216 protein-coding genes, 3 tRNA genes, 1 other RNA gene and 2 pseudogenes (2 of these 222 running past the window's edge) are annotated in these 226,336 nt (G+C 69.9%); 96 read left to right on the top strand and 126 right to left on the bottom strand.

All coding sequences use genetic code 11. The features are described 5' to 3' along the window. From AC1DP3_RS05500 to AC1DP3_RS05515, 4 genes are all read right to left on the bottom strand, one after another. Window positions 1-382, bottom strand: the 5' portion of a protein-coding gene (locus AC1DP3_RS05500; RefSeq protein WP_477292096.1) for a VOC family protein. Its footprint begins 2 nt before the window's first position; only the first 382 of its 384 coding nucleotides appear in the window; it begins with the start codon at window positions 380-382; only part of the stop codon is in view: it crosses the left edge, with 1 base visible at window position 1. A gap of 119 nt (window positions 383-501) precedes the next feature. Then, window positions 502-879 carry a hypothetical protein gene (locus AC1DP3_RS05505; RefSeq protein WP_477292098.1) on the bottom strand — a complete coding sequence of 126 codons (378 nt, stop codon included), beginning with the start codon at window positions 877-879 and terminating at the stop codon, window positions 502-504. A 130-nt stretch (window positions 880-1,009) separates the two neighbouring features. Then, complete coding sequence (locus AC1DP3_RS05510) at window positions 1,010-1,483, bottom strand: hypothetical protein (protein WP_477292100.1); 474 nt, start codon at window positions 1,481-1,483, stop codon at window positions 1,010-1,012. Between the two features lie 112 nt (window positions 1,484-1,595). Beyond that, a complete protein-coding gene (locus tag AC1DP3_RS05515) occupies window positions 1,596-2,273 on the bottom strand; it encodes an HAD family hydrolase (protein WP_477292102.1) in 678 nt (225 codons plus the stop codon). A gap of 534 nt (window positions 2,274-2,807) precedes the next feature. On the opposite strand from AC1DP3_RS05515, the gene AC1DP3_RS05520 reads away from it, so the two are divergent. Both AC1DP3_RS05520 and AC1DP3_RS05525 read left to right on the top strand, forming a co-directional pair. Beyond that, window positions 2,808-3,332, top strand: coding sequence for a hypothetical protein (locus AC1DP3_RS05520; protein WP_477292104.1), 525 nt, complete (start codon window positions 2,808-2,810; stop codon window positions 3,330-3,332). Between the two features lie 129 nt (window positions 3,333-3,461). After that, window positions 3,462-3,710 carry a hypothetical protein gene (locus AC1DP3_RS05525; protein WP_477292106.1) on the top strand — a complete coding sequence of 83 codons (249 nt, stop codon included), beginning with the start codon at window positions 3,462-3,464 and terminating at the stop codon, window positions 3,708-3,710. Window positions 3,711-3,788: 78 nt separating this feature from the next. On the opposite strand, the gene AC1DP3_RS05530 is transcribed toward AC1DP3_RS05525, so the two are convergent. Next, window positions 3,789-4,061 carry a hypothetical protein gene (locus AC1DP3_RS05530; protein ID WP_477292108.1) on the bottom strand — a complete coding sequence of 91 codons (273 nt, stop codon included), beginning with the start codon at window positions 4,059-4,061 and terminating at the stop codon, window positions 3,789-3,791. Window positions 4,062-4,234: 173 nt separating this feature from the next. On the opposite strand from AC1DP3_RS05530, the gene AC1DP3_RS05535 reads away from it, so the two are divergent. The 3 genes from AC1DP3_RS05535 to AC1DP3_RS05545 all read left to right on the top strand — a co-directional run bounded on the left by AC1DP3_RS05535 (window position 4,235) and on the right by AC1DP3_RS05545 (window position 6,626). After that, on the top strand, window positions 4,235-4,696 hold the full coding sequence (locus AC1DP3_RS05535) for a cupin domain-containing protein (RefSeq protein WP_477292110.1): 462 nt from the start codon (window positions 4,235-4,237) through the stop codon (window positions 4,694-4,696). A 230-nt stretch (window positions 4,697-4,926) separates the two neighbouring features. Next, on the top strand, window positions 4,927-5,685 hold the full coding sequence (locus AC1DP3_RS05540) for a Type 1 glutamine amidotransferase-like domain-containing protein (protein ID WP_477292112.1): 759 nt from the start codon (window positions 4,927-4,929) through the stop codon (window positions 5,683-5,685). A gap of 131 nt (window positions 5,686-5,816) precedes the next feature. Beyond that, on the top strand, window positions 5,817-6,626 hold the full coding sequence (locus AC1DP3_RS05545) for a MerR family transcriptional regulator (protein WP_477292114.1): 810 nt from the start codon (window positions 5,817-5,819) through the stop codon (window positions 6,624-6,626). A gap of 101 nt (window positions 6,627-6,727) precedes the next feature. Here AC1DP3_RS05545 and AC1DP3_RS05550 read toward each other — a convergent pair whose 3' ends face one another. Next, window positions 6,728-8,437: a DEAD/DEAH box helicase gene (locus AC1DP3_RS05550; RefSeq protein ID WP_477292347.1), complete on the bottom strand. Its 1,710-nt coding sequence runs from the start codon at window positions 8,435-8,437 to the stop codon at window positions 6,728-6,730. A 328-nt stretch (window positions 8,438-8,765) separates the two neighbouring features. Here AC1DP3_RS05550 and AC1DP3_RS05555 point away from each other — a divergent pair, with 328 nt between their 5' ends. After that, on the top strand, window positions 8,766-9,113 hold the full coding sequence (locus AC1DP3_RS05555; RefSeq protein WP_477292116.1) for a hypothetical protein: 348 nt from the start codon (window positions 8,766-8,768) through the stop codon (window positions 9,111-9,113). 61 nt (window positions 9,114-9,174) lie between these two features. On the opposite strand, the gene AC1DP3_RS05560 is transcribed toward AC1DP3_RS05555, so the two are convergent. Beyond that, the gene (locus AC1DP3_RS05560; protein WP_477292118.1) at window positions 9,175-10,107 is read right to left on the bottom strand and encodes a siderophore-interacting protein; all 933 of its coding nucleotides are present in this window, start codon (window positions 10,105-10,107) and stop codon (window positions 9,175-9,177) included. 119 nt (window positions 10,108-10,226) lie between these two features. After that, complete coding sequence (locus tag AC1DP3_RS05565; RefSeq protein ID WP_477292120.1) at window positions 10,227-10,493, bottom strand: hypothetical protein; 267 nt, start codon at window positions 10,491-10,493, stop codon at window positions 10,227-10,229. 368 nt (window positions 10,494-10,861) lie between these two features. On the opposite strand from AC1DP3_RS05565, the pseudogene AC1DP3_RS05570 reads away from it, so the two are divergent. After that, window positions 10,862-11,301, top strand: a pseudogene (locus tag AC1DP3_RS05570) (hypothetical protein); the annotation flags it as partial. 137 nt (window positions 11,302-11,438) lie between these two features. On the opposite strand, the gene ppsA reads toward AC1DP3_RS05570, so the two are convergent. From ppsA to AC1DP3_RS05630, 12 genes are all read right to left on the bottom strand, one after another. Continuing rightward, window positions 11,439-13,829 carry a phosphoenolpyruvate synthase gene (ppsA, locus tag AC1DP3_RS05575; RefSeq protein ID WP_477292122.1) on the bottom strand — a complete coding sequence of 797 codons (2,391 nt, stop codon included), beginning with the start codon at window positions 13,827-13,829 and terminating at the stop codon, window positions 11,439-11,441. Window positions 13,830-13,877: 48 nt separating this feature from the next. Beyond that, window positions 13,878-14,735 carry a pyruvate, water dikinase regulatory protein gene (locus AC1DP3_RS05580; RefSeq protein ID WP_477292124.1) on the bottom strand — a complete coding sequence of 286 codons (858 nt, stop codon included), beginning with the start codon at window positions 14,733-14,735 and terminating at the stop codon, window positions 13,878-13,880. A 541-nt stretch (window positions 14,736-15,276) separates the two neighbouring features. After that, window positions 15,277-15,352: transfer RNA gene (locus AC1DP3_RS05585), tRNA-Thr, on the bottom strand. A 93-nt stretch (window positions 15,353-15,445) separates the two neighbouring features. Next, the gene (locus AC1DP3_RS05590) at window positions 15,446-16,990 is read right to left on the bottom strand and encodes an alpha/beta hydrolase (protein WP_477292348.1); all 1,545 of its coding nucleotides are present in this window, start codon (window positions 16,988-16,990) and stop codon (window positions 15,446-15,448) included. A 5-nt stretch (window positions 16,991-16,995) separates the two neighbouring features. Then, window positions 16,996-18,150 (bottom strand): DNA polymerase III subunit delta', encoded by a 1,155-nt coding sequence (locus AC1DP3_RS05595; RefSeq protein ID WP_477292126.1) that lies wholly within the window; start codon window positions 18,148-18,150, stop codon window positions 16,996-16,998. Between the two features lie 10 nt (window positions 18,151-18,160). Beyond that, the gene (gene tmk, locus AC1DP3_RS05600; RefSeq protein WP_477292128.1) at window positions 18,161-18,838 is read right to left on the bottom strand and encodes a dTMP kinase; all 678 of its coding nucleotides are present in this window, start codon (window positions 18,836-18,838) and stop codon (window positions 18,161-18,163) included. After that, entirely contained in the window at window positions 18,835-21,534 is a 2,700-nt protein-coding gene (topA, locus tag AC1DP3_RS05605) for a type I DNA topoisomerase (RefSeq protein ID WP_477292130.1), read from the bottom strand. The genes tmk and topA overlap by 4 nt, the downstream gene beginning before the upstream one ends. A gap of 86 nt (window positions 21,535-21,620) precedes the next feature. Continuing rightward, window positions 21,621-21,956, bottom strand: a complete 336-nt coding sequence (locus tag AC1DP3_RS05610; RefSeq protein WP_477292132.1) for an Rv3654c family TadE-like protein — start codon at window positions 21,954-21,956, stop codon at window positions 21,621-21,623. Next, window positions 21,956-22,294, bottom strand: a complete 339-nt coding sequence (locus AC1DP3_RS05615) for a TadE family type IV pilus minor pilin (RefSeq protein ID WP_477292134.1) — start codon at window positions 22,292-22,294, stop codon at window positions 21,956-21,958. The genes AC1DP3_RS05610 and AC1DP3_RS05615 overlap by 1 nt, the downstream gene beginning before the upstream one ends. Next, complete coding sequence (locus tag AC1DP3_RS05620) at window positions 22,291-22,485, bottom strand: DUF4244 domain-containing protein (protein WP_477292136.1); 195 nt, start codon at window positions 22,483-22,485, stop codon at window positions 22,291-22,293. Before AC1DP3_RS05620 ends, AC1DP3_RS05615 begins: the two co-directional genes overlap by 4 nt. A 125-nt stretch (window positions 22,486-22,610) precedes the next feature. Then, entirely contained in the window at window positions 22,611-23,510 is a 900-nt protein-coding gene (locus AC1DP3_RS05625; protein WP_477292138.1) for a type II secretion system F family protein, read from the bottom strand. Beyond that, on the bottom strand, window positions 23,510-24,700 hold the full coding sequence (locus AC1DP3_RS05630; RefSeq protein WP_477292140.1) for a TadA family conjugal transfer-associated ATPase: 1,191 nt from the start codon (window positions 24,698-24,700) through the stop codon (window positions 23,510-23,512). The genes AC1DP3_RS05625 and AC1DP3_RS05630 overlap by 1 nt, the downstream gene beginning before the upstream one ends. Before the next feature lie 415 nt (window positions 24,701-25,115). Between AC1DP3_RS05630 and acs the strand changes: the two genes are divergently transcribed. Further along, the gene (gene acs / locus AC1DP3_RS05635) at window positions 25,116-27,086 is read left to right on the top strand and encodes an acetate--CoA ligase (RefSeq protein ID WP_477292142.1); all 1,971 of its coding nucleotides are present in this window, start codon (window positions 25,116-25,118) and stop codon (window positions 27,084-27,086) included. Between the two features lie 117 nt (window positions 27,087-27,203). Here the strand turns inward: acs and AC1DP3_RS05640 are convergent, their stop codons facing one another. Together AC1DP3_RS05640 and AC1DP3_RS05645 are read right to left on the bottom strand one after the other, a co-directional pair. Then, window positions 27,204-27,671, bottom strand: coding sequence for a RidA family protein (locus AC1DP3_RS05640; RefSeq protein ID WP_477292144.1), 468 nt, complete (start codon window positions 27,669-27,671; stop codon window positions 27,204-27,206). Window positions 27,672-27,674: 3 nt separating this feature from the next. Beyond that, window positions 27,675-27,887, bottom strand: a complete 213-nt coding sequence (locus AC1DP3_RS05645; RefSeq protein ID WP_477292146.1) for a DUF4177 domain-containing protein — start codon at window positions 27,885-27,887, stop codon at window positions 27,675-27,677. Between the two features lie 120 nt (window positions 27,888-28,007). Between AC1DP3_RS05645 and AC1DP3_RS05650 the strand changes: the two genes are divergently transcribed. From AC1DP3_RS05650 to AC1DP3_RS05665, 4 genes are all read left to right on the top strand, one after another. After that, window positions 28,008-30,596 carry a transglycosylase domain-containing protein gene (locus AC1DP3_RS05650; RefSeq protein ID WP_477292148.1) on the top strand — a complete coding sequence of 863 codons (2,589 nt, stop codon included), beginning with the start codon at window positions 28,008-28,010 and terminating at the stop codon, window positions 30,594-30,596. Continuing rightward, entirely contained in the window at window positions 30,593-31,525 is a 933-nt protein-coding gene (locus AC1DP3_RS05655; protein ID WP_477292150.1) for a metallophosphoesterase, read from the top strand. Before AC1DP3_RS05650 ends, AC1DP3_RS05655 begins: the two co-directional genes overlap by 4 nt. A 56-nt stretch (window positions 31,526-31,581) precedes the next feature. Continuing rightward, a tRNA-Pro gene (locus tag AC1DP3_RS05660) sits at window positions 31,582-31,655 on the top strand. A 74-nt stretch (window positions 31,656-31,729) separates the two neighbouring features. After that, window positions 31,730-32,494, top strand: a complete 765-nt coding sequence (locus AC1DP3_RS05665) for an HAD-IIB family hydrolase (protein WP_477292152.1) — start codon at window positions 31,730-31,732, stop codon at window positions 32,492-32,494. A gap of 85 nt (window positions 32,495-32,579) precedes the next feature. On the opposite strand, the gene AC1DP3_RS05670 is transcribed toward AC1DP3_RS05665, so the two are convergent. The 7 genes from AC1DP3_RS05670 to AC1DP3_RS05700 form a co-directional block, all read right to left on the bottom strand. Next, window positions 32,580-33,860, bottom strand: a complete 1,281-nt coding sequence (locus tag AC1DP3_RS05670) for an alpha-hydroxy acid oxidase (RefSeq protein WP_477292154.1) — start codon at window positions 33,858-33,860, stop codon at window positions 32,580-32,582. 16 nt (window positions 33,861-33,876) lie between these two features. Continuing rightward, the gene (locus AC1DP3_RS05675; protein ID WP_477292156.1) at window positions 33,877-34,596 is read right to left on the bottom strand and encodes a FadR/GntR family transcriptional regulator; all 720 of its coding nucleotides are present in this window, start codon (window positions 34,594-34,596) and stop codon (window positions 33,877-33,879) included. A 66-nt stretch (window positions 34,597-34,662) separates the two neighbouring features. Beyond that, the gene (locus AC1DP3_RS05680; RefSeq protein WP_477292158.1) at window positions 34,663-35,310 is read right to left on the bottom strand and encodes a thymidine kinase; all 648 of its coding nucleotides are present in this window, start codon (window positions 35,308-35,310) and stop codon (window positions 34,663-34,665) included. 51 nt (window positions 35,311-35,361) lie between these two features. Beyond that, window positions 35,362-37,335, bottom strand: coding sequence for a DUF2207 domain-containing protein (locus tag AC1DP3_RS05685; RefSeq protein WP_477292160.1), 1,974 nt, complete (start codon window positions 37,333-37,335; stop codon window positions 35,362-35,364). Between the two features lie 25 nt (window positions 37,336-37,360). Continuing rightward, complete coding sequence (locus AC1DP3_RS05690) at window positions 37,361-38,833, bottom strand: malate:quinone oxidoreductase (protein ID WP_477292162.1); 1,473 nt, start codon at window positions 38,831-38,833, stop codon at window positions 37,361-37,363. 226 nt (window positions 38,834-39,059) lie between these two features. Further along, entirely contained in the window at window positions 39,060-40,130 is a 1,071-nt protein-coding gene (locus AC1DP3_RS05695; protein ID WP_477292164.1) for an aspartate-semialdehyde dehydrogenase, read from the bottom strand. A 102-nt stretch (window positions 40,131-40,232) separates the two neighbouring features. Continuing rightward, complete coding sequence (locus tag AC1DP3_RS05700) at window positions 40,233-40,955, bottom strand: NRDE family protein (protein ID WP_477292166.1); 723 nt, start codon at window positions 40,953-40,955, stop codon at window positions 40,233-40,235. Between the two features lie 52 nt (window positions 40,956-41,007). Here AC1DP3_RS05700 and coaBC point away from each other — a divergent pair, with 52 nt between their 5' ends. Then, window positions 41,008-42,216 (top strand): bifunctional phosphopantothenoylcysteine decarboxylase/phosphopantothenate--cysteine ligase CoaBC, encoded by a 1,209-nt coding sequence (coaBC, locus tag AC1DP3_RS05705; protein ID WP_477292168.1) that lies wholly within the window; start codon window positions 41,008-41,010, stop codon window positions 42,214-42,216. Between the two features lie 33 nt (window positions 42,217-42,249). On the opposite strand, the gene AC1DP3_RS05710 is transcribed toward coaBC, so the two are convergent. After that, window positions 42,250-43,533: an aspartate kinase gene (locus AC1DP3_RS05710; RefSeq protein ID WP_477292170.1), complete on the bottom strand. Its 1,284-nt coding sequence runs from the start codon at window positions 43,531-43,533 to the stop codon at window positions 42,250-42,252. 213 nt (window positions 43,534-43,746) lie between these two features. Here AC1DP3_RS05710 and AC1DP3_RS05715 point away from each other — a divergent pair, with 213 nt between their 5' ends. Beyond that, on the top strand, window positions 43,747-43,995 hold the full coding sequence (locus AC1DP3_RS05715; protein ID WP_477292172.1) for an SCO4226 family nickel-binding protein: 249 nt from the start codon (window positions 43,747-43,749) through the stop codon (window positions 43,993-43,995). Here the strand turns inward: AC1DP3_RS05715 and AC1DP3_RS05720 are convergent. The 7 genes from AC1DP3_RS05720 to pta form a co-directional block, all read right to left on the bottom strand. Beyond that, window positions 43,971-44,912 carry a DMT family transporter gene (locus tag AC1DP3_RS05720; protein WP_477292174.1) on the bottom strand — a complete coding sequence of 314 codons (942 nt, stop codon included), beginning with the start codon at window positions 44,910-44,912 and terminating at the stop codon, window positions 43,971-43,973. The genes AC1DP3_RS05715 and AC1DP3_RS05720 overlap by 25 nt on opposite strands. Before the next feature lie 20 nt (window positions 44,913-44,932). Further along, window positions 44,933-45,526: a recombination mediator RecR gene (gene recR / locus AC1DP3_RS05725; protein WP_477292176.1), complete on the bottom strand. Its 594-nt coding sequence runs from the start codon at window positions 45,524-45,526 to the stop codon at window positions 44,933-44,935. A 2-nt stretch (window positions 45,527-45,528) separates the two neighbouring features. Then, window positions 45,529-47,802, bottom strand: a complete 2,274-nt coding sequence (locus AC1DP3_RS05730; RefSeq protein WP_477292178.1) for a DNA polymerase III subunit gamma and tau — start codon at window positions 47,800-47,802, stop codon at window positions 45,529-45,531. 70 nt (window positions 47,803-47,872) lie between these two features. Then, the gene (locus tag AC1DP3_RS05735; RefSeq protein ID WP_477292179.1) at window positions 47,873-50,389 is read right to left on the bottom strand and encodes a glycoside hydrolase family 65 protein; all 2,517 of its coding nucleotides are present in this window, start codon (window positions 50,387-50,389) and stop codon (window positions 47,873-47,875) included. Continuing rightward, entirely contained in the window at window positions 50,386-51,114 is a 729-nt protein-coding gene (locus tag AC1DP3_RS05740) for an HAD family hydrolase (protein WP_477292180.1), read from the bottom strand. The genes AC1DP3_RS05735 and AC1DP3_RS05740 overlap by 4 nt, the downstream gene beginning before the upstream one ends. 155 nt (window positions 51,115-51,269) lie before the next feature. Further along, a complete protein-coding gene (locus AC1DP3_RS05745) occupies window positions 51,270-52,511 on the bottom strand; it encodes an acetate/propionate family kinase (RefSeq protein ID WP_477292181.1) in 1,242 nt (413 codons plus the stop codon). Further along, window positions 52,508-54,652 (bottom strand): phosphate acetyltransferase, encoded by a 2,145-nt coding sequence (pta, locus tag AC1DP3_RS05750; RefSeq protein WP_477292182.1) that lies wholly within the window; start codon window positions 54,650-54,652, stop codon window positions 52,508-52,510. The genes AC1DP3_RS05745 and pta overlap by 4 nt, the downstream gene beginning before the upstream one ends. A 91-nt stretch (window positions 54,653-54,743) precedes the next feature. On the opposite strand from pta, the gene AC1DP3_RS05755 reads away from it, so the two are divergent. Continuing rightward, window positions 54,744-55,406, top strand: coding sequence for an NUDIX domain-containing protein (locus tag AC1DP3_RS05755; RefSeq protein ID WP_477292183.1), 663 nt, complete (start codon window positions 54,744-54,746; stop codon window positions 55,404-55,406). 32 nt (window positions 55,407-55,438) lie between these two features. Here AC1DP3_RS05755 and ffs read toward each other — a convergent pair. After that, an RNA gene (gene ffs / locus AC1DP3_RS05760) (signal recognition particle sRNA small type) lies at window positions 55,439-55,535 on the bottom strand. Between the two features lie 153 nt (window positions 55,536-55,688). Here ffs and AC1DP3_RS05765 point away from each other — a divergent pair. From AC1DP3_RS05765 to AC1DP3_RS05795, 7 genes are all read left to right on the top strand, one after another. Beyond that, on the top strand, window positions 55,689-56,705 hold the full coding sequence (locus AC1DP3_RS05765) for an AAA family ATPase (protein WP_477292184.1): 1,017 nt from the start codon (window positions 55,689-55,691) through the stop codon (window positions 56,703-56,705). Window positions 56,706-56,747: 42 nt separating this feature from the next. Next, window positions 56,748-57,995 (top strand): DUF58 domain-containing protein, encoded by a 1,248-nt coding sequence (locus AC1DP3_RS05770; protein ID WP_477292185.1) that lies wholly within the window; start codon window positions 56,748-56,750, stop codon window positions 57,993-57,995. Then, on the top strand, window positions 57,982-60,312 hold the full coding sequence (locus tag AC1DP3_RS05775; protein WP_477292186.1) for a transglutaminase TgpA family protein: 2,331 nt from the start codon (window positions 57,982-57,984) through the stop codon (window positions 60,310-60,312). The genes AC1DP3_RS05770 and AC1DP3_RS05775 overlap by 14 nt, the downstream gene beginning before the upstream one ends. A gap of 72 nt (window positions 60,313-60,384) precedes the next feature. Continuing rightward, window positions 60,385-60,469, top strand: a tRNA-Ser gene (locus AC1DP3_RS05780). 182 nt (window positions 60,470-60,651) lie between these two features. Then, window positions 60,652-62,163: a glycosyltransferase family 39 protein gene (locus AC1DP3_RS05785; RefSeq protein WP_477292187.1), complete on the top strand. Its 1,512-nt coding sequence runs from the start codon at window positions 60,652-60,654 to the stop codon at window positions 62,161-62,163. 52 nt (window positions 62,164-62,215) lie between these two features. Continuing rightward, the gene (locus tag AC1DP3_RS05790; RefSeq protein WP_477292188.1) at window positions 62,216-62,707 is read left to right on the top strand and encodes a DUF2231 domain-containing protein; all 492 of its coding nucleotides are present in this window, start codon (window positions 62,216-62,218) and stop codon (window positions 62,705-62,707) included. Between the two features lie 119 nt (window positions 62,708-62,826). Beyond that, entirely contained in the window at window positions 62,827-63,477 is a 651-nt protein-coding gene (locus AC1DP3_RS05795) for a UdgX family uracil-DNA binding protein (protein WP_477292189.1), read from the top strand. A 51-nt stretch (window positions 63,478-63,528) separates the two neighbouring features. Here AC1DP3_RS05795 and AC1DP3_RS05800 read toward each other — a convergent pair whose 3' ends face one another. After that, on the bottom strand, window positions 63,529-64,410 hold the full coding sequence (locus AC1DP3_RS05800; protein ID WP_477292190.1) for a hypothetical protein: 882 nt from the start codon (window positions 64,408-64,410) through the stop codon (window positions 63,529-63,531). A 71-nt stretch (window positions 64,411-64,481) separates the two neighbouring features. Then, entirely contained in the window at window positions 64,482-64,646 is a 165-nt protein-coding gene (locus AC1DP3_RS05805) for a hypothetical protein (protein ID WP_477292191.1), read from the bottom strand. 328 nt (window positions 64,647-64,974) lie between these two features. Here AC1DP3_RS05805 and AC1DP3_RS05810 point away from each other — a divergent pair, with 328 nt between their 5' ends. Further along, on the top strand, window positions 64,975-65,463 hold the full coding sequence (locus AC1DP3_RS05810; protein ID WP_477292349.1) for a Dps family protein: 489 nt from the start codon (window positions 64,975-64,977) through the stop codon (window positions 65,461-65,463). Between the two features lie 57 nt (window positions 65,464-65,520). After that, window positions 65,521-66,297 (top strand): alpha/beta fold hydrolase, encoded by a 777-nt coding sequence (locus AC1DP3_RS05815; protein ID WP_477292192.1) that lies wholly within the window; start codon window positions 65,521-65,523, stop codon window positions 66,295-66,297. Between the two features lie 12 nt (window positions 66,298-66,309). On the opposite strand, the gene AC1DP3_RS05820 is transcribed toward AC1DP3_RS05815, so the two are convergent. Together AC1DP3_RS05820 and AC1DP3_RS05825 are read right to left on the bottom strand one after the other, a co-directional pair. Beyond that, complete coding sequence (locus AC1DP3_RS05820; protein ID WP_477292350.1) at window positions 66,310-67,014, bottom strand: NUDIX hydrolase; 705 nt, start codon at window positions 67,012-67,014, stop codon at window positions 66,310-66,312. A gap of 74 nt (window positions 67,015-67,088) precedes the next feature. Next, a complete protein-coding gene (locus AC1DP3_RS05825; RefSeq protein ID WP_477292193.1) occupies window positions 67,089-67,766 on the bottom strand; it encodes an NUDIX hydrolase in 678 nt (225 codons plus the stop codon). A 542-nt stretch (window positions 67,767-68,308) separates the two neighbouring features. Between AC1DP3_RS05825 and AC1DP3_RS05830 the strand changes: the two genes are divergently transcribed. Next, window positions 68,309-69,202, top strand: a complete 894-nt coding sequence (locus tag AC1DP3_RS05830; protein WP_477292194.1) for an aggregation-promoting factor C-terminal-like domain-containing protein — start codon at window positions 68,309-68,311, stop codon at window positions 69,200-69,202. Between the two features lies 1 nt (window position 69,203). Here the strand turns inward: AC1DP3_RS05830 and AC1DP3_RS05835 are convergent, their stop codons facing one another. From AC1DP3_RS05835 to AC1DP3_RS05860, 6 genes are all read right to left on the bottom strand, one after another. Beyond that, on the bottom strand, window positions 69,204-69,623 hold the full coding sequence (locus AC1DP3_RS05835; protein ID WP_477292195.1) for a hypothetical protein: 420 nt from the start codon (window positions 69,621-69,623) through the stop codon (window positions 69,204-69,206). 44 nt (window positions 69,624-69,667) lie between these two features. Beyond that, the gene (locus AC1DP3_RS05840) at window positions 69,668-70,519 is read right to left on the bottom strand and encodes an anti-sigma factor (protein WP_477292196.1); all 852 of its coding nucleotides are present in this window, start codon (window positions 70,517-70,519) and stop codon (window positions 69,668-69,670) included. Next, window positions 70,506-71,063: an RNA polymerase sigma factor gene (locus AC1DP3_RS05845; RefSeq protein WP_477292197.1), complete on the bottom strand. Its 558-nt coding sequence runs from the start codon at window positions 71,061-71,063 to the stop codon at window positions 70,506-70,508. The genes AC1DP3_RS05840 and AC1DP3_RS05845 overlap by 14 nt, the downstream gene beginning before the upstream one ends. Then, on the bottom strand, window positions 71,060-71,701 hold the full coding sequence (locus AC1DP3_RS05850) for a class F sortase (protein ID WP_477292198.1): 642 nt from the start codon (window positions 71,699-71,701) through the stop codon (window positions 71,060-71,062). The genes AC1DP3_RS05845 and AC1DP3_RS05850 overlap by 4 nt, the downstream gene beginning before the upstream one ends. Before the next feature lie 44 nt (window positions 71,702-71,745). After that, on the bottom strand, window positions 71,746-72,582 hold the full coding sequence (locus AC1DP3_RS05855; RefSeq protein WP_477292199.1) for a DUF4397 domain-containing protein: 837 nt from the start codon (window positions 72,580-72,582) through the stop codon (window positions 71,746-71,748). A gap of 230 nt (window positions 72,583-72,812) precedes the next feature. Further along, window positions 72,813-73,352 (bottom strand): hypothetical protein, encoded by a 540-nt coding sequence (locus tag AC1DP3_RS05860; RefSeq protein WP_477292200.1) that lies wholly within the window; start codon window positions 73,350-73,352, stop codon window positions 72,813-72,815. A gap of 224 nt (window positions 73,353-73,576) precedes the next feature. Between AC1DP3_RS05860 and msrB the strand changes: the two genes are divergently transcribed. From msrB to AC1DP3_RS05885, 5 genes are all read left to right on the top strand, one after another. Then, the gene (msrB, locus tag AC1DP3_RS05865; protein WP_477292201.1) at window positions 73,577-74,083 is read left to right on the top strand and encodes a peptide-methionine (R)-S-oxide reductase MsrB; all 507 of its coding nucleotides are present in this window, start codon (window positions 73,577-73,579) and stop codon (window positions 74,081-74,083) included. Continuing rightward, window positions 74,080-74,634 carry a peptide-methionine (S)-S-oxide reductase MsrA gene (gene msrA / locus AC1DP3_RS05870; protein WP_477292202.1) on the top strand — a complete coding sequence of 185 codons (555 nt, stop codon included), beginning with the start codon at window positions 74,080-74,082 and terminating at the stop codon, window positions 74,632-74,634. The genes msrB and msrA overlap by 4 nt, the downstream gene beginning before the upstream one ends. A gap of 260 nt (window positions 74,635-74,894) precedes the next feature. Next, the gene (locus AC1DP3_RS05875) at window positions 74,895-75,386 is read left to right on the top strand and encodes an FBP domain-containing protein (protein ID WP_477292203.1); all 492 of its coding nucleotides are present in this window, start codon (window positions 74,895-74,897) and stop codon (window positions 75,384-75,386) included. Between the two features lie 86 nt (window positions 75,387-75,472). Next, on the top strand, window positions 75,473-75,832 hold the full coding sequence (locus tag AC1DP3_RS05880; protein ID WP_477292204.1) for an HNH endonuclease: 360 nt from the start codon (window positions 75,473-75,475) through the stop codon (window positions 75,830-75,832). Further along, window positions 75,829-76,185: a DUF2834 domain-containing protein gene (locus AC1DP3_RS05885; protein WP_477292205.1), complete on the top strand. Its 357-nt coding sequence runs from the start codon at window positions 75,829-75,831 to the stop codon at window positions 76,183-76,185. The genes AC1DP3_RS05880 and AC1DP3_RS05885 overlap by 4 nt, the downstream gene beginning before the upstream one ends. Here AC1DP3_RS05885 and AC1DP3_RS05890 read toward each other — a convergent pair whose 3' ends face one another. From AC1DP3_RS05890 to AC1DP3_RS05900, 3 genes are all read right to left on the bottom strand, one after another. Next, entirely contained in the window at window positions 76,186-76,890 is a 705-nt protein-coding gene (locus AC1DP3_RS05890; RefSeq protein WP_477292206.1) for a nitroreductase family deazaflavin-dependent oxidoreductase, read from the bottom strand. A gap of 95 nt (window positions 76,891-76,985) precedes the next feature. After that, entirely contained in the window at window positions 76,986-78,707 is a 1,722-nt protein-coding gene (locus AC1DP3_RS05895; RefSeq protein ID WP_477292207.1) for an ABC1 kinase family protein, read from the bottom strand. Between the two features lie 70 nt (window positions 78,708-78,777). After that, on the bottom strand, window positions 78,778-79,359 hold the full coding sequence (locus tag AC1DP3_RS05900) for a PadR family transcriptional regulator (protein WP_477292208.1): 582 nt from the start codon (window positions 79,357-79,359) through the stop codon (window positions 78,778-78,780). 165 nt (window positions 79,360-79,524) lie between these two features. On the opposite strand from AC1DP3_RS05900, the gene AC1DP3_RS05905 reads away from it, so the two are divergent. Continuing rightward, window positions 79,525-80,001: a DUF2510 domain-containing protein gene (locus AC1DP3_RS05905; RefSeq protein WP_477292209.1), complete on the top strand. Its 477-nt coding sequence runs from the start codon at window positions 79,525-79,527 to the stop codon at window positions 79,999-80,001. Between the two features lie 433 nt (window positions 80,002-80,434). On the opposite strand, the gene AC1DP3_RS05910 is transcribed toward AC1DP3_RS05905, so the two are convergent. Both AC1DP3_RS05910 and AC1DP3_RS05915 read right to left on the bottom strand, forming a co-directional pair. Next, entirely contained in the window at window positions 80,435-81,016 is a 582-nt protein-coding gene (locus tag AC1DP3_RS05910) for a hypothetical protein (protein WP_477292210.1), read from the bottom strand. Between the two features lie 20 nt (window positions 81,017-81,036). After that, window positions 81,037-82,182: a zinc-dependent alcohol dehydrogenase gene (locus AC1DP3_RS05915; protein ID WP_477292211.1), complete on the bottom strand. Its 1,146-nt coding sequence runs from the start codon at window positions 82,180-82,182 to the stop codon at window positions 81,037-81,039. A 128-nt stretch (window positions 82,183-82,310) separates the two neighbouring features. Between AC1DP3_RS05915 and AC1DP3_RS05920 the strand changes: the two genes are divergently transcribed. Then, entirely contained in the window at window positions 82,311-83,384 is a 1,074-nt protein-coding gene (locus tag AC1DP3_RS05920; RefSeq protein WP_477292212.1) for a DNA polymerase IV, read from the top strand. A gap of 55 nt (window positions 83,385-83,439) precedes the next feature. Here the strand turns inward: AC1DP3_RS05920 and AC1DP3_RS05925 are convergent, their stop codons facing one another. The 9 genes from AC1DP3_RS05925 to urtA form a co-directional block, all read right to left on the bottom strand. Beyond that, the gene (locus tag AC1DP3_RS05925) at window positions 83,440-83,952 is read right to left on the bottom strand and encodes a glycine cleavage system transcriptional repressor (protein ID WP_477292213.1); all 513 of its coding nucleotides are present in this window, start codon (window positions 83,950-83,952) and stop codon (window positions 83,440-83,442) included. Window positions 83,953-84,032: 80 nt separating this feature from the next. Continuing rightward, window positions 84,033-84,620 carry a TetR/AcrR family transcriptional regulator gene (locus tag AC1DP3_RS05930; RefSeq protein WP_477292214.1) on the bottom strand — a complete coding sequence of 196 codons (588 nt, stop codon included), beginning with the start codon at window positions 84,618-84,620 and terminating at the stop codon, window positions 84,033-84,035. Between the two features lie 28 nt (window positions 84,621-84,648). Further along, entirely contained in the window at window positions 84,649-85,215 is a 567-nt protein-coding gene (locus tag AC1DP3_RS05935) for a TetR/AcrR family transcriptional regulator (protein WP_477292215.1), read from the bottom strand. A gap of 34 nt (window positions 85,216-85,249) precedes the next feature. Beyond that, window positions 85,250-86,917, bottom strand: a complete 1,668-nt coding sequence (locus tag AC1DP3_RS05940; protein ID WP_477292216.1) for a purine-cytosine permease family protein — start codon at window positions 86,915-86,917, stop codon at window positions 85,250-85,252. A 176-nt stretch (window positions 86,918-87,093) separates the two neighbouring features. Beyond that, entirely contained in the window at window positions 87,094-87,777 is a 684-nt protein-coding gene (locus tag AC1DP3_RS05945; RefSeq protein ID WP_477292217.1) for an ATP-binding cassette domain-containing protein, read from the bottom strand. A gap of 1 nt (window position 87,778) precedes the next feature. After that, window positions 87,779-88,600, bottom strand: coding sequence for an urea ABC transporter ATP-binding protein UrtD (urtD, locus tag AC1DP3_RS05950; RefSeq protein ID WP_477292218.1), 822 nt, complete (start codon window positions 88,598-88,600; stop codon window positions 87,779-87,781). Beyond that, window positions 88,597-89,748, bottom strand: coding sequence for an urea ABC transporter permease subunit UrtC (gene urtC, locus AC1DP3_RS05955; RefSeq protein WP_477292219.1), 1,152 nt, complete (start codon window positions 89,746-89,748; stop codon window positions 88,597-88,599). The genes urtD and urtC overlap by 4 nt, the downstream gene beginning before the upstream one ends. Beyond that, complete coding sequence (gene urtB / locus AC1DP3_RS05960) at window positions 89,745-90,629, bottom strand: urea ABC transporter permease subunit UrtB (protein WP_477292220.1); 885 nt, start codon at window positions 90,627-90,629, stop codon at window positions 89,745-89,747. Before urtB ends, urtC begins: the two co-directional genes overlap by 4 nt. Window positions 90,630-90,725: 96 nt before the next feature. Beyond that, window positions 90,726-92,036, bottom strand: coding sequence for an urea ABC transporter substrate-binding protein (gene urtA / locus AC1DP3_RS05965; protein WP_477292221.1), 1,311 nt, complete (start codon window positions 92,034-92,036; stop codon window positions 90,726-90,728). Between the two features lie 463 nt (window positions 92,037-92,499). Between urtA and AC1DP3_RS05970 the strand changes: the two genes are divergently transcribed. From AC1DP3_RS05970 to AC1DP3_RS06005, 8 genes are all read left to right on the top strand, one after another. Next, window positions 92,500-92,802 (top strand): urease subunit gamma, encoded by a 303-nt coding sequence (locus AC1DP3_RS05970; protein ID WP_477292222.1) that lies wholly within the window; start codon window positions 92,500-92,502, stop codon window positions 92,800-92,802. Window positions 92,803-92,811: 9 nt separating this feature from the next. After that, window positions 92,812-93,162: an urease subunit beta gene (gene ureB, locus AC1DP3_RS05975; protein ID WP_477292223.1), complete on the top strand. Its 351-nt coding sequence runs from the start codon at window positions 92,812-92,814 to the stop codon at window positions 93,160-93,162. Next, window positions 93,149-94,846: an urease subunit alpha gene (locus tag AC1DP3_RS05980; RefSeq protein ID WP_477292224.1), complete on the top strand. Its 1,698-nt coding sequence runs from the start codon at window positions 93,149-93,151 to the stop codon at window positions 94,844-94,846. Before ureB ends, AC1DP3_RS05980 begins: the two co-directional genes overlap by 14 nt. An 8-nt stretch (window positions 94,847-94,854) precedes the next feature. Beyond that, window positions 94,855-95,526: an urease accessory protein UreF gene (locus AC1DP3_RS05985; protein ID WP_477292225.1), complete on the top strand. Its 672-nt coding sequence runs from the start codon at window positions 94,855-94,857 to the stop codon at window positions 95,524-95,526. Beyond that, window positions 95,519-96,361, top strand: a complete 843-nt coding sequence (gene ureG, locus AC1DP3_RS05990; protein ID WP_477292226.1) for an urease accessory protein UreG — start codon at window positions 95,519-95,521, stop codon at window positions 96,359-96,361. Before AC1DP3_RS05985 ends, ureG begins: the two co-directional genes overlap by 8 nt. Then, a complete protein-coding gene (locus AC1DP3_RS05995; RefSeq protein WP_477292227.1) occupies window positions 96,358-97,080 on the top strand; it encodes an urease accessory protein UreD in 723 nt (240 codons plus the stop codon). The genes ureG and AC1DP3_RS05995 overlap by 4 nt, the downstream gene beginning before the upstream one ends. Beyond that, complete coding sequence (locus tag AC1DP3_RS06000) at window positions 97,077-98,096, top strand: HoxN/HupN/NixA family nickel/cobalt transporter (protein ID WP_477292228.1); 1,020 nt, start codon at window positions 97,077-97,079, stop codon at window positions 98,094-98,096. The genes AC1DP3_RS05995 and AC1DP3_RS06000 overlap by 4 nt, the downstream gene beginning before the upstream one ends. A gap of 178 nt (window positions 98,097-98,274) precedes the next feature. Beyond that, window positions 98,275-99,102: an endonuclease/exonuclease/phosphatase family protein gene (locus AC1DP3_RS06005; protein WP_477292229.1), complete on the top strand. Its 828-nt coding sequence runs from the start codon at window positions 98,275-98,277 to the stop codon at window positions 99,100-99,102. Window positions 99,103-99,135: 33 nt separating this feature from the next. Here the strand turns inward: AC1DP3_RS06005 and AC1DP3_RS06010 are convergent, their stop codons facing one another. Genes AC1DP3_RS06010 through AC1DP3_RS06020 form a run of 3 tightly spaced genes read right to left on the bottom strand, consistent with a single transcriptional unit; the run spans window position 99,136 to window position 100,629 of the window. Beyond that, a complete protein-coding gene (locus AC1DP3_RS06010) occupies window positions 99,136-99,633 on the bottom strand; it encodes an N-acetyltransferase family protein (RefSeq protein WP_477292351.1) in 498 nt (165 codons plus the stop codon). Beyond that, entirely contained in the window at window positions 99,633-100,058 is a 426-nt protein-coding gene (locus AC1DP3_RS06015; RefSeq protein ID WP_477292230.1) for a DUF3054 domain-containing protein, read from the bottom strand. The genes AC1DP3_RS06010 and AC1DP3_RS06015 overlap by 1 nt, the downstream gene beginning before the upstream one ends. Before the next feature lie 58 nt (window positions 100,059-100,116). Further along, complete coding sequence (locus AC1DP3_RS06020; RefSeq protein WP_477292231.1) at window positions 100,117-100,629, bottom strand: bifunctional nuclease family protein; 513 nt, start codon at window positions 100,627-100,629, stop codon at window positions 100,117-100,119. A gap of 149 nt (window positions 100,630-100,778) precedes the next feature. On the opposite strand from AC1DP3_RS06020, the gene AC1DP3_RS06025 reads away from it, so the two are divergent. Then, a complete protein-coding gene (locus AC1DP3_RS06025) occupies window positions 100,779-101,807 on the top strand; it encodes an LLM class flavin-dependent oxidoreductase (protein ID WP_477292232.1) in 1,029 nt (342 codons plus the stop codon). A gap of 16 nt (window positions 101,808-101,823) precedes the next feature. On the opposite strand, the gene AC1DP3_RS06030 is transcribed toward AC1DP3_RS06025, so the two are convergent. Next, on the bottom strand, window positions 101,824-102,582 hold the full coding sequence (locus AC1DP3_RS06030) for an MBL fold metallo-hydrolase (RefSeq protein WP_477292233.1): 759 nt from the start codon (window positions 102,580-102,582) through the stop codon (window positions 101,824-101,826). A 199-nt stretch (window positions 102,583-102,781) separates the two neighbouring features. On the opposite strand from AC1DP3_RS06030, the gene AC1DP3_RS06035 reads away from it, so the two are divergent. After that, window positions 102,782-103,111 carry a hypothetical protein gene (locus AC1DP3_RS06035; RefSeq protein WP_477292234.1) on the top strand — a complete coding sequence of 110 codons (330 nt, stop codon included), beginning with the start codon at window positions 102,782-102,784 and terminating at the stop codon, window positions 103,109-103,111. Window positions 103,112-103,188: 77 nt separating this feature from the next. Here the strand turns inward: AC1DP3_RS06035 and msuE are convergent, their stop codons facing one another. After that, a complete protein-coding gene (gene msuE, locus AC1DP3_RS06040) occupies window positions 103,189-103,812 on the bottom strand; it encodes an FMN reductase (RefSeq protein ID WP_477292235.1) in 624 nt (207 codons plus the stop codon). 179 nt (window positions 103,813-103,991) lie between these two features. On the opposite strand from msuE, the gene AC1DP3_RS06045 reads away from it, so the two are divergent. Continuing rightward, window positions 103,992-104,354 carry a hypothetical protein gene (locus AC1DP3_RS06045; protein WP_477292236.1) on the top strand — a complete coding sequence of 121 codons (363 nt, stop codon included), beginning with the start codon at window positions 103,992-103,994 and terminating at the stop codon, window positions 104,352-104,354. Window positions 104,355-104,370: 16 nt separating this feature from the next. Here AC1DP3_RS06045 and fdhD read toward each other — a convergent pair whose 3' ends face one another. Next, window positions 104,371-105,222, bottom strand: a complete 852-nt coding sequence (gene fdhD, locus AC1DP3_RS06050) for a formate dehydrogenase accessory sulfurtransferase FdhD (RefSeq protein WP_477292237.1) — start codon at window positions 105,220-105,222, stop codon at window positions 104,371-104,373. A gap of 2 nt (window positions 105,223-105,224) precedes the next feature. Then, window positions 105,225-106,280 (bottom strand): GTP 3',8-cyclase MoaA, encoded by a 1,056-nt coding sequence (gene moaA / locus AC1DP3_RS06055; RefSeq protein ID WP_477292352.1) that lies wholly within the window; start codon window positions 106,278-106,280, stop codon window positions 105,225-105,227. 180 nt (window positions 106,281-106,460) lie between these two features. Between moaA and AC1DP3_RS06060 the strand changes: the two genes are divergently transcribed. The 4 genes from AC1DP3_RS06060 (at window position 106,461) to cydC (ending at window position 112,595) form a co-directional block, all read left to right on the top strand. Continuing rightward, window positions 106,461-107,906 (top strand): cytochrome ubiquinol oxidase subunit I, encoded by a 1,446-nt coding sequence (locus AC1DP3_RS06060; RefSeq protein ID WP_477292238.1) that lies wholly within the window; start codon window positions 106,461-106,463, stop codon window positions 107,904-107,906. Window positions 107,907-107,915: 9 nt separating this feature from the next. After that, window positions 107,916-108,947, top strand: coding sequence for a cytochrome d ubiquinol oxidase subunit II (cydB, locus tag AC1DP3_RS06065; RefSeq protein WP_477292239.1), 1,032 nt, complete (start codon window positions 107,916-107,918; stop codon window positions 108,945-108,947). Window positions 108,948-109,086: 139 nt separating this feature from the next. Continuing rightward, complete coding sequence (gene cydD, locus AC1DP3_RS06070) at window positions 109,087-110,895, top strand: thiol reductant ABC exporter subunit CydD (RefSeq protein WP_477292240.1); 1,809 nt, start codon at window positions 109,087-109,089, stop codon at window positions 110,893-110,895. Then, a complete protein-coding gene (cydC, locus tag AC1DP3_RS06075) occupies window positions 110,892-112,595 on the top strand; it encodes a thiol reductant ABC exporter subunit CydC (protein ID WP_477292241.1) in 1,704 nt (567 codons plus the stop codon). The genes cydD and cydC overlap by 4 nt, the downstream gene beginning before the upstream one ends. Before the next feature lie 35 nt (window positions 112,596-112,630). Here the strand turns inward: cydC and AC1DP3_RS06080 are convergent, their stop codons facing one another. Genes AC1DP3_RS06080 through AC1DP3_RS06100 form a run of 5 tightly spaced genes read right to left on the bottom strand, consistent with a single transcriptional unit; the run spans window position 112,631 to window position 116,351 of the window. Beyond that, window positions 112,631-113,230 carry an N-acetyltransferase family protein gene (locus tag AC1DP3_RS06080; protein ID WP_477292242.1) on the bottom strand — a complete coding sequence of 200 codons (600 nt, stop codon included), beginning with the start codon at window positions 113,228-113,230 and terminating at the stop codon, window positions 112,631-112,633. Between the two features lie 46 nt (window positions 113,231-113,276). Then, window positions 113,277-114,341: a sulfate/molybdate ABC transporter ATP-binding protein gene (locus AC1DP3_RS06085; protein ID WP_477292243.1), complete on the bottom strand. Its 1,065-nt coding sequence runs from the start codon at window positions 114,339-114,341 to the stop codon at window positions 113,277-113,279. Further along, window positions 114,338-115,141, bottom strand: coding sequence for an ABC transporter permease (locus tag AC1DP3_RS06090; RefSeq protein WP_477292244.1), 804 nt, complete (start codon window positions 115,139-115,141; stop codon window positions 114,338-114,340). The genes AC1DP3_RS06085 and AC1DP3_RS06090 overlap by 4 nt, the downstream gene beginning before the upstream one ends. Further along, window positions 115,138-115,956, bottom strand: coding sequence for a molybdate ABC transporter substrate-binding protein (gene modA, locus AC1DP3_RS06095; protein ID WP_477292245.1), 819 nt, complete (start codon window positions 115,954-115,956; stop codon window positions 115,138-115,140). The genes AC1DP3_RS06090 and modA overlap by 4 nt, the downstream gene beginning before the upstream one ends. Next, window positions 115,953-116,351: a TOBE domain-containing protein gene (locus AC1DP3_RS06100; protein ID WP_477292246.1), complete on the bottom strand. Its 399-nt coding sequence runs from the start codon at window positions 116,349-116,351 to the stop codon at window positions 115,953-115,955. The genes modA and AC1DP3_RS06100 overlap by 4 nt, the downstream gene beginning before the upstream one ends. A 136-nt stretch (window positions 116,352-116,487) precedes the next feature. Here AC1DP3_RS06100 and AC1DP3_RS06105 point away from each other — a divergent pair, with 136 nt between their 5' ends. From AC1DP3_RS06105 to AC1DP3_RS06130, 6 genes are read left to right on the top strand one after another with little or no spacing between them, the layout of a single operon-like run. Beyond that, window positions 116,488-117,627, top strand: coding sequence for a ThiF family adenylyltransferase (locus tag AC1DP3_RS06105; RefSeq protein ID WP_477292247.1), 1,140 nt, complete (start codon window positions 116,488-116,490; stop codon window positions 117,625-117,627). After that, on the top strand, window positions 117,624-118,868 hold the full coding sequence (locus AC1DP3_RS06110) for a molybdopterin molybdotransferase MoeA (protein WP_477292248.1): 1,245 nt from the start codon (window positions 117,624-117,626) through the stop codon (window positions 118,866-118,868). The genes AC1DP3_RS06105 and AC1DP3_RS06110 overlap by 4 nt, the downstream gene beginning before the upstream one ends. Continuing rightward, a complete protein-coding gene (moaC, locus tag AC1DP3_RS06115) occupies window positions 118,865-119,341 on the top strand; it encodes a cyclic pyranopterin monophosphate synthase MoaC (RefSeq protein ID WP_477292249.1) in 477 nt (158 codons plus the stop codon). The genes AC1DP3_RS06110 and moaC overlap by 4 nt, the downstream gene beginning before the upstream one ends. Continuing rightward, window positions 119,338-119,991, top strand: a complete 654-nt coding sequence (gene mobA, locus AC1DP3_RS06120) for a molybdenum cofactor guanylyltransferase (RefSeq protein ID WP_477292250.1) — start codon at window positions 119,338-119,340, stop codon at window positions 119,989-119,991. The genes moaC and mobA overlap by 4 nt, the downstream gene beginning before the upstream one ends. Then, a complete protein-coding gene (locus tag AC1DP3_RS06125) occupies window positions 119,988-120,257 on the top strand; it encodes a DUF6457 domain-containing protein (protein WP_477292251.1) in 270 nt (89 codons plus the stop codon). The genes mobA and AC1DP3_RS06125 overlap by 4 nt, the downstream gene beginning before the upstream one ends. Beyond that, on the top strand, window positions 120,257-120,490 hold the full coding sequence (locus tag AC1DP3_RS06130; protein ID WP_477292252.1) for a MoaD/ThiS family protein: 234 nt from the start codon (window positions 120,257-120,259) through the stop codon (window positions 120,488-120,490). The genes AC1DP3_RS06125 and AC1DP3_RS06130 overlap by 1 nt, the downstream gene beginning before the upstream one ends. An 83-nt stretch (window positions 120,491-120,573) precedes the next feature. On the opposite strand, the gene AC1DP3_RS06135 is transcribed toward AC1DP3_RS06130, so the two are convergent. From AC1DP3_RS06135 to AC1DP3_RS06160, 6 genes are all read right to left on the bottom strand, one after another. After that, on the bottom strand, window positions 120,574-121,002 hold the full coding sequence (locus AC1DP3_RS06135; RefSeq protein WP_477292253.1) for a molybdenum cofactor biosynthesis protein MoaE: 429 nt from the start codon (window positions 121,000-121,002) through the stop codon (window positions 120,574-120,576). Beyond that, entirely contained in the window at window positions 120,999-121,499 is a 501-nt protein-coding gene (locus AC1DP3_RS06140; RefSeq protein WP_477292254.1) for a MogA/MoaB family molybdenum cofactor biosynthesis protein, read from the bottom strand. The genes AC1DP3_RS06135 and AC1DP3_RS06140 overlap by 4 nt, the downstream gene beginning before the upstream one ends. A 9-nt stretch (window positions 121,500-121,508) precedes the next feature. Next, window positions 121,509-123,053 carry an SDR family oxidoreductase gene (locus tag AC1DP3_RS06145; protein ID WP_477292255.1) on the bottom strand — a complete coding sequence of 515 codons (1,545 nt, stop codon included), beginning with the start codon at window positions 123,051-123,053 and terminating at the stop codon, window positions 121,509-121,511. A gap of 80 nt (window positions 123,054-123,133) precedes the next feature. Continuing rightward, window positions 123,134-125,569, bottom strand: a complete 2,436-nt coding sequence (locus AC1DP3_RS06150) for an FdhF/YdeP family oxidoreductase (protein WP_477292256.1) — start codon at window positions 125,567-125,569, stop codon at window positions 123,134-123,136. A gap of 266 nt (window positions 125,570-125,835) precedes the next feature. Further along, window positions 125,836-127,911, bottom strand: a complete 2,076-nt coding sequence (locus AC1DP3_RS06155) for a helicase HerA-like domain-containing protein (RefSeq protein WP_477292257.1) — start codon at window positions 127,909-127,911, stop codon at window positions 125,836-125,838. A 185-nt stretch (window positions 127,912-128,096) separates the two neighbouring features. Beyond that, entirely contained in the window at window positions 128,097-128,765 is a 669-nt protein-coding gene (locus tag AC1DP3_RS06160) for a phosphatase PAP2 family protein (RefSeq protein ID WP_477292258.1), read from the bottom strand. A gap of 79 nt (window positions 128,766-128,844) precedes the next feature. Here AC1DP3_RS06160 and AC1DP3_RS06165 point away from each other — a divergent pair, with 79 nt between their 5' ends. Then, the gene (locus AC1DP3_RS06165; RefSeq protein WP_477292259.1) at window positions 128,845-129,336 is read left to right on the top strand and encodes a nitroreductase family deazaflavin-dependent oxidoreductase; all 492 of its coding nucleotides are present in this window, start codon (window positions 128,845-128,847) and stop codon (window positions 129,334-129,336) included. Between the two features lie 36 nt (window positions 129,337-129,372). On the opposite strand, the gene AC1DP3_RS06170 is transcribed toward AC1DP3_RS06165, so the two are convergent. Then, entirely contained in the window at window positions 129,373-130,734 is a 1,362-nt protein-coding gene (locus tag AC1DP3_RS06170) for a multidrug effflux MFS transporter (protein ID WP_477292260.1), read from the bottom strand. A 325-nt stretch (window positions 130,735-131,059) separates the two neighbouring features. On the opposite strand from AC1DP3_RS06170, the gene AC1DP3_RS06175 reads away from it, so the two are divergent. After that, on the top strand, window positions 131,060-131,779 hold the full coding sequence (locus AC1DP3_RS06175; protein WP_477292261.1) for a DUF3105 domain-containing protein: 720 nt from the start codon (window positions 131,060-131,062) through the stop codon (window positions 131,777-131,779). 5 nt (window positions 131,780-131,784) lie between these two features. Further along, window positions 131,785-132,480 (top strand): DUF305 domain-containing protein, encoded by a 696-nt coding sequence (locus AC1DP3_RS06180; protein ID WP_477292262.1) that lies wholly within the window; start codon window positions 131,785-131,787, stop codon window positions 132,478-132,480. Window positions 132,481-132,516: 36 nt separating this feature from the next. Here the strand turns inward: AC1DP3_RS06180 and AC1DP3_RS06185 are convergent, their stop codons facing one another. Beyond that, window positions 132,517-132,840, bottom strand: a complete 324-nt coding sequence (locus tag AC1DP3_RS06185; protein WP_477292263.1) for a hypothetical protein — start codon at window positions 132,838-132,840, stop codon at window positions 132,517-132,519. Window positions 132,841-132,975: 135 nt separating this feature from the next. Here AC1DP3_RS06185 and AC1DP3_RS06190 point away from each other — a divergent pair, with 135 nt between their 5' ends. After that, window positions 132,976-133,911 (top strand): SDR family NAD(P)-dependent oxidoreductase, encoded by a 936-nt coding sequence (locus AC1DP3_RS06190; protein WP_477292264.1) that lies wholly within the window; start codon window positions 132,976-132,978, stop codon window positions 133,909-133,911. A gap of 22 nt (window positions 133,912-133,933) precedes the next feature. On the opposite strand, the gene AC1DP3_RS06195 is transcribed toward AC1DP3_RS06190, so the two are convergent. From AC1DP3_RS06195 to AC1DP3_RS06210, 4 genes are all read right to left on the bottom strand, one after another. Beyond that, on the bottom strand, window positions 133,934-134,836 hold the full coding sequence (locus tag AC1DP3_RS06195; protein ID WP_477292265.1) for a CPBP family intramembrane glutamic endopeptidase: 903 nt from the start codon (window positions 134,834-134,836) through the stop codon (window positions 133,934-133,936). Continuing rightward, entirely contained in the window at window positions 134,837-136,111 is a 1,275-nt protein-coding gene (locus AC1DP3_RS06200) for an MFS transporter (RefSeq protein ID WP_477292353.1), read from the bottom strand. Between the two features lie 62 nt (window positions 136,112-136,173). Continuing rightward, on the bottom strand, window positions 136,174-136,911 hold the full coding sequence (gene trmB, locus AC1DP3_RS06205) for a tRNA (guanosine(46)-N7)-methyltransferase TrmB (RefSeq protein ID WP_477292266.1): 738 nt from the start codon (window positions 136,909-136,911) through the stop codon (window positions 136,174-136,176). Between the two features lie 41 nt (window positions 136,912-136,952). Next, window positions 136,953-137,786, bottom strand: a complete 834-nt coding sequence (locus AC1DP3_RS06210; protein WP_477292267.1) for a DUF3097 domain-containing protein — start codon at window positions 137,784-137,786, stop codon at window positions 136,953-136,955. Window positions 137,787-137,946: 160 nt separating this feature from the next. On the opposite strand from AC1DP3_RS06210, the gene AC1DP3_RS06215 reads away from it, so the two are divergent. The 4 genes from AC1DP3_RS06215 (at window position 137,947) to AC1DP3_RS06230 (ending at window position 142,284) form a co-directional block, all read left to right on the top strand. Next, window positions 137,947-140,013 carry a TPM domain-containing protein gene (locus AC1DP3_RS06215; protein ID WP_477292268.1) on the top strand — a complete coding sequence of 689 codons (2,067 nt, stop codon included), beginning with the start codon at window positions 137,947-137,949 and terminating at the stop codon, window positions 140,011-140,013. A 73-nt stretch (window positions 140,014-140,086) separates the two neighbouring features. After that, window positions 140,087-140,851: a PspA/IM30 family protein gene (locus tag AC1DP3_RS06220; RefSeq protein WP_477292269.1), complete on the top strand. Its 765-nt coding sequence runs from the start codon at window positions 140,087-140,089 to the stop codon at window positions 140,849-140,851. A gap of 105 nt (window positions 140,852-140,956) precedes the next feature. Beyond that, window positions 140,957-141,775, top strand: coding sequence for an arginase family protein (locus tag AC1DP3_RS06225; protein WP_477292270.1), 819 nt, complete (start codon window positions 140,957-140,959; stop codon window positions 141,773-141,775). Further along, window positions 141,772-142,284: a Fe-S oxidoreductase gene (locus AC1DP3_RS06230; protein ID WP_477292271.1), complete on the top strand. Its 513-nt coding sequence runs from the start codon at window positions 141,772-141,774 to the stop codon at window positions 142,282-142,284. The genes AC1DP3_RS06225 and AC1DP3_RS06230 overlap by 4 nt, the downstream gene beginning before the upstream one ends. Window positions 142,285-142,317: 33 nt before the next feature. On the opposite strand, the gene AC1DP3_RS06235 is transcribed toward AC1DP3_RS06230, so the two are convergent. From AC1DP3_RS06235 to AC1DP3_RS06245, 3 genes are all read right to left on the bottom strand, one after another. Then, window positions 142,318-142,782, bottom strand: coding sequence for an SIP domain-containing protein (locus AC1DP3_RS06235; protein ID WP_477292272.1), 465 nt, complete (start codon window positions 142,780-142,782; stop codon window positions 142,318-142,320). A gap of 77 nt (window positions 142,783-142,859) precedes the next feature. Continuing rightward, window positions 142,860-143,579 (bottom strand): tyrosine-protein phosphatase, encoded by a 720-nt coding sequence (locus AC1DP3_RS06240; protein ID WP_477292273.1) that lies wholly within the window; start codon window positions 143,577-143,579, stop codon window positions 142,860-142,862. Continuing rightward, window positions 143,576-144,052, bottom strand: a complete 477-nt coding sequence (locus AC1DP3_RS06245; protein ID WP_477292274.1) for a carboxymuconolactone decarboxylase family protein — start codon at window positions 144,050-144,052, stop codon at window positions 143,576-143,578. Before AC1DP3_RS06245 ends, AC1DP3_RS06240 begins: the two co-directional genes overlap by 4 nt. Before the next feature lie 73 nt (window positions 144,053-144,125). Between AC1DP3_RS06245 and AC1DP3_RS06250 the strand changes: the two genes are divergently transcribed. The 8 genes and pseudogenes from AC1DP3_RS06250 (at window position 144,126) to AC1DP3_RS06285 (ending at window position 152,287) form a co-directional block, all read left to right on the top strand. Then, on the top strand, window positions 144,126-145,076 hold the full coding sequence (locus AC1DP3_RS06250) for an alpha/beta fold hydrolase (protein WP_477292275.1): 951 nt from the start codon (window positions 144,126-144,128) through the stop codon (window positions 145,074-145,076). Between the two features lie 139 nt (window positions 145,077-145,215). After that, window positions 145,216-146,727, top strand: a complete 1,512-nt coding sequence (locus tag AC1DP3_RS06255) for an ABC transporter substrate-binding protein (RefSeq protein ID WP_477292276.1) — start codon at window positions 145,216-145,218, stop codon at window positions 146,725-146,727. Next, window positions 146,724-147,674 carry an ABC transporter permease gene (locus AC1DP3_RS06260; RefSeq protein WP_477292277.1) on the top strand — a complete coding sequence of 317 codons (951 nt, stop codon included), beginning with the start codon at window positions 146,724-146,726 and terminating at the stop codon, window positions 147,672-147,674. Before AC1DP3_RS06255 ends, AC1DP3_RS06260 begins: the two co-directional genes overlap by 4 nt. Then, window positions 147,671-148,669 (top strand): ABC transporter permease, encoded by a 999-nt coding sequence (locus AC1DP3_RS06265; protein ID WP_477292278.1) that lies wholly within the window; start codon window positions 147,671-147,673, stop codon window positions 148,667-148,669. The genes AC1DP3_RS06260 and AC1DP3_RS06265 overlap by 4 nt, the downstream gene beginning before the upstream one ends. Then, window positions 148,666-149,442: pseudogene (locus AC1DP3_RS06270) on the top strand (ATP-binding cassette domain-containing protein); the annotation flags it as partial. The gene AC1DP3_RS06265 and the pseudogene AC1DP3_RS06270, both read left to right, overlap by 4 nt. Window positions 149,443-149,783: 341 nt before the next feature. Beyond that, entirely contained in the window at window positions 149,784-150,551 is a 768-nt protein-coding gene (locus tag AC1DP3_RS06275) for an ATP-binding cassette domain-containing protein (protein WP_477292354.1), read from the top strand. 333 nt (window positions 150,552-150,884) lie between these two features. Beyond that, on the top strand, window positions 150,885-151,931 hold the full coding sequence (locus tag AC1DP3_RS06280) for a M4 family metallopeptidase (protein WP_477292279.1): 1,047 nt from the start codon (window positions 150,885-150,887) through the stop codon (window positions 151,929-151,931). 2 nt (window positions 151,932-151,933) lie between these two features. Beyond that, window positions 151,934-152,287, top strand: coding sequence for a protealysin inhibitor emfourin (locus tag AC1DP3_RS06285; protein WP_477292355.1), 354 nt, complete (start codon window positions 151,934-151,936; stop codon window positions 152,285-152,287). Window positions 152,288-152,339: 52 nt separating this feature from the next. Here AC1DP3_RS06285 and AC1DP3_RS06290 read toward each other — a convergent pair whose 3' ends face one another. From AC1DP3_RS06290 to AC1DP3_RS06305, 4 genes are read right to left on the bottom strand one after another with little or no spacing between them, the layout of a single operon-like run. Beyond that, complete coding sequence (locus AC1DP3_RS06290; protein ID WP_477292280.1) at window positions 152,340-152,963, bottom strand: N-acetyltransferase family protein; 624 nt, start codon at window positions 152,961-152,963, stop codon at window positions 152,340-152,342. A gap of 23 nt (window positions 152,964-152,986) precedes the next feature. After that, the gene (locus AC1DP3_RS06295; RefSeq protein ID WP_477292281.1) at window positions 152,987-153,679 is read right to left on the bottom strand and encodes a uracil-DNA glycosylase; all 693 of its coding nucleotides are present in this window, start codon (window positions 153,677-153,679) and stop codon (window positions 152,987-152,989) included. 5 nt (window positions 153,680-153,684) lie between these two features. Beyond that, a complete protein-coding gene (locus AC1DP3_RS06300; protein WP_477292282.1) occupies window positions 153,685-154,191 on the bottom strand; it encodes a phosphoribosyltransferase in 507 nt (168 codons plus the stop codon). Between the two features lie 5 nt (window positions 154,192-154,196). Further along, window positions 154,197-154,976, bottom strand: a complete 780-nt coding sequence (locus AC1DP3_RS06305) for an SDR family oxidoreductase (RefSeq protein ID WP_477292283.1) — start codon at window positions 154,974-154,976, stop codon at window positions 154,197-154,199. 187 nt (window positions 154,977-155,163) lie between these two features. Here AC1DP3_RS06305 and AC1DP3_RS06310 point away from each other — a divergent pair, with 187 nt between their 5' ends. Then, window positions 155,164-156,486: a bifunctional o-acetylhomoserine/o-acetylserine sulfhydrylase gene (locus AC1DP3_RS06310; RefSeq protein WP_477292284.1), complete on the top strand. Its 1,323-nt coding sequence runs from the start codon at window positions 155,164-155,166 to the stop codon at window positions 156,484-156,486. A gap of 152 nt (window positions 156,487-156,638) precedes the next feature. Further along, window positions 156,639-157,844, top strand: a complete 1,206-nt coding sequence (gene metX / locus AC1DP3_RS06315) for a homoserine O-acetyltransferase MetX (RefSeq protein ID WP_477292285.1) — start codon at window positions 156,639-156,641, stop codon at window positions 157,842-157,844. 1 nt (window position 157,845) lies between these two features. Here metX and AC1DP3_RS06320 read toward each other — a convergent pair whose 3' ends face one another. The 5 genes from AC1DP3_RS06320 to AC1DP3_RS06340 all read right to left on the bottom strand — a co-directional run bounded on the left by AC1DP3_RS06320 (window position 157,846) and on the right by AC1DP3_RS06340 (window position 162,845). Then, window positions 157,846-158,646, bottom strand: a complete 801-nt coding sequence (locus tag AC1DP3_RS06320; RefSeq protein WP_477292286.1) for an NUDIX hydrolase — start codon at window positions 158,644-158,646, stop codon at window positions 157,846-157,848. A 362-nt stretch (window positions 158,647-159,008) separates the two neighbouring features. Beyond that, window positions 159,009-160,193 (bottom strand): MFS transporter, encoded by a 1,185-nt coding sequence (locus tag AC1DP3_RS06325; RefSeq protein WP_477292356.1) that lies wholly within the window; start codon window positions 160,191-160,193, stop codon window positions 159,009-159,011. A 122-nt stretch (window positions 160,194-160,315) separates the two neighbouring features. Next, on the bottom strand, window positions 160,316-160,642 hold the full coding sequence (locus AC1DP3_RS06330; RefSeq protein ID WP_477292287.1) for a thiamine-binding protein: 327 nt from the start codon (window positions 160,640-160,642) through the stop codon (window positions 160,316-160,318). 28 nt (window positions 160,643-160,670) lie between these two features. Next, entirely contained in the window at window positions 160,671-161,885 is a 1,215-nt protein-coding gene (locus AC1DP3_RS06335; protein WP_477292288.1) for a hypothetical protein, read from the bottom strand. A 111-nt stretch (window positions 161,886-161,996) separates the two neighbouring features. Then, a complete protein-coding gene (locus tag AC1DP3_RS06340; RefSeq protein WP_477292289.1) occupies window positions 161,997-162,845 on the bottom strand; it encodes an ADP-dependent NAD(P)H-hydrate dehydratase in 849 nt (282 codons plus the stop codon). Window positions 162,846-162,887: 42 nt separating this feature from the next. On the opposite strand from AC1DP3_RS06340, the gene AC1DP3_RS06345 reads away from it, so the two are divergent. After that, window positions 162,888-163,961, top strand: a complete 1,074-nt coding sequence (locus AC1DP3_RS06345; protein WP_477292290.1) for an NADH:flavin oxidoreductase/NADH oxidase — start codon at window positions 162,888-162,890, stop codon at window positions 163,959-163,961. 815 nt (window positions 163,962-164,776) lie between these two features. On the opposite strand, the gene AC1DP3_RS06350 is transcribed toward AC1DP3_RS06345, so the two are convergent. Then, window positions 164,777-165,853 (bottom strand): hemolysin family protein, encoded by a 1,077-nt coding sequence (locus AC1DP3_RS06350; protein ID WP_477292291.1) that lies wholly within the window; start codon window positions 165,851-165,853, stop codon window positions 164,777-164,779. Continuing rightward, complete coding sequence (locus AC1DP3_RS06355; protein ID WP_477292357.1) at window positions 165,850-167,175, bottom strand: hemolysin family protein; 1,326 nt, start codon at window positions 167,173-167,175, stop codon at window positions 165,850-165,852. The genes AC1DP3_RS06350 and AC1DP3_RS06355 overlap by 4 nt, the downstream gene beginning before the upstream one ends. A 207-nt stretch (window positions 167,176-167,382) precedes the next feature. Between AC1DP3_RS06355 and AC1DP3_RS06360 the strand changes: the two genes are divergently transcribed. Continuing rightward, window positions 167,383-169,452, top strand: a complete 2,070-nt coding sequence (locus AC1DP3_RS06360; RefSeq protein WP_477292292.1) for a M1 family metallopeptidase — start codon at window positions 167,383-167,385, stop codon at window positions 169,450-169,452. 49 nt (window positions 169,453-169,501) lie between these two features. Here the strand turns inward: AC1DP3_RS06360 and guaB1 are convergent, their stop codons facing one another. After that, the gene (gene guaB1, locus AC1DP3_RS06365; protein WP_477292293.1) at window positions 169,502-170,965 is read right to left on the bottom strand and encodes a GMP reductase; all 1,464 of its coding nucleotides are present in this window, start codon (window positions 170,963-170,965) and stop codon (window positions 169,502-169,504) included. Between the two features lie 174 nt (window positions 170,966-171,139). Here guaB1 and AC1DP3_RS06370 point away from each other — a divergent pair, with 174 nt between their 5' ends. Continuing rightward, complete coding sequence (locus AC1DP3_RS06370) at window positions 171,140-174,871, top strand: multifunctional oxoglutarate decarboxylase/oxoglutarate dehydrogenase thiamine pyrophosphate-binding subunit/dihydrolipoyllysine-residue succinyltransferase subunit (RefSeq protein ID WP_477292358.1); 3,732 nt, start codon at window positions 171,140-171,142, stop codon at window positions 174,869-174,871. 74 nt (window positions 174,872-174,945) lie between these two features. On the opposite strand, the gene AC1DP3_RS06375 is transcribed toward AC1DP3_RS06370, so the two are convergent. After that, complete coding sequence (locus tag AC1DP3_RS06375) at window positions 174,946-176,529, bottom strand: glycerol-3-phosphate dehydrogenase/oxidase (protein ID WP_477292294.1); 1,584 nt, start codon at window positions 176,527-176,529, stop codon at window positions 174,946-174,948. Further along, a complete protein-coding gene (locus AC1DP3_RS06380) occupies window positions 176,526-177,125 on the bottom strand; it encodes a TetR/AcrR family transcriptional regulator (protein ID WP_477292295.1) in 600 nt (199 codons plus the stop codon). Before AC1DP3_RS06380 ends, AC1DP3_RS06375 begins: the two co-directional genes overlap by 4 nt. A gap of 35 nt (window positions 177,126-177,160) precedes the next feature. Here AC1DP3_RS06380 and AC1DP3_RS06385 point away from each other — a divergent pair, with 35 nt between their 5' ends. Beyond that, a complete protein-coding gene (locus tag AC1DP3_RS06385) occupies window positions 177,161-178,807 on the top strand; it encodes an FAD-binding oxidoreductase (protein WP_477292296.1) in 1,647 nt (548 codons plus the stop codon). Then, window positions 178,804-179,709, top strand: a complete 906-nt coding sequence (locus AC1DP3_RS06390) for a diacylglycerol kinase (RefSeq protein WP_477292297.1) — start codon at window positions 178,804-178,806, stop codon at window positions 179,707-179,709. The genes AC1DP3_RS06385 and AC1DP3_RS06390 overlap by 4 nt, the downstream gene beginning before the upstream one ends. Before the next feature lie 10 nt (window positions 179,710-179,719). On the opposite strand, the gene AC1DP3_RS06395 is transcribed toward AC1DP3_RS06390, so the two are convergent. Both AC1DP3_RS06395 and AC1DP3_RS06400 read right to left on the bottom strand, forming a co-directional pair. Continuing rightward, a complete protein-coding gene (locus AC1DP3_RS06395) occupies window positions 179,720-179,962 on the bottom strand; it encodes an alpha-ketoglutarate decarboxylase (protein ID WP_477292298.1) in 243 nt (80 codons plus the stop codon). Next, complete coding sequence (locus tag AC1DP3_RS06400; protein WP_477292299.1) at window positions 179,959-180,663, bottom strand: sigma-70 family RNA polymerase sigma factor; 705 nt, start codon at window positions 180,661-180,663, stop codon at window positions 179,959-179,961. The genes AC1DP3_RS06395 and AC1DP3_RS06400 overlap by 4 nt, the downstream gene beginning before the upstream one ends. A 50-nt stretch (window positions 180,664-180,713) precedes the next feature. Here AC1DP3_RS06400 and aroA point away from each other — a divergent pair, with 50 nt between their 5' ends. From aroA to bcp, 3 genes are read left to right on the top strand one after another with little or no spacing between them, the layout of a single operon-like run. Continuing rightward, a complete protein-coding gene (aroA, locus tag AC1DP3_RS06405) occupies window positions 180,714-182,090 on the top strand; it encodes a 3-phosphoshikimate 1-carboxyvinyltransferase (RefSeq protein ID WP_477292300.1) in 1,377 nt (458 codons plus the stop codon). Next, complete coding sequence (gene rsgA / locus AC1DP3_RS06410; RefSeq protein WP_477292301.1) at window positions 182,087-183,130, top strand: ribosome small subunit-dependent GTPase A; 1,044 nt, start codon at window positions 182,087-182,089, stop codon at window positions 183,128-183,130. Before aroA ends, rsgA begins: the two co-directional genes overlap by 4 nt. Window positions 183,131-183,146: 16 nt before the next feature. Then, a complete protein-coding gene (bcp, locus tag AC1DP3_RS06415) occupies window positions 183,147-183,620 on the top strand; it encodes a thioredoxin-dependent thiol peroxidase (RefSeq protein ID WP_477292302.1) in 474 nt (157 codons plus the stop codon). Window positions 183,621-183,636: 16 nt separating this feature from the next. On the opposite strand, the gene AC1DP3_RS06420 is transcribed toward bcp, so the two are convergent. Further along, entirely contained in the window at window positions 183,637-184,032 is a 396-nt protein-coding gene (locus AC1DP3_RS06420; RefSeq protein ID WP_477292303.1) for a histidine kinase, read from the bottom strand. Between the two features lie 255 nt (window positions 184,033-184,287). Here AC1DP3_RS06420 and AC1DP3_RS06425 point away from each other — a divergent pair, with 255 nt between their 5' ends. Further along, window positions 184,288-184,536 carry a WhiB family transcriptional regulator gene (locus tag AC1DP3_RS06425; protein ID WP_047542656.1) on the top strand — a complete coding sequence of 83 codons (249 nt, stop codon included), beginning with the start codon at window positions 184,288-184,290 and terminating at the stop codon, window positions 184,534-184,536. Between the two features lie 49 nt (window positions 184,537-184,585). On the opposite strand, the gene AC1DP3_RS06430 is transcribed toward AC1DP3_RS06425, so the two are convergent. From AC1DP3_RS06430 to AC1DP3_RS06440, 3 genes are read right to left on the bottom strand one after another with little or no spacing between them, the layout of a single operon-like run. Next, window positions 184,586-186,073, bottom strand: a complete 1,488-nt coding sequence (locus tag AC1DP3_RS06430) for a sensor histidine kinase (RefSeq protein WP_477292304.1) — start codon at window positions 186,071-186,073, stop codon at window positions 184,586-184,588. A 43-nt stretch (window positions 186,074-186,116) separates the two neighbouring features. Next, on the bottom strand, window positions 186,117-187,382 hold the full coding sequence (locus AC1DP3_RS06435; protein WP_477292305.1) for a CpaE/TadZ family protein: 1,266 nt from the start codon (window positions 187,380-187,382) through the stop codon (window positions 186,117-186,119). Next, window positions 187,379-188,008 (bottom strand): SAF domain-containing protein, encoded by a 630-nt coding sequence (locus AC1DP3_RS06440; protein WP_477292306.1) that lies wholly within the window; start codon window positions 188,006-188,008, stop codon window positions 187,379-187,381. The genes AC1DP3_RS06435 and AC1DP3_RS06440 overlap by 4 nt, the downstream gene beginning before the upstream one ends. Before the next feature lie 99 nt (window positions 188,009-188,107). Between AC1DP3_RS06440 and AC1DP3_RS06445 the strand changes: the two genes are divergently transcribed. Further along, a complete protein-coding gene (locus AC1DP3_RS06445) occupies window positions 188,108-188,389 on the top strand; it encodes a helix-turn-helix domain-containing protein (protein ID WP_477292307.1) in 282 nt (93 codons plus the stop codon). A gap of 61 nt (window positions 188,390-188,450) precedes the next feature. Here the strand turns inward: AC1DP3_RS06445 and AC1DP3_RS06450 are convergent, their stop codons facing one another. Then, complete coding sequence (locus AC1DP3_RS06450) at window positions 188,451-189,050, bottom strand: hypothetical protein (RefSeq protein WP_477292308.1); 600 nt, start codon at window positions 189,048-189,050, stop codon at window positions 188,451-188,453. A 126-nt stretch (window positions 189,051-189,176) separates the two neighbouring features. Here AC1DP3_RS06450 and AC1DP3_RS06455 point away from each other — a divergent pair, with 126 nt between their 5' ends. Next, window positions 189,177-189,605 (top strand): Rv3235 family protein, encoded by a 429-nt coding sequence (locus AC1DP3_RS06455; protein WP_477292309.1) that lies wholly within the window; start codon window positions 189,177-189,179, stop codon window positions 189,603-189,605. Between the two features lie 69 nt (window positions 189,606-189,674). Here AC1DP3_RS06455 and AC1DP3_RS06460 read toward each other — a convergent pair whose 3' ends face one another. The 3 genes from AC1DP3_RS06460 to secA all read right to left on the bottom strand — a co-directional run bounded on the left by AC1DP3_RS06460 (window position 189,675) and on the right by secA (window position 194,444). After that, window positions 189,675-190,025 (bottom strand): hypothetical protein, encoded by a 351-nt coding sequence (locus AC1DP3_RS06460; protein ID WP_477292310.1) that lies wholly within the window; start codon window positions 190,023-190,025, stop codon window positions 189,675-189,677. 120 nt (window positions 190,026-190,145) lie between these two features. Next, on the bottom strand, window positions 190,146-191,369 hold the full coding sequence (locus AC1DP3_RS06465) for a pyridoxal phosphate-dependent aminotransferase (protein WP_477292359.1): 1,224 nt from the start codon (window positions 191,367-191,369) through the stop codon (window positions 190,146-190,148). Between the two features lie 231 nt (window positions 191,370-191,600). Continuing rightward, window positions 191,601-194,444, bottom strand: coding sequence for a preprotein translocase subunit SecA (gene secA / locus AC1DP3_RS06470; protein ID WP_477292311.1), 2,844 nt, complete (start codon window positions 194,442-194,444; stop codon window positions 191,601-191,603). 234 nt (window positions 194,445-194,678) lie between these two features. Between secA and AC1DP3_RS06475 the strand changes: the two genes are divergently transcribed. Then, window positions 194,679-195,272, top strand: a complete 594-nt coding sequence (locus AC1DP3_RS06475; protein WP_477292312.1) for a PadR family transcriptional regulator — start codon at window positions 194,679-194,681, stop codon at window positions 195,270-195,272. A gap of 4 nt (window positions 195,273-195,276) precedes the next feature. Here the strand turns inward: AC1DP3_RS06475 and AC1DP3_RS06480 are convergent, their stop codons facing one another. Further along, window positions 195,277-196,968: a SulP family inorganic anion transporter gene (locus AC1DP3_RS06480; protein ID WP_477292313.1), complete on the bottom strand. Its 1,692-nt coding sequence runs from the start codon at window positions 196,966-196,968 to the stop codon at window positions 195,277-195,279. A gap of 194 nt (window positions 196,969-197,162) precedes the next feature. On the opposite strand from AC1DP3_RS06480, the gene AC1DP3_RS06485 reads away from it, so the two are divergent. Then, window positions 197,163-198,533: a coiled-coil domain-containing protein gene (locus tag AC1DP3_RS06485; RefSeq protein WP_477292314.1), complete on the top strand. Its 1,371-nt coding sequence runs from the start codon at window positions 197,163-197,165 to the stop codon at window positions 198,531-198,533. Window positions 198,534-198,611: 78 nt separating this feature from the next. On the opposite strand, the gene hpf is transcribed toward AC1DP3_RS06485, so the two are convergent. The 5 genes from hpf to mtrA form a co-directional block, all read right to left on the bottom strand. After that, window positions 198,612-199,271: a ribosome hibernation-promoting factor, HPF/YfiA family gene (gene hpf / locus AC1DP3_RS06490; RefSeq protein ID WP_477292315.1), complete on the bottom strand. Its 660-nt coding sequence runs from the start codon at window positions 199,269-199,271 to the stop codon at window positions 198,612-198,614. Window positions 199,272-199,381: 110 nt separating this feature from the next. Then, window positions 199,382-200,038, bottom strand: coding sequence for a ComF family protein (locus AC1DP3_RS06495; RefSeq protein WP_477292316.1), 657 nt, complete (start codon window positions 200,036-200,038; stop codon window positions 199,382-199,384). A gap of 129 nt (window positions 200,039-200,167) precedes the next feature. Beyond that, window positions 200,168-201,874 (bottom strand): LpqB family beta-propeller domain-containing protein, encoded by a 1,707-nt coding sequence (locus AC1DP3_RS06500; protein WP_477292317.1) that lies wholly within the window; start codon window positions 201,872-201,874, stop codon window positions 200,168-200,170. Further along, complete coding sequence (gene mtrB, locus AC1DP3_RS06505) at window positions 201,874-203,556, bottom strand: MtrAB system histidine kinase MtrB (RefSeq protein WP_477292360.1); 1,683 nt, start codon at window positions 203,554-203,556, stop codon at window positions 201,874-201,876. The genes AC1DP3_RS06500 and mtrB overlap by 1 nt, the downstream gene beginning before the upstream one ends. Before the next feature lie 25 nt (window positions 203,557-203,581). After that, window positions 203,582-204,262, bottom strand: a complete 681-nt coding sequence (gene mtrA, locus AC1DP3_RS06510; RefSeq protein ID WP_477292318.1) for an MtrAB system response regulator MtrA — start codon at window positions 204,260-204,262, stop codon at window positions 203,582-203,584. A 211-nt stretch (window positions 204,263-204,473) separates the two neighbouring features. On the opposite strand from mtrA, the gene AC1DP3_RS06515 reads away from it, so the two are divergent. From AC1DP3_RS06515 to AC1DP3_RS06540, 6 genes are all read left to right on the top strand, one after another. Further along, window positions 204,474-205,910: a DUF7847 domain-containing protein gene (locus AC1DP3_RS06515; protein WP_477292319.1), complete on the top strand. Its 1,437-nt coding sequence runs from the start codon at window positions 204,474-204,476 to the stop codon at window positions 205,908-205,910. Beyond that, window positions 205,901-206,578 carry a DUF4129 domain-containing protein gene (locus tag AC1DP3_RS06520; RefSeq protein WP_477292320.1) on the top strand — a complete coding sequence of 226 codons (678 nt, stop codon included), beginning with the start codon at window positions 205,901-205,903 and terminating at the stop codon, window positions 206,576-206,578. Before AC1DP3_RS06515 ends, AC1DP3_RS06520 begins: the two co-directional genes overlap by 10 nt. Further along, entirely contained in the window at window positions 206,575-207,768 is a 1,194-nt protein-coding gene (locus AC1DP3_RS06525; RefSeq protein ID WP_477292321.1) for a DUF4350 domain-containing protein, read from the top strand. Before AC1DP3_RS06520 ends, AC1DP3_RS06525 begins: the two co-directional genes overlap by 4 nt. Continuing rightward, window positions 207,765-208,754 carry an AAA family ATPase gene (locus tag AC1DP3_RS06530; RefSeq protein WP_477292322.1) on the top strand — a complete coding sequence of 330 codons (990 nt, stop codon included), beginning with the start codon at window positions 207,765-207,767 and terminating at the stop codon, window positions 208,752-208,754. The genes AC1DP3_RS06525 and AC1DP3_RS06530 overlap by 4 nt, the downstream gene beginning before the upstream one ends. A 6-nt stretch (window positions 208,755-208,760) precedes the next feature. Beyond that, window positions 208,761-210,062 (top strand): DUF58 domain-containing protein, encoded by a 1,302-nt coding sequence (locus AC1DP3_RS06535; RefSeq protein ID WP_477292323.1) that lies wholly within the window; start codon window positions 208,761-208,763, stop codon window positions 210,060-210,062. A 131-nt stretch (window positions 210,063-210,193) separates the two neighbouring features. Then, window positions 210,194-210,994, top strand: a complete 801-nt coding sequence (locus tag AC1DP3_RS06540) for an aquaporin (protein WP_477292324.1) — start codon at window positions 210,194-210,196, stop codon at window positions 210,992-210,994. 88 nt (window positions 210,995-211,082) lie between these two features. Here the strand turns inward: AC1DP3_RS06540 and AC1DP3_RS06545 are convergent, their stop codons facing one another. Further along, a complete protein-coding gene (locus AC1DP3_RS06545) occupies window positions 211,083-212,078 on the bottom strand; it encodes a stage II sporulation protein M (protein ID WP_477292325.1) in 996 nt (331 codons plus the stop codon). Window positions 212,079-212,095: 17 nt separating this feature from the next. On the opposite strand from AC1DP3_RS06545, the gene AC1DP3_RS06550 reads away from it, so the two are divergent. Further along, entirely contained in the window at window positions 212,096-212,944 is an 849-nt protein-coding gene (locus AC1DP3_RS06550; protein ID WP_477292326.1) for an RDD family protein, read from the top strand. 96 nt (window positions 212,945-213,040) lie between these two features. On the opposite strand, the gene ahcY is transcribed toward AC1DP3_RS06550, so the two are convergent. Both ahcY and AC1DP3_RS06560 read right to left on the bottom strand, forming a co-directional pair. Then, a complete protein-coding gene (gene ahcY, locus AC1DP3_RS06555; RefSeq protein WP_477292327.1) occupies window positions 213,041-214,537 on the bottom strand; it encodes an adenosylhomocysteinase in 1,497 nt (498 codons plus the stop codon). A gap of 38 nt (window positions 214,538-214,575) precedes the next feature. After that, a complete protein-coding gene (locus AC1DP3_RS06560; protein ID WP_477292328.1) occupies window positions 214,576-214,782 on the bottom strand; it encodes a DUF3499 family protein in 207 nt (68 codons plus the stop codon). A 60-nt stretch (window positions 214,783-214,842) separates the two neighbouring features. Between AC1DP3_RS06560 and AC1DP3_RS06565 the strand changes: the two genes are divergently transcribed. Then, window positions 214,843-215,283, top strand: coding sequence for a metallopeptidase family protein (locus tag AC1DP3_RS06565; RefSeq protein WP_477292329.1), 441 nt, complete (start codon window positions 214,843-214,845; stop codon window positions 215,281-215,283). Window positions 215,284-215,298: 15 nt separating this feature from the next. On the opposite strand, the gene AC1DP3_RS06570 is transcribed toward AC1DP3_RS06565, so the two are convergent. The 4 genes from AC1DP3_RS06570 to manA all read right to left on the bottom strand — a co-directional run bounded on the left by AC1DP3_RS06570 (window position 215,299) and on the right by manA (window position 221,331). Continuing rightward, a complete protein-coding gene (locus tag AC1DP3_RS06570; protein ID WP_477292330.1) occupies window positions 215,299-216,702 on the bottom strand; it encodes a DUF5719 family protein in 1,404 nt (467 codons plus the stop codon). Beyond that, complete coding sequence (locus AC1DP3_RS06575) at window positions 216,699-219,542, bottom strand: glycosyltransferase (RefSeq protein WP_477292331.1); 2,844 nt, start codon at window positions 219,540-219,542, stop codon at window positions 216,699-216,701. The genes AC1DP3_RS06570 and AC1DP3_RS06575 overlap by 4 nt, the downstream gene beginning before the upstream one ends. Before the next feature lie 80 nt (window positions 219,543-219,622). Next, entirely contained in the window at window positions 219,623-219,949 is a 327-nt protein-coding gene (locus tag AC1DP3_RS06580; protein ID WP_477292332.1) for a WhiB family transcriptional regulator, read from the bottom strand. Window positions 219,950-220,164: 215 nt separating this feature from the next. Then, window positions 220,165-221,331, bottom strand: a complete 1,167-nt coding sequence (gene manA / locus AC1DP3_RS06585) for a mannose-6-phosphate isomerase, class I (RefSeq protein WP_477292333.1) — start codon at window positions 221,329-221,331, stop codon at window positions 220,165-220,167. A 75-nt stretch (window positions 221,332-221,406) separates the two neighbouring features. Here manA and AC1DP3_RS06590 point away from each other — a divergent pair, with 75 nt between their 5' ends. The 4 genes from AC1DP3_RS06590 to AC1DP3_RS06605 form a co-directional block, all read left to right on the top strand. Then, entirely contained in the window at window positions 221,407-222,810 is a 1,404-nt protein-coding gene (locus AC1DP3_RS06590; protein WP_477292334.1) for an O-antigen ligase family protein, read from the top strand. Then, entirely contained in the window at window positions 222,807-224,126 is a 1,320-nt protein-coding gene (locus AC1DP3_RS06595; RefSeq protein WP_477292335.1) for an O-antigen ligase family protein, read from the top strand. Before AC1DP3_RS06590 ends, AC1DP3_RS06595 begins: the two co-directional genes overlap by 4 nt. An 87-nt stretch (window positions 224,127-224,213) precedes the next feature. Then, on the top strand, window positions 224,214-226,127 hold the full coding sequence (locus AC1DP3_RS06600) for a glycosyltransferase (protein WP_477292336.1): 1,914 nt from the start codon (window positions 224,214-224,216) through the stop codon (window positions 226,125-226,127). Next, window positions 226,124-226,336 carry the 5' portion of a glycosyltransferase gene (locus tag AC1DP3_RS06605; protein WP_477292337.1) on the top strand. The gene runs 771 nt beyond the window's last position, so the window shows 213 of its 984 coding nt (coding positions 1-213); its start codon is at window positions 226,124-226,126; the stop codon falls past the right edge of the window. Before AC1DP3_RS06600 ends, AC1DP3_RS06605 begins: the two co-directional genes overlap by 4 nt.

The following is a 226,336-nucleotide window of genomic DNA, read 5'->3' on the forward strand; positions in this document are numbered from 1 at the left end:
AGGCCCGTTGACTCAGGGCGAGGATGTTGCCTTCGCTGTCCTCGAACCACGCCGTCTTCTCTCCCCCGAGATCCGCAACCCCGTCGACCGTGGTGAGCCCGGGGAAGTCGTAGTCCATGAAGGCCACCCCTTTGTCACGCAGCACGGCCATATCGCCCGCCAAGTCCTCGGTGGCGATCGCGAACACGGTGTTCTTCGCCGTTCCGGCAAACGATGTCGCGTAGACCATGAGCGGGGTCCCGCCCAGCTCGTAGAGAACGGCTTCGTCTTCACCCGGTGACTCTTTGGACACCTTCAAGCCCAATACTTCTTCGTAGAAGGATCGGGCACGAGCCAGATCGGATGCCGCTATCACTGCAGCGCCTCGTGCGTTCTCGAACATGATCGCTTCCCCCTCGTCTTCTGGATTTTCCCTGTCCCCTCGCCTGACGGTACTCCGGTGGAAGGCCGCCGGGTAGAGAGGTCGCGGGCGATGTGCCTGGCGCCGCCTATCGCAAGGAGCTAGGAAAGGAGCGGCAACGACTGCCAGAGGAGGATAGGCAGATCGACAAGCAGGGCAAGCGCCACGCCTGAGAATCCGAGCGTGATCGCGTGTCGCCGCCTCGCGAATCCCCGTTGCGGCCACGCGCGCACAATGGATGTGATTCCCAGAACGATCGCGGCCAAGGTCAGTCCAGCGAAAAGCAGCGCGACGAAGACGATGCTGATACCGAACGCGGCCCCGAACCTCGGGCCGCCCGTGGAGCCCTGAGTGTTCGCGACCATCGTCCCGGCCAGGAACGCCATAAGGCTGACCGGCACTGCCGCAAGAGCCAGGAAGACACTCCACGTCCCACTCCCGGTGGAGACTCGTTCGGTCGTTGGAGCGTCTTCCGCCATGACGGCATCTTGCCAGGCGCCGCCCGTCGGTCCCCTCACTTTTTATCCGGCACATCTCGCCGCAGTGGGTGCCCGACCATCCTGTGATCCATCCCATGGTCACAGCCCAGTTCGGGCGGGCGGTCTATGCCTAGGAAGCGATGGGAACGGTCGGTCCGCCGGGGAGCCCGTGGCCGTGGTGCATCCGTCCCGCGTCCATCGGCGCGGCTTCGTGGCCTGCGAGCTGCTGCACCCAGGGCGGCTGCTGTTCGATGGTCACCGATCCCACGCCGGTCGTGAAGTAGGCGACGATCGGAGGGCTGGCGACGAATTCGCCCGCGAAAGCACCGACACCGGCAACGCGCACCAGCGCGTCCCGCAAAGTCAGATCGCGCATGAGCGCGGCGAACGCTTCGGGATCGTCGGATGCCGGTTGCTGCGGCGCCACCGGCAACTGCGAGTACAGGTCGTCCAGCAGATTCTGACGCTGCGTCGCCGACAGCCGAGCGAAGGCGGCCGCGTAGGCCTTGTCTGCGACGCTCGCCGGAACGTTGCCCAGCACATACGCATACCGCCAGAGCTGCTCGTCTTCGCTGGTCGGGTGCTCCGCTCGACGCCTCTTCACGGCCCCTCCTGACTGATGACAGTCAMAGTACGCCGACCGAACCGCTCCGTCGATGGGCGCCGTGGGCCATGACCCGCGCCCGACTGGGGCTGAGGACTCGACCCGAGCGAATCTAGAGCGTGGAAATCGGGCTTCGGTCAAGCTCGGAGAGCAGATGGGCTACGTCGTCGTAGACGGCCGAGGCGCCGGCCTGGAGGAGCTCTTCCGCACCGTATCCGCCGGCTCTGACGCCGATGCTGGTCACTCCCGCCCTTCCCGCCGCCTCGATATCCCACACGGAGTCCCCGATCATCACGGCCCGATCAGCGGGAACGGATGCTCGGTCGAGTGCGATGTGGATGAGACTCGGGTCGGGCTTCGCGGCGCTGACGTCTTCGCCCGATGTCACCGAATCGATGGACTCGTTCACGTCGAGCACATCAAGCAGAACCTCCAGTTCATCCTTCGGTGCCGACGTCGCCAGGACCACCGCGTGCCCCCGCCGCGAGAGCTCCCGAAGCAGTTCGCGTGCACCCTTGATCACTCGAAGGCGATCGGTCATCTCCTTGTACAGGCGGCCGTGCTCTCTTTGCGCGTCCTCCGTCACCTCCGCTGCGTCGTCACCGAGAAGCCGTTCGATGAGCTTGCCGGAATCCATGCCGATCGCGCGATGAATCCGCCACATCTCGACGGGGTACCCAGACATCGCCAGCGCTCGGTCCCACGCGTCGATGTGCAGATAGTTCGAGTCCACCAAGGTTCCATCGATGTCCAGAAGGACCGCGACACGGTCGTCATCACTCCTCGTCATGTGCACAAGAAAACAGCATCCTCTCGCGAACTCGACGGGCTGGCATATCCACCGGAAATGTGCGTGGCATTCCATCGCGGCGAGAAGCCGAGGACCTGCTCGCCGTCAACCCCTTTGCCTGTCGATCGCCTCGCACGGACGCTGTGGCTTCATCGACCCGAGTGGAGGCACCATGACGCGCAAGGCCCGACGACGTGAGCAGTGAACCACCCGGCGTCGACTACGCGGCCGACGAGATCGCACCTGCGTCGGGCCATCCTGCGCGCTGGCGCACGCGATTGCGCTCCATCGCAGCCGATCTCCTCCAGCCTGGACTCGGGGTCTCACCGCTCGAGCCGGGGTGGGCATGGCCGGTGCTGGGTCTCTGGGCGATCGGTCGGGCGGTGAACCTCACCTTCCTGTCGGTCGCGGCTTCTGCTGGCGGTCCGCCGGCGATATCTCGCCATCGCCCCGATCGGAGTCATCGCCGCGTTCACACGACCCGGCGCCGTCGCGCTGGCCCTCGCACTGGGCATCATCCTCGTAGGGCGACGGATGCTGCGGGCACAGGATCCGCTTCCGCGCGCCGAGGTCGTCGGTCTCATCATCTCCGGAGGGACCACCGCGGCCGCGGGATTGATGTGGCCGATCATCGCGGATGCCGTGACAGGGGAAAGCGGCGCATACGTCCGGACCGAGATGGCGTGGTGGGTGCCGTACCTCGGGCACGGGGATTTCATCCTCCTCGCGCCGTGCCTCGCGATGGGCTGGACGTGGCTCGGTGCCGCCGGGGTGGTTGTCGTCATCGGCGTTGTCGTGATGGTCTTCCGGTGGATCCTCTCGCGGCCCGTCCGACGTCTGGGGCTGGAAGTGGGGGCCTTCGCGCTCAGCTACACCCTGTACCTGTTCGGCGTGTTCCTCCCCACCCAGAGCCTGCCCCGCCTCGTGCTGCCGCTCAGCCCGCTGCTGGCCGACCCCAGGCTTTCGCAGTCGCCCCGACGCCGGCGATGGTCACTCATGATCAGCATCGGGATGCAGGCGGCAGCGGTATACCTGCTGTGGACGATCGGCAATGCCTGACAGCGTGGCTAAGCGTTCACAATTCACTAGTTTCTCTAGCGAAACTGACGTACTCTTGATTTGCACGCAGTGAGCGTGGGACTGGGGAGCATCATGGCGGAGGTCGTAAGGGCCCGTGTGGATGGGCAGATGTTCATCCTCGACCCCCAGCAGGATGTCGAAGAGCTGCAGCGGCAGATCGTAGAAGCTGTGCGGCAAGGTGCGGGGTTCGTCAGATTCGACACGGTAGGCAGGTCAGCCATCCGAGTGCTGATCACACCCACCATCGGGGTCCGCTTCGAGGTGTTGGAACGCTCCGAGGAGCAGTTGCACGAGTGGGCGGAGAACCCGCCGAGCATCGAGCCAGGCGACGCCGTCTTCGACGAGCTCATGTACTGAACTGCGCCCTGCGCTTCGCGGGCGGGCTGACCGGCAGCGTTCGCTGAAGTGCGTCAGTGTCGCACGCCGGGCCGCAGCTCAGAGGTCGCGGAGTGCGTCCGGGTCGTCTGCGAGCCGGTCCGCCTCGCGCGCTACGGCCTCCTGCTCAGCCTCGCTCAGCGGCGGGAGGCCCACCTCGTCGGCCGGAATGCCCGCATACGGGTCGGCGCCGGGAAACTCCTGATTGAACGAGCCCGCAACGACTCCCCCTGGGGGAACCTCGTCGCCTGCGGCGCCCAGCAGCGTCTCCTCACCGGGAGCCTGCTCGGGTGCGTCGTCTCCGAGGTGCTTGCGATGCCACTCACCACTCATGTTCACTCCCCAGTATCAACAGCGCCACACGCAGTTGATGAAGTCTACGACGTGGTCGAACGACGTCGATATCGACCTGATACCCGTGTCTCCTTCACTGATGGAGCAGCCGCCACGCTGCCAGATCACGCGACAATCCGCGAGATCGTGCCCGACCACCAATAGGAGGAGAAATGAAATCACGATGGGCTTTGGCCGCGTTGCTCGGCCTCGCCGTTGTCGCCCTGTCGGGCGGCGCGGTCCATGCCACGCCCCCTTCCCAGCTGACCCAGGTTGCTTTGACGCGCGGGACGAACGTGTCGAACGGCACGATCCCGCTGCACGACGGAACGGACGTCGCGATGGCGACGATCACTGTTCAGCCGGGCGGCAGCTCCGGCTGGCACTCGCATCCGGGCGGAGCGATCATCGTCGTCAAGGAGGGCGCGCTCACCGTCTACGAATCGATCGGCAACCATTGCGAGGTCGAAACCTACAGCGCGGGAGACGCGTTCATCGAGAGGCCTGGAGAAGTGGATCAGGTCGTCAACCGCGGCAACGTGCAATACGTCCTCTACGTCACGTTCCCGGATGTCCCTCCGGGCGCATCGCCGAGGACTGACGTCCCGAACCCTGGCACCTGCCCCGGTCAGTGACGGCACGGCTCCCGCTCCATCCCGCGGCACCCAGTGCCGTCAGCCCGACCCGCACCGGCACCGACCTGTGAACYGGCGGGGCCGTGTGGGCTCCCACACGCGTAGGCTCCTCGGATGAGCTTCGATGCGAACGACCCGGGCGCCGGCGTCGACGGACTGCGGCGCGACACCTGGGTCCAGGTCGGGAGAGCGGCATCATCCCTTGCCGTCACGGCGGGGGGTGATGCCGCGTGAGCGTGCATCTCATCGGCGGCGGCGCGACCACGAGTGCGGATGCCGCGCTTTACGCGCCTTTCGTCGCCGAGGCCGCGCTCCGGGCAGGCAACGCCGGGCGCGGGCGCCCGCGCCTGGCGGTCATCTCACTGCACCCTGAGGCTGAGGAGAAGGCTGCGGCGCTGGGCGAGCTCCTGTCCGAGGCAGCAACCGGACCGGGGATCGAGGTGCACCTGACCACCGCAGGGCGGCCGGACGAGCCGATCGGGATCGACGCGCTCGCCGACGTCGACGGGATCGCGGTGGGGGGCGGCGTCGTCGAGGACGTGCGCGCGGGGCTCGAGCCGCTGTTCGGAGAGTTGCGCCGGTTGGTCGGCGGCGGCGTGCCCTACCTCGGCGTCTCGGCCGGCGCGATGATCGCGGCCGAGGGCTCGCTCGCAAGCGGCTCGCGCATCGGCGGAGTCGTCGTCTCGCCTGAGGACCCCGACGAGGAGGGCGAGGAGCTGGAGATCGAGGCCGGGATAGGCCTCGTCGACGTGGCCATCGAGGTGCACGTGGCTCAGCGGGGAATGCTGTCGAGATTGGTCGCCGCCGTCGAGTCCGGGCTGGTCGCGGGCGGCCTCGGCATTGATGAGCGCACGGCCCTGATCGTGGGTGACGGCGAGCTCCGAGTCGAGGGCAAGGGCAGCGTCTGGCGGGTGCTGCCGATCGACGGCGGGGTGCTCGTTTCGACCATCGGCACGAAGAGCGCCGCGGAGGACCTCGCCGCTTCCTGATCCTGCATGCCGGTGGTGAGGCAGCGCCTGCAGCCTTGGCGCGTGAGGACGCACCATGCCCTCTCCGCACACTCGACGCGGCCATTCCGCTTGACTCTCTCACTGTGTCAGGGTCGAGCGTGGAGTCCATCATGTACACCATCGGAGAGTTTGCGGCGCACGGGCGGGTGAGCGTGCGGATGCTGCGGCATTACGACGGGATCGGGCTGCTGAGGCCCGCGAGCGTCGACGAGCATTCGGGATACCGGCGCTACGAGCCGTGGCAGCTCACAGCGCTGCTGCAGATCGTGGAGCTGCGCGACCTCGGCTGCTCTCTCGACGACGCCGCCGCGGTGCTCAACGCCGCCCACACGAGCGACGCTCTGCATGCCGTGCTCGTGCGACGCCGCGGCGAGCTGAAGGCATCCCTCGCCGCAGACGAAGCACGTCTCGAGCGTCTGTCGTCGCTACTCTCGACCCTTGAAGGAGAAGAGCCCATGTCCGAACTGACATTCCGCAGCCTGGAGCCGGTGACCGTATACGCAGCGCGAGGCACCGCACCGGGAATGGGACCGGAGAATGTGTCGCCGGTGATCGATCGCATCCTGCCCCCGCTCCAGGCCGCGCTCCGGGAGTCCGGCGTCGACTATCGCGAGCCGGGCATCTTCTGGTACGAGCCGATCGACGGGACGGAGGACCTCGGCGTCAACGTCTCGTGGACCGCGGGCGAAGACCCGCGTTCAGGAAGCGGGTGGGAGGTCGTGGAGCTCCCCGGCGCCGATCGCGTCGCCGTCTGGACATACAAGGGCGACATGCCGGGCATCGGTCGCGCCTGGCATGAGTTCATGGTGGCGATGGCCGACGCCGGCTGCGAACCCGTCGGACCGTCGCGCGAGGTGTACCTCATCGCCGACGGACCGCAGACCGAATGGGTCACCGAGCTGCAGCAACCCGTCCGGTGACGTAGGCGTAGCCCCCGCGGGATCCGACCTCGCCCGCGGGGCGCGTGCGGCTCCCGCTGGGGCCGCGACGGCGGCACCAGAGCCCCTCGACGAGGGTGCCGTCAGTGGCGCGGCTTGCGCGGAGGGCGCTCGTCGTCTCGGCGTGCGCCCCGGCCGGGGCCACCCGTGTCGAGCCGCAGTTCGATGAGCCGTCCCGAGATGCGGGTGGCCTCGAGCCGGTCGAGTGTTGCGCGTGAGAGGTCGGCGGGGAGTTCGACGAGGGAGAAGTCCGGCCGGATCTGAATGGCGCCGAAGTCGTCGCGCTTGAGGCCTCCCTCATTGGCGAGCGCTCCGACGATCTGGCGGGGCTCTACACGATGGCGCTTGCCGACGGCGATCCGATAGGTCGCCATCCCGTCGCGCCTCGTGCGGGGCCGCCGCTCACCGCCGTCGCGATCACTCTCGTAGCGCCCTGACCGCTCTCCGCGCTCCCGGTCGCCGCGGTCGCGGTGCGACGGTTCAGGGTCAGGCTCGAGCAGGAGCGGCGACTCACCCTGGGCGACCACGGCCAGGGCGGCCGCGACATCCACTTCCGGAACGTCGTTGTGCCGCATGTAGTGGGCGACGATGTCGCGGAAACGCTCGATGCGCTCCGTCTCGCCGAGGGCCGCGGTGATCCGGTCGTCGAAGCGCGCAAGACGCGTGACATTGACCTCGTCCACGCTCGGCAGCGGGATCTCGGTGAGCTCCTGGCGCGTGGCGCGCTCGATCGCACGCACCAGCCCCCGCTCGCGGGGCGTCACGAAGCTGATCGCGTCACCCGACCGGCCGGCGCGACCCGTGCGGCCGATGCGGTGCACATAGGACTCGGTGTCGGTGGGGATGTCGAAGTTGACGACGTGCGAGATGCGCTCGACATCGAGGCCGCGCGCGGCGACATCGGTCGCGACGAGGATGTCGAGCTTGCCCGACTTGAGCTGGTTGATCGTCTTCTCGCGCACCGGCTGTGCGACGTCGCCGTTGATCGCAGCCGCCGAGTATCCACGCGCGCGCAGCTTCTCGGCGATCTCCTCCGTGACGCTCTTCGTGCGGCCGAAGACGATCATGCCGTCGAAGTTCTCCGTCTCGAGAATCCGCGTGAGTGCATCCATCTTCTGCTGGAACGACACGATGAGGTAGCGCTGCGTGATCGTCGACGAGGTCGTCGTCTTGGTCTTGACGGTGATCTCTTCGGGGTCATGGAGGTACTGCTGCGAGATGCGCCGGATGGCGGCGGGCATCGTCGCGGAGAAGAGGGCGACCTGCTTGGTGTCGGGAGTGTCGGCGAGGATCGTCTCGACGTCTTCCGCGAAGCCCATCTTGAGCATCTCGTCAGCCTCGTCGAGCACGAGGTACTTCAGTTCGGTCAGGTCGAGCGTTCCCTTGTCCAGATGGTCCATGATGCGTCCGGGCGTGCCGACGATGATGTGCACACCGCGGCGAAGGGCCGACAGCTGCACGCCATAGCCCTGGCCGCCATAGACGGGGAGCACGTGCACGCCGCGCAGGTGGGATGCGTACTTCTCGAACGCTTCGCACACCTGCAGCGCGAGCTCGCGCGTGGGGGCGAGCACGAGCGCCTGCGGAGTCTTCTGCGACACATCCAGACGGTCGAGGATCGGCAGGGCGAAGGCCGCGGTCTTGCCCGTTCCAGTCTGCGCGAGACCCACGACGTCGCGACCGGCCAGAAGAGTCGGGATCGTCGCCGCCTGGATCGCCGACGGAGTCTCGTACCCGACGTCGCGCAGCGCCGCGAGCACCGAATCGCCCAATCCCAGGGCGGCGAAGGTCATCGTGGCGGGCTCCTGCGGAGCCGCTTCCTCGATCGGAGCATCGGACGTGGTCACGCTTTCAGGGTAGTGCGCCCGGTGAAATGGAGCTTGTCGCCCTTCCGATGTTGCTCGTCCGATATGTCACTGCTCTGGCATACGGTCCGCGCATCGAGGGGGAAGTACCGCGAACGGGAAATCGAGTGACCATCAGAAGGCTTCAAGAAGATATCCAGGGACCTCCGATTTTCATGGTCTGACCACACGCTAAAATTGAACCGTCGACGGTCCCCCAAAGATATTCCCGCGCGCCGAGTCCACGGACGCGCTGCAAAACGAAAGAGATCTCACGATGCCTTACCGCACGCTCGCCACCCTGCAGGCCTGGGTGGACGAGTTCGCACGGCGGGGCGACCCCCGTCTTGGTTCGATCCGAGCGATACCGCAGGACGGGTCAGACGGTGCGGACACCGGTCTCGTGGCGGTTCAGCTGCCGAATTCTCCCACCGTGATCTACCTGGAACCCCCTGCGCCGGGAAGCGGACGCCCGTGGTCGATCACGTTCGAGCCTCGGGAGCAATCTGTCACCCTCGCCGCGGAGGCGATCGCGAAGATGGCGGACGAGATCGGCGCGCTTGCTGAGCTCTGCGTGTTCCTTGAGGCCAAGTCAGAGGCATTCCTCAGCGAGCACTCCAGCTGATCGGGAGCCCCGGCAGGTTCTCAGCGCCGGTCCCCGTGCGATAGACGCCAGCCCGTTGCGCTCAGTCCTCGAAGATCTGGCCGACGGGATCGCGCTTCTCGGCCTGGAACCGGTCTTCCGAGCGCCCCTGTGCCCAGTACGCCGACAGCGACAGTGCGCGACGGTCGAGTCCCCACGAGTCGTGCAGGATGCCGCGGAGCCGCTTCATCGCCTCACGCTCGCCGTGGGCGAAGACATCGACGGGACCGGATGCCGGTGGCATCGCCGCCACCGCATCCACCAGCACCGTTCCGTACCCCGCGGTCTGCGTCGAGTCGGCAGGACTCCGGTGCAGCCACCGCAGCGTGATGCCGGCCGGCACGGTGAGTTCGACCTCGTCCCGGGCGTCGCCGACCTCGATCAGGACGGTTCCTCGCGAATCGGGGCCGAGCAGTTCGACAGCCGCGGCGATCGCGGGGATCGCCGAATCGTCACCGATCAGCAGGTGCTCCACATCGCCCTCGGCCGGACGATACTGTCCCCCAGGGCCGGAGAAGCTCAGCGTGTCGCCTACGGCTGCGGATGCCGCCCACGGACCTGCGACCCCCTCATCGCCGTGCACCACAAAGTCGATGGCCAAGGTGCGGGCGACGGTGTCGACAGATCGGACCGTGTACGTGCGCCGCGCCGGCATGTCGTCGGGGTCGAGGGTTTCGCGCAGGGCATCCAGGTCGTAGGGCGCCACGAGCCCCAGTTCGGGTTTCGCGAAGAGGATCTTGACGTACTTGTCGGTCTTGGCCAGGCGTTCGGGGTCGGCACTGGCCATGAAGGAGTCGAAGGCATCGCCGCCGAGGTGGATGCGGACCAGGTGCGGCGAGAGCCGTTCCGTGGCGACGACCTGGAAGACCAGCTGGATTGGGGCTCGCTTGGCTCCGCGTCCTCCTGCGGGACGGTCCGTCTGACCGTCGCTGGACCCGCGGTCCTGGCGTGGCTCGTGCGTCGTGCTCTCGTGCATCGTTCATCCTCTGTTCGGCTCCTCCATGCTCGCACTCGAATCCGGGCACTGACTCCGTGCTCCCAGCGTGCACGCCGTCGTTTTCACCGATACCTATCTGGGCAATCGATCCCCGGCTCTCACCGGGAGGCGGTGACAGCGTTCGCCCACACCCAGCAGCGCAGCTCCTTCTCGCCCACCTGAAACTGCACGCCGCACGCCAGGTCATTCCACACGACAACCACCGCCTCCACCTGCGTCGCGTGGGGACCGAACCGGACCCACGCCCTGCACTTCTTCGGCTGCGGATCGCGAGTGACCGGAAGCAATGCCTCCTGGCGTTCCTGTGGAGTCAAGGACTGCAGCGGGTRATCTGCGGCGAGACGCTGCAAGATGCGGTCATCCATCAGACGGTCGTAATGCTCGCTGTATCTCTTGTTCGATCCGATCGCCGGTCTCCCTCCCCGGCCGACAGGAGCCTACGACCAACCACCGACGTCGTATCTGGCTTCCGTCGTGACGATCCGGCCGACGTGGCGCACCTCTCTTATGGAGCGACCGTCCGCCCCACGGACACGAAAGGTCAGTCCCATGGCTCTTCACACCCAGCAGTCCGTCTCCGGCTTCATGGCCTCCGACCCGCAGCAGTGGATCACTGAAAACGGCGACACCCGCCTCTAGGTGCGGATCGGGCAGCCCCACTTTCGCCGCAACGAGGACGGCGTTCACCGAGCTGGAGCCGAGCTAACCGAGCACGGCCGAGCCGCCACGACCGGTGAACTGGAACCTGCTTAGCTCCGAAGAGGCCGCTCTCGAGTAGATCCGGCTCAACTGATGGGTGAACTGGCTTCGACGCACCTACGGGCTCCCAGCATCCATGATCCCCCCGTTCTGGCACCGCCACCCCGAGCTGGTTTGGGAACTATCTGCCCTGCACCTCCACTGGCTCTGCGCATACGACCCCGACGAGCACGGATCCGCCCCCCTCGGCGGCACGGCGACTTCGCCGACGCCCGCCAACGCCTGCACGACTGGGTCACCAGCTGCGGGACACGCCTCGACCGCAGCCGGGCAACCCGTCAAACGGCGTGGCCGGGAGAGCCGCCATTGAATCCTGTCGAGGATGTGTTCATCACGGATCGGGACGAGGACTTCGTGACATTCGCACTTGATGATGTGGAACGGCGGCGCGAGGCAGAAAGACGCTTCTACGCAGCCGCTACGAGAGCGCGACCTGAGGCCTTCAGATTTGTGGCGCAAGGAGTGCACCGATACCGCACGCATTTCTGCCCTACACGCTGTTCACTCCCAGTCTCCCCGCCGGCATCGCACGACCGCGCGACCACGGGTCATCAAGCTCTCGCCAGTTCCCGGTCGCCGTTCGCGAGCCGCAGCCAGGTTTCGACGACGGTGTCGGGGTTGAGTGACATGGATTCGATGCCCTGTTCGACGAGCCAGTCGGCGAGGTCGGGGTGGTCGCTGGGGCCTTGTCCGCAGATGCCGACGTATTTGCCTGCGCGTTTGCCGGCATCGATCGCCATCGAGAGCATCTTCAGCACCGCGGGGTCGCGCTCGTCGAAGGTCGCGGCGACGAGGGCGGAGTCGCGGTCGAGGCCGAGGGTGAGCTGGGTCATGTCGTTGGAGCCGATCGAGAAGCCGTCGAAGTACTCGAGGAACTCGTCGGCGAGGACGGCGTTGGAGGGCAGTTCGCACATCATGATGACGCGCAGGCCGTTCTCACCGCGGCGCAGCCCGTTCTCGGCGAGCAGGTCGATGACCGCCGCCGCTTCGCCGAGGGTGCGGACGAACGGCACCATGATGGCGATGTTCGTGAGGCCCATCTCGTCGCGGACGAACCGCAGCGCCTCGCACTCCATGTCGAAGCACGCGCGGAAGTCGTTCGAGATGTAGCGGGAGGCGCCGCGGTACCCGATCATCGGGTTCTCCTCGTGCGGCTCGTATAGCTCCCCGCCGATCAGGTTCGCGTACTCGTTGGACTTGAAGTCCGACAGCCGCACGATCACCGGCTCCGGAGCGAAGGCGGCGCCGAGCATCGCGACACCCTCGGCGACGCGCTTCACGAAGTACTCCCGCGGCGACGCGTACGCGCTGATCCGCTGGGCGATCTCGTTGCGCAGCGGCGACGCGAGCGTGTCGAACTCGAGCAGCGCGCGGGGGTGGATGCCGATCTGCCGGTTGATCACGAACTCCAGCCGCGCGAGGCCCACGCCCCGGTGAGGAAGCTTGGAGAACGAGAACGCTTGATCGGGGGTGCCGACGTTGAGCATGATTTTCACCGGACTCTCCGGCATCGCATCCAACTGCGTCACGACCTCCTCGAAGGCAAGGATGCCCTGGTAGACGAAGCCGGTGTCGCCCTCGGCGCACGACACCGTCACCTCTTGCCCGTTCACCAGGACCCGGGTCGCATCCCCGGTACCGACGACGGCGGGGATGCCGAGTTCCCGGGCAATGATGGCGGCGTGGCAGGTGCGGCCGCCCCGGTTGGTGACGATCGCCGACGCCAGTTTCATGATCGGCTCCCAATCGGGATCGGTCATGTCGGCGACGAGCACGTCTCCGGCTTGGAACTCTGACATCTGCGCGATAGAGGTCATCACACGCACCGGCCCGGCGCCGATCTTCTGGCCGATCGCCCGGCCCTCGACCGCGACGACACCGGTGTCCTCGAGCACGAACCGGCGCATGACATTGCCGTCGACCCGCGACACGACAGTCTCCGGGCGCGCCTGCAGGATGTACAGCTCGCCGTCGATCCCGTCTTTGCCCCACTCGATGTCCATCGGCCGGCCATAATGCGCCTCGATGATCAGCGCCTGCCGGGCAAGCTCCTCGACCTCGGCGTCCGTGATGCTGAACCGCGCCCGCTCATCTGCATCGACATTCGTGAAAAGGGTGCTGCCGCCGACGTGGCGTCCGTGTGCGTAGACCATCTTCACGGCCTTCTCCCCCACTGACCGCTTCAGGATCGCCGGGCGCCCCGCTTGGAGTGCGGGCTTGTAGACGTAGAACTCGTCCGGGTTGACGGCGCCCTGCACGACCGCCTCGCCGAGACCGTACGAGCTGGTGATGAAGACGGCCTGGTCGAATCCGGACTCGGTGTCGACGGTGAACAGCACGCCGGAGGCGCCGACATCCGATCGCACCATCCGCTGCACACCCGCCGACAGGGCGACGTCGTGGTGGTCGAAGCCGTGGTGCACGCGGTAGGCGATCGCGCGGTCGTTGTACAGCGACGCGAACACGTTGCGGATGGCGAGAAGGATGTTCTCGATCCCGCTGATGTTGAGGAAGGTCTCCTGCTGGCCCGCGAACGACGCATCCGGAAGATCCTCGGCGGTCGCGCTGGAGCGCACCGCCCACGACACGAACTCCGGCTGCGGATCGTMGGCGACCAGCTTCGTGTACGCCTCGCGGATGCCACGCTCGAATGCGGGCGGGAACGGCTGCGCCAGGATCCAATCCCGCACATTCGCGCCGACCCGGGCGAGCTCCGTCACGTCAGCGACGTCCAGCGCTTCGACCGTTCGGCGAATGCGGTCATATAGTCCGTCCGCAGCCAGGAACTCGCGATACGCGTCAGCGGTCGTCGCGAAGCCGCCCGGGACGCGAACCCCGGCATCAGACAGGTTCGACACCATTTCGCCGAGGGACGCGTTCTTGCCGCCGACCTGCGAGAGATCGGCCATGCCGACCTCGCTGTACCAGAGGATGTTCGTCATGAGGACTCCTGATCAGTGATTTCGGGACGTGAGACTGCGAGGTGAATGTCAGCTGCGAAGCCGCATGGACTGCATGATGACCGCGGACATCTCCTCGACCGACTTGGTCGAAGAGTTCAGGAACGGCACCCGATTGCGGCGATAGAGGTCTTCGGCGCGGCGCAGCTCGAGGGTGCACTGCGCGAGGCTCGAGTACACCGAATTCGGGCGCCGCTCGTGTCGCACCTGACTCAGCCGCAGCGGCGTCGTGGTGAGTCCGAAGCATTTCGCTGCGTGCCGGTTGACGGACGATGGCAGGTCATCGGTCGGAAAGTCGTCATCGGTGAGCGGGTAGTTGGCCACCAGAAGCCCATATTGCAGCGCGAGGTACATGGTCGTCGGCGTCTTGCCGCAGCGGGACGGCGCGATGATGATCACGTCGGCGATGTCCAGGGCCCGGCCGCTCTGACCGTCGTCATGCTCGATCGCGTACTCGACCGCACGCATAYGTGCGAAATACCGCTCGATATCGCCGACCGCGTGATACTGACCMAGCTGCTCGGACCGCGTGGTTCCCAAGGCGACCTCGAGTTCGGTCAGATGTCCGCGAAGGAGATCCACGACGACAGCGCCGGGAACCTGCAGCTCGCCCAGGATCTCGGCCGACTTCACGGTCGTGAACACGATCGGCTGTCCATTCGAATCGACCACAGCTCGGATGTCGCGCGCCACGGCCTGCGCACCCTCGACCGTGTCCACAAAGGGAATCGTGTGTCGGCCGAATACCAGCCCAGGAAAGTTGGCGAGCAGGGCGCTTCCCAGCGTTTCGGCGGTGATGCCCGTGCTGTCCGAGAGGAAGAATGCTGTCCGCACCTTCGGTGGCGCGCCAGCGCCGAGCGCAGTCGCGGCCGACAGGTCCGGGCTCATCAGCTCTCCGATCGCACCMCTGAGAGCGGGGTTCGAGGCCCAAGCTATGGCACATTGCTCCAGTTCTGCGCCCGGTGAGAGTGCAAAGAACGCGCAAATTTGCCACTGAGACAATCGACCCCGTCACGCGGCCAACGTGGAACCCCCTGGCGTCGCCCGCGCCGTTTTTACCGTTCCCGGCTCGCGTTGAGCGGCAGTGGCCGTACAACTGCTGGCGGGCGGCGTGGTTCGAGATCATCGACACGCTCATGACGCACGCGCCCCTCACAGCGCAGGTCGTAGATGGCCTGCACATGCACGCCGAGATAGTCAGCCAACTCGCTCGTGGAAGCAACGGTTCCAGGCCGAATGCGACGGTACGTTCGGTGTCCATGCAACTGAGACGCGCCAGGCAAAACGAGACGCTCCTACGCACCACGAAGAGCCGGCGAATTGGGTCTCTTGATCTCAGGCAGACGACGAATGAACGCCGAATAATCGCCGAACACATCTGGTTCTCTGCCTCTCATGTGAGGCGAGACTCCAGTCAGATCAAGATTTGTGGAGCCACCTAAGGGAATCGAACCCTTGACCTATTCATTACGAGTGAATCGCTCTGCCGACTGAGCTAAGGTGGCGCACCCCGCTTGCGCGGKGCACGATCCTCGAGTTTACATGCTCGCGGCGGGGCTCGCGAACTGACCCAGGAGGCCGGCATCCCGGTTCCTTCGCTACTCGCAGCGGAGGCCRTCCTCGGGAACCGTGCCGTTGAGCAGATACGCCTCGACGGCGCGGTCCACGCACTCGTTGCCCTTGTTGTATCCCGTGTGGCCCTCGCCGACGCGGGTCACCAGCACACCCGACGCGAGCTGGTCCGCGAGCGAGACCGCCCACTCGTACGGGGTCGCAGGATCGTTCGTCGTGCCGACGACGACGATCGGGGCCGCCCCCTCGGCGGTGATGTGCTCGCGGACACCCGTCGGCGGATACGGCCACACCTCGCAGGGGTCGGGTCCCCACCAGTAGGGAGCGACGGTGGGCGCCTTCTCGGTGAGCAGGGCTTCGGCGGCGGCCTCCTCCTCGGGCGTCGAGTTCAACGGATAGTCGGTGCAGTTGTATGCACGGAACGCCTCGGTCGAGTTGTCGGTGTAGGCGCCGTCCTCGCGGGCGTAGTAGAAGTCCGCCAGCTGGAACGCGATGTCGGGGTTCCCCTGCAGCACGTCTGCCAGCGCCATGGTCAGGTACGGCCAGCTGTCTTCCGAGTACAGCGCGGACACGATCGCGGTCAGCAGAGAGTCGGCACCGAGCTCACGCCCATCGGATGCGGGAAGAGGCGATCGATCGACGCTCGCGAGCAGCGTGCCGAGATCGGCCATCGCCTCGTCGACGCTTCCCCGGAAGGGGCAGTCGTCCTGCTCGAGACAGTCGGCCATGTACGCGCGAAGCGCGCCCTCGAACCCGATGCCCTGCGTGATGTTCATCTCGAGGCCGGACAGCGACGGATCGACGGCACCGTCCAGCACGAGCCGCCCGACACGGTCGGGATAGAGCTTCGCGTACGTGGCGCCGAGGAACGTGCCGTAGGAATAGCCGAGGTAATTGAGACTCTGGTCGCCGAGCACGCCCCGCAGCAGATCCATGTCGCGCGCGGCGTTGTCTGTCGTGATGTACGGGAGGATCCCGTTGCTTTCGGCATCGCAGGCCTTGGCGAACTCGGCGTGACGGGCAAGAAGCTCGTCGGTCCAGGCATCGGAACCGCGGGGGGCCGAAGGGATCTCGAAGAGATAGGCATCCATGTCGGAGGCGTCATAGCACCGGACCGCGGTGGACTCCCCGACACCGCGCGGATCGAAGCCGATGACGTCGTACTGCCTCTGAAGCGGCTCGCCGACTGCGAAATCGAGCGAATCGCGGATGAGGGCGAGACCGCTCGCGCCCGGTCCGCCCGGGTTCGTGAGCAGTGAGCCGATCGCCTCGCCGCTGGTCGCGCGGTGCCTGATGACCGCGAGTTCGATCTCGCCCTTGCCTGGCTCGGCCCAGTCGAGCGGCGCGGTCACCGTGGTGCAGTCGAACCCGTCGCCGCAGCGACTCCAGTCCAGCTCCTGCCCGTAGAAGGGCAGCAGAGCTTCATCGACCCCTGAGGTGTCGGGTGCAAGGCTCTCGGTCGAGACCTGTGCTTCATCCGGGATGAGTCCGTAGAGACAGCCGGAGAGGACGAGGGATGCTGTGGCAAGGCCTGCGATGAGGGCGGCGGTGCGCCGCACGCGCCGGGTGATGACGTTCACGGCGTCCTTCCGCTCGCGACGGTGACGAGCAAGCTCTCGAGCGCGAGCGCGGGCGCCGCGTTCTGCTCGAGGTTACGGCGGGTATCGGTGATGCGATCGAGCACGGTCAGGGTGCGCTGCGGAGTCCAGGCACCGGCCAGTGCACGCAGTGCCGGCTCGAGTTCGCGGTTGATGATGTCGTCTCGGCCGAACTGCAGCACGACGATGTCGCGGAACATCGACTGGAGGTCGGTCAGCACGCGGTCGATGCCGTCCCGAAGGCTGCGCGTGGCGCGTCGCTTCTGCTCGTCTTCGAGCGTCGACAGCTGAGAGCGGACTGCAGGCGGCACGGACGCGCCTTCGGCGATCCCGAGCGTGCGCAGCAGGTTGGCCCGCTCACTCTCATCGCGCTCTGATGTGAGCGCCTTGGCGTCGTCGGTCGCCGCCTGCACGATCATGCCGGCCACCTCCACGACGTCTCCCACGCCCCGCACCCGCAGGACCGCGCGCAGGGTCTCGTCGCGCCGAGCGCGAGTGGAGGCATCTGTTGCCAGCCGTTGGGCCATGCCGATGTGACGCTGGGCGTGACGGGCCGACTGCTCGGCGACTGCCGGATCCACTCCGGTGCGCTGCACGATGAGCCTGGCGACGTCGGCGACCTCGGGATCGCGCAGCCTCAAGGTGCGCACCCGCGAGCGGATGGTCGGCAGGAGATCGGCGTCGCTCGGCGCGCACAGCACCCAGACCGTTCGCTCCGGAGGCTCCTCGAGGGCTTTCAGCAGCACGTTGGACGTCCGCTCCGCCATGCGGTCGGCATCCTCCATCACGATCACGCGATACCGGCCGAGCGACGGCGCGAAGTAGGACCGCTCCACGAGCGCGCGGGCATCCTTGATCGAGATGATCACGCCCTCGGTGCGAAGCGAGGTGAGGTCGGGATGGGTGCCCGCGAGCACCTGCCGCATCACCTGCTCGTCGCCGGGAGACGCGATCAGGGCAGCCGCGAACGCGTAGGCGAGCGTGGATCGTCCGGAGCCGGGCGGTCCGGTGATCAGCCAGGCATGCGTGAGAGACGCCGGATCCGATGCCGCTGCCTGCAGCGCCGCGACCGCGTCGTCCTGCCCCCACACATCGCCCCAGGGCAGGGCGGCGACAGGGGCGGTGACATCCATGTTCCCCAGCCTATCCGCGGGCCCGGACGTCGCCCTCGGGGGCCAGGAGCAGCTCGACCCGGACACGGATGTCGGCGGCGAGGTCCTCCGGACGGCGGGCGGCATCCAGCACGAGGAACCGTGCCGGCTCCTCCGCTGCGATCGCGAGGAAGCGCTCGCGGACGCGCGCGTGGAAGTCCTCGCGCTCCGCTTCGAGCCGGTCGAACGGCTTGTCATCGGCATCGAGCCGCCCGCGGGCGGTGCGCGGATCGAGGTCGAGCAGCACGGTGAGGTCGGGCACCAGCCCGCGAGCGGCCCACATCGACAGATCGCGGATCTCGCGGGGCTCGAGCTGTCGCCCATCGCCCTGGTAGGCGACCGACGAGTCGAAGTAGCGATCCTGGATCACGATCTCGCCGCGACGGAGGGCCGGCCGGACGACGGTCTCGACATGATGAGCACGGTCGGCGGCGTACAGCAGCGCCTCGGCCCTTGGCGCGACGTCTCCGCGGTGGTGGAGCACGATGTCGCGCACGAGGACGCCCACCTCTGTTCCGCCCGGCTCGCGCGTGCGCACGACCGTCCGCCCGCGACCGACGAGCCACTCCTCGAGCAGCGCGGACTGCGTGGTCTTGCCCACGCCGTCCCCGCCCTCGAACGTGACGAACAGGCCCGAGAACTCGTCTCGGGATGCCGCGTCCGCCGTCACTTCTTTGCCGGCGCCTTGCGGGTCGTGGTGCGGGTCGCTCGCTTCGGAGCGGGCCCCTTGGCGCGCTTGTCGGCGAGCAGCTGGACAGCCCGAGCGAAGTCGACCGCCTCGACCGTCTCGCCCCGCGGAATCGTGGCATTGGTCTCGCCGTCGGTGACGTACGGTCCGAATCGGCCGTCCTTGACCTTGATCGCCTTGCCGCTCACGGGGTCGGCCTCGAACTCCTTGAGCGCGCTCGATGCACCGCGTGCGCCGTACTTGGGCTGGGCGTACACCGCCAGCGCCTCATCGAGCGTGATGTCGAAGAGCTGATCCTCGCTCTGCAGCGTCCGCGAGTCGGTGCCCTTCTTGAGGTAGGGGCCGTACCGGCCGTTCTGGGCGGTGATCTCCGCACCGCTCTCGGGGTCGACACCCACCACACGCGGCAGGGAGAGGAGCTTCAGCGCCGTCTCGAGGTCGATCGTCTCGACGGACATCGACTTGAACAGCGATGCGGTGCGCGGCTTCGGAGCGGCTTCCTTCTTCACTCCGCGCTTCTTCGGCGCCTCGACGACCGGAGCGGCGATGACCTCGCCGGTCTCTTCGTCGATCTCTTCGTCCGCTGGCGGGTCGATCTCCTGCACGTAGGGCCCGAAGCGCCCGTCCTTGACGACGATCAGCTTGCCGTTCTCCGCGTTCTCGCCCAGCACCCGATCGCCCGCCACCGGGGCGTCGATGAGCTCCTGCGCCTTGGCGGGCGTCAGCTCGTCCGGGGCCAGTTCCTCAGGGATGTTGACCCGTCGGGGCTCCCCTTCCGGATTCTCCGGGTCCGCGATCTCGAGATACGGGCCGTACTTGCCGAAGCGGAGGGTGGCGACGTCGCCGATGGGCGTCGAGTTGAGCGCTCGGGCATCGATCTCACCGAGATTGTCGACGATGTGTCGGAGTCCGACCTGCCCATCCGAGCCGAAGTAGAAGTCCTTCAGCCAGTCCTCGCGCTTCTGCTCGCCCCGGGCGATCGCGTCGAGGTCATCCTCGAGCGCAGCCGTGAAGTCGTAATCGACGAGGTCCGCGAAGTGCTCCTCGAGAAGGCGCACGACGCTGAAGGCGAGCCAGCTCGGGATGAGAGCCTGCCCCCGCTTCGTGACGTACCCGCGGTTCAGGATCACATCGATGATGCTGGCGAAGGTCGAGGGGCGGCCGATCCCCTTCTCCTCGAGCGCCTTGACCAGGCTCGCCTCGGTGTAGCGGGGCTTCGGGGAGGTCGCGTGGCCCTTCGCCTCGACGTCCTTCAAGCGAAGGTCGTCGCCGACGGCGAGCGCCGGCAGCGACTGGTCGTCGGCCTTGTCGGCGTCGCCGCGCTTCTCGTCCTGGCTCTCCTCGTATGCGTCGAGGAACCCGCGGAACGTGTAGACCGTCCCCGAAGCGGTGAACTCCGCGCGGCGGCCGTCGGCCGTCACCTCGAGCGTGACCGTGGTCGTCTCGAGCTTCGCGTCGGACATCTGGCTCGCCATCGTGCGCTTCCAGATGAGGTCGTACAGGCGCTGCTCGTCGCGATCGAGCTCGCCCGACACCTCCGACGGCGTGCGGAACGTCTCCCCCGACGGGCGGATGGCTTCGTGCGCCTCCTGCGCGTTCTTGCTCTTGTTCGCGTAGACCCGCGGATTGAGCGGCACAGCCTTCTCGCCGTACAGCGCCACGGCCTGCGCGCGCGCCGCCTGCACCGCCTGCGTGCTCAGGGCGGTGGAGTCCGTGCGCATATAGGTGATGAAGCCCTTCTCGTAGAGTCGCTGCGCCACGCTCATCGCGTGCTTGGCGCTCATCGAGAGCTTGCGGCCGGCTTCCTGCTGGAGGGTCGAGGTGGTGAACGGCGCCTTGGGGCTGCGGGTGCCCGGCTTCGCCTCGACACCGGTGACGGATGCTGTGCCCGCCGCTTCGATGGCTTCGGCCAAGCCGCGCGCCTGGCTCTCGTCGAGAACGAGAACCGCCTTCTTCAGCTCACCGCGGTCGTCGAAGTCCGTGCCGCGGGCGAGGGGTGCGCCGTCGACGCGCACCAGGCGTGCGGCGAAGGACGCTTCGCCCTTGAGGGCGAGTGTCGCGATGTCCCAGTACGAGGCCGACACGAAGGCCATGCGCTCGCGCTCGCGCTCCACGACCATGCGAGTCGCAGCGGACTGCACGCGACCGGCCGACGTGCCCTGCTGCACCTTGTACCAGAGCACAGGACTGACATCCCACCCGTACAGGCGGTCGAGGATTCGACGAGTCTCCTGGGCATCGACGAGTGCGAGGTCGAGTTCGCGCGTGTGGTCGACGGCCGCTCGGATCGCGTCCTGGGTGATCTCGTGGAAGACCATGCGGCGCACGGGGACCTTGGGCTTCAGCGCCTGAAGGAGGTGCCACGCGATCGCCTCGCCCTCGCGGTCCTCATCTGTCGCGAGCAGGAGTTCGTCCGCCGTCTTGAGGGCGCGCTTGAGCTCGGCGACCGTCTTCTTGCCGCGCACGCTCTCGACGTAATACGGGTCGAACCCGTTGTCGATGTCGATCGAGTACTTGCCGTACGCCTGCTTCTTGTCGTCCGGGATCTCCTTCTTGCTTGCGAGATCGCGGATGTGCCCGACGGAGCTGAGCACCTCGTAGCCATCGCCGAGATATCCCTGAATCGACTTCATCTTCGTCGGGGACTCGACGATCACGAGCTTCTTGCCTTGAGACAACGTGGGTCGTCCTTTCTTCGAAGCACACCATACACACCGCTTCCGATGGTCGACGCTGTGAGAGCACTCAGGTGAGCGTCTCCGGCTCATTCGCCGGCGGCCCCTGCCGGCGGCGGCCCGGCGCGGGCCGATGCCGTGGCAGTCAGGTTGCCGAAGGCGCCGGACACCGCCACCGTGGCGATCAGTCCATCCACCTGACAGGCCGAAAGGGATGCTCCGGATGCCGCCGCGATCTCGTCCGCGCGTGCGCACGGATCGCCCGATACCGCGCCCGATGCGGCATCTGCTGCCGCGAGGGCTGCCGCGTCGGCGGCGCCGGCCAGCCACTGGCTCGTGACGGCGGCCGCTCCGATCGCCGCGAAGCCGATGGTGAGCGCTGCAGACCCTGCGACGATCCCGACGACAAGCGTCGTGCCCGCCATCACAGGCCCCCCGACAGCGCGCAGGAGCGAGCGGACAGAGTGATGGCGACGATGGCCGAGGGTGCGGTCACAGTGACACACACCACGTCGCCCCGCTCTTCGATGGCAGTCGTGGCAGCGCCGACGGCGGCATCGACGATCGCGGATGCGGATGCCGCCGGCTCGCCGCGCGCGATGACGCGGGCGGCGTCCGCCGCGGCATCCTGCAGCAGCACGTGCTTGGCACCGGCGGCGAGCGCGCCGGCGCCGAAGACGATGACGAGAGCGATTGCCGGCAACGCGACGGCGAACTCGGCGACGACCGAACCGCGGTCGTCGCCGAGCCGTCGACACCTCATGCGACTGTCAGCGCGCGACGGATGAGATCGGTCAGGATGCCGCGCACCTCGTCCGAGCGCATGATCACGACGAGCAGTCCGGCGAAGGCCACGGCTGCCATCGTCGCAATGGCGTATTCGGCGGTCGCGGCGCCGGTGTCGTCGCCGAACAGGCGGGCAGCGCTGCGACGGCTCAGGGAGGGGATCGACATGGTGTTCTCCTTCTTGCTTCGGTGTTCCTACTTATTGGGATGGTTCGTCTCGGCGACTCTTCACGTCGGAGCCCGCCGCTCTGCGCGCTCGAGATGCGTGATCTGGATCCACGTTCACGTGCCACCTAGAGCGACAGCGACATCGTCGACATGACGCCCAGGAGCATCGGAGCGACCCCGAGGAGGAGGAACGCCGGGAGAGTGCAGACCCCCAGCGGCAGGAGCAGCCGCGACGACAGGCGCGCCGCCCGCAGTCGGCCGTCGATCCTGGCCCTGTGGCGGGCGAGTCCTGCGGTCGCCCGGAGCAGTTCGGCGGCGGGGATGCCGGCGCGCTGCGAGAGCGCCAGCACCTCGTCGACCGATGGATCCGCATCGACCCCGCGCGCCCTTTGCACGACCTCGCGGGCGCGGTCGATCGAGACCCCACCGGACAGCGCCACCGCCAGGAGCTCTGCTCCCAGGCCCGGGACGCCGGGATCAGCGGCCGCCCCATGTACGAGCGCAGCGGTCCAGCGGTGTGACGCGAGAATGAGCGCCAACCCGGCCACGAGGCAGCCGATGCCGAGCGGACTGGTGACGAGGGTGGTCGCGGTGTCGAAGCCGAGCGCCGCGCCGAGCGCGATCGCCACGAGCGGCAACCAGCCCATCAGGCGCGCGGTGCCTGCCGGCTCGGCGAGCGCGACGCGGACGTCGTCCGCCGCCTCCTCAGCGTCACGCAGAGCCGATGCGATTGCCCGCAGCGAGTCCGCGAGAGGAGCTCCGACCGTCGTCGCGATGGTCCAGGCGGCTGCGACCTCCCGCCAGGCACCGCCCTCGGCAGCGATGGCGTCGGGAAGGGCCAGACCATCCGCTCGGGCGACGTGGACTCGGGCGGCCAGAGCGTCTCCTGTCTCCGCCGCGAGCTCCCATGCGCGGGCAGGCGAGAGCCCTGACTGCAGAAGGACGGCCAATCGCAGCAGCGAATCTGCGGAGGCATCGACCCTCCCCTGCCCCCGCCGGCGACGCGTCGGAAGCCGCATCCCCATCAGTCCTGCTCCTCGATGACGAGGCGCCCGGCGGCATCCAGCGCCGGTCGCCCGATGGCTGAGATACGGCGGCTCCCGTCTCGGCCGCGGGCGACATGCAGGACGATCCCGATCGCGCTGACGACCTGCCGAGCAAGTGCGCGATCGTCCATGCCGGCGAGCGCTCCGAGCGCTTCGAGTCGCGCCGACACATCATGGAGCCCATTGGCGTGGAGTGTGCCCGCTCCCCCGTCGTGCCCTGTATTGAGGGCGGTCAGCAGCTCGCGCACCTCTTCGCCACGGCATTCTCCGAGCACCAGGCGGTCGGGCCTCATCCGAAGCGCCTCGCGGACGAGGCGGGCCAGGCCGATCCCGCCTGCGCCCTCGAGATTGGGCTGCCGTGCCTCGAGACGCACGTGGTGCGGGTGATCGATGCGCAGTTCGGCGACATCTTCTATCGTCACGATGCGCTCGGCGCGATCGGCACATCCCAGCAGTGCTGCGAGGAGCGTCGTCTTCCCTGCGCCGGCGGCACCGGTCACGAGGAGGTTGGCCCGCCGCTCCACCATCGCCTCGAGCTCGGCGCGTGTCGCGGCGGTGAACATGCCGCCCTGCTCGAGTGCGCCGAGCGTCGGCACGCCCAGCGCGGGCACGCGAATGGACACCACCGTTCCCCCGGCTGATACCGGCGGCAGCACAGCATGCACCCGGATGCCGCCCTCCAGCCGCACGTCGACGCAGGCTGAAGCGTCGTCGAGGTGCCTGCCGCCGAGCGCGATCAGAGCGATAGCAAGCTCGCGCACATCCTGCTCCTCGGCCCGCCACTCGGAGACCCGGACCGCTCCCCCGCCATGATCGACCCACAGTCCGTCGCCACCGTTGATGAAGAGGTCGGTCACCGAAGGATCGAGGAGAAAGGGAAGCAGCGGAGCGAGCGCAGGGTGGTCGGGCAGGTCGCGCGCGAGGACGGGCTGTTCTGGCTCCCGCCGGCCGGCGCCGGGGGCCGATGCGACATCGGATGCTCTCCGTTCGCTCCCCGCCGGAACGAAGGCATGCGCACCTCGTGCGTCTCCCGGGGCTCGGCGTTCCGACGAGACCGGCACCGTCGGCAGCACGGCCTGGACCGGCATGCTCGGCACGGCGGTGATCAGATCGGGCACGGCCTCGCGCCTCGCCCCCGGGCGGGGCTGGACGACGAACGGCTCGGGCATCCCTCGACGCTAGAGAGCGGGTCGCCGGGCGATGTCGGCATCCACCGCGATGGTGGAGGAGGCCACGCGGGCCGTCGCTGGGGAGGAACAGGCGCGGGAGCTGCCGCCTGCCGGCCACAACGAAAACGGGCGGCATCCCATGGGGGGAATGGGATGCCGCCGCGCGCGGCACCGCGATCTTCGGGGGGTGCAGGTGCCGCAATGCCAGAATCGAAGTTCGGCCGTGGATGAGCTTACGCAAACAGACAGCGCAGGTACAGCAGCTTGGTGTATTCATTCCGATATATCGGTGCGGGGTCGCTGAAGGTCACCACCCACTATCGGAGGTAGTGGGTGCGCGGCCCTGTGAGTAGATTGCTTGCGGCATCCCATCCCTTCTCGACATCCCGAATGAAGCCGCAAAGGAGCGCGCCGCATGAGCAGCCAGATCGATCACCTCCTCGAAGAGACCCGTCGATTCGCCCCGTCCCCGGACTTCGCGGCGAACGCCGTCGCACCCGCCGATCTGTATGAGCGCGCGGCGACCGACAGGGAGGGCTTCTGGGCAGACAGTGCTCGCGAGCTGCTGCATTGGCACAAGCCGTTCACCGAGGTGCTCGACTGGACCCACCCGCCCTTCGCGAAGTGGTTCGCCGACGGCGAGCTCAACGTCGCCTTCAACTGCCTGGATCGCCACGTGGAGGCCGGCAACGGCGACCGTGTCGCGCTGCTGTGGGAGGGAGAGCAGGGCGACGAGCGCCGGGTCACCTACGGCGAGCTCACCGAAGAGGTCAAGCGCCTCGCGAACGTGCTCGAAGGACTCGGGATCGGCGCCGGCGACCGCGTCGCGATCTATATGCCGATGATTCCTGAGGCGATCGCCGCGATGCTCGCCGTCGTCCGCATCGGCGCGATCCACTCCGTCGTCTTCGGCGGCTTCTCGGCAGACAGCCTGCGTTCCCGCATCGACGACGCCGGCGCGAAGCTCGTCATCACCGCCGACGGCGGCTATCGGAAGGGAAAGGTCTCGCCGCTCAAGCCGGCGGTCGATCTCGCTCTCGCCGATCGGAACGGCTCGGGCGCCCAGGAGACCGTCGAGAACGTGATCGTCGTCCGGCGGGGTGGAAACGACGTCGACTGGGTCGAGGGACGCGACCTCTGGTGGCACGAGGTGGTCCCGGCCGCCTCAGCCGAGCACGAGGCGAAGGCCTTCCCCGCCGAGAACCCCCTCTTCATCCTCTACACGTCGGGAACGACCGGAAAGCCCAAGGGCATCCTGCACACGTCCGGCGGGTACCTCGTGCAGGCGGCACTCACGAACAGGGCCGTGCACGACATCCACCCCGCCACAGATGTCTACTGGTGCACGGCCGACATCGGCTGGGTCACAGGACACACGTACGTCACCTACGGGCCGCTCGCCAACGGCGCTACGCAGGTGCTGTACGAGGGGACGCCCGACACCCCGCACCCCGGTCGGTGGTGGGAGATCGTGGAGAAGTACGGGGTCACGATCCTCTATACGGCGCCGACGGCGATCCGCTCCTTCATGAAGATCGGCCGCGCGGTGCCGAAGAAGTTCGATCTCTCGTCGCTGCGCCTGCTCGGCTCGGTCGGGGAGCCGATCAACCCGGAAGCGTGGATGTGGTACCGCAAGATCATCGGCGACAAGACGGCGCCGATCGTCGACACGTGGTGGCAGACCGAGACCGGCGCGATCATGATCTCGGCCCTCCCCGGTGTCACCGAGACGAAGCCGGGCAGCGCCCAGGTTCCGTTCCCGGGCATCTCGATCGATGTCGTCGACGAGGACGGCGCGCACGTCGGCAACGGCAACGGCGGCCTGCTCGTCGTGACCGAGCCGTGGCCGAGCATGCTCCGCGGCATCTGGGGCGACCCCGAGCGCTTCAAGGAGACGTACTGGGACAAGTTCCAGAAGCAGGGCTACTACTTCGCCGGCGACGGCGCCCGGCTGGACGAGGACGGCGATGTCTGGCTGCTCGGCCGGGTGGACGACGTCATGAACGTCTCTGGTCACCGTCTCTCCACCACCGAGATCGAGTCGGCGCTCGTCGGCAACGAGGCCGTCGCCGAGGCGGCTGTCGTCGGCGCTTCCGACGAGACCACGGGGCAGGCGGTGGTGGCCTTCGTGATCATCAAGGAGTCCTACCTCAAGGAGCACTCCGCCGGAGGACTGGCCAACTCGCTGCGCCTGTGGGTCGGCGAGCAGATCGGGCCCATCGCGAGGCCGCGTGACGTGTACATCGTGGGCGAGCTTCCCAAGACCCGGTCGGGCAAGATCATGCGCCGGCTCCTGCGCGACGTCGCCGAGGGACGCGAAGTGGGCGACACCACGACTCTCGCCGACACCGCCGTCATGTCGGTGATCAGCGCGCAGGTCAAGTGATCCCGATACGCGGGCAGCGCCCATCGCTCGATCGCCGGTGAGCGGGCGACGCGATCCCTAGACGACGGATGCCTCAGCCGGCGCGGCTGAGGCATCCATCGTCTTAGTAGGGCGAGGTCACTCGAAGCTGAAGACGACCTCGACTTCGACCGGGCTGTCGAGCGGCAGGGCCGAGACGCCGACCGCCGAGCGGGCGTGTCGACCCGCATCGCCGAAGATCTCGCCGAGCACCTCACTCGCGCCGTTGACGACGCCGGGCTGGCCGGTGAACTCCGGGACGGATGCCACGAACCCAACGACCTTCAGCACGCCGGTGAGCCGGTCCACCCCGCCCACCGCCGCGCCCGCGGCCGCGAGCGCGTTCAGCGCGCACTGCCGGGCGTAGCCCTTGGCGTCCGACGCCGGAACGAGGTGGTCATCGTCGCCCACCTTGCCCGTCGCGGGCATCACGCCGGCGATCATCGGCAGCTGGCCCGACGTGTAGACGAGGTCGCCGTGCGCCTTCGCGGGAATGTAGGAGGCGACAGGAGGGACGACCTGGGGCAGGTCGATGCCGAGTTCGGCGAGCCGCTGGGAGACCGTCATGGCTCAGGCCTCGAACTGCTTCGCGGCGGCTGCTGCGGCATCCAGCCCGGCATTCTGGTCTCCGCCGCCCACAGGCCGCTTGAGATACGCGACCAGGCCGCCCTCGGGACCGGTCACCACCTGGACCAGCTCCCAGCCCTGCTTGCCCCAGTTGTTCAGGATCGCAGCGGTGTTGTGGATGAGAAGGGGAGTCGTGAGGTATTCCCACGTGGTCATCTGCGGCTCCTGGGAGGGTCGAGGGAGTGGAGAGGGAAGCCCTGATCGCGGCCATGAAGATGGCTGACGCGCGGGCCCCCGTAAAGGGATCGCCCAGGTATCTCCCCTACGATCTAGCCTATGCCTGATACCAAACGCACGGCCAGCGGTGTGCTCGGCGGCTTCGCCGGCCTCGTAGGCCTGAGCGCTGTGGCGGGTGTCCTCATCGCCGCCACAGTCACTCCCGCCATCGCCCTGTCGGGGGCTGCGGCATCCAGTGCCATCACGATGTTCGACAATCTTCCGAGCGTTCTCGAGATCGAGAAGCTCATGCTCCCGACGACGTTCTACTACACGAACGAAGCCGGGGAGCCCGTCGAACTGACGAAGTTCTACGACCAGAACCGCTCGCCGGTGGAGTTCGATCAGATCGCGCCCGTGATGTACGACGCGATCCTGTCCAGTGAAGACAAGAACTTCTACAAGCACGGCGGCATCGACCTCGTCGGCACGGTCAGCGCGGTCTACGACAATGTGCGCGGAGCCGACAGCCGAGGCGGCTCCTCGATCAGCCAGCAGTATGTCAAGAACATCCTGGTCCAGCGGTGTGAGGCGAGTGCGAGCACACAAGAGGATCTTGACAACTGCTACACGGAGGCGACCACAGCCACGGGCGACAAGGGCATCCAGCGCAAGCTCCAGGAGATGCGCTACGCGATTGCGCTCGAGCAGAAGTACTCGAAGGACGAGATCCTGCTGGGCTACCTGAACATCGCCGGCTTCGGCGGTGTCACGTACGGCATCGACGCCGCTGCCCGCCACTATTTCGGCGTCTCCGCTCATGATCTGTCGCTCAGCCAGGCCGCGGCTCTCGCCGGCATGGTGCAGAACCCCAACTCGTACCGCATCGACAAGGTCGGCGGCTCGATGACGGACACTGACGGCAATCCCCTGAACAGCCAAGCGGACGGCTATAAGGTCACCAAGGAACGCCAGGTCTACGTTCTGGCGCGTCTGCTGGCCGACGGCAAGATCACGCAGGAGCAGCATGATGCTGCTGTGGCGGAGCCCATCACCCCCGTGATCACCGAGCCCAAAACCGGATGCGTCGCCGCCGGTGGCAGCGCGTACTTCTGCCAGTACGTCAAGAACATCATCCGGACCGACACAGCCTTCGGGGCAACCCAGGAGGAGCGCGACAAGGCGCTGCGCCGCGGCGGCCTGAACGTCTACACCACGCTCGACCTCCGCGTGCAGATCCCCGCCGAGCAGGCGATGACCAGCACGGCACCGGCGAAGATCGACGGCATGAGCTTCGGCGCCTCTGGAGTCAGCCTGGAGGCGACGACGGGTCGCGTGCTCTCGATCGTGCAGAACACCCAGTTCAGCGAGGACAAGGCCCTGACCGACGTCGACCCGGGCTACACGAGCCTCGTGTACGCCGCGGACTCCGCGCACGGCAACTCTTCCGGCTTCGCCGTCGGATCGACGTTCAAGCTCTTCACGCTGATCGACTGGCTCGAGAAGGGTCACTCGCTCAACGAGGTCCTCAACGGGCGGGCTCGAGCCTTCAAGAAGGTGGAGAACCACTGCGGCTCGGCCTGGGTGAACACGAAGAACGAGGTCGTCAACAACTTCCAGCGGGCACCCGGCTACGTCGGGACGCCGATGCAGTTCACCGCAGCATCACTGAACACCGGATTCTTCGCCATGGCGGAGAAGCTCGATCTGTGTGACATCAAGAACGTGGCGACCAAGATGGGCGTGCGCCAGGGCAACGGCAACGAGGTCCAAATGGACACCCTCTTCTCCGTTGTCGGCTCCAACGCGGTCGCGCCGATCGCGATGGCCGGGGCATACGCGACCGTCGCGAACAACGGCATCTACTGCACCCCGAAAGCGATCGACCGCGTCACCGACGCCGACGGAAACGAGATCACTCCGCCGCAGTCGACCTGTACGCAGGTGCTGGACCCGAAGATCGCAGCAACTGCCGCGTTCGCGCTGCAGGGCGTCATGCGGGGCAGCGGAACGGGTGCGGTGTCGAACCCCAACGACGGCACACCTGTGATCGGCAAGACCGGTACCAACGAGGATGACCAGACGTGGATGGTCGAATCGTCGACGAAGGTCGCGACGGCAGTCTGGGTCGGAAACTCCCAGGGCTTCGCGTCCCTCAGCAAGCAGTGGGCGAAGGGCACTCAGCTCAACAAGATGCGCCACCGGATCGCTCCAGCCATGCAACGCGCCGCCGACGAGTTCTACGGCGGCGATGAGTTCCCGCAGCCCGACCGCGACCTCACCCGTCAGACTCTCGCCGACCTGCCGAACGTCATCGGACAGACGATTGACCAGGCGACGAATGCGCTTCGCGAGGCAGGATTCGAGGTCTCCGTCGGCGAGCCCATCGACTCGTCAGCAGCAGCCGGTCTCGTCGCCGCGCAGAACCCGGGCGCGGGCAAGGTCGCCAGCGGGACGACGGTCACCATCAGCCCGAGCAACGGCAACGCTGTCGCCGTCCCGGGTGACGTGGCGGGCCGCAGCGTCAGCGAGGCGATCAGCTACTTGAGGTCGGTCGGCTTCGGCGACGTCCAACCCGGGGCGTGCGTCGAGGAGAAGGGCATCAAGGGCAACGGCCAGGCAACCGGCACCAACCCGGCGGGAGGCACCCAGGTCAACCGCAATTCGACGATCCTGGTGGACTACAAGAGCGAGCACTGCAGCCGGTGACGGCGGCACCGGCACGCACCGCCCTCACCGCGCTCGGCGCAGTGGGGGCGGTCGCTCTCGGCTCGGCGATCTGGGGCATCGGCATCGAGCGCTACCTGTTCACCCTCCGGCGTCACGAGCTGCCGCTCCTGCCGAAAGGCTCCAAGCCGCTCAAGGTGCTTCATCTCTCCGACGCCCACATGGCGCCCTGGCAGAAGCGCAAGCAGCGCTGGATCGCATCGCTCGCGGCCCTCGAGCCGGACTTCGTGGTCAACACCGGCGACAACCTCGGACACGAACTCGGGCTCCGCGGGCTCCGGCACGCCTTCGACCCGCTGCGCGGCATCCCTGGGGTCTTCGTGCACGGTTCGAACGACCACGCCGCCCCTTCGCCCCGGAACCCACTGAGGTACTTCACGGGGCCGTCGAAGGTGAGCGTCACCGTGGAGCCGCTCGACACCCAGTCGCTCGACACCTACCTGACCGAGGACCTCGGCTGGACCGATCTCAACAACTCCGCGGCCACGCTCAAGGTCGCCGGACTCCGCCTCGACGCCTTCGGCGTCAGCGACGCCCACCGTGGCTGGGATCGGCTTGCGGCGCTGCCGGACCAGATCGACGATCTCCGCGGCAACGGGGACGCGGACCTCACGATCGGCGTCACCCACGCACCCTACCGGCGGGTTCTCGACCCTTTCACGACCCTGGGCGCCGACATGATCTTCGCCGGCCACACCCATGGCGGCCAGGTACGCGTGCCCGGATTCGGCGCGCTGGTGGCCAACTGCGACATCCCGCTGCGCCAGGCGCGCGGGCTGAGCGAGTGGTCACGGGGCGGACGCAGGGTGCCGCTCAACGTCAGTGCGGGACTGGGGCACTCGATCTACGCGCCCGTGCGGTTCGCGTGCCGGCCCGAGGCATCGCTCATCACCTTCGTCGCCCGTGCCTGAGACGGGCGGTCGATTCGGACCCCGAGCCTCCATCGGGTAGACTCGAAGGGTTGTCGCGGGGTGTGGCGCAGCTTGGTAGCGCGCTTCGTTCGGGACGAAGAGGCCGCAGGTTCAAATCCTGTCACCCCGACAGCAGAGAGGCTCCACCAGTACCTTGGTGGGGCCTCTCGCCGTACATCGAGCCGCCCGAAGACTGGAGCACGAATGCCGCACCCCCGCCTCGTCGCGTTCGATCTCGACGACACCCTCGCGCCCTCCAAGAGCGCGATCGATCCTCGCATGGGCGATCTCCTGGTCGCCCTCGCCGAGAAGGTCGATGTCGCGATCATCTCGGGTGGACAGCTCGCTCAGTTCACGGCGCAGGTGGTAGACCGACTTCCGGATGCCTCTCCCCAGGCACTCTCGCGGCTTCACCTGCTGCCGACCTGCGGAACCCAGTACTACCGCGTGACGCCCGACGGGATCGTCACGGTCTACGCGCACGCCCTGACCGACGACGAGAAGACCCGCGCGCTCACGGCGGTCGAGGAAGAAGCCAAGCGCCTCGGCGTCTGGGAATCCGAGACGTGGGGTGACATCCTCGAGGACCGCGGTTCGCAGATCACCTTCTCGGCGCTCGGCCAGCGTGCGCCGCTCGACGCGAAGACGGCATGGGATCCCACCGGCGCCAAGAAGAACGCGCTGCGCGGAGCTGTCGCGGAGCGCATCCCCGACCTCGAGGTGCGCTCGGGGGGCTCGACGTCGGTCGACATCACCCAGCGCGGCATCGACAAGGCCTACGGCATGCGGCAGCTCGCCGAGCAGACCGGCATCCCGCTGGACGACATGCTCTTCGTCGGCGACCGGCTCGACCCGGACGGAAACGACTACCCCGTGCTCGCGATGGGCGTCGAGTGCCACGCGGTCGACGGCTGGGAGGACACCGCCGACTACCTCGAGGACCTCATCCCGACTCTGCCGTCGCGCTGATCGCGGGCTTCACGACACCGCTGAACACGCAGTGCCCTCGGGAAGTGATTCCCGAGGGCACTGCGCAGTTGTGGGCGATGCCGGGTCAGGTGCGGACTCGCGGCGCTCCGCCCGCCTCGGCCTCGACAGGCGCGCCGGCAAGCGGAAGCAGCCGTGTGAGCTGCGTCACGTGCTTGGGCTCGAGCTCTTCGAGGGAAGCGACGCCCAGTAGCTGCATCGTGCGCTCGATCTCGCTCCGGAGGATCGCGATCGTGCGGTCGACGCCCTCGCGGCCGCCGGCCATCAGGCCATAGAGGTAGGCGCGCCCGATCAGGGTGAACTTCGCGCCGAGGGCGATGGACGCGACGATGTCGGCGCCGTTCATGATGCCGGTGTCGATCATGATCGTCGCGTCGCTTCCGACCTCGCGCACGACATTCGGCAGCAGGTGGAACGGGATCGGGGCGCGGTCGAGCTGGCGGCCGCCGTGGTTCGAGAGGATGATGCCGTCGACGCCGAGGTCGACGAGGCGCTTAGAGTCCTCGACGTTCTGCACGCCCTTGATGACGATCTTGCCCGGCCAGATCCCCCGGATCACCTCGAGGTCCTCGTAGCTGATCGTCGGGTCCATCGCCGCGTTCAGCAGCTCCCCCACCGTGCCGCCGGTCGTCGCCAGCGACGCGAACTCCAGCTTGGGAGTCGTGAGGAAGTCGTACCACCACCACGGCCGCGGGATGGCGTTGATGATCGTGCCCAGCGTCAGCTGCGGCGGGATCGAGAAGCCGTTGCGCTTGTCGCGCAGACGGGCGCCCGCGACCGGGGTGTCGACAGTGAACATCAGCGTGTCGAAGCCCGCGGCGGCTGCGCGCCGCGCGAGGCCGTACGAGATCTCGCGGTCGCGCATGACGTAGAGCTGGAACCAGTTGCGCCCGTGGGGGTTCGCTGCCTTGACGTCCTCGATCGAGGTGGTCCCGAGGGTCGAGAGGGTGAACGGGATGCCGGCCGCCGCCGCCGCGGATGCACCGGCGATCTCGCCCTCGGTCTGCATGAGGCGCGTGAACCCGGTCGGCGCGATGCCGAACGGAAGTGCGGACGGGCCGCCGAGGACCGTCGTGGACATGTCGACCCGTTCAGCGGGTCGCAGGATGCTCGGGTGGAACTCGACGTCTTCGAACGCCTGCCGTGCACGGCTGAGCGAGAGCTCGCCCTCGGCCGCCCCGTCGGTGTAGTCGAAAGCGGCCTTGGGCGTCCGGCGCTTCGCGATGGCGCGGAGGTCGGCGATCGTGAGAGCGCTGGAGAGCCGGCGCTTCTTGCCGTTGAGCTCGGGCTTCTTGAACTTCATGAGCTCGAGCAGCTCAGAGGGGACGGGCAGCTGCCGGGTCACCATGGCAGAGATCCTTTCTTCACTCGCGGGTGAGGCCCGCGGCGGCATAGAAGCCGGAGATGTGGTCGTGGACGATGGTGCGGGCCTGATCGATCTCGCCGGCGTCGATCGCCCGCATGAGGTTGTGATGCTCGCTCCGAAGCTGGGCGGCAGCAGCATCCCAATCGGGAATCCGCTGCCCGCCCGCCTTCACATACGACTCGATCGACGTGCGAAGGCCGGCCATGGAGGCCGCGACGACGACGTTGCCGGACGCGTCGGCGAGGGCGAGGTGGAACTGGGCGTCGAGGGCGATGAACTCATCGGTGGACAGCGAGGCGTCGTCCATCGCAACCAGCGTCGAGTGCACGTCGGCGAGGTCGGCCTTCGGCTGAGCCGCGAGGGTGCCGACCACCCACTGCTCCAGCAGGAGGCGCGTCGCAACGATGTCGGAGATCGGAAATCCCTGCGCGGCGACCTGGAGCCGCAGAAGGGCTGCCAGTCCGCCGCGGGGCGTCGCGATGATGATGGCGCCGGAGGTCGGCCCGGACCCGGTCCCCGTGCGGATCAGGCCCATCACCTCGAGCACGCGCAGCGCTTCACGGACGCTCGACCGGCCCACGCCGAGCGTCGTCGCGAGCTCGCGTTCCGGTGCGAGCCGGTCGCCGGGCGCCAGCCTGCCCTCGAGCAGGTCGGACTCGATCTTCTCGAGCACCACCCGCCATGCGCGGGCCGGGGCGGGGGCGACGTCGTCTGCCACGCGGATCCTCCTCATTGTGGTCCGGCCACGATACAACGAGTGGTCAGACCATGCAAGTCAGAGGATTCAGCCGAGGCTCCCGCCGGACTCCCGCAGATAGCAGTCGGCGCACATCGATTCGTAGGTCACGCGGTCGGCCGACAGCTCGTCGATCGCCACCTGGTCGCCGTCGAACACGAAGCGGCCTCCGACGAGGCGGGCGTTGAAGATCGCCTTGGCGCCGCACCGGCAGATGGTCTTGAGCTCCTCGAGCGAGTGGGCGAGCTCCAGGAGCCGCCTCGATCCGGGAAACGCCCGGGTCTGGAAGTCGGTGCGGATGCCGTACGCGAGCACCGGGACACCGTCGAGGACCACGATCCGCAGCAGATCATCGACCTGCTCTCGGGTCAGGAACTGCGCCTCGTCGATCAGGAGGCACGCCACGTCAACCGCGTGCTCGTCCGATTCCGGCACGAGCGAGCCCGCCGCCTCGCGCTGCACCCGGGCGCGATGAGTCTGGAACAGCGTCCGCACGTCGTCGTGAGGGCCGATCAGGAAGTCGACGGGTCGCGAGACTCCGAGCCGGCTGGAGATCTCGTCGGCACCCTTCGTGTCGACGGCGGGCTTGGCGAGCAGCACGTGCTGACCGCGCTCCTCGTAGTTGTATGCGGCTTGCAGCATGGATGTCGACTTGCCGGAGTTCATCGCCCCATAGCGGAAGTAGAGCTTGGCCACCCAGCGAGTCTAGAGGCGAGGTGGCACCACTCCGCCCTGTCATGGAGCCGGTCAGCGACCGMCGAACCCTCCGCCGCCGCCGCCTCCGCCGGAGAATCCTCCGCCGCTCGAACCGCCGGACGACGACCAGCTGCTGGAGAAGGACGAGCCCGACGAGCTGGACGAACTGCCGCTCGAGACGGGTGTTGCGGCGAGGCGACCGATCGAGGACGACGCGTGTGACAGCGAGTCCGAGCTGACCGAGTCGAGCAGCGCGAGGCGTGACGCCGTCGGCTCGACGACGACGGCCGATCGGATCACGTCCGCCCACTCGCGCTCCATTCCGAAGAGCACCGCATACGGGAGCAGCCGTTCGTACAGGTTCACGACCTCCGCGCCGGGAGCGCCGGCCGCCTCTCCGAACGGGCGCACTCCCGCCGAGACGAGATCCGCCGTCTGTGGGGACTGTGCGGCGCGCAGGCGCTCCTCCTCGGCCAGGCGGAGGTACTCCCGGATGCCGTCGAGGTACGTCCGATGCCTGCCGCCCGCCAGCGTCAGAGTCGTCTTGGGGAGGCCGAAGAAGGGCAGGACGATGAAGGCCCCGTAGGCGCTCGCTATCGACAGGACGTTGATCCACCCGCCCAGGGCTCCGAGATCGGTCAGGACCGAGGGCATGCCATCGAGGAAGAACATGAGGAGCACGGCGATGACCAGGCCGCCGAATTGGAGGGCACCGCGCACGACCCCGATCCATCGCGGCGTCTTGCTGCGGTACCCTCGGTCCACCGTGGCGTCGTCGATGCGCCGCACGTAGGTGACGGCTCGCACGGGGGGCTTGTGCGCGAACTCTCCGAGATCCACGCGGTCGCCGGGGGCGGCATCCTTCCCGAACAGGGTCGTCACGATGCGACGGTCGTCGTGCGCGAGGCCCGTGTCGTCCCTCAGCACGACGCTGAAGTCATCGGTGTCCTTACGGTCTCCGGATGCGGTGATCTCGACCTTGTCGCGCACCGCCAGATCGACCACGTGCGCCGCGAGGGCTCTGGCCGGGACCCCGAGGACCCCCGCGGAGAGCGTCGGCGACTCGTCGACAGGCGGCGAGTACTGCACGATGATCGGCGAATCGTCGGGATTGCGACGCAGGAAGGCCTTCATCACGAGGATGAACGCCAGTCCGCCGAAGCCCGCCAGCAGGCCGAGCGCGGGCAGGATCCACTCCCACCAGGGGTACGGCGGAGGCGGCGGAGGCGAGGGTGCCGCGAAGGTGCCCTGTGTGAAGCCGATGGCCACGGTCACGTTCTCGTCGGACCCCAGGTCCTGGTCGGCGGCGGTGAAGGCGACGTGACCATCGGCGGAGCCCGTGATTCCGTTGCCGATCGCCCACGCGGCGACGGGACCGGGTGGGGTGTCGGAGGTCGCCGGCTGGATGTCGCACGCCGCCGTCGACCCGGCCGGACCCGAGTAGCAGAACACGCGATCCGGCAGGACGCCCAGGCGGGCTTGGCCCAGGATGTGCACGGTCGCGCGCACCGACCCGAAGGGCTGCGCGTGGTCGGTGCCGACGGTGTCCCAGTAGAACTCGTCCGCGTCGGTGTCTTCGTACCTGAGGACGACGTCGCTCATGGTGTACGAGATGAGATAGGTCTGCGGCCCCTGGACGTAGGTGTCGTCGCCGGTGAGGACGTAGACGTACTCCTCGTCCTCTTCGGTCCACCACGGGACCGGCGCTCCACCGGCGCCGGTGACGCTCACCACCTGGGTGTCGTGCGCGACCCCCGAGTCCGCCTGGGGGATGGAACGGATGATCCCCTTGTTCTGGTCGAAGTCGGGGAAGCGGGCGACGATCTTCTCGGTCGTGTACAGCTCGCTCTGGCCGCCCGGATCCCGTCCCAGCCAGTAGTCGGCCTCGAACGAGTCGTACGTGAAGCCGTCGACGCCCAGAGCGGCCGCGCCGACCGCTGCGGCGGCCGCCGCGCCGCCGAGCAACGGCGTCGCGACGAGCACCGCGGTGACCGCCGCCGCGCGCGCCAGCATCCCGAGCCCCATCGCGCCAGCGTAGCGGCGCCTGCCGTTACGCCGTGAGAGCGAGCACTCCGGCGGTCTCGGAGAGCTTCTCCTGTGCGATTTCGGGCCGCGGGTTGAGCGTCTCGCCGTAGCTCGGGATGAGATCCCTCAGCGTCGGCTCCCACTGCGCGATCCGGTCGGGGAAGCAGGTCTTCAGAAGGCCGAGCATGATCGACACGGCGGTCGAGGCTCCGGGCGACGCGCCGAGCAGGCCGGCGATCGAGCCGTCCTTGGCGGTGACCACCTCGGTGCCGAACTGGAGGACGCCGCCCTTCTTCGGATCCTTCTTCATCACCTGTGCGCGCTGACCCGCCTGGATGAGCTCCCAGTCCTCGTCCTTCGCCGTCGGCATGAAGGTGCGGAGGCTGTCGACCTTCTTCGCGTGGTCCTTCAGCAGCTCGCCGACGAGGTATTTGATCAGTCCGGGGTTGTCCCATGCCACCTTGAGCATCGGGATGAGGTTTCCGGGACGCACCTGCGTGACGAGGTCGAGCGGGGAGCCGTTCTTCAGGAACTTCGGGCTGAACGTCGCGAACGGGCCGAACAGCAGGGATGCCTCCCCGTCGACCACGCGCGTGTCGAGGTGCGGGACCGACATCGGCGGCGCCCCCACGGACGCCTGCGAATAGACCTTCGCCTTGTGCTGGGCGACGACCGCCGGATTGGTGGTCTTCAGGAACTGTCCGCCGATCGGGAACACGCCGTAGCCCGAGATTTCGGGGATGCCCGAGCGCTGGAGCAGCTTCAGCGCCCAGCCGCCGGCTCCGACGAACACGAACCGGGCCCTGGTCTCACCCGGCGTGCGGCCGATGGTGTTGCGCCACTTGACGCGCCACGTGCCGTCGCTCAGCTTCTTGAGTCCCCGCACCTCGCGGTTGGTGACGACATCGACGCCCCGCTCCTTCAACGCGTCGAAGAGCTGATGCGTCAGGGCGCCGAAGTCGACGTCGGTGCCTGCGGGCACGCGCGTCGCCGCGAATGGCTCGCCGACGCGGCGCTTCTGCATGAGCAGCGGCGCCCAGGTGTTGATCACGCGCGAGTCGTCGCTGAACTGGATGCCGGCGAAAAGGGGCTCCTTCTTGAGCACCTCGTAGCGGCGGCGGAGATACTCGACGTCCTTCTCTCCGCGCACGAAGGTCATGTGCGGCGCCGTGTTGATGAACGTCTTGGGCTCATCCAGAAGCCCTCGCTCGACGAGCGACGACCAGAACTGGCGGCTCTGCTGGAACTGCTCGTTGATCGCGATCGCCTTGGCGGGATCGAGGTCGCCGTCCGGCCCCTCCGGCATGTAGTTCAGCTCGCACAGGGCCGCGTGGCCCGTGCCGGCGTTGTTCCACGCGTTGGAGCTCTCCAGTGCCACATCGTGGAGTCGTTCGTAGACGACGATCTTCCAGTCGGGCTGGAGTTCGGAGAGGAGGGTACCCAGGGTGGCGCTCATGATGCCGCCACCGATGAGCACGACGTCGACGGTCTCTGTCACCTGACGATTCTAGGCGCCGCCGTCATCGTCACTCGACCTGGAGAGAGGGGAGCAACGGCAAACTCCGCGATTCTTTCCCCCGCGGAAAGCCGCTGGGGGCCGGATGCCGTGTGCTCTGCGCGCCCGGTGACAGGCGATCTGCCCACAACAGGCCCATCCACCGCAGATCAGCCTGCCCCCGGCAGACCGCCTGTTCTGGGGAATCGTTGGCGGCCCGGATACCGGGTCAGGCCGAGACGCCCAGGCTCGCTGCAACCAGCTCTGCGATCTGCACGGCGTTGAGCGCAGCTCCCTTGCGGAGGTTGTCGTTCGAGATGAACAGCACGAGGCCCTTGCCCTCCGGAGCCGACTGGTCGGCGCGGATCCGGCCGACGTAGCTGGGGTCGCTCCCGGCGGCCTGGAGGGGCGTCGGAACCTCTTCCAGTGCGACGCCGGGAGCATCGGCCAGCAGCTCTCGGGCGCGCTCGGGGGTGATGTCCCGCGCGAACTCGGCGTGGATGCTCAGTGAGTGACCCGTGAAGACGGGCACGCGAACGCAGGTGCCCGCGACGCGGAGGTCGGGAAGCTCGAGGATCTTGCGGCTCTCGTTGCGGAGCTTCTTCTCCTCGTCGGTCTCGTTGAGACCATCCTCGACGAGACTGCCCGCGAGCGGGATGACATCGAACGCGATCGGCGCGACGTACTTCTCGGGCTGGGGGAAGTCGACGGCGGAGCCGTCGCGGACGAGGCGCAGCGTATCGCCCTGTGCGAGGACGCCCTCGACCTGCCCGAGAAGCTCCTGAGCACCGGCCAGGCCAGAGCCCGACACCGCCTGGTAGGTCGAGACGATGAGCCGCTCGAGGCCGGCCTCGGCAGCCAGGGGCTTCAGCACCGGCATCGCGGCCATCGTCGTGCAGTTCGGGTTGGCGATGATGCCCTTGTGCGCCTGCGCGATCGCGTGCGGGTTGACCTCGCTCACCACCAGCGGAACATCGGGGTCCATGCGCCATGCGCTCGAGTTGTCGATGACGACAGCTCCGGCCTCCGCGAAGCGCGGGGCGTGCGCCCGGCTGCCCGTCGCACCGGCGGAGAACAGCGCGATGTCGATGCCGGCCGGGTCAGCCGTCGCGACATCCTCGATGACGACCGTCTGCCCGGCGAACTCGACCGAGGTGCCGGCGGAGCGCGCCGTCGCGAACAGCCGCAGCTCGCGAATCGGGAAGGCTCGCTCAGCGAGGATCTCGCGCATCACGGCGCCGACCTGGCCGGTGGCGCCGACGACGGCGACGGAGAGTCCGGAGTCTGAGATGCGGGTCATTCGTGATCCTCGAAGTCGGGGTGGCAGGGCGCGCCGAAGGCGCAGGCACCGGGGTTCGCCCGATTCTACCGGCCGACGCCGAACGCCCGGACGGTGTGACCGTCAGACGAGGGTCAGCGCGTTCCACCTGCCGGGCTCGTCGAAGGCGCCGTACGCGAGGTCGACGCCCTCCGGCCCGACGGAGGCGAGGCACACGAGCAGAGACAGTGTGGGGTAGCCGAGCGGGCGGTTGTCGCGGATGATCGCGTCGTCGTCGGTGGGTGCGAGTTCGGCCGAGCGTTCGAGCAGCGTCAGCCAGGGCGTGAACCACTCGCCGGATGCCGCGGCATCCGTCTGCGCGTCTGAGAACGCGCTCAGCCACCGGGCGATGCGCGGAGTGTCGTGGTCGTCGACGTCGTCGTGCGCGATCATGTGGGTTCCGGGCGCGAGGGAGCTCGTCCGCGCCCGCTCACCGTCCCACGTCGTCACGGTGACGCCAGGACCGTCCACCTCGACGAGGTTGAAGCCGTGCGTCGGCGGGTGAGAGCCGGGCTGGCGACCGGCGACCGCCTCGAGCACGACTCCCCCACGAGAGCGCAGAGCGTCCTCGGGGAGCGTCGCGACGTCTTCGCGGTTGAGGAGGACGGCAAGGCGCCGCGTCGCCGGGTCGACCGCAAGCCACGCCCCACCGGCGCGGGCGTCCCGGACGCCGGCGACACCGGGGTAGGCATCCGGCCACCACGTCCCGAGCGGATCCCACGCGCGAGCCGGATCCTCGTCGCGCACCGCGAGGATGCGCGTGGGCTGATCGGCGGTCTCGGGGACGTGGACGACGACGGTGCACACAGGGGCGACGGCTTTCTCGGATGACGTGAGCGGCGCGTGGGAGGATCGGGGAATGTTCATCGTAGTCGGCGTGACAGGCGGTATCGCGGCCTACAAGACAGTCACCCTCGTGCGGCTGCTGGTACTCGAGGGCCACGACGTTCACGTCGTCCCGACGGCGGATGCGCTCCGCTTCGTCGGGCTGACCACGTGGGAGGCGATCAGCCGCAACCCCGTGACGACCTCGGTGCACGAGGACGTCGCCGAGGTGCGCCACGTCGCCCTCGGCCGCAAGGCGGACCTCGTGATCGTCGCTCCTGCGACCGCCAACACGCTGGCCTCGATGGCCGCAGGCCTCGCGGATGACCTGCTCGGCAACACCCTGCTCGCGACATCGGCCCCGGTCGTCGTCGCGCCGGCGATGCACACCGAGATGTGGCGGCACCCGGCGACGGTGGCGAACGTCGAGACGCTGCGCAGCCGTGGCGTTCACATCGTGGGTCCCGCCGACGGCCCGCTCACTGGAGGGGACAGCGGACCGGGACGGATGTCGGAGCCGGACGTCATCGCCGCGTCCGCCCTTGCCGTCGCCTCGACCGGGGGCGACCTCTCCGGGTTGCACGTCGTGGTGTCGACCGGTGGCACGCGGGAGCCCATCGACCCCGTCCGGTACATCGGCAACCGCTCCAGCGGGCGGCAGGGGGCCGAGGTCGCCGTTGCCGCTGCGCGGCGCGGCGCTCACGTGCGACTGGTCGCGGCGCACGTCGATGAGGGCGTGCTGACGGGGGCATCGCTCGACCCGCGCGTCGAGATCGTGCGCACCGGAACCGCCGCGGAGCTGGGCGCCGCCGTACGCGAAGCGTCGGCCGACGCGGATATCGTGGTGATGGTCGCGGCCGTCGCCGACTACCGGGTCGCAGCCGTTGCGGAGCGGAAGCTCAGCAAGGAGGACGGGGTCCTCGCGTCGCTCGAGCTCGTCGAGAACGACGACATCCTGAAGGGCCTGGCCGCCGACCGGCGCGACGGTCAGACGGTCGTGGGATTCGCCGCCGAGACGACGACGGATGACGCCGAGCTCCGCGACCGCGCGCGGCGAAAGCGCGCGCGCAAGGGCGTGGACCTGCTGGTGGTCAACGAGGTCGGGTGGAACACGGGCTTCGAAGCATCCGAGAACCGCGTCATGGTGATCGATGCCCGGGACGAGATCGTCGCCGAGGCCTCCGGCTCGAAGCGCATCGTCGCCGACGCCCTCTGGGACGCGGTGCTCGCGAGCCGATCCTGACGACCCGAACCCGGCCTGACGACCCGAGCCGGCCTAGCGACCGGAGCCGGCGTGAACGGTCGCGTCGGTGTCGCCATCGAGATCGTAGGCACGGTGCACGACCCGCGCTGCCTCGGCGAGGTCATCGCCGCGGACGACCACCGAGATGCGGATCTCCGACGTCGAGATCATCTCGATGTTGATGCCCGCAATCGACAATGCCTCGAACAGCGTCGCCGAGACGCCCGAGTGCGTGCGCATACCGGCGCCCACGACCGACAGCTTGCCGATCTGGTCGTCGTGGACGAGGCTCTCGAAGCCGACTTCGGACTGATCGCCGGCGAGGGCCCTGAGCGCCGTCGCCGCGTCGCCCTTGGGCAGTGTGAACGAGATGTCGGTTCGCCCCGTCGCGGCCGCGGAGACGTTCTGAACGATCATGTCGACGTTCGCGCCCGACTTGGCGACGATCTTGAAGATCTCGGCGGCTTTGCCGGGCACATCGGGAACGCCGATGACCGTGATCTTCGCCTGTCCGAGGTCGGTTGCGACACCGGCGACGATTGGCTCTTCCATCTCTTCTCCTTCGCCGTCGGGGAGGGTCATCCCCGGGCCGAGCACATAGGTTCCGACGTTCGGGCTGAACGTCGATCGGGCGTGGATCAGCACACCGTGGCGGCGGGCGTACTCGACGGCGCGGATGTACAGGACCTTGGCGCCGTTGGCCGACAGCTCGAGCATCTCTTCGCTGGTGACGCTCTTGAGCTTTCGGGCCTTCGGCACCACCCGCGGGTCGGCGGTGAAGACGCCGTCGACGTCGCTGTAGATCTCGCAGGCATCGGCGTTGAGGGCAGCGGCGAGGGCGACGGCGGTCGTGTCGGTGCCGCCGCGGCCGAGCGTGGTGATGTCACGAGTGTCGCGATTGAAGCCCTGGAAGCCCGCGACGATCACGATGGCGCCCTCGTCGAGGGCCTCGCGCAGGCGGACCGGGGTGACATCGACGATGCGCGCGGCGCCGTGATCCGCGGTCGTGATCATGCCCGCCTGGCTGCCCGTGAACGAGCGCGCCTCGAAGCCCATCGAGTGGATCGCCATCGCAAGGAGCGCCATCGAGATGCGCTCGCCGCTCGAGAGCAGCATGTCGAGCTCGCGCGGAGCCGGGATGGGCGCGACCTGACCGGCGAGGTCGAGCAGCTCATCGGTCGTGTCGCCCATGGCGCTGACGGCCACGACCACGTCGTTGCCGGCACGGCGCGTCGCGACGATGCGCTTCGCGACCCGCTTGATGCTCTCGGCGTCGGCGACGGAGGAACCGCCGTACTTCTGGACGATCAGCGCCACGTGGTACTCCCGAGGGTGCCGTGCGGCACGCGTGTGGTGGTGGGTATCGGGCGGCGAACGGATGCCGCGCCAGTCGTCTATCTTACGGACGCCGCCATTCCCCGCCCGCCATGTGACCGGGCCCTCAACCCCTCTGTACCGCGCGCACGAGCAGGAGGACACTGGGCCCAGGAGCCTGGTCTTGGGACCGGGCGGCGAAAGGAAGGTTCTTCCATGCCTACATTCATGGATGTCCACGAGGGGTTCGTCGGAGTGGACAAGGACGGCCTGCAGGCGGCACACGATGCCGACCTCGCGATCGAGGAGGAGGAAGGCGTCCACTTCGAGAAGGCGTGGCTGGACCCGGTGTCGGGCAAAGCGTTCTGCCTGTCGACCGGGCCGTCGAAGGAGGCCGTCCAGCGGGTGCACGAGCGCGCAGGCCACGGCACCCTCGAGATCTACGAGGTGCCGATCGAAGTCTGATCGGCGGGATCGAACGCGTCCTCCGCACGCACGCGGCCACCCGTCGCCGCGAGCCAGCATCCGAGGATCACGAGCGGGAACCCGATGAGGAGCCCGAAGCTGAGCTCTTCGCCGAGCAGGATCGTACCGAGGACGATCGCGACCACGGGGTTGACGTAGGTGAACAGCGGCGCGCGCGCGGGCCCGACCTCGGCGATGAGGGCGAAGAACGCCATGAACGCCACGGCGGTGCACACGATGCCGAGCGCCACGAGCGAGACCGTGCTGCGGGCCGTCGGCACTTCGTGCTGCGCCAGCAGGCCGATCGGCAGGTAGAAGAGGCCGACGGCGGCGAGCGAGAGCGTGATGGTGCCGAGGGAGGGCACGTCCTTGAGCTTCGTCGCCACGATGAAGGGCGCGATCGCGTAGCAGACGGCCACGATGAGGAGCTCTCCGACGGCGAGGAGACTCATCGCTCCCCCGGCCGCCAGGCCGGGACCGCCGATGATGACCGCGACGCCGGCGAACCCGATGACGAGCCCGAGAGCCCGCGCGGGGCGAAGGACGCCCCTGTCTCCGCGCGTGAAGGCGATGACAGCCGCGAAGAGCGGGACGGTCGCGACCAGAAGGCCGGTCAGCCCGGACGGAAGCGTCTGCTCGGCATGGCCGAGGAGCAGGAAGGGGCCCGCCATCTCGATCGCACCGAACGCGAGCACCCACGGCCAGAGCTTCAGGGCGGGGAGGAGCGCGCGTCGGTGCAGCGCGATGGGCAGCAGGATGAGCGCGCCGATGAGCGTGCGTCCGGCCACGATCGCGGGCGGCGAGAACGAGTCGACCGCTTCTTTGATGAAGAGATACGGGAGGCCCCACACCACGGACATGACAGCGAACAGCATCCACCCGCGCGTGCTGAAACGCGTCGACACGATCGGGCTCACGGGGGCGTTCATACGGGCCCTCACACCGAGCGGCGGCCCTCGAACGCGCGCCCCAGGGTCACCTCGTCGGCATACTCGAGGTCGCCGCCGACAGGAAGACCCGACGCCAGGCGTGTGACGGCGATCTCGAGCGTGTGCAGCAGACGGCTGAGGTAGGTCGCGGTCGCCTCGCCTTCGAGATTCGGGTTGGTGGCGAGGATGACCTCCTGCACCGTGCCGTCCGCCAGCCGCTGCATGAGCTGCGTGATGCGCAGATCTTCGGGCCCGATGCCGGCGATCGGACTGATCGCACCGCCGAGCACGTGGTACAGGCCCCGGAACTCGCGCGTGCGCTCGATGGCCGCCACGTCCTTGGCGTCTTCGACCACGCAGATGAGCTTCTCGTTGCGTCGGGGGTCACGGCAGATGCTGCAGCGGTCCTGCTCCGAGACGTTGCCGCACACGTCGCAGAACCGCACCTTCTCGCGCACTTCGGCGAGCAGCTGGGCGAGATGCGACACGTCGAAGCTGGGTGTCTGCAGGATGTGGAAAGTGATGCGCTGCGCGGACTTCGGGCCGATGCCCGGAAGCCGCCCGAACTCATCGATGAGGTCTTGGACGATGCCGTCGTACATGCTCAGCTGAACCTCGTCGGGGGCTCATACGGCTCTTCTCGCACGAACGCCGCACCCAGCACCTGGCGCACGACCGCTTCTCCGTAGCGCTGCGGCTGACCCGGTCGGGAGGCCGACTGCGGCCGCTGCCTCATCTCACGGGGAGCACTCGCCAGCGGTGGTGCGATCGCGGGCGGCACGGGAACGTCGACGGAAGCGCCCACCTCGGGCTCCACGTCGGAGTCGTCCTCGTCAGGCTCGATCGAGGGCTCCACGTCGGCGGTGGGCAGGACATCGCCCTCGCGCGCCGGGGCGAGCGTCGTGGTACCCAGGCGCGCCGCCTGGCCTCGGACGTCTTCGGGTTCATCGTCGATCGCGAATTGGCCGACTGCCGAGGATGGCGACGTCGAGACGGATGCCGCCGGCCCGGCGTCTGCCGGGGGCGCGGCATCCGGAATCCGGGCGACGGCCCACTCCGTCACAGGGGCCGCCGACGCGCGTGCGGGTGCGGGACGCTCATTCGCGGGCGCCGCCGCGCCGCGCCGGGGAGTGCCGCTGGAGTCGCCGCCGACCGTGGGACCGCGGTCGGACCCTCCGCCGGCCCCTCGGTCCGAGTCCTGCTTGGCGATGTATTTCACCCGGAGACCGAGCACCGCCACGATCGCACCGCGAAGGTCTTCGCTCGGGCCCGCTCCCGCCGACAGCTGCTTGAACTTGGTGACGTCGGACTGGCTCTGGAAGATGAGGGTCAGCACATCCCCGTCGAGAGCGGCGACCTCGGCACCGGAGGCGAGGAGCCACGACGTGCGGCTGATCGTCTCGAGGCGGCCGAGCACCTGCGGCCACGCATCGCGCATGCGCTGCAGAGTGACCGGGCCGCTCGGTGCCGCTGTCGTCGAGGGCGGGGCCGGCTCGGGAGCAGCGGGCCCGGTCGCCGGCTGCGCAGCTCGGCGGGCGACAGGAGGGTCGGCGATCGGGCTGCCGTCCGGCTCGGGACGGGAATCGGAACCGGGGGTCGACAGGACCGGGGGCGCGGCCACCGCCGGTGCCGATGCCGTGGGCGCAGGAGCAGCGGCAGGAGCAGCAGCGGCCGGAGCGGCAGCGGCAGGCGCAGCAGCGGCAGGCGCCGCAGTTGCCACCGGTGCCGCCGCAACGCCCGGCGCCGGCGCAGCGCCGGCAGCCGGGCCGGCACCCGCCCACGCGGAAGCCAGCACGCGCGCGACCATGAGCTCGAGCTGCAGGCGCGGAGAGGTCGCCCCCGTCATGTCGTCGAGGGTCGCGATCACCAGGTCTGCGATGTGCGAGAGCCGCGCAGTGCCGAGGGCGCCGGCCTGGCGCGACATCCGCTGGAGGTCCTCCGCTGACACACCCCGCAGCACCGCGGCCGCTCCCTGCCCCGTCGCACTGACGATGATGAGGTCGCGCAGGCGCTCGAGCAGGTCGTCGACGAACCGCCGCGGGTCCTGCCCGGTCTGGATCACCCTGTCGATCGCCGCAAAGGCCGCTGAGGCATCCGCCGCCGCGAACGCGTCGACCACCTCGTCGAGCAGTTCGGCGTGCGTGTAGCCGAGGAGCGACACCGCGCGCTTGTAGGCGACGACCGGTCCTTCGGAACCGGCGATCAGCTGATCGAGCAGAGACAGGGTGTCGCGCGGCGAGCCGCCGCCCGCGCGCACGACGAGCGGCAGGACGCCCGACTCGACGGTGACGCCCTCGCTCTCGCACAGCTCTTCGACGTAGCTGAGCATCGCCGCCGGGGGCACCAGCCGGAACGGGTAGTGGTGCGTGCGCGAGCGGATGGTGCCGATGACCTTCTCAGGCTCGGTCGTCGCGAAGATGAACTTCACGTGGTCGGGCGGCTCCTCGACGAGCTTGAGCAGCGCGTTGAAGCCCTGCGGCGTCACCATGTGCGCCTCATCGAGGATGAAGATCTTGAAGCGGTCGCGCGCCGGCGCGAAGATCGCCCGCTCGCGGAGGTCGCGCGCGTCGTCGACTCCGTTGTGCGAGGCGGCATCGATCTCGACGACGTCGAGCGAACCGCCGCCCCCTCTGCCCAGCTCGACGCAGCTGTCGCAGCGACCGCACGGCGTGTCAGTCGGTCCTTCGGCGCAATTCAGGCAGCGCGCGAGGATGCGAGCCGACGTCGTCTTACCGCAGCCGCGCGGCCCGGAGAACAGATAGGCGTGGCCCACCCGATCGCTCCGCAGGGCCGTCATGAGCGGCTCGGTGACCTGAGCCTGCCCGATCATCTCGCCGAACGCCTCAGGACGGTAACGGCGGTAGAGGGCTGTGGTCACCGGATAAGCCTAGGCCGTGCCTCCGACACTTCGACCGGCTCGGCCCATCGCATCCCGGCGGCCCTCCTGATCACGCGTCCACGGGCTGGTCCGGGGCATCGGCGAGCTCGCCGATGACCGGGATCGTTGTGGTCACCGTGGGCACGGATGCCGACAGCAGCGTGCCGTCCTCGCGACGGACGTCCTCGAACTGGCGGATCGTCGGGCGGCCCGAGAGGACCGGACCCTGATCCACGAGCGGCACGACCACCTCTTCGCCCGGAGTGACGGTGAAGGTCTCACCGCGAACGCCGAACTCGACGGCGGCGGGACCCGACGCCGCGACCCGCAACTCACGCCGCGTCACCGAGATGTCGAGCTGGGTGCCGTGCCACTGCAGCGCGAAGGCGAGCTCGTCCCACGACGCGGGGAGCCGGGGATCGAACGTCAGGTTGCCGAAGTGATCGCGCATCCCGCCGAATCCCGACACCAGCGCCGTCCACACCCCGCCGGCGGAGGCGACGTGCACACCGTCCGCGGCGTTGTGGTGGAGGTCGCCCAGGTCGACGAACGCCGACTGCAGGAAGTACTCGAGGGCGAGGTCCTGGTAGCCGACCTCCGCCGCGAGGATCGCCTGCACGACGGACGAGAGTGTCGAGTCGCCGGTGGTCAGCGGGTCGTAGTACTCGAAGTCGGCGAGCTTCTCGTCGGGGGTGAAGTGATTGCCCTGGAGGAACAGGGCGAGCACGACGTCGGCCTGCTTGAGCACCTGGTACCGGTAGATGACCAGCGGGTGGAAGTGCAGCAGCAGCGGACGCTTGTCGGGCGGGGTGTGCTCGAGGTCCCAGATCTCGCGCTCGAGGAACACCGCATCCTGAGGATGGATGCCGAAGGCCGCGCTGTAGGGGATGTGCATCGCCTCGGCGGCGCGCTCCCATGCCTCGGTCTCGTCGGGGTCGAGGGCCAGGCGATCGACCATCAGCCGGTACGCCTCGGGCTGCTCGTCGGCCATCTGCCGGACGCTCCGCGCGGCGAAGCGCAGGTTGAAGCGCGCCATGACGTTGGTGAACAGGTTGTCGTTGACGACGGTGGTGTACTCGTCGGGACCCGTCACCCCGTGGATGTGGAACGATTCGAGGCTGTCGTCGCTCGTGCGCCAGAACCCCAGCGTGGTCCAGAGCCTGGCCGTCTCGACTGCGATGTCGATGCCCTCGCGATAGAGGAAGTCGACGTCGTTCGTCGCACGCACGTACTTCGCCAGCGCGAAGCTCACGTCGGCGTTGATGTGGTACTGCGCGGTGCCCGCGGCGTAGTACGCGGATGCCTCTTCGCCGTTGATGGTGCGCCAGGGGAAGAGGGCTCCCGCCTCGTTGAGCTGGAAGGCGCGCCGCCGAGCGGCGGGAAGCATGAGATACCGCATGCGCAGGGCGTTCCTCGCCCACTGGGGGGTCGTGTACATGAGGAACGGCAGGACGTAGATCTCGGTGTCCCAGAAGTAGTGGCCGCTGTAGCCCGAGCCCGAGACCCCCTTGGCGGGGACCCCCTGCCCGTCGGCGCGTGCCGCAGCCTGCGCGAGCTGGAGCAGGCACCAGCGCGTCGCCTGCTGCAGGGCGTCGTGTCCCGCGATGCGGATGTCGGAGCGCTTCCAGAACGCGTCGAGCCACGCCCGCTGCTCGGCGAAGACGGCGTCGATGCCGACGGTCAGAGCGCGGTCGAGCGTGCGGCGGCACCGGTCGACGAGCTCGCGCGCGGGCACGCCGCGGGACGTGTGGTAGGCCACGAGCTTCGTGACGCGGATCGGCACGCCCGCTTTGGCCTGCACGCGGAAGACGTTCTTGGCGATGTCGGGCTCGATCATCCGGCGCGCGGAATACTCGTTCGCGGTCTCGATCCGGTGGTCGGCGGCCACGGCCAGCGTCATGCCCGACTGGGAGGTGCGGTACGACAGGGCGGAGCGCATGTCCTCCTGCCAGTACTCCTGCGGGTCGAGTACCCGCTCTTGGATCTTCTCCGTCTTGCGGGGGTCGAACCCGCCCTTCTTCGAGGGCGGCGGCGACCCGCCGTAGACGTCCTCGCCGTCCTGGCGATTCAGGATCTGGCAGTTCACCGTCACGGCGGCGTCCGCGTTCAGCACCGTCACCTCGACCCGCATCACGGCGAGGTGCTTCTCTTCGAACGAGACGAGGCGCTCGAAGTCGATCCGCACCTCTTTGCCCGAGGGCGTCACCCAGGTCAGGCCGCGGCGGAGCACGCCCTCGCGCATGTCGAGCGACCGCTCGTACTCGCGCACGTCAGCCACGTCGAACGACAGGGGCTCGTCGTCGACGTACACGCGCATGATCTTCGCGTCGGGTGCGTTGATGATCGTCTGGCCGACCTCGGCGAAGCCGTAGGCCTGCTCGGCATGGCGGATGAGGAACGTCTCGTGGAACCCGTTAATGAACGTGCCGTGCTCGTGGGCATGACGCCCTTCGGGCTGGTTGCCGCGGAGGCCCAGATAGCCGTTGCCGACGGCGAAGAGGGTTTCGCTGACTCCCGCCTCGGCGATGGAGAACGACTTCTCGACGAGCCGCCACGGGTCGACGGGAAAGCGATCGCGGTCGATCATGGCACGAGCTCCTGGAGGTCCTGGACGACGATGTGGGCACCGGCTGCGCGGAGATCATCGGCACCGACTCCMCGGTCCACGCCGATGACGAGGCCGAAGCCGGCCGCAGCCGCGGACTTGACGCCGCTCAGGGCGTCTTCGACGGCGGCGCTGCGGGCGGGCTCGACGCCCAGCATCCGGGCCCCCTCGAGGAAGACGTCCGGTGCGGGCTTGGAGGCGTGATCGTCGCGCTCGGCGATGACGCCGTCCATCACGACGGGGAAGCGATCGCGGATGCCGGCGACCTGAAGCACCTCTTCGGCGTTCTTCGAGCTGGACACGACGGCGATCGGGGTGCCCGCGGCCTGCAGGACGTCCAGCAGCGCGACAGAGCCGGGATACGGCTGGATGCCGTCGCCGCGCAGCACGCGGGAGAAGACGGCGTTCTTGCGGTTGCCGATGCCGCAGACGGTGTCGGTCTCGGGGGCGTCCGACGGCTCGCCCCACGGCACCTCGACATCGCGGCTGTGCAGCAGGCTCGCGACGCCGTCGTAGCGCTTCTTGCCGTCGAGATATTCGAAGTAGTCGCGCTCGGTGTACGGGGGCTCGAGGCCCCACGCCGTGAAGAGCTCCTCGAACATCGTCTGCCACGCGTGCATATGCACTTCGGCGGTGGGCGTCAGCACGCCGTCGAGATCGAAGAGCACGGCGTCATAGCCGGTCAGATCGGGCAGTGCAGTGGGCACAGAACCTCCTGGCGAACGATACGGGTGTCGGTGTGACCGGCTCTTCGTCGCGCCGTCCTGCAAGCGTAGTCGGCCCGCGCGGGCAGCAGGAATGACGTCGCAGAGTGGACATCGAACGGATGCCTGATGCCGCCGCCGTCGGCCTCCGCAGAGGCTCAGGCGGCGGCTGCCGTGGCAGCAGCGTCGAGCGCCTGCCGGGCGATCTCGAGCTCCTCGTTCGTGGGGACCACGAGCACCGTCACGGCCGAGGAGTCAGCGGAGATCACGCGGATGCCGCGCTCGCGCGCCTCGTTGCGCTCAGGGTCGAGCTCGACACCGGCGAACCCGAGGGTCGCCAGGGCGCCGGCCCGCACGAGCGGGGAATTCTCACCGACGCCGGCGGTGAAGGCGATGACATCCGCGCCCCCCAGCTCAGCAAGGTAGGCGCCGGCGTAGGAGCGGAGCCGATGGAGGTAGACCTCGAAGGCGAGGATGGCCGCAGCATCCCCCTGCTCGACCCGTTCTTCGATGTCGCGCATGTCGGAGACGCCGGCGAGTCCGAGCAGTCCGCTGCGCCGGTTCAGGAGCGTGTCGAGGTCGTCGATCGACATGCTCGCGCGCCGCGCCAGGTGGAACAGCACCGCGGCGTCGATGTCACCGGAGCGGGTGCCCATGACCAGTCCCTCGAGGGGCGTGAGTCCCATCGAGGTGTCGACGGACCGACCGCCGTCCACCGCTGTGACGGATGCGCCGTTGCCGAGATGGAAGACGATCTGCTTGAGCTCGGCGAGGGGCCGGCCGAGGAATGCGGCGGCGGCCTCCGAGACGAACTTGTGCGACGTGCCGTGGAAGCCGTAGCGGCGCACGCGGTGCGCCTCGGCGAGCTCGCGGTCGATCGCGTATGTGTAGGCCGAGGGCGGAAGCGTCTGATGGAACGCCGTGTCGAAGACGGCGACGTGCGGCAGCGCCGGAAACGCCGCCTTCGCGGCCTTGATCCCCTGCAGCGCACCCGGGTTGTGCAGTGGCGCGAGGACCGAGAGCTCATCGATGTTGATCTCGACCAGGGGGGTGATGAGGGTCGGCTCGAAGAAGCGCGCCCCGCCGTGGACGACACGATGGCCGACGGCCACCGGGGCACGGTCTTCGAGAGACGGACCGTGCTCGGCGAAGGCGTCGAGCATGACCTTGAACCCCGCGGTGTGGTCGGGGATCGGCAGCTCCCGCGTGTACTTCGCGTCCGTCGCCGTCACGGACGCTTCGCCCTCGCCGGCGACGAAGTGCACCTTGTGCTGCGAGTCTCCGACGTCCTCGCCGATGCGCTCGACCAGTCCCGATGCCAGCACGGCCTCGGCATCCATGTCGATGAGCTGGTACTTGAACGAGGACGATCCGCTGTTGACGACCAGCACGACACTCATCGGGATGCCTCTCCCTGGGCCTGGATCGCCGTGATGGCGATCGTATTGACGATGTCGTCCACGAGCGCGCCGCGGGACAGGTCGTTGATGGGCTTGTTGAGCCCCTGCAGGACGGGCCCGATGGCCACGGCGCCGGCCGACCGCTGCACCGCCTTGTAGGTGTTGTTGCCGGTGTTGAGGTCGGGGAACACGAACACCGTCGCACGGCCGGCGACATCGGAGCCGGGCATCTTGGCTTTCGCGACCGCCGCATCAGCGGCGGCGTCGTACTGGATCGGACCCTCGACGAGCAGCTCGGGCGCCCGCTCGCGGACGAGCGCGGTGGCCTCCCGCACCTTCTCGACGTCCGCTCCCGTGCCCGACTCCCCCGTCGAGTACGACAGCATCGCCACGCGCGGCTCGATGCCGAACTGCTGGGCGGTGGCGGCGGAGGACACCGCGATATCGGCGAGCTGGGTGGCCGAGGGGTCGGGGATGACGGCGCAGTCGCCGTAGACCAGCACGCGGTCGGCGAGCGCCATGAGGAAGACCGAGGACACCACCGAGACGCCGGGCTTCGTCTTGATGATCTCGAAAGCCGGGCGGATGGTGTGGGCCGTGGTGTGCGCAGCGCCAGAGACCATGCCGTCGGCGAGCCCCAGGTGAACCATCAGCGTCCCGAAGTAGGAGACGTCCGTGACGCTGTCGGCGGCCTGCGCATAGGTGACGCCCTTGTGGGCGCGGAGGCGCTCGTACTCGTGCGCGAAGGTGTCGACGTGCGCGGCGTCGAAGGGCGACAGGACCTGGGCCGCCCCGATGTCGATGCCCAGCTCCAGCGCCCGCCCGCGCACCTCGGTCTCGTCACCGAGGATGGTGAGGTCGGCGATGCCGCGCGAGAGCACGGTGGCGGCGGCGCGGAGGATGCGATCGTCGTCGCCCTCCGGCAGCACGATGTGCTTGCGATTCGCCCGCGCGCGGTCCATGAGCCCGTACTCGAACATGAGCGGCGTCAGGACGGTGGCCTTCGCGAGCCCGAGAGAGCTGACCAGCGCCTCGGTGTCGACGTGGGTCTCGAACATCGCGAGCGCCGTGTCGTAGCGGCGCTGCGAGCCGGCGGCGAGTCGCCCGCGCGTCGACATGACCGTCAGCGCGGTCTCATAGGTGCCGAGGTCGGTTGAGAGGATCGGAAGCGTCACCCCCAGGCCGTCGATCAGCCGGTCGATGTCGTCGGGGAGCGGGAAGGGGCCGTTGAGCACGATGCCGGAGAGCGACGGGAAGGTGCCCGACCGATGCGCCAGGAGCGCGGCGAGCAGCACCTCGGTGCGATCCGCCGGAATGATGACGAGCGAGCCCTCGAGCAGACGGGGCAGGGCGTTGACCATCGACATCCCCGCGATCACCACCCCGAGGACCTCGCGGGACAGCAGCTCGTCATCGCCCTTCGTGAACGTGGCGTCGAGAGTGCGCATGACATCGCGCACCGCGGGCGCGACCAGGAGGCGGTCTTCCGGCAGAGCCCACACCGGAAGCCTGCCGTCCGGCGAGGGGCGCTCGGGCAGGTGCGCGGCGTCGACGACGGACTGGACCGTGGCGACGGAGTCGACCAGCACCTCCGGGTCCACCCGGTTGGCGATCACCGCGAGGAGCCCCGCGCGCCCGTTCACGAGCTCGGTGAGTGCGAGCGAGGCGATCTGGCCGAGCTCGCCGGGGGTGCGGGCGGGTGAGGTTCCGAGCTCCTCCCCCTGCCCCGCGCGGCCGCTCAGAACGAGCAGGACGGGAGCGCCGAGGTTGGCCGCGATGCGCGCGTTGTAGCCCAGTTCGGCGGGACTTCCGACGTCGGTGTAGTCGCTGCCCACGATCACGACCGCGTCGCACAGCCCCTCGACGGCCTTGTACCGCTCGATGATCCTCACGAGCGCGGCATCCGGATCACGGCGTACATCGTCGTAGGTGACGCCGACGCACAGGTCGTAGTCCAGGTCGACGCCGTCGTGGTCGAGCAGCATCTCGAGCACGTAGTCGCGCTCCGCCGTGGAGCGCGCGATGGGCCGGAAGACCCCCACTCGCGCCGTCGCGCGGCTCAGCGCATCGAGCACCCCCAGCGCGATCGTCGACTTGCCTGAGTGACCTTCGGCCGAGGTGATGAAGATGCTCTGCGCCACGAGGCCCACTCTATGGGCGGGCCGGATGCTGCGACCAGAGCGCCCGCCGGCTGTCACAGGACGTTCATCCTGCATCGCTAGGCTCGCGATCATGCCTCCGACTCCGGGCCTCGACGTCCCCGACCACCGCGGCCGGACGGGCCTGGACCGCACAGGTCTGGATCTCGACCGCAACCCGAACGTGCACGTGAGGGATGTCGAACTGCTGGCCTCCGCGTGGCACGTGCTGCGCAGGACCACGCTCGAGTACACGGACGCCACCGGCACCGTCTCGACCCAGCAGCGCGAGACCTACGACCGCGGCAACGGGGCGACCGTGCTGCTTTACGAGCCCGATCAGCGCACGGTCCTGCTGACGCGCCAGTTCCGCTACCCGGTCTACGTCAACGACCACCCCGACGGGATGCTCGTCGAGACGGCCGCCGGGCTGCTGGACGACGACGACCCCGAGACCGCGATCCGCCGCGAGGCTGTTGAGGAGACCGGCCTGGAGATCGGCGAGCTCCAGCACGTGTACGACGTGTACATGAGCCCGGGCTCGGTGACGGAGCGCATCCACTTCTACGCGGCGCCCTTCACGGCGGCGGCCCGCCTGAACGACCGTGCCGGACTCGCCGAGGAGGGCGAGGACATCGAGCTGGTCGAGCTCGGCATCGACGAGGCGCTCCAGTGGATCCGCGACGGCCGCATCCAGGACGCGAAGACGATCATGCTGCTGCACTGGGCGGTGCTCGAGGGCCCGTTCGCGCGGTAGTCCCGCCGCGTCGCGTCACCGGCATCCGGGCATGAAAAGACTCTCCGCGCACCCGGCAGAGCCTGGTTACCCTTGCTACGTTTCCGTCCTGGGGGAGTTGGCCTGGATGCCGCCGCGCGGAGAGCTGTGAACAGTCTACCCGTCCCACGACGTGTCGATGTCAGCCGGGTATCAGCGCACGGGCTGTTCAGGCCCTTCCCAGCCCTGTGCTATTGAGGCGCGGCTAGGATCGATCGAAGGGCGACGATGCCCCGTCGCGACAGTGGAACCCGAGGGAATCGCATGACCGAAACGGCGACGACGGATGCCTTGACAGCCGATGCGATCGCGCTCGACGCAAGCGGATTCGCCCGTGCGACCGACGACATCCTCGCCTCGATCGGCAGTGTCATCGACGGAAAGCCGGATGCGGTGCGGTCCTCGCTCGTGTGCCTGCTCGCGGAGGGGCATCTGCTCATCGAGGACGTCCCCGGCGTCGGCAAGACGATGCTGGCGAGGGCACTTGCCGCCACGGTCCACGCGACGGTCCGGCGCATCCAGTTCACCCCGGATCTGCTCCCCGGCGACGTCACCGGCGTGAGCGTCTTCAACCCCCTGGAGCGCGAGTTCGAGTTCAAGCAGGGCGCGATCTTCGCCAACATCGTGATCGCCGACGAGATCAACCGGTCGTCCCCCAAGACCCAGTCCGCCCTGCTCGAGGCCATGGAGGAGCAGCAGGTCACCGTCGACGGGCACTCCCATCTCCTGCCGACGCCGTTCCTCGTCGTGGCGACCCAGAATCCCCTCGAGATGGAGGGCACGTACGCCCTCCCCGAAGCGCAGCGCGACCGCTTCATGATGCGGATCTCGATGGGGTACCCCGACGCCAGGTCCGAGGCGCTCATGCTGCGGCAGCGCGACTCCGTCAACCCGCTCGAGGCCATTCGCGGCGTCGTCACGGCTGCCGAGGTCTCGGCGCTCATCGCGTGGGCGCGCGCCGTGCACGTGGCTCCCACGATCGAGGACTACGCGGTCGCGCTTGCGCAGGCGACCCGCAGCCACTCGGATCTGCGGCTGGGGGCCAGCCCCCGCGCGACGCTGCAGCTGGTGCGGGCGGCGAAGGTGTGGGCCGCTCTCGACGGCCGCGAGTTCGTCATCCCCGATGACATCACCGCCCTCCTCATCCCCGTCTTCGCGCACCGCCTGATCCCCACCCGCTCGGCGGGCGGCTCACGGGCGCGCTCGGGAGCCGACGCCGTGACCATGATCCTCGAGCGGATCGCGCAGAGCGTGCGCGTGCCGATCGCCGCCCGACCCTGAAGTCCGGACCGACATGCCCGCCCGAATCGCCGTGAGGTCGTCATGAGACGGCTGTGGCCACTCACTGCCCGGGGCACGGGTGCGCTCGCCCTCGGCGTCGGCTGCTTCATCCTGGCGAACGAGATCGGCGTCGTCGAGCTGATGTACTTCGGGATGCTGCTTCTCGGAGTGCTTGCGGCCGGCTGGGTGTCTCTGCGCCTCGTGCGGCGCACCGACCGCGTCTCGCGCTCGCTCTMCCCCGACATCGGCACCGTCGGACGCACCTCGACGGTGATCGCCCGGCTCGGCGTGCGGTCGCCGTTCGCGATGTCGCCCGGCACCTGGGAGGACGGGCTTCCCGTGGGAATCGACGGCACGGCCCGAGGCGCCTTCCCTGCCGTCGGCTCCGGCTTCAGCGGCGCGGAGAAGGTGCTCGAACTCGAGTACACCATCACGGGCGCCCGGCGCGGCATCCACTCCCTCGGCCCCCTCACGGTGACCTCGACCGACCCGTTCGGGCTGACCCGGCGGAGGACCGTGTTCAGCGACCACACGAAGGCGACCATCGCCCCCGCCGCCATTGAGCTCTCGCCGCTCACCAACCTGCTCGGCGATGCGGGCGGAACACTCCATTCGCAGACCAACCACCTCGGTCAGGGCGCTGACAATCTCGTCGCGCGTCCGTACGCTCCCGGCGATTCGATGCGCCGGATCCACTGGCGGGCTTCCGCGCACCGCGGCGACCTGATGGTGCGCCAGGAGGAGCAGGAGTCCACCCCGGATGCCGTCGTCATCCTCGACAGGGGCGTGCTGCGCTACTCCGCCGACGCCATGAGGGCCACCGGAGCGGATGCCGGGTTCGAGGCCGCGGTCTCGGTCGCGGTGTCGGTCATCGCCCGGCTGGTGCACGACGGCTACGCGGTCGACATCATCGACTCGGACGGCACGCCGCTGGCTGAGCGCATCGAGGGCGGCGACACGACCGCCGTCGAGGACGTCCGCACGCACTTCGCTGCTCTGACGGCCCGGCGCGACGATCACCTCGTCGCGCTTCCCAAAGTCTTCCACGGCGTCATGACGGGCCCTGTCATCCTGATCGTCGGGCGACTGGACCGAGCGGATGCCGAGGCCCTCGCACCGGTCGTCCACCACAGCTCGCTGCCGATCCTGTTCGCGGTGTCCCCCTCCCGTGACGCCCTCGACCGGGCCTTCGACGTCGGGTGGCATGCGGCATCCATCGCTCCGGAGAGCGACCTCGCGAGCACCTGGACGGCTGTCGTCGAGCGAGGAGTGAGTCGTGCGTTCCGCTGAGCGCGTGCGCGCCGAAGAGTCGCCTACCTCGGCGGCCGCGCCGCGTCGACCCGCGGACGACCGGGACCTCCGCCGCCCGCCTGATCTCGGGCTGACGATCGGCGTCCTCATCGCCATCGTGGCCGCCCTCGTGCCCGTCACGGGCGTCATCCGCCCGTGGCCGTGGCTCCTGGGAGCGGCGCTGCTGTCGGCGACGGTCCTCGCCGTCGGGTATGTCGCACGCCGCCATCGACTCCCGGCGGTGGCGGTGAGCCTGCTCGAGGCCGCCGCCTGGGCCCTCGCGCTGACTTTCGTGTTCTTCCGCGACACAGCGCTCCTGTGGATCATCCCGACCCCCGCCACTGTGCGCGCGGTCGGTGAGTCCCTCACCGAAGCGTCGAACGAGATCGCACTCGGCGCCGCACCGCTGGAAGCGGGGGCCGGACTGGCGTTCCTCATCGTCGGCGCCACCGCGCTGCTCGCGATCATCATCGACCATGTCGTCCTGACGGCCCGGATGCCGCTCCTCGCCGCCGTCGGGTTGATTGCGGTGTCGCTGATCCCCTCCATCGCGGTGCCCCGCGGCGTGGACGTGGCGGCCTTCGTGATGCTCGCGGGGGCGGTGCTCTACCTGATCCGGGCCGAGACGCGCACGCGCGAGCCGAAGGCGGACCGCGCGGGATCCCGCTCCGCAGGCGCCACCGCCACCGCCCTCGGAATCGGCGCGGTCGCCGTGATCGTCGCGATCGTCTCGGCCCCGCTCCTTCCGCAGCCCTCTGTGCAGCCGGGAGCCGGCGGTATCGGGACCGGTCCGGGCATCGACGTCTCCCTGCAGCTCGGGGACGACCTGCGCAGACCTCGCGAGACGGTCGCCCTCACCGTGCGCTCGACACTCCCCGGAGCGCCCTACCTGCGTGCGGCGACGCTCTCGCACTTCGACGGCGGGCTCTGGGAGCCCGATCACGGGCGCTCTGTTCCGCTCGCGAGCGAACTCGCCCTCAGCGAGGTGGAAGTCGCGACGGATGTCCGGGTCAGCGAGTACACGACGACCGTGGAGGTCAAGGATCTCGTCTCACCCTGGCTGCCGGTGCCGTACCCCGCTGTGGGGGTGTCCGGACTGGAGGGCGAATGGGATGCCGTTCCCTTCAACCGCACGGTGCTCAGCCGCCAGTCCACGACCTCCGGGCAGCGCTACGAGGTCGTGACCCATGTGCCGAGGCCCTCTCTCGAGCAGATCGAGGCCGCCTCCTCGAGGGACTCCCAGATCACGGACGAGACGCGGGACCTGCCGGGCGGGATGCCGCCGATCATCGCCGAGACGGCAGCCCTCGTGACGGAGGGAGCCGGGAGCGACTACGAGTCCCTCGCGATGCTTCAGCGCTGGTTCCGCAGCACCGGCAACTTCCGGTATTCCCTGGACTCCCCGGTCGAGGATCGCTTCGACGGCAGCGGCGCGCAGGCGGTCGCGCGGTTCCTCGACGTGCGCGAGGGCTATTGCGTCCACTTCGCTTCTGCCTTCGCACTGATGGCGCGGACGCTCGGGATGCCGTCCCGCATCGTCGTCGGATATCTCCCCGGAACCGCGACCACGGACGAAGTGGATGGTCAGACGCTCTACCAGGTCGCCAGCAGTCAGCTGCACGCGTGGCCCGAAGTGTACTTCCAGGGCATCGGGTGGATCGCGTTCGAGCCGACCGTGGGGCTCGGGACGCCGACGAGCTTCTCCCCCGCCGCGACGCTGGGCGACAATGCCGGGCAGGGCGAGGACGTCGAGCCGGCTCCCTCCGCGTCAGCATCGGCACTTGACCCCCGGGCGGACGAGGACATCCCCGACCAGGGCGCGGCAGGTCCGGGATTCTCGTCGACGACCATCAACCCGCTCCCCGTGTTCGGCATGGTGATCGCGGGGCTCGCCGCTCTGGCGATTCCTGCGCTCCTTCAGGGCGCCCGCACGCGGCGGCTCCTGCGTGCCGCCCGGCAGGGCGACGCTGTCGCGGCCTGGACGGTGGTGCAGGATGCCGCGATCGACCTCGGCATCCCCGTTCCGGCAAGCGATTCTCCGCGGTCGCTCGGCCATCGCCTGATCCATGCCCACGGGGCTCCGCTCGAGGCCACCACCCGCCTGGTGAGTGCGATCGAGCGCGCGAGCTACTCCTCCGTAGGCAGGACTGCCGCCGACGCCTCGATGGCAGATGCCGCCGCGGCCGTGCGGGCGGGGCTCCTCGCCGAGCTCCCCTCGGGCAGACGCGCCCTTGCAGTGCTCGTCCCACGCTCGCTCGTCATCCGTCCCGGCTCCGTCTACGCCGGCGCGGGGGCCCGGGCGTCTGCGACGCGCTGACAAGCGTCGAGCGCCCACGGTTCGGCGGCCCACCCCGCACCAGGTAGAATGTCCTTCGGCCCTTGGGGCCTAGGAGGATTCGCCTAGTGGCCTATGGCGCACGCTTGGAAAGCGTGTTGGGTGAAAGCCCTCGGGGGTTCGAATCCCCCATCCTCCGCACCGAGATGCCTCGCGACGTATGTCGCGAGGCATCTTTCGTCTCTGCGGCGATCGTTTCCCGATCGCGGTGATGTTTCCTGTGAGGTTTCTCAGTCTGGGCGTCGTCGGCCCGATGCTCTTCAGATGTTCGCCCGTCATCGTGATACCGGCCGGCGGTCGACCAGGATGCGGGGTGCGAGGGTGTCGCAACTCGATTACGAGATCACAGCCGCACCGGCTGACCGTGTTCAGCGCGGCGATCGCTCCGCGCTGATCCTCGGGGTGGTCGGCGGAGTGATCGGGTTCGCAGGATCGTGGGTGCCGTCGTACTGGGGTGACGAAGCAGCCAGCGTCATGTCCGCCACCCGGACATGGCCGAGCCTCGGAGAGATGCTGGCGCACGTCGACGCCGTTCACGGTCTCTACTACGCGCTCCTTCACGTATGGGTGGGCACGTTCGGGCCGTCCGAATTCGCGACGCGCGCCCTCAGTTCGGTCGCAGTGGGCTTCATGGTGGCCGGAACGGTCGTGCTGGTGCGCGAGTTCGGAACCGCTCGGATGGCGGTGCTGACCGGCATCCTGTCGGCAGCCCTGCCCCGCACCACATACATGGCCACCGAAGCGCGCTCCTACGCCCTGGGAGCGGCAGCGGCGGTCTGGGCCACTGTGCTTCTGGTGAGGGTGCTCCGCGGCTCCCCTGCGCGCAGCCGGTGGTTCGGATATGCCGCGGCGATGGCGCTGTGCATGTATGACTTCCTCTATCTCGGGCTGCTGCTGCTCGTGCACGGACTTTTCGTCGTGGTGCTGCACCGCCGGGAAGCGCAGCGGTGGGCACGGGCGGCGGGGATGTCGCTGCTGCTGGCGCTCCCGATCATCGTGGCGGGCTATCGGGAGCGACGGCAGATCAGGTTCCTCGAGCGACGTCACTACGCCACCGCCGCACACGTTCTCACCAAGCAGTGGTTCGGGTATCCGCTTCTCGCGGCTGCCGCGTGGCTCGTGATCGTGTGCGCGCTCGTCTGGCTGGTCGCCGCAATCCGTCGGAGTCGCGCCAGGGACGAGGGGTTGATCGCCCTCACACTTCTCGCGGTCTTCTGGCTCAGCATCCCCACAGCCGTGCTCCTTGTCGCAGATGCCACCGTCGCCCCGGTGTACAACGTCCGCTACCTTTCGTTCTGCGCACCGGCAGCGGCCATTCTGCTGGCGGTGGGCGTGCGGGGTCTTTCGCGCGTGACGTGGCCTGCTCGTCGCGGTGCTGTGACGGCAATGGTGTGCGCGGTGCTGATCGGCAGCGCCCCGGCGTACGTCGGGCAGCGCACGCCATGGGCGAAGGACGGGGGCAGCGACTGGAGGGCCGTGGCCGACTATGTGCAGGCGAACGCGGCGCCCGGCGCCGCCGTCGTCTTCGATCAGTCCACGAAGCCCTCACGGGATCCGCGGATCGCGCGGGATCTCTACCCCCGCGCCTTCGCCGGTCTGCGGGACATCGCCCTCGAAGCGGCCTATGAGAGCCGGACGCACCTGTGGGATCGGACGGCGCCCAACGCGCAAGCGGTGTCCCGCCTCGACGGCGTGGGCGATGTGTGGGCCGTGGAGCTCACCACGAGCACCGACAGGCCCGCCGACATCGCCCTGCTCGAGCACCTGGGCTACGAGCTCGAGTCATCCCACCTCGTTCACCGCACCACGGTGTACCACCTGGTCGAGGAGTGAGCCGATGGCCCTCCGAACCGCCATTCCAGACCCACCACTCATGAGGAGCACGATGTTCGACACCATTTTCGGTCTGCCACTTCATCCCCTCGTCGTCCATGCAACGGAAGTCCTCGTTCCTCTCGCCGCAGCGTTCGTGGTCCTCACCGCCGCCTGGCCGCGCTTTCGCCGTTGGTCCGGCTACCTGACGCTCGGCCTCACGCTGGTCGCGCTGGTGCTCGTACCGATCTCGAAGGAGTCCGGTGAGGCGCTGGAAGAGCGTGTGAGTGAGAACGCACTCATCGAGAGGCACGCCGAGCTCGCGGACGGCCTCTTGCCGTGGGTCATCGGGCTCGTCGTCGTGGCCGCAGCGCTGCTGTGGTGGAACCTCCGAGAAAGGCGGGCGAGCGCCTCCGCCTCATCCGAGCACGACGCGAAGGCCGGTCCGCGATGGATCGCCATCACCCTGATCGCCCTCGCCCTGGTCGCAGCGGGCGGAACGACGGTGCAAGCGGTTCTCATCGGCCACAGTGGAGCGACCGCCGTGTGGTCAGGAGAAATGTGACACCTCCCATCGGTGAGGAATGCGGCGCGGCCGCGGAGTCCTCCCGGAGACAGCGAAGTGCGCGGGTCCTCCCATGCAAGGGGGTGGGCGGGCGCAGATTCGACTCGTAACGTCCTCGCATGGCCAAGGCGACGAAGGGTGACGATCGTCCGGGCGCCGACCGGTGGGTGCCGCCCGGAGCGGATCTCGATGCCCTCCGGAGGGCGGCCGAGAAGTGTCGCGGCTGCGAGTTGTGGCGCGACGCGACGCAGGTCGTGTTCTCCCGTGGATCAGCGGGCGCGCCCATCATGATCGTCGGCGAGCAGCCGGGCGATCGCGAAGACAGCACGGGCGAACCGTTCGTCGGGCCCGCAGGGCGCCTGCTCGCCGAGGCGATCGAGGCCGCTGGCATCGATCCACGAGACACGTACGTGACGAACGCCGTGAAGCACTTCCGCTTCGAGCGCCGCGGGAAGCGACGCATCCACGAGAAGCCCGCCGTCGGCCACATCGTGGCATGCCATCCCTGGCTGGCAGCGGAGATGGATGCTGTGCGGCCCGGGGTGATCGTGGCACTCGGAGCCACCGCCGCCCACTCCCTCCTCGGCAGGACCGTGAAGATCGGGGAAGTCCGCCGCGTCGTGCTCGAGGCCCCCGATCCCGCGGGGACTCCAGTCGTGGTCACCGCGCATCCGTCCAGCATCCTGCGCCTGCGTGACGATGCTGAGCGTCGTGCGGCGTTCGATGCCCTCGTCGACGATCTCCGTCTGGCCGCGGAATTGCTGGAATGAGGAGCGCTCGCCGGCCTGCGGGGAACCCGATCCCGCTCGTCGCTCCCCCGCTCAGCGCCGCCGCTCGCTCCATGCCGGCGGCTGAGAGGCCCACGCGGCCGAGCGCTCGTCGCGCTCGCTGATGAGGGCCGCGAGCCTCAGGCGCGCCAGCGCCTCCTTCCGGACGGTGCGGATTCGGGCGGCGTCGCCCTGCATGGCTTCGGGACCGGCGATCGACCACCACCGGTCGAGGGCGTCGAAGACCTCCGCCGCATCCTGCGGATCGAGGAGGTCGCCGGTGAGCCGGGCGACCCCGGTCTGACGGCCGGAGCGATCGGCCTGGAACGCGTGGAACCAGAGAATGATCGCGGCGACACCGGCGCATGCCAGCATCGTGAGGCCCGCCGTCTGCGGAAGTGCGCGGTACGTGTCGACCTCACTCCATCGGAAGATCACCACGCCGGCCGCGGCCAGCAGCCACAGCATCCCGAAGATGAGGTGGATCACCGCCGGAGCGCGCGACCCCCAGAGCGACCCGTTCGCGCGGCGCGGCTCGAGCCACCACAGCAGCGACACGGAGACGACGGCAAGGATCCCGGCGGGCAGCAAGGCGTCCTGCAGCGGAAGCGGACTGCTGCGGGGGGTGGCGATCAGCGCCACGGCGATCGTGCCGAGGACGAACGCCGCCCCCAGCGCTGCGCGATGCAGGTCCGTCGATGTCCGCACTCTCGCCGCCACCGGATCGCGTCGCTCATTGGCCGCCCGGACCGCGTCCGCCCGAGCGCGCTCGTGATCGGCGCGCATCCGGGGATCGGACGCGAGCACAGCGACTCGCCATGCATCCTCGAGGGCCGCACGGGCGTCGGGATAGTCGGCGTCGAACAGGATGAGGTCAATCCGCCCCAGGGTGCGCTCGTTCAAGCCCGTCGCGGGGCGGTGTCCGGCTCCGGCCATCGTCTCCTCCTCGCACCTCGTCGGGAGTCCGGCTGCTGCCCGCGGTGCTCGGGGAGGAGCGCGGCGCGGGGTCAGTGCCGACTGTGGTCGCCGAGGTCGGGCTTCGCCCTCAGCACGTCGGCGATCTCCTCCTCGGGACGGGGCGCGACATTCTCGTCGTCCTCGAGCTCGGGGACGGAGGACTCATCGGGGCCGGGAACATGGCGGTGAGAGGAGTGTTCGTCGGGTGTGCTCACATCGAATCCTTCCGGTCCGCAGCACCCTCAGCGTATGCCGGTTCTGCTCCCGGGTCGCCTGGTTCCGCGCACGGGAATCCGACGACCCCGACTCCTCGGCGGCGGTCGCGATGCCGGCCAGGGCCGCATACACGCATCATGCGCGACTCTCAATCCCCGGGATGCGGAGCATGGGGCGTCGTAGCGTCGAGGCATCCCACGATCGAAAGGTGAAGTCATGGCTGCCAACGCGACCAAGAACAGTGCCCCGAGCAAGAACAGCACCTCGAGCACGACGGCCGGCTCGACCGCCGCGAAGAACCGCCGCCGGCCCGCCAAGAGCGGTGCCATGCTGACGAACGAGCAGAACGCCGAGAGCGGCTTCCGTGCGACGGAGTCACTCAGCGACAACCTCCAGAAGGTGCTCGTCGACCTCATCGAGCTGGCGAGCCAGGGCAAGCAGGCGCACTGGAACGTCGTCGGCAAGAACTTCCGCGACACGCACCGGCAGCTCGACGAGATCATCGAGGCTGCCCGCGAGTTCAGCGACACGATCGCCGAGCGCATGCGCGCACTGCACGCGCTCCCCGACGGGCGCAGCGACACGGTCGCCGAGACGACGACGCTTCCCGAGCTGCCGCAGGGCGAGATCGACACCGCCGAGGTCATCGACCTGGTGACCGAGCGACTCGAAGCGGTGATCGGCACCTGTCGCGATGTGCACGACGACGTCGACGACGAGGATCCGACGAGCGCCGACATCCTGCACGCGATCCTCGAGTCGCTCGAGCAGTTCGCCTGGATGGTGAGCGCCGAGAACCGCACGCCCGTGCGCTGAGCGAAGGCTCTCGGGCGGCTCTTGTCGCGTGTCGGTGGGTCGTGATTGTGTGACGACATGGATGCTGCGACCTCCGCCGACGGAACCCGGATCGCCTACGACCAGCGGGGCGACGGCCCCGCGGTCGTGATCGTCAACGGAGCGCTTTCGCTCGCCGCCGACGCGGCGGGGATTGCGGATGCGCTCGCGGAGGCCGGCTTCCGCGCCGTGACCTGGGACCGGCGTGCGCGCGGATCGAGCGGCGACCGCCGCGGTTCGACGCCCGAGGACGAGGTCGCCGACCTCGCCGCTGTCATCGAGGCAGTCGGCGGGGAGGTGATCGTCCTCGGGCACTCGTCCGGGGMGGTCCTCGCGCTCTTCGCCGCTTCGCTCGGCGTTCCGGTCCGTGCACTGTTCCTCTCCGAGCCCCCGTTCCGCTTCGGCGTCGACGAACCTGCGGCGGATCTCGCCGACAGGCTGCAGCGCCTGGTCGACGAGGGGAAGGGCGAGGATGCCGTCGCCACCTTCCAGATCGAGGGGGTCGAGCTGCCGCGCGAGATGGTCGAGGCCGGCCGCGCCAATGGGCAGCTCGCGTCGCTCGCGCCGCTGGGCCAGTCAACGGTGTACGACGTCGCCTTGACCCGGCAGGTTTCTGTGCCCACTCCGCAGATGCTCCGCGTCGCGCCACCCGTGACCGTGATCCGGGGCGAGCAGACCTTCCCCATCCTCGTCACGGCGGCGGATCGGCTCACCGAGTCGATGCCCCACGCCGAGCTCGTCATCGTCCCGGAGTCGGTCATGCATCGACCCGACCCCGTCGCGACGGCGCGTGTCGTGCGCCAGCGCGTGGTCTGAGAGCGATCGCGGCTAGCTCGGGAGGGCGAGCGGCAGCTCGCGGTCGTGGTCCCACGGCTCGGTCCACCCGAGCTGATCGAAGAGCGCGTCCAGCAGCATCCCCGTGAATCCCCAGACGAGGTGATCACCGGTCTCGTGCCCAACCAGGAAGCCGGGCCCACGCCACTCCTGGCCGTCGCGGCGGATCAGCGTGACCCCGCGATGGGCGGGGTTCAGCAGGTCGGCGACCGGCGCCCGGAACACGGCGGAAGACTCCGCTTCATCGACGACATGCACGGGGGACGGATGCCGCCACCACCCGAGCACCGGCGTCACCACGTGCAGCGAGTAGACGAGGGGAACGTCCGCCAGGGCCCCCAGCACTTCGACCCCCGAGGGATCGAGCCCCGTCTCCTCCTGCGCCTCCCGCAGCGCGGCTGCGACCGTGTCGTCGTCTGTGGGGTCGACGCGACCGCCGGGGAAGGCGACCTGGCCGGGGTGCGACCGCAGCGTGGAGGCGCGAGCGAGGAGGAGCACATCCAGATCGCGGGACACGGCGTCGTCGCGGGCATCGCGGTCGGCCGACAGCGAGTCGAGCACGCCGAAGAGGAGCAGCACCGCGGCGGGGCGGGCATCCGGGACTGCCGGCAGGTCGATGAGCGGCCGGCCCTCCCCTGCGGCCGCGCGTCCGGCGAGGGCTGCGAGCTGCGCCCGGGCGCTCGAGGAGGTCGACGGCACGCGCACGTGATCAGGCTACGCGTGCGAGGCGACGTCCTCGGCCGACTGGCACAGGATGTAAGGAGTCGCGGGGGTCACGGGCGGGGGGCGGTGGCAGCGTCTCGCTCCGCCGTCCGGTACAGCTCGGCGGGGCGACCTCGGCCCTCGCTGAACAGATCACCCGTCGGCCGAAGGCCGGGCAGCATCGACCTCCGGAACGTGTCGGGCAGCAGCGGCTCGCCCTGCACGGCCTCGTGCACCTGGCGGAGGCGCCGCATCGTGAACGGCTGCTCGAGCAGCCGCGAAGGATCGGGCGAGCGTCGGTAGTCCTCACGCAGAGCGTCGACGGCGAAGGCCACGATCTCGGCGTGGTCGTACGTCAGCGCCGGCAGCTCGTCGACGGGGACCAGCTGGGTGCGGTCCCTCAGCGGCAGCTGACGAACCGGCACGACGTCATAGTGCGCGACGCTCAGGACCCAGCCGCGGTCATCGCGGTCGGGCTCGTCGAACACGCGCAGCTGGCGAGGCTCGAGCCCGTCCACCCCCGCCTTCTCGCGCAGCGATCGCAGCGCTGCCTCCGCCAGCCGCTCGCCGGGATGGACGAAAGTGCCGGGCAGGCGCCAGTGCGGGGGGCCGCCGCGCACGGCATCGTTCGTCAGGGTCAGCAGCACGCTCAGGCGCGATTCGCGGAGGGTCAGCACCGCGGTGTCGACGGCGACGGACGGCCGGACGTATTCCTCGAGTGCGCGGCCGGCGCTGTCGCGGTAGGTCACGAGGGGATTTTACGCCGGTCTGCGTCAATACGCGCAGAAGCCGGCTGCAGCCGGTGCATCCGCGGTGCTGCGAACGACCCGGGATGGGCGCCCGGGAAGGGACGGATCCTCCGCCGACGCACGGTGCTCAACGTCGGCGCGATCCCTGTCTACGACTGGCCGGCGAAGACGCGCGCAGACCATTTCGCCGAGGGCGTGAGGCCGTTCGAACCGCTCGAATTCCCCGCGTGGGCACGTGTCCAGGACGGGCCGATCCGGGTCGGCTGCAATGGGAGCGAGAGCGGCCGCACCCAGGTAACGTTCAGATAACGTCCAGAAAAGACATGCAGGATCAGGGTTTTGTATCCGCAAAGCGGCTGCGACGCGTCTATCCGATGGCGCGAACGACTGATACGGAACCCGAATCTATGCGCTCCAGCTCGTCTTCCACGCCTACTCGCAGAACCCAGAGAAACGTCGAACGTCGTGCCCGTCGCCGCCCCGCGATCGTCGCTGGCGGCATCGCCGCTGGGCTTCTCACGGCAGTGGGATTCGCGGGAGCCGTGCCCGTCTCCTATGCCTCGGCATCGGGGACCTATCCGACCTTCGCGCTCGCCTCGTACAGCACGACCGCCGTACCCACTCCGGTCGTCGCGGAGGTGGCACCGGATGCTGTCACCGCTGACGCCCGCCAAGTCGTCGCCGCCGCTGATGCGTCCGTCGCCGCCGCCGCGGCCGTCTCGTCCGATGTCGCGGCGTCCGGCCTCCCGGTCAACGCACCCACGACCTCCGTCGACGCGACCGCCCTCACCGAGGCCGCCGACCGGCTCGAGCTCGGCATCGGGCACCTTCCGGACGTCATGCTCCCTGACGTCGCGGACGACGTGAGCGAGCTCGCCACCTCCGTCGACGAGCAGGTCGCCAGCCTGCGGGGCGCCCTCGACGCCGCGATCGCGCTCAAGGCCCAGCAGGAGGCCGAGGAGAAGGCCCGCAAGGAGGCGGAGGAGAAGGCGCGCCAGGAAGCTGCCGCGGCCGCTGCCGCCGCTGCCGCCAAGGCCGCTGCTCCCGCTGCCCCCAAGGCCGCCGCGCCGGCACGAAGCACCTCTGCCCCGTCCGTCCCGATCCCCAGCGGCAACGGGAACGGCGATAACAGCCCGGCCGGCGCACAGGCGTACGCGGCATCGCGCTTGGGGGCGTACGGCTGGGGAAGCGACCAGTTCGGGTGCCTCGTGTCGCTCTGGAACAGGGAGTCGGGCTGGAACTACCAGGCCTACAACCGCGGCAGTGGCGCCTTCGGCATCCCGCAGGCACTCCCTGGCAGCAAGATGGGCAGCGCCGGAGCCGACTGGCAGACCAACGCCGCCACCCAGGTCAACTGGGGCCTCGGGTACATCTCAGGTCGCTACGGCAGCCCCTGCGGCGCGTGGGGTCACTCGCAGTCGACCGGCTGGTACTGATCTACGGCTCGACCGCTTGACGCCACAGTTCGTGAAGCCGGCGGTTCGCCTCGGCGGAGATCCGGTTCCCGGAACGGAACTGGAACCGCCAGGCGACTTCCGGCACGACGACCTCGAGGATGTCGCGCGGGACGCGGTCGCTCTCGACCACGAGCGAGTCGAACGCGACGTCGACGAATCTCGCGGTGCGCGTGGGATCGGCGAAGTGCACGTCTTCGTAGGTGTCGGTCAGCACCAGGCCGTGCCCGATGATGCCGTGTGATCCGCCCTGCCGCAGCAGCCAGGCATCCGTTCCCGGGTCGACCGCACGCCGTGACCCGACAGACCATTGGGTGACGTACGGCGTCCCACGCGTCACGCTGTCGACGACGGCGGCATAGGAGCCGGGCCACTCATCCCACAGCCCGGGGTTCCAGCCCATGATGACCCCTTCGCCGGGTCCGGGCGGCCGCGGTGCTCTGCCCGTCACACGAACTCCAACTGCCCCCGCACGATGGAGTCGCCGGAGTGCGTCGGGTCGCCGTCGATGGGCTCGAACGAGATGTCGACCAGGTCGTACTCGGAGAGGTCCACGCCTTCGGGTATCGGGAACGAGCCGGAGCTCCCCTGGAGGACGCCCACGCTGATGAGGGCGGCGCCGTCGTTGCGGATGAGCCACACCTCGCGATAGTCGTCAGCGTCGACCTCGCCTTCCAGGGTGACGGTGAGGGTACGAGTGCCGTCGCGGCCTTCTTCGACCTCGGCGGTCCCCGCTGCTTGGGGGTGCGAGGGGAACGCCTCCAGCGCAGCCGTCGCGATGGGGCTGGGCGCGAGGCGCCCGATCCCGACCCAGAGCCCCGCGCCGACCACGAGAATGAGCGCGACCGAGGCCGCGAGAGCCCACAGCACTCCCATCGAGCGGCGGCGGCGTGTTGCGGGTGCGGGTGACGCGGGTGCGGGTGACGCGGCGACAGCGGCAGCAGGCGGGTCCGCGGCATCCGGAGCGCCATCGCGGGTTGACTGCCAGGTCGCGCGGTGATCCACGGGCACGTCGGCATGCCCGCCGCCTTCGGTCCTCTCCGAGCCGGCGTCGTGCATCGGGGATGCGACGGGGGGGCTCAACGCGAGCTCTTCGGCGATCCGGTCCCACACGCGCGCAGGCGGCACGTCGAGCTCGGCCTCGTCCATGGTGGAACGCGCGACGAGCACCGCGTGAGACATCTCGGCGACCTCCGCCGTGCACTGCGGGCAGGACTCGAGATGCTCGCGCTCATCGGTGGAGGCAACGGGCTCCCCCAGCGCGATCAGGGCGAGCTGTTCCGGGTCAAGGTGTGACACCAGTCACCTCCAATCGGTTGCGCATGCGGATGAGACTTCGTCTGATGTGGCTCTTCACGGTACCCAGCGGCATATCGAGTCGGCGCGCGATCTCCTCGTGAGTGAGATCGTCGAAGAAGGCCAGCCGCATGACCGCCTGGGCGTCGGGTTCGAGCTGCTGCATCTCGTTCGCGACGAGCAGCGACTCCGAGAGATCCGGCGGCTCGCGTACCAGGTCGTCGGGGCGCGTCACGCGCTCCATCTCCGCCTGAAGTGCGCGGATCTTGGCGCGCGATTCGTGCATGTCCGCGATGCGCCGGCGGGCGATCGCGACGAGCCAGGTCGACAGACGCGCCTTCGATGAGTCATAGCTCGCGCGCGAGGTCCACGCCGAGACGAAGGTGCGCTGTGTGACGTCCTCGGCGTCGCCGCGGTCGCCGAGCGATCGGAGGGCGAGCGTGAAGACCACCGGCGACCAGCGCCGGTACACCTCGGCGAGCGCCCGCTCGTCGCCCGCCACGAAACCCTCGTTGAGGAGGGCCTCGGCGTCCTCGGGTTCATTCACTGCGGCCTCGCAATCGCCACCACGTTATCTCGATAGTGCCCTGTCGCGCTGTCGAACGGGCCGCCGCACGTGATGATCACGAGTGCGGGGTCGCCCTCTCGCGCGAACAGGTCGGATGTCGGCAACGCGGTCTTCTCGTAGAGATCAAGCGACTCGACGACGAAAGTCCGTGTCGATCCGTCCGCGCCATCGAGGGTCACCACTGCTCCTGGGCCGATGTCCCGCAGCCGCGCGAGCGGGCCGATCGAGTAGTCCGGGGCATCCACGTGCGCGGCGACCACGATGTGGCCCGCGGTGGCGGCGGCATCCGGACCGTATCGGTACCAGCCTGCGACGGCGGGATCCCTCGGGAGCTGCATCTGACCGTTGGCTTCCACACCCACTCCGGTCACGGGCATGTCGACCCCGACCGAGTCGATGCGCAGCCTGCGGGGCTCGATGGGGGTCGTTGCGGGCGCAAGCTGGGCCGGGGCGACGGGGACCTGCACGAGAGGCGTGGGTGAGGCGGTGCGCGAGGGCAGGGATGCGGGGGAAGAGGGCGTGGGGCTCGGCCTCCATTCCCCCGCATCTGACGGCGTGCACGCCACAAGACACGCCGCCAGGCACGCCGCGAGCGCCGTGCCGATGAGGGTGGCCATCGCCACTCCGTCCCGGGCGTGCACTCGCGGCGTGCCCTGTCGCATCAGCGCTGCGCCTGGTGCCGGCGCCGGAGGGCGAACGCGGATCCGGCCGCGACCGCGATGGCGAGCGCGCCGGCGCCTGCCATGGCCACGAGCGAGGTGGTCGCGTCGCGCTGAGCGAGGTATCCGGCCGTGCCCGACGGGACTCCGCCCGGGTTCGAGTGGAGGCCGGAGACGCTCTGCACGGCGAGGGCCAGGTTCTTGTCCGCAGCGCTCCCCCACGCGTACACGATCGTCAGCACGCCGTCCTGGATCGGCACGTCTGCCGGGCCGAGCACGGGCTCGGTCGTCCCCGCGAGCGCGACGGCCGCCGAGACGGTGCTCGCCGGCAGGTCGAGCGTGGACTCGTTCGGGTTGGCGAGGTCCTCGATGACGGGGGCACCGCCGGCGAGGATGTCGACCGCCGGAGCTGCGGCGATGTGGCGGACGGTGAGGCGGCCCTGGCCGGGCGCCGTCGTCGCCGTGTTGTTCTCGAACAGCTTGAGAGAGGGGGCACCGCTCTCGCTGAGGTACGCCGCGGCGGTGTAGTTCTTGCCTGCGACAAGGGTGATCGTGGCCGGACCGAGCACCGGCGACGAGGCATCGGCGGCATCCGTTGCCGTCAGCGCCACCTCGTAGTCACCGGCGGGAAGATCAAGAGGACCGGCGAGGTCCCCGGGCTGGAAATCGTCGAGCGTGAGCGCTCCGTTCACATACACGTCGACGGGCGTGTTCGGGATGCCGTGCAGCACCGAGAGCTGCGCGTTGTCGGTCGTGGCTGCCGTCGCGGGTGCGGCGAGGGCGAATCCGAGAGCGGCGGTCAGGCCGACCACGAGTCCGGCGGCTGCTGTCTTGCGCACTGTCTTCCTCCTTCGAGAGGGGCGATCGATCATCGCCCTATGACAGTGCTTTCCGGCGACAGGCAGGATTTGGATGCAGGGATGCCGACACCGGATCCGCGAACGCGGTCGCCGGCTCGCTTCGCCCAGGCAGACGCCCGCGGGGTCACCGCTGCCGGCGAAGGGCAGCCAGTGACTCCGCGGGCGTCACCGTTCGGCCGGGAGCGACCTGGTCGGGACCCGGCTTCGCTTCACTTCTTGCTCTGGAGGAGCCCCGCGAAGGGACGCTGCTGCTCGCCCTGCTGTGCACCGAGCACGAGCAGGATCGCGGTCAGAGCCGGAATCGCCCATTGCAGGACCTTCTGCTGCTTCTGGGCGGAGCTGAGCTCCGTCGACGCGGAGGCCGAAGGCTCCGTCACTCCCTCTCCGCCCTCGTTCGCGTTCTTGGCGATCTTGGCGCCGAGGAAGCCGGAATAGATCGTGACGACACCGGCCACGAGCTCGAGGGCCGCCTTGACGAGCGTGTTGGTGCGGGCCTCACCCTGAACCTTCAGCCGCTCCTTGTTCGTGTAGATGAGGGCGAGCCCTCCGAAGGCATGGGCGAGCATGAAAGCCCATTGCACGGGCGCCCATTTCATCCACCCGGCGGATGAGATCTTCAGGCGCTCGGTCGGCGAGGTAGCGGTGGCGGCGCCCCCGTTGAGGCCGACAGCCCCCATGAGCGTGCCGCCGAACCACGCGGCGAGGCCGACGTCGTGAAAGCTGCGGATGAGTGTGTCGCGAGATGACATGTCGTTCCTTTCGGTCGAGAACGCACAGCCTCACCTCTCGGGGCGGATGGGTGAGCCGGGGTTGACGCCCTCGCGGCCGTGTGCAACATCGGTGACCGAGGAGAACTCGGGATGCCGAGCGAGAACTCACACCGCGTTCCCAGGTTGGCGGGACCAAAACCCGCTCGGCATCCGTTCTCTTCTGTGACGCCACAGCCAGCGGCGTCGTCAAGGAGGAAACGAACGTGTCCACCGACTATCGCAAGACCCCCGAGGCCCTCAGCCGCCTGAGCAGTCTCGAGTACCGCGTGACCCAGGAGGACGGCACCGAGCCGGCCTTCCGCAATCGCTACTGGGACAACCACGACGACGGCATCTACGTCGACGTCGTCTCTGGTCAGCCGCTGTTCTCGTCGCACGACAAGTACGAGAGCGGCACAGGCTGGCCGAGCTTCACCAGGCCCATCGAGCCCGAAGCAGTCAGAAGCAAGACCGACTGGAAGCTGCTCATGCCGCGCAGCGAGGTGCGCTCGACGGGCGCGGACAGTCACCTCGGCCATGTCTTCCACGACGGCCCACGGGATGCCGGTGGCCTGAGATACTGCATGAACTCGGCCTCGTTGAGGTTCATCCCGGCGGCCGACCTCGAGGCGCAGGGCTACGGCGAGTACCGGCGCCTCTTCCCCACCAGCGGAGCATCCGCGACCGCGGACGCCGCCGACACGAACGACACTCAGGAGCGAGCATCATGACCAGCGGACCTTTCGACAAGGGCGAGATCACCCGCACCCACGGCACCGAGACGGCCGTCCTCGCCGGCGGATGCTTCTGGGGCATGGAGGACCTCATCCGGCGCCAGCCCGGCGTGCTCGACACTCGTGTGGGCTACACCGGCGGCGAGAACGCGCACGCGACCTACCGAAAGCACCCCGGCCACGCCGAGGCGGTCGAGATCGTCTTCGACCCGTCCCAGACCACGTTCCGGGACATCCTGGCGTTCTTCTTCCAGATCCACGATCCGTCGACCAGGAATCGCCAGGGGAATGACATCGGGTCGAGCTACCGGTCCGCCATCTTCCCGCTCTCTCCGGAGCAGGAGCGCGTCGCGCGGGAGACGATCGCCGATGTCGACGCCTCCGGTCTCTGGCCCGGCAAGGCGGTCACCACCATCGAGCAGGCAGGTCCGTTCTGGGAGGCTGAGCCGGAGCACCAGGATTACCTGATCACCTATCCGAACGGGTACACCTGCCACTTCCCGCGTGCGGGATGGGTGCTGCCCAAGCGCGCCGACGCCACCGCGTAAGGATCGAGACGACGGATGCCGCGGCCTCGGTCGCGGCATCCGTCTTTCACCCGTCGTTCAGGCGCCCTCGGATAAACTCGCGTGCGTGTGTCATCGTGTGCTGCCTCCGGGCGTAGGGAGGTCGTCGTCGCGCATTGCGTCGACGGCGGAAAGAGCCTGAGGCTCTTCTCTAGACCGCTTGTCTGAGCCCCTCCGTGCTCCGAGCGATTCCTCCTTCCACGACCGTCGCCCGCGGTGGCGACCGCACAGAAAGCACGCACATGCGTCCCCTCGACGACGCCCAGATCCGGGCATCCTTCATCAACGCCTCGCGCAGCGAGCGAAAGAACCTCGGCCTGCCCGCCGACTTCGCCGAGCTCGCGTGGGATCGGCTCGACTTCCTCGGATGGCGGGATCCGAAGTTCCCGCAGATCGGCTACGTCGTGGCCGAACTGGACGGCGAACTCGTCGGACTCCTGCTGCGCCAAGGCGAAAGCCGCGCACGCTCTCGACCCCAGTGCTCGTGGTGCGCGGACGTCCTGCTGCCGAACGACGTCGTGCTGTACACCACCAAGCGGGCGGGCGACGCCGGACGACGCGGCGACACCGTCGGCACCCTCATCTGCGAGAACTTCGAGTGCCCGCAGAACGTGCGCAGGCTGCCACCCTCGGCCTACCTCGGATTCGATCGCGAAGCAGCCCGCGACCGGCGCATCGAGTCACTGCGCGAGCACGTCGAGGGATTCGTCCGCGACGTGCGCGGCCTGGGCTGACCGACGCCGGACGGCATGCCTGTCGTCCGCGTCCTCTGCCGAGTGCCGCCTGAGCTGCCGACTGCGAGAGCGGTATGGTCGGGCCCATGGTGGTCCGTCAGACGCGCAGAGCGCGAGCGTCGCGCCGTCGCGCGCGCCGGGTCGCGGCATCCGGAAGCGATCTCACCGCGGTCGAATGGGATGCCATCCTCGACGCATGGGCGGCCTGTGCGTACTGCGGCGCCGATGGACCCGCCCTGCAGAAGGACTGCGTCCTGCCGATCTCGCGCGGCGGCCGCTACACCCTCGAGAATGTCGTGCCCGCGTGCCGATCGTGCAACGCGAGCAAATGCAACGACGAGGTGACGTCATGGATGCGGCGCCGGCGGCTCGATGAGCCGCGCTTCCTGCTGCGCTGGGCCTCGATCATGGCGGAGCTGCGGGTCGCCGTCGAGCAGACCCCGTGAACCGCCACTGGACGCCGCTCGCGATCACCTACCTGGTGCTGTCACTCGCCGGCCTCGTCGGCACCTTCGTCCTCAATGCCTGGACGGTGGTCCAGGGACGCGACTACTTCGGCGACATCTTCGGCAGCGGTCCCGCGGTCTCCTCCATCGGAGTCGACCTGCTCGTCGTCGCGATCGCGGGTGCGACCTTCATCGTCGTCGAAGCGCGGCGGCTGGGCATGAAGCGTGCCTGGCTCTACCTCGCCCTGGCGGTCGTGACGGCGTTCGCCTTCACGTTCCCGCTGTTCCTCGCGATGCGCGAGCGTCACCTGGCGGGCACGCGCAGCCCTGATCCCGATGTCGGGGACAGCTGATCACCGACGCTCGAGGACGATGGCGGCCGGCATCCGCCGGACGATGAACCGCACGATCGGCTTGGCCAGCGAAGCGGCGTCGGATGCCTCCACGATGCGCGGCTCACGCACCGACTGCTCGCGGCCCCGCCACGTGAGTCGGGCACCACCGGCCGCGAGGATGTTGCGCGCCCAGTTGGTGTGCGCTCCCCACGGCAGACCGATGAGGACGACGCGGTCGTCGAGAGTGGGGATGACGGCGATCGGCGTCGCATAATGAGTTCCGCTCCGGCGGCCGCGGTGGTGGATGACGCCCCACACGGGCATCCAGCGGCGCCCCGCAAGCGCCCGAGCGACGGGTTCTGTGAACCGGACGAGAGCCCGCGGCGGCCCCGATCCGTCCCTCCCCAGACCGCGCAGCCCCTGCCCGCCGCGTGCCACGTCGCCGAAGTGGAAGGCGAGGATCCACGCCATCGCGAGGCCCGCGAGCGCTGCCGCCACGGCCTCGCCCACGGTCCGGATGCCGCGCCGCAGCGCCAGCGCGCCGGCGAGGACGTTCACCGCGCTCCAGCCCAGGTTGACGGCGGGCGGAGAGCTGCCCACACCCGGTGGGTCGGCGAACGGCGAGGGGAACGGCTCGCCCCGCACCCCCGCGACGCCGTGCGGCACGGCATTGACAACGAGCGCCGCGCCGAGCGCTGTGCGGAGGGCGGAACGCACCGACATGGGGAAAGGATACGGACCTGCCAGCGCACGGGAAAGGGGTCGCACACCCGTCCACGCGCCGGCTCATCACCGACGGGCCGACTCGAGACGAGCGGTCACGGCACTCGGCGGCCGGCCCAGCTCGCGAAGAGGGCATGCAGCAGCGCGGGAACCGAGGCGACCAGGAGGATCGTCCCGATGACGGCATCCTGAGACCGCAGGATGATCCCGCCGATCAGAAGTCCCGCGAACAGGACGGCCGAGACCACCCTCCGGCCCATCCGCTCGAGAGCACGCATGCGCTGGTCGAGCCGCGGAGTCTCGACGGCCACGCGCCCGCTCTCCAGCCGGGTCGCCAGGTCGTCGATCCGACGCGGCATGCGCGCCACGATGCCGGCCACGTCGAGCGCTTCGCGTCCGACGGCCTGGGCGACATTGCCGCGCTCGTCGCGCAGCAGCTGCGCGGCATAGGGCTCGACGGCGCTCCAGATGTTGAACTCCGGGTCCAGCGAGCTGCACATCCCGGATGTCAGCGAGATCGCGCGGACGATCAGCAGGAAGTTCTCCGGCAGCTGGAACGGCAGTGCACGCACGACATCGCCGAACTCCACGGCGAAGTCGCGGAATTCACGCGGGTCGACGCGCTGCAGCTCGGCGAAGCCCATGCCGCCGAATCGGGCGAAGAGCTCGGTCATCGCCCGTTCGAGCTCATTCGTGTCTGCGGAGGGAAGGAGCACACCGACATCCCGGATGCTGTCCACCAGCTGCCGCCCGTTGCGCCCGGCGACCGCGATCAGGAGGCGCTGCAGCCCGTGGCGAAGGCGGTCGGGAACCTCGCCCATCATGCCGAAGTCGATGAACGTCAGCTTCCAGGCGCGGGGCGGCGGGCCCTCGGTGCCGGGGCGGGGTGCGGCATCCGTCCCTTCGGTGAGCGGCGTGACGAAGATGTTGCCGGGGTGCKGATCGGCGTGGAAATAGCCGTCCACGAACAGCTGATCGAACATGACGGTCGCGAACTCGTGTGCGACGTCGCTCGGATCGATGCCCGCGGCCCGCAGCCCCTCCACGTCGTTGATCTTGATCGCCGTGACATCGGCGAGCGTGAGCACCCGCCGGGTGCTGCGCTCCCAGGCGATCTCGGGAACCCCGACCCGGGCATCCGAGGCGAAGTTCTCGGCGAACCGCTCGGCGTTCTGCGCCTCGTGGAGGTAGTCGATCTCCTCCATGCTCGTGTGCGCGAACTCCTCGACGAGGCCGGGCAGATCGACGTGATCCGAGATCACGCGCACCCGGTTGAGCCAGCCCGCGACCTTGCGCAGTGCCGCGAGGTCGACGTCGACGATCTCGTCGATCCCGGGACGCTGGATCTTGATGACGACGTCGGCGAAGCCGGCGTCGGCGGCGACATCGGGGGCGAGGCGCGCGCGATGCGCCTGACCGAGGGATGCCGCAGCCACGGGGACGGGATCCACCGATGCGAACGCGCGCTCGAGCGGCAGGCCGAGCTCGGCCTCGGCGAGCACCCGGATCGCCGCGAAATCGACGGGAGGCACCTCGTCCTGGAGGCCCTCGAGCTCTTTGGTGATCTCGGGCGGGAGCACGTCGAGCCGTGACGACATGAACTGGCCGACCTTGATCATCAGTCCGCCGAGCGACAGCGCAAGGCCATGGAAGCTGCGAGCGATTTTCGTGAGGCGTGCGGCTCGTCCTCGCGCGGCCAGACTGCTCAGGCCGATCCGCGGGAGGACGAGCTCGTACCACCACGCCTGCGCCATGTACCGCCACGCGAACCGCAGGATGCGGCGATACCGGGCGCGCGACGCGGCGACGTCGGCCATGGATTCTCCTTGAAGCCGACGTACCGGGGGCATCCCGGTCAGGGTGCGGCGGGCTCAGACTTCGTCAGGCTCAGTCCTCGGCGAGGATGGAGTAGAGCTTACGCCGGGCCTCGTCGAGCACATCGACGGCGTGCTTCACCTGCTCGGGCGACCCGCTTCGACCCACCTGCGCGGCAGCCTGAGCGAGCTTCATACCGGCCTTGGGAAGGGCACCCGTGCGCGGATCCTGCGTCGAGGACGACTGCCACGGCGCGGGCTTGCCCTCGGAGGCGTCGGCCTCCGCACGGCCCGTCTCCGTCAGCGAGTACGTCTTCTTGCCGGCCGACTCGTTCGCGGTGATGAGGCCCTCGTCGGCGAGCAGCTGCAGCGTCGGGTAGACGGAGCCGGGGCTCGGCTTCCACGAGCCGTCGCTGCGCTCCTCGATCTCGTGGATGATCTGGTAGCCGTGCATGGGCTGCTCGGCGAGCAGCGTCAGCACGGCGGCGCGCACGTCGCCCTTGGCCATGCGACCGGCGCCGACGGTGCTGCTGAAGCCCTTCTCGATGCCCTCGCGCAGCTGCTCCATCGCGTCCCACAGGCTGGCTCCGGGCTTGCCGGATCCCGTGGCACGGTGGCGCCCGCCGAAGGGGTCTCCTGGGAATGAACCGCTCATCATTGAACCTCCTCAGATGATGCGTCCGAATGTGGACGATACATAACGATATATCGCTACGTGTGGGCGAGGTCGAGTGATTCCGCGTGATTCACGGCGCGCTCACAGCCTGCCGGGAGCCGTCGGAAGAGTCCGCCTCGGGGATCGTCCGGGTACTCTCGACGCATGGTCACGGCGGAGCCCGGCTGGTACGACGACGGCACCGGCAAGCAGCGATGGTGGGATGGCGCGCGCTGGAGCGAAGAGTACGCGGACTTCAGCGCGCCCGAGGTGGAACTGAGGTCGGAGCCCCAGCCCGCCGGCCCCGCCGACGAGTTCGGCGGCATCATCGTTGATGGGCGCAGCATCCGGCTCGGATCGCACACACAGCCCATCGGCCGCGTCGTGGCGACCCTGACGACCGCGGCCGAGCTCGCCAAACGCCCCGCTCTCGTCATGGCGGCGCGGACACGGACGCTGTTCGGTCCCGGGGGCCCGATCACCTCACGGCAGTTCGCGCGCGTCGATCGCCGCTCCCTGCACATCGCGATCCAGGGGCCCGACCAGCTGTGGCTGACACCTGCTTCCCCGCTCGACGAGTCGCGCGCACGGCAGTTCGTCGCCTGGGTGAACGCGAGCGCCGACCACTACCGGTACGGCTGAGCGAGCGGATGCCGGAGCCCGGGCACTGGGAGCGTCGGGCCCATTCGACCCAGACCGACCGCCCCGGGAGGAGATGTCCTCCAGCGGAGGATCCCCCGACCCGAACTCTCCTCCGATCCGGGACAACTCCTCCTGAGGCCGCCGGGCGGGACAACTCCTCAAGCCGCCGGGCCCGTGCGCCGACGGCCCCGGGAGGAGATGTCCTCCAGGGGAGGATCCGCCGGCCCGAACTCTCCTCCGATCGGGGACAACTCCTCCTGAAGCCGCCGGCGGGACAACTCCTCCCGAAGCCGCCGAGCCCGGGCGCCGACCGCCCCGGGAGGAGATGTCCTCCAGCGGAGGATCCCCCGGCCCGAAGTCTCCTCCGATCCGGGACAACTCCTCCTGAGCCCGCGGGGCGCGGGCGCCGACCGCCCCGGGCGCCCGGCATCCGTCAGGCCGTCCTCCTCACCGCCAGACCCACGATCGACTTGCCGACCATCGCGAGCCCGCCGATCACGAGCAGCCACGGTCCGACGACGATGAGCGGGTCGAGCCACGCATGCTTGAGGTCGATGCGGCCCTTGCGGAAGCGCGACGAGAGGGGCCGGTGGCCGCGCTCGCCCAGGACGCCCGACTCGGTGATCGGATCGTCTGGCCGACGACTCACCAGCGAGGCCGCGTGCGACGTGATCGCGTCCACCCGGTCACCCACGACGAGCAGCAGCCAGTGCGCGGTCTGCCCCTCGCTGTATTTGTCGTACGCGAAGCGCCGGATGACGCCGGAGAGGCCGTGCAGGGGCTGCGCGGACCCGTACACCGGCGTGAGGCGGGTGTGCTCCACCGACTTCTCCCGACGCGGCACCGTCGACTGCTGGGGGGGAAGGTCCCAATGGGCGCCGGTGGGGATGCCGGGCTGCTCGCGCGGGAAGGCGGGCCGATCGGCGGGGTCGAGGTCGGCGCCCCAGCCCGGAATGCGCTCGCGCAGGGTGTCGGAATCCGGCGTCAGTCGGGGCTTCTCGGATGTGTAGGGCATGGTGATCTCCTTTGAAGGGGTTACGCCGCCGGCGTGACGACCGGCTTGATGATGTCGTCGAGCTTCGACGAGAACAGGTGATAGCCCTCGGCGATGTGATCGAGGGGGATGCGGTGGGTGATGAGCTCACTGGGCTTGATGTGCCCCGCCCTGATGTGCTCGAACAGCCGCGGCCACTGACGCTTGACGGGCGCCTGGTTCGTCCGGATCGTGAGGCCCTTGTTCATGGCGTCGCCGAGCTTCACGGCGCTGAAGAGGGGCCCGTACGCGCCGATGATGGAAACGGTCCCGCCCTTGCGCACGGAATCCAGCGCCCAGTTCACCGCAACCGGGGAGCCGCCCTGCATCTTCAGCTTCGCGGCGGTGACATGCTGGAGGACGTGCCCGTCGGCCTCCGCGCCCACCGCGTCGATGACCACATCCGCTCCGAGACCCTCGGTCTCCTTCTTCAGGGTCCGCACGATGTCGTCGACCTGACCGAAGTTGATCGGCTCCGCGAAGGCGAAATCGTGGGCCTTCTGCAGGCGGTAGTCGAGGTAGTCGACCACGATGACCCGGCCTGCACCCATGAGCCAGCTGGAGCGTGCGGCCGCGAGCCCGACCGGGCCCGCGCCGAAGACCACGACGGTGTCACCCTCGACGATGTCGGCGAGCTGTGCGCCGAAGTATCCGGTCGAGAAGGCGTCGGTGAGCAGGAGCGCATCCTCCGCCTCGATGTCGTCCGGGATCACCGACGGCCCGACGTCGGCGAACGGCACGCGCACGAGTTCCGCTTGGCCGCCGTCGTAACCGCCGCACGTGTGCGAGTAGCCGTAGATACCGCCCACCGCGGTGGCGTTCGGGTTGACGTTGTGGCAGTTGGAGAACAGTCCGCGCGCGCAGAAGAAGCATGATCCGCAGTAGATGTTGAACGGCACCATGACCCGGTCGCCGATCTTCAGGTTCTGCACCGATCCGCCGATCTGCTCGACCGTCCCGATGATCTCGTGCCCGAACGTATGGCCTATGCGGGTGTCCGGCATCATGCCGTGATACAGGTGCAGATCCGAGCCGCAGATCGCCGCGAGCTCGACGCGCACGATGGCGTCGTTGGGGTGCTCGATCACCGGATCGGGCTTGCTGTCAACGCGGAGCTTGTACGGTCCGCGATAGGTCATCGCCTTCATTCCATGCCTCCCTGTCGGTTTCCCGACACCCTCCCTGAGGTGCCGGAAATCGCAGAGGGGGTTGCGCTCGAGCGCGATGGCTGGCAAGAGGATCGCGCGTGTCGGGACCAGCGGCCACACTGGAGGCCATGAGCCCGACGCCGTGGGTGCTTCACGTCGACCTCGACCAGTTCATCGCCGCTGTCGAGGTGCTGCGGCACCCTGAGCTCGCCGGAAAGCCGGTGATCGTGGGCGGGCGAGGCGATCCGACCGAACGCGCGGTCGTCTCGACAGCCTCGTACGAGGCGCGCGCCTTCGGGGTCGGCTCGGGGATGCCACTGCGCATCGCCGCGAGGAAGGCTCCGGATGCCGTCATCCTGCCGGTCGACGCGCCGGCATACACGGCGGTCTCGGAGGAGGTGATGGCGACCCTGCGCGAGCACCCCGGAGCAGTGGTGCAGGTGCTCGGCTGGGACGAGGCCTTCGTGGGCGTCCACACCGAAGAGCCCGAAGGCGTCGCCCGCAGCCTGCAGGCGGCGGTGCTCGAGCGCACCCGGCTGCACTGCAGCGTCGGAATCGGCGACACGCTCGTCCGCGCCAAGAATGCGACCGACTTCGGCAAGCCGCGCGGCACCTTCCGCCTGACGGCCGAGAACTGGCTCGAGGTGATGGGCGAGCGACCGACCCGCGAACTCTGGGGAATCGGCGTGAAGATCTCCGCACGCCTGGCGGGGCTCGGCATCCGGACCGTGCACGAACTCGCCGTCGCAGACCTCTCGGCCCTCGCGACCGAGTTCGGGCCGCGGATGGGGCCGTGGTACCGGCAGCTCGGGCGGGGCGACGGCTCGTCGACCGTCGACCCGACACCGTGGGTGCCGCGTGGCCACAGCCGAGAGACGACCTACCAGCAGGACCTGGCCGGGGGCGCGCAGATCGAGGAGGCCGCCCGGGAGCTCATCGCGCAGGTGATGGGGGATGTCGCGGCAGAAGACAGGCCCGTCGTGGGAGTGGGGCTCAAGGTGCGCTACGCCCCGTTCGTCACCAAGACCTTCACGCACAAGATCGCGGCGACGTCCGATCCCCAGACGGTGGCGGACGAGATCATGGGGCTGGTGGTCAAGATCGAGGCAGGTCGCCCCGTGCGGCTGCTCGGCGTCCGCGCCGAGATGGCCATGCCGGAAGACGCCAGAGACGGGCACACCCCGACCCGAAGCGGCTGGTGAGCCCCGGGGCGGTGGCCCTCGAAGCGGCTGGTGACGGCCGACGACCTCGTGCGGGTCAGTCCCGTCGCGCCACGTCCACCTGAAGCTCGGCGGCAAGCCGCTCGAGCTCCGCGACCACCTCGTCGAGGTCGACGGATGCCGGAACCGTCGCCGAGATGACCGCTTCGAAGAGGCGGCCGCCCGCCATCGCTGCGTCACGGGTCTCGCTCGTCATCCGCTCGATGCTGACGCCGTGGCTGCTGAGGGTCGAGGAGAGCTCGCGCACGATGCCGGGGCGGTCGTTGCCGAGAACCTGAAAGGTCAGGCGGTGGGCGGGCGCGGCATCCGTCGTCACGGCACGTCCCGGGACGGCCACTGTGACGAGGCCTTCGACGTTTTCGAGCGCGGCCTGCAGGGCGTCCGCGCGCTCGGATGCGACCGAGACCTCGATGATCCCCGCGAAGGCGCCGGCGAGTTCGGCCAGCTGGCTGTTCTCCCAGTTGCCGCCGTGGGAGTCGATGACCGCGGCCACCGCGGCGACGAGTCCGGCGCGATCGTCGCCGACGACGGTGAGCACAAGCGTTGTCATGGGCTCAGCGTATCGATCGGAGGTCGTGCGGGACGGGGTCGGTCAGGCATGCCGCGCTCCCCCGCATGCTCGGGCCAGCCTCAGCCGACCCGACCGCGGATGGGATCGAGCACGGCCTCGGCGGCCCAGGCAGCGGCGTCGGCGATGTCACGGCGATCCATCTCGAGCTCGCGCCGGAGCGTGACCCACGTCGCGGCCGAGTCGATATGGGCGAGCGCCGCCACGATCGCACGGCGCTCCGGCTCCTCGAGGGCAGGCACCTCCGCGATCAGCATCGCCTCGAGGTGCGCGCGGCGCGGGGAAGGGGCCGCTCCGCTCACGCCGCGCATGGCGGTCTCGGCCACGACGTGGGCGAGTTCCGGCCGCTGGTCGTAGAGCTCCATCGCCTCGCGGATCACGAGCGGCATGTCGAAGATCGACGGCGCATCCTCCCTCGCGAACACCGTCTGCTCGACCCACGCGGCCGTCGCGAGCAGCAGGTCCACGCGGGTCGCGTAGTTGCGGAACACGGTGCGCTCGCCCACGCCCGCGCGGCGGGCGATGAGGCGGAACGACACGTCGTCCGTGCCGAGCTCCTCGATGAGCTCGGCGTAGGCGGCGAGGATCGCCTCCTGTGTGCGGTTGATCTCCGCGGCACTCGTCGGCGCGGGTCCGGCGTCGCCGGTCATGACGCCGCCCGCTGGGCGACGGATCGGCTCATCGGGACGTCGGCGACATGGCCGGCAGCGCGGCGAGCACCTGCGCCGCCGTGCGGTCGAAGACGTCCGAGATCTCGCCGGCGTCCATATCGAGGCCCGTGCGCATCCGCGCCCAGAACTGGGCAGACGCGAAATAGCGCAGTGCCGCGGCCGCGCGGCGAAGGTCTCGCGCGTTCAGCCCCGGGCCGCTCGTCTCGAGCATCGCGGTGATGGTGCGGGTCAGGAACGTCGGCTCGGCATCCCCCGTCGGCGAGATCGCTGCCGCGCGCGCACACACGAAGGCGAACGCGGGCGCCCCATCGAACGCCAGGAACCTGTCGCGTACGGCGGCCTGGAACTGCGGGATCGTCACGAAGTCCGGCAGCGCGAACTCCGTCTCCTCGAGCCAGGCAGCCAGGCTCTCCAGCAGGTGGGAGCGGGTCGGAAACTGGCGGTAGACGGTGCGCTCGGAGACCCCGACCGCGTCGCCGAGGGCTCGATACGAGACGTCGTCGAAGGAGTGCTCGCGGAGGGTGGCTGCGGCGCTCGCCAGGATCGCGGTGGGAGTGTCGACGGTCTCGGCCATCACTGTCCTCTCCTCCGGTGCGGGGCTCGGCCGGTTAGCGGCTGGCGGCCTTCTGTCGAAGCGCCAGCGGCTCTGGTGGGAGCACGTACTGGTCCGAACCGTCCAGCGTCAGTGCCAGCGATGAGACGTACTGGAGCTCGCCGTGCGGACCACGCTGGGCCGAGGCCAGCATATCCGGGCGCTCGAACGTGTAGCCGGTGACATGGCAGCGAAGTCGCTCGCTCGACGGGTTGCCCTCGGCGTCGAGGAGCGGGGAGGCGATCCCGTCCGTGCGCCGTCGAAGGTAGTAGCGACCGCCGGTCGCCATCGCCATGAGCGGCGTGGCGACGGCGGCCACCGCGATGGCGATCATCACCGAGAAGGGGCGCACAGATTCGCCGAACAGCCCGCCGAATGCTGCGAGCGAGAGTGCGGACGCGAGAGTCACCGACACGAGCCCGACCGGGTTCCAGTCGTGCAGCATCCCCCTGCGGAACTCGGGATAGAGCGGCGAGAGGCGCAGCACATGCTTGTTGATGACGATGTCGGCCGCGATCGTCACCAGCCAGGCCATCACGACGTTCGCGTACAGGCTCAGCACGAAGCCGATGAGGCTGAAGACATCCATCCACATCAGACCCAGCGCGATGCTCAGGTTGAAGAAGATGAAGACCGATCTGCCCGGGTACGACTTGGTGAGTCGCGTGTACACGTTCGACCACGCGAGCGATCCGGAGTACGCGTTCGTCACGTTGATCTTCACCTGCGCCACCACCACCAGCACGAGGGCGAGCACGAGCGCGAGCCACTCCGGCATGATCGCCCGGTACAGCGCGACGAACTGACGCACCGGCTCGGTGGCAAGACCGCCGAGCGTCGGGTCGACCCGGACGACGAGATACACCGCGAGGAAGACCCCGATCACCTGCTTGATGCCGCTGAAGATCACCCACCCGGGCCCGGCGAACAGCAGGGAGCGTCGCCAGGAGCGCTTGTTGATCCGGGTCCTGGGCGGCATCGCCCGGATGACGTCGATCTGCTCCGCGAGCTGCGGGGTCAGCGCGAAGCACACCGCGGCACTCGACACGATCGCCTCGAACCGGATCTCGCCGTCCGATTCGCCGGTGAACGACAGGAAGGCGCTGACGGCGGAAGGATCCGAGAGGATGACCCACAGCAGCGGCACGAGCGCCAGCACCAGCCAGAGCGGCGTGGTCCAGAACTGCAGACGCTCGAGCGCCCGCATGCCGTAGATGACGATGGGGATGACCACGATCGTGGAGACCAGGTACCCCATGGCCAGGGGGACGCCCGCCACCACGTGGAGCGCCTGGGCCATGATCGCGCCTTCGAGCGCGAAGAAGATGCACGTGAAGACCGCGAAGATCACCGTGGCGATCGAGGATCCGTAGTACCCGAAGCCCGAGCCGCGGGCGATGAGATCCAGGTCGAGGTTGTAGCGGGCCGCGTAGTACGCGATCGGCGCGCCGACGATGAAGATCATGACGGACGCGAGCAGGATGCCGAGCACCGCGTTCGCCGTGCCGTGCTCGAGCCCGATGCTGGCGCCGATCGAGAAGTCCGCGAGGAAGGCGATGGAGCCGAGCGCGGTGACGCCGATGGCGCCGGCGCTCCAGCGGCGGAACGTCCGCGGGACATAGCGGAAGGCATAGTCTTCGAGGCTGTCCTCGGCGGCTGCCCGCGCGTTGTCTGCCCTCGCCACGTCGCACTCCCTGCGCTCGCACGTCGGGCTCATTGTGCCGGTCGCGTGTTACAGCGGCGTTGCGTCCCTGACGCGGGAGATGACGAATCTGCGGGGGAAGCGGCATAAGTCGGAGAATTCGCCGGATGTCGGAGTATTCCGGGCGCTGGTTCCGAAAGTCGAGGCGAGTTCCGACGTCAGATGGCCATCGCCATGCGAACCCCCTCGGCCGCGGCGGCCCCGCCCTCCCCCGTGCTCGATGCGAAGCCGCTCGCCAGCACGAGGTACTTGTCAGCCGCTTCGAGCGCGAAGCCGATGTGCTGCTCGACCAGCAGAACCGAAAGGCCCTCGCTCGCCAGCTGCATCACGGTGTGCTCGATCTCGGCGACGATCGTCGGCTGGATGCCCTCGGTCGGCTCGTCGAGGATGAGCAGCTTCGGCTCGGTGATGAGCGCGCGGGCGATCGCGAGCTGCTGGCGCTGACCACCCGAGAGCAGCCCCGCCTTGCGGCCCGCGAACTTCTCCAGTGCGGGGAAGCGCGACAGCTGCTGCTCGATGAGGGCCTTGCCGCGCCGGCGCCCGTCGGCGACGAGCTGCAGGTTCTCCATCGTCGTCAGCTGCGGGAACGACTGCTGCCCCTGCGGCACATAGCCCATGCCGCGCGCGACGCGTTTGTTCGGCGGAAGGGAGGTGACGTCGTCGCCGTCGAAGATCACCTGACCGCTGCGCGGCTTGATGAGTCCGATGGCGACGCGCAGCAGCGTCGACTTGCCGGCGCCGTTGTGTCCGAGGACGGCGACCACCTTGGCGGCGGGAAGCGTCACGCCGTGCAGCACGAGCGTGCGTCCGTAGCCCGCCTGGATATCGTTCAGCTCGAGCACGTCAGGCTCCCTCTTCCTGCATTGCGGCTTCAGTCGCCRGTATCGGGGCATCCGGCACGACGAACATCGCGGCCGTGGTCGCGGCGCCCGCGGTGCCGAGGTAGACCTCCTGCACCCGCGGGTCGGCCTGAACCTCGGCGACGGCTCCCTCGGAGAGGACCTTCCCCTGATGGAGCACCGTGACGCGCGAGGCGTAGCGGCGCATGAAGTCCATGTCGTGCTCGACGACGAGGACGATGCGGCGCTGGGCGATCCGCTGCAGCAGCTCCCCCGTGGCGGTCCGCTCGTCCTGGCTCATCCCGGCAACGGGTTCGTCCAGCAGCAGGGCGCGCGGTTCCTGCACGAGCATCATGCCGATCTCGAGCCACTGCTTCTGACCATGGGAGAGGATGCCGGCAAGAGTGTCGCGCTCCTTGCTGAGCCCCGTCTCCTCCAGTGCGATCTCGATCGCAGGATCGACGCCCCGGCGAGCACGGAGCAGCGACCACGACGAGCGATGCAGCCCCGCCGCGATGTCGAGATTCTGCAGGACCGAGAGCTGCTCGAACACGCTCGCCGTCTGGAAGGTGCGGCCGACGCCGAGCCGGACGATCTTCTGCGTGGATCTGCCGAGCAGCTCCTCGTCGCCGAGCTTCACCGATCCCGTGCCCTTCGACAGGCCCGTGATGGCGTCGATGCAGGTCGTCTTGCCGGCGCCGTTCGGCCCGATCAGGAATCGGACCTCCCCGGGATGGGCGTCGAACGATACGCCGCCGACGGCGACGAAGCCGTCGAATTCGACCTTGAGATCGGTGACGACGAGCGAGCCCTCCGTTCCGGTCATTTGTTCACCTCTTCACTGACGGGCTCTTCATTCAGAGGCTCGAAGGCCGGTTCCTCGTCCTCGAGCACGAGGGCCGGGTCGGCGAGTGCGGCGKGGGGTGTGTCTCGCGGGCGCCACAGCAGTCCCTTCGCTCTCGCGAACAGCGACGACAGTCCCATCGGAAGGAACAGCGTCACCAGGATGAAGACCAGGCCCAGGATGTAGATCCAGCCATCGGGCCAGCTCGATCCGAGGCTCGACTGCCCCCATCCGATGGCCATCGCACCGAGGGCCGGGCCGAAGAGCGAGGCGCGGCCTCCCAGCGCCACGCCGGCGATCATGAGGATCGAGGCGGAGGCGCCGATCTCGGCGGGCGTGATGATCCCCACGATCGGGACGAACATCGCCCCCGCGATGCTCGCCATGACGGCGGCCACCACGTAGGCGACGAGCTTGATGTTCGCAGGGTCGTAGCCGAGGAATCGCACGCGCTCTTCGGCGTCGCGCGTGGCGATCAGCAGTTCGCCGAAGCGGCTGCGGTTCAGCTGCCACACCGCGAGCAGGCACAGGATGAGCAGCGAGGCCGCGATCATGAAGACCATGAGCTTGTTCGTGTCGTCGTTGAGGACGAACCCGAAGAAGTACTTGAAGTCGCTGAGCCCGGTGTCGCCGCCGGTCTCACGGATCGTCGAGCTGATCAGGACGGCGAGCGCCACGGCGAGCGCCTGGGACAGAATCGCGAAGTACGCCCCCTTGATCCGGCGCTTGAACAGGGCGAAGCCGAGCACTCCCGCGACGATCATCGGGAACAGCAGGATCGCCGCCAGCGTGAAGGCGTCACTGCGGAACGGCTCCCAGAAGGCCGGGAGCGCCGCGGTCGGGTCGTAGAGGATCATGAAGACGGGAAGGCCTCCGGGCGCCGTGCTCTCCAGCGTGAGATGCATCGCCATGGCGTAGGCGCCCAGGCCGAAGAAGACTCCCTGGCCGAGGACCAGCATCCCCCCGCGCCCCCACGCCAGGCCGATGCCCACCGCGGCGATCGCCCAGCAGCAGTACTTGCCCAGGTTGTTGATCCAGTGCATCGAGAGCACGGCGGGGGCCACCACCAGCAGCAGCACGGCGAACACTGCGATGCCGATCAGCGGAAGCCATGGTCTGAGTCTCGTCATGTCAGCCCCCTGGTACGAACCGTGAACAGGCCCTGTGGACGGAATTGCAGGAACACGACCACCAGCACGAAGGCCAGCACCTGCGCCATGCTTCCGGTGGTCCAGTCCGCGAAGAACGACAGGGCGATGCCCAGAGCCCACGCGGCGATGACCGTTCCCTTGATGTGGCCGACACCGCCGGCGACCACGACCAGGAAGGCCGGGATGATGTACTGCGTCCCCATCTGGGAGTTCGTGCCGCCGATGAGGGATGCGGCGACGCCGGCGACGCCGGCGAGGCCCGACCCGACGAAGAACGTGATGCGGTCGATATTGCGGGTGCGGATGCCGCTGGTCTCAGCGAGGTCGCGGTTCTGGACCGTCGCGCGGATCCGGCGTCCGAAAGCCGAGTACTTCAGCCACGCCGCGAGGGCGACGAGGCACACGGCCGCCAGCATGATGGTGAACACCTGTCGAAGGGGCCATGCGTAGCCGAGGATCTCGAGCTGGCCGTCGAGCCAGCCGGGGGCCTCGACGGGGACGCCCTGGGCGGGGAAGATCTGCAGGGCTATCTGCTGCAGGATCAGCGCGACCCCGACGGTGACGAGAAGGGTGTCCAGGGGCCGTCGGTACATCCACTGGATGATGCCGATCTCGAGGAGCAGTCCGAGCAGCCCGGCTCCGAGGAAGGCGAGCGGCAGCGCCAGCAGGATCGAGACATTGCTGGAGCTGACGACGAGCTGGGTGACGTAGGCGATGAAGGCGCCGGCCATGATGAACTCGCCGTGCGCCATGTTGATCACCCCCATCTGCCCGAAGGTGAGGGTGAGCCCGAGCGCTGCCAGAAGCAGCAGTGCGCCGAGCGCCGTGCCGTTCAGGAGCGGCGGTATGAGTGCGTCCACGTGCTGTCGCTCTCTCTGGGTTCGAGTGCGGATGGTGGGTGGAGTGCGCGGGGTTCCGTGCCGTTTCGGGCACGGAACCCCACGTCCCGGGTGAGATCAGCCGGCTGCCGCCACGAGGGCGTCACGGACGTCGGCCGGGAACCAGTCGTATGCCTCGAGGAACGGGTCCGGCTCGATGGGCGCGTCCGACGACCACACGATGTCGAACTGGTTGTCGGCGTTGATCTGGCCGATGTGGCCGACCTTGGAGATGTGGTGGTTCTCGCCGTCCAGCGTGACGGTGCCCTCCGGTGCGTCGAAGCTGATCCCGCCGGCCGCCGCGGCCGCGTTGACATCGTCGACCTCGAACGAACCGGCCTTCTCCACGAGCTCCTTGTAGAGGTACAGCGAGATGTACGCGGCCTCCATCGGGTCGGACGTGACCCCGCTGCTGCCGGGGTACGCCTTCCAGTCCTCGATGAACTTGGTGTTCGCCGGAGAGTCGATCGACTGGAAGTAGTTCCACGATGCGTAGTTGCCCGTCACTTCGTGACCCATCGAGGGAGCTTCCTCTTCGGCGATCGACACCGAGATGATCGGGGTCGTCTCAGGGCTGAGACCGGCGTCGTAGTAGGCCTTGACGAAGCCGACGTTGGACGAGCCGTTGATCGTGTTGAAGATGAAGTCGGGGTCGGCCGCCACGATCTTCGACACCTGGGTGGTCCAGTCGTCCTTGTCGAGCGGCACGTACTCCTCGCCGACGATCTCGATGCCGAGCTCCGCCGCGTAGAGCTTGATGATGGCGTTCGCGGTACGGGGGAACACGTAGTCGGAGCCGGCCAGGAACAGCGTCTTCACTCCCTGCGAGGCGAGGTAGTCCATCGCCGGCAGGATCTGCTGGTTGGTCGTCGCACCGGTGTAGTAGATGTTCGGCGAAGCCTCGAGGCCCTCGTACTGGACCGGGTAGAAGAAGAGGCCGTTGTTCTCCTCGACGACCGGCTTCACCGCCTTGCGGGACGACGAGGTCCAGCCGCCGAAGATGGCGGCGACGCAGTCCTGGGTGAGCAGCTTCTCGGTCTTCTCCGCGAAGGTCGGCCAGTCGGTCGCGCCGTCCTCCTGGACGTACTCGATCTGCTTGCCCAGGATGCCGCCATCCGCGTTGATCTCGTCCGCGGCCATGTGCAGGACGTTCGAGACCGTCTTCTCGGAGATCGCCATGCCGCCGGTGAGCGAGTTGAGGAAGCCGAGCTTGACCGTGTCCCCGGACGTGTCGATGCAGCTCTCGGCCGCGGCGGAGTCCTCGAAGCTCGCAGGCTCGGTGGAGCTGCCGGCGCGGGCGCCGCAGCCCGCCAGGACGAGGGCCGCCGCCGCCGCGAGTGCGGGAAGCGCCAGAAGGGTGCGGGCCCTTCGATTGCGGGTCGTTGTCATGTGGATCTCCGTTTCTGTGTGGTGCAGGTGGTGCGTTCTCGGGATGTGCGGTGCGTGCTGCGGGCGCGCCGAACAGCGCCACGGCCCCGTCGCTGTGCAGGGGGACGCCGAAGGAAGGCGTGCCGGACGAGCGGCGGAGCGGACTGATGTGCGGGTCAGGGCGTGCTGCAGGGTGGTGCCGGTGTTGCGTGCGTCTCGAGGCCTGAGGTGCCGGGCTTCGCGTGCCGGGTCGGATCGGCGGATGGTGTCCCGCCGACTGCTGCGGTTGTTGTCAGCATGGGACCGTGACATTGCTCTGCCATTTCTCGATTGTTCCGATCTTGTTAATCGTCGAGTGGGCGGGACGGCTCATTCCGCGGAATTCCGGGAGTACGCCGCCCCCGACCCTCGTCACGCGTCAGCGGCATCCCTGAGGCGCGACTCCCATATGGCACACTTCTGACATCACCCGCCGGAGGCCCGAATGCACTTCACTCCCGCCGAAGCCGAGAAGCTCCTGCTCTCGGTCGCCGCGATGGTCGCCCGAGACCGGCTCGAGCGGGGCGTGCTGCTCAACCACCCCGAGACGGTCGCCCTGCTGTCGTGCTGGGTCATCGAGCGAGCCAGAGAAGGCCGGGGGGTCGCCGAGCTCATGCAGGAGGGCCGCACCGTCCTCCGGCGCGATCAGGTCATGCCGGGCGTTCCCGAGATGCTCGCCGACGTCCAGGTGGAGGCCACCTTCCCCGACGGCCGCAAGCTCGTCACCGTCCACCACCCGATCGACTGAGGAGTCGCCGTGGCATCCCCGTCCTCACAGGGCCCTGGCGCCTACCGCATCCAGCCCGGGCGCATAGAGCTGAATGCCGACCGCGGCGACACCGAGCGCATCCGGCTCGTCTTCGTGAACACGGGCGACCGCCCGATCCAGATCGGCTCCCACATCCACCTGCCCGATGTCAACGCCGCGCTCGAGTTCGACCGCGACCTCGCACGCGGCTTCCGTCTCGACATCCCCGCCGGCACGTCCCAGCGCTTCGAGCCGGGAGCATCGCGGGCGCTGGACGCGGTGGCCCTGCGCGGGGCGCGCCGGGTCCCCGGCATCCAGATCAAAGCCGATGGTGAGGAGCTGCTCGATGGTGTGGCTTGATCGATCGCGGTATGCGGCCATCTACGGGCCCACCGTCGGAGACGAGGTGCGTCTCGGCGACACCGATCTGTGGATCCAGATCGAGCGCGATCTCACGGTCGGCGGCGAAGAGGCGATCTTCGGCGGGGGCAAGTCCATCCGCGAGTCCATGGCGCAGGCGACGACCACTCGAGCGGACGGCGCTCTCGACACCGTCATCACGAACGCGATCATCCTCGACTGGTGGGGCATCATCCGCGCCGACATCGGCATCCGGGATGGTCGCATCGTCGGAATCGGGCATGCGGGCAACCCCGATGTCAGCGACGGCATCGACATGATCATCGGCCCCTCGACCGATGTGGTTTCGGGTGAGGGACGGATCGTCACGGCAGGCGCCATCGACTCGCACGTGCACCTGCTCTCGCCGTCGCAGATCCACGAAGCCCTGGCTACGGGGATCACCACGATCGTGGGCGGCGGGACGGGCCCCTCGGAGGGATCCAAGGCCACCACCGTCACCCCCGGAGCGTGGCATCTGTCGGCCATGCACCGGGCGCTGGACCCGCTGCCCATGAACGTGCTGCTGCTCGGCAAGGGCAACACGGTGTCGATGGCCGCGCTGAAGGAGCAGGCGCTCGCAGGCGCCGCCGGGTACAAGGTGCACGAGGACTGGGGCTCGTCGCCCGCCGCGATCGACGCCTCGCTGCGGGCGGCCGAAGAGTGGGGCCTGCAGGTCGCGCTGCACTCGGACTCGCTGAACGAGGCGGGCTTCGTCGAATCCACGATCGACGCGATGGCCGGCAGATCGATCCACGCGTTCCACGTCGAAGGCGCCGGCGGCGGCCATGCCCCCGACATCCTCTCGATCGCGGGCCTGCCGAATGTGATCCCGGGCTCGACCAACCCCACGCTTCCGCACACCGTCAACACCGTCGCCGAACACCTCGACATGCTGATGGTCTGCCACCACCTGAACCCCGCAGTGCCAGAGGATCTCGCCTTCGCCGAGTCGCGCATCCGTGCCACCACGATCGCCGCGGAAGACATCCTCCACGACATCGGAGCGCTTTCCGTCACGTCGTCGGACGCGCAGGCGATGGGGCGGATCGGCGAGGTGATCACGCGCACCTGGCAGGTGGCGCACGTGATGAAGCACCGCAGAGGCGCGCTTTCCGGGGGGATGCCGGCAGACAACGAGCGGGCGCGGCGGTACGTCGCGAAGTACACGGTCAACCCCGCGATCGCCCACGGGATCGCCTACGACGTGGGGTCGATCGAGGTGGGCCTGCTGGCGGACCTCGTCGTGTGGGACCCGAAGTTCTTCGGGGTGCGGCCCGCGGTCGTCATCAAGGGCGGCGCGATCGCGTGGGCCGCGCTGGGCGACCCGAACGCATCGATCCCCACGCCCCAGCCCGTGATGATGCGACCGTCCTTCGGCGACACGATCGGAGCCGACCTGTCGGTGACGTACGTCTCGCCCGCGGCGCTGGATGCCGGTCTCGCCGACACGCTGGGGCTGCGCCGCCGACTCGCCGCGGTCGAGCCCACTCGCCACATCGGCAAGGCCGACATGAAGAACAACGACGTCCTGCCCTCCATCCGCATCCGTCCCGACACCTTCGAGATCGCGATCGACGGCGAGGACGTCGAGCCCGCACCCGCGGCATCCCTCCCCCTGGCCCAGCTGTACAACATGTTCTGAGTCGGCCCATGGACTCCGCCCCCCACACCGTCGCCATGCTGCTCGCCGACGCGCGCCTGCCTTCGGGCGGTCACGCCTTCTCGGCGGGCGTCGAGCCGGCCATCCAGGGCGGGCTGGCGCGGGCCGACGTGGGTGCATTCCTGCGGGCCAGGGCGCGGACGACGACGCTGGTCGATGCGGCGACCGCGGTGGTCGCGCGGCACGCCGGCCTCCGCGGGTCGTCGTACGCAGCCGTCGAGCAGGCATGGGCGGCGCGCACTCCGAGTCGCGCGGCACGCGTCGCCTCGATCGACCTCGGCCGCGGACTGCTCCGACTCGCCGAGCGCCTCTGGCCGCACGCTCCGGCCATCGCCCCGCTGACGCGCGCGGACACGACGCCCCCTCGCCCGATCGTGCTGGGTGCGGTCGCCGCCCATGCAGGCCTCGACGCCGAGACGCTGGTGCGCGTCGCGGTGTACGACGACATGGCGGGCGGGGTCGCGGCCCTCCTCAAGCTCGAACCCGGCGATCCCGTCGACGGCGTGCGGCTCGTGCTCAGCGCGTGCGCCACCGTCGAGCCCTTCATCTCCCAGCTCGCCGCACTCGACTCTCCCGAGGCGATCCCGGCGGCGAGCGCCCCCCAAGCAGAGGCGTGGACCGAAGCCCACGCCGTGACGAACAGGAGACTCTTCCGTGCCTGACTCCCCTCTCATCCCCCGCGCCCTCCGGCTCGGCGTCGCCGGCCCTGTCGGCACCGGAAAGTCCTCGCTGATCGCGACGGTGTGCCGCGCTCTCGCCGACGAGTTGCGCCTGGGCGTCATCACGAACGACATCTACACCGATGAGGATGCCCGGTTCCTCCGGTCGGCCGGAGTGCTCGACCCCGACCGCATCCGCGCCGTCGAGACGGGTGCCTGCCCGCACACGGCGATCCGCGACGACATCACCACCAACCTGCTCGCCGCGGAGGACCTGGAGCGGGACTTCGCGCCGCTCGACGTCGTGCTCATCGAGTCGGGCGGCGACAACCTGACCGCGACCTTCTCGCCCGCGCTGGTGGACGCGCAGATCTTCGTCCTCGATGTCGCCGGCGGCGGCGACGTGGCCCGCAAGGGGGGTCCCGGCATCGGACGCGCCGACCTCCTCGTGGTCAACAAGACCGACCTCGCGCCCTATGTCGGCGTCGACGTGCCGCAGATGGTGGCCGATGCCGAAGCCGCCCGCGACGGCCGGGCGGTCCTCGCGCTCTCGCGCCACGATGCAGCCTCGGTTGCAGCGCTGCGCGCGTGGGTGCTGTCGATCCTCGCCGGTCATCGCGCCGGAACCCACATCGCCCAGGACCCGGGACCGATGGCCCCGCATTTCCACGCCGACGAGGAGCATCCGGAAGGCGGGTTCATCCACGCGCATGCTGACAGCGCCGAGCCGTCGGGACACGAGGACCACCACCACGACGACCACGACCACCACCACCACGACCACGACCACGACGCCGCACGCACGCAGGTCGTCGCGGGGAGGAATCCCCACCGGTGACCGCCACGCACATCGCGGTGACGGCAGCCGAACCCCGCGCGCACGTGGACCTCGCGGTCGGCGCGCTCGCTCCGCGCCTGATCTCGCGGGACGCCCGCCACGCCCATGTCGCCGTCGCCGCGGCCGGCATGGTGCTGCTGGGCGGTGACCGGGTGCACGTGCGCGTCGACGTGGGTGCCGGGTGCACGCTCGCCATCGAGGATGTCGGCGGCACAGTGGCATACCCCGGGGAGCCGTCCTCGTGGATCCTCGAAGCGAGGATCGGACGCGGAGCGACGCTGCTGTGGAATGGGCTGCCGTTCGTGGTGACGGACGGCGCGGACGTCGAGCGCCGCTGCTCCCTGACCCTCGAACCGGATGCGCGGGCGCTCATCCGCGAGACGCTGGTGCTCGGCCGGCACAGCGAGCGCGGTGGCCGGCTCGTGTCCGCCCTGGCCGTGGTCGACGAGGCCGGGCCGATCGTGCTCGAGAGGATGGAAGCGGACGGCTGTGCGCCCGAGCCGGGAGTTCTCGGCGACAACCGCGTGCTGGATGCCGTGACTGCTGTGGGATTCCGCCCACCGACGCACGCGGGAGACCTCGAGTTCGAGCGCCCGGGCGCGATGGCGCGCCACCTCTCCGATCACACGCACAGCTCGCCCCTCGATCCGGTGTGGGATGCCTGGGCCGCGCACGCGGAGGCACGCCTTCGCGAGGCCGAGCCGGTGGCCGGACCGTGACCGCGCCTTCAGCGGCGACGTCCCTGGACGAGGGTCGCGCGGGCCTCAGCCGGAGCACCCTCGGAGTGGTCGCATTCATCACCCTCCTCCACGTCCTCGGCTGGGGAGTGATCGCGCTCGTCGTCATTCCGGCAGGCATTCCGCTGGGGGGCGGCGGCGGCGCGGTGGTGACGGTCGGCGTCGGTCTCACGGCCTACGCCCTCGGGGTCCGGCACGCGTTCGACGCCGATCACATCGCCGCGATCGACAACACCACCCGCCGCCTGGCCGGGCTCGGAAGGCCCGCCACCACGGTCGGCTTCTGGTTCTCGCTCGGCCACTCCACCGTCGTCGTCGTGCTGTGCATCCTGCTGACCCTCGGGGTCGCAGCCGTGGGCTCGTCGATCGCCGACGACTCCTCAGCCCTGCGCACGTGGACGGGGGTCATCGGCCCGAGCGTCTCGGGCGTCTTCCTGCTCATCATCGCCGCGGTCAACATCTCTGCATTCCGTCATCGGCATGGGCACCGCGGCGGGCCGGTCCTCCGACTGCTGGGCCCCTTCGAGAAGGCCGTGGACCGCCCCTGGCGGATGTACATGGTCGGCCTCCTTTTCGGCCTGGGCTTCGACACCGCGACCGAGATCGGTCTGCTCACTCTCGCGGGAGCGGCCACGCTCGTGTCGGTCCCGTGGTGGGCGGCCCTCACCCTGCCCATCCTGTTCGCGGCCGGGATGAGCGCCTTCGACACGTCCCAGGGCGCGATCATGCGACGTGCATACACGTGGCAGCCCGGTCGCCGAAGAGTCGCCGAGGTGTATGCGACGGCGATGACGGGACTGTCCGTCGTCGCTGCGATTCTCATCGCCGTGGTGCAGCTCGCGGGCGTGCTCGTCGCGAATCTCGGGCTGGGAGGCCCCCTCCCCTGGCTGGCGTCGGTGGGCATCGATGAGCTCGGCCTGGTGCTCACCGCTCTGCTCCTGGTCACGTGGGCCTCGGTGCTGGTCGTCACGCGCCGACCCCGGGTGCGTGGCGCGTGACCGCCGCGCGTGCGCGCCTCGTGACCGCCCGGCGGACCGCTATGAGGGAGCGAGAGGGCGCCCGTCCCTTTTCTGTCAAGCACGAGGCCGCCGAGAGGTCCGACGGCTAGCCTGACCCTGCGCGCTGCGGACGCACCCACGCGGCGACAGCATCCGTCACCGAAGGGAACTGCGGGCGATGACAGGCGAAGCGATCATCGGGCCCGTCTCGCCCCCTGACCTGCACGTCATGACCCTCAATGTGCGGCGCCGGGTGGACCGCCCCGGCTGGCGGAAAGCCGACCGGTGGGAGGTGCGGCGCCCGGCGCTCGAGGCGCTCCTGACATCGGAACGCCCCTCACTCGTCGGGGTGCAGGAGGCACGGCCCGACCAGACCGACGCGATCGCCGCGCTGGGCTACCGGTTCGCCGGCCGTCGCGAGGCGGCCGACGGCCGCGGCGAGGGCTGCCCGCTCTTCTACGAGAGCGAGCGGCTCGAACTGCTCGAGTGGCGGCAGGAGGCCCTCTCCGACCGGCCCGATGTCAGCGGATCGACGTCGTGGGGCAACCTCATTCCGCGCATCATGGTGAGCGCTCGGCTGCGGGATCGCGCCACCGGCACAGAGCTCCTCGTCATCAACACCCACCTGGACCATCTGTCGGCGCGCTCCCGGGTGCGGAGTGCCGAGCTGATCCACGATCGGGTGGCCAGCCAGACGCTGCCCGTCATCGTGATCGGCGACCTGAACGCGGCGGAGTCTTCGCGCCCTGTCCGAGAGCTCCTTCGCGGCGGTGTGGCGAGGGATGCCTGGACCGCCGCTTCCGAGCGCCTCACGCCCGAGTGGGGCACGTTCGCCAACTATCGGCCTCCCCGGGAGGGCCGGGCCCGGATCGACTGGATCGCCGTCACCCCGGATGTCGAGGTCACGCGCGCGGCGATCAACGCGACGCGATTGGAGGGCCGCTGGGCGTCCGATCACCTTCCGGTGCAGGCGGTCGTGCGGCTGCGCGGCGCGAGCCCGGCCTGATCGGCAGAGCTCACGTGCCGAGCACGCGCCTCCTCAGCGCCGCGCGAGCGCCTCGAGGTCTCCGCCGACCAGGCGCTGCGTCGTCCACTCCTCCATCGGGAGGGCGCCGAGCGAGCGGTAGAAGGCGATGGACGGAGCGTTCCAGTCCAGCACCGTCCATTCGAGGCGCGAGTACCCTCGCTCGACGCAGACCTCGGCCAGCGACGCGATGAGCGCCCGCCCGAACCCCCGACCCCTGTGTCGGTCGAAGACGAACAGGTCTTCCAGCCAGATGCCGTGCCGGCCCGTCCAGGTCGAGTACGTGACGAACCAGATCGCGATGCCGACGATCTCGCCACCCTCCTCGACGACATGGGCGGACGCCCGCGGGTCGTCTCCGAAGAAGGTCTCGGCGAGCGCGTCGGTCGTGTTGAGCACGGCATCAGGCTCGCGCTCGTAGTCGGCGAGCCCCTGGATGCAGGCCAGGATGCCGGTCTCGTCGCCGCTGCGGGCGGCTCGCAGCACTGCTCCGCCTTCGAGGGCGCGATCGATCACCGGGTGACCTCGACGTCGGCCCGCGCGGATCGGCGTCGGCGGACGAGCGCCACCACCGCCCGCCAGCCCACCAGGAACAGCAGCAGGACGACGCTCGCGACCACGACGAACGCGACCGCCACTCCCTGGTCTGAGACGCCGCGCAGCACCATCCCCGTGATCACGGTCAGCGCCCAGATGCCGATTCCCGCGCGGCGGACGGCGAGCGGATGCTGCCACGCGCGCGTCAGGAGCCACCCGAGGACGAGGCCCACCAGGAACGGCCACGCCGTCTGAGCGACGCCTGCGAGCGTCAGGTCTTCGGTGTGGCTCGCCCGGCCGATCACCGCGAACACGATCACGAGCACGACGTCGAGCGCGAACGCGGCGGCGATCAGGCGCGACCGCAGCGCGGGGGCCCGATCAATGGAGGGCGTGGCCATGTGGGACTCCTTGCGACCATTCCATCCTCGCGCACCTCGCACGGCGCCGAGGACGACGTCAACGGAAGTCCTCGGGCTCGACGTCGTCGATGAACCGCTTGAACTCGTCGAGGCTGCGATCGACGTCCGGCTCGTCGTCATCGTCGTCGTCCGCGTTCTCGACGAGCGTGTCGAGTACCCCCGCCTCGGTCATGACGGCATCGGCCACCCAGATGGGCGCGCCGACACGCGAGGCCAGCGCGATGGCATCCGAGGGCCGCGAGTCCACGACGCGATCGCCGAAGGCGGAGGTCACGGTGATGGCCGCATAGAAGGTGCCGCCGTCGATCCGGGTCACGTCGACGCGGCTCACGGCGGCATCGAGCGCGGCGAGCAGCTCCCGCATGAGGTCGTGGGCGAGGGGCCGGGGAACGACCGCGCCCTCGATGGCGACGAGGATCGACGTCGCCTCCTGCTCGCCGATCCAGATCGGGAGCACGAACCCCGATCCTGCTTCTTCATCCATCGGCTTCAGCAGGATGACATGCTGACCGGCAGGGTCCAGCGCGACTCCGGCGACTCGGACTTGCATCGCTCACACCCCCGCTCGGTCTTGAGCCTGGAGCAATCGTAGGCGCGCGCCTCACGGGAGGGAACGGGGGTTGCGCCGATCGCGCGTCGGTCGCATCATCGACCTTCCTTCCCCGGAATGGATGCCGCAGACCCGCCGTTGCACTCACCGTGAAGCGCTTCGGAACACTCTCGTTCGGCCACTACGGTCCGCTGGGCGGTGGCCGCGAGCTGACCGCGGCCGACTCGATGCTGCAGGCCATCGACCTGGCCCAGGGCATGGACGACCTCGGTGTGAACGGCATCTGGTTCCGCGTGCATCACTTCGCCCGGCAGCAGTCCTCGCCGATGCCGCTGCTCGCCGCGATCGCGGCCCGCACCGAGCGCATCGAGATGGGCACCGGCGTCATCGACATGCGCTACGAGAACCCCCTCTACCTCGCCGAGGAAGCGGCATCCGTCGATCTCCTGAGCGGCGGCCGGCTGTCGCTGGGCGTGAGCCGCGGCTCACCCGAGACCGTGGTGCGCGGCTACGAGGCCTTCGGCTACACGGGCGCCGAGGACCCACGCGGCGCCGACATCGCCCGGGACCACTTCTCGCGCTTCCTGCGAGCCATCGAGGGCGAGGGCCTCGCGGAGCGCGACGCCTCCAGCCCGTTCGGCGGAGGCACCGGCATGCAGCGCATCGAGCCGCATTCGCCCGGCCTGCGCTCACGCGTCTGGTGGGGAGCCGGCAATCGCGACTCCGCGGAATGGGCGGGTCGCGTCGGGGTCAACCTCATGTCGTCCACGCTCCTCACCGAGGATCGCGGGCTGCCGTTCGATGTGCTGCAGGCCGAGCAGATCGATGCCTTCCGAACGGCATGGCGGGATGCCGGGCACCCTGGCGAACCGCGGGTCTCGGTGAGCCGGTCGATCTTCCCGCTGACGACGGCTGAGGACCACCTCTACTTCGGCGGGCGCAACGAGGGGGAGGGCGTGGGATACATCGACGGCTTCCGCTCCACGTTCGGCAAGACCTACGCGGCCGAGCCCGATGTGCTCGTGCAGCAACTGGCCGAGGATGCGGCGATCGCGAGCGCCGACACGCTGATGCTCACGATCCCGAGCCAGCTCGGGGCCGAGTTCAACCTGCGCATCGTGGAGTCCTTCGCGACGCACGTCGCACCCTCTCTCGGCTGGGAGAGCACGCGGGCCTGATCCTGTGCGGCCGGCGCTACGCCACGCCGGCCCGTCGCGCCGACTGGACGGCATCTGCGACATTGCCCTCGAAGGGGCTCCCGTGTCCAGGAAGGATCGTCGTCGCACCGGTGGCCGCGAGTGCATCCAGACTCGCCAGCGCGGCCCCGGCATCGGCCGTCGCCGCCTTCGCCACCACCCGCGGACCCGTCAGGCTGGTGTACGGATCGAGGGTCACGAGCGCATCGCCTGAGAACAGGATGCCCCGGGACGCCAGGTGGAAACCGCAGTGCCCGTACGTATGACCGGGCGAGAAGATCGGCACCAGTCCACCCGGCGCATCGACCGGCTGCCCGGGCGTCACGTCGGTGCGGGCGGGCGTCCCCTTCACACGGAGCGCGCCCGCGGCCATCATCCGTGCGAGGATCGGCAGCCCGCCGGGGTGACGCAGCGGAGCGAGCACCCGCGAAGACTGGCTGCGATATCGATACGGATGCCGCGCGAGCGGCCCGTCGACCGGGTGGATGTGGGAGGCGACACCGTGATCGTCGCGCAGCTTCTCGGCGAACCCGACGTGATCGAAGTGGCCGTGGGTCAGCAGGAGCGCGTCGATGTCGGAGGGCCTGGCCCCCACCGTGTGGAGCGCTCGCTCGAGCAGCGGCCACATACCGGGAAGGCCCGCGTCCACGAGGGTCAGGCCCCCGGCATCCCTGATCAGATAGCAGTTCACCCCCGCGCGGTGCAGCCTGAAGACGCCCTCGGCGACGCTCGTCACACCTTCCGGATCCAGTGCCATCCCCACACTGTCGGGCCTGCTCACGCTCGACCGACTGGGGCTTGCGTGTCCGAAGGCCGCGGTGTTATGTCGCCGCGAGCCGGCGTCCGCCCCGCGGATCACAGGTACTCCCGTGAGCGTCAGCGTGTCAAGGGGCATGTCCCGCGCGGCATCCGTCCCTAGCTTCATATCCACCGGATGACTGGAAGGGACGCCTGAGATGAGCCCCGTCGCTGACACGCATGTCCGCCCCGCTGACGCGGCACCTCCGGTGCGGGGCGACGAGCGCCGCAGACACTGGCTCATCCCGACGGGGATCATCGCGGCGGTGGCCGTGGTGCTGTTCCTGGGCACCTTCGAGCTCAACCCGCCGATCGCGCTCACCGGGATMGTGCTCGTCGTGCTCTTCTACATCGCCATGCTGATCTGCGCACTCGCGTCCAAGAACGTCCACAACCGCAATGTGGCGTTCCTCTGGCTCTTCGGAGCGATCATCGTGGCCTCTTCGCTGCTGCTCCTCTTCCTCTTCGCGATCGAGCAGATCAGCTGACCACCCGCGCGGACACCGCGTTCACCGGACCTCGCTGGCAACGAAAGGAACTGAACCATGTCGGTACCGCGTCGCGATCACCAGGTCGAGACGTAGTCCGAGACGCGCTGCTTCGCCGCCTGCTCGACGAGCGGAAGCCCGCGGCCGACGGCCTGCTCGATGCGCTGCTGCGCTGCGCCGTTCCGGAGCGCATAGCCGTCGAAGTCCGTCGTGCTGGCGTAGACGCCGAGCGGGAGGGTGAGCGACTGGAAGAAGCCGAACAGGGGCCGCAGCTGGTGCTCCAGGATGAGCGCGTGGCGCTCACCCCCGCCCGTCGCCGCCAGCAGGACGGGCTGGCCGACGAGCGCGTACTGATCGACGAAGTCGAAGAGGTGCTTGAACAGGCCGGTGAAGGAGGCGCGGTAGACCGGGCTCGCGGCGATGAGCAGATCGGCGCCCTCGATCGCGAGAAGCGCGTCCTCCACCTCGTCGGGAAGGTGGTCGCGCTGCAGCGCGCCCGCCAGCGACGGGCCCAGCGTGGTCAGGGTGATGACCTCGGCCTCGATCGGCGTTCGCCGTCCCACGGCCTCGATGATCGATTCCACGAGCACCGTGGTCTTGCTCGGCTCGTGCAGCGACCCCGAGACCCCCACCACCTTCAGCGGCCGGCGCAGCGCGCCGTCGAACACGGAGGAGGCGTCGAAGCCGTCGGAGATCGTCATGGTCCGACGGTACGGCGGGCGATGGCGTGCATGTCTCGCTGCGCGACACCCGGCGTCACACAGTCGTCATGCCGCGTAACGAGCGCCCTCGCGAGTCCGTGCCGACCGGGCGAGGACGCCTCCCCTTCGCCGGGCGACCCCGGCCGGGCCGCCCGGCGCGCGGCTATAGAGTCGTCAGCATGGCCACCAAGAGCACCCGCCCCGCCGCCGAAGAAGAGTACGAGCTCGAAAGCAAGTCCACCCTCTGGGGCTTCCTCGCCGGAATCATCGTCGCCGCCTTCATCGCGGTCCCGCTGTCCGCGTCGTTCGCGTTCGCGACGCACCCGAACACGCAGCAGCTCTTCGGCGACCGCCTCTCAGAGGCGACGGACGGCGGATACCGGCTCTTCTGGTGGCTCGTGACCGCGCTGCTCATCGCGATCCCGTTCCTCGTCGGCTTCGCCGTGGCGAAGCTGTCCGGAAGGACGCTGGCGATCGTCGGTGGGATCATCGCCGTGTTCGTGATCGCGATCCTCGTCGTCGGCCAGCTCTGGGTCTTCTGACCCTTCCGCCTCGACCTCAGGCGTGCGCCGGCACTCCGACGCGGTCCGCGCGCGAGTAGACGTTCATCGACTCGCCGCGGAGGAATCCCACCAGGGTGAGTCCGGATGCCTCGGCGAGCTCGACGGCGAGCGAGGACGGCGCCGACACCGCCGCCAGTATCGGGATGCCGGCCATCACAGCCTTCTGCACCAGTTCGAAGCTCGCGCGTCCGGACACCTGCAGCACCATGCCGCGCAATGGCAGCCGGTCGTTCATGACGGCCCAGCCGACGACCTTGTCGACCGCGTTGTGCCGGCCGACGTCTTCGCGCACCACGAGCTGCTCCCCCGTCACCGCGTCGAACAGGGCGGCGGCGTGCAGCCCGCCCGTCTTGTCGAAGGCCGCCTGACCGGCGCGCAGCGTCGCGGGGAGCGACGCGAGCATCTCTGCGTCCACCACTGCCGGATCGATCGACACGTCGTACGACGACACCGTCTCGACGGCATCGATCGACGCCTTGCCGCACAGCCCGCAGGAGCTCGTCGTATAGAAGCTGCGCGCGATGTCGGGTGAGGGCGGGCGCACCCCGGCGGCGAGCGACACGTCCAGGATGTTGTAGGTGTTCTCGGCCGCAGGGCCTGCCGTGCCCGGCCCGCCGCAGTGGATGGCCGAGCGGAACTCGTCGCCGCGAGAGATCACGGCCTCCGAGACGAGGAACCCCGCGGCGAGCTCCACGTCGTGGCCAGGCGTGCGCATCGTCACGACGAGCGGCGCTCCTCCGACCCGGATCTCCAGCGGCTCCTCCACGGCAAGCGTGTCGGGTCGTCGCGTCTCGCCTGCGCCGAGTGTGATGCGGACGACCGGCTTGCGTGTGGTGATGCGTCCCACGCTCAGCCGCCGATCGCGTTCATCCCGCGCGCGGGCTGCAGGAAGCCGGGGTCGTTGATCGCATGCCCGGGGAGCTTGCCGCGGACGCAGGAGCGCAGCATCCCGTCGATCCCGTCGTCTCCCCCTCCGGAGCGGAGGATCGGCAGCAGGTCGTACTCCGTGGTCGAGAACAGGCAGTTGCGCAGCTGGCCGTCGGCGGTGAGTCGCAGGCGATCGCAGTCGCCGCAGAACGGTGCGGTCACCGAAGCGATGACTCCCACTGTGCGCGGACCGCCGTCGAGCGTCCACCGCTCTGCGGGCGCCCCACCGCGACCGGGCACAGGGGTCAGTGCCCAGCGATCCGAGAGAGCCTCGAGGATCTCGTCGCGGGTCACCATGCGCGATCGGTCCCAGGTGTGGCCGGCGTCGAGCGGCATCTGCTCGATGAAGCGCAGCTCGGCCTCGTGATCGAGGGCGAATTGCACGAGGTCGATGAGCTCGTCGTCGTTCACGTCCCGCATCGCGACGGCGTTCAGCTTCAGGGGACGGAGACCGGATGCCGCTGCCGCCGCGATGCCGGCCAGCACGTCGTCGAGCCGGTCACGGCGGGTCAGGTCGCGGAAGCGGTCGCGACGCAGCGTGTCGAGCGAGATGTTGAGGCGCCCGAGGCCGGCGTCGATGAGCCCGGGGAGGATCTCGGGCAGCCGGATGCCGTTCGTCGTCATCGCCAGTTCGACCGGGCGGCCGTCTGGGCCCTCGATCTCGGCGAGACGACGGACGATCTCCACGATGTCGCCGCGCAGCAGCGGCTCGCCGCCCGTGAGCCGGAAGGTGGTGACGCCGGCGGCGGCGGCGACCGTCGCCACCCGCACGATCTCATCGAGGGTGAGGATGCTGGTCCTCGCGAGCCACTCGTTCCCCTGCTCGGGCATGCAGTACGTGCAGCGGAGGGAACAGCGGTCGGTCAGCGAGATCCGCAGGTCGCGGTGGACGCGCCGAAACGTGTCGACCAGCGGACCGGATGCTTCGGCACCACGTGACTCCGCATCGGAGGGCGATGCGGCGCGGGGGCGCGGCATCCCGAGCATCGTCGTCATGTCACACACCTCCCGCCCTTTCTTCAAGGGTAGTCGCGACGATCAGGGGTGGGTGGTCAGACCATATGTTTCGACGTCGAGCCATCCACGGCTCGCGGCCTCGAAACCTGGGAGCATCCTGTGTACCGTGGGCCCCACACCCACTCCTGCTGTGGAGGACACATGGACTGGCTCGATCCGCTGCTGCTCGCCCGCTGGCAGTTCGGCCTCACGACGCTGTACCACTTCCTGTTCGTGCCGCTCACCCTCGGCATGGCGCTGACGGTCTCGATCTTCCAGACGGCGTGGTTCCGCACCGCGAACGTGAAGTGGCTGCACCTGACCCGCTTCTTCGGCAAGATCTTCCTGATCAACTTCGCGATGGGCGTCGTCACGGGCATCGTGCAGGAGTTCCAGTTCGGCATGAACTGGTCGTCCTACTCTCGCTTCGTCGGAGACGTCTTCGGCGCTCCCCTCGCGTTCGAGGGCCTCATGGCGTTCTTCTTCGAGGCGACCTTCATCGGCCTGTGGATCTTCGGGTGGGACAAACTCCCCAAGGGCCTCCACCTCGCGACCATCTGGATCGCGACGATCGGCGCGTGGTTCTCGGCCTACTTCATCCTGGCCGCGAACGCCTTCATGCAGAATCCGCGCGGGTACCAGATGGCCTCAGACGGATCGCGCGCGGAGATGACGGATTTCTTCGCCGTGCTGTCGAACCCGGTCGCACTCGCGGCGCTCCCTCACACGCTCTTCGCGGCGTTCATGATGACGGCGGGGGTCATCATCTCGGTCTCGGCCTGGCAGCTCGCGCGTCGGCAGAACGTCGAGATGATGCGCTCGTCACTGCGCTACGGCCTGTGGGGCATGATCATCGCGTTCGCGGGCGTCGTCCTCTCGGGCGACCAGCTGGGCCTCGTCATGGTCTCGACCCAGCCGATGAAGATGGCCGCCGCCGAAGCGCTGTTCGACACCGCCTGCGGGGCGGACGCGTCGTTCTCGATCTTCACGCTGGGTACCCCGGACGGCACGAGCGAGCTCTTCTCGATCCGCATCCCCTATCTGCTCGCACTCCTGTCGACCCACTCCTTCGACGGCTGCGTCGAGGGCATCAACGACCTCAACGCGCTGTACACCAACGAGCTGTTCCCCCAGTTCGCCGATCAGGTCGACGGCAGCTTCGCCCCCGTCCTCTGGGTCACCTACTGGTCGTTCCGCTGGATGATCGGCCTCGGCGGCGTCGCCGCACTCACCGCGGTCGTCGGGCTGTGGCTCACGCGCAAGAAGGCCAAGCGAGAGGTGCCGGCATGGGCCTGGAAGCTGGCGATCTGGGCGTGGCCCGCGTCGCTGTTCGCCATCCTCGTCGGCTGGATCTTCACCGAGATGGGCCGCCAGCCCTGGATCGTGTTCGGCCTGATGCTGACCGAGGACGGGGTCTCGCCCAGCGTGCCGGGCTGGACGGTGCTGATCTCGCTCGTATCCTTCACCCTCATCTACGCGGCGCTCGCGGTGGTCGAGATCGGTCTCATCACCCGGACCGCCCAGCAGGGACCGGAACCGCTGCCGGGACCCGACGACCCCGATCCCTTCGACGCGGCGCTCGAAGAGACGCCCACGACGGTCTACTAGGAGGACGCCATGGATCTCGCCTACCTCTGGTTCTTCATCGTCGGATTCCTCTTCGTCGGCTACTTCGTGCTCGACGGCTTCGACTTCGGCGTCGGCATGTCGCTCCCCTTCCTGGGACGGGATGACATCAGCCGCCGTCAGATCATCAACACGATCGGCCCGGTGTGGGACCTCAACGAGACGTGGGTCATCGTCGCGGGCGCGTGCCTGTTCGCGGCGTTCCCCGAGTGGTACGCGACGCTGTTCAGCGGTTTCTACCTCGCACTGCTGCTCATCCTGCTGGCGCTCATCCTCCGCGGCGTCTCGTTCGAGTACCGCCATCAGCGCGACGGACTGCGCTGGAAGAAGGGCTTCGACACCCTCATCGTCGTGGGCTCCGCCGTTCCGGCGCTCCTCTGGGGCGTCGCGGTCGCCAACATCGTCCAGGGCGTGCCGATCGACGCCGACTTCGAGTTCACCGGCAGCCTCATCACGCTCCTGAATCCGTACGGCCTCCTCGGAGGCATCACCACGCTGCTGCTGTTCTTCACGCACGGGGTGTACTTCGTGGCGCTGAAGACCGACGGGCAGGTGCACGACGATGCCCGGGCGCTCGCCCGGCGCAGCGGCATCCTGACCGTCGTCTTCGCGGCCGTCTTCCTCGTCTGGACGATCCTGCTCGCCTTCGGCGAAGGACGCCCGCTCGCCTGGCTGGTCGTGATCTTCTCCGCCATCGCCGCCGTCCTGCTTATCGGCTCGGTCATCGCGAACACACGGGACCGCGAAGGCTGGGCGTTCGGCTTGGGCGCCTTCACCATCGTCACGGCGGTGCTGGCGCTGTGGTTCGCGCTGTTCCCGTTCGTCATGCCGTCCTCGACCGATCCGGCGTTCAGCCTGACGATCGAGAACGCCTCGAGCACCGAATACACGCTCACGATCATGAGCTGGGCGGCCCTGATCTTCCTGCCGCTCGTGCTGCTGTACCAGGGCTGGACGTACTGGATCTTCCGCAAGCGCGTGTCGCGGACGCGCATCGAGCGCGCGGCGGCGCTGGTGCACTGACACGCCCCCGTGCTGCCGAATCCACCCGTTCGGCCCGAGACCACGCGTTCTCGTGCGCGATCTCGGGTGGATTCGCGGGGAAAGGGTGGATTGGGGAGGACCGTGCGGGACGCGCGGCGGTGAGTAGGGTCGAGAGCGAATGAGTGAGACGGTCCCGGCGCCTCCCGCGCCGAAACGCACACCGCCGGTCGACCCGCGGCTGCTGCGGCATGCGAGCGCCTCGCGCTGGTTCTTCCTCGCGATCGCCGTGATCGCCGTGGGGCAGACCGCGGTCATCATCGCCTTCGCGTGGCTGCTGACGCGGGCGATCGTCGGTGCGATCGACGGGATGCCGCTCGGCGACCTCTCGGCCACCCTCATCGCCCTCGCGGCCGTGGTCGCGCTGCGCGCCGTGCTGCTCTGGGCCCGCGAGACCGTGGCCGCCCGCGCGGCATCGCGGGTCGAGGCGCAGCTGCGGGGCCGCCTCGTCGAGGCGGTCGGGATGCTGGGCTCCGGCTGGCTCGCCGCGCGCAACTCCGCCCAGCTCGCCGTCACAGCGGGCCGCGGCCTCACGGCGCTCGAGGCCTACTTCGGCCGCTACCTGCCCCAGCTCGTCCAGACGATCATCGCGACTCCGATCCTCGTCGCGGTCATGTGGTGGCAGGACTGGATCTCGGGCCTCACCGTGCTCTTGACTCTCCCCCTGATCCCGCTGTTCATGGTTCTCATCGGGCTCGCCACCCGGTCGGTGCAGCAGCGGCAGTGGAAGACCCTGCACCACTTGGCCGCGCGCTTCGCCGACACCGTCCAGGGGCTCGCCACGCTCAAGGTCTTCGGGCGGCAGCACCGGGCCGCGGCATCCATCGCCTCGGTCACCGAGCGCTACCGGCGCGAGACGATGAAGGTCCTGCGGGTCTCGTTCCTCTCGGGCTTCGCACTCGAGTTCCTCGCATCGATCTCGGTCGCGATCGTGGCCGTCTCGATCGGGTTCCGGCTGCTCGACGGATCGCTCGCTCTCATGGTCGGGCTGTTCGTGCTGCTGCTCGCACCCGAGGCCTACCTGCCGCTCCGGCAGGTAGGCGTGCAGTTCCACGCTGCCGCGGAGGGTGTGGCGGCGACGGACGATGTGTTCGAGGTGCTGGATGCCGCGCGCCTGGTCCACGGTCGGCATACGGTCGCGTCACACGGGCCTTCCGGCGTGGGGCTGGCTGTCGATCGCCCGGGCCCTCGCCGAGCGCACACGGGAATCACGCGGATAGCGGGGGCTCTCGGTGAGAGCACGGGCGATCGGCAAGGGCAAGGACGGGACGAGGGGGAGGAAGGACGGGGAGGCGTACCCGCGCTCGTCCTCGACCGCCTCCAGGTCCGGCGCGGGGAGCGAATCCTCCCACCGGTCGACCTCTCCGCGCTCCCGGGCACGGTGGTGCTGCTCGAGGGACCGAGCGGGGCCGGCAAATCCAGTGTCTTCGCCGCCCTGCGCGCGGCCGCGCCCGTCGAAGGAACGGCGCAGTACGGCGGCCGGGACATCCGCTCGCTGCCGCCGTCGGAGTGGCTCGCCTGGGCGGGTCAGCATCCGGGACTCATCGCGGGCACGATCGGCGACAACGTCTCGCTCGGGGATGCCGCACCTGACGCCGCGATGATCGTGCGAGCCCTCGAGCTCGCGTGCGCCGGCGATCTCGACGACAGCCAGGAGCTCGGGGTGCAGGGCGCGGGGCTCTCGGGCGGCCAGGCCCAGCGCGTCGCCGTCGCCCGCGCGTTCTACCGCCACCTGCGCGGCCGCGCCCCTGTCATCGCGCTGGATGAGCCGAGCTCGGCGCTCGATCAGGCCACGGAACGCCGGCTCTGGCAGTCGGTCCGCACGCTCGCCGACGACGGGGCGACGGTCCTCCTCATCTCGCACCGCCCCACAGCACGTCAGATCGCCGACGTCGTGGTCCGCCTCGAATCCGCAGAGGTGCCCGCGTGAGCGCGGTCGACCAGCGGACGGCGCACGTCGGCGTCCCGGCCTCGACGTCGCGGCAGGTGCTCCGCGGGGCGATGCCGCCCGCACGGCGGTTCTGGCCGGGCGCGGCATCCGGGTTCCTGTCGGAAGCATCCGCGGTGGCATTGCTCGCGGTCAGCGCCTGGCTGATCGTGCGGGCGAGCGAGCAGCCCCCGGTGCTGTACATCTCGATGGCGGTCGTCGGCGTGCGGCTCTTCGCGATCACGCGGGCGGCCTTCCGCTACACCGACCGACTCGCCAGCCATGATGCGGCGCTCCGGCAGCTGGCCGCGACCCGCACCGCACTCGTGCGAAGGCTCATCCCGCTCGCGCCCGACGGCCTGGCCCGCACCCGCCGGGGATCCGTGCTCGGAGCCCTCGTCGACGACGTCGACGACCTGCAGAACCTGCCCCTCCGGGTCGTCCAGCCGCTCATCACCTCGAGCGCGGTCGCGGTGGGTGCGGTCGTGCTCGTCGCATTCGTCTGGTGGCCGGCGGCGGTGACGCTGCTCGCGTGCCTCCTGCTCGCCGGTGCCGCATCCCTGCTCTGGGGCTGGGCCTCGGGCTCCCGCGCCGAGCGGGCGATCTCGCCGTTGCGGGCTCGACTGGCGGATTCCGTCCTCGACCATTTCGCGAGCCTGGACGTGCTGGAGGCATACGGAGCAGCCGCCGCGAGTCGCGCCCGCATCGCGTCTGCCGACGCCGAGCTCCGCCGCGCGGTGACGCGCCGCACGGCCTCGCAGGCAGGCACCACCGCCGTCGTGTCGCTGCTCGCCGGCATCGCCTCGATCGCCGCGGTGTGGGTCTCCGCGCCCGCCCTTGCGGACGGCAGCCTGACCGGCCCATGGCTCGCGGTGGCCGTCCTCGTTCCCATGGCGGTGTTCGAGGTGTTCGGCGCCGTGCCGATGGCCGCCTCCGCCTGGCGCCAGGTGCGGGCGTCGGCCGAGCGCATCGCCGGCGCGCTCCCCGCCGCCCTTCCGGACGGTCTGGTCGCCGAGACGGCGGCGGCGACCGGTTCGGCGCCTGCCCTCGGCGACGGCCTGCGTCTGCGTGGCGTGTCCGCCCACTGGCCCGAGGCCGGCATCGCACTCGACGGGATCGACCTCGACGTGCGCCCAGGCGAGCGGGTGCTCATCGTCGGATCGAGCGGCGCCGGCAAGACCACCCTCGCGCACGTCCTCGTGCGCTTCCTCGACATGGCCGGCACCTATGAGATCGGCGGGCGATCGGTGGCGACGCTGGCTAGCGACGACCTCCGGCTGGCCGTCGGGCTGTGCGAACAGCATCCGATGCTCTTCGATGAGGACATCCGGCAGAACCTGCTGTTCGCCGACGACTCCGCAATGGATGCCGAGCTCCTGGCGACTCTCGACCGCGTGGGGCTCGGAGCCTGGGTCGGCGAGCGAGGCGGACTGGATGCGCGGGTCGGCGAGCGCGGCGCCCTCGTGTCGGGCGGGCAGGCGCAGCGCATCGCGCTGGCGCGGGCGCTGCTGCGGGGCTTTCCCGTGCTCGTCCTCGACGAGCCGACCGCGGGCGTCGACCCCGAGGCATCCGAGGCGCTCCTCACGGACCTGCTGTCGGCCGTCGGCGACGATCAGGCGGTGGTGCTGATCTCGCACGTGACGGTGCCGACCGGGCTGGTGGACCGTGTGGTGCGGCTCGAGGGCGGCCGGATCGTCGGCTGACGCGGCGGAGGCGCCGGAGTTCAGCTGGGCGCTCCTCAGAGCCCCATCGCGAAAGCCTGCACCCCGGCGTGCGACGGCAGCGGCGCGAAACCCAGGCGCGGGTAGAACGCCATGGCACCGCTGTTTCCCGTCGAGGCCGTCAGATGGAGTCCGGTCACCCCCCGCTCCCGCAGTGCCCCGGCGAGCGTCTCGATCAGCCGCCGACCCCAGCCCTGCCCCTGCAGCTCGGGCAGCAGGTCGATGTGGAGGTGGGCGGGATAGCCCTGCTGCGCGTAAGGCTCCGCGCCCGCACGCCGGCCGTAGGCGTAGATGAGGACGCCGTCCTGCCGCGTGCCCTCGCTCTCGGGTCTCGGCCACCGCTCGGCGAAGGCGGGCCACCACTCCCCCGCGAACCAGTCTTCGAACGAGGCGGTGTCGGGGGCGCCGACGACGTAACCAGCGATGCGACCGTCGTCAGTCTCGACCACGAAGGCGAGATCGGGATGCCGCGCGATGTAGGGCAGGACGAAGATCTGCGCCCACAGATCGTCGTCCTCCAGTACGCCGGTCGCGTCGCCGCCGTTGTCGGCGGTCTTCAGGCAGATGTCGGCGAGGGCGGGCTCATCGCCGGGTCGGAAGGGGCGGATGCGCGTCACCCGCCCGATTCTAGAGTCGGAGCAGCCGCAGCCGCGGTGACGACCGTCAGGCAGGAACGAACCGGACGCTCTCGGGATCCACTCGCAGCGCGACGGTGACCCCGGGCGCCAGACCCGCTTCGGCGACCCGGTCAGCGGGCAGGTCCACGGCGACCTCCGGCTCAGCGGTGCGCACCCGAACGCCGGCAGGAGTCTGCTCCAGCCGCGTGACCCTGGCGATCCACTGACCAGGGCCGCTTCGGACAGGCTCGGCCGTGGCGGGCTCGAGCTGAACGGCCGCGGGCGGGAAGATCGCCGCCGCATCGCCGGGTCTTCCCGCGGGATGGGCGAGAGACATCCCGCCGCTCGACCACGATCCGCCCTCGACGATCCCGACGACCCGGTTGAGACCCGAGACGGCGGCCACGAACCGGGATGCCGGAACCCGCAGCACATCCCGCACCGCACCGGCCTGCGTCACGCGCCCGCCCTCGACCACCACGAGTCCGTCGGCGAGTGACACCGAGTCCACGGCGTCATGCGTCGCGACGACCGCGGTCGTGTGGGTGGCGGACAGCTGCTCGCGCAGCAGCGCGCGGAGGTCCGCCGCGGTCTCGGTGTCGAGCGAGGTCAGCGGCTCGTCGAGGAGCAGCGCCGCGGGTGCAGTGGCCAGGGCTCGCGCGATCGCGACGCGCTGCTGCTGGCCGCCCGACAGCTCGGCGGGGCGCCGGGCGCCCATTCCGCCGAGCCCGACGCGCGCCAGCCACTGCTCCGCTTCGTCTCGCGCGACCCGCTTCGGGATGCCGCGCGCCAGCAGCCCGAAGGCGACGTTCTCACTCGAGCTGAGGTGCGGAAAGAGCCGCGGGTCCTGTCCGAGCAGCACGACGCCCCGCCGAGACGGCGTCACGTGCGCGCGGGCGCCGGGCGCGGCATCCAGTGTCCGCTCCCCCAGCCGCACGTGTCCGTCACGGAGCGGGATGAGGCCCGCGAGCGCGCCGAGGAGCGTGGACTTTCCCGCTCCCGAGGGGCCCATCACCGCGACGACCTCGCCGGCCGCGGCATGGAGGGCGACGTCCAGGACGAAGCCCGCGCGCTCCACCACGATGCGGGCGTCGAGCGCAGCGCCGGTCATCGCGGGGTCTCCGGCCGCCACGCCCGCACGAGCAGCAGCACCCCGATCGCCGTGACGAGCAGCAGCAGAGACAGCGCCACGGCCGTGCCCCGCGTGACGCCCGCCCCGTTGAACGCCGTGTAGATGGCCAGCGGCATGGTCTGCGTCACCCCGGGGGCGTTGCCGGCGAAGAGCGCGGTGGCCCCGAACTCGCCGATGGCGCGGGCGAAGCACAGGATCACGCCCGCGAGAAGGCCCGGGCCCGCCAGAGGCAGCGTGACGCGGCGGAGGATGGTCCAGCGCCCGGCACCGAGCGCGGCGGCCGTGTGCTCGTAGCCGACCCCGGTGGTCCGCAGCGATCCCTCGACCGCGAGCACGAGGAACGGAAGCGCCACGAAGGTCTGCGCGAGGACGACGGCGGTCGTGGTGAACGGGATCCGAATGCCGGCCTCGGCGAGGATCCCCCCGAGCGAGCTCGTCCGGCCGAAGAGGAACAGCAGCGCGATGCCCCCGACCATCGGCGGCAGCACGAGCGGAACCGTCACGAGGGCGCGCAGCACTCCTGCCCACCGGGGTGCGCTCCGGGCGATGACGAGCGCAAGAGGCACCCCGAGGATGACGCACGCGGCCGTCGCGACGAGTCCTGTTCCCAGCGACAACAGCAGCGCCGAGACCGCCTCAGGCGCGGTGACATCCGTCCACAGCGTCGACCAGTCGACGCGTGCCACCAGGGTCGCGAGCGGCACGACGAGCAGCGCGAGCCCGAGCAGCGCCGGGATCAGCAGCACCTGCGGGACGAACCCGGCTCCCTCGCGTCTCACGGCGGTCCGAACCCCCGCCCGGCGAGCACCGCCTGGCCGTCGGCACTGAGGACGAACTCCGCGAACGACGCAGCCGCCTCCGGGTGTGCGGCGCCGGCCAGCGGGGCGATCGGGTAGCGGTTGACGACAGCAGGCGCACCGGGGGGCGCGAAGGATTCCAGGTCAGTACGGCCGCGCACGTCGGTGGCGTAGACGAGGCCGGCGTCCGCCTCGCCCGCCGCCACCTTCGTGAGCACCGCTGTCACGCTCTGCTCCGAGCTGGCGGGGACGACGGACACGCCCGCATTCGCCAGCAGAGTCTGGGATGCGGCCCCGCAGGGAACCTCGGGCGCGCACAGCACCACGGTGACGCTGTCGTCCGCGAGATCGCCCAGGTTCTCGACGCCGCCCGGATTGCCGGCGGGAAGCACGACGACGAGCGTGTTGGTCGCGAAGACCCGTAAGCCGCCGGCCACGCCGGCCGCCGTCACACGCTCCATCGTCGCCTCGTCTGCCGAGGCGAAGAGGTCGGCAGGGGCGCCTTCGATGAGCTGAGTGGCGAGAGTGCTCGAGCCGTCGTAGACGATGGGGAGGACCTCGAGGCTGGGATGCTGCGCCTCGAAGGCGGTGGCGAGGTCGTCGAACGCCTGCTTGAGCGATGCGGCGGCGTAGATGGTGAGTTCGCCCGAGACGTCGGGGAGCGCCTGCGGATCGGCGCCGGCGCCTGTGTCGATCGCCGTCGGGTCGCTGTCGTCACGGCTCTCGACACCGGACGTGCATCCCGCCATGAGCAGCCCGAAGGCGACGAGCGCCGCGGCCGCGACGACGCGCTTCACGCGTGCGCTCGCGGTGTCTCGACGATCACGTTCGTCGCCTTGACGACGGCGACCGCGAGCGAGCCGACTTCGAGGCCGAGATCGTGCACCGCCTCGGCAGACAGCAGCGACACGACGCGATGAGGTCCCGACTGGATGTCGACCTGCGCCATGATCCCGTCGACCTGCACCCGCGTGACCAGCCCGACGAAGCGGTTGCGGGCACTCGAGAGGACGTCGGTCGGGTCGGATGCTGCACGCGCGAGCTCGACGGCACGTTCGGCGAGGGCGTCTCCGGCGATCTCCGCCGGGGTGGCCCGGGTGGTCGGAAGCAGCCCCTGGTCGACCCAGCGCCGCACGGTGTCGTCGCTCACTCCGAGCAGGCGAGCGGCCTCCGCGATCTTGTAGTCGGGCATGTGATCACGGTAGCACCGCGAATGCGGTCAAACGGCTGAAATTCCTCCGCATCTGCGGTAAGACTGCGTGCGCCTCTCGGCATTCCCCGGGTTGCACGCGGAGCCCGACGCCTGTCGCCGTGGTTACCCTTGACTCATGCCGCTCCCGCCGCTGGTCGAGCCGGTCGCCGCCCTCAGCGACGCCGAGCGGACCCGCACGGCCCGGCACACGCGTCTCGTGGGATTCGGCGAGATCGCCCAGCGCCGCCTGGCCGCCGCGCGCATCGCGGTCGTCGGCGCCGGGGGTCTCGGATCCCCCACCGTCCTCGCCCTTGCCGCGGCCGGTATCGGCGAGCTCATCGTCATCGACGACGACGTGGTCGAGCAGTCGAACCTGCAGCGGCAGGTCATGCACCGGCTCAGCGACATCGGCGCCCCGAAGGTCGACAGCGCGGTGCGCGCGGCGGCCGAGCTCTCACCGGAGACCACCGTGCGCGCTGTGCGCGAACGGCTTTCGCCGTGGAACGCGGCCGAGCTGTTCGTGGGGGCCGATCTGGTGATCGACGGCACCGACACGTTCGAGACGCGCGAGGCCGTCGCCGCCGCCGCAGAGCAGCTCGGCATCCCGCTGGTGTGGGGCTCGGTGCAGGGCTTCGACGCCCAGGTCACGGTGTTCTGGAACCGTCCTCCATCGGGAACCGGCGCCGTGGTGCTGTCGGATCTCTACCCGCACGGGAGCGTCGGGGATGTGCCCACCTGCGCCGATGTCGGGGTGCTCGGTGCGCTCTGCCTGCAGGTCGGATCGCTGCTGGCGACCGAGGCGATCAAGCTCATCGCCGGGATCGGCGAGCCGCTGCTCGGGCGGATCCTCGTCATCGACGGCCTGCGGGCGCGACAGCACGAGGTGCGCCTCCGCTCGGTGATGACGGATGCCGTCGCGCCGGCGAGCGGGCACGCGGCCGCCCCCAGCGCAGCAGCCACCCCCGCACCCCCGAGCAGCCCGCCGCTCGTCGGGCCCGAGGCTCTCGTGGGCGCGGTCATCCTCGACGTGCGCGAGCAGCACGAGGTCGATGCAGGAATGATCGCGGGTTCCCTCCACATGCCGCTCGCGGCCGTGCTCGCCGAGCCGCAAGCGCTCACGGGCCTGGGGCGCGTCGTCGTCGTCTGCAAGATCGGCGTACGGGCACGTCGCGCCGCCGAAGCCCTCCGCGCGCTCGGGGTCGAGGCATCCGTCCTCTCGGGAGGCCTGGACGCGTGGCCCGAGACGCTGGCGGACCCCGAGCGGGTCCCGGCGTGAGCCCGGCGCCGCTCCGAGAAGTCGAAGAGCACCTGGCCCTCGTGCTGGCGCGCGTCGAGCCGCTCGAGACCATGGCCGTGCCGGTGGCGGCCGCGCTCGGACGGACGCTCCGCCAGCCGCTTCGCGCCCAGGTCGACATCCCGGTCTTCGACAACTCCGGCATGGACGGCTTCGCCGTGCGCTTCGCCGATGTCGCAGATGCCTCACCCCAGAGCCCCGTGACACTCCGGGTGGTCGCCGATCTCCCCGCCGGTACGGCGCTCGATCCGTCGCTGGCAGCCGGTGAGGCCGCCCGCATCATGACCGGATCGCCCGTCCCCGCCTCCGCAGACGCCATCGTGCCGTTCGAAGACACCGCCGGAGGCCTCGCTGATTCGCTCCGCGACGTCGTCGTCCAGAGGGCTCCCCGCGCACCGGGCGCGCACATCCGCCGTCGCGGCGAGGATGCCCTCGTCGGCGCCGAGCTGCTTCCCGCCGGCTCCCTCCTCGGGCCGCTGCAGCTGGCGGCGGCCGCCGCTGCCGGAATCGCCGAGGTCGTGGTCTCGCGCGCCCCACGCGTCGCGGTGGTCTCGACCGGGTCCGAGCTCGTCCCGGCGGGTTCGCCGCTCGAGCGCGGTCAGATCCCCGAGTCCAACGGACAGCTGCTCGCCGGGCTCGTCGAAGGCGCATCCGCCGAGGTCGTCTTGCGCCTGACCGTTCCCGATGACGGCGACGGACCGCTGCGCGCGGTAGCCGAGGCATCGGCTCTCAGAGCCGACGTCGTCATCTTCACCGGGGGCGTGAGTGCAGGCGCCTACGAGCCGGTCAAGCAGAGCCTCGGCGCGTCGATGGAGTTCACCGCGGTGCGGATGCAGCCGGGCAAGCCGCAGGGATTCGGTGTCGCGGAAGAGGGGATGCTGCTCTTCGGCCTCCCCGGAAACCCGGTGAGCGCCGCCGTCTCGTTCGAGACGTTCGTCCGTCCGGCGCTCCTCGCCCTCCAGGGCAGGACGTCGCTGCACCGGCCGCTCATCCGACTGGCGGCGAAGGTCGGATGGCGCACCCCGCCGGGCCGTCGTCAGTACCTGCCCGCGGTGATCGACTGCACCGAGCCCGGCCGGTGGACCATCGCGCCGGCGACGGCCGGCGGCTCCGGGTCGCACCTCGCCGGCGGGCTCGCACGCGCCGAGGCCTACGCGATCGTCGGAGCCGAGGTCGATGCCGTCGCACCCGGCGATCTGGTCGATGTCATGCTGATTGCATGAGCTTCACGCACCTCGACGATTCCGGACGCGCCCGCATGGTCGATGTCACGGCCAAGGCTCCGACGGTCCGCGCCGCGACCGCGCGTGGGTTCGTCCGATGCTCCCCCGAGGTCGTCGCGAGCCTCCGCGATCACACCGTCCCGAAAGGCGACGTCCTCGCCGTCGCGCGCATCGCCGGCATCCAGGCGGCCAAGCGCACGCCCGACCTGCTGCCCCTCGCACACGTCATCGGCGTCCACGGCGCCGCGGTCGACCTGCTCGTGGTGGATGACGGAGTCGAGATCGAGGCGACCGTCCGCACGGCGGATCGGACAGGCGTCGAGATGGAGGCCCTCACCGCCGTGTCCGTCGCGGCCCTCGCGGTCGTCGACATGGTGAAGGGTCTCGACAAGGCGACGTCGATCGAGAACGTGCGCATCACCGCCAAGGAAGGCGGCCGCTCGGGCTCGTGGACCCGGCCGGGCGAGCAGTGACCGGCAGCAGCAGCGACCTCCACTCCGCCGAACGGCCCCTCTTCGGCGCGATCCTCCTCGCGGGCGGTCGGGGCTCCCGCGTCGGCGGCGCGAGCAAGCCGCTCTTCGAGGTCGGCGGCCAGACCCTCCTCGCGCGGGCCGTCGCCGCCGTCACGCGGGCCGGCGCGCGTCCGATCGTGGTTGCCGCCCCTGCGCTCGACGCGTCGCTCGAGGTGGACTGGGTCGCCGAGGACCCGCCTTTCGGCGGGCCGGTCGCGGGGATCGTCGCCGCGCTGGGCCGCAGAGACCTGTGGGCGCCCGACCCCGAGTGGACGTTCGTGCTCGCGTGCGACCTCCCGCGCGTCGACGCCGCTGTCGCGCGGCTCGCGAGCGACATCCCGCTCCTCCCCGACAGCACTGAAGGCGTGTGCCTCGCCGATGCGTCGAGCCGGCCCCAGTGGCTCACGGGCGCGTACCGCACGGCTGCGCTCCGCCGGGCCGCGGGCGCGGTTCCGGATGCCGGGCGCGACGCCCCGGTCCGCGTGCTCCTCGACGACCTGGCGATCGCCGCGCTCGCAGCGCCGAACGACCTGACCGCGGACGTCGACACGTGGGAGGATCTCGACACAGCCCGTGCCGCTGCGGGCGATGCACCCCTGGAGGACTCATGACCGAGGCATCCCGCACGCTCCCGCCCGAAGCGCTGGACGCGTGGGCGGCAGCGCTCCGCGAGCATTTTCATCTCGGCGCCGACGACGTGCCGATCACGCTGATCCTCGACCTCGCCCGCGACGCGGCGAACGGCGTCGCCCGGCCTGCTGCCCCGCTCAGCGCTTTCGTCGCAGGCCTCGTTGCGGGCCGCGCCGGCGGATCGCGCGCCGACATCGAGGCGGCCGCCTCCGCGATCTCGGCCCTCGCCGCGACCTGGGAGGCCTGATGGCGGTCGTCCGCTACTTCGCGGCCGCCGCCGAGGCGACCGGAGTCGAGGTGGAGCAGCGCCCTGAGGCGACGCTCGGCGACCTGCGCAGAGCGGTCGCCACGGCGCACCCGGGGCTCGGCGGCATCCTGCCCCGCTGCGCCGTGCTCGTCGGCGGCGCGCGGGTCGACGATGAGACGCCGCTCGGCGCGGAGGAGCTCGTCGACGTGCTCCCGCCCTTCGCGGGCGGCTGACCTAGCGCGCCCGAGGGTGCTCCCGCCCTTCGCGGGCGGCTGACCGAGCCCGCCGCGGCAGCTCACCGAGGAGCCGCCGAGGCTCAGCCCCCGATGCCCTTCCAGACGGTCGTGCCGTCGGCCTCGACCTGCCGCTTCCACACCGGCAGATCCGTCTTGATCGTCTCGATGATCGTCCGGCACACGGCGAACGCCTCTGCCCGATGCGATGAGGCGACCGCGATGACGACGGCCGCGTCGCCGACCTCGAGCCGGCCGACCCGGTGGCTCACGGCGACGACGGCGCCTGTCCCGCCGATCGCCTCCTCCGCGATGCGGCGCAGGGTCTGCTCGGCATCGGGATGGGCGGAGTACTCGAGCGCGACGACGGCGGCAGCGGCATCCGGATCATGGTCGCGCACGCGCCCCACGAACGTGGTCTCGGCCCCCATCGTCGCGTCCCAGACCGCATCGAGGTGCGCTGCGACATCGAGCGGGAGATCGCTGATGGCCGCGATCCGCACGCCGCTCACGAGTGATCACCACCGGCGAGCTGGTCGATCACGTGACGTGCGATCGAGAGCACGACCGGGATTCCGGATGCCACGGCCTTCGGCGAGCCCGGAAGATTCACGATGAGCGCGCCCGGACTCACCCCCGGCACGGGACGGACCACGCCCGAGCGGCCGCGCGACAGCATCCCGCCCGGCGTTTCAGATGCCCCACGACGCCGCAGCTCTTCGGCGATGCCCGGCACATCCTGCGTGATCACCCGCGCGGTTCCCTCAGGCGTTTCGTCGCGAGGGCCGACCCCGGTGCCGCCGGTCGTGACGACGAGCCGCGCGCCCGCTGCGAGCGCCGCCCGCAGCGCCCGTTCGACGCTGTCAGCGCCGTCGGCGACGACCATCGCCTCGGCGCACGAGAAGCCCCCGCGCACGAGCTCCGCGACCGCGAGCGGGCCCGCGGTGTCGGCGCGATCACCTGCCGCGGATCGATCGGACACCGTGATGACGGCAGCAGCGTGGCTCATCCGCCCAGCCTACGATCCGGCGCCCACGTCGGTGCTCGCGGCCGCCGCGGTGATGCGGTTCGCCATGCCGGCGAAGATGAAGCCGTGAAACGGCAGGACGGCAAGCCAGTAGAGGCGTCCCGGAAGCCCGTGCGGGAAGAAGACGGCGCGCTGGTCGAACCGCGAGCCGTCGCCGTCCGGGCTGGCACGCAGCTCGAGCCAGGCCAGGCCCGGCACCTTCATCTCGGCGCGGAGGCGGAGCAGGTGCCCGGGCTCGATCGCCTCGACCCGCCAGAAGTCGAGAGCGTCACCCACCTCGAGGCGTGAGCGGCTGCGGCGCCCGCGCGCAAGCCCCACTCCGCCGACGAGCTTGTCCATCCAGCCCCGCAGTGCCCACAGCAGCGGCTGGGAGTACCAGCCGTTGACCCCGCCGATCCCCTCGATGACCCGCCAGAGCCGGTCGGGCGTGGCCTCGGAGTGCACGGTCCGCAGATCGGTGAACACCGTGCGGCCCGCCCATTCGGGGTCGCTGGGCAGCGGGTCGCTCGGCACGCCCAGCACTTCGGAGTCGAGCCAGCTCGTCTCGACCAGGTCGGCCTCCTCGCGGCTCAGCGCGAGAGCGACGGCGCGACGGTACGGGGTCAGCCCGTCGGGCGGCGGTGCGATCAGGTCGTCGATGTCGCGGTTCTTCACGACGCAGTCGTTCTGGAGCGACTCGACGAGCGGCCTCGCGATCGATCGCGGGATCGGCGTCACGAGGTTGACCCAGTGCGACGCGAGCCGCGGAGTCAGCACGGGCAGCGCCGCAATGGCACGCTGCGGCAGCCCCGCCTCGACGGCGTAGCCGTTCATCATCTGCCCGTACCGCAGCACGTCGGGGCCGCCGATGTCCACAGCGCGGTTGACGTCGGCGGGCACGCGGGCAGCACCGAGCAGATAGTGGAGCACATCCCGGACGGCGATCGGCTGGATGCGGTTGCGCACCCACTTCGGCGCCGGCATGTACGGCAGCACGTCCGTCAGGTGACGCACCATCTCGAACGACGCCGAGCCCGACCCGATGACGACGCCGGCCTGCAGCACGAGCGTCGGCACTCCGGAGGCGAGCAGGATCTCGCCGACCTCGACGCGGGACCGCAGATGCGGTGACAGCTCGGCATCACCGGGATGCAGGCCCCCGAGATACACGATCCGCGAGACGGATGCCGCAGCCGACTTCTCGGCCACGTTCCGGGCGGCGCGCCGATCGGCGTCTTCGAAGTCGCGGCCGGCGGCCATCGAGTGGACGAGGTAGTAGAGCACATCGACGTCGCGGACGGCTTCCGTCATGGCTGCCGCATCCGTCACGTCGCCCACCACCGTCTCGACCCGCTCGGCCCAGTCGAAGGTCTTCACGCGGGATGCCTCGCGCGCGAGAACGCGCACGTCATAGCCCGCCTCGAGCAGTCGCGGCACGAGCCGGCCGCCGATATAGCCTGTCGCGCCGAGGACGAGCGCCCGCCGTGGGCGACCGTCCGCTCGCGGCTCGGCGCGCAGGTCTGGTTCATGCCCCGTCGGCGAGGAGATGTCGGTCACGGCTCGACGCTACGTGGCGAGCCACCCCGTGGCCAGGGCTTGCATCCGCCGATCAGCCATGCGAACGGCCGCGGCTGGGGCTACTCGCGCCGCTGCAGCCGCACGACGACCGACTTGGAGGTCGGCGTTCCGCTGACGTCGGCGACCGAGTCCAGGGGCACGAGGACGTTCGTCTCGGGATAGTAGGCGGCGGCGTTGCCTCTCGGCGTGCGATAGGCGACGATGCGGAACCCCTCTGCGCGCCGCTCCTGGACGACTCCGTCGGGCGCCACCCACTCGGAGACGAGATCGACGACGTCGTCCTCCTCGAACCCGAGCGAGCGGATGTCCTTCGCGTTGACCATCACCACTCGCCGGCCACCGCGGATGCCCCGGTACCGATCGTCCTTCCCGTAGATCGTGGTGTTGTACTGGTCGTGCGAGCGCAGGGTCTGCAGCAGCAGGCGCCCTCGCGGGATGCGCGGATACTCCAGCGGATTGACCGTGAACCGCGCCCTCCCGTCCGCGGTCGCGAAGCGACGGGCGTCGCGCGGACCGTTCGGGAGGAACAGGGTGCCGCCCTTGTCGATGCGCTCCTCGTAGTCGTCGAATCCGGGCACGACGTTCTCGATGTGCGCACGGATGAGCGCATAGTCCGCCTCGAGGGCAGCCCAGTCGGCGCGCGGTGCATTGAGCGGGTGCTCGACGATGGCCGCGTCCGGCCCGCTCGCCTCATGGTCCGGAGGCCGCTCGACCTGGGCGCGATCGACCGCCTCGGGATCCCGGATGCCGGTCCCCGTCGGCTCCGGCGGCTCGGCGTCGCCCGAGCCGAACACGAGCGCGCAGAGCCGCGCCACGATCGCGACCTCGCTCAGCAGCTCGTCCGACGGCGGGGCCAGTCGGCCGCGTGACGAGTGGACCGCCCCCATGGAGTCCTCGACGGACACCCGCTGCTCGACGCCGCCGCGCTTGTCACGATCGGTGCGGCCCAGGGTCGGCAGGATGAGCGCCCGCCGTCCGGTCACCACGTGCGACCGGTTCAGCTTCGTCGACACCTGCACCGTGAGCTCGACGTCGCGCATGCCCGCCTCGACCACCGCCGTGTCGGGCGTCGCCGACACGAAGTTGCCGCCCATGCCCATGAAGAACCGCACCCGCCCGTCTCGCATCGCGCGGATGGCCTGCACGGTGTCGTAGCCGTGCTCGCGGGGCGCGGCGAAGGAGAACTCGGTGTCGAGGGCATCGAGGAAGGCCTCGGAGGGCTTCTCGTAGATCCCCACCGTGCGATCGCCCTGCACGTTGGAGTGACCGCGCACCGGGCAGAGCCCGGCGCCCGGCCGCCCGATGTTCCCCTGCAGCAGGAGGGCGTTGACCACGTCCCGCAGCATGGGCACGGAGTGCTTGTGCTGGGTGAGGCCCATCGCCCAGCAGACGATCGTCGCCTTCGAGTTGCGCACGGCTTCGCCGACGCGGCGCAGCGCCTTCTCGGGAAGCCCCGTGGCCGCGACGAACTCGGCCCACGAGGCATCCCTCATCGCCTTCTCGTACTCGGCGAACCCACTGGTGTGCTCCGCGATGAATGCGTGGTCCAGCACACCGCCGGTCGATGCCTCGGCCTCGAGCAGATGCTTGCCGATCGCTTGGAAGAGCGCCTGGTCTCCGCCGAGGCGGATCTGCACGAACTCGTCCGCGAGCTTGGTGCCGCCGAACGCCACACCACGCAGGGTCTGCGGGTTCTCGAAGCGCATCAGCCCCGCCTCGGGCAGCGGGTTCACGGCGATGATCGTGGCGCCGTTGCGCTTGGCCTTCTCCAGTGCGCTCAGCATCCGCGGGTGGTTCGTCCCCGGGTTCTGCCCCGCGACGATCAGCAGGTCGGCCTCGTGCACGTCCTCGATCGAGACGGTCCCCTTGCCGATGCCGATCGTCTCGGTGAGGGCCGAGCCGGACGACTCGTGGCACATGTTCGAGCAGTCCGGAAGGTTGTTCGTGCCGATCCCGCGCACGAGCAGCTGGTAGAGGAACGCCGCTTCGTTGGAGGTCCGCCCCGACGTGTAGAAGACCGCCTCATCGGGGTCGTCGAGCCCGCGCAGGGCCGAAGCGACTTTGCGGAGCGCATCGTCCCACGAGATGGGGCGGTAATGGGTGGCGCCCTCCTCGAGGATCACCGGCTGGGTCAGCCGCCCCTGCTGCCCGAGCCACCAGTCATCGTGCGCGCGCAGTTCGTCGAGGGAGTGCTGGGCGAAGAACTCCGGCGTGACCCGGCGCAGCGTCGCCTCCTCGGCGACCGCCTTCGCGCCGTTCTCGCAGAACTCTGCGACGTGACGCTTGTCCTCCTCCGGCCACGCGCACCCCGGGCAGTCGAAGCCGTCCTTCTGGTTGACGCGCAGCAGCGTCTCGACGCTGCGGGCGAGGCCCATCTGGTCGTTCGCGATCTGCAAGGCGTGCAGCACGGCGGGCACCCCGACGGCGACCTTCTTCGTCTTCGAGTGCCGGACCTTCGACTCGTCGATGTCGGCGGTGGGGGCGCGCTTCGCCATGGTGCGTACCGGTGCTTCCTCGCGTGGCCTCGCGGTCCGGACGACGGATGCCCGGGCCTGCCTCCATGCTAGGTCGGCGCTGCCCGGTCGGCGCGGCGCGGCTCGGCTCGCTCGTCCCTCTCAACTCGCCGCGACAGGTCAACCACGCGTCCACAGGACGTTTCCGCCGAAAGGACCCTGTAGATCCGTGGTTGACCTGTCGATCCGGCGAGCCAGAGGGCCGGGACCCGCTCGGAGCGACGCGAGGGCGGGGACTCACCCCCGCGTCAGCGCCGGCCTGTGCCGAACACCCCCCGGATCACGCTCGAGAGGATGGTCTGCGTCGACCTCGAGTTCAGGATCGACTCCAGCGGCGACTTCTCCGTTCTGCGCGTGGTCCGTGACGACCCCGACGTCTTCTTCAGGAGCCGGTCGTACTCGGCCTGCGCCTTCTTGTCGGCAGCGGCCTGCGCCTTCTCCATGGCGGCCTGCTGCTTGGCGTACTCGGCATCCGCCTTCGCCTTGGCGAGAGCGGCATCCTCCGCGGCTGCGGCCTCTGCTGCGGCGTTCATCTTCGCCGTGAGGATCTCGCGCGCCGACTCAGGATCGATGGCGGTCCCGTACTTCACCAGCAGAGGGGATGCTGCGACCGCGGCGTCGATCTGAGCATCCGGAGTCGGCGACATCAGCCCCTGCGGCGCGCGCAGTCGCGTCCAGGCGACGGGCGTCGGGGCGCCCTTCTCACTCATGACCGTGACGATCGCCTCTCCGGTGCCGAGCTCCTGCAGCGTGCGCTCGAGGTCGTAGCCGGAGGTGGGATAGGTGCCGACCGTCGCGCGGAGCGCCTTGGCGTCGTCGGGCGTGAACGCCCGCAGAGCGTGCTGCACGCGAGAGCCGAGCTGGCCGAGCACGTCGCTCGGCACGTCCTTCGGCGTCTGGGTGACGAAGAAGACACCGACGCCCTTGGACCGGATGAGCCGGACGGTCTGCACGATCGCCGCCGTGAAGTCCTTCGACGCGTCCCGGAAGAGCAGGTGCGCCTCGTCGAAGAAGAAGACCAGCTTCGGCTTGTCGAGGTCGCCCACCTCCGGCAGGATCTCGAAGAGCTCGGCCAGCAGGTACATGAGGAAGGTCGAGAAGAGGGCGGGCTTGTCGGCCACGCCGGGCACCTCCAGCAGCGAGATGATTCCGCGTCCATCGGCGGCCACGCGCAGGAACTCCGCGACCTCGAACTCGGGCTCGCCGAAGAACACGTCGGCGCCCTGGTCGGCGAAGGTGATGAGCTCGCGGAGGATCACCCCCGCCGTGGCAGCCGACAGGCCGCCGAGGCTCTTGAGCTCGCCCTTGCCCTCCTCGCTCGTGAGATAGGAGAGCACGGCCCTGAGGTCGGACAGGTCGACGAGGGCGAGCCCGTGCTCGTCGGCGAAATGGAACACGAGCCCGAGACTCGACTCCTGGGTCTCATTGAGCCCGAGCACCTTGCTCAGCAGCAGCGGGCCGAAGCCGCTCACCGTCGCCCGTACGGGCACGCCCCTGCCGATTCCGCCCAGCGCGAAGTACTCGGTGGCCGACGCCTCGGGGCGCCACTCCTGACCGATCGCCCGCGTGCGCGCGAGCAGCTTCTCGTTCGGCTGCCCCGGTGTCGCGACTCCCGAGAGATCACCCTTGATGTCGGCCGCGAACACGGGCACGCCCTTGGCGGCGAGCTGCTCGGCGAGTCCCTGCAGCGTGCGCGTCTTGCCGGTGCCGGTCGCGCCCGCGACGAGACCGTGGCGGTTCATCATGCCGAGCGGAATGCGGATCTGCGCCGACGGGACCGGATCGCCGTTCACGAGGGCTCCGAGATCGAGCGTGGGGCCGTCGAAGGTGTACCCGGAGATGATCTTGTCGATCTGTGTGGGGGTCAGGGGGGTGGATTCTGATGCGGATGCGGGGTCGGGTCCTGGTTCAGGGATCGGTCGTGATTTGGATTCTGATGTGGATTCCGATTCGGGATTGGGATTGGGATTGGGATTGGGATTGGGTGCGGCCTCAAGATCGGGTTTTGGTTCCCGGGCTTCGGCAGCCGACACGGGCGCTCCCGCGGGCCCCGAAGTCGCCCGGCTCGATGCCGGGGGGATGACCTCCTCGGCACTCGGGGTCTCGTCCCCGCTCGAGGTCGTCGCAGGCCCGCCGCTGACGTTGGATGGGCCTGGCGAGGCGGCAGTCAGGGCGGCGCGGGCCCTGGCGGCGGCCGCCTCGGCGGCGGCGAGGGCGGCGCGTGCCTGGGCCGCTCGCAGCTCTGCTTCGGCAGCTTCGGCTTCGGCGCGCAGGCGCGCGAGGTCGGCTTCTGCGGCGGTCGCGGCCGGATCGGGGTCGGTCATGCGCACAGCCTAGCCACGGGCTCGGCCACGGCTGTCGGTACGCAGGCGTGCGCCGAGCGCCGGCCGTCGGTGCGGCATCGGTGAGGGCCGTCGGTGCCTGGCGTCGGTGCCCGGAGTCGGTGGGCAGCGGCATCCGGGCACGACTCGGTCGCCGCCGGCATGCCCGCCACCGACTCAGCGCGGGGTCAGCGCCGCCGCTTCGGCCTCGGCTCGCGGGCGAGCGCCACGGCGAAGGCGGCGGCGAGGACCAGCGAAACGCCGGCACCCAGGGCGGCACCGCCGATCGTGTCGGTCAGCCAGTGGGCGTGCAGATACGTCCGGCTGAACGCCATGAGCATGACGTACGCCGCTCCCACGATCCAGACCCAGAGTCGGGGGAACAGGACCGCGAGCACCGCGACCGTGGTGGCCGCGGCCGCGACGTGGCCGGACGGATACGAGCCCACGTCGGTCGTGACCAGGATGTCGTCGGGTCGCGCCCGACCGACGGTCTGCTTCACGAGCTGCACCGCCGCGGAGGACAGGATCGAGGAGGCGACGAGGTACGCGGCGCCCCAGGGCCGCCGCACGATGACAAGGATGACGGCGATGACGGCCGGTATCACGAACACGCCGATCAGTCCCCCGCCGATGAAGTTCATCACCTGTGAGATCGCCAGCGCGACCGGTGACGCCCACGCGGCGAGCAGACTGTTCCACCAGACGTCGGTGATGAACGGCGGCTGACCGTGGAAGTAGATCCACACCCCCAGCGCCGCCGAGACGGCCAGCAGCACAATGCCGACGACCAGCAGCACCGCCCGCCGCAGGGGCGCGGCTTCCTTCGTGTCCACATCTGCGGCCGGCTGATCCATCCGCCCATTCTCACCCGCCCTGTGCGATCCGTCGCATCGCCACGCGCCCCGCGATGACCGGTCCGGCGAGGATGGGGGCATGGCGACAGCGATCGACATCATGCGCGGTGTCCTCTCACCGATCACGCGGCTGACGTTCTTCCGGCGTTTCGTGGGGCCGCACGTGCTGCCCCCGCTCGAGCGGTTCCTGACGCGCGTCACGCGCGGGCGGCTCCAGCTCACCGACCTCATCGTCCCGTCCCTCACGCTCCACACGGTGGGGGCGAAGTCCGGCGAGCCCCGGGACGCGCCCCTGATGTACACACCCGATGGACGCGGGCGCGCGATCGTCGCCGGCACCAACTGGGCGGGTGCCCGGCACCCCGCCTGGACAGCCAATCTGCTCGCCCACCCGGATGCCGAGATCACCGTCCGTGGGCGGCGCCTGGCCGTGCGCGCGACGCTCATCGCCGATCATGAGCGCGAGGCGACGTGGGCGATCCTCGACGCGCAGTGGCCCGGCTTCCGGGAGTACGAGCGCCTGTCGGGCCGGACCGCGCGCCTGTTCGTGCTGCAGCCCGTCCGCCGCTGAACCGACGGGGATCGAGGCGCCCCTGCAGCGTGGGGGCTACGGCGCCAGCTGGGCGACGGTCTTCGGTCGGACGACCAGCCAGAGCGAGAGCACCGCGATGATCGCGCACGCGACCATGACGGCGGCCATCGTGGTCGGGGTGATGCCCGAGCCGCGGGCGAGCCAGCCGACGATCGGCGAGATGATCCCCGCGACGCCGAAGTTCGTCGCACCGACGATCGACTGCGCGGTACCCGCCGCCTTGCCGTGCCGGTCGAGCGCCAGCACCTGCACGCAGGGGAAGGTGAAGCCGCACGCCGTCATGAAGAAGAACAGCGGGATGACGGTGCCCCAGAGGCCGAAGCCCAGCTGGTCGAAGACGATGATCATCGATCCGGCCACCACGAGCACGGCCGTCGACCATGCCATGACCCACTGCGGTCCGAAGCGGGCGGCGAGGCGTGAGGCGGCCTGCACGCCGAGCACGACGCCGAGCGAGTTGACCGCGAACAGGATGCCGTACTGCTGCGCATCGAAGCCGTAGCCGAGCTGGAAGAGGAACGACGACGACGAGAGGTACGAGAAGAGTCCGCTGAAGGTCATGCCGCCGATGATGAGCACCCCGATGAAGACCCGGTCGCTGAAGACGCTGCGATAGCGCTGCCAGATCGTGGTCGCCCCCTTGCCACCCCGGCGGGCGGCCGGAAGGGTCTCGCGCAGGAAGATCGCCGCCGAGAGGAGCATGACGGCGCCATAGATCGCCAGCACGACGAAGATGCCGCGCCAGGGCATGACGAGCAGCAGCGCTGAGCCGACGAGGGGCGCGAGCACCGGCGCGACTCCCGAGACCGCGGCGAGACGCGACAGCATGACGACGAGCCGCCGCCCGCCGAACAGGTCGCGCACGATCGCGGCCGCGACGACGCCGCCCGCGGCAGCTCCCGCACCCATGAACACGCGAGCGATGGACAAGGTGCCGAGGGTCGGCGCGAGGGCCGCGCACGTGCTGGCGACGACGTGGAGCGCGGTCACCGACAGGAGCGGGATGCGGCGGCCGACCTTGTCGGAGAGCGGCCCGACGATGAGCTGGCCGAGCGCGAAGCCCAGCATCGTGCCGGTGAGAGTGAGCTGGATCGCCGCCGCGGTGGTGTTGAAGTCCGCCTCGAGGACGGGGAACGCCGGCAGGTAGAGGTCGATCGTGAACGGACCGAGAGCCGTCAGGGCTCCGAGCAGGACGATGTAGAGGGTGCGGCGCCGCTTCGGGATCGAATCCCCCGGGTGCAGCATGATCGGCGCGGTCGCCGGGTTGGGACCCAGGGTGCGGATGGCTCCGGTCGGCGACCCGGGCAGGCGGATGCTGCCCGTGGCGGTGTGGTTCGGCCCTTCGGGGTGGGTCGGAACGGGTGCGGTCTCGAGCAAGGCGACTTCACTTCGGTGACGATGGCGAGCAAGGGGGGAATGCGTGGCACCGGGAGAGCGGCTCAGGCGCAGAGGGGCGGAACGGCGACGAGGCGGCGGCGGATCGCGAACCGGCCGGATCGACCTCCGGCGAAGGCATCGAATCGATTCGGAGCTACCAGGATACCGGACGCCTTCCCGCCGGGACAACACGGCCGGGACGACCCGGACCGGGAGGTGGGCTGTCGGCACGTTCCCAGTCGCGTTCCCATGCACTCGCATAAGCTGGTCGCGTTTCCCGCAGCCCGTGCCGCACCCGAGTGGGCGCCCTAGCCGAGATCGATCAATGACCCCGACATCACAGCGCCCCGACGATGCCCGCACGAGCGGCAACCCCGCGACCCAGGCCAAGATCAACCAGACCGTCAAGCAGCAGCGTGAGCAGAAGCGCCAGGAGAAGCTGGCCGAGTACCAGCGCCAGCTCGCCAAGCGCCAGCGCAGCAAGATCGTGTGGTGGACGGCCGGCTCCTTCGCCGCGGTGCTCGTGATCGCCGCTATCGTCGCCTCGATCGTCTTCGCCCCTGCCCCGCCGCCGTCCTACGAAGCCGGCGGCACGGGCGCGAAGATCGAGGGCGTTCAGACCTTCGAGAACGAGACGTCGCACGTCGAGGGCACCGTCGACTACCCGCAGACGCCCCCCGCGGGTGGACCGCACAACCAGGTCTGGCTGAACTGCGGGATCTACGACCAGCCGGTGCCGAACGAGAACGCCGTCCACTCCATGGAGCACGGCGCCGTGTGGGTGACCTACGATGCGAACGCGCTCTCGGCCGACGAGCTCTCCACCCTGAAGGCGCAGCTGCCCTCGACGTACGTCGTCCTCTCTCCCTATGAGGGCCTGGACTCCCCCGTCGTGCTGTCGAACTGGAACCACCAGCTCGCGCTGGATTCGGTCGACGACGAGCGCATCGGGGAGTTCTTCGACGAGTACTGGCGCAGCCAGGACGTCCCTGAGCCCAGTGCGCTGTGCTCGGGTGGTCTCGACGCGCCGGGCAAGGTGTCCTGACCGCGATGACCGGCACACCGCCCGCGGCGGCAGCGGAGGCTGCGGCATCCGTTCCGTCTCGTCCGCGCTGGTGGGTGTACGTCCTCGTGGCGGTCGGGATCGCCGCTCTCGCGTTCGCGATCGGCCGGTTCTCGACCTTCGGCTCGGGCGGCTCGGTCGCGGCCGGCCCGAATGCCGCCGATATCGGCTTCGCGCGCGACATGCAGGTCCATCACACGCAGGCGGTCGAGATGGCGATGGAGGTCTATCGCAAGACCGAGGATGACGACGTGCGGCGCATGTCGTACGACATCGCGACGAGCCAGGCGGGGCAGCGGGGCGAGATGTACGACTGGATCGTGCAGTGGGGTCTTCCACAGGCAGGCGATCCGCTCATGTCATGGATGACGGATGCCGGTGGCCACGGCGGCCACGGCGCGGGCGATGCGGAATCGACCGACGAAGAGCTCCGAGCCGCGATGGGCATGGCCTCTGCCGACGAGCTGTCCGCCCTCGCCGCGGCGACCGGCACGGAGGCCGACTGCCTCTTCCTCGAGCTGATGATCCGCCACCACGAGGGCGCGATCCCGATGGCCGACGCCGTGATCGAGCTCGGCTCGGTCCCGCGGGTGCTCGCCGTCGCCGAATCCATCAAGGCCGGGCAGACCGCCGAGATCGAGGCGATGGCCTCCGTGCAGGCGCGGCTCGGCTGCGCAGGCTGACGTCACGCGAAAAGCGCAGGCTGAACCCCGCCGGCCTCACTCGTACTCGTCGACGTACACATCCTCCTGCTCAGCGGGGAACCCGACAGGTCGGAGTCTGCGTGTGAGCAGACGCAGCTCGTCCACCACCACGGCATCGATGAGCTCGTCGTCAGCCGTCTCGAAGTCCGTCGCCACGATCTGACTTGAAGGGCCGATGAGAAAGGTCGCGTGCACGAGCTTGCCACCCTTGCTGACGATGGGGATCTCCACCGTTGCAGCCTCACCGACCTCGGCGAGCGACTCGCTGTACTCGAGCAGCGCCAGGGCGATCTCGTCTCCCGTCAGGTACTCACCACCCGCGTACATCAGAACCTTCACGGACCTTTTCTAACCCCGCCTGAACAGGATCACCTCCGGGGTTGCGATTCATCGATTCACCCGCTAGTGATAGCCGCACGCGCGCACTCTGGCAAGGGGGTTCGCCTCGCGAATGGGCGCGCCGACTATTGCGGCATGAGCAGAGAAGCGGACGTGCACGGCAAGACCATCGTCATCACCGGTGCATCCAGCGGGTTCGGTCGAGGTGCCGCGATGCGCCTGGCCGAGCTCGGAGCGAACGTCGTCGTCGCCGCGCGCAGGAGTCAGGTCCTGGCCGAAATCGTGTCCGACATCACGGCGGCGGGTGGATCGGCACTCGCCGTGCCCGTGGACGTGAGCGATCGCGAAGCCGTCGAGCAGCTCGCGACGCAGGCCATCGCGCACTACGGCGGCATCGACGTGTGGGTCAACAACGTCGGCGTGGGCGCGATCGGCTTCTTCTGGGACATCCCCGCCGCCGACCATGCGCGGATCATCGAGGTCAACCTCACGGGACTCGTCTACGGCGCGCATGCCGCCCTCCGGTGCTTCCTCGAGCAGGGGGAAGGGGTGCTCGTGAACACGGGCTCCGTCGACAGTCAGGTGCCCATGGCCTACCAGTCGACCTACGCGGCGACCAAGGCCGCGGTGCTGAGCCTCGGTCGCTCGCTCAACGAGGAGCTGCGCCTCGCGGGCCTGGACGAGTCCATCAAGGTGGGCACCATCATGCCGTGGGCAGTCGACACCCCGTGGTGGATCCACACCGCCAACTACAGCGGCCATGCGGCGCGGATGGCGGCCCTGGACGACCCCGAGGTCGTCGTGGACGCGATCGTCGAGGCGTGCGTCCGCCCCAAGGAGGAGCAGCCCGTCGGCGCGAAGGCTCGGGGCGCGACGCTCTCGCACCGTCTCTTCCCCGACCTCACCGAGCGGGCGTCGGCGAAGCTGATCGACTCCGAGACCGAGAAGGGCACGCCTGTGTCGGACACGACCGGCGCGATCTACGAGCCGATGGTGGCAGGCACCACGGTGAGCGGGGGGATGCGGGAGCGCATGGAGCGGGAGGACGCCGCACGTCACGATGACCGCTGAGCCGACCACGGGATCCCCGGGATCAGACGAGGAAGAGCCAGTCGAGCATCCCTGGATTGTGGGCGTGCACGAGCACCAGGAAGACGACGGCGTCGAACAGCAGGTGCACCGTGACGACGTATGCCAGCGACCGTGTCTTGACGAAGATGAAGCCCTGGAGGAGCGCGAACGGAATCGTGAGCAGCGGGCCCCACGCCTGATAGCCGAGCTCCCATAGGAACGACACGAATACGACGGCCTGGAGGAGGTTCGCCTGCCAGTTGGGAAAGTGGCGGCGCAGGAGCGCGAACACGGTGCAGATGAAGAACAGCTCGTCCCAGATGCCGACGGCGCCGACGCCGACGAAGAGGCGGGCGATCAGCTCGGGTGTGTCGACGACGGGCCAGTTCAGGTAGACCCCGGATGTGATGAAGTAGAACGGCAGGATCAGCCAGCCGAGGACCAGCACGCCGACCAGCCAGCTCCATTGGAAGGTCGTCCACCGCCGTCCGCCCCGCCAGGGGAAGCGGATTCCGCGATCCCGGTACACGGAGCGCGACACGACGTACGGGACGATGACCGCTCCGCCCAGCGCCACGGCGAAGCGCAGGATCGCCAGGTTGTCGAGTTCGGCCTTGAGCGGGATGGCGCTCACGATGAGCAGGCCGGCGGCGACGAGCGACAGGTCGCGCACGATGCTCGGACGACGAGCGGATGCGGCGTCAGTCCCCTCGCTCAGATCGGCGGTCCCGTCTTCGGCGGGTGCGGCATCCGCCCTCTCGATCAGCCAGGCGGTGACCAGCGCCGCCGCGAGCAGCACCCAGCCGACCCACGGGATCCGCAGGACGAAGAACGCCGGGGCGGCGAGGCACGCGAGCAGCGCCGGCACCAGCTTCCACGACCAGCGGGGGCGTTCGAGCGAGACGGCGGACGGGTCGGCGGGCATTCAGTCTCCCAGCGGATTCGCGAGCTCGTCGCTGCGCATGCGCGCCACCGCGAGCACCACGAACGACAGGAGGAACGGCGTGAGCCCGGCGACGAGGAAGATCACCGGGATGGGCACGACCTGAGCGAGAGGCCCCGCGAGCGCCATCGACACCGGCATGAGGGCGAGTGAGACGAAGAAGTCCAGGCTCGACACCCGGCCGAGCATGTGCCGCGGCACCCGGCGCTGCAGGAGCGTCCCCCAGATGACGTTGCCGTAGCTGAAGCCGAACCCCACGAGGAAGCACGACAGCACCATGAGCCAGTACTGGTCGGTGAAGCCCACCACGATGAAGGGCAGCGTGCTGCAGCCCCACACGAGGATCATCGCGCTCAAGTACCGGCGAGGGAGCGGCCAGGACGACACCACGATCGACCCGAGGACCCCGCCCACGCCGAACGCAGCGAGGAGGAACGCGAACCAGCGCGGGTCCTCGCCGATGCGGTCCGCGGTGATGAACGGCACCAGCACCTCCTGCGGGCCCATCCAGACGAGCACCCACACCGTGGCGTAGAGCAGGGTCCACAGCAGCCAGGGCGTCCGGACCGTGAAGGCGACGGCCTCCCGCAGGTCGTGGAAGACGCCCCGTGTGGTCGCGGTCGGATGATCCGGTGCGGAGTCGGTCTCGGGCTCGGGCCGCACCATCAGAAGCAGCACGAGGGCTACCGCGTGCGCGGCCGCGATGACCCACACCGCGTGAGCGGGGGCCACGACGGCGGCCACCACGACACCGGCGACAGCGGGTCCGGCCGCCTGCTGCAGCGCGGGGCGGATGGCCCCCTCGAGGCCGTTTGCGGCGAGCAGCTGCGCCGGCGGCAGGATGCGGGGCAGGATTGCGCTGTAGGCCGGGTAGAAGAAGCCGGCGCCTGCGCCGAGGATGAACGCGGCGATGGCCAGGTGCGGGACCGGCACCGGTCCGAACAGACCGGCGACCGCGACGGAGGTCAGTGCGACGACGTTGGCGAGTTCGACCACCCGGAGGATCAGCCTGCGTGAGACGCGGTCGGCCACGATTCCACCGGGGATCGCGCACGCCAGGAGACCGACCGCGTTGGCCGCGGCGACGATCGAGAGCTCGACAGGACCGCCGCCACCGCCGATGACGGTGTAGACCATCACGACCGCCCACATGCCGGCGCCGAAGACCGACAGCACGACCGAGGCGAACAGCATCCGGAAATCCCGGTGCGCCAGCGGGCGCACGAACCGCCAGCGGTCGCGCCCGGCCGGCGACACGCCGATGGCCTTCGGCTCGTCGGAGCTCACGCCCTCCGGCGCCTGCCGATCGGCGGGGTCACTCACGTCCGCGCCCGTCGCACGTACGAGAGGTCGCGGATCGACCGGCGGACCCGTGCCCCCTTGCGCTCGAAGGCGGTCAGCACGCGCCCGTCGAAGCGCGCAGCCCACTCCCCCTCGAACGATCGCGCGAAGTCCGGCGCCTCGTCGAGCACGTCGCGCATCTGCAAGGCGTAGTCCTCCCAGTCGGTTGCGAGCCGCAGCATCCCACCGGGCTGCAGCGCTCCCGCCGCGATCGCCGCGAAGTCGGGCACGACCAGGCGTCGCTTCGTGTGCTTGTTCTTGTGCCACGGGTCGGGGAAGAACACCCACAGTTCTGAGACGGATGCCGCCGGCAGCAGGTGCTGCAGCACCTCTGGCGCGTTCGCCTCGACGAGGCGCAGGTTCTGCAGCTCCGCACGCTCGGCGTCGAGCATGGTCCGGGCGAGCCCCGCCCGGAAGACCTCGATCGCGAGGAAGTTCACCTCGGGAGCGGATTCCGCGGCGTGCACGATCGCGTGCCCTTGCCCCGATCCGATCTCGACGACGAGAGGCGCCTCGCGCCCCCAGACGACGGCCGGGTCGATCGCGGTGCCCGGCAGCACACTGGTGGCAGGCGCATCGCGCTGCACCGTCAGCACGAAGCGCGGCGCGAGGTCGGCCCATGCGCGCTCCTGCGCGTCGGACATGCGGCCGCTGCGGCGCACGAACGACACGGGGCGGTCTCGGAACGCGGGCTGCTCGGCGGCGGGGTCGGACACCACTCCAGGCTAACGAAGAGGGCGCGGCCCCCGGACGGGCGTCAGGCCGTGACGTAGTCGATGAGCTCTTCGACGCGCCCGAGGAAGGACGGCTCGAGGTCGCGGTACGACGTCACCGAACGGAGGATCCGCTGCCAGGCACGGGCGATGTCGGCCTGATCGCGGGCGGGCCAGCCGAGTGCACGGCAGACGCCGACCTTGAACTCGATGCCCCGCGGCACCTCGGGCCACGCGGCGATCCCGAGAGCCCGCGGCGTCACGCACTGCCAGACGTCGATGTAGGGATGACCCACGATCTTCAGATGCGTCCCGTGGCGCCCGCCGAGGATCGCGTCGGCGATGCGGGACTCCTTGGAGCCCGGGACGAGATGGTCGACCAGCACCCCGTAGCGCCGCTCCGCGCTCGGGGGCTCCTCGTCGAGCGCGGCCTCGAGCAGGTCGAGTCCCTGCAGGTACTCCACCACCACGCCCTCGACGCGCAGGTCGTCGCCCCACACCTTCTCGACGAGCTCGGCGTCGTGGCGGCCCTCCACGAGGATCCGGCTGGGACGGGCGACCCTGGCGCGCGCATCGGCGACGGCGAACGAGCCGGATGCCGTGCGTGCAGGGGATGCAGGTACAGCAGCGGTCGGCGCCACGAGGACGACGTCCTCGCCGTCGATGAGGAACCCCGGGCCCAGCGGGAACACCCGCTTGCGGCCGTGGCGGTCTTCGATCTCGACGGTGCTCGAGCGCACCGTCGTGACCGCGCCGCAGAAGCCGTCGGCGGCGCACTCGACGACGAGATCCCGGTCGGCGGGCACGCGCGGGAGTTCGCGCTGGAACTGGGCGCGCCAGCCCTTGGCGAGCACATCGCTGCCGTATCGATCATCCATGGTGGGCCTCCCGGAGGAGCCAGCGTACCGGCGCCGCCACGGGACAGAAGCGAGCGACGCGGCTCCCGTCAAGCCCTGCCCGCTCCCTACCCGCACATGCCGGAGCGTGAATAGACTCAGCGAGGGGGCGGCTTCCACGGCCCCCGAGGAGGGGGAAGCGATGCGCGCGCGACGGACACTCGCGCTCACAGCGGCTCTCTCGCTGCTGTTCTCCGGCGGTGTGCTCGCCGCCTCGGCGACCGATCCCGTGACCCTCGGGGCGAGCCATGTGATGGACGAGGCAGACGTCTTGTCGTCATCTGAGGAAGCCGCGGCCGAGGCACGCCTGCAGCAGCTGTCGGACGAGACGCCGGTCGACCTCTGGGTCGTCTACGTCGATCAGTTCACCAACCCCGCCGAGGCTGAGGCGTGGGCCGACCAGACGGCTGCCGACAACGGACTCGGCGCGAACCAGCACCTGCTCGCGGTCTCGACAGAGGGCCGCCAGTACTTCCTGTCCTCCGACCCGTCGGGTCCGTTGACCGAGGAGCAGCTCGCGACGATCCGGCAGGAGCAGATCCAGCCGCAGCTCGCCCGGGACGACTGGGCCGGCGCCGTGGACGCGGCGGCCGACGGGATGACGGCGGCCCTCGGAGGCGCAGCGGCCGGGGGCGCCGGCGGCACCGGTGGCAGCGGGTTCCCGACGGGGGTGCTCGCCTTCGTGCTGATCGCCGCGGTGATCGGCGGGATCGTCTGGCTTCTCATCCGCCGACGTCGAGCGAAGGCCGTGCCGGGCGGACCGGCGCAGCAGCCCGGGCCCGCTCCCGTCCCCCAGGTGAGCATCGAAGAGCTCGAGCGCCAGGCATCCGCTGCCCTTGTCGAGACCGATGACGCCGTCAAGACGAGCGAGCAGGAGCTGGGGTTCGCGAGAGCACAGTTCGGAGATGTGGCCACCGCAGAGTTCGAGCAGGCCCTCGCCACGGCCAAGGAAGACCTGACGAAGGCGTTCACGCTCAAGCAGCAGCTGGACGACGCCGTCCCCGACACCCCCGATCAGGTCCGCGCCTGGAACACGCAGATCCTTCAGCTGCTCGAAGGCGCCAACGCGGGGCTGGATGAGAAGGCCGAGGGCTTCGACGAGCTGCGCAAGCTCGAGCAGAACGCCCCGGAGGCCTTCGCGCGCGTGCACGAGGAGCTCGCCGCGGTCACGGGAGCTCAGGATGCCGCGTCCCGGCGCCTCGCGGAGCTCACGCAGCGCTACGCCCCCGAGGCGCTCTCGACCGTTGCCGACAACCCCCAGCAGGCCACCGACAGGATCGCGTTCGCCCACGCGCAGCTCGACGCCGCGCAGACGGCGATCGGCGCCGGGAACGGCGGCGAGGCCGCCGTCAGCATCCGCGCCGCCGAGGAGGCGGTAGGACAGGCGAAGCTCCTCGAGGACGCGATCGAGAAGCTCGCGTCCGATCTCGCCGAGGCCGAGCAGCGCGCGAACGCGCTCGTCCTCGAGCTCCAGCAGGACATCGCGGCAGCATCCGTCCTTCCCGACGCCGACGGGCGCGTGGCCGCCGCCGTCACGGGCACGCGACAGCAGCTCGACGCCGCGCAGTCGCTGCTGACCGCTACGCGGACTCGCCCCATCGCGGCCCTCCAGGCGCTCGAATCGGCCAACCAGCAGATCGACGCCGTCATCGCGGGAGCGCGGGATGCCGCCGCCAAGGCGGATCGGGCGCTTCAGGTGCTCGGTCAGGTGATGCTGCAGGCGCGAGCTCAGGTCTCCGCGGCCGAGGACTACATCACCACGCGACGAGGCGCGGTCGGCGCTGAGGCGCGCACGCGCCTGGCCGAGGCCGGAGCGTCGCTCGTCCAGGCGCAACAGCTGCAGGCCGGCGATCCCGAGCGCGCGCTGCAGTACGCCCAGCGCGCCGACCAGCTCGCGGGGCAGGCACTCGAGTACGCGCAGGCGGATGTCGGCGCCTTCGACGGGGGCGGATTCGGCGGCGGGTTCGGCGGCCAGGGTGGCGGCGGTGGCGGCGGCGGTGGGATGCTGGGCGCCGTACTGGGCGGCATCGTGCTCAACTCCGTGCTGAGCGGCGGTCGGTCCTCCGGTGGCCTCGGCGGGGTTCTCGGAGGCGGGCTGGGCGGCGGACTCGGCGGCGGGATGGGCCGCATCCCCGGCGGCTTCAACCCCGGAAGCTTCGGCGGCGGCGGAACCCGCGGGCGCCGAGGAGGCGGCGGGGGGCGCTTCTGAGATCCTCGAGAAGGGCCGCGGCGCGGCATCCCACAGCTTTCTGACTTGACTGATCGATACGAAAGGAAACCCGATGGCCAAGCAATCCATCTTCGGTCGCATCTCGACCCTCGTCCGGGCGAACGTCAACGCCCTGATCGACTCCGCGGAGGACCCGCAGAAGCTGCTCGACCAGCTCGTGCGCGACTACACGAACAGCATCGCCGACGCCGAGTCGGCCATCGCCGAGACGATCGGCAACCTGCGGCTGCTCGAGCGCGACCACCAGGAAGACATCCAGGCCGCCGCGGAGTGGGGCAACAAGGCCCTCGCCGCCTCCCGCAAGGCGGACCAGCTGCGGTCGTCCGGCAGCACGGCGGATGCCGACAAGTTCGACAACCTCGCCAAGATCGCGCTGCAGCGCCAGATCAGCGAGGAGAATCAGGCGCGGGCCGTCGAGCCGACGATCGCCGCGCAGAGCGAGGTCGTCGCAAAGCTCAAGGACGGCCTCAACGGCATGAAGGGCAAGCTCGAGCAGCTGAAGTACAAGCGCTCCGAGCTGCTCGCGCGCGCCAAGACCGCCGAGGCGCAGAACAAGGTCGCCGACGCCGTCAAGTCGATCGACGTCCTCGACCCGACCAGCGAGCTCGGACGGTTCGAAGACAAGATCCGCCGACAGGAGGCGCTCGCCCAGGGCAAGCAGGAGCTTGCCGCCTCGACCATCGACGCGCAGTTCAACCAGCTCGATGACGTCGGGGAGCTGACCGAGGTCGAGGCGCGTCTCGCGGCGATCAAGTCGGGGCAGCCGACGCCGTCGCAGGCGGCGATCGACGCGCCGAGCGTGCCGTACACGCCGTAGCGGCTGCGTGCAGAATCGGGCGTCGCGACGAGAAGTCGCGGCGCCCGATCCTCGTTCGGGCGGGTGGCGCGCCATGCGCCGGATTCCCTGGGGGATGATGTGGGGATGGCTCGATTCGTGATCGTCCCCCAATGGCAGGGCTCGCCGTCGTCGCGCGCCATGCAGCTCGTCGACGGCGCTCAGGCGATCGCGGGTGATCTGCCCCGCGCATCCTCCACGCTCATCGAGGTGGCCCTCGAGGCGGGCGAGGCTCTCGAGACCGGCGTGCTGCGGTTCAGCGCCCTGGCCCGCACCAGGGATGCGGTCGCCGAGGCGACGGCGGGTGAGGACCCGTCGGTCATCGTCATCGGGGGCGACTGCGGTGTCAGCATCGGCGCGATCGCGTCGGCGCTCGCGCGCGACCCCTCGCTCGCGGTGGTGTGGTTCGATGCCCATCCCGACCTCCACACCCCCGAGACGTCGATCTCGGGAGCCTTCGGCGGCATGGCGCTGAGCGCGGTGCTCGGTGAAGGCGCCGACGGGCTCGCTCTGCCCTCGGGCGGGATTCCCGCCGACCGCATCCTGCTGGCCGGCGCGCGCGACTACGAGACGGATGAGGAAGCCCGCGTGGCCGAGCTCGGCATCCGGGCGATCGATGTCGCGGATCTCGACCCCGAGACTCTGGCGTCCGCCGTCTCGGCCACCGGGGCGTCGGGCGTGTACATCCACGTCGATCTGGATGTGCTGGACCCGTCGGTTCTCACCGGCGTGACCGGTGCCGTGCCGTTCGGGCTCACGCTGACCCAGCTGCTCGGCGCCATCAGCGCTGTGCGCGCGGCCGTTCCGCTCGCGGGCGCCACGATCGCCGGCTTCGCTCCTGCATCCCCGGATGCCGCTGCCGACGACCTCGGCACCATCCTGCGCATCGTCGGAGCACTCGCGTGAGTCCCATCCACACCCCTCCGGCCGGCTGGGAGGCGGCCGCCGAACGCGCTGTCGCGCACGGCCGGACTCTCGACCGGTTCATCCCGTCGATCCTGCTCGATTCACCGGCGAGCGACTTCGGGTATGTCTACGGCACGGCCGTCGGCTGGATCTGGGGCGGCCTGTGGAGCACGGGGCGCGTCGAGAAGCGCGGAGAGCTGTGGGTGTTCCGCGGCCTCCCGTCGTGGGCGTTCAAGCGCGGCGGCATCTGCGTGGGCGGCTGCTACCTCACCGGCGATGCCGTGGTCACCGATCGTGTGCTCGCGCACGAGGCGGTGCACGCGCGCCAGTGGCGCCGGTACGGGCTGCTCATGCCGCTGCTGTATCTGTTCGCGGGGAGAGATCCGCTGCGCAACAGATTCGAGATCGAGGCGGGTCTCGAGGACGGCAACTATGTCCCGCGGCAGCGGGTGGCCCGCCGCCGCGGCGCCGGCGCGTCAGCACGTCCTTCGACGGCGCAGAGTCACTGACCGCTCAAGGATCCGGGTTCGAACCCTGACGGCTCAGCCGGCGTTGGTGAGGTTGTAACGCTCCGGAGCATTGATCGTCTCGAGCGGGATGCCGAGATGCTCGGTGAGGTGGTCGACGATGTCGGCCGTGCCGAGGTAGCCGCCGAGCAGGTGCACGCGCGTGCTGTCGCCCTCTTCGCAGAGCATCTCGTCGGCCCACGCCGTGACGGCCCGCGTGAGCGCCTGACCGGACGAGCATCCACGGCCGGTGCCCGGGTCGCCCGAGCGCAGCGAGCGGTCGAGCCACGTGACGACCATCCGGGCGGGCGCGGCGATCTCGCCCTGCCAGGAGGCATCCGGGATCTCGATGAAGACGCGCCCCGTCGAGCAGATCGGAAGGGTCGCGAGGAGGGCCTCCAGCTCGGCGAGCGAGAGCTCGTCGGCGGTGATGAGCTGCTGCCCGCGCGTGTGTCGCTTCGCGCGGCAGGTCGCGGCGTTGTGCTCGGAGGTCTCGGTCATGACAACCCCAGTGTAGCGGAAGGATAGGGTTGCCTAACCTGAGTGGTCCCCGGGCATCCCGGTCGGCGCGGACGCCGTCAGCCATCCTCGATGAGGATCGACCGCAGCGCCTCGAGCTCGGCGTCCGAGAGCCCGTGCGCGCGCAGGTAGCCCGCAGCGGAGCCGTGCTGCTCGCGGACCCTGGCGAGGAGCGCCGTCATCACCGGCGCCGGCGAGTGCATCACGAGGTCCTCCAGATGCACGGATCTCGGATGCATCGCCCGCAGCATCATCACGACCCGCCGGTTTCGCGCCTCGGGCAGCAGGCCTTCGGTGCGGGCGTAATCGGCGACGACGGCATCCTCGTCCACTCCCGCCGCGGCGAGCGCGAGCGCGACCGTCACGCCGGTGCGATCCTTGCCCACGGTGCAGTGCACGAGGACCGGCTGATCGGCCAGGATGCCCCGCACGACGCCCACCACGCGGTCGGCGGAATCCTCCACGAGCCGGCGGTACATCTCGTCGAGCGAGACGTCGTTGGCGAAGAACGACTCGACCGATCCGAGGAACAGGGGCGCGCGCTGGGTGGTGACGGCCATGTCGCCGAGCCGGCTGGGCGCCCACAGCACCTCGTCGTCGGCGCGGAGGTCGATGATGCGTCGAAGACCGAGGCGACCCAGCGCCGCGATGCCGGTGTCATCGAGGTGCGCGAGGTTTCCCGACCGGAACAGGACGCCGAACCGCGTGCGCCGATCGCCGGCCGGCAGCCCGCCGACGTCGCGCAGGTTGACGGCGCCCGGGACGAGCGTGTCGCTCATGCGGACTTCTGGGCCCGGGGCGGGACGGGGTAGCGCCCCGCGATGGCGACGCGGTTGAACGCGTTGATCGACACGAGGATCCAGCTCAGCGCCACGTACTCGTCCTCGCTCAGCACTCCCCCGACATGGTCGTACACGTCGTCGGGCACGCCTCCGTCGTGGATGAAGGTGAACGCCTCGGCGAGCTCGAGGGCTGCCCTCTCGCGCTCGGTGAAGACGCCGGACTCGCGCCACGTCGGCAGCTGGGCGATGACGTCCGCATCGAGGTCGGCTGCGACGGCGCGGTCGACATGCACCCGCACGCAGAAGGCGCAGCCGTTGAGCTGCGACGCGTGAATCTGCACGAGCTCCTTCAGCCGAGGGTCGATGCCGGCGTCGGCGGCGATGCGCCCCACCGTCTTCGAGAAGGCGTCGAGCGTCTTGTACGCGTCGGGCGCCGACCGCGAGAGGTGCACGCGTCGTTCTTCGCTCATGCGATTCAGCCTATGACGGCGACGCATGCCGCGGCCGGATCCGTCCGGCTCCCGGTCCGGGCAGAATGGGCGGGTGAGCGCCCCCACCGACGAGTTCTCCTTCCTCCCCGACCAGGCGGCCGACGCCGGCATCCAGGGCCCCCTCCCTCGCGGCGAGCGCCTCTCGACGACGCTGGACGACGGCAGGACGCTGAGCGCGCTGCTCTGGGTGCCTCACGGGGCTCTGCCGGGCCCGGTCGTGACGTTCCTCCACGGCGCCGGGCTCAACGCCCACACCTGGGACACGACGATCCTGGCGCTGGGCCTGCCGGCCCTCGCGATCGACCTGCCGGGGCACGGCGACTCGTCGTGGCGCGATGACGCGGCCTACACCGGCGGCACCCTCGCCCCCGATGTCATCGCGGGCATCGAGGCGTGGACCGACGGCCCGCAGGTGCTGGTGGGCCAATCGCTCGGCGGACTCACGGCCGCGGCGGTCGCGGCATCCCGCCCGGATCTCGTCCGTCAGGTGGTGGTCGTCGACATCACCCCGGGGATCAGCACGACCGGCGGTCCTGCACAGCTGCGCGACTTCTTCGCCGGCCCCGTCGACTGGTCCTCGCGAGACGAACTCGTGGAGCGTGCACTCTCGTTCGGCCTGGGCGGCTCACCGGCGGCCGCCGCGCGCGGCGTCTTCCACAACTCCCGGGTTCGCCCCGACGGCCGGGTCGAATGGAAGCACCACTTCGCGCACCTCGCCAACGCGATGTCCGCGTCTCCCGAGCTCGCGCGCGCGGCCGCATCGCAGCAGGATGCCCTCTCTGGGGTGCTCTCGGAGGGCGGGTGGACCGACCTCGCCGCGGTGCGCGCACCGCTGACGCTCGTGCGGGGCACGCGGGGCTACGTCACGGACGAGGACGTCGTGACCTTCCGGGAGCGGGTGCCCGCGGCATCCGTCGTCGAAGTCGCCTCGGGGCACAACGTCCAGGAGGAGCTGCCCGTCGACCTCGGCGCACTCGTTCGTGAGATCGCCGGGAAGGGTTAACACTTCTGTTGCGTTGTGGGTAGCGCTCGCCGCGCGACCTCTCAGGGTTGCCTAGGCTGGGTTACCGCACGCGAACGACCGGGCGTCAGCCCGAGACCAGCACCCGCTCATCCTCCGGATGTCCCTCGAAAGGACGGCCATGCTTCGCCGCACCGCCCTCGCCGCCTCGGCGCTCCTCGTCTCTTCCGCGCTTCTCCTCTCGGCGTGCTCGGGAGGAGGAACCCAGGCGACACCGACGGCGACCGGCAAGCCCGACCCGGACGCCTCGGCGGTCATCCGGCTGGTTCTGGAGCCCAGCAACCTCGACATCCGCCAGACCGCGGGCGCGGCCCTCGACCAGGTGCTCATCGACAACATCTACGAGGGCCTGATCCGTCGCACGCCCGACCAGAAGATCGAGCCGGCTCTCGCGACCGACTGGACCGTCTCGGATGACGGCCTCACCTACACATTCGACCTGCGCGAAGGCGTCACGTTCCACGACGGCCAGCAGCTCACGCCCCAGGACGTCGTCTGGTCGCTCACCACGCGCAGAGACACCCCGGCGTTCAGCGACTCCCGGCGGCTCGCGAACATCTCGTCGATCACGGCGGAGGGGCAGACGATCACGCTCACGCTCGCCGCCCCCGACTCGACGCTGCTGTGGAACCTCACCGGCCGCGCCGGCCTCATCTTCAAAGAAGGCGACACCGTCGACTACAAGACGGCCGAGAACGGCACAGGGCCGTTCGTCCTCGAGGACTGGCGTCAGGGTGACAGCATCACGTTCGCCCGCAATGACGACTACTGGGGAGACAAGGCGCACGTCGGCGAAGTGGTGTTCGCGTACATCCCCGACAATCAGGCGGCCCTGAACGCGGCGCTCGCCGGCGAGGTCGATGTCGTCACGGGGTTCGACGCCAATCTCCAGGAGCAGATCGAGGCCGACGGCGCCTACGAGCTGGTGCTGGGAGCGTCCACCGACAAGGGCACTCTTGCCTTCAATCAGACATCCGGCCCGCTCGCCGACAAGCGCGTGCGGCAGGCCATCCGGCAGGCGATCGACCACGACGCCTTCATCGAGGCCGCGGCATCGGGCGAGACGCTCTACGGCCCGATCCCCGAGCTCGACCCCGGGTACGAGGACCTCTCAGAGATTGCCCCGTACGATCCTGACGCCGCCCGGGCACTGCTGAAGGACGCGGGGGTCGAGGACCTGACGCTGACGCTCACGATCCCGAACTTCTACTCCACGACGATCCCCCAGATCCTCGTGTCGGACCTCAACGAGGTCGGCATCACGCTCGAGGTCGACTCCGTCGACTTCCCGACGTGGCTCACCGACGTCTACACGAACCACGACTTCGACCTCAGCTACGTGCTGCACACCGAGGCGCGAGACTTCGAGAACTGGGCCGATCCGACCTACTACTTCACCTACGACAACCCCGAGGTGCAGAGCCTGTACAAGGAGTCCGTCGCGGCGACCGATCCCGACAAGGCCGCCGACCTGCTGGCCGAAGCCGCTCGCATCGTGTCGGAGGACGCGGCCGCGGACTGGCTGTTCAACGCGGCATCCGTCGTGGCTGTGGGCACTAACATCACGGGCATGCCCTCGACCAACGTGAACGCGCGCATCGATCTCGCGGACTTGGCCAAGACCGACGGGTGATCCGGTACACGCTGACGAGACTGGCCCTGCTTCTGCTCGGGCTCTTCGTCGCCAGCGTGCTCATCTTCCTGACGCTGCGCGTTCTCCCCGGTGACGTCGCGCAGTTGATCGCCGGCACCAGCAGCACGCCCGAGCAGGTGCGGACCATCCGCGAGCAGCTCGGGCTCGACCAGCCGCTCATCTCCCAGTACGTGGAGTGGATCGGCGGAGTCCTGCGCGGAGACCTCGGCACCTCGCTGCTCACCGGCACGAGCGTGACCGACGAGCTGGCGGAGAAGGCGCAGGTGACGGTCCCCCTCGGCGTCTTCGCGCTGACCTTCGCGCTCGTGTTCAGCCTTCCGCTCGGCGTCATCTCCGCGATGCGGCGCGGGCGCGCGGCAGGCACGGCGCTCAGCGTCGGATCGCAGGCCCTCGCAGCCGTGCCGGTCGTGTGGGCCGGCATGATGCTCGTGGTCGTGTTCGCGGTGTGGCTCGGCTGGCTCCCCGCACAGGGGTTCCCCCGTGCCGGGTGGGACGATCCGGCGGCGGCGGTCCGCGCGCTCATCCTCCCGGCGCTCACGATCGGCATCGTCGAGGGCGCGATGCTGCTGCGCTTCGTCCGCAGCGCCACGCTGCAGGCGGTCGGCCAGGACTACGTCCGCACCGCCGCAGCCAAAGGCCTCACCCGAGACGCCGCTCTCATCCGGCACGGGCTTCCCAATGTCGGCCTGTCGGTCGTCACCGTCCTCGGCCTGCAGGTCGCCGGGATCATCGTCGGCGCGGTCGTGATCGAGCAGCTCTTCTCCCTTCCCGGCATCGGACGGATGCTGGTCGCCGACGTCAGCGCGCGTGACCTGCCCAAGGTCCAAGGCGAGCTGCTCGCGCTCACCGGCTTCGTGCTCATCGTCGGCTTCGTGGTGGATCTCGTGCACCGCGGCCTCGATCCCCGTCAGAGGGATGCCGCATGACTTCGGCCCACATCCCGCCCTCCGGCGACGACGCTGCCCTCCCCGGCGATCATGTCCCGATTCCTCCCGTTTCAGCCCCGCTGGGGGTGCAGAAATCGGGACACGGCCGGTCGCAGTGGGCCTGGCTCGGCCGTCTCTGGGGCCTCTCGACGGGCCGGTTCGGACTCATCGTCGTCGCGGTCGTGCTGGCGACGGCGATGGTCGCGTCGTTCTGGACGCCGTTCGACCCCCAGCAGGTCGACATCCGCAATCGGTGGGCGCCCCCGGGCTGGCCGCACCTGATGGGCACCGATGCGTCGGGACGCGACATCCTGAGCCTGATCATGGCCGGCGCCCGCACGACGGTGATCGTCGCCGTCGGGGCGGGCGTCGTGGCCACGGTGGTCGGGATCTCGCTCGCCGCCCTGGGCTCCCTGACCGCGCGCTGGGTGCGCGAGTCGGTCGCGGTCTTCGTCGACATCCTCATCGCCTTCCCCGTGCTCATCATCGCGATGATGATCTCGGCGGTGTGGGGCGGCTCCCTGTGGGTGGTCGTGTGGTCGGTCGGGATCGGGTTCGGCGTCAACATCGCGCGTGTGACCAGGCCCGAGCTCCGCCGGGTGCTGCAGAGCGAGTTCGTGCTCGCCGGGCGCATGGCGGGGCTCACCCCCACCCAGAACCTCGGGCGGCATCTGCTGCCCAACGTGGCACCGGTGTTCATCGTGCAGCTTTCGTGGGGCATGGCGGTCGCCGTGCTCGCCGAGGCGGGCCTGTCGTACCTGGGCTTCGGCGCCCCGGTGACCGAGCCCTCGTGGGGGCTGCTCCTCGCTGAGCTGCAGCAGTTCATCACCGTGCACCCGCTGTCGGTGGTCTGGCCGGGGCTCGCGATCACGTTCACGGTGCTCGGCCTCAACCTGCTCGGAGACGGCCTGAGGGAAGCGACCGACCCGACGCTGACCCGCCGGGGCGGTTCGGCCCGCACCGCCCGGACGCACATGCCGGAGGTGGTGGCATGACGCTCGAAGTGCGGGATCTCACGATCGACATCGGCGATCGGCGGGTCGTGGACGGCGTCTCGTTCGACGTGCCGGAGGGCGCCAGGATCGGACTCATCGGCGAGTCCGGCTCGGGCAAGTCCCTCACGGCCCTTGCGATCCTCGGCCTACTGCCGGACGGCGCGAGCGCCGGAGGGTCGATCCGGTGGAACGGGCGCGAGCTGCTCGGACTCCCGGATCGCGAGCTTGCCGGGCTCCGCGGCGATGACATCGGGATCGTCTTCCAGGAGCCGCGCACGGCGCTGAACCCCATCCGCACCGTCGGCCGGCAGATCGCCGAATCGGTGCGGATCCACGAGCGCGTCACCCGAGCCGAAGCGCGGGCCCGGGCGGTGCAGGAGGCCGCCCGGGTGGCGCTGCCCGACCCCGAGCGCATCGTGGCGAGGTATCCGCACCAGCTGTCGGGCGGTCAGCGTCAGCGCGTCGCGATCGCCACGGCCCTGGCGTGCCGGCCGCGCCTGCTCATCGCCGACGAGCCGACGACCGCGCTCGACGTCACGATCCAGGCCGAGATCCTCGACCTGCTGCTCTCCCTCGTCGAGGACGACGGGATGTCGCTCATCTTCATCACGCACGACCTCGCGGTGCTCTCCCGCATCGCGACGCACGGCATCGTGCTCGAGGACGGGCGCGTCGTCGAGTCCGCGCCGGTCTCCGTCCTCCTGACCGCCCCGGCATCCGTCGTCACCCAGGGGCTCCTCCGAGACGCGACCGCGACACTTTGGCGACCTGGCGTCCGCGAGGGGGTCTTGGGCGGAGCTTCAGACGGCGGGGGCGCGAGCCGGCCAGGGCTCAGGGGCGGAGCCCGAGAAGGCGACGGCGCGAGCCGGCCAGGGCTCAGGGGCGGAGCCCGAGAAGGCGACGGCGCGAGCCGGCCAGGGATCTCGGGCGAAGCCCCAGAAGGCGACCGCGCGAGCGAGCCCGCGGCCCCGGGCGAAGCGCCAGAAGGCGACCGCGCGAGCGAGCCCGCGGCCTCGAGCGAAGCGCCAGACGGCAGGAGTGCCTCGTGACGGCCACCTCCGAACCGCTGATCCAGGCACGCGGTCTGGCGCGCCGCTATCCGCTGCCCAAGACCATGCTCTTCGAGCGGGCGCGCACCATCACCGCGCTCGAAGACGTCGACGTCGACGTGCGAGCGGGCTCGGCCGTCGGCGTCATCGGCGAGTCCGGGTCGGGAAAGTCCACGCTCGTCCGGCTCCTGCTCGCGCTGGACGTCCCGTCGGCGGGCACGATCGCCTTCGCCGGACGACAGGTGGATGCCGCCGCCGGCGCTCGCGCACTGCATTGGCTGCGCCGCGAGACCGGCATGGTGTTCCAGGACCCCTACGCATCGCTCGACCCCCGCATGAGCGTCGGACGGATCGTCGTCGAGCCTCTGTGGGCGCTCGGACTCGGCGGCGACGGCGAGCCGGGCGCTGAGGGACGCCGGGAGCGGGTGCGGGAGGTGCTGACGGATGTGGGGCTCGAACCCGACATGGCGGACCGGTTCCCCCATGAGTTCTCGGGCGGCCAGCGCCAGCGGATCGCGATCGCCCGCGCAATCGTGCATCGGCCGCGGCTGCTCGTCGGCGATGAGCCCATGTCGGCGCTCGACGTGACGGTGCGTGCGCAGATCCTCGAACTGCTCGCCGAGCTCCGCCGCCGCGAGAGCCTGACCCTCCTGCTCGTCTCGCACGACATCGGCGTCGTGCAGAGCCTCTGCGACGAGGTGATCGTCATGAAGGACGGCCGCATCGTCGAGGAGGGTCCGACCGAGAAGGTGCTGCAGCAGCCCCAGGCCGCGTATACCCGGCGCCTGCTCGCCTCGATCCCCGTGATCGACCCCGGCTCTGCCGCGTCCTGACCCGCTCGTCGGTCCGGGTCCCGCCTGGTCCCCCCTATCCCCGCCATCCCCACCCCGTCCCGCTGGCGCCCCGGCGCGCCCGCCCCGCCCCGCCCAAAATCGGATGAGTGAACCAAATTCGGATCGAGGAGGCGATCTGATCCGAATCTCGTGCAACGATCCGAACACGGGGTGGGGTCTCACCCCGTCCCGCACTCCCCCCACCTGCGCTCCACATCGGATCAGTGCGCCGGATTCGGACCGGACAGGACGTGTGATCCGAATCTCGTGCAACGATCCGAAAGGGGCGTGGGATGCGAGCGGAGTGTCGCCGGCCGCAGATAGCCTCGGAGCATGAGGCACGCGATCGTTCCGCCGTACCTGCTCGCCCGTATCGCCGCAGCGCAGGAGCCGCACCTGGCCCATGCCGCTGCCGCCGCCCGCGCCACGCTGGCCGCGCAGCGCGGCTACCACCCCACCCGCTCGCGCCTGATGCTCAGCATCGACGATGCCGGCTCGCTGGTCGCCGAGACGGCTCCCGCGCCCGATCGCACGATCTCCGACGCCCAGCGGCGGGAAGTTCTTCCGGGCGTGCGGGTGCGCGGGGAGGACGACCCGCCCACGCGCGATCTGGCGGTCGATCAGGCGTTCGACGGCCTCGGCGCCACCTTCTACTTCTTCTGGGATGCGTTCGGTCGCAGCGGCATCGACAACGCGGGCGGGCCGCTCCTGGCGACGGTGCACTACGGGCGGGACTACGACAACGCGTTCTGGAACGGCCAGCGGATGGTGTTCGGCGACGGCGACGGCGAGATCTTCACGGGCTTCACGAGCTCGGTGACGATCATCGGGCACGAGCTCGCGCACGGCGTCACCGAGGCATCCGGCGGGCTCGACTACCAGGATCAGTCGGGAGCGCTCAACGAGTCGATCTCCGACGTCTTCGGCGCCCTCACGGAGCAGCATCTTCTCGGGCAGACTGCTGACCAAGCCTCGTGGCTCATCGGCGCAGGCATCTTCACCGCGGCGGTGGAGGGGCGCGCACTCCGCTCCATGACCGAGCCCGGCACCGCCTACGACGACGACGTGCTCGGCAAGGATCCGCAGCCCGCGCACATGCGGGACTTCGTCGTGACCGACGGCGACAACGGCGGGGTGCACATCAATTCGGGCATCCCGAACCGTGCATTCGCCGTCGCCGCACTCGAGCTGGGCGGGCACGCGTGGGAGCGCGCGGGGCTGATCTGGTACCGCACCCTGACCTCGGGGACGCTCTCCCCGAAGACTGGTTTCGCACGCTTCGCCGCGGCCACCGTGAAGGCCGCGCGGGCGGAGTACGGTGAGGGATCGGAGGAGGTTGCCGCCGTCCGCGCGGGATGGGCTGACGTCGGCGTGATGTGACGATGGACCAGACGGGAAGACCCGAGCCCGACGACGAGCCGAACGGCGACCCTGCGCCGCTTCTGGTGGCGGTGACGCGCACGGGCGGGTTCGCCGGGCTGACGCGGGCCTGGAAGGCGCAGCCGCCCCAGGACGAGGCATCCGAGTGGATCGCCCTCATCGACCGCTGCCCGTGGGACGAGAGCGCCGAGCAGGACTCCCACGGCGCCGACCGGTTCCAGTGGAGCATCCGGGCGCAGCTGGACGCCGACGGCGTGCGCGAGGCCGAACTCCCCGACAGTGCGCTGACGGGGCCCTGGCGCGAACTGGTGGATGCGGTCCGCGCCTGGACGACCCAGGGTCCGGCGAGCGCCTGACACGACCGGCGCACGCGCACGGCAGCCGCCCCGAGCACCCCCCGTGCCGGGATCAGGCGTCGGCCATGCGACCGAACAGGCCCCGCTTCTTGACCGGCTTGAGATGCTTCTGCAGGTAGATGGTGCCGAGCCAGCGCCCGAACTTGAATCCCACGCGGCCCATGCGACCCACCTCGACGAAGCCCAGCTTCTCGTGCAGGGCGATGGATGCCTCGGCGCCCTTGTCGCTGATGATGGCGACCATCTCGCGGATGCCGACCGCTTCGCACGCGGCGATCAGCGCTTCGAGGAGGGCCCGGCCGAGCCCTTTGCCGGCCGCTGCCTGGCCGAGGTAGATCGTGTTCTCGACCGAGAACCGATAGGCGCTCTTGGTCGACATCGGCTGCACGAGCGCGTAGCCGAGGATCTGCCCCGACGGCGACTCGGCGACGAGGAACGGCATCTTGAGCTTCTGCAGGTGGGTGACCTTGTCGCGCCACTGCTGCAGAGTCCAGCGCTTCTCATCGAAGGTCACGACCGAGTTGGTGACGTAGTAGTTGTAGATCTCGCGGATGTCGGGGATGTCGCGGGCCTCGACCGGGCGGATCGTGTACGAGAACGGGCGCTCGGGCTCCGCAGGCTTGCGAAGATGCTGCGGAGGACGGCGACGCGTCCGCTCGTACTCCTCTTCCAGCATGGCGACAAGCCTACGCGCGCGGCTCAGCCCGGCAGAGCCCAGTCCACCGGCTCCGCGCCCAGGCCCGAGAGCAGCGCGTTCACCCGCGAGAACGGACGTGAGCCGAAGAAGCCGCGGCTCGCCGACAGCGGGGACGGGTGCGCGGACTCGACGATCGGCGTGGACCCGAGCAGCGGACGGAGGTTCGCGGCATCCCTCCCCCACAGGATCGCGACGAGCGGCTCGTCACGCGCGACGAGGGTGCGGATCGCGTGCTCGGTGACCTTCTCCCACCCCCACCCTCGATGGGAGGCGGGGAGGCCCGGCGCGACCGTCAGCACTCGGTTCAGCAGCATGACGCCCTGATCGCTCCACCCCGACAGATCGCCATGGGCGGCGGGCGGGATGCCGAGGTCGGCGTCGAGCTCCTTGTAGATGTTCGAGAGGCTGCGGGGCAGCGGGCGGACATCCCGCTCCACCGCGAACGAGAGGCCGATCGGATGCCCGGGGGTCGGGTACGGGTCCTGGCCGACGACGAGCACCTTGACGTCCGACAGCGGGCGCTGGAACGCACGGAGCACGCGCTCGCCTGCGGGCAGATAGTGCCGCCCGGCTGCGACCTCTTCACGCAGGCGCTCGCCGAGCGCAGCGATGTCGGGGGCGACGGGAGCGAGAGCCTGCGCCCAGCCCGCATCGATGAGGCCGGCCTCCGCCAGTTCGGGAAGCGTCAACGCCATCTGGGTCAGGCCGATCGCTCCACCGCGGCCGAGTCCTCTTCCTCGACCGACCCCTGGAACGACCACGGGAAGTCGATCCAGAGCGAGGTCGCCTTCCACGAGTGGTCCGGCTGGATGATCGTCGTCGGCTTCGTGTAGATCACCGCGGAGCGCACCTCCGCACCGCGGTCGACCAGCAGTTTCACCGCGAGGTCGAGGGTGCGTCCGCTGTCGGCGACGTCATCGACGAGCAGCACCCTCCGGCCGTCGAGATAGGTCATGTCGAGCTCGGGCGGAAGAACTTCCGGCGCATCGAGCACGGTGCCGATCCCCGTGTAGAACTCCACGTTGATCGCGCCGCAGTTCTTGACGCCGAGGCCGTAGGCGATCGCTCCGGCCGGGAGCAGTCCGCCCCGGGCGATCGCGACGACGACCTCGGGGACGAATCCCTCGGCGAGGATCGCCCTGGCAAGGTCGCGAGAGGCTTCGCCGAAGGCGTCCCACGTCAGGTGCTCGCGCTCTGTCACGTCCATCTCCTTCAGTCGATCCCGCGCGGGCGCAGGGGGCCGCGGGCCAGCAGGTGCTGCGCAGACTGCGCGACGGGCCGCATCGTCACGAGGTCGAGATTGATGTGGCCGGGGGCGTTCAGCGCGTAGGCGATGACGTCCGCCACGTCGGCCGCCGTAAGAGGTGCCGGGACGTCCTGGTAGACCTTCTCGGCCGCGATGCGGTCGCCCGCCAGCCGGTTGAGGGTGAACTCCTCGGTGTGGACCATGCCCGGCGCGATCTCGATGACGCGGATCGGCTCGCCGTTCAGCTCGAGCCGCAGTGCGTGGGCGAGCATCGACTCCGCGGCCTTCGCCGCGTTGTAGCCGCCGCCACCGGGGTACGCCGTCTGGGCCGCAGTTGAGGTGACGAAGAGGATGTCGGAATGGCCGACGGATGCTGCTGCCCGGCGCAGCCGCGGGAGGAGTGCCGAGACGAGCCGCTGCGCGCTCAGGACGTTGACGTCGAACATCCACTGCCAGTCCGCGGGGTCGCCATCCTCGACGCGCTCCGTTCCGCGTGCCCCGCCCGCAACCTGGACGAGCGCGTCGACCGGCCCCGTCTCGTCGAGCCACCCCGCGAGGGCGTCGACGTCGGCCTGCCTGGTGAGGTCTGCGGCGAACGCCACCGCGCCGATCTCCGCCTCCAGCGCAGCGAGCCGGTCGGCCCGCCGCGCCACCGCGACGACGTCCCATCCGGACGCTCTGAGGGCTCGGGCGCTCGCCTCGCCGATGCCCGAACTCGCACCTGTCACCACCGCACGACGTGTCATCCTCCCACGGTAGTCCGCGCGCCGCGACGGGCTCACCACAGTCGTGGGAGAACGGCATCCCGCGCCCGACGGGCCGTCGACATGGTTACGTAACATTTCCCGCGCGTTGTCGATCGAGTGTCCCCCTCCTACTCTCGGACGAGGCCGCGCATCCCGCCGCACGCCGCCACTACCCGCAGGAGCAGTCATGTCCGCATCCGAGAACTGGCGTTTCGAGACCAAGCAGATCCACTCGGGCGCCCAGCCCGATCCGGTCACCAAGGCTCGCGCGACGCCGATCTACCAGACCACCTCGTACGTCTTCGACAGTGCAGAGCACGCCGCGAACCTCTTCGCGCTCGCCGAGTTCGGCAACATCTACACGCGCATCCAGAACCCCACACAGGCGGTCGTGGAGGAGCGGCTGGCCGCGCTCGAAGGCGGCACGGGCGCCCTGCTGCTCGCGAGCGGACAGGCGGCAGAGACTGCCGCCGTGCTCAACATCGCCGAGGCGGGCGACCACATCGTCTCGTCGAGTTCGATCTACGGCGGCACGTACAACCTCTTCAAGTACACGCTCGCCAAGCTCGGCATCCAGGTCACCTTCGTCGAGAACCAGGACGACCCGGAGGAGTGGCGTGCGGCCGTGCGCCCGAACACGAAGCTCTTCTTCGCCGAGACGATCGGCAACCCGAAGATCAACGTGCTCGACATCCGCACCGTCGCCGACGTCGCTCACGCCGCCGGGGTTCCGCTGATCGTCGACAACACGATCGCGACCCCGTACCTGATCCGCCCGTTCGAGCACGGCGCCGACATCATCGTCCACTCGGCGACGAAATTCCTCGGCGGCCACGGCACCGTGATCGGCGGCCTGATCGTCGACGGCGGAAAGTTCGAGTGGTCCAAGAACGTCGACAAGTTCCCGGGGCTCACGGTCCCCGACCCCTCGTACCACGGCGCGAGCTACACCGCCGCTGTCGGCGACGGCCTGGCCTACATCATCAAGGCGCGCGTGCAGCTGCTGCGCGACCTGGGTGCCGCGATCGCTCCGCAGAGCGCCTGGCTGCTCATCCAGGGCCTCGAGACCCTGTCGCTGCGGATCGAGCGCCACGTCGCCAACGCGCAGGAGATCGCCGAGTGGCTCGAGAACCACCCGGACGTCGCCTCGGTGAACTACTCCGGCCTGCCGACCTCGCCGTGGTACGCCGCGGCGAACAACTACGCCCCCAAGGGCGTCGGCGCGGTCCTCTCGTTCGAGCTCAAGGGCGGCGTCCAGGCGGGGCGCGAGTTCGTCAACTCCCTCACGCTGTTCAGCCACCTCGCCAACATCGGCGACGTGCGGTCGCTCGTCATCCACCCCGCCTCGACGACGCACTCGCAGCTCACCCCCGAGCAGCAGCTCACGACCGGTGTCACCCCCGGCCTCGTGCGACTGTCGGTCGGGCTCGAGAACATCGACGACCTCAAGGCCGACCTCGAGCAGGCACTCGCAGCCGCACGTCGCGTCTCGGAGGCCGCTCGCGCCTGACCCGCAAGGAACACGCGGCGGATGCCCCGGCCCCGACGGGGGTCGGGGCATCCCGCGTGTGGGGCCGTCACACTCTCTGCCTCCTGCGTCGTGGCGCCGGCCGCAGGTGTAACACGACCGCCGGGCCGACCCCTACCCGACAGAATGGACCGATGGACTGGCAGACCTCCGAAGACACGGTGCCGTCGGCGCCCGTGACGGAGGCCGACGCCCGGCTGCTGCTCGGCCGCCCGCCGGCGACCGGAGCGTGGCGGGACGGCGACTCGGCCGGCGACCGGCAGTTCGCATCCTTCGGAGCCTTCCGCACCGAGGGCGGGCAGCAGCTCCCCGGCTACCGGATCGCGTACGAGACCTGGGGCGAGCTGAACGCGAAGCGCGACAACGCGATTCTCGTGCTCCACGCCCTGACGGGCGACAGCCATGTGCGAGGTCCCGCCGGCCCCGGGCATCCGACGGCCGGCTGGTGGGGCGACATCGTCGGTCCTGGCGCCCCGATCGACACGGACGAGTGGTTCGTCGTCGCACCGAACATGCTCGGCGGATGTCAGGGCTCCACCGGACCCGCCGGCATCGCGCCCGACGGCTACGAGTGGGCCTCGCGCTTCCCGTACCTCACCGTCCGCGATCAGGTCGCGGCGCAGGTGCGCCTCACCGATCTCCTCGGGATCGACGTGTGGGCCGCGGTCGTCGGCGGCTCGATGGGCGGCATGCACGCGCTGGAATGGGCCGTCACCCTGCCCGACCGCGTCGCGCGCGCCGGCATCCTGTCGGCCCCGCCCGTCAACACCGCCGACCAGATCGCCCTCAACTCCGTGCAGCTCGAGGCCATCCAGATCGACCCCCGATTCCAGGCCGGGGAGTACTACGACGCGGATGCCGGGGACGGCCCGCACCGCGGCCTCGCGCTCGCGCGGCGCATGGCGCTGCTCAACTACCGCAGCCCCACCGAGCTCAACCAGCGCTTCCAGCGGTCATGGCAGTCGGGAGTGAGCCCGCTCGGGCACGGCGGCCGCTTCGCCGTCGCGTCTTACCTCGACTTCCACGGCAACCGGTTCACCCGCCGTTTCGACGCCAACACCTACATCACGCTCGTCGAGGCGATGAACTCGCACGATGTCGGCCGTGACCGCGGCGGCGTCGAAGACGCCCTCACCCGTGTGACCGCGAAGACGCTCGTGCTCGGGATCGACAGCGACCGGCTCTTCCCGATCGACGGCCAGCACCGCATCGCGCGCGGCATCCCGAACGCCCTCGACGGCGATCGAGCCGTCGTGCTCACGAGCGACTTCGGACACGACGGGTTCCTCATCGAGACCCACGCCGTCGGCATGCACCTCCGCCGGCTGCTCGCCGCGTGAGTCACTCGCTGCGCGTGTAGACCCAGGGCAGGCTGCCCAGTTCGAGGCGGTGGCGAGCGGATGCCGCTCCCCCGGCCGCATCGCCGTGCTCGGCGTCGCCGTGTGCCGCCTCAAGGCGCTGGGCATCGCCGTAGTCGGCGTCGCCCTCCCACAGGAGCATGGGCCCGGAGTCCGAGCGCCGGGCGATCGTCTCGAAGCGTCGGAGCCCGGTGAGTCGCAGCATCCCGAGCAGCGCCTCGACATGGGGCTGGCCCGACAGGTGGTGCAACGTCACCCACGTAGGCGGGTAGAGCGTCGCCGCTCCCTTGCCGTGACGATCCAGGAGCACCTCGGGCCGGACCCATTCCGCGGCCACAGCCTCGTGAGGCGACAGGACCACCTCTCCTGCCACCGCGGTCGCCGCGAAGAACCACGTGCGGATTCGCAGAGGGATGCCGGGAGGCGGATCCCAGACCGAGACGGTCAGAAGGTGTGCGGGCTCGACCACGAGGCCGGTCTCCTCCCGCGTCTCACGGACGCCCGCGCGGCGGGCGGCGTCCTCCTCCGGCTCGTCCGGCGCGACCCGGTCCTCCTCGTCGAGCTTGCCACCGGGGAAGACCCATGCCCCCGCGAACGAGCCGCGGTCGGGACGCTCGATCATGAGCACCTCGGGACCGGAGTCGCTGTCACGCAGCAGCATGACGGTCGCGGCGACGGGGATCTCCGGATCCGTGCCGTCCAGCGGCAGTCGCGGCCTCGATCCTCCAACCGCATCCGTGAGCGCGCGCAGGGCCGCATCGGCGGACGGCGTGGGCTCCGGCATCCCGTCAGCCTACGACCGCGATCCCGCACCTACGGCCCACTGCTCCTGCGCAACTCCTTCGATTCCGCGCCCCGGGCGGGCGAAGCGCAGCGGATGCCAACCTGGAGCGCCGGATTGACGGAGTTATGCAGAGGCAGTGAACGGCGGCGGCGCCGCAGAGGCGGCAGGCACCGGGAACTCCGTAGGCGCCGAGGTGCCGAGAACCCCGCAGGAGCACGCACGGCGCAGACCCTGCAGGCTGGCGCAACTCCGCCGATTCCACACAACCGGTGGCCGAAACGGGCGAATCAGCCGTCCCGCCAGCCGGATCGACGGAGTTCTGCAGACGCGGTCGACGCCGCGACCGCGATGGACCGAGAGCGTCAGACGAGGACGGCGACGCGCCGCTGCGCGACCGAGAAGCTCACGATCGCGAGGACGAGGCCGGACAGCGCGAGCGCCACCCCCACCCACGCCGGAGCGACGAAGCCCCAGCCGAGCGCGATGACGGTGCCGCCGAGCAGCGCGCCGAGGCTGTTGCCCATGTTCAGGGCGGAGTGGTTCAGCGCCGCTGCGATCGACTGGTTGTCCTCGGCGACATCCATCAGGCGCGTCTGGATCGCGGGGCTGACCGCCGCCGAGATCAGGCCGGTCGCGAAGATGAAGACCGCGAGCGCCCAGATCCCCTGCGCGGTGAGTGCCAGCAGGATCTGCACGAGCGCGAGCGCGACGAACCCGCCGATCAGCGTGCGCTTGAGGTTGCGATCGGCCAGGATGCCGCCGGCGAAGTTGCCGATCGTCATGCCGAGCCCCATGATCACGAGCACGATCGGCACGACCCATTGCGGCGAGCCCGACACCTCGGTGACCATCGGCGCGACATAGCTGTAGACGGCGAAGAAGCCGCCGAACCCGATGGCGCCGACGGCGAGCGTCAGCCACACCTGACCGATGCGGAAGACGCGCAGCTCGGCGCGGAAGGTGCGCCCCGGGTCGCCGGCATGCTCGGGCACGAAGAAGCCGATGCACACGGTGGCGGCGGCGAAGATCACGGCCACGACGATGAATGCCGAGCGCCAGCCGACCTGCTGCCCCAGGTACGTGCCGAGCGGAACCCCCACGACGTTCGCGATCGTGAGACCGGCCAACACGAAAGCCACGCCTTTGGCGCGTTTGCCCGGTCCGAGCACGTCGGCGGCCACGAGGGCGCCGATGCCGAAATACGCGCCGTGCGGGAGGCCCGCCAAGAAGCGGGACGCCGCGACCCACTCGAAGCTGGGCGCGATGAAGGTCAGGGCGTTGAACACCGTGAGGGCGAGGGCGAGCCCCACCATCACCCGGTGGCGGGGATACTTCGCGACCGCCCCCGCGATGGTCGGTGCGCCGACGACCACTCCCAGGGCGTAGAGGCTGATCAGCCAGCCGGTCTGCGCGATGGCCGCATCCGAGTCGGACGCCCAGACGTTCGGCAGCAGATCCTGCGCGATGTCGGGCAGCAGCCCCATGACGACGAATTCAGTCATGCCGATGCCGAAGCTGCCCACAGCGAGAGAGAGGAGCGCCCACATCGCCGCACCCCTCGAAGAGATCGAGGAGGTCACGCCGTCATGCTACCGGCCGATGCGGCATCCTGTCGAATCGATTCGATGGCAGTGGGCGAATGGATGCCGCACCCGCGGGACAGCGCCCGCTACTCGCCTGAGCCGACCTCGTCCGCGCGGGTCAAGGCATCTTCGAGCCGCTCGATCTTGCCGTCGAGCTCGCCGGTCCAGCCGGGCCTGATGTCGGCCTTGAGAACGAGCGAGACGCGCGAGCCGTACGGGAGGACCGCCTCGGTCGCGCGTCTGACGACGTCGAAGACCTCGTCCCACTCCCCTTCGATCTCGGTGAACATCGACGTCGTGCGGGCTGGCAGTCCGCTATCGCGGACGACGCGGACCGCGGCGGCGACGGCGTCGTGCACAGAGCCGTCGGCGCTGCCGTTGCCGCTGGGAGCGACGGAGAAGGCGACGAGCATGGTTTCCTCCTGGAGGGTGGGGCGATGATCAGGCCTGTGCCACGGCGATGCGGACGCGGGAGCTGACGGGAAGGCGAGCCAGACGCACGACGATCCAGATGAGCAGCGCGAGGAGCATGGCGTTGCGGAGGGTGAGGAGGGCCGCGGCCCACCACGTCGCCGTGAGCAGCCACCCGTAACTCACGGGGTAGATCCAGAACGTCAGTCCGGCGATGAGAAGCGCGAAGAGCGCCGGCCTGAACCAGCGCCGTCGGTCGATGACGAGCCCGACGATGATCGGAGCGGCGATCCAGGTCAGGTACTGCGGGGACCCGACCTTGTTGAAGACGATGAGGGCCAGCACGAGCGCGAGCCCCAGCGGCGGGTAGAGCGCCGCGAACGACACTCCCCGCCACGCTTTGAATCCGCCGAGCGCCGCCACCGCCGCGACCGCGATGACGAGGACCGGTGTCATCGCCGCAATGACCGCGTCCACCTGCGGACCCGCGACCTGGAAGGTGAGGAGGTCGCGGTCGTAGTAGATGAACGACCCGGGGATCTGGGCGACCGCACGCCAGAGGTAGAAGGCGCTCACCGGAGCCTCGAGCTGGAGCCCGCGATCCGTCTGGTCGGTCACGAAGCCGAAGAGGTGCCGGCCCCCGCCCGCCGCCACCACGACCGCGATGATCGCCGCGGAAACGGCGGCCGCTCCGCCGAGGATCGCCATCCGCCGCCGCACGGCGATGAGCGCGGTGGCGATGAGCGCTGCCGGCCACACCTTGATCCAGGTCGCCGCCGCGAGCAGCGCCGATCCGAGCCAGGGCCTGCCGATGAGCCAGAGGCTCCCGGCGAGCGCGAGCGGCACGGTGATGCCGTCCAGGCGGTACATGCCGACAGGCCCGAGCAGGGCGATGAAGACGAGCCAGTACCAGCCGCCCAGGCGCCGCCCAGTTGACCGCGCGCGCCCGATGAGCACGGCGAACGCCACGGCGTCGCACACTGTTACCAGGATCGCCCAGCCGACGATGTAGCCCGAGATCCAGGCGAATCCGTGCGCCAGGACCATCGGCACGAGGGCGAGCTGCGGGTACACCCACGACTCGGTGATCCCGACGATGCCGTGCCCGCCGAGGGCGCGCACCGACCAGGGCTCGTACACGTTGTAGACGTCGCCCATCGGCTGGTTCTGGAGGTGGAACCCCGACCAGGCGACTCCGACGTGGACGAGGGCGAAAGCGATCCACAGCACCGCCCGCCTCGACACGCCCCCAATCCTAGGCGGACGCGCTCCCCCGCTCCGGCCGGCCCGACATACAGGGGAATCGGATGCCGTGCCTCGCCCCGCAGGTTCCCCGCGAGCACGAGAGGTCGCGCCTCAACCGAGCGCGAGGACCTCCGCCACGGCGTACGGGAGGGCCTCGGCGACATCGAGGGCGGTGATGGGGCCTCCGGCCGCACCGAGCCTCGCCACAGCGAGACCGGCCGCCCGGCCGTGCAGCCACGCTCCGGATGCCGCCAGGTCCGCGAGGCGCTCGGCGTCGGGCGTCCCGTGCCCCGCCGCGGACGCGACGAGGGCGCCGATGACGCCGCCCAGCACGTCCCCGGTGCCGGCTGTCGCGAGCCACGGCGTGCCGGCGTGGATGAACCGCAGCGAGCCCGCGGGAGATGCCACGACCGTGGTGCTCCCCTTCACGAGCACGCTCGCGCCGAGCGTCGCCGCCGTCTCGGCCGCGGCCTCGGCGCGCGCGTTCGCCTCGACATCGGGACCGGGTGCGGCCGCCAGGCCCAGGGCTTCGCGCAGCCGGGTGTGCTCACGGTCGTGCGGAGTCACGACCAGCGGGGCTGCGGCCCCGGGCACGAGGTCCAGGGCCCCGGCGTCGACGACGACAGGCAGGTCGCCTGCCAGGATGCCGCGCAGGGCATGAGTCTCATCGCCGGCCCGGGATGCGGCATCCGTTCCCGATCCGATCAGCCAGGCCTGCACACGCCCGTCGCGTGCGACGGTCTCGGGGCGCCGCTGGAGAACCGCCTCGCGCGCCGTCCCGACGTAGCGGACCATGCCGATGCCCGTGCGCCACGCGGCCTCGACGCCGAGGACCGCTGCCCCCGGATACTCTGCGGAACCGGTTCGGATGCCGAGCACGCCTCGGGAATACTTGTCGTCGGCGGCGGTTGGCATCCTGAGGAGTCCTGCGACGTCGGAGGCCGTCCACGATCCACCCATGGCGACACCCTAGCCGCCACCTCGTACCCCCGGAGTGTCTGAATGACGAGCATCCTGTTCTCCCCGATCACGATCCGCGAACTGACGGTGCGCAATCGGCTCTGGGTGGCGCCCATGTGCCAGTACAGCGCGGTGGACGGGGTCCCGCAGGAGTGGCACCACACGCATCTCGCGCAGTTCGCGTCGGGCGGCGCGGGGATCGTCATGGCCGAGGCGACGGCCGTCCTCCCAGAAGGCCGCATCTCGCCCGAAGACGTCGGCATCTGGAACGACGAGCAGCGGGATGCCTGGACGCCGATCGCCGCCGCCATCCGATCACGGGGAGCCGTCCCCGCGATCCAGCTCGGACACGCCGGACGCAAGGCCTCGACCTGGTCGCCCTTCTCCGGCGAGCGCGGGAGCGTCCCGGTCGGCGATGGCGGCTGGGTCGCCGTCGCACCCTCGGCGATCGCCTTCGAGGGCTATGCCGAGCCGGTCGAGCTCGACCTCGATGGGATCGATGCGGTCGTCGACGCCTTCGCCGCGGCTGCCCTCCGGGCGATCGACGCGGGCTTCCAGATCATCGAGATCCACGCCGCACACGGGTACCTCCTGCACCAGTTCCTCTCGCCCCTGGCGAACCTGCGCACAGACGAGTACGGCGGCTCGCTCGAGAATCGCGCGCGCCTGCTGCTGCGCATCGTCGATGCGGTTCGGGATGCCGCTCCCCGCGCCCCGCTCTTCGTCCGTTTCTCGGGCACCGACTGGGCTGAGGGCGGCTGGAGCGTCGAAGAGACCGCGACCGTCGCGCGCTGGGCCGCCGACCGGGGCGCCGACTTCTTCGACATCTCCAGCGGCGGGCTCGTCGCGCATCAGCGGATCGTGCCGTCACCCGGTTACCAGGTCGGGCTCGCCGCGCACGTGCGCAAGAACGCCGGCGTGCCGGTCAGCGCCGTGGGGCTCATCGACGGCGGACGCCAGGCGGAGGACATCCTGCAGCGCGGCGAGGCCGACGCGATCATGTCGGCTCGCGAGTGGCTTCGGGATCCGCACTTCGGCCTGCGCGCCGCGGGCGAGCTCGGCGCCGACGTCGACTACTGGCCCAAGCAGTACGTGCGGGCCCGCCGCCGCCGCTGACGCCCGGCACCGCGCGGACCTGCCCGCCCGTGCACAACCGCGGGGATCCTCGCCGACACGCCGGCGACCGCCCGGCGCGCCGGGCACAATCCCCGCCGTTCTGCACACGCGCGCACGCAGCCGGGTACGCGGCGACCGTGCGGGCCCGCCGCCGCCACTCACGCCCGGCGCCGGCGGGGACCCTCCCGCCCGTGCACAACCGCGGGGATCCTCGCCGACACGCCGGCCACGGCCCGGCGCGCCGCGCACAATCCCCGCCGTTGTGCTCACACGCGCGCGCAGCCGGGTACGCGGCGACAGTGCGGGCCCGCCGCCGCCACTCACGCCCGGCGCCGCGCGGACCTGCCCGGCCGTGCACAACCGCGGGGATCCTCGCCGACACGCCGGCCACGGCCCAGCGCGCCGGGCACAATCCCCGCCGTTCTGCACGCGCGCGCACGCAGCCGGGTACGCGGCGACCGTGCGGGCCCGCCGCCGCCACTCACGCCCGGCGCCGGCGGGGACCCTCCCGGCCGTGCACAACCGCGGGGATCCTCGCCGACACGCCGGCGACCGCCCGGCGCGCCGCGCACAATCCCCGCCGTTCTGCACACGCGCGCACGCGGCCGGGTACCTCGCCCCCATGCACGCTCGGGTGGCGCACGGCACCGCGCGGACCTGCGCGGTCGTGCACAACCGCGGGGATCCTCGCCGACACGCCGGCGACCGCCCGGCGCGCCGCGCACAATCCCCGCCGTTGTGCACACGCACACGCCGGCGCACCGCGCACCGGCACCGCCGGCGCACCCGTACGCCCGCACGACCGCGCCGGCTGGTCAGCGCCGCCGGCGGGTCGCGTCCTGGATCTCGCCGATCAGCTCCTCGATGATGTCCTCGAGGAACAGCACCGCCGTCGTCTCGCCCTCGGGGTTCCGCACCTGCGCGAGGTGGCGTCCCGCTCGGCGCATGAGGGCCAGGGCGTCTTCGAGATCGGTGGTCTCGAGGACAGGCACCATGTGGTGGATCCGCTTCGCCGGCAGCGGCCGCAGGGCGTCGGGGGCGGGCAGACCACGCGGGGCTCCGGCATCCGGGATCTCGGCCGCCCGCAGGACGTCCTTGAGATGCACGTAGCCGATCGGCGCACCCTCGTCGTCGACGATCACGTAGCGGGAGAACCCGTGCTTGGCCACCGCGCCTTCGATCTCGTCGGCCGTGGTCTGCGCGGGGAGAGTCACGATGTCGGCCAGCGGCACCGCGATGTCCTTCGCCTTCTTGTCGGTGAACTCCACCGCGGCGGCGACCGTCCCCGCCATGTCGGCGAGCACACCCTCGATGCGCGACTGGTTGACGATCGTCGCGACCTCTTCGAGCGTGTAGGTGGAGGTGGCCTCGTCCTTCGGCTCGACCCGGAACAGCCGCACGATGCTGTTGGCCATCCAGTTGAGCGACACGATGATCGGGTGGAACACCTTCGCGAACCACACGAGCGGCGTCGCGAGCATCAGCACCGCACGGTCCGGTATCGAGAACGCCAGGTTCTTCGGCACCATCTCGCCGAAGACGACGTGCAGGTACGACACGAGCACGAGCGTGATGACGAAGGCGATGACATCCACTGCCGTCTCCGTGAGTCCCGTGAGCCCCAGCGGCACGGCCAGCAGGTGGTGGATCGCGGGCTCTGAGACGTTCAGGATCAGCAGCGAGCAGATCGTGATGCCCAGCTGCGAGGTCGCCAGCATCAGCGTGGCGTGCTCCATGGCGTAGAGCGCCGTCTTGGCCGCGCGCGACCCCTTCTCGGCCAGCGGCTCGATCTGGGAGCGGCGAGCCGAGATGACGGCGAACTCGGCGCCGACGAAGAAGGCGTTGGCGAGCAGCAGCACGACCAGCCAGGCGATTCCCGCCCAATCGCTCATCGCTCGCCTCCTTCCGCGTCGCCCTCGTGGGGCATCGGCTTCGGGGTGAACCGCACCCGATCGACGCGCCGCCCATCCATGCGCCGCACCGCGAGGGTGCCGTCCTCGATCTCGACCTCGTCACCCACGACGGGGATCCGCTCGAGCTCGTTCATGAGGAATCCGCCGACCGTGTCGTACACGTCGCCTTCGGGCACCCGGATGCCGGTGCGATCGAGCAGCTCGTCGGGTCGGAGCTCGCCCGGGAAGAGGACGCCGTCGTCTCCGCGGACGACACCTGCCCGCCGGCGGTCGTGCTCGTCGAGCACTTCGCCGACGATCTCCTCCACGAGGTCCTCGAGCGTCGCGACGCCGGCCGTGCCGCCGTACTCGTCGACGACGATGGCCATCTGATACCCCCGAGCGCGCAGCTCGGCGACGAGGACATCGACGTGCACCGCCTCGGGGATGCGCAGGGGCTCGGTCGCCAGGGCGGCGACCGGCACATCGCCACGCCGGTCGCGGGGCACCCCGACGGCGGCCTTCAGGTGCACGACGCCGACGATGTCATCCATCGAGTCGCCGTAGACCGGGAACCGGCTGTGTCCCGTCCGCCGGGCGAGCTGGATCGCGTCCTCGGCCGAGTCTCCGGCCGCGAGGGCGTGGATGCTGGGGCGCGGCGTCATGACGTCGGCGGCAGACAGGCGGGCGAAGGTCAGGCTGCGATCGAGAAGCGACGCCGTGTCCTCTTCGAGCACGCCGGCGCTGGCCGAGCGCCGCACCAGGCTCGAGAGCTCCTCGGCGGTGCGGGCTCCCGACAGCTCCTCCTTCGGCTCGATGCCGAACGCGCGGAGCACGCCGTTGGCGCTTCCGTTCAGAAGCGAGATCGCGGGACGGAACACGACGGTGAATCCGACTTGGAACGGCATCACGAGCTTGGCGGTCTGCCGAGGAAGCGCGAGCGCGAAGTTCTTCGGCACGAGCTCGCCGAGGATCATCGACAGGATCGTCGCGATCGACACCCCGATCACCACGGCGACAGGCGTGACGAAGGACTCGGGCATCCCCCACGCCGTGAAGACGGGGGTGAGCAGGCTCGAGATCGCCGGCTCCATCGTGTAGCCCGTGAGCAGCGTCGTGAGCGTGATGCCCAGCTGCGCGCTCGAGAGGTGGGTCGAGGTGATCCTCAGCGCATCGATGGTCAGAGACAGGCGGGATTCGCCACGTTCGCGGCGTGCCTCGAGATCGGCACGATCGAGGTTGACGAGAGCGAACTCGCTCGCGACGAACAGCCCGGTCCCGACGATGAGCAGCAGCCCCACGCCCAGCATGACGTACTCCATCACGCATCACCCCCCATCGTGGTGGGTGCGGGTCGGTGGGGCGAACGTCTGTGACTAGGAGGGTCGTCCATCGTGTCGACAGTCTACGGCGTGAGGGGATGCCGCGACCCGGCCGCGCCCCCGCCCCTTGACGTGCAGCGAAGCGCACGCCACGATGAGCCCACCCGGCGCGCAATGGCGCATGCCGCGTGGATGGGGAGTCCACTCATGGTTCGTCGCCTCGCCTCGACAGGACTGGGAACAGCAATCGCATTCGGGGTCGTGCTCGCCCTCGCCGTGCCGTTGGGCGCCGTCGGTGCGCCCCCGGGCGCCGACGGGATCGGCGATCCGTACTATCCGAGCGCGGGCAACCCCGGCTACGACGTCGGCCATTACGACCTGGATCTGTCATACGCCCCTGATCAGGATCTCCTTGCAGGCAAAGCCGCCATCAGCGCCACCGCGAATACGAAGACGGCGTTGTCGAGCTTCAACCTCGACCTCGACGGGCTCACGGTGTCGTCGATCACGGTCGACGGCCGCCCCGCCACGTTCTCCCGAGCGGGGGGAGAGCTGACCGTGAAGCCCGCCGTGACGATCAAGAAGGGCGCCGCATTCCTCGTGGTCGTCGCGTACTCGGGCGTGCCCGTGTCGCTCGACGATGCCGGATTCCTCGCCACTGACGACGGCGCGCTGGTGGCAGGTCAGCCGCGGGTCGCGTCGTCGTGGTTCCCGGCGAACGACCATCCCGCCGACAAGGCGACCTACACGATCAAGATCACCGTCCCGGCGGGGCTGCAGGCCGTCTCGAACGGCCGGCTTGTCTCGCAGACCGTCACGGGCGCCTCGTCGGTGTGGGTGTGGCAGATGGACCAGCCCATGGCGAGCTACCTCGCGACGATCGACGTCGGGCAGTTTGACATCCACTCGTACTCCGCGGGCGGGATCGACTACCTGGACGCCGTCGATCCAGACCTGAGCGCGCCGTTTTCCGCTCACTCCGGCACTGAATTCGCCTCCTCCGGCGCCGACCTCAACTCGTATAAGCGGCTCCAGCGCACGATCACCGTGGACCCGGCCTCACCTCAGCTCTCGTTCTGGGTGAATCGCGCCACCGAGCGCGGATACGACTTCGCCATCGTCGAGATCGCACCGTCTGGCACGGACGACTGGACGACGCTTCCCGACCAGGGCGGGATCCTCAGACAGAACGCCGGCTCCGCGGGGTGCGCCGACATCCTGGGGCAGCATCCGTTCCTCGATCACTACCTCACCACCGCCGACGACGGCTCCTGCACGCCCACCGGCACAACCGGCGAGTGGTGGGCCGTCACCGGTGGCTCGACGGGGTGGGAGCAGTGGGCGTTCGACCTCGCGGCGTACGCAGGCACGCAGGTCGACGTCGCCATCACCTACGTGAGCGACTACGCCGTCCCGGCCGACGGTCTTTTCGTCGATGACATCGTCACGCCCGGAGGCGAGGGAGCCACTTCCTTCGAGGACGATGGTGATGTCTACGACGGGTGGACGCAGGACTGGACGGCGACCGAAGTCGGCCCCCCGCCCATCGGCGACCGGATCCAGGCATCGCTGGCGAGGGAGCCCTACATCATCGAGGCACTGTCGAGCTGGTTCGGCCCCTACCCCTTCGGGCAGGCGGGCGCCATCGTCGACGACTACTCGGGTCTGGGCTTCGCCCTGGAGAACCAGACCCRGCCCGTGTACGCGAAGGAGTTCTGGCGGAACGGCCAGAACGACGGCGTCGTCGTGCACGAACTGGCGCACCAGTGGTTCGGCGACAGCGTCGCCGTGCAGCGCTGGTCGGACGTCTGGCTGAACGAAGGATTCGCGACCTACGCCGAGTGGCTGTGGTACGAGCACGAGGGAGGAGACACGCCGCAGGGCATCTTCGACTACTACTACAACACCGTCTGGCCGGCGGGCGACCCGTTCTGGAACCTCAAGATCGGCGATCCGGGTCAGGACAGCCTGTTCTCGACCCCGGTGTACTACCGGGGGGCCATGACGCTGCAGGCCCTGCGCATGACGATCGGCGACGACGCGTTCTTGACGCTGCTCCCCCTGTGGCACGCCGCGCACGAGGGCGGCAACGGCACGACGAGCGAGTTCATCGCGCTCGCCGAGAAGGTGTCGCATCAGAAGCTCAAGAAGTTCTTCGACGCGTGGCTCTACACCGGCTCCCGGCCGGTCGCCCCCGCAGCCCCACCCGCATCCGGCGCACGGCTGTTCGGCAGCGAGCACCCGCCGAAGCTGCCCGTCGAGGCGCCCCACTACTGACCGGCAAGAGGAGAGTGACGGATGCCGAGACTCCCGGCATCCGTCCTCTTCACCAGCTGACCGGCAGCGCCTTGCCCTCGTCGTAGCCGGCGGCGGACTGCAGCCCCACACGGGCGCGGTCGTGGAACTCGGCCACCGTCGAGGCGCCGGCGTAGGTGAAGGAGGACCGCACCCCCGACGTGATCATGTCGAGAAGGTCCTCGAGGCCCGGGCGCAGAGGATCGAGATAGATCCTCGACGACGAGATGCCCTCGGCGAACAGCTCCTTGCGCGCGAGCTCGTACGGGTCGAGGCGTCCGAACCGCTCGTGGACGGCCTTCGTGGACGCCATGCCCCACGACTCCTTGTAGGTGCGCCCGGAGCCGTCGATCTGGAGCTCGCCGGGCGCCTCGATCGTGCCGGCGAACCACGAGCCGATCATGACGGATGCCGCGCCCGCCGCCAGCGCAAGCGCCACGTCGCGCGGGTAGCGCACGCCGCCGTCCGCCCAGACGTGCGCCCCCATGACGTGGGCCGCCTCGGCCGTCTCGAGCACCGCGGAGAACTGCGGTCGCCCGACCGCGGTCATCATGCGGGTGGTGCACATGGCGCCCGGGCCGACGCCGACCTTGAGGATGTCCGCGCCGGCGGTCACCAGGTCGTGGACGCCTTCCGCGCTGACGATGTTGCCCGCGGCGATCGGGATGCCGAGACCGAGGCCGGCGACGACGCGCAGCGCCGCGAGCATCGCCTCCTGGTGTCCGTGGGCGGTGTCGAGGACGAGCACGTCCACGCCCGCGGCGGCGAGGGCCTGGGCCTTGCCGGCCACATCGCCGTTGATGCCGACGGCGGCGGCGACGCTCAGCCGCCCGCCGGCGTCCACTGCGGGGCGGTAGAGGTTCGAGCGCAGGGCGCTGCGGCGCGAGAGCGTCCCGACGAGGTGACCGTGGTGCAGGACGCACACCGTCTCGGCGTCCGCGCCCACGATGAGGTCGAAGGCGTGTCGTGCGCTCTCGACGTCGTCAGCGTCGATCGAGGCCGCGTGACCCCGGGCGAGATCACCCAGTCGGGCATCGGGCAGCGCCGTGCCCAGCCGCTTCGCGGGGACGATCCCCAGGATCTCGTCGATGTGGAGACCCTCGGAGCTCTTCGGCTCGGGCGCCACGACGATGCCGTGGCCGTCCGTCGCCGGCAGCAGACGCGCGGCCTCGCTGACGGTGGCTTCGGGCGGGAGGATGAGCGGGGTGTCCCATGCCACCGGCTGGCTCTTGACCCAGCGGATCGCGGCATCCAGGTCTTGAAGAGGGAGGTCCTGCGGGAGGACGCCCAGCCCGCCCCGGCGCGCGAGGGTCGCCGCCAGACGCGGGCCCGTCACCGAGTTCATGTTGGCCGAGACGATCGGCAGGGTCGCCGGCGTCCCGTCGCCGGGCGCCAGATCGACGTCCAGGCGACTCGTCACGTCGGACCTTCGCGGCACGAGGAAGACGTCCGAATAGGTCAGATCGAGGTCAGGCCGCTCACCGTAGAACTCCACGCATAAAGGTTAGTGATTCTTCGCTGTAGGAATATTGATCGTCATTCATCGGTCAAGGCCCTCGCACGCCAGAGAACGTCAAGCAAGACTGGGATAGGCTTTACAGCCGACGCGCTGGTGTGCAGAATGCCCCGCGCGTTCATGATCTTCACCGAAGAAAGCAGGCGATCCAGCGTGTCGAGCCAGGTGACGGGCCTCGGAGTTTCGAACGAGAAAGAGTTCGGAGCGAACGAATGGCTCGTCGAGGAACTGTACGAGCAGTTCAAGATCGACAGGAACTCCGTGGACAAGGCCTGGTGGCCGATCCTCGAGTCCTACCATTCCGTGAACGAAGCGGCACCGGCCGCTCCGGGCGCACCCGAGCAGGCCGCAGCACCTGCGGCGCCGCAGCAGGCGACCGCTCCGGCAGTCGCCCCCCCATCGGAGCCCCGCGCGGTCACCGCGGCGATCCCCGTGATCGGCGCGCAGCCGGTCGCCCGCACCACGGCCAAGCCCGCATCGAGCGCGCCGATCCCCGCGCAGGCGCCGACGGCGATGCCCTCCACCGGCGAGGCCTCGAGCGAGCAGGATCAGGTCACGGTCCTGCGCGGGATGACGAAGACCCTCGCCGCGAACATGGACGAGTCGCTCAGCGTCCCCACCGCGACGAGCGTGCGCACCGTGCCGGCGAAGCTCATGATCGACAACCGGATCGTGATCAACAACCACATGGCTCGCACCCGCGGCGGCAAGGTGAGCTTCACCCACCTCATCGGCTGGGCGATCATCCGGACGCTCAAGGAGTTCCCGAGCCAGAACGTCTTCTATGCGGAGGTCGACGGCAAGCCCTCGGTCGTCGCACCGGCGCACGTCAACCTCGGGATCGCGATCGACCTGCCCAAGCCCGACGGCACTCGGGCGCTCATGGTCCCCAGCATCAAGCGCGCCGACACGCTGTCGTTCGATGAGTTCCTCGCCTCGTACGAAGACCTCATCGCGCGCACCCGCGGCGGCAAGCTCACCGCCGCCGACTTCCAGGGCACGACCATCTCGCTCACCAACCCGGGCGGCATCGGCACGGTCCACTCGGTCCCGCGCCTCATGAAGGGCCAGGGCTGCATCGTCGGCGCAGGCGCTCTCGAGTACCCGGCCGAGTTCCAGGGGTCGAGTGAGAAGACGCTCGTCGAGCTGGGCATCGGCAAGACCATCACCCTCACCAGCACCTACGACCACCGCGTCATCCAGGGTGCCGGGTCGGGCGAATTCCTCAAGAAGGTGCACGAGCTGCTCATCGGGCAGCGCGGCTTCTACGACGACATCTTCGCCGCGCTGCGCATCCCGTACGCCCCCATCCAGTGGGCCAACGACATCAACGTCGACCTGGCGGAGCGCGTCGACAAGACCGCCCGCGTGCAGGAGCTCATCAACGCATTCCGCGTCCGCGGCCACCTGATGGCCGACATCGACCCGCTCGAGTACGTCCAGCGCCTGCACCCCGACCTCGAGATCGAGAACCACGGCCTCACCTTCTGGGACCTCGACCGCGAGTTCGTCACGAACGGCTTCGGCGGCAAGCGCCTGATGAAGCTGCGCGACATCCTCGGCGTTCTGCGTGACTCCTACTGCCGCACGACCGGCATCGAGTACATGCACATCCAGGACCCTGAGCAGCGCGCCTGGTTCCAGCAGCACGTCGAGCTGAAGTACCAGAAGCCCGGCCACGACGAGCAGCTGCGCATCCTGTCAAAGCTCAACCAGGCCGAGGCGTTCGAGACCTTCCTCCAGACGAAGTACGTCGGGCAGAAGCGCTTCAGCCTCGAGGGCGGCGAGTCGCTCATCCCGCTGCTCGACGAGATCCTCCAGGGGGCCGCACAGGCAGGGCTCGACGGAGCCGCCATCGGCATGGCGCACCGCGGCCGGCTCAACGTCCTCACGAACATCGCCGGCAAGACCTACGGCCAGGTGTTCCGCGAGTTCGAGGGTGCCGTCGCCGTCGGCAGCAAGAGCGGTTCGGGCGACGTGAAGTACCACCTCGGCACCGAGGGCACCTTCGTGGACGACCGCGGCGAAGAGCTCCCGGTGCTCCTCGCCGCGAACCCCTCGCACCTGGAGACCGTCGACGGCGTGCTCGAGGGCATCGTCCGCGCGAAGCAGGACCGCAAGCCCATCGGCACGTTCACGTGGCTTCCGATCCTCGTCCACGGCGATGCGGCCTTCGCGGGCCAGGGCGTCGTCGTCGAGACGCTGCAGATGTCGCAGCTGCGCGGCTACCGGACGGGCGGAACCATCCACGTGGTGGTCAACAACCAGGTCGGCTTCACCACCGTGCCGGGTGACGCCCGCACCTCGATCTACGCGACGGACGCCGCGAAGACCATCCAGGCGCCCATCTTCCACGTGAACGGCGACGACCCCGAGGCCGTCGTCCGCATCGCGCAGCTGGCCTTCGCCTATCGCGAGGAGTTCCACCGGGACGTCGTGATCGACCTCGTCTGCTACCGCCGCCGCGGTCACAACGAGGGCGACGACCCCTCGATGACCCAGCCCCTGATGACGAACCTCATCGAGGCCAAGCGCTCGGTGCGTCGTCTGTACACCGAGGCGCTGGTCGGTCGCGGTGACATCACCGAAGAGGAGTACGACAAGGCGAAGCTGGACTTCCAGAACCGCCTCGAGATCGCCTTCGCAGAGACGCACGCCGCTGAGACGGGCACCCACTCGGTCATCCCCGCCGAGGAGCCGCCCGCCGAGCCTTCCTACGACGTGCCGGAGTCGACGGCGGTCTCCACCGAGATCGTGCACCTCATCGGCGACGCCTTCGTCAACAAGCCGGATGGGTTCACCGTCCACCCCAAGCTGCAGCAGCTGCTCGAGAAGCGCCGCGACATGAGCCGCAACGGCGGCATCGACTGGGGCTTCGGCGAGCTGCTCGCCTTCGGGTCGCTCCTCCTCGAAGGCACGAACGTGCGCCTGGCCGGTCAGGACTCGCGTCGCGGGACCTTCGTCCAGCGCCACTCGGTGCTCCACGACCGCGTCAACGGGCAGGAGTGGATCCCGCTGACGAACCTGGCCGACAGCCAGGGACGCTTCTGGGTCTACGACTCGCTGCTGAGCGAGTACGCGGCCATGGCGTTCGAGTACGGGTACTCGGTCGAGCGCCCCGACTCGCTCGTGCTGTGGGAGGCGCAGTTCGGCGACTTCGCGAACGGCGCCCAGTCGGTCATCGACGAGTACATCTCGGCGGCCGACCAGAAGTGGGCTCAGCAGTCGGGTGTCGTGCTGCTGCTCCCCCACGGCTACGAGGGGCAGGGGCCCGACCACTCCTCGGCGCGCATCGAGCGCTACCTGCAGCTGTGCGCCCAGGACAACATCACGGTCGCGCGCCCGTCGACGCCCGCATCGTACTTCCACCTGCTGCGCCGCCAGGCGTACGCCCGTCCGCGCCGCCCGCTCGTCGTCTTCACTCCGAAGGCCATGCTGCGCCTGCGCGGGGCGACCAGCCCGGTCGAGGACTTCGTGAACACGACGTTCCAGCCCGTGCTGGATGACACCCGGCCCGTCGAGAAGAGCGCGGTCAAGCGCGTGCTTCTCCACTCCGGCAAGATCCACTGGGATCTTCGCGCCGAGCTCGACAAGAACCCGAACCCCGAGATCGCGCTCGTGCGCCTCGAGCAGTTCTACCCGGCCCCGGTCGATGAGCTCAACCGCATCATCGACAGCTACCCGAACGCTCAGCTCTACTGGGTGCAGGACGAGCCCGAGAACCAGGGTGCGTGGCCGTTCATCGCGCTCGAGGTCGTCAAGCACCTGCACGGACGGACGATCCGCCGCGTGTCGCGCAGCGCCGCCGCGTCGCCCGCAACGGGCTCGCCGAAGGTGCACGCCGTCGAGCACGCTCAGCTCATGAAGAAGGCGCTGACTCTCTAGTCAGAGCGTCAGCCGCAGGCCGCGTCGGATCACCGGCGCGGCCTTCGGCGTTTCCGGGTCGCGGGCGCACCGGCTCAGATCGATGCGTCTGCCGCCCGGTCGATGACCGGCTCGACGCCGGCACGTCCGAAGGCGGCGGCCGCAGCATCCGTGGACTCCTCGCGATCGGCCGCGACCAGCCCGAGGCGTGTGCGGCGGTCGAGCAGATCGTCGACCGAGAGGGCGCCCTCAACCGAGACCCCCCACTGCAGCTCCTGCGCGGTGACGCCTCGCGCCGCACCGGGGCCGTCGGGAAGCGCTGCGGCGAACGGCGCCTCGGCTCCGTACCGCCGGACGAGCCGGGCAGGCGCTTCGACCCCCCGCAGGAGGTGCCGCGGCCACGCCCCGACGAGCGGGAGCGTCCGAGTGACGGATGGCCGGGCAGCGGGAAGAATGCGGCGGCGGACCGCTTCGTCGATGCCGTCCTGCGCCATCCGGCGGTAGGTCGTGAGCTTCCCCCCGACCACGCTCAGGAGGCCCGCATCGGATTCGAGGATGGCGTGCCTGCGCGAAAGGTCGCTCGTCTCGTCGTCGTCGTGAGCCGACGTCAGAAGCGGCCGGAGCCCCGCGTACGTGCCGATGACGTCCGCTCTGGTCAGCGGCTCGGCCAGCACCGACCCGACCACCTCCAGCAGCATGTCGATCTCGGCGTCGGTCGCGTGCGGGGTATCCGGGATCGGACCGTCGGCGGGCACGTCGGTCAGCCCGATGTAGGTGCGACCGTGCTGGGTCGGCAGCGTGAAGACGAAGCGGCTGCGTGATCCGGGCACCGGGATGGTGAGCGACACATCCGACCCCCCGAGCCTCGCCGAGTCGATGACGAGATGGGTGCCGCGGCTGGGGCGCAGGCGGATGCCGGGGTCGAGCTCGGCCGTCCACACCCCCGTCGCGCTGACGACGGCCCGCGCGCGGACGCTGAGTTCGCGGCCGGTGAGCGTATCGCGGAGTCGCGCGGACTCACCGGTCGCGTCGACCGCTTCCACGCGCGTGAGGACCGATGCTCCGTAGCCCGCCGCCGTCCGCGCGACGGCGACGACGAGCCGTGCGTCGTCGATGAGCTGTCCGTCCCAGCCCCGCATGGCGCCCCGCAGGTCGTCGCGACGCACGGCCGGAGCCAGCCGGAGGGTCTCGCCGACGCCCACCGGACCCGGCCCGCGGAGCACGGCATCCGGCGTGCCGACGAATCGTCGCAGCCCGTCGCCGAGTCCGTAGCCCGCACCCAGCACCGCGCCCTGCGACAGATGTCCCGGCGCATAGAGCGGCAGCACCTGAGCGAGGGCCCGCGTCAGATGCGGGGCGATCCGCGTGAGCAGCAGGTGCCTCTCGGCGGCGCTCTCGTGGGCGATGCCGAACTGCCCCGAGGCCAGGTAGCGCAGGCCTCCGTGCACGAGCTTGGAGCTCCAGCGGCTCGTGCCGTGGGCGAGATCATGACGCTCGACGAGCACGGTGCGCAGGCCGCGGCTCGCGGCATCGAGTGCGAGTCCGGCCCCCGTGATCCCCCCGCCGATGACAAGGACGTCGATGACGGGATCATCGCCGAGGCGCTCGAGTTCGCGGCGGCGACGATCGGCATCCAGCGCGGAGGAGAAGGGCGTGCGCCCGGCGATGCGCGCGGTCATCGGGAGCTCCCGAGGTAGCCGGCCAGGGCCTTCGTCAGCTCCGCGCGCCATTGATCGTCGTGCAGCCATTCGGCTACGATCGGCGCCGACTGCACTGCGGACTGGGCGATGAGCAGGACCATGGCGGCGAGCGCCGCAGGGTCGCCGCCGCGGACGAAGCCGCGCCCCTGCCCGCGCTCGAGCTGCTGCGCCAGGGCTGCGTGCATCGCGCGCTGGCTCGTGCCGAGGCGCGTGAGGATGTACCGGCCGAACAGCTCGGGATCCGTCGTGCGAATCCGGTCGAGCAGGGGCATCCGCCGCAGGGCGTCCGCGGTGCCGACGAGCAGCGCGACGAGCGCGTCGAGACCGTCCGGGTCCTCCGATGCGGGCGGAAGCGCCGAGAGGACCTCCCGCGTGACCAGCGCCGCGAAGACGGCCTGGGCATCCGGCCAGTAGCGGTACAGCGTCTGGCGCGAGACGCCGGCCCGCCGGGCGATGTCCGATGCCGTGGTGCGGCGCACCCCGTGCGCGAGGAGCTCGGCGAGGGCGGCATCCAGCAGCACCGCCTCCGTCTCGGGGGTCCGCGAAGGTCGCACGTCCATCGGCTCCGGCGCCATGTGACAACCATACATAATGTGTCATACTGTCGCCCATGTCATCGTCGACCCCTCCGCTCGCGATCCCCGCGCCCGCCGGCCGATCGGATTGGGACGCCTGGGGTGACGAGCCGGCCCGGCTGCCTGCCGGTGCGCGTGCACTCGTGGCCGCGGTGCTGCCCGGCAAGGCGCACCCGGTCCCCCGCCGTCCCCGTCCTGCCCTCACGCCGTCCCGCCTGACGGACGACGACCTTGCCGCGCTCGCGTCCGCGGCCGGCCGCGGTGTCGCGACGGCCGACGATGAGGCCCGGCTGCTGCACCTCGGCGGCAAGAGCACTCCCGACCTGCTCGCGCGGCGACTGCACGATGTGCAGACGGCTCCGGATGCTGTCGTCTCGCCCGCCTCGCACGACGACGTGATGGCGACGCTGCGCGTCTGCGGCGAGCGACGCATCGCCGTCGTGCCCTTCGGCGGCGGCACGAGCGTGGTGGGAGGCGTCGACCCGGTGCCGGGCGCCCACGAGCACGTGATCGCCCTGGACCTCGCCCGCACCGCGGCTCTGCTCGACCTCGACGACATCTCGCTGCTCGCGACGTTCGGCGCCGGCACGACCGGCCCCCAGGCCGAGGAGATGCTGCTCGCCCGCGGTTTCACCCTGGGTCATTTCCCGCAGAGCTTCCGCTACGCCTCGCTGGGCGGCTTCGCCGCCACCCGCTCCAGCGGCCAGGCCTCCCGCGGGTACGGGCGATTCGACGACCTCGTGCACGCTCTCCGCGTCGCCGCCCCGGCGGGCGAACTCCACCTCGGACGCGCGCCGGCGAGCGCCGCCGGACCGGATCTCCGGCAGCTCTTCCTCGGGTCCGAGGGCGCCTTCGGCGTGATCACCGAGGTCACCGTGCGCATCCGGCCCGTGCCGGGCGCGACCGCGTACGGAGCGTGGACCTTCCCCGACTTCGAGTCCGGAGCCGCCGCCCTCCGCACCGCGACGCAGCGCGGCATCCGTCCCACGGTCCTGCGGCTGAGCGATGCGTCCGAGACGCGCGTCAACGCGGCCCTCGGCGGCCACGTGACCCGCATGCGCGGCGCCCTCGCGGTGGCCACCTTCGAGGGCGAGACCCACGCCGAGGCCGTGGCGACCCGCGCCGCACTGCACGAGGTGTTCGGCACGCACGGCGGCCGCTCGCGCGGCGAGGAGCCCGCCCGCTCGTGGGAGCGCGGCCGGTTCAACTCGCCCGCATTGCGCGACACGCTCCTGGACATCGGAGTCCTGGCCGAGACGCTCGAGACCGCGGCGACGTGGTCCGTCCTGCCCGGCCTCAAGCGCGCGGTGACCGACGCGCTCACCGCGAGCCTCAGCGACGACGGCTCCAAGCCGATCGTCATGTGCCACATCTCGCACGTCTACCCCGCGGGGGCATCGCTCTACTTCACCGTCGTCGCGGCGCTCACCCCCGAGCCCGCCGCGCAGTGGCAGCGGGCGAAGGATGCCGCCTCCCGCGCCATCGGCACAGCGGGGGGCACCATCACCCACCACCACGCGGTGGGTCGCGATCACCGCCCGTATCTGCAGCAGGAGATCGGCCCGCTGGGGGTCGAGGTGCTTCGCGCCGTGAAGCAGACGCTGGACCCGAGCGGGATCATGAACCCGGGCGTCCTGGTGGCGCCGGCGGATTCACCCGAGGGGTCATCGGCGTCCCGATGAACGTCACCCTCCTCGTGAACCCCGCCGCTCGGTCGGGCGCGCACACCGGAGCCGCGACACGCACGGCGGAGCGGCTGCGCGCGCACGGCATCACCACGACGATCGTGAGCGGCGGAAGCGCCCCAGAATCGGCTGAGCTGCTGCGCACCGCGGTCAGCCTGGGCACCTCGGCGGTCGTCGTGGCGGGCGGCGACGGGACGGTGAGCCTCGCCGTCCAGGCGCTCGCGGGCACCGGCATCCCCCTGGGCATCGTGCCGTCCGGTACCGGCAACGACTTCGCCGCAGCCCTGGGGCTGAAGGGCCTCGACGTCGTCGCGGCGGCCGAGCTCGTCCTCGCGGGGCACACCCGGGCCATCGACGTCGCCCGCATCACGCGCGCCGACGGCAGCACGACGAGTTTCGCCTCCGTGCTCGCGAGCGGCTTCGACTCGAAGGTGAACGACAGAGCCAACGGGATGCGGTGGCCCCGGGGCGGTTCCCGCTACACGATCGCGATCCTCATCGAGTTCCTGCGCCTGCGGGGCATCCCGTTCGAGGTGGAGCTCACTCTCGCGGACGGCACGCGCGAACGGCTCGACGGCGACCTGATCATGGCGACCGTCGGCAATACGAGCATGTACGGCGGCGGCATCCCGATCTGCCCGGATGCCGATCCCGGCGACGGGCTGCTCGACGTGACGCTCGTCCGGCCCGCCGGCCGCCTGCGGCTGGCGCGACTGGTGACGCGCGCCTACAAGGGCACGCACACCACCTTCGCCGAGGTGATCACGCGACGGGTCACCGCCGTGAGACTCGCGTCGCCCGGAGTGACGGCCTATGCCGACGGCGATCCGGTGGGCGCTCTGCCACTTTCGATCGACGTGCTGCCGGGCGCCATCGCGGTGTTCGCGCCACCGACCTGACGGCTGAGCGTCAGTGAGTCGCCTGGACCTCGCGGATGCGGGCGAGCACGACGTCGCGCAGCTCCTCCGGAGCCGCTTCCTTGCACGCGCGAGCTACCACGTCGGTCAGCGTCTGCGCGACGAGCGCCTCGTCACGGCATTCCACGCAGTTCTCGAGGTGCTCGGCGATGTCGGAGTGCTGGGTCTTGCACACCTCGTGACGCAGGTACTCTTCCAGGTCACGCCGCGCCTTCTCACAGCCGCAGTCGGTCATTTCATGCTCCTCGGAGCGGCGGTCTTCCCGCCGCGCTCTTTCGTGGGCGCGGTGTCGATCCCGCGCTCCTTCGCGTAGTCGGCCAGCAGTTCACGAAGCATTCGCCTGCCACGATGCAGACGGCTCATGACCGTGCCGATGGGGGTTTTCATGATGTCGGCGATCTCCTGGTAGGCGAATCCCTCGACATCTGCGAGGTACACCGCCAGCCGGAAATCCTCGGGGATGGACTGCAGCGCATCTTTCACGACGGATGCCGGCATCCGGTCGATCGCCTCCGCTTCGGCCGATCGGCTGCTGGTCGCCGTCGTGGACTCCGCTCCTCCGAGCTGCCAGTCCTCGAGTTCGTCGATCGTGCCCTGATACGGCTCGCGCTGCTTCTTGCGGTAGGTGTTGATGTAGGCGTTGGTGAGGATGCGGTACAGCCACGCCTTGAGATTGGTGCCCTGCGTGAACGTCTTCCAGGACGCGAACGCCTTGACGAAGGTCTCCTGGACGAGGTCGGCGGCATCGGCCGGGTTGCGCGTCATGCGCATGGCGGCCGCGTACAGCTGGTCCATGAAGGGGAGCGCCTGCTCCTCGAACTGGGTGCGCGCATCCGTCTCAGCCGGGGCCTGATCGTTCATCACGCGCCAGTCTATGCCGGGGGCATCCCACGCTTCCTGGGTGCCGATCGCGGCACGATCGAGGGTGGCGATCATGTGCTCCTCTTCGGGGGTTTCGACAATGGCGTTCAGTAGGGTAGAAACCGATGACCGGCGACATGTATTCCCCCTCTGCCCCTCGCTCCCCGCGCGGCCACTGGTCTGCGCCCGCGGCGAGCGGTCCCCTCGAAGCCACGGTCACGGTCCCTGGGTCCAAATCGCTCACCAACCGCGAGCTGATCCTCTCGGCACTGGCCGAGGGTCCGAGCCGCCTGATGAGTCCGCTGCACTCCGAGGACTCGGCCCGGATGATCGAGGCTCTGCAGGCCCTCGGCGCGACGATCACTCCCGAGGAGGGCACCGGCTCGTTCGGCCCCGACCTGCTCGTGACGCCCCGCTGGCCCCTCAACGGCGGCGTCGTCGTCGACTGCGGACAGGCCGGGACGGTCATGCGATTCGTCGCGGCGCTCGCCGGCTTCGCGGCGGGCGAGCTGACCCTCACGGCGCACGAGTCCGCCCTGCATCGTCCGATGGGGGCGATGATCAAGGCCCTGCGGGATGTCGGCACCGACATCGACGACGGCGGCCACTGGGCGCTTCCCTTCACCGTCCGCGGCCACGGCCACGTCCGCGGCGGCGAGATCGTCATCGACGCCAGCGCCTCCAGCCAGTTCGTCTCCGGACTGCTCCTCGCGGCGCCGCGCTTCGATGTGGGGCTGCATCTCATCCACCGCGGCGAGCGGCTGCCGAGCGTGCCGCACATCGACATGACAGTCGAGTCGCTGGCCCACCGTGGCGTGCACGTCGAGCGCCCCGTGCCGGGCGAATGGGTCGTGCCTGCGGGGCCGCTCCGCGGCAAGGACATCGCGATCGAACCGGATCTCTCCAACGCGGCGCCCTTCCTCGCCGCGGCGATGGTGGTCGGCGGATCGGTGTCGGTGACGGGATGGCCCGCCCACTCGACGCAGCCCGGCGCGATGCTGGGCGACATCCTCTCGCTCATGGGCGCGAGGGTCGTGCGTCGAGGCGGAGCGCTCACCGTCAGCGCCGGCGCCAACGGCATCCAGGGGGTCGACCTCGACCTGTCCGCTGCCGGCGAGCTCACTCCCACCATCGTCGGGCTCGCGGCGTTCGCCGACAGCCCGACGACCCTTTACGGCATCGGGCACATCCGCGGTCACGAGACCGACCGCATCGCGGCTCTCGTCGGCGAGCTGCGCAATCTGGGCGGTGAGGCCGAAGAGCTCTCCGACGGCATCCGCATCGTCCCCCGCCCGCTGCACGGCGGACGCTGGCGCGCGCACCACGATCACCGCCTCGCCACGACGGGCGCCCTCGTGGGGCTCGCCGTGCCGGGCGTCGAGATCGACGACATCGGCACGACGGCCAAGACCATGCCGGAGTTCCCTGCGCTGTGGCAGCGCATGGTCGAGGGCGGATCCGGTGACGCGACCTCGCGTCCGGAGGCGATGCGGGCATCGTGAGCTGGCTGGACGACTCCGACGAGGACGACGACGAGTTCGACGAAGCCGACGTCCGGGTCCGTCCCAACCCCAAAGCCAATCGCCCTCGCACGAAGCGCCGCCCGGCGCACAGCGATGCTCAGATCGCCCGCATCCTGGGCGTCGACCGCGGTCGCTACGCCGTGCTCATCGGGGAGGATACGCCCGACGAGCATGAATCGTCCGCGATGCGCGCGCGCGAGCTGCGGAAGCAGCCGATCGTCACCGGCGACCTCGCGCGCGTCGTGGGCGACACGACGGGCGGCGAAGGCACGCTGGGCCGGATCGTCGGAATCGAACCGCGCACGTCACTGCTTCGGCGCAGCGCCGACGACACCGATCAGGTCGAGCGCGTGGTCGTCGCGAACGCCGACCAGATGCTCGTGGTGGTCGCCGCGGCCGACCCTGAGCCTCGGCCCCGGCTCGTCGACCGCTACCTCGTCGCGGCGCTGGATGCCGGCATCCGGACTCTCCTCGTCGTCACCAAGACCGACCTCGCCGATCCGACCTCTTTCCTCAGCCACTTCGAGGGCCTCGATCTCGAGGTCTTCACGAGTGCGCGCGACGAGATGCCCCTCGAGGCGATCGGGGCGTCACTCGTCGGCCACTCCACCGTCTTCGTCGGCCACTCGGGGGTGGGCAAGTCGACCCTGGTGAACGCGCTCGTGCCGACCGCGCTGCGCGCGACGGGCCACGTCAATGTGGTGACCGGCCGCGGCCGGCATACCTCGAGCTCGACGGTCTCGCTGCGCTACCGCGGTGAAGGCGGCAGCGGCTGGGTCATCGACACCCCTGGTGTGCGCTCGTTCGGACTGGGCCACGTCGATCCCGCGAACATCCTGCGCGCCTTCACCGAGCTCGACGAGATCGCCCAGGACTGCCCGCGCGGGTGCACCCATCTTCCGGATGCACCGGACTGCGCGATCATCGAAGCCGTCGCGGAGGGCCGGCTCGGGCCGCGCGGCGCGGCGCGCCTCGACTCACTGCAGCGGCTGCTCGAGACCTTCGCCGATAAAAGCTGACCCATAGGGTGGACGGATGACTGCTGTCCGCCTCGAACCCGGTCGCCTCGCTCCTGCCTTCTCCCTTCTCGACCAGGACGAACGTCCCGTCGCCCTGAAGGAGCTGCGCGGCGGACCGGTGATCCTCTTCTTCTATCCCGAGGCCATGACGCCGGGCTGCACCAAGGAGGCGTGCGACTTCCGAGACAGTCTCGCTCCCCTGCAGGCGGCCGGCTACACGGTGCTGGGCGTCTCGCGGGACGATCCCGAGAAGCTCCGGCGCTTCCGGGAGCGCGACGGACTCACGTACACCCTGCTGAGCGACCCCGACCACAAGGTGCACCTGAAGTACGGCACCTGGGGCGAGAAGCTCAACTACGGCAAGGTCGTCCAGGGCGTCATCCGCTCCACGTTCGTCATCGACGCGAAGGGCCGCATCCAGCACGCCCTCTACAACGTGCGCGCCACCGGCCACGTCGGCCGTCTGCGCACCCTGCTCGACGTCGGCTGACGCCCCGAAGCGTCGTCTACTCGGATGCCTCGCCCGCCGCATCGCGGGCGGCTCGGCGTGCGGCCAGCACGAGCAGCACGAGCACGACGATCGCCGGCACCGCGAGGATGAGCGCGACCAGCGGCTCGGCGTAGGCTCCCGTGGCCGCGCCGATCGCGACGGCGAGGATGAGCACCTGTGCGACCGTGCCACCGGAGCGACCCCACGACTGTCGTCGCCACACCGCCACGGCGAAGGCGACGAGGGCCGCGGCGCCCAGCAGCGTGAGGACGAGCAGCGCCACCGAACTGGCGACCGAGCCCGTGTCTCCCTGCACCAGCGCAGCCAGCTCCCGGAAGACCACGACACCCAGCGCAGCCCCCTCCAGAGCGAGTAGGACCGCGGCGACACGCGAGGGTGTATTCGTTCGCATAAGCAATGTCTCCTCGCGGAAAGCGGCCTCGATTGTTCGATTCCTCCATCCCATGGAGGGAATGCTCAGGCACTTCAACAGAATCAGCAGGTTTCGCATCTTGATCAGACACGGTCCGCCATGGGATCATTGGTGAAGCCGTGTGCTCCCACAGCGAAGTGGGGCGAGCAGTCGCTCGCATCTCCCACAGGGTATCGGACCCGAATCCGGGCTCTGGAATACACCCGACACTCTTCTGTCACAAGGAGCACAACCATGGACTGGCGCGACAAATCCGCCTGCCTCACAGTCGACCCCGAACTGTTCTTCCCGGTAGGGAACACAGGTCCGGCCGTCGACCAGATCGAGAAGGCCAAGGCGGTCTGCGCCCGGTGCACCGTCACCGAGGTATGCCTTCAGTACGCACTCGAGACCGGCCAGGACTCCGGCGTGTGGGGCGGCCTGTCAGAAGACGAGCGCCGCGCGCTCAAGCGCCGCGCGGCCCGGGCACGCCGGGCATCCTGATCGAACTCTGAAGKACGAGGGAAGCCTCCGCCGAGGCATCCCTCGTCCTTCACTTCGTGCTGCGGTCTATGTAGCGCAAGGGGATGTCGATCGTGACCTCCGTGCCGCTGCCCATGATGGTGTGCCAGTCGATCGTTCCGCCCAGCTCGCCCTGAATGAGCGTGCGGACGATCTGCGTGCCGAGCCCTCGGCCCACCTGCCCCTCGGGCAGGCCGGAGCCGGTGTCGCGCACGCGGACGGCAAGGCTCTCTTCGTCGCGCTCGGCAATGATCTCGACATCGCCCTCCTGGCCCGCGAGACCGTGCTCGACCGCGTTGGTGACGAGCTCGGTGATCGCGAGTGCGAGCGGAGTGGCGTATTCGCTCGGGAGCGTCCCGAACCGCCCGGTCGTGCGCGTGCGCGCCCGCGTGTTGGGGGCGGCGGCGACCTCGGCGACGAGCTTGAGCACGCGGCTGAACACCTCGTCGAAGTCGACGTTCTGCGCGAGACCCTCTGACAGGGTGTCGTGGACGACCGCGATCGCCGAGACGCGGCGCATCGCCTGGGTCAGGGCCTCGCGCGCCTCTTCCGTATGCGATCGGCGGGCCTGGATGCGCAGCAGCGACGCCACTGTCTGCAGGTTGTTCTTCACGCGGTGGTGGATCTCGCGGATCGTCGCATCCTTGGTGATGAGCTCCTGCTCCTGGTGGCGGATCTCCGTCACGTCGCGGCACAGCACGATCGCACCGATGCGTGTTCCCCTGTCACGCAGCGGGATCGTGCGCAGGCTCACGGTCACCCCCCGGGAGTCGAGATCCGCACGCCACGGCGCGCGGCCGGTGAGCACGACGGGGAGCGATTCATCGAACTGACGCTTGGCCGGCAGGATGCTCGTCACAACCTCGACGAGCGACTCGCCCTCGAGCTCGTCGTCGAAGCCCAGCCGATTGAAGGCGGAGAGGCCGTTGGGGCTCGCGAATGTCGTGATGCCGTCCGGGTCGAGGCGGATGAGCCCGTCCGATGCGCGAGGTGCTCCACGGCGGGGCGAGGTCGGAGCGGACAGGTCGGGGAATTCGCCCGATGCGATCATGCCGAACAGCTCGTCGGCGCAGTCGTTGAACGTGATCTGCTGGCGAGACGGCGTCCGCGCCTCGCCGAGGTTCGTGTGCCGGGTGAGGACCCCGATGGTCTGCGGCGTGCCGCCCTTGACCGCGCGTGCGATGGGAACTGCGCGCACGCGGGTGGGGGTCTCCTCGAACCAGTCCGGGGAGGCGGAGTCGATGATGCCGCCCGTCTGGAAGGCATCCCGCACCTGCGTGCGCCACTGGGGCCGCACCCGGTCCGACACGATGTCGCGGTAGAACAGCGTGGCGGCCCCACTGGGGCGGGTGTGCGCGACCGCGATGAACGAGTCGTCAGCGGTCGGCACCCAGATGACGATGTCGGCGAAGGCGAGGTCGGCCAGCAGCTGTCCATCGCCGGCCAGACGATGCAGCCACTCGACATCCGCTTCGCTGGACCGGCCTTGGGCATAGACGAGATCGCTGAGGGTCGACACCCACTCAGCCTAGAGGCGACGGCGCGCGGGACGCCTCGGCCCCTCAGGCGGCGGCTCTGGCAGGACGACGGATGCCGCGCCGCGGCGCGCGTGCGCTGAGGCCCGGCGCCGGCGCGATCGCCTCCCCCACGAAGCGGCGGACGGCGAGCGTCAGGGGTGATTTGGGCGCGACCTCGGCGATCGGTCTGGCGGCGAGGATCGCAGCATCCGTCGATCGCGCGTCTGTGGGAAGGAACCAGACGTCCTGCACTCCCCCGAAGCGCTCGAGCGTGCGGCGCACCTGCCCGCGCGCGTCGATGCCCAGGGTGCCCGGGCGAAGTCTGTTGGCGACGACGGCCACGGGTGTGGCACCCACCGTGGCGCGCAGCTCGGCGTGCGCGCGGAGGAACCGCGACATGCCGACAGGATCGGCCGCCGCGACGGCGACCACCAGATCCGCCGTCTCGAGCGCCGCGATCGTCGCCGCATTCCGCCGGGGTCCGTCGAGGTCGCTCACGATCTCCTCGTCGCGCTCGAGCGGGGCTGCGACATCGACGATCGTGTAGTCCGCCCAGTCGCGGCACGCGGCGAGCGCGCCGGCGACGCGCGCCGCGCTGAGCTCGGGCCAACGGGATGGACGGTTCAGGCCGGTGAGGACGTCGACGCCGGAATGACCGAGCGGGGTGGAGATCCGCGCCAGTTCGTGCCGGTCCAGCCCGCCGAGCTGAGCGGTGCGACAGGCCGCGGCGAATCCGGGTCCCTCGTCGGCGAGGCCGAGCTGCAGAGCGATGGAGGGGGCGTGGGTGTCGGCGTCCACCAGCGCGGCTCGCCTGCCGCCCCGCGCCAGCTCCGCCGCGAGCTGGATCGCCACCGTCGTACGCCCCGGGGCGCCCGCAGGGCCCCACACCGCCACCACGCGCGGGTGACGAGGCGCGGAGGGCTCCAGCGGGTGCGGCTGCGGCGACGAGGCGAGCGCGTCCGCCAGGCGCCAGGGCTCGATGTCGAGCGCCCATGGCCCCGCGAGGCCGAAGGAGGCCACCAGCGCTGCATCGGCCTCGCTCGCGACGAGGGGGATGATCCGCACTCCCGCGCGGTCGCACATGCCGACGGCGGCGGCGGTGAGGGTCGCCCGGTCCGACTGCAGCACGACCGTCTCGGCGGCCGCGAGGGCATGCAGGATGCGCTCCGCGTCGTGTCCGGTCTCCTGGTCGGCGGCCACGGATGCGAGAGCCGCTGCCGGGATGGTGGTGACGACCGCCATCCCTTCGCGCTCGAGGCCCGCCATCAGGGCGCTCCCGTGGGGCTCGTCGACGGCGACGAGGATCGTCATCGCGACGCGCCCGCGGTGGGAACGACTGAGAGCGCCGCCTCATCGGCCATGGCGCCCAGCACCGCCGCAACGTCCGCCCGCGGGATGACGACTTCGAGGGATGCCGCACCCCCGCCGATCATCGAGTCATCTCGCGTGACCGAGACGACGGTGGCATCGGCGACGAGGATCCGGGGCGCGTCGTAGGTGCCGCGCTCGAGGAGAGGCGCCTCCCACACCTCCACGACGGACCCCGCCCCCACCGACGCCGGGACTTCGACTGCGCTGTGGAGCACCACCGTCGTGGTGGCGGCGGCCGTGGCGGCGCCGACCGCGCTCTGGGGCACGAGCTCCCCCTCGGTCACCGTGCGCGTCGCGACCAGGCCGGCCTCGAGCGCGTCGGCCGTGAGGTATGCGCCTTGCAGCTGGCCGAGCGATACGTCGACGAGACGGAGGTCATCGTCCGCGACGGCTTCGCCGGGGACGATGGTGCGGGTCGCAGCGAACACCGGCACGGTCTGCCGTGAGGCGGTCACGACGAACCACACCCCGGCCACGGATGCCGCGATCAGCAGGATGCCGAGGAAGAAGCGTGCATCGCCCCAGAAGGCGCGTGGACGCGGGCGTGCGGACTCGATTGCCGTCATGCCACCATCGTCGCTCAGTGCCCGGAATCGGCCGCCCGATTATCCACAAGCGGCCTCGTCCCGGCCCGTGCCCCCCTGTGCGGCAGGGATAATCGGAACATGCCTGACTCACCGGCCTCACGCGTGCGCCAGCTCAGCCCGGCTGAGGCGGCCGAGCTCATCGGCGTGTCGGTCGAGGACGTGATGGAGCTCGTCACGTCCGCGCAGCTGCGCGGTGTCCGGGTCGGCTCGCCGAGTCGCTGGCGGATCGAGGCCGAGTCCGTCGCCCGCTACCTCGACGACCGGGCCGAAGAGGCGCGTGTCATGGCCCTGTGGCGCCAGTCGAACGAAGCCAGCTTCCCCGAGCTGTGGGGCACCGGCCGGATCCGTCACAGCGACTGACACCATATGCTCCACCGGCGGATGCCAGACGGACAGGAATCCGCTCGCGCGCGATCCGGGCTCAGAGCGGCCGCGCCCCGTCGTCGAGCCGGAGCCACAGGATCGCCTCGAACGGGACGAGCCGATAGCCGCTGATGTCCTGCGCGCGTCGAGGAGCGCCAGGCTCGTGCAGCGCCAGGTCGAGGTGGTCCGCTCCGGCGCGATCGATGGTGCCCGCGAACGATCGTCCCCCGGCGAGGTGGAGCGTCACGCCGACGCGGCGTCGCATCAGGTCGCGGAGGGCGAACCCCAGGGTCATCCGCTCGCGAAGCGATGAGGGTGCGACAGCGCGAGCGCTGCGCAGCAGATCGGGATGCGGCATCCCGATGCTCACCATCGCCGAGAGCGGGACGATGAGGGCACCGGTCCGACCTTCCGCCGGCTCCAGTGCCGCCCAGTCGGCGCCCATCCCGCTGACGCGCGCGCGCAGAAGGCTGCCGTCCCGGAGCTCGAATGAGGCCGCAGTCGCCTGACCCTCTTCTGACATCACGGTGAGGCGGTCCCGCAAGGGGACCCGGGAGAGCCGGAGCCGCTCGGTCTCGCTGTCGAGCGCCGCCTTCTCCGCCTCCCACTCGGAGGCGAGCTGATCCTCGAGATCGTCGAAGAATCGGTCCCAGCGCACGCACAGAGGCTAGGGCACGGCGAGGACATGCAGGCGACTTATCCACAGGCCGCTTCCTGAATTCTTCCCCTGAGTCCTGATGTGCTGTAATTCTCCAGATCGTTCCCCCGACGAGATAGGCCAATGATGGCAACGCTGCCCGCGGTCCACCCCCGCCGCTTCACCGACGACCCCTATGAGGACTACTTCGCGCCTCAGCGCACCTCGGCGACCGAGCTTCCCGACCCCGAGCAGTTCCTGCGAAACGTCGCGATCGGCGTCCTCGAGGTGTTCGCGGGCGTGCGCGAGGTCGAGCAGCTGGCACGCTGGGTCACCGAGGACTCGTTCCGCAAGCTCGTCGCCCGGGCCAACCTCGCCGCACGCGCGCGCAGCGCTCGCGGCATCCCGGCCAAGCGGCCGGTGCACACGATCCTCTCGGTGCGTCACTCGGCACCGGCCGATGGCGTCGTGGAGGCTGTCGTCGTGGTGAGCGGCCCTGCCCGCACTCGCGCCCTGGCCATGCGCCTCGAAGGCGTCGACGGTCGCTGGCGCGCGACCTCGCTCGCCCTCCTCTGACCCCCGAACCGGCGGCGGGTCTGCCCCAGCGTTGTGGCAGCCCGCTCGTCTCGTCCTCTGGTCGCGTCGTCAGGACTCCGCGTCGATCAGCGCGAGCAGGGCCTTGAAGGCATCCCGGATCTCGTCGTGGTCGAACTGACCGGCCCGGCTCTCGCCCGCGATCACTCCGCTGCGGTGCACCCGGCGGAAGTCGCCGAACGGAAACGAGTAGGCACCCTTCGTCTCGCGATCCTGGGTCTTGTCGACGCCGAGATGCCAGTGCGCGTACTCGGTCCATCCTGAGCTCTCGATGAATCCGTTCTCCTCGTCAGGTGTGGGCGCCGCCTCAGACCAGGCATCGCGCTCGTCGCGCACGACTTTCCCTTCGCGCACGAGGGAGCGCGCCTGTTTCAGCGCGGGTCGGTTCAACTCGATGGTCATGTCACGACCGTACGCAGCGCTCCGCGCTCGGACGAGGGGGTTGACGGATGCCGGCATCCAGCCGATTTCCGCCGCCGCTGCCGCCAGGGCAACGTGCCCGGCCCGCGGGCGGGAGCGGGGCTATTGCCGGTACGACGACAGGAAGTTGCCGAGCCGCTCGATCGCCTCGGTCAGCACCCGGGCCTCTGGCAGCGTCACGATCCGGACGTGGTCGGGCGTAGGCCAGTTGAATCCCGTTCCGGGCACGAGGAGCACATGCTCAGCCATGAGGAAGTCGAGCACGAGCTTCTGGTCGTCGCGGATCTCGTACACCTCCGGGTCGAACCGGGGGAAGGCGTAGAGCGCGCCCTGCGGCTTGACGCATGAGACTCCGGGAATCGCCTCGAGACCCTCCCACGCGGCATCCCGCTGCTCGTGGAGACGCCCGGACGGCGCGATCAGCGAGTCGATGGACTGGACGCCGGAGAGCGCGGCCTGAACGGCATGCTGTGCGGGGACATTGGGGCAGAGTCGAGTGGACGCCAGGAGCGTGATGCCCTCGAGGAAGCCGGAGGCGTGGCGCTTGGGCCCGGTGATGACCAGCCACCCCGACCGGTAGCCGGCGACGCGATATGTCTTGGAGAGCCCGTTGAACGTCAGGCACAGGAGGTCGGGGGCGATCGTCGCCATCGGGATGTGCTCGGCGTCATCGAACAGGATGCGGTCGTAGATCTCGTCGGCGAGCACCAGGAGCGAGTTCTCCCGCGCGATGTCGGCGAGTCCCTCCAGGATCTCGCGGGTGTAGACGGCACCGGTCGGATTGTTGGGGTTGATGATGACGATCGCCTTGGTGCGTGGGGTCACCTTGGAGCGGATGTCCTCGAGGTCGGGCTGCCAGTCGGCCTCGCTGTCGCACCGGTAATGGACGGGCGTGCCTCCTCCGAGGCTCGTCATGGCAGTCCACAGCGGGTAGTCCGGTGCAGGGATCAGCACCTCGTCACCCTCGTCGAGGAGCGCCTGCATCGTCATGGTGATGAGCTCGGACACGCCGTTGCCGAGGTATACGTCGTCGGGGTGCACCTTCGGAAAGCCCGGAACCTGCTCGTAGCGGTAGACGACGGCACGGCGAGCCGACGCGATGCCCCGGCTCTCGGAGTAGCCGTGCGCGTAGGGCATCGCCTCGATCATGTCGCGCACGATCTGAAACGGAGCCTCGAATCCGAAGGACGCGGGGTTGCCTGTGTTCAGCTTGAGGATCCTGTGACCCTCGGACTCGAGGCGGTCGGCCTCAACCAGAGCCTGACCGCGGATCTCGTACAGGACGTTCTTCAGCTTGCTCGACTGGTCGAGCGTTCGGAGATTCACGGTCGTGCTCATCGGATCAGAATAGCCGCGGCGGCTTCAGTCCAACCGACGACCTGTGGCCCCCTGCTGCCCATGTCCACCGATCTCGCATCCACGTGAGCGCGCAGGAGGCGTGCTCCGGAGCGCGTGGTCGAGACGGCGAGGTTTCGATACGCTCCGCCTTCGGCGGGGCTACTCAACCCGACCCGAGCCGGGTCAACGCGGGCTGCGCTCGCATTGACCCGGCTCGCGTCACTTCTTCTTCTCGGATGCCCGCCGCTGCGCGCGATTCTGCGCGGCCGGCTGACCGGCCGGCGCGGATGCGTCGGTGCGCTGCCCGAAGGCCCCGCGCGGAGCCTCGGCCTGGCGGGTCTGCTGCGGGACGCCATCGGCGGGCGCGGATGCCGCAGCGGCGGCTGCGGCCTGCCGCACGCGCGCCGTCTCCGACTGCTGGACCTGGCCGCGCTCGTTGCGCACCTCGACCTCTCCCGCGTCGTTGGCGGCCGAGTACTGCAGGCGCTGAGCCTCGACGGGAGTGGCGCCCAGGCCCTTCGCCTCGACCTGCGTGACCTCGTCGGCTTCGCCTTCGCCCGCTTTGCGGACCTCGACCTCGAGATTGTAGAGGTAGCCGACGGATTCCTCTTTGATCTGGCCCATCATGGACTGGAACATCTGGTAGCCCTCGCGCTGGTACTCGATCAGCGGGTCGCGCTGTGCCATCGCTCGCAGGCCGATGCCGTCCTTGAGGTAGTCCATCTCGTACAGGTGGTCACGCCAACGACGGTCGAGCACCTGGAGGACCACGCGGCGCTCGAGCTCGCGGGTCGCGGCGTCCCCGAGCGTCTGCTCGCGCTTGTCGTAGGCGATCCGCGCGTCGGACAGGAGTTCGCGCTTGAGGACCTCGGGCGTGATCCGGCCCTTGGCACCCGCTTCGGCCACGACCTCGTCGATCGTCACCGAGACCGGGTAGAGCGTCTTGAGCTCGGCCCAGAGGGCGTCGAAGTCCCAGCTCTCGGTGTGGCCCTTGGAGGTGTGGTCCTCGATGACGGCCGCGATGGCGTCCTCGATGAAGTGCTGCACGCGGTCGGCGATGTCGTCGCCCTGCAGCATGTGACGGCGGTCCGCGTAGATCGCCTCGCGCTGGCGGTTCAGGACGTCGTCGTACTTCAGGACGTTCTTGCGGATCTCGGCGTTGCGCGCCTCGACCTGGGACTGCGCGCTCTTGATCGCACGCGAGACCATCGACGATTCGATGGCCACGTCGTCCGGGAAATTGGTGCGCGCGAGGATCGCCTCGGCGGCACCCGACTGGAACAGCCGCATCAGGTCGTCGGTGAGCGACAGGTAGAACCGGCTCTCTCCCGGGTCGCCCTGGCGGCCGGAGCGACCACGCAGCTGGTTGTCGATTCGCCGCGACTCGTGCCGTTCGGTGCCGAGCACATAGAGCCCGCCGGCGTCGACGACCTTGGAGCCCTCTTCGTCGACGCGGTCGCGCATCGTCTCGTAGACGGCATCCCACTCCGACTCGTACTCGTCCGGGGTGTCGACCGGGTCCAGGCCCTTGGCCTTCATCTCCTGCACCGCGAGGAACTCGGCGTTTCCGCCGAGCATGATGTCCGTGCCTCGACCGGCCATGTTGGTCGCGACGGTCACGGCGCCGAGGCGACCGGCGCGAGCGACGATCTCAGCTTCGCGCGCGTGGTTCTTCGCGTTGAGGACCTCGTGCTTGATGCCCTTCTTCGCGAGGAGCCGCGAGAGGTACTCGCTCTTCTCGACACTGACGGTGCCGACGAGGACCGGCTGGCCGCCCTCGTGGCGCTTCGCGATGTCTTCCACGACCTGGATGAACTTGGCCTGCTCGTTCTTGTAGACGAGGTCGGGCTGGTCCTTGCGGACCATCGGCCGGTTGGTGGGAATGGGGACGACGCCGAGCTGGTAGGTCGACATGAACTCGGCCGCCTCGGTCTCGGCGGTGCCGGTCATGCCCGAGAGCTTCTCGTAGAGGCGGAAGTAGTTCTGCAGCGTGACGGTGGCGAGGGTCTGGTTCTCGGCCTTGACCGGCACCGCCTCCTTCGCCTCGATCGCCTGGTGGATGCCCTCGTTGTAGCGGCGCCCCACCAGGATGCGGCCGGTGTGCTCGTCGACGATCATGACCTCGTCGTTCATCACGACGTAGTCGGTGTCGCGCTTGAACAGCGCGAGAGCCTTGATCGAGTTGTTGAGGAACGAGATGAGAGGAGTGTTCGCCGATTCGTAGAGATTGTCGATGCCGAGGTAGTCCTCGACCTTCTCGATGCCGGGCTCCAGCACGCCGATCGTGCGCTTCTTCTCGTCGACCTCGTAATCGACGCCGACCTCGAGGGTGCGGGCGATCTTGGCGAACTCCATGAACCACCGGTTCGCCTCACCCGACGACGGGCCCGAGATGATGAGCGGGGTGCGAGCCTCGTCGATCAGGATCGAGTCGACCTCGTCGACGATCGCGTAGAAGTGGCCGCGCTGGACGAGGTCCTCCTTGCGCCACGCCATGTTGTCGCGCAGGTAGTCGAAGCCGAACTCGTTGTTCGTCCCGTAGGTGATGTCGGCGTTGTACTGCTCGCGTCGCACCGCGGGCGTCTGGCCCGCGACGATCGTCCCGGTCGTCATGCCGAGGGTGCGGTAGATGCGGCCCATGAGGTCGGCCTGGTACGACGCGAGGAAGTCATTGACCGTGATCACGTGGACGCCCTTGCCGGCGATCGCATTGAGGTAGGCGGGCAGGGTGGCGACGAGCGTCTTTCCCTCACCGGTCTTCATCTCCGCGATGTTGCCCAGGTGAAGAGCCGCACCGCCCATGATCTGCACGTCGTAGTGTCGCTGGCCGAGTGTGCGCTTGGCGGCCTCGCGCACCGCGGCGAACGCCTCCGGCATCAGCTGGTCGAGCGTCGCACCGGCTTCATAGCGGGCGCGCAGCTCGACGGTCTCGCCCTTGAGCTCTTCGTCCGTCAGGTGCGAGTAGTCCTCTTCGAGGGCATTGACGGCCTTCACGACCTGCTGAAGCCGCCGGAGGATGCGTCCCTCACCGGCGCGAAGCAGTTTCTCGAGAGGATTGGCCACGAAGTGTCTCCATCTATACGGTTCCGGGGCGGATGGCACCGGTGCCGCCCGGCGTCCCAGCGCGCAGGCATACGGTGCCATGTTATCCGTCCGTGACTTGAAGGGTGCTGAGCATCCCCGATGTACGCGCCACGGCGGGAACGCGATCCGACGAGCCGCGGTGAGGCATCCGGACGGCACCGCGTCCCGTGCGTAGGCTCCCCAGTGCATACCCGGTATGCAGAAGGAGACTCCATGACGGTGCGCCAGAGCCTGCTCGCGATCCTCGACCAGGGCCCGTGCTACGGCTATCAGCTTCGGGCGGAATTCTCCCGTCGGACCGGCGGCACATGGTCGCTCAACGTGGGGCAGATCTACAACACCCTCGACCGGCTCGAGCGCGACGGCCTCGCCGAGAAGGGCGACCCCGACGACCAGGGTCACGTCTACTGGCGCATCACCGATGCCGGCAGGGCCGATGTGCGGCGCTGGCTCGACTCCCCCCTCGATCGAGGGGCGGGTGCCCGTGACGAGCTGGCGATCAAGCTCGCCGTGGCCGCAACGCTCCCCGGCGTCGAGATGGCCGAGGTGATCCGCGCCCAGCACGCCGCATCCGCCGCGCGCCTCGAGACGCTGCGAAGCCGCGCGCACGACGACCTCGGCGCGGGGCCGGAGCACCTCGCACGGTCGCTCGTGGCGGATGCGCTGGTGTTCTCCGCCGAGGCCGAGCTGCGCTGGCTCGACCATGCCGCCGCACGGATCGCGCGGCATCCGGTGCTCGCTCTCGAACTCTCCGACGAGCGGCCCAAGCGCGGCCGGCCGGCGAGGACCGAGGCGTCCGCGGCCTGAAGGGTCAGGGCGTGGGGGATGCCGCGGGGAAGGCCCGCACCGCCACGTCGAGGTCGTCGAAGACGACCGAATCGGGGAACCGCCCGCCCAGTCCGTATCGGTCGAGGCCCGTGAGGATGTCGGGCTCAGGGCGCGCGAGCACGAGGATCGTGCCCCGCGTCTCGAGCCAATCCAGGAGCGACGCGAGATTCTGGGCGGCCGAATAGTCGATGTCCGATATGCCCGCGCAGTCGAGGATCAGCCACCTCACCTTGTCGGGAGCCTTGTCGACGAGCCCTTGGACCTCGTCGACGAACTGCGAGGCGTTCGCGTAGAAGAGGTCTGCGTCGTAGCGGAAGATGATGAGGCCCGGTGCGGACTGCGTGCCGGGCATCGCCTTGTCGTAGGTGTAGCCCTTCTCCGAGCGGACCCCGAGTACGAAGTCGCGCGCCCGATACTGGCGTTCGATGACGTCCAGCAGCGACAGCGCGATGGCCAGCACGACACCTGCCCCCACTCCCACGAGGAACACGGTGAGTGCCGTCGCGATGGCGATGAAGAACTCGCGTCGGCGCTCTCGCGAGACGCGGATGAGGCCCTTGACGTCGATCAGCTCGAGGCCGATGACGAACACGACGCCGGCGAGGACGGCCTTGGGGAGATCCGTCAGCAAGCCCGTGAGGAACAGCAGCACGACGAGCGTGACGGCGACCACGACGAGGTTCGCCACCTGCGTGCGGCCCTTCTGGCCGTCGAGGATCTGCGTCTTCGTCGGCGATCCGTTGACGACGAAGGTGCCGCTGAGTCCGGCGGCGAGGTTCGAGGCTGCCAGACCGATGATGTCGCGGTTGACGTCGGCTCGGTCGCCGTGCTTGGCCGCGAAGCCCCTCGAGGTGGCGGCGCTCTGGGCGATGATGATGATGAAGCACGCGAAGGCCGTCGACAGGACCCCGGGGATGTCGCTCCAGGTCACGCCCTCGGGGATTCCGATGGGCGGCAGCCCACCCTGGATCGCCCCGATCACGTCGACCCCGTAGGACGAGGCATCCGTCAGGGTGGCGATGGTGAGCAGGCCGACCACCGCGATGATGGCGCCCGGCAGCTTCGGCAGCAGGTACTTGAAGCCGAGGATGATGCCGATCGTCGCCGCACCGTAGGCGATCGTGGGCCACGACACGTCGCCGAGGGATGTCATCCACGCCCACTGCTGCTGGAACCAGTTGCCCGAACCCTTGGGCACCCCCAGGAGGTCGGGGATCTGACCGGTGGCCACCTGGATGCCGACACCGGTGAGGAAGCCGATGAGGACGGATGCCGACAGGAAGTCGCCGATGAACCCCAGTCGCAGCACCCGCGCGATGATCAGCAGCACTCCGCACACGAGCGCCGTGAGCCCGCACAGCGCGACCCACTGCGGCGACCCGGGCTGCAGGCCGGAGATCCCGGCCGCAATCAGCCCGCCGGCCAGGATCGCGGCGGTCGCGGAGTCTCCGCCGACCACCAGCAGCTTGGACGAGCCGAGCAGCGCGAAGGCGAGCAGCGGGAGCAGGATCGTGTAGAGCCCCGTGACGATCGGCATCTGCGCGATCGACGTGTAGCCCATCACCTCCGGGATCGCGACCGCCGCCAGTGTGACGCCGGCGATCAGGTCTCGCGCCAGCCATGACCGCTGATAGCCGCGAAGCGATACGGGCACGAGTGCTTGGGGAAAAGGCATGAGGCCTCCGGTCCGGCGGGGCACGTCGAAGCACGTCTGCAGAAGAGCTCGTCAGCGAGAGGTCGGCGCCGCTTTCCGCACCCCGGGACGAGCGGCGATGGCTCATTCTGGTGGATCGAGCACTCATCGCGCCAGTCGGGATGCCCCAGCAGACTCGAAGCCGAACGCCAGCAGGCGAACCATAGGATCGATCCATGGCCGGAATCTGGGGAAAGCGCAAGCACGCCGCCGAAGAACTCGAGTCGCAGGACGCCGATCTCGCCCGACGTGCGCGCACCTCGATCGTGGCGGCCGACGAGCGCATCCGCGTGACGACCGACGAACTCGTCTTCGCCGAGGCGGAGCTCGGGCCCGAGGCCACTCAGGACCTCCGTGCGGCCATCGATGCGGTCCGTCAGCACCTCGGCGAGGCCTTCCACCTGAACCAGCTCAACCACGACGAGATCCCGGATACCCCCGAAGAGCTGCGGACGCGGAACGCGCGCATCGTCCAGCTGTGCGACTGGGCGCAGGAGCTCCTGGACGATCGCACCGAGTCGCTCGCCGAGCGCATCGCCCGGGCGCGTCGCGCTCCCGAGATCCTGGCGACGGTGAGGACGGATGCCGCCACCCTGCGTGCGCTCCTCCCCCAGGCCCGCGAGACGCTGAGCCGCCTGAGCGCGCGCTACTCGGCAGAGGCCCTCCGCCAGATCGAGGGCAACGCCGCCCAGGCCGAGCAGCTCCTCGGCTTCGCCGAGCACAGCGCGGGAGTCTCGGAGCGTCGCCGCGACGCGGGTCAGCGCGAGCAGGCGAACCTGGCCCTCGAGGCCGCCACCGAGGCCGTTCGCCGAGCGGGAACACTCATCGAGGCGGTCGACACCTTCGAGGTCGAGGCGCTCCGCGCGGAGTCGACGCTCGCCGCGGTCGTGGACGATTCGCGTGGCGACCTCATCGCCGCCCGCCACGCGCCGCAGGTTCCGGCGGTGCTGAACGCCGTCCGCGAACTGGAGGCCGCCCTCGCCGCTCTCCCGGCTGCGGGCGTCAACACCGACCCGTTTTCGCAGCTCACGCGCCTTCGCGAGGCGAACGCGGGGCTGGATGCCGCCATCGCGGCCGCCCAGGAGCGCGCGGCGCACCCCGTGCCCGACTTCGCCCACGTCCGCAACGCGATCGACGACGCCGACCGGCAGCTGGCCGTCGCCCGCGATGTCATCGCCGGGCACCGGGGCTGGATCGGCGCCGATGCGCGCACTCGACTCGCCGAAGGCGAACGCATCCGTCTCGATCTCGACCGTTATCTCGGGACGTCGGCCGCAACGGCCATCAGCATCGGCGAAGACCAGCGCGAGCAGGCGCTCGCCGTTGCGCGACGCTCCGCATTCCTCGCGAGCGAGGCGCTCCAGCTGGCTCAGCGCGACATCGAGGCATATCGGCCGCAGGGCTGGGGCGAGCCGGGCAACGGCGGCTGGGGAGCCGGTCAGGGCAGCTGGGGCGGCCGCGGAGCCGGCGTCGGCGGCGGCAACGTCATGGGCGGCCTGCTCGGCGGCCTCATGATCGGCAGCATCCTGGACGGCATCTTCGACTGATCTCGTCGCCACTTCATCCCGTCGCCTACGGAAAGGAGGGATGCCGCAGGCCGCGGCATCCCTCCTTTCTGTGGTCTGCTAAGAGGCCAGCTCGGCCGGAGCCGCCAGCGTCGAGAGCGCGATGACGCCGTAGTCCCAGCCCTTGCGCCGGTACACGACGCTCGGGTGGTCGCTGCGTGCGTCGATGAACAGGAAGAAGTCGTGGCCGACGAGCTCCATGCGATCGACCGCCTCTTCGATCGTCATCCACTCGGCGTCGAAGCTCTTCGTGCGGATGACGACGGGCGTGTAGGCGCCGTCCTCCTCCTCACTCGGGACGACGGGGATGGCACCGGTCGCGACCGAGCGGATGATGTCGAGCGACGCGGGCCGCAGGTCGATGCCCTGGATCTCTCCGCTCTCCTTCTCGAACTTCGCCCCACGCGGGTGGTGACGGGCGTCGACGCGCTTGTCCTTCGCGCGTCGGAGCTGCTCGCACAGCTTGTCGACGGCGAGGTCGAGCGCGGTGAACTTGTCACCGTCCGTCGCCTCGGCCCGGATCACGGGGCCCTTCCCGGCGAGCGTCAGCTCGACGGTGTCGTCCTCGATGCGGCCCTTGTGGTACGCACGATGCGTCACTTTGATGTCGACACGCTGCGCCCGAGGTGCGAGGTGCTCTATGCGGGCGGCCTTCTCTTCGACGACAGATCGGAATCGATCGGTGATACCCACTCCCACGCCGACGATGCTGGTTTCCATCCCTGACCTCCTTGTTCCGGTCCGCCCGGCCAAGGGCGGACCCTGAGTCGCCTTGTCATCCCCACGCTATCTGCGCGCCATGCCCCTGTCACCTGTGAGTTTCGATTGCGTCATCCACGCGTGCCGCGAAGAGGCGTCGCGGCGACCGCGGCGCATCCGACCACCTCGAACCCCGCCGTGCGAAGCACCCGGCCAGCCTCGGCGAGCGTCGCGCCGGTTGTCACGACATCGTCCACGACGACGACGCCGTGCCCCGAGGGAGGTGCTCCGCGCACCGTGAATGCACCGGCGACGTTCCCGCGACGGGCCTCCCGACCGAGGCCGCGCTGGTCGGCCGTGCGATGGGCGACGCGAAGGAGCGGAACCACCTCGAGGCCCGCTCGCCGGGCGATGAGGTCGGGCACCCGGTAGCCGCGACGTCGGAAGGAGGCAGGCGACGTGGGCACCGGCACGACCACGACGGGACCTCTCCCCGAGGACGCGTGCCGGACCGATTCGGCGAGCGCCGGGGCCAGCTGACGCGCGAGGCCTGTGCGCCCCTCCTGCTTGAGCGCGCGCAGCACGCGGGCGGGGACGCCGTCGAAGTCCAGCCCGCTCCACACCGGCTCCCGCCCGATCTGACGACGGTGCGGCGCCGGATGGAGCATCCCCAGACAGGCCGCGCATAGCGGAGCGTCGGGCGCACCGCACCCGGCGCATTCGACCGGCAGGACGAGCGCGAGCGCGTCGGCGAGTGCTGTGCGGACGAGGTCGGGAAGCGGAGTCACCGTTCGACGCTCTCCCAAGAGCGCGCCGGGCGGGCGTGAATCAGCGATTCCGTGCGTTGCCGCTCGCTCCAGCGCTCGGGGGAGGGACGGAGATGCGGCATCCCGGGCGCGCGTGCCGGCCGCAGGGGGTCAGCGGGGTGAGCCCTGCTGGGTGGCGAGCACCAGGATGCCGGAGGCGGTCTGCGGCCAGGTCGCACCGCGCTTGCTGTACAGCGCGCCGGCGGAGTCCTTCACTCGCATCGCGCCCTGCGCCCCCGCGATCTGGGCGGAACCTGATGGGGCGTCGGTGGTCAGAGTCGGGCCCCCCACCACCAGCTCCATCGCCTCGGACTGAGCACCCGAGCCCGTGAGGACGGCGACGGTCGTGTCGTCGAGCCAGGCGAGGGCGGCGCTCTCCCCCGGCAGGGGGGCGAGAGCGCGGGCGGGCTCACCGAGCGCCGAAGGCACCCCGTCGATGTCGCGGACGACTCCAGAGACCCATACCGCGGTCCTTCCACCGGTCACGACCACGGCGGCGAGGCGCGACCCGTCGCGTGAGAGCGACATCGCCGTCACCTGCGTCACCTCGGGCCATGCGCCGGCGATGGCGATCTGCTCGCTCCCGGGCGCGAAGGCGGTGAGCGAGCTCGGCGCATCGCGGGCCACGCTCCACGTGTAGCCGAAGGCGTCGACGGTCGGATCGATCAGTCCTGCCCGCGTGTCGATCTCGAGCACGTCGCCGTCCGCCTCGACCCGCCCGACCGTCCCGCTGGCGAGGCGCACCCCGGCGAAGTCACGGTCCGGCGACACCTGGATCGCAACCGCGTCGACCGTGAGGAGCGCCTGCGACAGCCCTTCGATGGGCTCGAGCTGCTCGCCGCTCAAGAACCCGAAGCCTTCGGCCGTCAGCACCAGCGGAAGCGTGTTGACCCTCGTCGATCGCGTCGATGCGGGCTCGACGTCCAGGGGCGCGGCGCCGGCCGACATCGCGACCGATGAGACTCCGACCGTCCGGAGGGTCGCGGTCAGCTGCGCCTGCATTCGCGAGAGCGTGTCGGCGCTGAGCTCGACGGCCGAGGTGCCGAGCACGACCTGGGCGACGCCGTCCTCGACCGGAACCGAGGGGCGGAGCGACACCGATTCAGGGAAGGCGGTCACGACGGATGCCGCGAGCCAGGGGGCGGGCGGTCCCTCGACGAGGGCATCGGTGACGTAGGTGGCGGCGTTGATCGCGGGGAACCACCGCACGTCGGGCACGAGGAACTGCGCCGTCGGATCGAAGTACATCAGCGAGGCGCGCCGGAACACCGTCGAGAACTGCGAGGTGTCGAGGATGAGCCCATCAGGAGCCTCTGTGATGCGCCACTCGCCGTCCTCCTGCAGCGCTAGCTCGAACGGCACGGTGGTCGATCGCTCCTCGGACTCGGCGTAGGAGCCGATGTCGTCGACGTTGGCGACCGGAGCCAGCGTGAGGAGGACCTGTCCCTCGGACGGTGCTGCGAACTCCCGATCGCCCGGACGGTCGACGGTGACCCCGGACCTCGGATCCCAATCGCTCCCCGGGGCGAGGTACTCCCTGGCCACGCTCCAATTGCCGTCGGCACCGGGGCCTGTGCCCGCGCGGATGAAGCCGTCGACGATCTCCTCGGGCGTCGCGCCCGGCTGGGGACTGTCAGGCTGGAATGCGAAGTCGGGATTGCCCGCCTCGGCGTCGGCGGGCAGTCCCGGGTTGACCGGTCCCGCGGTGGGCAGACCGGAGCAGCCTGCGAGAGCCAGGACGACGGCGGTGAGCGCCGCGGCCAGGATGCCCCTCCGCCGCCTGAGCGGACCCCTCGGTGCCCACCTGCTCCGCGGCATCACGTGGCCGCTCCTCGGGCCGGAGCATCCGTCCCGATCTCTATGGGCTGCGTGCGGGCGAACTCGTCGGATTGCTCTTCGACGGGCTCGAGCCGAATCGGCGAAGGAGTCGTGAGGCGGCCGCCGCTGCGCGGCAGCGTCAGGACGAAGTGCGAGCCGTGGCCGAGCTCCGACCAGACGGTCAGCTCGCCCCCGTGCAGGCGCGCATCGCCGAGGGCGATCGAGAGTCCGAGCCCCGTGCCTCCGATCGTCCGGGTGCGCGACGGATCCGCGCGCCAGAAGCGGTCGAACACGTGCTCGACCTCTCCCGGACGCATGCCGAGCCCGAAGTCGCGGACGCCCAGCGCGACGGCCTGCTGACTGCTGTCGACGGTGACGACGATGGGACGCTGCTCGCCGTGCTCGATCGCATTTCCGAGCAGGTTGCGCACGATGCGGCGGATCCGGCGCGGATCCATGTCGACCGGCGTGTAGCCGCCGGGCGCGACGAGCCGCACATCCGTCCCGTGCTGCTCCGCCAGCTGGTGCATCGACGCGATGACGTCCTCGGCGAGGTGCGCGAGGCTCGTCGGCTCGAGCTCGAGCTGCACCGAGCCCGCGTCGTACCGGCTGATCTCCAGCAGGTCGGTGAGGAGGGTCTCGAAGCGCTGGACCTGCGCGTTGAGCAGCTCGGCCGCACGCGCGGTGGCGGGATCGAACTCATCCCGCTGGTCGTTGATCATGTCGGCGGCGAGCCGGATGGTGGTGAGAGGGGTGCGCAGCTCGTGCGAGACATCCGACACGAATCGCTGCTGGACGAGCGACAGGTCGGCGAGCTCCTTGATCTGGGACTCGATGCTGTCGGCCATCGCGTTGAACGACCGCCCGAGCGTCGCCAGCTCGTCCTCGCCGCGCACCGGGAGCCGCACCGTGAGCTGCCCGGCAGCCAGCCGCTCGCTGGTCTCTGCCGCTTCGCTGATGGGCGTCGTCACCGACCGCAGCACGAACCATGCGATGCCGCCGATGAGGAGCACCAGGCCGATTCCGACCACCCACAGTGTGAACTGGATGAAGCCGAGGGTCCCCGCCGCGCTGCCGAGGTCGTAGGCGAAGTACAGCTCGTACGCGCCCACCTCCGGCAGGACCAGCTGCTGACCGACCAGGATTCCGGGCATGGTGCCGCCGTCCTGGGCCGGAAGCGCGACCGACTGCCACCACTGCGGCTCGGCGCTCGACCGCACCGCGAGGCGCATGCCATCGGTGATGATCTCCTTGTCGAAGCCGCCGATGGTGAAGTCCTGCGGCGCCTGCGGCGCAGTGCGGTCGATGCGCGCGGCCGCGATCATGTCGGTCGAGGCCTGCTGCACGAGGATCGCCAGGACGCTGTTCATGAGGGTCTGAAGCTGAACGCTGTCGCCCGTCTGCACCGCGGCGTCGTCCAGGGTCTCCTGGGCGGCGGACGTGGCCTGCCGGGCATCGGCGAGTGCCTCCTCCTTGCGCGAGACGAAGAGCTCGTTCTGCATCACGAGGGCCATCCACACGCACGCGACGAGCACCGCGGCGGCGGTGAGCGCGAGCGTCACCACGACGATGCGGAACCTCAGCGATCGGCGCCAGAGCCGGGCGAGGTCGTCCGGCCAGCCGCGCCATTGACGCCAGCCGCCGAACGCCCGGCGCGTGGCGGAGCCGGGAGCGGCCCTCATCGCGCCCGTGGACATCACGGTCGTCTCACACCACCGCGCCGGCCCGGTAGCCCACTCCGCGGACCGTCGTGACGATCTTCGGGTTGTCGGGGTCCAGCTCGACCTTCGCGCGCAGGCGCTGCACGTGGACGTTCACCAGCCGGGTGTCGGCCTTGTAGTGATAGCCCCACACCTGCTCGAGGAGCATCTCACGCGAGAAGACCTGCTGCGGCTTCGAGGCGAGCGCGACGAGCAGTTCGAACTCGAGCGGCGTGAGTGCGATCGGGTCGTCGCCGCGACGCACTTCGTGGGCCGCGACGTCGACAGTCAGATCGCCGATGCGCAGGGTCTCGCTGGGGGCCTGCGCGGCCGGGCGCAGCCGCGTGCGGATGCGCGCGACGAGCTCTTTCGGATTGAACGGCTTGACGATGTAGTCGTCCGCTCCCGATTCGAGGCCCTTCACGACATCTGCGGTGTCGGTGCGGGCGGTGAGCATGATGATCGGGATGCCGCTCTCCTGGCGGATCCGCGTGCAGACCTCGATCCCGTCGATGCCCGGGAGCATGAGGTCGAGAAGCACCAGATCGGGACGCTCGCTGCGCCATGCGTCGACGGCCTTGGCCCCGTCCGCGCAGAAGGCGGTCTCGAAGCCTTCGGTGCGCAGCACGATGCCGATCATCTCGGCAAGTGCGGTGTCGTCGTCGACCACCAGGATGCGTGATGTCATCGCGCGCGTTCGTCCTTATCGTCCAGCCTCAGAGCCCAGCGGTCGTTGCCCGCCGCTTCGCCATGGCGCACACTGTCGACACACTAGCCGACCCTGCCTGGGGAGGGCGTCGATGACACCTGGGGAGCCGCCGAACGCCGCGGACCATATGACACGATAGGGATCTGCCCGACACCTGCCGTGGGGCGCGAGCAGGGCACGAGGAGGAGCTGTGACCGCCTATCCGGTCTGGACGCCGGCATCCCGCCCGGGAATCATCCCGCTGCATCCGCTGACGTTCGGGACCATCCTGGGCCGCTCGTTCGCCGCGCTGCGTCAGAACCCGCGCGTGCTGCTCGGCTTCGCCCTGTGTGTGCAGACCATTGCCTACGTCGTCGTCCTGGTCGCGCTCGGCGGCATCGCATGGGCGTCCTTCTCGCGGCTCGACACCGTCCAGCAGGGATCCGACGAGTTCAACGCCATCATGGCGGGTTCGATCGCCATCACCGCGGTCGCCGGCATCGTCCTCGGCTTCGCGGCGATGGCGCTCAGCGTCATCGTCCAGGGCGTCGTCGTCACCGAGGTCTCGCACGCCGCGGTCGCAGAGAAGCTCTCGCTCCGTGCGCTCTGGCAGGAGCTGAAGCCCGTCGCATGGCGGCTCGTCGGCTATGCCCTGCTGCTCATCGCGGTCATGGTCGTCGCGTTCGCCGTCGTCGGCGTCGCGCTCTTCGGTCTGGGCACCGTCGCGCCGCCCGCGGCCGTCGGCGTGGGACTGGTGGTCGTCCTCGCGCTGGTCCCCATCGTGCTGTGGCTCTCCACGAAGCTCTTCATCGTGCCGGCCGCGATCATCCTCGAGCGCGCGCCGATCGGCATCGCGATCGGGCGGTCCTGGCGCCTCACGCGCCGGCGCTTCTGGTCGACGCTCGGGATCGTGGTTCTGCTCAACCTCATCTTCAGCGGCATCGCGCAGGTGATCAGCCTGCCCTTCTCGTTCCTCTCGACCGGGCTGACCACCGTCATCGCGCCGACCGGCGACCCGAATGCGACGGCGATCATCACGCTTCTCGCCTCCGCGCTGCTGACTCAGGCCGTCGTCCTGCTGATCCAGTCGGTCGCGCTCGTTGTGCAGTCGACGGCAGCGGCTCTCGTCTACATCGACTGCCGCATGCGTCACGAAGGGCTCGACCTCGACCTCCTGACCTATGTCGAGCGGCGGGATGCCGGTGCCACCGCCCTCTCGAACCCCTATCTCGAGCACATCGGGCGTGAGATGGCGCCCCGTGGGCCGCAGTACCCGCCGAGCGCGTATGCGCCTGCCGGATACGCCTATGGCCAGCCGGGCGTCTACCCGGGGCAGCCAGGCGCCTATCCCGGTGCATACGCCCAGGGCTATCCGGGTCGGACCGGGTACCCGCAGGCGGGGTACCCGCAAGCGGGGTACCCGCAGGTTTACGGGCAGCCCGCGCCGCCCCCGGCTTACCCTCCGGCCACCCCGACGACCGCCGCCCCCTCTCCTGAGGCATACCGCGCCTCTGCGCCGCCCGCCGATTCCGAACGGCCCGTCGCAGACCCCACACCCCAGGACGGCTCGCCGGAGCAGAGCGCCACCACCTGGGCGGCGCCCGGCGATTCCGCAAATGCTCCGGACCGCGATTCGCCGTGGGCCTGAGAGCCCTCGTCCATCCGGTGCTCGCCGACGCGGTGCCGCCGCTGACCCCCGACGGCGAGGAAGCCCGCCAGTGGGCTGAGCGGGAGCTGTCGAAGCCGGTCTACGCCGAGGCCCAGCCAACGCTGTTCGACCGCGTTTCGCAGGCGATCGGCCAGTTCTTCGAGCGCCTCTTCTCGACAGAGCTCGAGGGCCCGTGGGGCTCCACGTTCACCATCGTCGCCGCCATCGTCGTCATCGGGCTGATCGTCGCGGCCTTCCTCGTGTGGGGTCTGCCCCGCGCGACCCGTCGCTCGCGCACGGCGGTGGCGGAGCTCTTCGGCGAGGCGGAGGAGCGACCGGCGTCGGCCCTGCGCGCCGCGGCGGAGTCGCACGCCCGGCAGGGCGAGTGGGATGCCGCCATCGTGCTCCGCTTCCGGGCCCTCGCGCGGGCCCTCACCGAACGCGGTGTGGTGGACACTCCGCCGGGCACGACCGTCCACGGCTTCGCGCGACGCGCTGCGCGCGCCTTCCCCGGCCAGGCCGCGTCCCTGGAGGATGCCGCGGGCGCATTCGACGACGTCCGCTATCTGCGCCGGCCCGGCACCGCCGAGCTCTACGGTCGGGTCGCCGAGGTGGATGAGGCGGTCGCGTCGGCGCGACCGCTCGTCTCGAGCGAGGCGACCGCGTGACCGCGCAGAGCGTCGCCGAGGCGGCATCCGAAGTCATGCCGTCCCGGGAATCCTCTCGCCGACGCCGGGTCGGGGGATGGATCGCGATCGCCGTCGTGCTCGTCCTCGTCGGGGGAATCGGGGTCGTCCTCGCGGGACTCTCGCAGTGGGCGCAGCGGGATGCGCTCGACCCCGAGTCGGCGGGTCCCCACGGAACCAGGGCGCTCGCCGAGATCCTCCGCGAGCACGGGGTGGAGGTGGTCGTGGCGCGCGATCGCGCCGCGGTGCGCGACGCGCTGGTCCCCTCGTCGACGCTCGTCCTTCCCGACATGCCGGCGCTCTCGGATGCGGCCGTCCGCGCCGTCTCGGACGACTTCGACGACGTCGTGCTCATCGAACCTCGCGCGCGCACGCTGCGCCTCTTCCTTCCCGGATCGAGCCCCGCCGGCTTCGCTGCGGACGAGCCCGTCGAACCCGCGTGCGAGCTTCCCGAGGCCGACAGGTCGGGTGCCGTCGCACCCGGCGCCGTGTACCAGCCGGGCTCCGACATACAGGCGTGCTATCCGTCTGCCGACGCCTACGGTCTGCTCGTCGCCGAGAATTCCGGGCGGCGTGTCAGCGCGGTCGACGGTCGCGCGCTCTTCGCCAACGAATCGCTGGCCGAGGATGGCAACGCCGCGCTCGGCGTCAACCTGATGGGGCGGCATCCCCTCGTCGTCTGGTACGTCCCCGGCGCCGGCGACACCGACCTGACGGGCGACCCGACGCTCGGCGAGCTGACCCCGCCGTGGGTGAGTCCCGTCATCGTCCTGCTGCTCGTGGCGGGAATCGTCGCCGGCGTGTGGCGCGGGCGGCGGTTCGGCCCGCTCGTACCCGAGCGGCTTCCTGTCACCGTGCGCGCGTCCGAGACCACGGAGGGCCGTGCGCGGCTCTACGCGCGCTCGCGCGATGCCGTCCACGCCATCGATCAGCTGCGGATCTCTGCACTCGGGCGTCTTTCGCGCAGGCTCGGCCTCGGGCCGACGGCGAGCGCGGGTGAGATCGCCGACGCCTCGGCCGACCGCCTCGGCTGGGACCGGCGGACCGTGCGCGGCATCCTGATGGATGAACTGCCCGCGAACGATGCCGACCTGGTCGCGCTGCGCGACCGGCTCCGCCACCTCGAGGAGGCGGTCCGTCAGGCCGTCCGCCCGGAAAGGAACGCTCCATGACCGACGCCACTCCGCACTCCGCGGCGCCCCCGACGGCCGACCAGCTGAGGGATGCCATGAACCGCGTCCGGCTCGAGGTGGGAAAGGCCGTGGTTGGGCAGGACGGCACTGTCACGGGACTGCTCATCGCACTGCTCTCGCGCGGCCATGTGCTGCTGGAGGGCGTGCCGGGAGTCGCCAAGACGCTGCTGGTGCGGTCGTTCTCGACGGCGCTCGGGCTCGACACGAAGCGCATCCAGTTCACGCCCGACCTCATGCCGGGTGATGTCTCGGGATCACTCGTGTACGACGCGAAGTCCGGCGAGTTCGAGTTCCGCGAGGGCCCCGTGTTCACCAATGTGGTGCTCGCCGACGAGATCAACCGCACACCGCCGAAGACGCAGTCGGCGCTGCTCGAGGCGATGGAGGAGCGCCAGGTCTCGACGGACGGCGTGACCCGGCCCCTGCCCGCACCGTTCCTCGTCGCGGCGACGCAGAACCCCATCGAGCACGAGGGCACCTACACGCTGCCCGAGGCTCAGCTCGACCGGTTCCTGCTGAAGCTCATCGTCGACGTCCCGCCGAGGGAGGCGGAGCTCGCGGTGCTGCGTCGTCACGCGGGCGGGTTCGACCCGCGCGACCTCACCGCCGCCGGATTGTCCCCAGTGGTCTCGGCGGATGAGATCCGGGCGGCGCAGCGGGCCGCGGCATCCGTCACCGTCGCCGACGACGTCCTCGGCTACGTCGTGGACCTCGCCCAGGCCACACGGCGCAGCCCCTCGGTGCAGCTCGGCGTGAGCCCCCGCGCCTCGACCGCGCTCCTCGCGGCCAGCAAGGCGTGGGCATGGCTCGGCGGGTACCCGGCCATCACCCCCGACCACGTGCAGACGATGCTCGTGCCGACCTGGCGCCATCGCATCCGGCTGCGCGCCGACGCAGAGCTCGAGGGCGTGTCGGTCGATGCCGTGCTCGGCTCGGTCGTGCAGCAGACCCGCGTGCCCATCTAGGCGCCGATGTACGTCACCGGTCGCCTCCCCCTCCTCGTCGGCCTCGGCGCGGTGCCCGTCGTGCTTGTCTCGCTGGGCGGAGTGGACGCGTGGGCGGCAGCCGGGGCATGGATCGCGCTGTGCGCCATCGCCGCGGGGATCGATGCGGCGGTCGCACCCTCACCACGCGCCCTTCGCATCAATCGGGACCTCCCCCGCCGCGCCCTTCTCGGCGAGCGCGTCGAGACGGAGCTGCGGCTCTACAACTCCGGCACACGCCGAGTGCGAGGACGCCTGCGCGACGCGTGGCAGCCGACGGCAGGGGCGCCCTTCGAACGGCTCCCGCTCGATGTGCCGAGCGGGGAGTCTCGGCGGCTCGCCGTGCCTCTCCTGCCGCGCCGCCGCGGCGAGCTGCGGTCGCAGTTCGTCGTGGTCCGGTCGGACGGACCGCTCCGTCTCGCCGGCCGCCAGTCGCGGCTCGACGCCCCCGGAGCAGTGCGGGTCCTGCCGCCCTTCACCGCGCGCCGGCACCTGCCGTCCCGCCTCGCCCGTCTACGCGAGCTGGACGGATCGACGAGCGTGCAGATGCGCGGCCAGGGCACTGAGTTCGACAGCCTCCGGGAGTACGTCAGAGGCGACGATGTCCGGTCGATCGACTGGCGGGCGACCGCACGGTCCACTGCGACGATGCTGAGGACGTGGCGACCGGAGCGGGACCGCCACGTGGTCATCGTGATCGACACGGGCCGCACCGCGGCGGCACGCGTAGGCGACGGCGTGCGTCTGGACGCGGCGATGGAGGCGGCTCTCCTGCTGGCGGCGCTCGCCGCGCGCGCCGGCGACCACACGCACCTCATCATGTTCGACCGGGTGATGCGCGCCCGGGTGACGCGTGTCGACGGGCCCGCGCTGCTGCCCGCTCTCGTCGATGCGATGGCGCCCGTCGAGCCGCAGCTGATCGACACGGATTGGGATGCCGCCTTCGCACAGGTGCGCGCTCTGACCTCCCGGCCGTCGCTCGTCGTCCTTCTGACCGCACAGGACGCCCCCGACGCCGCCCGTGGATTCCTCGGCTCACTGCCCGCTCTCGCCCGGCGCACCCACGTCCTGGTGGGAACGGTGACCGATTCCCCCCCTCCACCCGAAGCTCGTCCCGACGCAGCCGACGTCTACCGCGAGGCGGCGGCCGCGCGCACCGAGCGGGATGCGGCGGCGGTCGCGGCGGCCATCGGCCGGGCGGGAGGCGAGGCGATCGCGGACACGCCCGAAGCCCTCCCGCCGCGCATCGCGGATCGGTACCTCGCGTTGAAGGCGGCCGGCCGCCTCTGAGCGGCAGATGACGGCGGATTGCGCGCATGCAACTGCGATCGGCGCGGTTTCCTGAGAGTCTGCTGATGATGTCCTAGGCTCTTCCGTGGGCGGCAATCCCGCCGTCTCGCATGTGAAGGAGACTCCAGGCGATGAGTGATCCACGTCCTGACAAGCCCGTCAAGCCCACCCCGCTGGAGCACACGCCCACCGCGCCGTCGTCGGCCGCGGTGCTGGCGGCTGAGGGCTTCGGCACCTTCCTGCTCGTGCTCGGCGTCATCAGCACGGCTCTGTTCGCATCCGACTTCGGCGTGGCGGAGAACGGCACCTCGCTCGGCGTCGGGTTCCTGGGCGTCTCGCTCGCGGTCGGCCTCACCGTCGTCGCCGGCGCGTATGCCTTCGGCCCCATCTCGGGCGGCCACTTCAACCCCGCGGTCACCCTGGGCCTGGCCGCCGCGGGCCGATTCCCGTGGCGGAACGTCCTCGGCTACATCGTCGTGCAGATCATCGGCGGTCTGATCGCGACGACGGTCATCGTGCTCATCGGGTTCTCCGGCCCCGACGGGTGGCTCAGCTCGAAGCAGGACGGCGGCTTCGCGAGCAACGGATGGGGCAACCTGTCGCCCGGCGGCTTCGGCATCGGCGGAGCGATCGTGGTCGAGACGCTCTTCACGGCCCTCTTCGTCATCGTGATCCTCGGCGTCACCCACTCGACGCGCGGCAACCCGGCCTTCGCCGGCCTCGTCATCGGCCTCACGCTGACGCTCATCCACCTCGCGACGATCCCGATCGACAACACGTCGGTGAACCCGGCTCGCTCGATCGCCACGGCGGTCTACGGCGGCGGTGAGGCCCTCGCGCAGCTGTGGGTCTTCATCGTCTTCCCGATCCTCGGCGCCCTCATCGCGGGTTACGCCTACCGCGCCCTCTTCGACGGCACGAAGAAGGCCTGACACTCCAGCAGTTGGAAGGGGCTCGGGCGCTGCGGCGCCCGAGCCCCTTCCTTTGCGCCGGCAGGAATCCCGGCAGGGCCGGAATGACTCAGCCGGCGACGAGCGTGGGCGTGCCCGCCTCGAACTCGGTGAGGTCGCCGGTCTCGCCCAGCCGGTGCGCCCGGCGCCCGACGACGAGCATGTACACCAGGAAGACGGCGAGGGCCGCCGTGCCGATGCCGATCTTCACCGGCCACGGCCAGGGCTGGGCCGTCACGAAGCCTTCGACGAGGCCTGAGAGACCGAGCGCGAGGATGAGCCCGATCGCGATGGTGGCGAGCGACCGCCCCGCCGAGGCGAGCGCCTCGCCGCGGGAGCGTCGCCCTGGCGCCACCCACGCCCAGAAGATGTGGAGACCGGCCGCCGCCGCGACGAAGATGCTCGTGAGCTCGAGCTGTCCGTGCGGGAGGATGAAGAGGAGGAAGACGTCGCCGCGGCCGTAGGCGATCATGACGGCGGCCGCTGTGCCGACGCCGACGGCGTTCTGGACGACGGCCATGATCGGCCAGATGCCCGTGATGCCGAACAGCACGCACTGCGCCGCGATCCACGCGTTGTTGGTCCAGACCGTTCCTGCGAAGACGGCCGCCGGGTTCTCGCTGTAGTAGCCCGTGAACGCATTCTCGGCGTAGTACGACAGCTGGGCATCGCTGCCCAGCGTCGCGATCAGGGCCGGGTCCCCCGACACCCAGAACGCGACGGTCCCGGCCACGATCAGGAATGCGACGGCGATCACGAGCGTCGTCCATCGCACCCGGTAGAGCGCCGCCGGCAGCTGCAGCACGAAGAACCGCGGAATCTGCCGCAGCACGTTCTCCGGCCCTCCGGTGAGCCGCAGCCGGGCGCGGGCGAGCATCGTCGACACGTGGTCGCCGTGCGGCGTCCGGCCCGCGGAGGTCTTGATGTCGGCGAGGTCGGCCGACGCCGCGCGGTACCGCGTGACGAGCTCGTCCACCTCGGCGCCCGACAGCGAGCGCATGCGGCTCAGCTCGTCGAGGCGCATCCACTCTCCTCTGCGGGCGGCCGAGAGTGCGTCCAGGTCCATGGGTGTTTACTGTACCCATGCCCCAGGCGCCCGCCCCGATCGTCGTGGACGTCATGCAGGACGAGATCCTCACCGGCGAGGCCGTCGCCCTCGACGTGCAGCCGATCGGCTACTTCCTCAGGGCCCTCGGATGCTTCATCGACGTGGTCGTCGGCATCCTGCTCCTCATCGTCTTCGGGCTCGTCTCGTCGTGGCTGATCGGCTCCAACGTGCTCGATTCGGCGGTCTTCCCGATCCTCGCGGTCTCTGCGCTCGTGCTGGTGACCGTGGTGCTGCCCACCGTCGTCGAGACGGCCTCCCGGGGTCGCAGTCTCGGCCGGCTCGTCACGGGAGGGCGGGTCGTGCGAGTGGACGGCGGATCAGCGGGCTTCCGCCAGGCCTTCATCCGGGCCCTCGTCGGCGTCTTCGAGATCTGGTTCACTGCGGGCGCCGTTGCGGCGATCGTCGGGGCCTTCACGCCCCGTTCGCAGCGGCTCGGCGACCTGATGGCCGGCACTTACGCGGAGCGCACGCGCACTCCCGCACTGCCGCCCTCGGCCCCCGGTGTGCCCCCGGCCCTGCTCGGATGGGCCGGCGTCGCCGACGTCGCCCGGCTGCCGGATCGGCTGAGCCGCCGCACCGCGCAGTTCGTCTCGCACGCCGACAGCCTCCAGCCCTCGGCGCGTGCACGCATCGCGGCATCCCTCGCCGCAGAGGCTCGATCATTCGTCTCGCCGGTGCCGCCCGTCGACCCCGAGACCTTCCTGCGCGGGATCGCGGCGGTGCGGCGCGATCGCGAGCTGCATGCCCTGGGGCTGGAGACTCAGCGCGTCGCGTCCCTCACGTCGGGCACGACCGACGCGCCGCGGGGCTTTCCGCAGCGCTGACCTGCAGAACTCCGTCGATCCTGCCGCGCGCAAGCCCGATCAGTCCGGGCCGGGCGGGCGATCGCCCGGATGGACGGAGTTCTGCAGATGCCGCCGTCAGTAGCGGTAGTGGTCCAGCTTGTACGGGCCCTCCACGGGCACGCCGAGGTAGGCCGACTGCTCGGCAGTGAGCTCGGTGAGCTCGACGCCGAGCGCGGCGAGGTGCAGCCGTGCGACCTTCTCGTCGAGCGTCTTCGGCAGCGTGTAGACGCCGACGGGATACTCTTCGCGCTTCGTGAAGAGCTCGAGCTGGGCGAGGACCTGGTTGGAGAACGACGCGCTCATCACGAACGACGGATGCCCGGTGGCATTGCCGAGGTTCATCAGGCGTCCCTCGCTCAGGACCAGGACGCTGCGGCCGTTCGGCAGACGCCATTCGTGCACCTGCGGCTTGATCTCGACCTTGACGACGCCCGGTATGGCGGCGAGCCCTGCCATGTCGATCTCGTCGTCGAAGTGACCGACGTTGCCCACGATTGCGAGGTGCTTCAGGGCGAGGAGGTGCTCGGGCGTGACGACACGGGTGTTGCCGGTGCCGGTGATCAGGATGTCGACCTGGTCGATCACCGATTCGAGGCGAGCGACCTGGAAGCCGTCCATCGCGGCCTGCAGAGCGCAGATCGGGTCGATCTCGCCGACGATCACTCGAGCGCCCTGGCCGCGGAGCGCCTCAGCCGAGCCCTTGCCGACATCTCCGTAGCCGACGACGAAGGCGACCTTGCCGCCGATGAGCACGTCGGTCGCGCGGTTCAGACCGTCGGGCAGTGAGTGGCGGATGCCGTAGGTGTTGTCGAACTTCGACTTCGTCACGGAGTCGTTGACGTTGATCGCCGGGAAGAGCAGGTCACCTGAGGCTGCGAGCTCGTAGAGCCGGTGGACGCCGGTGGTGGTCTCCTCGGTCACGCCGATGAGGTCCGCGGCGATGCGGGTGAAGCGCTGGGGGTCGCTCGCGATGCTGGCACGGAGCGCCTCGAGGATGATGCCGTGCTCTTCCGAGGTCGCACTCTCGGCTGCGGGGACCTCCCCGGACTTCTCGAACTCCACGCCCTTGTGCACGAGGAGCGTGGCGTCGCCGCCGTCATCGAGGATGAGGTTGGGTCCGTCGAAGCCTTCGGCCGACCAGTCGAAGATGCGGTCGGTGCAGCGCCAGTACTCCGCGAGCGTCTCGCCCTTCCAGGCGAAGACCGGGATGCCGGCGGGGGCGTCCACCGTGCCCGTCGGGCCGACCGCGATCGCCGCAGCGGCCTCGTCCTGGGTCGAGAAGATGTTGCAGCTCGCCCAGCGCACCTGCGCGCCGAGAGCCACCAGCGTCTCGATGAGCACGGCAGTCTGCACCGTCATGTGGAGCGACCCCGCGATGCGGGCGCCGGCGAGCGGCTGCGTCGCGCCGAATTCCTCTCGCAGGGCCATGAGCCCCGGCATCTCGTTCTCGGCGAGACGGATCTGGTGCCTGCCCGCCTCGGCGAGCGACAGGTCGGCGACATCGAATTCGAGTGGTCGCGCTTCGTCTGATCCGGAGAGCGCGCGGGCGGCGACAGGCGTGGAAGTCGGCATCCGTCCATTGTCCCATGACGGGATGCCGAGAGTATGAGTCAGACGCGCAGCGTCTCGTGCCGCACGATGACCCAGCCCTTCGGCACGGAGAGCCGATCGGTGTGGATCGCACAGAGGTCGTGGGCATGGGGGTCGTCGCCGCCCCCCAGCGGACCGACCGCTGCCATCTGGTCGCCGTAGTCGTACGTGAGGGTCGACACGGCCTCGCGGGCGCATCCCACTTTGGAGCAGAGTCTGTCGCGCATCGCCCCGACCCTATCTCCGGCGACCGGCCGGGAGCGGGATGCCGCGCCTAGGATGACTGCATGGCGTGGCGCAGAGCGAAGGATGCGGCCCGGCGCGCCCGGCGCCCCGCGAGGCATGGCCGGCACGGGCGCGAAGGCAGGAGCCCCGTGGTGCGGCCGCCGCTCCCTCCCCTCGACACCCGCGTCGAGCGGTTCGACCTGGCCGTGGGCACCGCGGCGGAGTTCCTGCGCTCGGCGTGGGAGGAGCTGCGGGACGTCAGCTTCGAGATCGCCGACATGCCCGCGGCGACGGACGAGGACGGCATCCCCCGCTGGCACGTGCTCTCCGACGAGAAGCGGATCATCCTCTACCGCCTGCCGATCGAGCGGCTGAGCCACTTGCACCGCAACGACGACCTCCACCGGCGCATGATGATCGAAGGCTCGGTGTTCCGCGCCGCCGCAGAGTACATGGACCGCGACCCGTGGGACCTCGGTCCCGAGCGCTTCAGGTACTTCTAGCCGCTCCCAGGCGCCTCAGGGATAGACGACGACCGGCTCGGCGGCCGTGTCGGCCGACCACACGGGGAAGCCGGCGAGGGCCCCGGCACCGCTCAGCGACACTCCCGCCCGCACCGCGGTTTCCCCGGCGTCGAGCGAGTACACGGTCTGGGGTCGAAGGCTGAAGCGCGCCGAGCGCCCCGCCGGGATCGTGACCGAGGTCGAGCTCGAGCCATCGACGGCATCCACCGCCACCTCCGCGTCCCCGTCGGTGGGGTTCACCACCACGAGGGCGGGGGAAGGACCTGCCGGCGTCGCGAAGAGGCTCGGCACCGCGAGCGCGGGAGCCGGCGTATACCAGGCGAAGTCAGCTCCCTCCGCGAACCCCGTGGTCTGCCAGACGGCGCCGACGAGCGGCGCCTCCGCTCCCACGAGCGCCGTGTACTCACCGGGAGGAAGGCCGCCGAGGTCGAGGTCGAGCGGCAGGCCCGCCGTCAGTGCCACCGTCAGGGGCTCGACGCCCTCCGGCGAAGCGCCGGTCGGCAGCAGCGTGATCGACGCCGTGGTGTCGGCCGACGGCGACAGCAGCCGGATGAACGTCGCCGCCTCGATCGCCGGTCCATCGGCATCGACCACTGAGACGCCCGGGATCGCGAGCGACTGCTCGGGCGCCTGGATCGCCCCCACGAGATCCACGCCCCCGGGCAGGAGGGTGCGTGTGATGCCGGCCTGCAGTGCGGCGCTCACCGGAGCGCCGATCGCCGACACCCGGATGACCGGACTCGCCTCGCCGAGCGCGAGTCCGGAGAGCGGGATCGCCCGCTGGGTCTGCGGCGCCACGACGAGCTTGCCCCCGGGCGGCACCGAGGGTCCAGCCGTGCCGAAGACGGCGAGCTCCACCGTGGCGGCGACGTCGCTGGGATTGGCGATGAGGAGGATGTCGGAAGAACCGGTCGTCGTCGCCCCGCCGACGACCCACGACTCCATGAGCGGCGGGCGGCACGCCGACGCGGCATAGCCGTTGAGGTCTTCGGCCGAGACCGTCGAGGACCCCGTGGCCGCGGCATCCGTTCTCGTGCGACCATCGGGTTCCGCGCGCAGCGAAGACACCAGGGAGTCCGGAACCGCGGGCTGGAGCGGAGTCTCGGCGAGCGGCGGGGCGCCGTCGCGCACGCCCGAGGTGACGGACTGTGCCGCCGCGACCGACACGGTCTGCGCGGCGGCGGCGTCGCGGCCGAGGGCGAGGAGCGATCCGGAGCAGGCGAGCACCGTCGCACCGGGAGCAGGTGTGGCCGTGACCTCGACCGGCTGGTGCGTCAGCGTGGGCCACGGGAGTGCCACGCCCGTGACCACGGCGACCACGAAGCCCGTCGCGACGAGCGTGCCCGCCAGCATCCGGGCTCCGGTCGTGGCCCAGCGGAAGGGGCGGCGGTCGCTCATCGTCCTTCCCTCCAGTACGGCCCCACGACGCGCGGGGTGCGCTGAGCCGCTCGGCGCGCCGAGACCGTGGGAACGGCGAGCAGGAGCGCCACTCCGAAGGCGATCAGCTGCCCGATCGCGATGCCTCGCGTCAGACCGGGATCGGATGCCGTGGCCCGGGCGGCAAGGGGCACGGTGACGCGCCACAGCGTGCCCTTCGGCGTGTCGCCCACCGCATCGAGGCCGTCGCGCTGGTCGAGGGCGGTCTGCGCCGAGAGGCGGAAGGTGCGTGCCGCATCGGACTCGGGCGCGGCCGCAGGAGCGAGGAGGACGAATCCGACGCCGTCGGCTGCCACCTCGGCCACGGGATCACCCGCCGACCCCGTCACGAGGTCCGCGGAGAGATCGGCGAGCCGTCGGTCGGCCTCCGTCACGCGGGTCTCGGTCGACACCATGGTCGCCTGCCCGCCGAGGGTCTCGCTGCCACCCCAGACGACGTCGGCCGCGACGCCGCCCGCGTTCTGCGGGGTGAGGACGAGCGTTCCGACGTCCGCGTCGTCGCGCCCTTCCGCCGCCACGTAGGCGGGCAGGGTGCTGTCGGGACCATTCGTGAGGAATGTCGCGCCGCGAGCGGATGCCGTGAGCGCGGGCACCGCGATCACAGCGATCACACCGACGACGGCGACGGCTGCGAGCGTGCGGACGACCGCGAGCCGCGGCGCCAGCCCCGAATCGAGGGCGACGAGCGCCCCTCCGAGGGCCCCGAGCCACGCGAGGCTCACGCCCGTACCGGGCCAGACGGCCACCGTCTCGGATTCCGCGAAGGCGACGGCGATCCCCGCCGAGGCGAACGCGGTGGCGATCCCGCAGGCCGCCACGACGAGGAGGACGACCCCCGCAGCCCAGCGCTGGGTCACCGCTGCAAGCAGTGCGAGGACGGCGAGCGGAGCCGCAAGCAGCGGCACCCACCACGTCGGTGCGTCGGGGCCGAGGAACGCCTGCCAGCCGCCGGGATCGGCCGTCGGGAAGCCGGCTGCGAGGAGCGCACGGCCGGCGCTGTCCGCCGCCACCTGAGGACCGGACCACGGCGCGCCGGGGTCGGCGACGAGCGCCCACACGTTCCGCGCCCGCAGCTGATGCCAGACAAGGGGCGCGGCGAGGGCCGCCGCGGGGATCACGACCCACACGAGCTGCGCTACCCCACGACCGGCCCGGCGGGCGAGCGTGACGCCGAGGGCGACGATCCACAGCACGAGCAGCGCCGGTGCGAGGGCCGGGGCGCAGGCGACGACGGCCGCGAAGAGGACGGATGCCGCTCCCGCCGCGACCCAGGACCGATGCGCCACCGACCCGGCGTAGAACAGCCACGGCAGCAGCAGGTGCGCGAGCACCGCCGTCGGCCGGCCCTGCACGAGGGCGGCGAGGAAGGTCGGTGCGAGCGCCCAGACGGCGCCTCCGGCGATCCGCAGGAAGGAGCGCTCTGTCACCCGTGTCGCCGCGAACCAGCCTCCGACGGCCCCGAGCGGCAGGGCGAGAATCCACACCAGGACGAGTGCCCGCGACGGCTCGAGCGGCCACGCCGATCCGACGACGGCGATGACGGCGGCGAACGGGTCCGCCGGGCCCTCGGTGCCGACGCCGAGAGCGCGCGCACCGTAGAGGGTGTCGCCCCACAGCTGCGAGACGATCGAGCGAAGGGGCTGCAGCGCGCCGCCGCCCAGTACGTTCCAGGCCAGGAGCGCGGGAAAGGCGATGACGCCGACCACGAGGGCGGCCAGCACGAGCCAGGCCCCGCCGCCGGTGAAGAAGCGCAGCTCGGAACGGCGCACTTCTCCCAGATGCTCGGGGTCGTCGTCGAGGCGCTCGCGAAGCTGCGCCTGGGTCACGCGCAGCGGCGCGAGCTGCGCCCACGAGACGGTGCGGGTGCGGCGGATGCGCGATCGCGATCGAGCGATAGCTCCGAAGCGCACGGCGGCGAGCGCGGCGGCCGCCCACTCGGGCGCGATGAGTCCGGGCTGTTTGCCCACGAGCAGCACGAGGGTGCGCCACACGGCCAGGGGGAGGATCGAGAGCCACAGGAACGGGAGGGCGATCGGGTGCGCGTACGCCAGACGTCGATGCAGCTGCGCGGTGCGGGACGCGATGGCGAGGGCCGCTCGACGGCCGGCGGTGCCGCCCGTTCCCGGGCCCCCGACGCCGTCCCCCGACACCCCCACGAGCGCCGTCGGCACCAGGACCACACGCGCGCCCGCCAGCCTCGCCCGGATGGCGAGATCGAGCCCTTCGTCTGCCCCTCGCAGTCCGCGGTCCAGCCCGCCGAGCTCTCGCCAGGAATCTGCGCGCACGAGGATTCCGCGGACGTCCGATCCCAGCACGTCTTCGCGGACGTCGTGCTGCCCTTGGTCCAGCTCGCCGTCGGCGAGGCCCACGGCGCGTCCGACCTGCGTCACGCTGACACCCAGCGACACGATGGCGGAGCGGTCATCCGACCGCACCAGCTTGGGAGCCACGAAGGCGACCGAGGGTGCGAGCTCGAGAGCCCCTGAGAGCTTGGCCAGGGCATCCGGTTCCGGTGCAGTGTCCTGCGCGAGGAGCCAGACGGCGTCGCCGGCGATGCGACGACTGGCGATGGCTGTCGCCTCGGCGAAGCGGGTGCGGGCCGGTGCGGTGATGACCGATTCGGCGGGAGCGGATGCCGTCACCTCGGCGACGATCTCGTCCTCGCCGCAGACCACGATCGTGAGCTGGTCGACAGGCCTGGTCTGCGCCGCGAGGGCCGCCAGCGTCCGGCGCAGATGGAACGCGGCGGGAGTGCGCCCATCGGGGCGCACGACGAGGATCGCGTGAACTCGGCCGGGCATGACCTGGTCAGCCTAGGCTCGACGCATCCACCATCGCGTCCGCACGCGCCGCGCGCCGCAGATCGCCGATGACGTCGCGGTCAGCTGGCGCGCCGCTTGAGCTTGCGACGCTCGCGCTCGCTGAGCCCGCCCCAGATGCCGAAGCGCTCGTCGTTGTGCAGCGCGTACTCGAGGCACTCGTCGCGCACATCGCACGAGATGCAGACCCGCTTCGCATCACGAGTCGAGCCGCCCTTCTCCGGGAAGAAGGCCTCGGGATCGGTCTGCGAGCACAGTGCGTCGGTCTGCCATGCCAGCGGATTGTCGTCGCCCGCTTCGACGGGCCGACGCACCCCCGGGACACCCAGCTGGACCGGATCGACGAACCAATTGTCGGGAACGCCGGAACGGTACTGTGACCCCGCCATTTCGTTCTCCACCCTCTTGTCCCCCCACGCTGTCCGCGCTTAGGAGCAATTACACCCGTGTAATTCGCCATGGTCAAGTCGCGAACTCTAAAGCCTCACCCGCTCCTTGAGGGTTTGCGACGCGCCGTCGGCGTGTCACGCCGGGATAACGCCTGACCTGAACCGCCATTGGACGCGGAACTGCCCGGTCGGGGCTGAGGCCATCTGGCCGCCCGTCAGGCCACGGGCAGCCCCGGCGTGGCGATGAAGAGCTCTCCCGCCCCGCGTGCCCGGATCCTGCCCTCGTCCGGGGTCACCAGCACGGCACAGCCGGGAATCAGCCGGGCGTGGGTGCTCGAGGCGGCACCCTCCACATCGACCTCGCCGGTCGTGACGAGCGCGATCGCGACGCCCTCGAGCGCGATCTCGGTCTCACCGGCGATCGAGGTGCGCAGGAGAGCGAAATCCGGGATGCCGTCCGCTGCGAACCGTTCCAGCCCGCCGCCGAGCTGCGCGGGGGTCAGCACGGGCGGGGGTCCGGGGGTGGTCTCGAGCACGGAGAGCAGCTCGCCCACGTCGATGTGCTTGGGAGTGAGGCCCCCGCGCAGGACATTGTCGCTGGCTGCCATCAGCTCGACGCCCAGTCCCGCGATGTAGGCATGGAGGACACCGGCCGGCACGAACACGGCCTGGCCGCGCTGCAGCACGACGAGATTCATGAGGAGCGCGACCACGACCCCCGGGTCTCCCGGGTACGCGTCGTTCAGGTGTCGCGAGAGCGCCAGCTCGGCCGAGAACTCCTCGCTCTCGCCGGATGCAGCGGCTGCGGTGATCGCGTCCACCTCGGCCTGTGCGGTGCCGGAGAGCAGCCACGCGATCGTGTCGCGGAGGGCGGCTGCGGCATCCGGTCCCTCCAGATGCCCCAGGAGCGGCGTCGAAGCAGGTCCGAGATCCCCCAGCAGCCGGCGAGTGGCGCCGAGGTCACGGAGACCGGCGAGCGCGGTGAAGGTCTCGCTCACTGCCACGATGAGCTCGGGCTTGTGGTTGTCGTCGCGGTAGGTCCGCCCCGCGGCATCGCGCGGGATGCCTGCCGCCTCCTCGCGGGCGAAGCCCTGCTCGGCCTGCTTCTTGGAGGGATGGGCCTGGATCGACAAGGGGGATGCCGCGGCCAGCACCTTCAGCAGGTAAGGCAGACGGGCCGGCGCGCCGGTCGCCGGGCCCTCATCCGCCAGCCACTCCCCCAGCCCCCGCCCGTCGGGCACGACAGAGGGGTCCGCGGGGTGGTCGCCGTACCAGACCTCGGCCTCGGGACGGCCGCTCGGCGCACGCCCCTCCAGCTCGGCGATGAGGGTTGTGGACCCCCACGCGTAGTCACGGGGCTCATTCACGAGAGGCAGCAGCACGGCACCAGCCTATTCATGCTGACGGGGCCGCCCCATCGTGGTGGCGGGGGCGCCTCACGGTACCCTGATGACACGATGGCGGCCCACTCGAAGCATCCCGCGTCGGCACCGCCGACAGCACCCGTTCGCGAGACCACGCGGCACCTGCTCATGCGGGCGTGGTGCATCTTCGTCCTGTTCCAGGCGCTCGCCGGAACCGCCCTCATCCACGCGTTCACCAACGCGGGCGCCGCTGTGATCGCGATCAGCAGCGGGGCGGTGTCCCTCCTGCTGTGGTTCCTCATCCGCCCTCCCGTGCAGTGGCGGCGGCTTCCCGAGTTCGCGCTCTCGTACGTCCTCTGGGCTGCGCTCTCCATCTTCTGGTCTGCCTGGCCGCAGTCGACGGCGCTGACCCTCCTTCTCCTCGGCATCACGACGCTGCAGGCCCTGTTCATCGGCAGCGTCCTGACGTGGCGCGAGCTCGTGCGGGCCATCGCGTCCGGCCTCAAATGGGTCATCGCCCTGTCGATCGTCTTCGAGCTGTGGGTGTCGGTCGTCGTGGGGCACGCGGTGATGCCCGGTTTCCAGCCGACGCCCGAGGGCGGGGTCGACCCCATCGAGTACTGGTCGCGCAGCAATCTGCTCGAGGGCGGCCGCATCCAGGGGATCGTCGGCAACGCGAACCTCCTCGGACCCCTGTGCCTGCTCGCGATCATCGTGTTCGGCATCCGGATCGCGCTCGGAGCCCCTCGCCGTGTGCTGCTCTACGTGTGGATCGGCGTCTCGGCCTACCTGCTCCTCCGCGCAGGATCAGCCACGACCTACGTCGCCGCCGGCGCCGTAGCGATCGTGCTCGCCACGATCCTCCTCATGCGCCGGGCAAAGAAGCCGGGCCAGCGGACGCCCTACTACATCGGGTATGCGGTCGTCGGCCTCGGCGGCGCCGCCCTCGTCTTCGCTCTGCGCGACCTGATCTTCGGCGTCGTCGGACGCGATTCCGACCTCACCGGACGCGAGCAGATCTGGGAGGTCGTGCTCGAGAAGGCCAACCAGCGCCCGTGGACCGGCTGGGGCTACTCCACGCCCTGGGTGCCGAGCGACCCGGCGTTCAACGGCTGGATCATCGACCACGGCGTGACGGTCGTGCAGGCGCACAGCGTGTGGGTCGACGTCTATCTGCAGCTCGGCATCATCGGCGTCCTCCTCATCGGGCTCACCTACCTCGCCTTCGTCTGGCGGGCGTGGTTCTTCGCGGTCGACCGGCCCCGGTGGGACCTCGGCGCCGACCGCCCCTACTCGCCGATGTCGCTCCTTCCCTCACTGGTCGGCGCGATCCTGCTCGTGCAGAGCTTCTCCGAGTCCAGTCCGCTCCTCCTCTGGGGCTGGATGTTCGTCGTCATGCTCAGCTTCAAGATCAAGCAGGCGCCCCACATCGGGGTCGGACCCGCCGAGCAGACCCTCGCGATCGAACGCGGGGAGCTCACCAAGCAGGCGACGTGACCGACCCCTCCCCCACGCGGGGACTACCGGGGGTGCTGGCGTCGGCCGCGTTCGCGCGGGCGTTCACCCTCACGGTCTTCGGCGCTGTCTTCGCCGGCGTCGCGATCGAGAGACTCACGAGCCGCGTCACGTACGTGACCATCGTCGCGGGCCTGTGCGTCATCGCGATCGGGATGCTGGTCGCCCGCCGTCGCGAGATCTCGTTCCTGCGCCTCGTGCCCACCACGCTGATCGCCTTCGTCGGCTGGGCGGTGCTGAGCATCTTCTGGAGCACCGACCAGAGCCGCTCCCTGTCGGGAGTCGTCTCGCTGACCGCGATCGCCCTGCTGGCGGTCACCATCGGCCACGTCCGCGACACGCTGCAGACCGTGCGCGCCCTCGCCGATGTCATGCGCGTGCTGCTCTCGGCGTCGCTCGCGCTGGAAGTGCTCTCCGGCATCCTCCTCGACACGCCCCTTCGCTTCCTCGGCATCCAGGGCAACATCGCGCAGCTCGGTCCGGTCCAGGGCATCTTCGGCACGCGCAACCTGCTCGGCTTCGCCGCGATCCTGGCCGTCGTCACCTTCGTGGTGGAGTACCGCACCCAGTCCGTGCGCACGGGCGTCTCGCTCTACTCCGTGGTGCTCGGCGGCTCGCTCGCGGTCCTCTCCGACTCCCCCACCGTCCTGGTGCTCGCGGCTGCGGTCGGCGTCGCCACGGCGGCGCTCACGCTGGTCCGGCGCACGTCACCGTCGGGGCGCACCGCGCTGCAATGGACGCTTGCCTCCCTCCTCCTGGTCGGCATCATCGCGGCCTATCTGGCGAGGCATCCCATCATCGCCTTCCTGGGAGCGGGCAGCGACTTCTCCACGCGTGCGAACCTGTGGGAGACGCTGCTGAACTTCGTGCGGATGCATCCCGTCCAGGGGTGGGGCTGGATCGGCACCTGGGCGCCGAGCGAAGTCCCCTTCATCTCCATCAACTTCCTGGCGGGAAGGGGCCACGGGTCTGCCCTCAACGCCTACTTCGACGTGCTGCTCCAGCTCGGCTGGATCGGCCTGCTCTTCTTCGTCGCGCTCGCCGGCGTGGCGTTCGTCCGCTCCTGGCTGGTCGCGAGCGAGCGCCGTTCGATCATCTACGCCTGGACGCCGCTCATCCTCGTCACCCTCCTGGTCGACTCCGTGTTCGAGAGCTTCACACTGTGGGGATTCGGCTGGATGCTGCTCGTGCTGGCTGCGGTCCGCGCCGGCCAGTCGCGGTCGTGGCGCGAGCGGATGGATGCGCCCGGAGTCGATCCCGAGCTCCCGCACGTCCCCGACCAGCGRCCCACCGCCTGACTGCCAGGGGCCCGCCAGGGACGGCACGGTAGGCTTCTCGTCGGCCCGACGTCTCGGCGCCCGCCAAACTTCTCGGAGATCAACCCTGTGACTCACGTCCTTCAGAACGTCGTCTTCCCGCTTGATCGCGACCCTGACCTGCTCCCCCTCTACGTCGATCCCGAGACGTGGTCTGTCATCGACGAAGAGCCGGTGCGCGTCTCCAACAGGGCGCAACTCGGCAACATCCTGTCGCGCAACTCCGCGCGGATCGTGGCCGGCAGACGCGTCTCCTTCGGCACGTACTTCAATGCCTTTCCTGCCTCGTACTGGCAGCACTGGACGGCCGTGAGGAACGTCGCGCTCACCATTAGAACCAACGGCCCTGCGACCGTGCTGGTGTATCGGTCGAACGGTTCGGGTGTCCGCCAGCGCCTCGAGACCCGCGAAGTGGATGGCACGTCGGAGACCACCATCGACCTCGTGCTCGACCAGTACAGCGACGGCGGCTTCATCTGGTTCGACATCGTCGCCGATGAGAAGACGGTGACCTTCGAAGGCGCCGAGTGGACGACCGAGCAGGCCCCGGTTCGCGAAGGCAAAGCCTCGATCGGGATCACCACGTTCAACAAGCCGGACTACTGCATCTGGACATTGACGAACCTCGCAGACTCTCCGGAAGTCCTGGACGTCGTGGACAGGATCTTCCTCATCGACCAGGGGGACCGCCGCGTGGACGGCCAGCCCGAGTACGCAGACGTCGCCACGCGACTGGGCGACACACTTCAGGTCATCACGCAGCCCAACCTCGGCGGCTCCGGCGGATTCGCGCGCGCCATGAGCGAGACGCTCTCACGGCCTGAGAGCGACTTCGTTCAGCTCCTCGACGACGATGTGCGCATCGAGCCGGAGTCGATCCGACGCTCGGTCGTCGTCGGCCGGTACGCCTCGGTCCCGACCATCGTCGGCGCCCACATGTTCGATCTCCTCGACCGGCCGAAGCTGCATGCCTGGGCAGAGGTCGTCGATGAGGTGCCGTTCATGTGGCGCGCTCTCTACCAGGAGAAGCTTCCGCACGACTTCAGCGTGGCCAACCTTCGACAGTCGCCGCTGCTCCATCAGCGGCTCGACGCTGACTACAACGGCTGGTGGATGTGCCTGATCCCGCTCTCGATCATCCGCGAGATCGGGCTTCCCCTCCCTGCGTTCATCAAGTGGGATGACGCCGAGTTCTGCCTGCGAGCACGCGGAGCCGGATACCCCACAGTGTCCATGCCGGGGGTGGCCCTCTGGCATGTGTCCTGGGTCGGCAAGGATGACTCCATCGACTGGCAGGCGTACTTCCACGCCCGGAACCGCATCGTGGCCGGGTTGCTCCACTCCGAGGTCGACCGCGGGGGCACCCTCATACGCCACAGTCGTCGCGTCGATCTGAAGCACCTGATGATGATGCAGTACTACCCGGTGGCACTGCGCCACCAGGCCCTGCGGGACGTTCTCTCAGGACCTGCCCACATGCGCGCCAACCTCGCGACCGCCATGCCCCGCGCACGCGCCATCGCGAAGGAGTTCCCCGAGACCGTGGTGCACCGTGACAGCGGGGTGCCGATGCGATCCCGTCGCGGTCGTATCGTGTTCAAGAGGACTCGTCGCAACGAATTCGACAACCCGGCGGGCCTGCGCCTGCGCTGGTTCACCGCAACCACGCTGACGGCCCACTGGCTGCACAAGCCCCGCCCCGAGAACCTGCGGCAGCCCGAGGTGGAGTTCGGCAAGGGGGATGCCCATTGGTGGCGACTCCCGATGTACGACAGCGCTCTGGTCAACTCCGCCGACGGGTCCGGCAAGAACGTGTACAGCCGCGATCGGCGCCTGTACCGTTCGATGCTGCTCGATAGCGTTCGTCTGCACCGCCGACTCCGGCGTGAGTGGCCGCGACTGGCCGCGCGGTACCGCGCGGCCGGGGACGAACTCACGTCTGTGGCGGCATGGCGGTCCACGTTCGAGGACGCGACACGATGACGGGCAACGTCACGCCCTTCGACCCGGCCTCGGCGACGATCGCGGTGGTCACCTACAACCGCTCAGGCCTCCTCACCCGTCTGCTCGAGTCAATCGTCGTCATGGACCCGAAGCCGGGCCATGTCGTCATCGTCGACAATGCGTCAGTGGACGACACCACTGAGGTCGTCGAGTCCTTCCGCGACCGGATCGGCACGAAGCTCGTCTAC

This window comes from Microbacterium sp. P5_B6 (genome assembly GCF_056400345.1).

Coding starts and splice junctions, on each gene's coding strand:
- AC1DP3_RS06100 (WP_477292246.1), bottom strand. CDS start 116,351: ATGCCCGACTACAAGATCGCGGAGGCCGCTCGCCTGCTCGGAGTGAGC.
- AC1DP3_RS06310 (WP_477292284.1), top strand. CDS start 155,164: ATGTCCGCATCCGAGAACTGGCGTTTCGAGACCAAGCAGATCCACTCG.
- urtA (WP_477292221.1), bottom strand. CDS start 92,036: ATGACAACGACCCGCAATCGAAGGGCCCGCACCCTTCTGGCGCTTCCC.
- AC1DP3_RS06435 (WP_477292305.1), bottom strand. CDS start 187,382: ATGACGATCCTCGTCGCCGTCGACGAGCCCCACGGGAGCGCCCTGATG.
- AC1DP3_RS05625 (WP_477292138.1), bottom strand. CDS start 23,510: ATGGGGATGCGGCTTCCGACGCGTCGCCGGCGGGGGCAGGGGAGGGTC.
- AC1DP3_RS06575 (WP_477292331.1), bottom strand. CDS start 219,542: ATGCCCGGCCGAGTTCACGCGATCCTCGTCGTGCGCCCCGATGGGCGC.
- AC1DP3_RS06500 (WP_477292317.1), bottom strand. CDS start 201,874: ATGCCGCGGAGCAGGTGGGCACCGAGGGGTCCGCTCAGGCGGCGGAGG.
- AC1DP3_RS06140 (WP_477292254.1), bottom strand. CDS start 121,499: ATGAGCCACGCTGCTGCCGTCATCACGGTGTCCGATCGATCCGCGGCA.
- AC1DP3_RS06345 (WP_477292290.1), top strand. CDS start 162,888: ATGACGAGCATCCTGTTCTCCCCGATCACGATCCGCGAACTGACGGTG.
- metX (WP_477292285.1), top strand. CDS start 156,639: ATGGACTGGCAGACCTCCGAAGACACGGTGCCGTCGGCGCCCGTGACG.
- AC1DP3_RS06180 (WP_477292262.1), top strand. CDS start 131,785: ATGACCGGCACACCGCCCGCGGCGGCAGCGGAGGCTGCGGCATCCGTT.
- AC1DP3_RS05520 (WP_477292104.1), top strand. CDS start 2,808: ATGCTGCGGGCACAGGATCCGCTTCCGCGCGCCGAGGTCGTCGGTCTC.
- cydD (WP_477292240.1), top strand. CDS start 109,087: ATGAGTGAGACGGTCCCGGCGCCTCCCGCGCCGAAACGCACACCGCCG.
- AC1DP3_RS06155 (WP_477292257.1), bottom strand. CDS start 127,911: ATGACCGACCCCGATCCGGCCGCGACCGCCGCAGAAGCCGACCTCGCG.
- AC1DP3_RS06175 (WP_477292261.1), top strand. CDS start 131,060: ATGACCCCGACATCACAGCGCCCCGACGATGCCCGCACGAGCGGCAAC.
- AC1DP3_RS05810 (WP_477292349.1), top strand. CDS start 64,975: ATGCTGACGAACGAGCAGAACGCCGAGAGCGGCTTCCGTGCGACGGAG.
- AC1DP3_RS05900 (WP_477292208.1), bottom strand. CDS start 79,359: ATGAGCGGTTCATTCCCAGGAGACCCCTTCGGCGGGCGCCACCGTGCC.
- AC1DP3_RS06375 (WP_477292294.1), bottom strand. CDS start 176,529: ATGACCGCGCGCATCGCCGGGCGCACGCCCTTCTCCTCCGCGCTGGAT.
- AC1DP3_RS06550 (WP_477292326.1), top strand. CDS start 212,096: ATGCCCCAGGCGCCCGCCCCGATCGTCGTGGACGTCATGCAGGACGAG.
- AC1DP3_RS06150 (WP_477292256.1), bottom strand. CDS start 125,569: ATGGCGAAGCGCGCCCCCACCGCCGACATCGACGAGTCGAAGGTCCGG.
- recR (WP_477292176.1), bottom strand. CDS start 45,526: ATGTACGACGGCATCGTCCAAGACCTCATCGATGAGTTCGGGCGGCTT.
- moaA (WP_477292352.1), bottom strand. CDS start 106,280: ATGCCGCGCCCCCGCGCCGCATCGCCCTCCGATGCGGAGTCACGTGGT.
- AC1DP3_RS05795 (WP_477292189.1), top strand. CDS start 62,827: ATGGCCAAGGCGACGAAGGGTGACGATCGTCCGGGCGCCGACCGGTGG.
- AC1DP3_RS05880 (WP_477292204.1), top strand. CDS start 75,473: ATGGTGGTCCGTCAGACGCGCAGAGCGCGAGCGTCGCGCCGTCGCGCG.
- AC1DP3_RS05790 (WP_477292188.1), top strand. CDS start 62,216: ATGTTCGACACCATTTTCGGTCTGCCACTTCATCCCCTCGTCGTCCAT.
- AC1DP3_RS06160 (WP_477292258.1), bottom strand. CDS start 128,765: ATGGATCAGCCGGCCGCAGATGTGGACACGAAGGAAGCCGCGCCCCTG.
- AC1DP3_RS05535 (WP_477292110.1), top strand. CDS start 4,235: ATGAAATCACGATGGGCTTTGGCCGCGTTGCTCGGCCTCGCCGTTGTC.
- AC1DP3_RS06240 (WP_477292273.1), bottom strand. CDS start 143,579: ATGAGCGACACGCTCGTCCCGGGCGCCGTCAACCTGCGCGACGTCGGC.
- AC1DP3_RS05980 (WP_477292224.1), top strand. CDS start 93,149: ATGGTGTGGCTTGATCGATCGCGGTATGCGGCCATCTACGGGCCCACC.
- AC1DP3_RS05935 (WP_477292215.1), bottom strand. CDS start 85,215: ATGGCCGAGACCGTCGACACTCCCACCGCGATCCTGGCGAGCGCCGCA.
- AC1DP3_RS05755 (WP_477292183.1), top strand. CDS start 54,744: ATGCCTCCGACTCCGGGCCTCGACGTCCCCGACCACCGCGGCCGGACG.
- mtrB (WP_477292360.1), bottom strand. CDS start 203,556: ATGAGGGCCGCTCCCGGCTCCGCCACGCGCCGGGCGTTCGGCGGCTGG.
- AC1DP3_RS05860 (WP_477292200.1), bottom strand. CDS start 73,352: ATGTCATCTCGCGACACACTCATCCGCAGCTTTCACGACGTCGGCCTC.
- AC1DP3_RS05610 (WP_477292132.1), bottom strand. CDS start 21,956: ATGGCGGGCACGACGCTTGTCGTCGGGATCGTCGCAGGGTCTGCAGCG.
- AC1DP3_RS06005 (WP_477292229.1), top strand. CDS start 98,275: ATGACAGGCGAAGCGATCATCGGGCCCGTCTCGCCCCCTGACCTGCAC.
- AC1DP3_RS05550 (WP_477292347.1), bottom strand. CDS start 8,437: ATGACCTTCGCCGCCCTGGGATTGGGCGATTCGGTGCTCGCGGCGCTG.
- AC1DP3_RS06355 (WP_477292357.1), bottom strand. CDS start 167,175: ATGGAGTACGTCATGCTGGGCGTGGGGCTGCTGCTCATCGTCGGGACC.
- AC1DP3_RS05800 (WP_477292190.1), bottom strand. CDS start 64,410: ATGGCCGGAGCCGGACACCGCCCCGCGACGGGCTTGAACGAGCGCACC.
- aroA (WP_477292300.1), top strand. CDS start 180,714: ATGACCGGCGACATGTATTCCCCCTCTGCCCCTCGCTCCCCGCGCGGC.
- AC1DP3_RS06395 (WP_477292298.1), bottom strand. CDS start 179,962: ATGACCGACTGCGGCTGTGAGAAGGCGCGGCGTGACCTGGAAGAGTAC.
- AC1DP3_RS06460 (WP_477292310.1), bottom strand. CDS start 190,025: ATGACCATCGAGTTGAACCGACCCGCGCTGAAACAGGCGCGCTCCCTC.
- AC1DP3_RS05970 (WP_477292222.1), top strand. CDS start 92,500: ATGCACTTCACTCCCGCCGAAGCCGAGAAGCTCCTGCTCTCGGTCGCC.
- AC1DP3_RS06540 (WP_477292324.1), top strand. CDS start 210,194: ATGAGTGATCCACGTCCTGACAAGCCCGTCAAGCCCACCCCGCTGGAG.
- AC1DP3_RS05630 (WP_477292140.1), bottom strand. CDS start 24,700: ATGCCCGAGCCGTTCGTCGTCCAGCCCCGCCCGGGGGCGAGGCGCGAG.
- AC1DP3_RS05645 (WP_477292146.1), bottom strand. CDS start 27,887: ATGACCACGTGGGAATACCTCACGACTCCCCTTCTCATCCACAACACC.
- coaBC (WP_477292168.1), top strand. CDS start 41,008: ATGTTCATCGTAGTCGGCGTGACAGGCGGTATCGCGGCCTACAAGACA.
- AC1DP3_RS05615 (WP_477292134.1), bottom strand. CDS start 22,294: ATGAGGTGTCGACGGCTCGGCGACGACCGCGGTTCGGTCGTCGCCGAG.
- AC1DP3_RS06545 (WP_477292325.1), bottom strand. CDS start 212,078: ATGGACCTGGACGCACTCTCGGCCGCCCGCAGAGGAGAGTGGATGCGC.
- AC1DP3_RS06280 (WP_477292279.1), top strand. CDS start 150,885: ATGAGGCACGCGATCGTTCCGCCGTACCTGCTCGCCCGTATCGCCGCA.
- AC1DP3_RS05925 (WP_477292213.1), bottom strand. CDS start 83,952: ATGACAACGCTTGTGCTCACCGTCGTCGGCGACGATCGCGCCGGACTC.
- AC1DP3_RS06340 (WP_477292289.1), bottom strand. CDS start 162,845: ATGGGTGGATCGTGGACGGCCTCCGACGTCGCAGGACTCCTCAGGATG.
- AC1DP3_RS06015 (WP_477292230.1), bottom strand. CDS start 100,058: ATGGCCACGCCCTCCATTGATCGGGCCCCCGCGCTGCGGTCGCGCCTG.
- AC1DP3_RS05670 (WP_477292154.1), bottom strand. CDS start 33,860: ATGGTGACCCGGCAGCTGCCCGTCCCCTCTGAGCTGCTCGAGCTCATG.
- AC1DP3_RS06445 (WP_477292307.1), top strand. CDS start 188,108: ATGCCTGACTCACCGGCCTCACGCGTGCGCCAGCTCAGCCCGGCTGAG.
- AC1DP3_RS06215 (WP_477292268.1), top strand. CDS start 137,947: ATGCGCGCGCGACGGACACTCGCGCTCACAGCGGCTCTCTCGCTGCTG.
- AC1DP3_RS06085 (WP_477292243.1), bottom strand. CDS start 114,341: ATGACCGGCGCTGCGCTCGACGCCCGCATCGTGGTGGAGCGCGCGGGC.
- AC1DP3_RS05875 (WP_477292203.1), top strand. CDS start 74,895: ATGCGTCCCCTCGACGACGCCCAGATCCGGGCATCCTTCATCAACGCC.
- moaC (WP_477292249.1), top strand. CDS start 118,865: ATGAGCTTCACGCACCTCGACGATTCCGGACGCGCCCGCATGGTCGAT.
- AC1DP3_RS06255 (WP_477292276.1), top strand. CDS start 145,216: ATGCTTCGCCGCACCGCCCTCGCCGCCTCGGCGCTCCTCGTCTCTTCC.
- AC1DP3_RS06590 (WP_477292334.1), top strand. CDS start 221,407: ATGGCGGCCCACTCGAAGCATCCCGCGTCGGCACCGCCGACAGCACCC.
- AC1DP3_RS05640 (WP_477292144.1), bottom strand. CDS start 27,671: ATGACGGTCTCCCAGCGGCTCGCCGAACTCGGCATCGACCTGCCCCAG.
- AC1DP3_RS06580 (WP_477292332.1), bottom strand. CDS start 219,949: ATGGCGGGGTCACAGTACCGTTCCGGCGTTCCCGACAATTGGTTCGTC.
- AC1DP3_RS06235 (WP_477292272.1), bottom strand. CDS start 142,782: ATGACCGAGACCTCCGAGCACAACGCCGCGACCTGCCGCGCGAAGCGA.
- AC1DP3_RS06390 (WP_477292297.1), top strand. CDS start 178,804: ATGAACGTCACCCTCCTCGTGAACCCCGCCGCTCGGTCGGGCGCGCAC.
- AC1DP3_RS06320 (WP_477292286.1), bottom strand. CDS start 158,646: ATGCCGGAGCCCACGCCGTCCGCCGATGCGGCCCTGCGCGCGCTCACG.
- AC1DP3_RS06325 (WP_477292356.1), bottom strand. CDS start 160,193: ATGTGGGCGCTCCTCTCTCTCGCTGTGGGCAGCTTCGGCATCGGCATG.
- AC1DP3_RS05650 (WP_477292148.1), top strand. CDS start 28,008: ATGCCTGATACCAAACGCACGGCCAGCGGTGTGCTCGGCGGCTTCGCC.
- AC1DP3_RS05530 (WP_477292108.1), bottom strand. CDS start 4,061: ATGAGTGGTGAGTGGCATCGCAAGCACCTCGGAGACGACGCACCCGAG.
- AC1DP3_RS06225 (WP_477292270.1), top strand. CDS start 140,957: ATGGCTCGATTCGTGATCGTCCCCCAATGGCAGGGCTCGCCGTCGTCG.
- AC1DP3_RS06305 (WP_477292283.1), bottom strand. CDS start 154,976: ATGACACGTCGTGCGGTGGTGACAGGTGCGAGTTCGGGCATCGGCGAG.
- AC1DP3_RS06165 (WP_477292259.1), top strand. CDS start 128,845: ATGGCGACAGCGATCGACATCATGCGCGGTGTCCTCTCACCGATCACG.
- AC1DP3_RS05620 (WP_477292136.1), bottom strand. CDS start 22,485: ATGTCGATCCCCTCCCTGAGCCGTCGCAGCGCTGCCCGCCTGTTCGGC.
- AC1DP3_RS06220 (WP_477292269.1), top strand. CDS start 140,087: ATGGCCAAGCAATCCATCTTCGGTCGCATCTCGACCCTCGTCCGGGCG.
- AC1DP3_RS06570 (WP_477292330.1), bottom strand. CDS start 216,702: ATGAGCGACCGCCGCCCCTTCCGCTGGGCCACGACCGGAGCCCGGATG.
- AC1DP3_RS06295 (WP_477292281.1), bottom strand. CDS start 153,679: ATGGCGTTGACGCTTCCCGAACTGGCGGAGGCCGGCCTCATCGATGCG.
- AC1DP3_RS06440 (WP_477292306.1), bottom strand. CDS start 188,008: ATGACGGCAATCGAGTCCGCACGCCCGCGTCCACGCGCCTTCTGGGGC.
- AC1DP3_RS05735 (WP_477292179.1), bottom strand. CDS start 50,389: ATGATCGACCGCGATCGCTTTCCCGTCGACCCGTGGCGGCTCGTCGAG.
- AC1DP3_RS05850 (WP_477292198.1), bottom strand. CDS start 71,701: ATGGCCACCCTCATCGGCACGGCGCTCGCGGCGTGCCTGGCGGCGTGT.
- AC1DP3_RS05525 (WP_477292106.1), top strand. CDS start 3,462: ATGTTCATCCTCGACCCCCAGCAGGATGTCGAAGAGCTGCAGCGGCAG.
- msuE (WP_477292235.1), bottom strand. CDS start 103,812: ATGACGATCTCCGACGGCTTCGACGCCTCCTCCGTGTTCGACGGCGCG.
- AC1DP3_RS05505 (WP_477292098.1), bottom strand. CDS start 879: ATGGCGGAAGACGCTCCAACGACCGAACGAGTCTCCACCGGGAGTGGG.
- AC1DP3_RS06400 (WP_477292299.1), bottom strand. CDS start 180,663: ATGATCGCCACCCTCGATCGTGCCGCGATCGGCACCCAGGAAGCGTGG.
- AC1DP3_RS05515 (WP_477292102.1), bottom strand. CDS start 2,273: ATGACGAGGAGTGATGACGACCGTGTCGCGGTCCTTCTGGACATCGAT.
- AC1DP3_RS05915 (WP_477292211.1), bottom strand. CDS start 82,182: ATGAAGGCGATGACCTATCGCGGACCGTACAAGCTCCGCGTTGACAGC.
- AC1DP3_RS06195 (WP_477292265.1), bottom strand. CDS start 134,836: ATGCCCGCCGACCCGTCCGCCGTCTCGCTCGAACGCCCCCGCTGGTCG.
- hpf (WP_477292315.1), bottom strand. CDS start 199,271: ATGGAAACCAGCATCGTCGGCGTGGGAGTGGGTATCACCGATCGATTC.
- AC1DP3_RS05985 (WP_477292225.1), top strand. CDS start 94,855: ATGGACTCCGCCCCCCACACCGTCGCCATGCTGCTCGCCGACGCGCGC.
- AC1DP3_RS06485 (WP_477292314.1), top strand. CDS start 197,163: ATGGCCGGAATCTGGGGAAAGCGCAAGCACGCCGCCGAAGAACTCGAG.
- AC1DP3_RS06045 (WP_477292236.1), top strand. CDS start 103,992: ATGGCCACCAAGAGCACCCGCCCCGCCGCCGAAGAAGAGTACGAGCTC.
- AC1DP3_RS06300 (WP_477292282.1), bottom strand. CDS start 154,191: ATGGACGTGACAGAGCGCGAGCACCTGACGTGGGACGCCTTCGGCGAA.
- AC1DP3_RS06060 (WP_477292238.1), top strand. CDS start 106,461: ATGGACTGGCTCGATCCGCTGCTGCTCGCCCGCTGGCAGTTCGGCCTC.
- AC1DP3_RS06420 (WP_477292303.1), bottom strand. CDS start 184,032: ATGCGAACGAATACACCCTCGCGTGTCGCCGCGGTCCTACTCGCTCTG.
- AC1DP3_RS05890 (WP_477292206.1), bottom strand. CDS start 76,890: ATGTCGGTGCGTTCCGCCCTCCGCACAGCGCTCGGCGCGGCGCTCGTT.
- AC1DP3_RS06130 (WP_477292252.1), top strand. CDS start 120,257: ATGGCGGTCGTCCGCTACTTCGCGGCCGCCGCCGAGGCGACCGGAGTC.
- AC1DP3_RS05910 (WP_477292210.1), bottom strand. CDS start 81,016: ATGCCCTACACATCCGAGAAGCCCCGACTGACGCCGGATTCCGACACC.
- AC1DP3_RS06190 (WP_477292264.1), top strand. CDS start 132,976: ATGAGCAGAGAAGCGGACGTGCACGGCAAGACCATCGTCATCACCGGT.
- AC1DP3_RS06290 (WP_477292280.1), bottom strand. CDS start 152,963: ATGCTGGAAGAGGAGTACGAGCGGACGCGTCGCCGTCCTCCGCAGCAT.
- AC1DP3_RS06030 (WP_477292233.1), bottom strand. CDS start 102,582: ATGGCACTGGATCCGGAAGGTGTGACGAGCGTCGCCGAGGGCGTCTTC.
- AC1DP3_RS06245 (WP_477292274.1), bottom strand. CDS start 144,052: ATGAGCGAAGAACGACGCGTGCACCTCTCGCGGTCGGCGCCCGACGCG.
- AC1DP3_RS05930 (WP_477292214.1), bottom strand. CDS start 84,620: ATGACCGGCGACGCCGGACCCGCGCCGACGAGTGCCGCGGAGATCAAC.
- AC1DP3_RS05835 (WP_477292195.1), bottom strand. CDS start 69,623: ATGGGCTGGAACCCCGGGCTGTGGGATGAGTGGCCCGGCTCCTATGCC.
- AC1DP3_RS06380 (WP_477292295.1), bottom strand. CDS start 177,125: ATGGCGCCGGAGCCGATGGACGTGCGACCTTCGCGGACCCCCGAGACG.
- AC1DP3_RS06275 (WP_477292354.1), top strand. CDS start 149,784: ATGCTCTTCGAGCGGGCGCGCACCATCACCGCGCTCGAAGACGTCGAC.
- AC1DP3_RS06480 (WP_477292313.1), bottom strand. CDS start 196,968: ATGCCTTTTCCCCAAGCACTCGTGCCCGTATCGCTTCGCGGCTATCAG.
- AC1DP3_RS05765 (WP_477292184.1), top strand. CDS start 55,689: ATGACCGAAACGGCGACGACGGATGCCTTGACAGCCGATGCGATCGCG.
- acs (WP_477292142.1), top strand. CDS start 25,116: ATGAGCAGCCAGATCGATCACCTCCTCGAAGAGACCCGTCGATTCGCC.
- AC1DP3_RS06020 (WP_477292231.1), bottom strand. CDS start 100,629: ATGCAAGTCCGAGTCGCCGGAGTCGCGCTGGACCCTGCCGGTCAGCAT.
- AC1DP3_RS06475 (WP_477292312.1), top strand. CDS start 194,679: ATGACGGTGCGCCAGAGCCTGCTCGCGATCCTCGACCAGGGCCCGTGC.
- AC1DP3_RS06125 (WP_477292251.1), top strand. CDS start 119,988: ATGACCGAGGCATCCCGCACGCTCCCGCCCGAAGCGCTGGACGCGTGG.
- AC1DP3_RS06560 (WP_477292328.1), bottom strand. CDS start 214,782: ATGCGCGACAGACTCTGCTCCAAAGTGGGATGCGCCCGCGAGGCCGTG.
- AC1DP3_RS06425 (WP_047542656.1), top strand. CDS start 184,288: ATGGACTGGCGCGACAAATCCGCCTGCCTCACAGTCGACCCCGAACTG.
- AC1DP3_RS06350 (WP_477292291.1), bottom strand. CDS start 165,853: ATGAGCGATTGGGCGGGAATCGCCTGGCTGGTCGTGCTGCTGCTCGCC.
- msrA (WP_477292202.1), top strand. CDS start 74,080: ATGACCAGCGGACCTTTCGACAAGGGCGAGATCACCCGCACCCACGGC.
- AC1DP3_RS06330 (WP_477292287.1), bottom strand. CDS start 160,642: ATGCTCGTCGCCTTCTCCGTCGCTCCCAGCGGCAACGGCAGCGCCGAC.
- AC1DP3_RS06265 (WP_477292278.1), top strand. CDS start 147,671: ATGACTTCGGCCCACATCCCGCCCTCCGGCGACGACGCTGCCCTCCCC.
- AC1DP3_RS06285 (WP_477292355.1), top strand. CDS start 151,934: ATGGACCAGACGGGAAGACCCGAGCCCGACGACGAGCCGAACGGCGAC.
- AC1DP3_RS05745 (WP_477292181.1), bottom strand. CDS start 52,511: ATGAGTGTCGTGCTGGTCGTCAACAGCGGATCGTCCTCGTTCAAGTAC.
- AC1DP3_RS05695 (WP_477292164.1), bottom strand. CDS start 40,130: ATGACCCGCATCTCAGACTCCGGACTCTCCGTCGCCGTCGTCGGCGCC.
- AC1DP3_RS06565 (WP_477292329.1), top strand. CDS start 214,843: ATGGCGTGGCGCAGAGCGAAGGATGCGGCCCGGCGCGCCCGGCGCCCC.
- AC1DP3_RS05920 (WP_477292212.1), top strand. CDS start 82,311: ATGAGCCCGACGCCGTGGGTGCTTCACGTCGACCTCGACCAGTTCATC.
- AC1DP3_RS06105 (WP_477292247.1), top strand. CDS start 116,488: ATGCCGCTCCCGCCGCTGGTCGAGCCGGTCGCCGCCCTCAGCGACGCC.
- AC1DP3_RS05905 (WP_477292209.1), top strand. CDS start 79,525: ATGGTCACGGCGGAGCCCGGCTGGTACGACGACGGCACCGGCAAGCAG.
- AC1DP3_RS05715 (WP_477292172.1), top strand. CDS start 43,747: ATGCCTACATTCATGGATGTCCACGAGGGGTTCGTCGGAGTGGACAAG.
- AC1DP3_RS06210 (WP_477292267.1), bottom strand. CDS start 137,786: ATGGATGATCGATACGGCAGCGATGTGCTCGCCAAGGGCTGGCGCGCC.
- AC1DP3_RS05665 (WP_477292152.1), top strand. CDS start 31,730: ATGCCGCACCCCCGCCTCGTCGCGTTCGATCTCGACGACACCCTCGCG.
- AC1DP3_RS06530 (WP_477292322.1), top strand. CDS start 207,765: ATGACCGACGCCACTCCGCACTCCGCGGCGCCCCCGACGGCCGACCAG.
- ahcY (WP_477292327.1), bottom strand. CDS start 214,537: ATGCCGACTTCCACGCCTGTCGCCGCCCGCGCGCTCTCCGGATCAGAC.
- mtrA (WP_477292318.1), bottom strand. CDS start 204,262: ATGACATCACGCATCCTGGTGGTCGACGACGACACCGCACTTGCCGAG.
- cydB (WP_477292239.1), top strand. CDS start 107,916: ATGGATCTCGCCTACCTCTGGTTCTTCATCGTCGGATTCCTCTTCGTC.
- bcp (WP_477292302.1), top strand. CDS start 183,147: ATGACTGCTGTCCGCCTCGAACCCGGTCGCCTCGCTCCTGCCTTCTCC.
- AC1DP3_RS05555 (WP_477292116.1), top strand. CDS start 8,766: ATGCCTTACCGCACGCTCGCCACCCTGCAGGCCTGGGTGGACGAGTTC.
- AC1DP3_RS06455 (WP_477292309.1), top strand. CDS start 189,177: ATGGCAACGCTGCCCGCGGTCCACCCCCGCCGCTTCACCGACGACCCC.
- AC1DP3_RS05545 (WP_477292114.1), top strand. CDS start 5,817: ATGTACACCATCGGAGAGTTTGCGGCGCACGGGCGGGTGAGCGTGCGG.
- AC1DP3_RS06385 (WP_477292296.1), top strand. CDS start 177,161: ATGTCATCGTCGACCCCTCCGCTCGCGATCCCCGCGCCCGCCGGCCGA.
- AC1DP3_RS05595 (WP_477292126.1), bottom strand. CDS start 18,150: ATGGATGTCACCGCCCCTGTCGCCGCCCTGCCCTGGGGCGATGTGTGG.
- AC1DP3_RS05560 (WP_477292118.1), bottom strand. CDS start 10,107: ATGCACGAGAGCACGACGCACGAGCCACGCCAGGACCGCGGGTCCAGC.
- AC1DP3_RS06535 (WP_477292323.1), top strand. CDS start 208,761: ATGTACGTCACCGGTCGCCTCCCCCTCCTCGTCGGCCTCGGCGCGGTG.